198 protein-coding genes and 1 other RNA gene (1 of these 199 cut by a window edge) are annotated in these 230686 nt (G+C 51.3%); 25 read left to right on the forward strand and 174 right to left on the reverse strand.

The window, feature by feature from the left end; genetic code table 11:
* Positions 1–89 precede the first annotated feature (89 nt).
* The 26 genes from spoIIGA to CF651_RS12675 form a co-directional block, all read right to left on the reverse strand.
* A complete protein-coding gene (gene spoIIGA / locus CF651_RS12550; RefSeq protein ID WP_094015190.1) occupies positions 90–1007 on the reverse strand; it encodes a sigma-E processing peptidase SpoIIGA in 918 nt (305 codons plus the stop codon).
* Between the two features lie 219 nt (positions 1008–1226).
* Positions 1227–2357, reverse strand: a complete 1131-nt coding sequence (gene ftsZ, locus CF651_RS12555) for a cell division protein FtsZ (RefSeq protein ID WP_094015191.1) — start codon at positions 2355–2357, stop codon at positions 1227–1229.
* Positions 2358–2405: 48 nt separating this feature from the next.
* Positions 2406–3665, reverse strand: a complete 1260-nt coding sequence (gene ftsA, locus CF651_RS12560; protein ID WP_094015192.1) for a cell division protein FtsA — start codon at positions 3663–3665, stop codon at positions 2406–2408.
* Positions 3666–3858: 193 nt separating this feature from the next.
* Positions 3859–4776, reverse strand: coding sequence for a cell division protein FtsQ/DivIB (locus CF651_RS12565; RefSeq protein WP_245855850.1), 918 nt, complete (start codon positions 4774–4776; stop codon positions 3859–3861).
* A gap of 143 nt (positions 4777–4919) precedes the next feature.
* Positions 4920–6188, reverse strand: a complete 1269-nt coding sequence (gene murA, locus CF651_RS12570; protein ID WP_094015194.1) for a UDP-N-acetylglucosamine 1-carboxyvinyltransferase — start codon at positions 6186–6188, stop codon at positions 4920–4922.
* A gap of 15 nt (positions 6189–6203) precedes the next feature.
* Positions 6204–7109 carry a UDP-N-acetylmuramate dehydrogenase gene (gene murB / locus CF651_RS12575; RefSeq protein ID WP_094015195.1) on the reverse strand — a complete coding sequence of 302 codons (906 nt, stop codon included), beginning with the start codon at positions 7107–7109 and terminating at the stop codon, positions 6204–6206.
* A 325-nt stretch (positions 7110–7434) separates the two neighbouring features.
* The gene (locus CF651_RS12580) at positions 7435–8499 is read right to left on the reverse strand and encodes an undecaprenyldiphospho-muramoylpentapeptide beta-N-acetylglucosaminyltransferase (protein ID WP_094015196.1); all 1065 of its coding nucleotides are present in this window, start codon (positions 8497–8499) and stop codon (positions 7435–7437) included.
* A gap of 6 nt (positions 8500–8505) precedes the next feature.
* Positions 8506–9603, reverse strand: coding sequence for a stage V sporulation protein E (spoVE, locus tag CF651_RS12585; RefSeq protein WP_094015197.1), 1098 nt, complete (start codon positions 9601–9603; stop codon positions 8506–8508).
* Between the two features lie 53 nt (positions 9604–9656).
* Positions 9657–11075, reverse strand: coding sequence for a UDP-N-acetylmuramoyl-L-alanine--D-glutamate ligase (gene murD / locus CF651_RS12590; protein ID WP_094015198.1), 1419 nt, complete (start codon positions 11073–11075; stop codon positions 9657–9659).
* A gap of 3 nt (positions 11076–11078) precedes the next feature.
* On the reverse strand, positions 11079–12041 hold the full coding sequence (gene mraY, locus CF651_RS12595) for a phospho-N-acetylmuramoyl-pentapeptide-transferase (RefSeq protein WP_094015199.1): 963 nt from the start codon (positions 12039–12041) through the stop codon (positions 11079–11081).
* 64 nt (positions 12042–12105) lie between these two features.
* A complete protein-coding gene (locus CF651_RS12600) occupies positions 12106–13512 on the reverse strand; it encodes a UDP-N-acetylmuramoyl-tripeptide--D-alanyl-D-alanine ligase (protein WP_094015200.1) in 1407 nt (468 codons plus the stop codon).
* Positions 13505–15001 (reverse strand): UDP-N-acetylmuramoyl-L-alanyl-D-glutamate--2,6-diaminopimelate ligase, encoded by a 1497-nt coding sequence (locus CF651_RS12605; protein ID WP_094015201.1) that lies wholly within the window; start codon positions 14999–15001, stop codon positions 13505–13507. The genes CF651_RS12600 and CF651_RS12605 overlap by 8 nt, the downstream gene beginning before the upstream one ends.
* Positions 15002–15090: 89 nt before the next feature.
* Positions 15091–17031 (reverse strand): stage V sporulation protein D, encoded by a 1941-nt coding sequence (locus CF651_RS12610; protein WP_094015202.1) that lies wholly within the window; start codon positions 17029–17031, stop codon positions 15091–15093.
* An 81-nt stretch (positions 17032–17112) separates the two neighbouring features.
* The gene (locus CF651_RS12615) at positions 17113–19440 is read right to left on the reverse strand and encodes a peptidoglycan D,D-transpeptidase FtsI family protein (protein ID WP_094015203.1); all 2328 of its coding nucleotides are present in this window, start codon (positions 19438–19440) and stop codon (positions 17113–17115) included.
* Positions 19441–19467: 27 nt separating this feature from the next.
* Entirely contained in the window at positions 19468–19899 is a 432-nt protein-coding gene (ftsL, locus tag CF651_RS12620) for a cell division protein FtsL (protein WP_094015204.1), read from the reverse strand.
* A gap of 39 nt (positions 19900–19938) precedes the next feature.
* Positions 19939–20889 carry a 16S rRNA (cytosine(1402)-N(4))-methyltransferase RsmH gene (gene rsmH, locus CF651_RS12625; protein ID WP_094015205.1) on the reverse strand — a complete coding sequence of 317 codons (951 nt, stop codon included), beginning with the start codon at positions 20887–20889 and terminating at the stop codon, positions 19939–19941.
* A 35-nt stretch (positions 20890–20924) separates the two neighbouring features.
* Positions 20925–21362, reverse strand: a complete 438-nt coding sequence (mraZ, locus tag CF651_RS12630) for a division/cell wall cluster transcriptional repressor MraZ (RefSeq protein WP_094015206.1) — start codon at positions 21360–21362, stop codon at positions 20925–20927.
* Positions 21363–21473: 111 nt separating this feature from the next.
* Positions 21474–22601 carry a DUF4349 domain-containing protein gene (locus tag CF651_RS12635; RefSeq protein ID WP_094015207.1) on the reverse strand — a complete coding sequence of 376 codons (1128 nt, stop codon included), beginning with the start codon at positions 22599–22601 and terminating at the stop codon, positions 21474–21476.
* A gap of 318 nt (positions 22602–22919) precedes the next feature.
* Positions 22920–24182, reverse strand: coding sequence for an adenosylhomocysteinase (locus CF651_RS12640; protein WP_094015208.1), 1263 nt, complete (start codon positions 24180–24182; stop codon positions 22920–22922).
* 70 nt (positions 24183–24252) lie between these two features.
* Positions 24253–25902 (reverse strand): bacillithiol biosynthesis cysteine-adding enzyme BshC, encoded by a 1650-nt coding sequence (bshC, locus tag CF651_RS12645; RefSeq protein WP_094015209.1) that lies wholly within the window; start codon positions 25900–25902, stop codon positions 24253–24255.
* 262 nt (positions 25903–26164) lie between these two features.
* Positions 26165–27121 carry an ABC transporter ATP-binding protein gene (locus tag CF651_RS12650; protein WP_094015210.1) on the reverse strand — a complete coding sequence of 319 codons (957 nt, stop codon included), beginning with the start codon at positions 27119–27121 and terminating at the stop codon, positions 26165–26167.
* On the reverse strand, positions 27118–28143 hold the full coding sequence (locus CF651_RS12655) for an ABC transporter ATP-binding protein (RefSeq protein ID WP_094015211.1): 1026 nt from the start codon (positions 28141–28143) through the stop codon (positions 27118–27120). The genes CF651_RS12650 and CF651_RS12655 overlap by 4 nt, the downstream gene beginning before the upstream one ends.
* A gap of 64 nt (positions 28144–28207) precedes the next feature.
* Positions 28208–29122, reverse strand: a complete 915-nt coding sequence (locus CF651_RS12660; RefSeq protein WP_094015212.1) for an ABC transporter permease — start codon at positions 29120–29122, stop codon at positions 28208–28210.
* Entirely contained in the window at positions 29122–30057 is a 936-nt protein-coding gene (locus CF651_RS12665) for an ABC transporter permease (protein WP_094015213.1), read from the reverse strand. Before CF651_RS12665 ends, CF651_RS12660 begins: the two co-directional genes overlap by 1 nt.
* 267 nt (positions 30058–30324) lie before the next feature.
* Complete coding sequence (locus tag CF651_RS12670) at positions 30325–31980, reverse strand: peptide ABC transporter substrate-binding protein (RefSeq protein ID WP_094015214.1); 1656 nt, start codon at positions 31978–31980, stop codon at positions 30325–30327.
* 307 nt (positions 31981–32287) lie between these two features.
* A complete protein-coding gene (locus CF651_RS12675; RefSeq protein ID WP_094015215.1) occupies positions 32288–33286 on the reverse strand; it encodes an asparaginase in 999 nt (332 codons plus the stop codon).
* A gap of 175 nt (positions 33287–33461) precedes the next feature.
* Here CF651_RS12675 and CF651_RS12680 point away from each other — a divergent pair, with 175 nt between their 5' ends.
* The gene (locus tag CF651_RS12680) at positions 33462–33821 is read left to right on the forward strand and encodes a helix-turn-helix domain-containing protein (protein WP_094015216.1); all 360 of its coding nucleotides are present in this window, start codon (positions 33462–33464) and stop codon (positions 33819–33821) included.
* A 97-nt stretch (positions 33822–33918) separates the two neighbouring features.
* Here CF651_RS12680 and CF651_RS12685 read toward each other — a convergent pair whose 3' ends face one another.
* The 4 genes from CF651_RS12685 to CF651_RS12700 all read right to left on the reverse strand — a co-directional run bounded on the left by CF651_RS12685 (position 33919) and on the right by CF651_RS12700 (position 36400).
* A complete protein-coding gene (locus tag CF651_RS12685) occupies positions 33919–34215 on the reverse strand; it encodes a late competence development ComFB family protein (RefSeq protein ID WP_094015217.1) in 297 nt (98 codons plus the stop codon).
* 15 nt (positions 34216–34230) lie between these two features.
* Positions 34231–34626, reverse strand: a complete 396-nt coding sequence (locus CF651_RS12690; protein WP_094015218.1) for a DUF3397 domain-containing protein — start codon at positions 34624–34626, stop codon at positions 34231–34233.
* A gap of 15 nt (positions 34627–34641) precedes the next feature.
* The gene (locus CF651_RS12695; protein ID WP_179232787.1) at positions 34642–35634 is read right to left on the reverse strand and encodes a ketopantoate reductase family protein; all 993 of its coding nucleotides are present in this window, start codon (positions 35632–35634) and stop codon (positions 34642–34644) included.
* 115 nt (positions 35635–35749) lie between these two features.
* A complete protein-coding gene (locus tag CF651_RS12700; protein ID WP_094015220.1) occupies positions 35750–36400 on the reverse strand; it encodes an RsfA family transcriptional regulator in 651 nt (216 codons plus the stop codon).
* Positions 36401–36744: 344 nt separating this feature from the next.
* On the opposite strand from CF651_RS12700, the gene CF651_RS12705 reads away from it, so the two are divergent.
* On the forward strand, positions 36745–36975 hold the full coding sequence (locus tag CF651_RS12705; protein ID WP_094015221.1) for a DUF2626 domain-containing protein: 231 nt from the start codon (positions 36745–36747) through the stop codon (positions 36973–36975).
* Between the two features lie 51 nt (positions 36976–37026).
* Here the strand turns inward: CF651_RS12705 and CF651_RS12710 are convergent, their stop codons facing one another.
* Complete coding sequence (locus CF651_RS12710) at positions 37027–38133, reverse strand: class I SAM-dependent methyltransferase (protein WP_094015222.1); 1107 nt, start codon at positions 38131–38133, stop codon at positions 37027–37029.
* Positions 38134–38278: 145 nt separating this feature from the next.
* On the opposite strand from CF651_RS12710, the gene CF651_RS12715 reads away from it, so the two are divergent.
* The 3 genes from CF651_RS12715 (at position 38279) to CF651_RS12725 (ending at position 41128) form a co-directional block, all read left to right on the forward strand.
* Positions 38279–39259 carry a hypothetical protein gene (locus CF651_RS12715; protein ID WP_094015223.1) on the forward strand — a complete coding sequence of 327 codons (981 nt, stop codon included), beginning with the start codon at positions 38279–38281 and terminating at the stop codon, positions 39257–39259.
* A gap of 102 nt (positions 39260–39361) precedes the next feature.
* Positions 39362–40507 (forward strand): hypothetical protein, encoded by a 1146-nt coding sequence (locus CF651_RS12720; protein WP_245855852.1) that lies wholly within the window; start codon positions 39362–39364, stop codon positions 40505–40507.
* Positions 40508–40624: 117 nt separating this feature from the next.
* Positions 40625–41128, forward strand: coding sequence for a hypothetical protein (locus CF651_RS12725; RefSeq protein ID WP_094015225.1), 504 nt, complete (start codon positions 40625–40627; stop codon positions 41126–41128).
* 81 nt (positions 41129–41209) lie between these two features.
* Here CF651_RS12725 and CF651_RS12730 read toward each other — a convergent pair whose 3' ends face one another.
* Complete coding sequence (locus CF651_RS12730; protein WP_094015226.1) at positions 41210–42541, reverse strand: PhoH family protein; 1332 nt, start codon at positions 42539–42541, stop codon at positions 41210–41212.
* Positions 42542–42646: 105 nt separating this feature from the next.
* On the opposite strand from CF651_RS12730, the gene CF651_RS12735 reads away from it, so the two are divergent.
* Positions 42647–43186, forward strand: a complete 540-nt coding sequence (locus tag CF651_RS12735; protein WP_094015227.1) for a YhcN/YlaJ family sporulation lipoprotein — start codon at positions 42647–42649, stop codon at positions 43184–43186.
* Positions 43187–43247: 61 nt separating this feature from the next.
* On the opposite strand, the gene CF651_RS12740 is transcribed toward CF651_RS12735, so the two are convergent.
* The 13 genes from CF651_RS12740 to CF651_RS12800 form a co-directional block, all read right to left on the reverse strand.
* Complete coding sequence (locus CF651_RS12740) at positions 43248–43547, reverse strand: PNPOx family protein (RefSeq protein WP_094015228.1); 300 nt, start codon at positions 43545–43547, stop codon at positions 43248–43250.
* Between the two features lie 194 nt (positions 43548–43741).
* Positions 43742–44014: a hypothetical protein gene (locus CF651_RS12745; RefSeq protein WP_094015229.1), complete on the reverse strand. Its 273-nt coding sequence runs from the start codon at positions 44012–44014 to the stop codon at positions 43742–43744.
* A gap of 1 nt (position 44015) precedes the next feature.
* On the reverse strand, positions 44016–44462 hold the full coding sequence (locus tag CF651_RS12750; RefSeq protein WP_094015230.1) for a hypothetical protein: 447 nt from the start codon (positions 44460–44462) through the stop codon (positions 44016–44018).
* A gap of 29 nt (positions 44463–44491) precedes the next feature.
* Positions 44492–44761: a YlaH-like family protein gene (locus CF651_RS12755; RefSeq protein WP_094015231.1), complete on the reverse strand. Its 270-nt coding sequence runs from the start codon at positions 44759–44761 to the stop codon at positions 44492–44494.
* A gap of 87 nt (positions 44762–44848) precedes the next feature.
* Complete coding sequence (gene typA, locus CF651_RS12760) at positions 44849–46696, reverse strand: translational GTPase TypA (RefSeq protein ID WP_094015232.1); 1848 nt, start codon at positions 46694–46696, stop codon at positions 44849–44851.
* Between the two features lie 203 nt (positions 46697–46899).
* Positions 46900–47568 (reverse strand): TerC family protein, encoded by a 669-nt coding sequence (locus CF651_RS12765; protein ID WP_094015233.1) that lies wholly within the window; start codon positions 47566–47568, stop codon positions 46900–46902.
* 97 nt (positions 47569–47665) lie between these two features.
* Complete coding sequence (gene thiI / locus CF651_RS12770) at positions 47666–48877, reverse strand: tRNA uracil 4-sulfurtransferase ThiI (protein WP_094015234.1); 1212 nt, start codon at positions 48875–48877, stop codon at positions 47666–47668.
* A 3-nt stretch (positions 48878–48880) separates the two neighbouring features.
* Positions 48881–50053 carry a cysteine desulfurase family protein gene (locus CF651_RS12775; protein WP_094015235.1) on the reverse strand — a complete coding sequence of 391 codons (1173 nt, stop codon included), beginning with the start codon at positions 50051–50053 and terminating at the stop codon, positions 48881–48883.
* A 111-nt stretch (positions 50054–50164) separates the two neighbouring features.
* Entirely contained in the window at positions 50165–50851 is a 687-nt protein-coding gene (locus tag CF651_RS12780; RefSeq protein WP_094015236.1) for a lytic transglycosylase domain-containing protein, read from the reverse strand.
* A gap of 170 nt (positions 50852–51021) precedes the next feature.
* Positions 51022–51441, reverse strand: coding sequence for a hypothetical protein (locus CF651_RS12785; RefSeq protein WP_094015237.1), 420 nt, complete (start codon positions 51439–51441; stop codon positions 51022–51024).
* A gap of 64 nt (positions 51442–51505) precedes the next feature.
* Positions 51506–51718 (reverse strand): DUF1540 domain-containing protein, encoded by a 213-nt coding sequence (locus CF651_RS12790; RefSeq protein ID WP_094015238.1) that lies wholly within the window; start codon positions 51716–51718, stop codon positions 51506–51508.
* A 46-nt stretch (positions 51719–51764) separates the two neighbouring features.
* Positions 51765–52910: a glycoside hydrolase family 15 protein gene (locus CF651_RS12795; RefSeq protein ID WP_094015239.1), complete on the reverse strand. Its 1146-nt coding sequence runs from the start codon at positions 52908–52910 to the stop codon at positions 51765–51767.
* Positions 52911–53015: 105 nt separating this feature from the next.
* Entirely contained in the window at positions 53016–53516 is a 501-nt protein-coding gene (locus CF651_RS12800; protein ID WP_094015240.1) for a YpuI family protein, read from the reverse strand.
* A gap of 202 nt (positions 53517–53718) precedes the next feature.
* Here CF651_RS12800 and CF651_RS12805 point away from each other — a divergent pair, with 202 nt between their 5' ends.
* Positions 53719–55647, forward strand: coding sequence for a S8 family peptidase (locus tag CF651_RS12805; RefSeq protein WP_094015241.1), 1929 nt, complete (start codon positions 53719–53721; stop codon positions 55645–55647).
* A gap of 56 nt (positions 55648–55703) precedes the next feature.
* Here CF651_RS12805 and rnpB read toward each other — a convergent pair.
* The 24 genes from rnpB to CF651_RS12925 all read right to left on the reverse strand — a co-directional run bounded on the left by rnpB (position 55704) and on the right by CF651_RS12925 (position 76627).
* An RNA gene (gene rnpB, locus CF651_RS12810) (RNase P RNA component class A) lies at positions 55704–56112 on the reverse strand.
* A gap of 110 nt (positions 56113–56222) precedes the next feature.
* Positions 56223–57338 carry a Nif3-like dinuclear metal center hexameric protein gene (locus CF651_RS12815; protein WP_094015242.1) on the reverse strand — a complete coding sequence of 372 codons (1116 nt, stop codon included), beginning with the start codon at positions 57336–57338 and terminating at the stop codon, positions 56223–56225.
* Entirely contained in the window at positions 57305–58075 is a 771-nt protein-coding gene (locus CF651_RS12820) for a tRNA (adenine(22)-N(1))-methyltransferase (RefSeq protein ID WP_094015243.1), read from the reverse strand. The genes CF651_RS12815 and CF651_RS12820 overlap by 34 nt, the downstream gene beginning before the upstream one ends.
* Position 58076: 1 nt before the next feature.
* Positions 58077–58943: a hypothetical protein gene (locus CF651_RS12825; protein WP_094015244.1), complete on the reverse strand. Its 867-nt coding sequence runs from the start codon at positions 58941–58943 to the stop codon at positions 58077–58079.
* Between the two features lie 121 nt (positions 58944–59064).
* Positions 59065–60183, reverse strand: a complete 1119-nt coding sequence (rpoD, locus tag CF651_RS12830; RefSeq protein WP_094015245.1) for an RNA polymerase sigma factor RpoD — start codon at positions 60181–60183, stop codon at positions 59065–59067.
* A gap of 42 nt (positions 60184–60225) precedes the next feature.
* On the reverse strand, positions 60226–62058 hold the full coding sequence (gene dnaG, locus CF651_RS12835; RefSeq protein WP_094015246.1) for a DNA primase: 1833 nt from the start codon (positions 62056–62058) through the stop codon (positions 60226–60228).
* Positions 62059–62103: 45 nt separating this feature from the next.
* Positions 62104–62559 (reverse strand): YaiI/YqxD family protein, encoded by a 456-nt coding sequence (locus CF651_RS12840; protein ID WP_094015247.1) that lies wholly within the window; start codon positions 62557–62559, stop codon positions 62104–62106.
* Positions 62560–62649: 90 nt separating this feature from the next.
* Positions 62650–63462 (reverse strand): pyruvate, water dikinase regulatory protein, encoded by an 813-nt coding sequence (locus CF651_RS12845; protein WP_094015248.1) that lies wholly within the window; start codon positions 63460–63462, stop codon positions 62650–62652.
* A gap of 180 nt (positions 63463–63642) precedes the next feature.
* The gene (gene recO, locus CF651_RS12850; RefSeq protein ID WP_094015249.1) at positions 63643–64389 is read right to left on the reverse strand and encodes a DNA repair protein RecO; all 747 of its coding nucleotides are present in this window, start codon (positions 64387–64389) and stop codon (positions 63643–63645) included.
* 37 nt (positions 64390–64426) lie between these two features.
* Positions 64427–64573, reverse strand: a complete 147-nt coding sequence (locus CF651_RS12855) for a YqzL family protein (RefSeq protein WP_094015250.1) — start codon at positions 64571–64573, stop codon at positions 64427–64429.
* 132 nt (positions 64574–64705) lie between these two features.
* Positions 64706–65620: a GTPase Era gene (gene era / locus CF651_RS12860; protein ID WP_094015251.1), complete on the reverse strand. Its 915-nt coding sequence runs from the start codon at positions 65618–65620 to the stop codon at positions 64706–64708.
* Complete coding sequence (locus CF651_RS12865; protein WP_094015252.1) at positions 65617–66036, reverse strand: cytidine deaminase; 420 nt, start codon at positions 66034–66036, stop codon at positions 65617–65619. The genes era and CF651_RS12865 overlap by 4 nt, the downstream gene beginning before the upstream one ends.
* Before the next feature lie 28 nt (positions 66037–66064).
* On the reverse strand, positions 66065–66766 hold the full coding sequence (locus CF651_RS12870; RefSeq protein ID WP_094015253.1) for a diacylglycerol kinase: 702 nt from the start codon (positions 66764–66766) through the stop codon (positions 66065–66067).
* Positions 66763–67344 carry an rRNA maturation RNase YbeY gene (gene ybeY, locus CF651_RS12875; protein WP_094015254.1) on the reverse strand — a complete coding sequence of 194 codons (582 nt, stop codon included), beginning with the start codon at positions 67342–67344 and terminating at the stop codon, positions 66763–66765. Before ybeY ends, CF651_RS12870 begins: the two co-directional genes overlap by 4 nt.
* Before the next feature lie 12 nt (positions 67345–67356).
* On the reverse strand, positions 67357–69606 hold the full coding sequence (locus CF651_RS12880) for an HD family phosphohydrolase (protein WP_094015255.1): 2250 nt from the start codon (positions 69604–69606) through the stop codon (positions 67357–67359).
* A gap of 59 nt (positions 69607–69665) precedes the next feature.
* Positions 69666–70628 (reverse strand): PhoH family protein, encoded by a 963-nt coding sequence (locus CF651_RS12885; RefSeq protein ID WP_425436261.1) that lies wholly within the window; start codon positions 70626–70628, stop codon positions 69666–69668.
* Between the two features lie 32 nt (positions 70629–70660).
* Positions 70661–71842, reverse strand: a complete 1182-nt coding sequence (gene yqfD, locus CF651_RS12890; protein WP_094015257.1) for a sporulation protein YqfD — start codon at positions 71840–71842, stop codon at positions 70661–70663.
* Positions 71843–71856: 14 nt separating this feature from the next.
* Positions 71857–72135 (reverse strand): sporulation protein YqfC, encoded by a 279-nt coding sequence (gene yqfC / locus CF651_RS12895; RefSeq protein ID WP_094015258.1) that lies wholly within the window; start codon positions 72133–72135, stop codon positions 71857–71859.
* A 228-nt stretch (positions 72136–72363) separates the two neighbouring features.
* Positions 72364–72894 (reverse strand): hypothetical protein, encoded by a 531-nt coding sequence (locus CF651_RS12900; protein WP_094015259.1) that lies wholly within the window; start codon positions 72892–72894, stop codon positions 72364–72366.
* A gap of 39 nt (positions 72895–72933) precedes the next feature.
* Positions 72934–73923 carry a flotillin-like protein FloA gene (gene floA / locus CF651_RS12905; RefSeq protein ID WP_094015260.1) on the reverse strand — a complete coding sequence of 330 codons (990 nt, stop codon included), beginning with the start codon at positions 73921–73923 and terminating at the stop codon, positions 72934–72936.
* 76 nt (positions 73924–73999) lie between these two features.
* Positions 74000–75391 (reverse strand): NfeD family protein, encoded by a 1392-nt coding sequence (locus CF651_RS12910; RefSeq protein ID WP_094015261.1) that lies wholly within the window; start codon positions 75389–75391, stop codon positions 74000–74002.
* A 153-nt stretch (positions 75392–75544) separates the two neighbouring features.
* Entirely contained in the window at positions 75545–75988 is a 444-nt protein-coding gene (locus tag CF651_RS12915) for a GatB/YqeY domain-containing protein (RefSeq protein ID WP_094015262.1), read from the reverse strand.
* A gap of 12 nt (positions 75989–76000) precedes the next feature.
* Positions 76001–76174, reverse strand: a complete 174-nt coding sequence (rpsU, locus tag CF651_RS12920; protein ID WP_010491812.1) for a 30S ribosomal protein S21 — start codon at positions 76172–76174, stop codon at positions 76001–76003.
* 108 nt (positions 76175–76282) lie between these two features.
* Positions 76283–76627, reverse strand: coding sequence for a histidine triad nucleotide-binding protein (locus CF651_RS12925; RefSeq protein ID WP_094015263.1), 345 nt, complete (start codon positions 76625–76627; stop codon positions 76283–76285).
* 305 nt (positions 76628–76932) lie between these two features.
* Between CF651_RS12925 and CF651_RS12930 the strand changes: the two genes are divergently transcribed.
* The gene (locus CF651_RS12930) at positions 76933–78864 is read left to right on the forward strand and encodes an FAD-dependent oxidoreductase (RefSeq protein WP_094015264.1); all 1932 of its coding nucleotides are present in this window, start codon (positions 76933–76935) and stop codon (positions 78862–78864) included.
* 18 nt (positions 78865–78882) lie between these two features.
* Here the strand turns inward: CF651_RS12930 and CF651_RS12935 are convergent, their stop codons facing one another.
* The 3 genes from CF651_RS12935 to addB are packed head-to-tail and all read right to left on the reverse strand — an operon-like array spanning position 78883 to position 88883.
* Positions 78883–81069: a stalk domain-containing protein gene (locus CF651_RS12935; RefSeq protein ID WP_094015265.1), complete on the reverse strand. Its 2187-nt coding sequence runs from the start codon at positions 81067–81069 to the stop codon at positions 78883–78885.
* Positions 81070–81111: 42 nt separating this feature from the next.
* Positions 81112–85161, reverse strand: coding sequence for a helicase-exonuclease AddAB subunit AddA (addA, locus tag CF651_RS12940; protein ID WP_094015266.1), 4050 nt, complete (start codon positions 85159–85161; stop codon positions 81112–81114).
* On the reverse strand, positions 85158–88883 hold the full coding sequence (addB, locus tag CF651_RS12945) for a helicase-exonuclease AddAB subunit AddB (protein ID WP_094015267.1): 3726 nt from the start codon (positions 88881–88883) through the stop codon (positions 85158–85160). Before addB ends, addA begins: the two co-directional genes overlap by 4 nt.
* A gap of 195 nt (positions 88884–89078) precedes the next feature.
* On the opposite strand from addB, the gene CF651_RS12950 reads away from it, so the two are divergent.
* Complete coding sequence (locus CF651_RS12950; protein ID WP_179232788.1) at positions 89079–89945, forward strand: DNA alkylation repair protein; 867 nt, start codon at positions 89079–89081, stop codon at positions 89943–89945.
* A 103-nt stretch (positions 89946–90048) separates the two neighbouring features.
* On the opposite strand, the gene CF651_RS12955 is transcribed toward CF651_RS12950, so the two are convergent.
* The 20 genes from CF651_RS12955 to spoIIP form a co-directional block, all read right to left on the reverse strand.
* Complete coding sequence (locus CF651_RS12955) at positions 90049–90648, reverse strand: nitroreductase family protein (protein WP_245855855.1); 600 nt, start codon at positions 90646–90648, stop codon at positions 90049–90051.
* 85 nt (positions 90649–90733) lie between these two features.
* Positions 90734–92107, reverse strand: coding sequence for a class I SAM-dependent rRNA methyltransferase (locus CF651_RS12960; protein ID WP_094015269.1), 1374 nt, complete (start codon positions 92105–92107; stop codon positions 90734–90736).
* Positions 92108–92140: 33 nt separating this feature from the next.
* Positions 92141–92842, reverse strand: a complete 702-nt coding sequence (gene deoC, locus CF651_RS12965) for a deoxyribose-phosphate aldolase (protein ID WP_245855860.1) — start codon at positions 92840–92842, stop codon at positions 92141–92143.
* Between the two features lies 1 nt (position 92843).
* Positions 92844–93272: an NUDIX hydrolase gene (locus CF651_RS12970; protein ID WP_094015394.1), complete on the reverse strand. Its 429-nt coding sequence runs from the start codon at positions 93270–93272 to the stop codon at positions 92844–92846.
* A 129-nt stretch (positions 93273–93401) separates the two neighbouring features.
* The gene (gene mtaB / locus CF651_RS12975; protein WP_094015270.1) at positions 93402–94751 is read right to left on the reverse strand and encodes a tRNA (N(6)-L-threonylcarbamoyladenosine(37)-C(2))-methylthiotransferase MtaB; all 1350 of its coding nucleotides are present in this window, start codon (positions 94749–94751) and stop codon (positions 93402–93404) included.
* 5 nt (positions 94752–94756) lie between these two features.
* Positions 94757–95575: a 16S rRNA (uracil(1498)-N(3))-methyltransferase gene (locus tag CF651_RS12980; protein WP_094015271.1), complete on the reverse strand. Its 819-nt coding sequence runs from the start codon at positions 95573–95575 to the stop codon at positions 94757–94759.
* Between the two features lie 144 nt (positions 95576–95719).
* The gene (locus CF651_RS12985; protein ID WP_094015272.1) at positions 95720–96400 is read right to left on the reverse strand and encodes a site-2 protease family protein; all 681 of its coding nucleotides are present in this window, start codon (positions 96398–96400) and stop codon (positions 95720–95722) included.
* 11 nt (positions 96401–96411) lie between these two features.
* Positions 96412–97401, reverse strand: coding sequence for a 50S ribosomal protein L11 methyltransferase (gene prmA / locus CF651_RS12990; protein ID WP_094015273.1), 990 nt, complete (start codon positions 97399–97401; stop codon positions 96412–96414).
* 107 nt (positions 97402–97508) lie between these two features.
* Complete coding sequence (locus CF651_RS12995; RefSeq protein ID WP_094015274.1) at positions 97509–97883, reverse strand: hypothetical protein; 375 nt, start codon at positions 97881–97883, stop codon at positions 97509–97511.
* Positions 97884–97929: 46 nt separating this feature from the next.
* A complete protein-coding gene (locus tag CF651_RS13000) occupies positions 97930–98085 on the reverse strand; it encodes a YfhD family protein (protein WP_094015275.1) in 156 nt (51 codons plus the stop codon).
* Positions 98086–98262: 177 nt separating this feature from the next.
* The gene (gene dnaJ, locus CF651_RS13005; RefSeq protein ID WP_094015276.1) at positions 98263–99390 is read right to left on the reverse strand and encodes a molecular chaperone DnaJ; all 1128 of its coding nucleotides are present in this window, start codon (positions 99388–99390) and stop codon (positions 98263–98265) included.
* A 174-nt stretch (positions 99391–99564) separates the two neighbouring features.
* Positions 99565–101403, reverse strand: coding sequence for a molecular chaperone DnaK (dnaK, locus tag CF651_RS13010; RefSeq protein ID WP_094015277.1), 1839 nt, complete (start codon positions 101401–101403; stop codon positions 99565–99567).
* Between the two features lie 98 nt (positions 101404–101501).
* Positions 101502–102089, reverse strand: a complete 588-nt coding sequence (gene grpE, locus CF651_RS13015; protein ID WP_094015278.1) for a nucleotide exchange factor GrpE — start codon at positions 102087–102089, stop codon at positions 101502–101504.
* Between the two features lie 136 nt (positions 102090–102225).
* Entirely contained in the window at positions 102226–103767 is a 1542-nt protein-coding gene (locus CF651_RS13020) for a TCP-1/cpn60 chaperonin family protein (RefSeq protein WP_094015279.1), read from the reverse strand.
* Positions 103764–104792, reverse strand: coding sequence for a heat-inducible transcriptional repressor HrcA (hrcA, locus tag CF651_RS13025; RefSeq protein WP_094015280.1), 1029 nt, complete (start codon positions 104790–104792; stop codon positions 103764–103766). The genes CF651_RS13020 and hrcA overlap by 4 nt, the downstream gene beginning before the upstream one ends.
* 173 nt (positions 104793–104965) lie before the next feature.
* Positions 104966–105427 carry an N-acetyltransferase gene (locus CF651_RS13030; RefSeq protein ID WP_094015281.1) on the reverse strand — a complete coding sequence of 154 codons (462 nt, stop codon included), beginning with the start codon at positions 105425–105427 and terminating at the stop codon, positions 104966–104968.
* Between the two features lie 140 nt (positions 105428–105567).
* Positions 105568–106728, reverse strand: coding sequence for a radical SAM family heme chaperone HemW (gene hemW / locus CF651_RS13035; RefSeq protein WP_094015282.1), 1161 nt, complete (start codon positions 106726–106728; stop codon positions 105568–105570).
* Between the two features lie 85 nt (positions 106729–106813).
* A complete protein-coding gene (gene lepA / locus CF651_RS13040; RefSeq protein WP_094015283.1) occupies positions 106814–108625 on the reverse strand; it encodes a translation elongation factor 4 in 1812 nt (603 codons plus the stop codon).
* Positions 108626–108727: 102 nt separating this feature from the next.
* Complete coding sequence (locus CF651_RS13045) at positions 108728–109129, reverse strand: DUF3679 domain-containing protein (RefSeq protein ID WP_094015284.1); 402 nt, start codon at positions 109127–109129, stop codon at positions 108728–108730.
* A gap of 28 nt (positions 109130–109157) precedes the next feature.
* Positions 109158–110402: a stage II sporulation protein P gene (spoIIP, locus tag CF651_RS13050; RefSeq protein ID WP_094015285.1), complete on the reverse strand. Its 1245-nt coding sequence runs from the start codon at positions 110400–110402 to the stop codon at positions 109158–109160.
* Between the two features lie 176 nt (positions 110403–110578).
* On the opposite strand from spoIIP, the gene CF651_RS13055 reads away from it, so the two are divergent.
* On the forward strand, positions 110579–112288 hold the full coding sequence (locus CF651_RS13055; RefSeq protein ID WP_094015286.1) for a methyl-accepting chemotaxis protein: 1710 nt from the start codon (positions 110579–110581) through the stop codon (positions 112286–112288).
* A gap of 113 nt (positions 112289–112401) precedes the next feature.
* On the opposite strand, the gene CF651_RS32260 is transcribed toward CF651_RS13055, so the two are convergent.
* The 4 genes from CF651_RS32260 to gpr form a co-directional block, all read right to left on the reverse strand.
* The gene (locus CF651_RS32260) at positions 112402–112569 is read right to left on the reverse strand and encodes a hypothetical protein (RefSeq protein WP_179232789.1); all 168 of its coding nucleotides are present in this window, start codon (positions 112567–112569) and stop codon (positions 112402–112404) included.
* The gene (locus tag CF651_RS13060) at positions 112541–113518 is read right to left on the reverse strand and encodes a TIR domain-containing protein (protein ID WP_179232790.1); all 978 of its coding nucleotides are present in this window, start codon (positions 113516–113518) and stop codon (positions 112541–112543) included. The genes CF651_RS32260 and CF651_RS13060 overlap by 29 nt, the downstream gene beginning before the upstream one ends.
* Positions 113515–113988, reverse strand: coding sequence for a TIR domain-containing protein (locus tag CF651_RS13065; RefSeq protein WP_094015288.1), 474 nt, complete (start codon positions 113986–113988; stop codon positions 113515–113517). Before CF651_RS13065 ends, CF651_RS13060 begins: the two co-directional genes overlap by 4 nt.
* A gap of 245 nt (positions 113989–114233) precedes the next feature.
* Positions 114234–115226, reverse strand: coding sequence for a GPR endopeptidase (gene gpr / locus CF651_RS13070; protein WP_094015289.1), 993 nt, complete (start codon positions 115224–115226; stop codon positions 114234–114236).
* A 223-nt stretch (positions 115227–115449) separates the two neighbouring features.
* Here gpr and rpsT point away from each other — a divergent pair, with 223 nt between their 5' ends.
* Positions 115450–115722, forward strand: a complete 273-nt coding sequence (gene rpsT, locus CF651_RS13075; protein WP_094015290.1) for a 30S ribosomal protein S20 — start codon at positions 115450–115452, stop codon at positions 115720–115722.
* 174 nt (positions 115723–115896) lie between these two features.
* Here the strand turns inward: rpsT and CF651_RS13080 are convergent, their stop codons facing one another.
* From CF651_RS13080 to CF651_RS13095, 4 genes are all read right to left on the reverse strand, one after another.
* The gene (locus CF651_RS13080) at positions 115897–116652 is read right to left on the reverse strand and encodes an AAA family ATPase (RefSeq protein ID WP_425436262.1); all 756 of its coding nucleotides are present in this window, start codon (positions 116650–116652) and stop codon (positions 115897–115899) included.
* Positions 116653–116682: 30 nt separating this feature from the next.
* Positions 116683–117702, reverse strand: a complete 1020-nt coding sequence (gene holA / locus CF651_RS13085) for a DNA polymerase III subunit delta (protein WP_094015292.1) — start codon at positions 117700–117702, stop codon at positions 116683–116685.
* Positions 117703–117954: 252 nt separating this feature from the next.
* Positions 117955–119349, reverse strand: coding sequence for an anti-sigma factor family protein (locus tag CF651_RS13090; RefSeq protein WP_094015293.1), 1395 nt, complete (start codon positions 119347–119349; stop codon positions 117955–117957).
* Between the two features lie 90 nt (positions 119350–119439).
* Complete coding sequence (locus tag CF651_RS13095; protein ID WP_094015294.1) at positions 119440–119997, reverse strand: RNA polymerase sigma factor; 558 nt, start codon at positions 119995–119997, stop codon at positions 119440–119442.
* Between the two features lie 310 nt (positions 119998–120307).
* Here CF651_RS13095 and CF651_RS13100 point away from each other — a divergent pair, with 310 nt between their 5' ends.
* On the forward strand, positions 120308–121453 hold the full coding sequence (locus CF651_RS13100) for a DUF2264 domain-containing protein (protein WP_094015295.1): 1146 nt from the start codon (positions 120308–120310) through the stop codon (positions 121451–121453).
* An 88-nt stretch (positions 121454–121541) separates the two neighbouring features.
* On the opposite strand, the gene CF651_RS13105 is transcribed toward CF651_RS13100, so the two are convergent.
* The 11 genes from CF651_RS13105 to CF651_RS13155 all read right to left on the reverse strand — a co-directional run bounded on the left by CF651_RS13105 (position 121542) and on the right by CF651_RS13155 (position 133436).
* A complete protein-coding gene (locus tag CF651_RS13105) occupies positions 121542–122444 on the reverse strand; it encodes an EamA family transporter (protein ID WP_094015296.1) in 903 nt (300 codons plus the stop codon).
* A 150-nt stretch (positions 122445–122594) separates the two neighbouring features.
* Positions 122595–123152, reverse strand: coding sequence for a DJ-1/PfpI family protein (locus CF651_RS13110; RefSeq protein WP_094015297.1), 558 nt, complete (start codon positions 123150–123152; stop codon positions 122595–122597).
* Between the two features lie 107 nt (positions 123153–123259).
* Complete coding sequence (locus tag CF651_RS13115; RefSeq protein ID WP_094015298.1) at positions 123260–124168, reverse strand: ATP-dependent DNA ligase; 909 nt, start codon at positions 124166–124168, stop codon at positions 123260–123262.
* Positions 124169–124218: 50 nt separating this feature from the next.
* On the reverse strand, positions 124219–125067 hold the full coding sequence (locus tag CF651_RS13120) for a hypothetical protein (protein WP_179232792.1): 849 nt from the start codon (positions 125065–125067) through the stop codon (positions 124219–124221).
* Positions 125068–125136: 69 nt separating this feature from the next.
* Positions 125137–127383, reverse strand: a complete 2247-nt coding sequence (locus CF651_RS13125; protein WP_094015299.1) for a heavy metal translocating P-type ATPase — start codon at positions 127381–127383, stop codon at positions 125137–125139.
* A gap of 100 nt (positions 127384–127483) precedes the next feature.
* Positions 127484–127684, reverse strand: coding sequence for a cation transporter (locus CF651_RS13130; protein ID WP_094015300.1), 201 nt, complete (start codon positions 127682–127684; stop codon positions 127484–127486).
* Between the two features lie 20 nt (positions 127685–127704).
* Positions 127705–128034 carry a metal-sensitive transcriptional regulator gene (locus CF651_RS13135; RefSeq protein WP_094015301.1) on the reverse strand — a complete coding sequence of 110 codons (330 nt, stop codon included), beginning with the start codon at positions 128032–128034 and terminating at the stop codon, positions 127705–127707.
* Positions 128035–128201: 167 nt separating this feature from the next.
* Positions 128202–130790 (reverse strand): DNA internalization-related competence protein ComEC/Rec2, encoded by a 2589-nt coding sequence (locus CF651_RS13140; RefSeq protein ID WP_094015302.1) that lies wholly within the window; start codon positions 130788–130790, stop codon positions 128202–128204.
* A gap of 97 nt (positions 130791–130887) precedes the next feature.
* A complete protein-coding gene (locus tag CF651_RS13145) occupies positions 130888–131394 on the reverse strand; it encodes a deoxycytidylate deaminase (RefSeq protein ID WP_094015303.1) in 507 nt (168 codons plus the stop codon).
* A 39-nt stretch (positions 131395–131433) separates the two neighbouring features.
* Complete coding sequence (locus CF651_RS13150) at positions 131434–132729, reverse strand: homocysteine synthase (RefSeq protein ID WP_094015304.1); 1296 nt, start codon at positions 132727–132729, stop codon at positions 131434–131436.
* A 128-nt stretch (positions 132730–132857) separates the two neighbouring features.
* Complete coding sequence (locus CF651_RS13155) at positions 132858–133436, reverse strand: ComEA family DNA-binding protein (RefSeq protein ID WP_094015305.1); 579 nt, start codon at positions 133434–133436, stop codon at positions 132858–132860.
* A 133-nt stretch (positions 133437–133569) separates the two neighbouring features.
* On the opposite strand from CF651_RS13155, the gene comER reads away from it, so the two are divergent.
* A complete protein-coding gene (gene comER / locus CF651_RS13160; RefSeq protein ID WP_094015306.1) occupies positions 133570–134403 on the forward strand; it encodes a late competence protein ComER in 834 nt (277 codons plus the stop codon).
* 105 nt (positions 134404–134508) lie between these two features.
* Here the strand turns inward: comER and leuS are convergent, their stop codons facing one another.
* The 10 genes from leuS to CF651_RS13210 form a co-directional block, all read right to left on the reverse strand.
* Entirely contained in the window at positions 134509–136959 is a 2451-nt protein-coding gene (gene leuS, locus CF651_RS13165; protein ID WP_094015307.1) for a leucine--tRNA ligase, read from the reverse strand.
* Positions 136960–137552: 593 nt separating this feature from the next.
* Positions 137553–138362, reverse strand: coding sequence for a class I SAM-dependent DNA methyltransferase (locus CF651_RS13170; RefSeq protein ID WP_094015308.1), 810 nt, complete (start codon positions 138360–138362; stop codon positions 137553–137555).
* 130 nt (positions 138363–138492) lie between these two features.
* A complete protein-coding gene (locus tag CF651_RS13175; RefSeq protein ID WP_094015309.1) occupies positions 138493–139386 on the reverse strand; it encodes a CvfB family protein in 894 nt (297 codons plus the stop codon).
* Complete coding sequence (gene rsfS, locus CF651_RS13180; protein WP_094015310.1) at positions 139383–139730, reverse strand: ribosome silencing factor; 348 nt, start codon at positions 139728–139730, stop codon at positions 139383–139385. The genes CF651_RS13175 and rsfS overlap by 4 nt, the downstream gene beginning before the upstream one ends.
* Before the next feature lie 109 nt (positions 139731–139839).
* On the reverse strand, positions 139840–140424 hold the full coding sequence (gene yqeK, locus CF651_RS13185; RefSeq protein ID WP_094015311.1) for a bis(5'-nucleosyl)-tetraphosphatase (symmetrical) YqeK: 585 nt from the start codon (positions 140422–140424) through the stop codon (positions 139840–139842).
* The gene (locus tag CF651_RS13190) at positions 140402–141001 is read right to left on the reverse strand and encodes a nicotinate-nucleotide adenylyltransferase (RefSeq protein ID WP_094015312.1); all 600 of its coding nucleotides are present in this window, start codon (positions 140999–141001) and stop codon (positions 140402–140404) included. Before CF651_RS13190 ends, yqeK begins: the two co-directional genes overlap by 23 nt.
* Before the next feature lie 43 nt (positions 141002–141044).
* Positions 141045–141338 carry a ribosome assembly RNA-binding protein YhbY gene (gene yhbY / locus CF651_RS13195; protein ID WP_094015313.1) on the reverse strand — a complete coding sequence of 98 codons (294 nt, stop codon included), beginning with the start codon at positions 141336–141338 and terminating at the stop codon, positions 141045–141047.
* Positions 141339–141588: 250 nt separating this feature from the next.
* The gene (locus CF651_RS13200) at positions 141589–142446 is read right to left on the reverse strand and encodes a shikimate dehydrogenase (RefSeq protein WP_094015314.1); all 858 of its coding nucleotides are present in this window, start codon (positions 142444–142446) and stop codon (positions 141589–141591) included.
* Positions 142447–142471: 25 nt separating this feature from the next.
* On the reverse strand, positions 142472–143593 hold the full coding sequence (yqeH, locus tag CF651_RS13205) for a ribosome biogenesis GTPase YqeH (protein ID WP_094015315.1): 1122 nt from the start codon (positions 143591–143593) through the stop codon (positions 142472–142474).
* A 7-nt stretch (positions 143594–143600) separates the two neighbouring features.
* Positions 143601–144098, reverse strand: a complete 498-nt coding sequence (locus tag CF651_RS13210; RefSeq protein ID WP_094015396.1) for a YqeG family HAD IIIA-type phosphatase — start codon at positions 144096–144098, stop codon at positions 143601–143603.
* Between the two features lie 149 nt (positions 144099–144247).
* Between CF651_RS13210 and CF651_RS13215 the strand changes: the two genes are divergently transcribed.
* Positions 144248–145501, forward strand: coding sequence for a serpin family protein (locus CF651_RS13215; RefSeq protein WP_094015316.1), 1254 nt, complete (start codon positions 144248–144250; stop codon positions 145499–145501).
* Between the two features lie 330 nt (positions 145502–145831).
* On the opposite strand, the gene CF651_RS13220 is transcribed toward CF651_RS13215, so the two are convergent.
* The 7 genes from CF651_RS13220 to CF651_RS13250 form a co-directional block, all read right to left on the reverse strand.
* Complete coding sequence (locus CF651_RS13220) at positions 145832–148066, reverse strand: transglutaminase TgpA family protein (RefSeq protein WP_094015317.1); 2235 nt, start codon at positions 148064–148066, stop codon at positions 145832–145834.
* Positions 148063–149313 carry a DUF58 domain-containing protein gene (locus tag CF651_RS13225; RefSeq protein WP_094015318.1) on the reverse strand — a complete coding sequence of 417 codons (1251 nt, stop codon included), beginning with the start codon at positions 149311–149313 and terminating at the stop codon, positions 148063–148065. Before CF651_RS13225 ends, CF651_RS13220 begins: the two co-directional genes overlap by 4 nt.
* 2 nt (positions 149314–149315) lie before the next feature.
* Complete coding sequence (locus CF651_RS13230) at positions 149316–150275, reverse strand: AAA family ATPase (protein WP_094015319.1); 960 nt, start codon at positions 150273–150275, stop codon at positions 149316–149318.
* 226 nt (positions 150276–150501) lie between these two features.
* Positions 150502–150867 (reverse strand): stage V sporulation protein AE, encoded by a 366-nt coding sequence (gene spoVAE, locus CF651_RS13235; RefSeq protein WP_094015397.1) that lies wholly within the window; start codon positions 150865–150867, stop codon positions 150502–150504.
* Positions 150868–150885: 18 nt separating this feature from the next.
* Complete coding sequence (gene spoVAD / locus CF651_RS13240; protein ID WP_094015320.1) at positions 150886–151896, reverse strand: stage V sporulation protein AD; 1011 nt, start codon at positions 151894–151896, stop codon at positions 150886–150888.
* A 5-nt stretch (positions 151897–151901) separates the two neighbouring features.
* Positions 151902–152375, reverse strand: a complete 474-nt coding sequence (gene spoVAC / locus CF651_RS13245) for a stage V sporulation protein AC (RefSeq protein WP_094015321.1) — start codon at positions 152373–152375, stop codon at positions 151902–151904.
* A gap of 18 nt (positions 152376–152393) precedes the next feature.
* Positions 152394–153251: a DUF421 domain-containing protein gene (locus tag CF651_RS13250; protein ID WP_094015322.1), complete on the reverse strand. Its 858-nt coding sequence runs from the start codon at positions 153249–153251 to the stop codon at positions 152394–152396.
* A 185-nt stretch (positions 153252–153436) separates the two neighbouring features.
* Here CF651_RS13250 and CF651_RS13260 point away from each other — a divergent pair, with 185 nt between their 5' ends.
* Positions 153437–153643, forward strand: coding sequence for a DUF1657 domain-containing protein (locus CF651_RS13260; protein ID WP_094015324.1), 207 nt, complete (start codon positions 153437–153439; stop codon positions 153641–153643).
* 414 nt (positions 153644–154057) lie between these two features.
* Here CF651_RS13260 and CF651_RS13265 read toward each other — a convergent pair whose 3' ends face one another.
* The 4 genes from CF651_RS13265 to CF651_RS13280 form a co-directional block, all read right to left on the reverse strand.
* On the reverse strand, positions 154058–156922 hold the full coding sequence (locus CF651_RS13265; RefSeq protein ID WP_094015325.1) for an RCC1 domain-containing protein: 2865 nt from the start codon (positions 156920–156922) through the stop codon (positions 154058–154060).
* Positions 156923–156955: 33 nt separating this feature from the next.
* Positions 156956–160102, reverse strand: coding sequence for an efflux RND transporter permease subunit (locus CF651_RS13270; RefSeq protein ID WP_094015326.1), 3147 nt, complete (start codon positions 160100–160102; stop codon positions 156956–156958).
* The gene (locus CF651_RS13275) at positions 160099–162255 is read right to left on the reverse strand and encodes an efflux RND transporter periplasmic adaptor subunit (RefSeq protein ID WP_179232793.1); all 2157 of its coding nucleotides are present in this window, start codon (positions 162253–162255) and stop codon (positions 160099–160101) included. Before CF651_RS13275 ends, CF651_RS13270 begins: the two co-directional genes overlap by 4 nt.
* 456 nt (positions 162256–162711) lie before the next feature.
* On the reverse strand, positions 162712–163221 hold the full coding sequence (locus CF651_RS13280) for a L,D-transpeptidase (protein ID WP_245855862.1): 510 nt from the start codon (positions 163219–163221) through the stop codon (positions 162712–162714).
* Positions 163222–163423: 202 nt separating this feature from the next.
* On the opposite strand from CF651_RS13280, the gene CF651_RS13285 reads away from it, so the two are divergent.
* From CF651_RS13285 to CF651_RS13295, 3 genes are read left to right on the forward strand one after another with little or no spacing between them, the layout of a single operon-like run.
* Positions 163424–165658: an EAL domain-containing protein gene (locus tag CF651_RS13285; RefSeq protein ID WP_094015399.1), complete on the forward strand. Its 2235-nt coding sequence runs from the start codon at positions 163424–163426 to the stop codon at positions 165656–165658.
* Between the two features lie 22 nt (positions 165659–165680).
* Entirely contained in the window at positions 165681–167327 is a 1647-nt protein-coding gene (locus CF651_RS13290; RefSeq protein WP_094015328.1) for a thiamine pyrophosphate-binding protein, read from the forward strand.
* Between the two features lie 57 nt (positions 167328–167384).
* A complete protein-coding gene (locus tag CF651_RS13295) occupies positions 167385–167774 on the forward strand; it encodes a carboxymuconolactone decarboxylase family protein (RefSeq protein WP_245855863.1) in 390 nt (129 codons plus the stop codon).
* Positions 167775–167856: 82 nt separating this feature from the next.
* On the opposite strand, the gene CF651_RS31920 is transcribed toward CF651_RS13295, so the two are convergent.
* The 12 genes from CF651_RS31920 to CF651_RS13350 all read right to left on the reverse strand — a co-directional run bounded on the left by CF651_RS31920 (position 167857) and on the right by CF651_RS13350 (position 181851).
* Positions 167857–168021 (reverse strand): hypothetical protein, encoded by a 165-nt coding sequence (locus tag CF651_RS31920; protein ID WP_245855864.1) that lies wholly within the window; start codon positions 168019–168021, stop codon positions 167857–167859.
* Complete coding sequence (locus CF651_RS13300; RefSeq protein ID WP_094015330.1) at positions 168006–169286, reverse strand: Gfo/Idh/MocA family protein; 1281 nt, start codon at positions 169284–169286, stop codon at positions 168006–168008. The genes CF651_RS31920 and CF651_RS13300 overlap by 16 nt, the downstream gene beginning before the upstream one ends.
* Entirely contained in the window at positions 169283–170113 is an 831-nt protein-coding gene (locus CF651_RS13305; RefSeq protein ID WP_094015331.1) for an AraC family transcriptional regulator, read from the reverse strand. Before CF651_RS13305 ends, CF651_RS13300 begins: the two co-directional genes overlap by 4 nt.
* A 109-nt stretch (positions 170114–170222) precedes the next feature.
* Entirely contained in the window at positions 170223–171056 is an 834-nt protein-coding gene (locus CF651_RS13310) for a sugar phosphate isomerase/epimerase family protein (RefSeq protein ID WP_094015332.1), read from the reverse strand.
* 111 nt (positions 171057–171167) lie between these two features.
* A complete protein-coding gene (locus tag CF651_RS13315; protein WP_094015333.1) occupies positions 171168–172340 on the reverse strand; it encodes a dihydrodipicolinate synthase family protein in 1173 nt (390 codons plus the stop codon).
* 12 nt (positions 172341–172352) lie between these two features.
* Complete coding sequence (locus tag CF651_RS13320; RefSeq protein WP_094015334.1) at positions 172353–173513, reverse strand: Gfo/Idh/MocA family protein; 1161 nt, start codon at positions 173511–173513, stop codon at positions 172353–172355.
* Between the two features lie 137 nt (positions 173514–173650).
* Positions 173651–174637 carry a substrate-binding domain-containing protein gene (locus CF651_RS13325; protein WP_094015335.1) on the reverse strand — a complete coding sequence of 329 codons (987 nt, stop codon included), beginning with the start codon at positions 174635–174637 and terminating at the stop codon, positions 173651–173653.
* Entirely contained in the window at positions 174638–176428 is a 1791-nt protein-coding gene (locus CF651_RS13330) for a cache domain-containing sensor histidine kinase (protein WP_094015336.1), read from the reverse strand. It abuts the gene before it with no gap.
* Positions 176418–178046 (reverse strand): helix-turn-helix domain-containing protein, encoded by a 1629-nt coding sequence (locus CF651_RS13335; RefSeq protein ID WP_094015337.1) that lies wholly within the window; start codon positions 178044–178046, stop codon positions 176418–176420. Before CF651_RS13335 ends, CF651_RS13330 begins: the two co-directional genes overlap by 11 nt.
* A 126-nt stretch (positions 178047–178172) precedes the next feature.
* Positions 178173–179225 (reverse strand): ABC transporter substrate-binding protein, encoded by a 1053-nt coding sequence (locus CF651_RS13340; protein WP_245855865.1) that lies wholly within the window; start codon positions 179223–179225, stop codon positions 178173–178175.
* A gap of 102 nt (positions 179226–179327) precedes the next feature.
* On the reverse strand, positions 179328–180335 hold the full coding sequence (locus tag CF651_RS13345; protein ID WP_179232794.1) for an ABC transporter permease: 1008 nt from the start codon (positions 180333–180335) through the stop codon (positions 179328–179330).
* 16 nt (positions 180336–180351) lie between these two features.
* On the reverse strand, positions 180352–181851 hold the full coding sequence (locus CF651_RS13350) for a sugar ABC transporter ATP-binding protein (protein ID WP_094015338.1): 1500 nt from the start codon (positions 181849–181851) through the stop codon (positions 180352–180354).
* Between the two features lie 236 nt (positions 181852–182087).
* On the opposite strand from CF651_RS13350, the gene CF651_RS13355 reads away from it, so the two are divergent.
* Entirely contained in the window at positions 182088–182702 is a 615-nt protein-coding gene (locus CF651_RS13355; protein WP_094015339.1) for a nitroreductase family protein, read from the forward strand.
* A gap of 29 nt (positions 182703–182731) precedes the next feature.
* On the opposite strand, the gene CF651_RS13360 is transcribed toward CF651_RS13355, so the two are convergent.
* Together CF651_RS13360 and CF651_RS13365 are read right to left on the reverse strand one after the other, a co-directional pair.
* Positions 182732–183253, reverse strand: coding sequence for a DUF6886 family protein (locus CF651_RS13360; RefSeq protein ID WP_094015340.1), 522 nt, complete (start codon positions 183251–183253; stop codon positions 182732–182734).
* A gap of 16 nt (positions 183254–183269) precedes the next feature.
* Positions 183270–184181 (reverse strand): helix-turn-helix domain-containing protein, encoded by a 912-nt coding sequence (locus CF651_RS13365; protein ID WP_094015341.1) that lies wholly within the window; start codon positions 184179–184181, stop codon positions 183270–183272.
* Positions 184182–184346: 165 nt separating this feature from the next.
* Here CF651_RS13365 and CF651_RS13370 point away from each other — a divergent pair, with 165 nt between their 5' ends.
* Positions 184347–185192, forward strand: a complete 846-nt coding sequence (locus CF651_RS13370) for a phytanoyl-CoA dioxygenase family protein (RefSeq protein ID WP_094015342.1) — start codon at positions 184347–184349, stop codon at positions 185190–185192.
* Between the two features lie 25 nt (positions 185193–185217).
* On the opposite strand, the gene thrC is transcribed toward CF651_RS13370, so the two are convergent.
* From thrC to CF651_RS13395, 5 genes are all read right to left on the reverse strand, one after another.
* Positions 185218–186612 carry a threonine synthase gene (thrC, locus tag CF651_RS13375; RefSeq protein ID WP_094015343.1) on the reverse strand — a complete coding sequence of 465 codons (1395 nt, stop codon included), beginning with the start codon at positions 186610–186612 and terminating at the stop codon, positions 185218–185220.
* Between the two features lie 154 nt (positions 186613–186766).
* Positions 186767–188839, reverse strand: a complete 2073-nt coding sequence (locus CF651_RS13380; RefSeq protein ID WP_094015344.1) for a beta-galactosidase — start codon at positions 188837–188839, stop codon at positions 186767–186769.
* 130 nt (positions 188840–188969) lie between these two features.
* Positions 188970–190520: an ABC transporter substrate-binding protein gene (locus CF651_RS13385; protein ID WP_245855866.1), complete on the reverse strand. Its 1551-nt coding sequence runs from the start codon at positions 190518–190520 to the stop codon at positions 188970–188972.
* A 72-nt stretch (positions 190521–190592) separates the two neighbouring features.
* A complete protein-coding gene (locus tag CF651_RS13390) occupies positions 190593–191492 on the reverse strand; it encodes a carbohydrate ABC transporter permease (RefSeq protein ID WP_094015345.1) in 900 nt (299 codons plus the stop codon).
* A gap of 39 nt (positions 191493–191531) precedes the next feature.
* On the reverse strand, positions 191532–192449 hold the full coding sequence (locus tag CF651_RS13395) for an ABC transporter permease (RefSeq protein ID WP_094015346.1): 918 nt from the start codon (positions 192447–192449) through the stop codon (positions 191532–191534).
* Between the two features lie 209 nt (positions 192450–192658).
* Between CF651_RS13395 and CF651_RS13400 the strand changes: the two genes are divergently transcribed.
* Together CF651_RS13400 and CF651_RS13405 are read left to right on the forward strand one after the other, a co-directional pair.
* Complete coding sequence (locus tag CF651_RS13400) at positions 192659–194233, forward strand: response regulator (protein WP_094015347.1); 1575 nt, start codon at positions 192659–192661, stop codon at positions 194231–194233.
* Positions 194230–196029, forward strand: a complete 1800-nt coding sequence (locus CF651_RS13405) for a cache domain-containing sensor histidine kinase (protein WP_094015348.1) — start codon at positions 194230–194232, stop codon at positions 196027–196029. Before CF651_RS13400 ends, CF651_RS13405 begins: the two co-directional genes overlap by 4 nt.
* Positions 196030–196095: 66 nt before the next feature.
* On the opposite strand, the gene CF651_RS13410 is transcribed toward CF651_RS13405, so the two are convergent.
* From CF651_RS13410 to xylA, 4 genes are all read right to left on the reverse strand, one after another.
* A complete protein-coding gene (locus CF651_RS13410) occupies positions 196096–196410 on the reverse strand; it encodes an L-rhamnose mutarotase (RefSeq protein WP_094015349.1) in 315 nt (104 codons plus the stop codon).
* Between the two features lie 188 nt (positions 196411–196598).
* Positions 196599–196928 carry an ArsR/SmtB family transcription factor gene (locus tag CF651_RS13415; protein ID WP_094015350.1) on the reverse strand — a complete coding sequence of 110 codons (330 nt, stop codon included), beginning with the start codon at positions 196926–196928 and terminating at the stop codon, positions 196599–196601.
* Positions 196929–197196: 268 nt separating this feature from the next.
* Positions 197197–205149: an S-layer homology domain-containing protein gene (locus CF651_RS13420; protein ID WP_179232795.1), complete on the reverse strand. Its 7953-nt coding sequence runs from the start codon at positions 205147–205149 to the stop codon at positions 197197–197199.
* 473 nt (positions 205150–205622) lie between these two features.
* The gene (gene xylA, locus CF651_RS13425) at positions 205623–206939 is read right to left on the reverse strand and encodes a xylose isomerase (protein WP_094015352.1); all 1317 of its coding nucleotides are present in this window, start codon (positions 206937–206939) and stop codon (positions 205623–205625) included.
* Between the two features lie 217 nt (positions 206940–207156).
* On the opposite strand from xylA, the gene CF651_RS13430 reads away from it, so the two are divergent.
* Positions 207157–208344, forward strand: a complete 1188-nt coding sequence (locus CF651_RS13430; RefSeq protein ID WP_094015353.1) for an ROK family transcriptional regulator — start codon at positions 207157–207159, stop codon at positions 208342–208344.
* Positions 208345–208710: 366 nt separating this feature from the next.
* Complete coding sequence (locus tag CF651_RS13435; protein WP_094015354.1) at positions 208711–209919, forward strand: MFS transporter; 1209 nt, start codon at positions 208711–208713, stop codon at positions 209917–209919.
* Positions 209920–210072: 153 nt separating this feature from the next.
* Here CF651_RS13435 and CF651_RS13440 read toward each other — a convergent pair whose 3' ends face one another.
* The 3 genes from CF651_RS13440 to solA form a co-directional block, all read right to left on the reverse strand.
* Entirely contained in the window at positions 210073–210939 is an 867-nt protein-coding gene (locus tag CF651_RS13440) for an SDR family oxidoreductase (RefSeq protein WP_094015355.1), read from the reverse strand.
* A gap of 177 nt (positions 210940–211116) precedes the next feature.
* Positions 211117–211533, reverse strand: a complete 417-nt coding sequence (locus CF651_RS13445; RefSeq protein ID WP_094015356.1) for an Rrf2 family transcriptional regulator — start codon at positions 211531–211533, stop codon at positions 211117–211119.
* Positions 211534–211627: 94 nt separating this feature from the next.
* On the reverse strand, positions 211628–212761 hold the full coding sequence (gene solA, locus CF651_RS13450) for an N-methyl-L-tryptophan oxidase (RefSeq protein WP_094015357.1): 1134 nt from the start codon (positions 212759–212761) through the stop codon (positions 211628–211630).
* 107 nt (positions 212762–212868) lie between these two features.
* On the opposite strand from solA, the gene CF651_RS13455 reads away from it, so the two are divergent.
* Positions 212869–213729: an aldo/keto reductase gene (locus tag CF651_RS13455; RefSeq protein ID WP_094015358.1), complete on the forward strand. Its 861-nt coding sequence runs from the start codon at positions 212869–212871 to the stop codon at positions 213727–213729.
* 220 nt (positions 213730–213949) lie between these two features.
* On the opposite strand, the gene CF651_RS13460 is transcribed toward CF651_RS13455, so the two are convergent.
* The 16 genes from CF651_RS13460 to CF651_RS13535 form a co-directional block, all read right to left on the reverse strand.
* Positions 213950–215125, reverse strand: coding sequence for an amidohydrolase (locus CF651_RS13460; RefSeq protein WP_094015359.1), 1176 nt, complete (start codon positions 215123–215125; stop codon positions 213950–213952).
* A complete protein-coding gene (locus CF651_RS13465; RefSeq protein WP_094015360.1) occupies positions 215115–215594 on the reverse strand; it encodes a DinB family protein in 480 nt (159 codons plus the stop codon). The genes CF651_RS13460 and CF651_RS13465 overlap by 11 nt, the downstream gene beginning before the upstream one ends.
* Positions 215595–215623: 29 nt before the next feature.
* Positions 215624–216145 (reverse strand): GNAT family N-acetyltransferase, encoded by a 522-nt coding sequence (locus CF651_RS13470; protein ID WP_094015361.1) that lies wholly within the window; start codon positions 216143–216145, stop codon positions 215624–215626.
* Between the two features lie 27 nt (positions 216146–216172).
* Positions 216173–216925, reverse strand: coding sequence for an amino acid ABC transporter ATP-binding protein (locus CF651_RS13475; RefSeq protein ID WP_094015362.1), 753 nt, complete (start codon positions 216923–216925; stop codon positions 216173–216175).
* Complete coding sequence (locus CF651_RS13480) at positions 216922–217632, reverse strand: amino acid ABC transporter permease (protein ID WP_094015363.1); 711 nt, start codon at positions 217630–217632, stop codon at positions 216922–216924. The genes CF651_RS13475 and CF651_RS13480 overlap by 4 nt, the downstream gene beginning before the upstream one ends.
* Positions 217633–217736: 104 nt before the next feature.
* Entirely contained in the window at positions 217737–218438 is a 702-nt protein-coding gene (locus CF651_RS13485; RefSeq protein WP_094015364.1) for an amino acid ABC transporter permease, read from the reverse strand.
* Positions 218439–218483: 45 nt separating this feature from the next.
* Positions 218484–219335: a transporter substrate-binding domain-containing protein gene (locus CF651_RS13490; RefSeq protein ID WP_094015365.1), complete on the reverse strand. Its 852-nt coding sequence runs from the start codon at positions 219333–219335 to the stop codon at positions 218484–218486.
* A gap of 74 nt (positions 219336–219409) precedes the next feature.
* Entirely contained in the window at positions 219410–221437 is a 2028-nt protein-coding gene (locus tag CF651_RS33140; protein WP_094015366.1) for a dipeptide ABC transporter ATP-binding protein, read from the reverse strand.
* Positions 221438–221453: 16 nt separating this feature from the next.
* Complete coding sequence (locus tag CF651_RS13500) at positions 221454–222350, reverse strand: ABC transporter permease (protein WP_094015367.1); 897 nt, start codon at positions 222348–222350, stop codon at positions 221454–221456.
* 43 nt (positions 222351–222393) lie between these two features.
* The gene (locus CF651_RS13505; protein ID WP_094015368.1) at positions 222394–223332 is read right to left on the reverse strand and encodes an ABC transporter permease; all 939 of its coding nucleotides are present in this window, start codon (positions 223330–223332) and stop codon (positions 222394–222396) included.
* A gap of 21 nt (positions 223333–223353) precedes the next feature.
* The gene (locus CF651_RS13510) at positions 223354–225012 is read right to left on the reverse strand and encodes an ABC transporter substrate-binding protein (RefSeq protein WP_094015369.1); all 1659 of its coding nucleotides are present in this window, start codon (positions 225010–225012) and stop codon (positions 223354–223356) included.
* A gap of 18 nt (positions 225013–225030) precedes the next feature.
* Positions 225031–226365, reverse strand: a complete 1335-nt coding sequence (locus CF651_RS13515; RefSeq protein WP_094015370.1) for an LLM class flavin-dependent oxidoreductase — start codon at positions 226363–226365, stop codon at positions 225031–225033.
* Positions 226366–226400: 35 nt separating this feature from the next.
* Positions 226401–227735, reverse strand: coding sequence for an LLM class flavin-dependent oxidoreductase (locus CF651_RS13520; protein ID WP_094015371.1), 1335 nt, complete (start codon positions 227733–227735; stop codon positions 226401–226403).
* A 41-nt stretch (positions 227736–227776) separates the two neighbouring features.
* Complete coding sequence (locus tag CF651_RS13525) at positions 227777–228793, reverse strand: LLM class flavin-dependent oxidoreductase (protein ID WP_094015372.1); 1017 nt, start codon at positions 228791–228793, stop codon at positions 227777–227779.
* 164 nt (positions 228794–228957) lie between these two features.
* On the reverse strand, positions 228958–229863 hold the full coding sequence (locus CF651_RS13530) for a LysR family transcriptional regulator (RefSeq protein ID WP_094015373.1): 906 nt from the start codon (positions 229861–229863) through the stop codon (positions 228958–228960).
* Between the two features lie 329 nt (positions 229864–230192).
* Positions 230193–230686, reverse strand: the final stretch of a protein-coding gene (locus CF651_RS13535; protein WP_094015374.1) for an FUSC family protein. 538 nt of this gene lie beyond the right edge of the window; only the last 494 of its 1032 coding nucleotides appear in the window; its start codon lies beyond the right edge, outside the window; it ends in the stop codon at positions 230193–230195.

Raw genomic sequence — 230686 nt, forward strand, 5'->3', positions numbered from 1 at the left:
AATACAGGCTTGTTGCAAAAACGTTTAGGTGAACGCCGATGCTTCTCCAGAACGAATCAGCCCGCTCCAATAATTTATTCTATGAACCTCTAAGCTTGCATCAAATTCGGATGAATAATAGCTTGGTAAGCATTATCTGAGCTGAGCTTTCCCCCATCGAGTCCGATAAGAACCTTCAATGATTCAAATTGCTTGTCATGATAAGTAATAATGACCCGATCCGGCTTGATCGCTAGCATAAATTGTGTATTTCGATTGACCCCCCGGTAAGGAACCAACCGAAGCCGATCCTGCCATTCGAACTCTTCTGTTCCAATCGCACTGACGATTTGATCCACCTCAGACCGTTCTATGCGCTGCTTCCACGATTCGGGAATTTTCCCGCCCCATTGGCCAAGCTCCATGACCATAACCGGAGTTTTGGTCAACGGATCGTACAGCTGGTTTCCCGTATCGATCAATCCTGTACAGCTGGACGCATACTCATCGATATACACCTCCACCTTAGCAAAAAAAGAAGCCATCTCCTCCTTGCGTTTGGCCGCTTGATGGACGTGCCGGTACAGCCAAATGGCGAACATCAGTACGACGATCAAAAAAACAAGCCCGATGTGCACTTCATGGGAAGCTCCTCCCGACTGCGCAAACCAAATGCCGTTCAGTACTTCTCCCGAAGACATCCATAAATAATGTACACCCAGAATGGTACCGGCCGCCGCAAAGTTCACCACATAGAAAGCACTCACATTCCGCATAAAATGCTGAATACCTCCAAACCCAAACGCAGTAAGCAGCATCAGGAGCGATAAGGCAAACTTAATTCCGAATGTGAACAAAAATGAGACGGGAGGAAAGAACATCAGTACGACATACGCGCCACCAAGGCAAGCAGAACTGATAAGCCTCCACCAGCGGAAGGTTAACCGGCGTGATCTTGCCGTCACCCAGAGAAGAGCCCCGTCAATCAAAACATTCACCAGGAAAATGATATCGATATATACAATCATTTTCCTTACCCTCCCGGTAGCAGCCCTCATTCTTGTACGCTTGCTTCACTTTTTTGCGAATGAGACAAGTATATAGTAAGCCTATTCCAAAGTCTGTCTAAACTTGCCGATTAGCCGTAACTTTTTTTGTCATATGTTGGGGGCGGCACTTCCCGCAGCACAAAAAAACCCTTGAGCTCTACGCTCAAGGGAGATGTGTACGATTGCAATAGTTATTACTTACTTATCCAGGCTGTTTCTGCCTCTGTTGCGAAGGAATGTAGGAATATCCAGCTGATCACCGGATGTTTGACCTCCGAAAGGGCGAAGATTGCTTGCGCCACGGTTGTCGGCTACAGGCTCCTGAGGAGCAGCTGGGTTAGCATTCGGCTTACGCACCGGCTGAGCAGGTGCAGCTTTATGTTCAAAACCGGTTGCAATCACCGTAACCTTGATCTCATCCTTAAAGGATTCGTCAATCACGGCACCGAAAATCATGTTCACTTCCAAATCGGAAGCAGATGCAACGATATCCGCCGCTTCATTGACTTCATACAAGGAAAGGTTTGCCCCGCCAGTGATGTTCATAAGAACCCCGCGGGCCCCATCGATCGAAGTTTCCAGCAAAGGACTTTGGATCGCTTTTTTGGCGGCTTCCGCTGCTCTGTTCTCCCCTGTTGCTTCACCGATACCCATCAGGGCCGAACCGCGTTCTGTCATAATGGTCTTTACATCCGCAAAGTCCAGGTTGATCAGACCGGGTACAGCAATCAGATCGGAAATCCCTTGTACGCCTTGGCGTAGTACGTTATCCGCTTCGCGGAACGCTTCCAGCATCGGCGTTTTCTTATCGACAATTTCAAGCAAACGGTCATTCGGAATGACGATGAGCGTATCCACTTTCTCTTTCAACGCTGCAATCCCTTGCTCCGCCTGCATAGCACGTTTACGTCCTTCGAAAGTAAACGGCCGCGTTACGACACCAACGGTCAGCGCGCCGCATTCTTTTGCAATCTCAGCGATAACCGGAGCAGCACCTGTACCTGTTCCTCCGCCCATACCGGCGGTAACGAACACCATGTCAGCGCCTTTTAGTGTATTGAAAATCAACTCTCTCGATTCTTCAGCGGCTTTCTTCCCCACTTCAGGATTAGCGCCTGCTCCCAGACCGCGAGTCAATTTGTCTCCGATTTGCAATTTTTGCTCGGATTTGGAGTTTTGCAGGGCTTGAGCATCCGTGTTCACGGTAATGAACTCTACCCCTTTTACCCCATTCTCGATCATACGGTTTACCGCATTGCTGCCGCCGCCGCCGCAACCAATTACCTTGATCTTGGCTAACAGATCCATGTCCATGTCAAATTCAAACATAGCCTTCTATATCCTCCTCAATAAGCTTTCATAAGCCAGGCGTACCCTTTAAATGAATTCGCTCAACCAATTTTTAAAACGTTCCATAACCGAAGGCTTTGTTTCGCTGGTAACGGACGATTTTTTCGCATTCGTCGCGGTAGAAGCAATTCGCTTCGCTCCGCTCGTTTGTTTCGATGATCTCAAATATTTGTGAGCGTATTGAATAATGCCTACGCCGCTCGTATAGGATGGATCGCGAACGCCGATAAAGTCTGGAACAGCAATACGGACAGATGTTGCCAGCTCGGCCTGTGCTACAGCCAGCATTCCGGGCATCGATACCGTACCGCCCGTCAATACATAGCCGCCCGGCACTTCTGAATACCCCAAACGCTGCACTTCCAAACGGACTAAATGAAAAATTTCTTGCACACGCGGTTCGACGATATTCGCCAAATCGATTTGCGTGAACTCCTTGTCCACATTGCTGCCGATCCGATTCACCTTGAAAACCTGATCTGCGGCAGCGTGTTCAATAATGGCACAGCCAAATTTGAGCTTTATTTTGTCGGCAATATCCACCTGTGTGCGAAGACCGATGGAAATATCATTCGTGATGTATTCGCCTCCGATCGGCAATGTAGACGTTGCCACAAGATTATTTTGTTCAAAAACGGCAATCGTCGTTTGACCCGCACCGATATCGACCAAAACCGTTCCAATTGCCTTCTCATCCTTGGATAAGCTCAGATGTCCAGCCGCAAGCGACATCAGGATAAGTCCGGATACTTTCACTCCTGCTTTTTCGACAACTCTCAGCAAGTTATGTATTGCTGTTTTAGCACCTGTAATAATGGTAGCTTCCACTTCAAGACGTACACCAATCATACTTCGAGGATCATGGATTTCATCCAGTCCGTCAACCAAATACTGGTTAGGCACAACCCCAATGATTTCACGCTCGGGGGCTAATGGAATGACTTTCGCCGCCTGTATGACACGCTCGATATCTTCATCCCCGATTTCGCGATCTTCATTGGATACGGCTACTACGCCATGGCTAGATTGCAAAGCAATATGATTCCCGGAAATTCCAACGTAAACCTCTGCTATTTGAATACCGACCATACGCTCTGCGTGATCGATCGCGTTGCGAATCGATTGAACTGTCTGATCGATATCGACAATGGCTCCCTTGCGAATACCTTCCGAGTCGGCAGATCCAACCCCTATTATATTAATGGCGCCGTTAACGACTTCCCCAATAATAGCACGAACTTTGGATGTACCGATGTCCAAACTAACAATGATGTCATTGCTGCTCAACCCGTGGCACCTCCTGTGATCTGTAATTGTTATAGGCTGATTGTAAAGAAAAGCTTCTGTACATATTCAACACGCTTAGGATTTTCCCTCTTTTTTTGCAAACTTTTTTCATTTTCTTGACCAAAATGTTACCATAATGTCAATTCTATCATTATTTCTATCGGTTGAGTAGAGGATTTATATTAGAATTCCATTAGTTTCTCGTCGTTTCTTTTCCAGACGGCTTCTGCGTTTTGCCCGTATCTTTAGCTGGATCCTTCTTCGGATCCGGTGGAGGCGTCGCTGTTCCTGACGTTGTTTTCTTGTCCGTCTTGCCGTCCTTGGGAGCCGCATCCTTCGAGGATGCATTCTTCCCTGCGTCATTGTCGAACGGGGCATGAGTATCGGCTTCTAACAGCTTAAGGACACCTGTATTGATCTTGTTTTCCTTCAAATTGGCAATATACGTATCCAGGTATTTCAGCTTTTCAGGCAAATAGCCTACGGTCGTTATCACTTCGAACTGAGACCTTGTATACATCTTGATACGGTCCGGGTAAGACTCCGTCGGATCCGGTTTAATTTCGGAAATGTCCGTTAAATAAGACTCGGGTACGGAGGCCAGCGTCTGACAAAGCTTTGTTTTCATCGCTTCCGCACCGGACCAGCCGGTGAGAATCGGCTTGTCCATCACGAAATTAACCTGAGAGGACACAGGCACAATACTGCCGTCGGCTAATATCGCCTCCGGTTGATTGCCGTCTCCCAGTTGATATGCCACCTTCGGATACTCCTTGACCTCAATGTGGATCACCCCTGGGAAATGCTTGGTTACCTCTGCGGATTGGACCATTTTGAGCCCCATTACCTGCTCTTCAATCTGCTTGGAGGATACGGAGAAAAAGTGATCTCCCGGCTTCACTGCAGCGGATTGCGCTACGACCTCCGGGGTCAACAGCTCCTGGCCGTGAACCTCGACAACGGTGATTTTGCTTAATGACGATTGAAAGAACAGCACGCAAAGCAGCGTAACGAAAAAAATAAACAGAAAAGTTAACAGCTTCTTGCTGCTGCGTCCTTTGGTCTTGGTTTTGGGCTTTTGGATGACAGGCAATCTATCTTCTGGGTGCAAGGTTGTCCCTCCTAAGGGCATTTCGTAGAAATGCCTACTTCGTAACGTAAACTATGTAAACCGCCAAACATCCCGATTCTACGAAAGAAAAGGGATATTTCAGCGGCAGTGGTCATAAGAATGGGAATAAATAGATTGGATGATTATTCCGAAACAACAGGAGAGACGCGGTGAATATGAGCCCCTAAGCGGGACAGCATTTGTTCAATCCGATCATAGCCTCGATCAATATGATGAATTTGCTCGATGACAGTCGTTCCTTGCGCAGCCAAGCCTGCAATAACAAGCGCAGCGCCAGCCCGCAGGTCGGTAGCTTCTACCGTTGCGCCATATAAGCGGGGGACTCCCCGGATGAACGCAGAGTTTAAATCAACCCGGATATCCGAGCCCATACGGGACAGTTCATCCACGTGCTTGAACCTGCCCTCGAATACCGTTTCTTTCACGATGCTTAGGCCATCAGCCAATGAAAGCAAAACCATAATTTGTGACTGCAAGTCGGTTGGAAAGGACGGATGCGGTGAAGTGACGATTCGTTCAACCGCCCTGGGCCTTGTCAGGCAGCTCACATTAATTATATCACCGTTAATTGTAATTTGAACACCTGCACGCTTCAGAACGTGAATAGCGGAAGTAAGATGAGCGGCGCATACGTTTTCGAGCGTAACATTCCCCCGGGTCACCGCTGCCGCAATCATCATCGTCCCAGCTACGATACGATCTGGAATAATGCGATAAGTACATGGGGTCAATTCCGATACGCCTTCAATTGTAATAGTATCGGTTCCGGCTCCAATAATCTTGGCTCCCATTGCGTTCAGGAAATTTTGCAAGTCTTGTATTTCTGGTTCTCTGGCAGCATTGGATATCGTCGTCATGCCTTCGGCCATTGCCGCCGCCATCATAATATTTTCCGTAGCCCCCACACTAGGAAAATCAAGCACGATTTCTGCGCCTTTTAACCTGCTGGCCGTACAAACTATCGTATTGCCGGATTCCTCAATCGTCGCCCCCAATGCTGCGAGTCCGTTCAAGTGCAGATCTATTTTTCTCTCACCGATTGCACATCCGCCCGGCTGATAGACTTGCACTTTCCCGAAACGGGCCAATAACGGCCCCATCAAAAAGATAGAGGACCTCATCTGACTCATCAAGCTTTCAGGGATATGGGACGAAGTTGCCGTAGACGTATTGACGGTCACGGTATCGCCCTGATGCTCCGTACGGCATCCCAATGCGCGGAGAATCCCCGTCATGACTTGAATATCCGACAAATCAGGGACATTATGAATCGTTATGGTCCCTTCCGCCATCATCCCGGCTGCCAGTATGGGCAGAGCCGCATTTTTCGCACCATGAATTTTGATGGCTCCCGATAGAGGTCTCCCACCTTCGATAACCAACTTTTCCAAAATTCCACCTCCGATTTACCGCTCCCCCACCACCAATACCTCGGGAACAAGCGAGATGCCATATGCTTCTTTCACGGCTCGCTGCACTTGTTCAATGAGGGTGAGCACATCCTGAGCTGTCGCTTGCCCGGTGTTGACAATAAAATTGGCATGCAGCGGTGAAACCTCGGCGCCTCCGACTCGAAGTCCTTTCAGACCTGCCTCCTCGATCAGTCTAGCAGCATGATGTCCTTCGGGGTTACGGAAGACACTGCCTGCGCAGGCCAATTGAAGCGGCTGGGTACGCAATCGCCGGTCTTTATAAGCTGCCATGGCACCGGCAATTTCTTTTCTATCACCGGGCTGCAATTGGAATACGGCCTCTGTCACAATACCCGGCTGGCGTTGCAATAAAGAGTGCCGGTAGGCGTACTCGAGGTCAGCTTGCTGCATCGTTACCAATTCTCCTGTCGGGAGCAGCACTTCAGCTCGCAACAATATGCGTGATACATCCGACCCGTGAGCACCGGCGTTCATGTAGACGGCGCCTCCCACCGTTCCCGGAATACCTCCGGCGAACTCCAGTCCGGTCAATCCCTCCTTGCCGGCCATCACGGACAGCTTAATGAACGAATAAGCTCCTCCGGCATAAACCACGTCGCCTTCAAACCGAAGTGTCTCCAGCACGGGACCAAGTTTCAGGACGACCCCCCGTATTCCTTTATCGGCTACCAGCATATTGGAACCCCGGCCAAGCACAGTCCAAGGCACCTGATACCGATAGAGCAGTTGAACAGCATCAACAAGCTGTTCTTTGCTGCCGGGAATCAGAAGCACATCGGCCGGACCGCCGATTTTCCAAGTGGTATGAGGCGCAAGCGGTTCGTCTAAATACATTTCTCCAAAAGAACCGCTTTGCAATTGAGTAATGACCTGCTGCATGGGAAAACCTCCTTCACAGAACACCTAAAGCTCAAGCATTCGGCATGGCGCCGAAAACCGGGATATACAAACAGGCTGATTCGGCTTCACGTCCTTAAAGCTCTGTTTTCCTGCTTGCCGCATCCTCTCCGGGTGTCTGTCACGGTTATAGTGTAGTTTATGTTAAATCGGAAATAGTGTGACAATCGCCTAGACAGTTTCTTACGCACCGACGATAAACGGCCCCTCTGTCATCAAGGGATAGTTCAAGTTGATCAAAATATGGCAAGACCGATAGAGCCTCAAGCAATGAATGATTGGATTGACAACCTGCCGAATTGACAATCTACTTACTGTTCTCTTCAATCAGGCGAACAATCGCTGCGGTCGCATTCGTTTGTTCATTGGTACGGATGCACGCCGTCATCTTCTCCCGGTCCTCATACACATGGTTAACACTGTTCAGCAAGGTCTCTTTGGACAATTCTTCTTCAAATAACACCCTTGCATAGCCCTGCTTCTCAAAAGAAGCTGCATTCAGCAGCTGGTCTCCCCGGCTTGCCTGTCTAGTAAGCGGAATGAGCAGCATCGGCTTGCCCAGCGCCAAAAACTCAAAGATCGACGTCGCACCGGCACGGGAGATGACAAGCTCCGTCATGGCCAGCATATCGGCCAGCTCGTCATTGACGTACTCGAACTGTTTATAGCCGCGGCGCGCTTCATATGCAGCATCCTTCTGGCCTTTTCCGCATATATGTACGATCTGGTAACGTTCCAGCAGCGTATCCAGCGACTCCCGGACCGCCTGGTTAATTTTTTGCGCCCCTAGGCTGCCTCCCATAATAAGAAGAACCGGCTTTTGTTTGTGGAAATCACACAAATCATACCCACGGGCTGCATTGCCCTCCAAAATTTGGTCCCGAATCGGAAGTCCGGTACAGATGCCCTTATTCCCTTTGATATATTTCAAGGATTCCGGAAAGTTCACGCAAATTTTGCTGACAAAAGGAATCGATATTTTATTGGCCAAGCCGGGGGAAATATCCGATTCATGACTGATCACCGGAATTCGGTTCAGCCATGCGGCAACAATGACCGGAACAGAAACAAAGCCGCCTTTGGAAAACACAATGGACGGCTTAAGCTTCCGCATAAGTCTGTATGCGTCACCGACCCCTTTGATGACTTTGAAAGGGTCCTTGATGTTCTTAAGATCAAAATACCTTCTCAGCTTCCCCGATGAAATGGGATGGTATGGAATGCCTGCATGCTGAATAATCTCGCGCTCGATTCCATCCCTGGAGCCGATGTATTGGATAGTCCAGCCTTGCTTTTGGAGTTTGGAAATAATAGCGAGGTTAGGTGTAACATGACCTGCTGAACCGCCTCCTGTAAAGACGATGGTTTTCAAAAACAATCACCTCGCGTAACGGGAAATATTTAATAGAATGCCGATAGAGGTCAACATAAGGGTTAGGGAGGATCCGCCCGCACTAATTAATGGAAGCGTGATGCCGGTAACCGGGAACATGCCGATAACAACGCCGATGTTAATAATAACCTGAACGGCAATCATACCGACAATTCCGGTAGCAAGCAAGCTTCCAAATGTATCGGGAGCCGTAATTGCCGTACGCATGCCGCGCCACACGAGCAGCATAAACAAAATAAGTACGAAGGAACCTCCTATGAAGCCAAGCTCTTCAGAAATAATAGAAAAAATAAAATCGGTTTGCGGCTCGGGAAGGTAGCTGTACTTTTGCCGGCTCATCCCGAGGCCCAATCCGACAAGTCCTCCCGGTCCGATCGCATATAGCGATTGGATCGCTTGATAGCCTGCCCCAAGCGGATCCTGCCAAGGATCCAGAAACGCCGTAATCCGCTGCAAGCGATATGGTGCGGCAATAATCAGGCCGACTAAACCGGCAAGGCCGACCAGGCCAAGATAGGACAAATGCAGCATTCGGGCCCCTGCCGTATAAATAATGAGCAATGTGGCGCCTACGAGAACCGCCCCGGTCCCTAAATCCGGCTGCAGCATGATCATGCCGAAGGCGATCCCTACCAGCCCTAAAGGAGGCAGCAGCCCTTTGGTAAACAGCGTAATTTTACCCTGCTGCTCAGACAGCATCTTGGATAAAAACAGGATCATCCCGATTTTCATAAACTCGGAGGGCTGAATCCCGAACGAACCGATCCCGAGCCAGCTTCGGGCGCCTCCGCGCACTACGCCAATGCCGGGGATCAGTACGGCTACCAGCAGGACGAAACAGACGATGAGTCCGATTTTGGCATATTTTTTCCACACCCAATAATCGACGTTCATCGTAAAGAACATAGCGACAATGCCAAGTACAGCAAAAAGCAGCTGTCTTTTTAAATAGTAGTAATAATCTCCAAATTCATGAAATGCCAGCACTGCACTGGCGCTGTACACCATCACTACACCGATGGTAAGAAGCACCAAAGTACACATCAACATCGTTACATCCGGAGCAGACCGCGCTTTGACCATACGTGCCACCTCTAACCTTGAAAAATGGGAGGGGCAGCTTGTATACCCCTCTCTTACAGGTTATGCACGGACTCCTTAAACATGCTTCCCCTTTCCTCGTAGGAGGAAAACATGTCCCAGCTGGCGCATGCCGGAGATAGCAGGACAACATCCCCCGCTTCGGCCATGGCCGCCGCTTCACGCACAGCTTCCGTGACCGTATCCTGTACATTGTTAGCAGTATCGACGGTTTTCACTTGGCTCATGCCTGCCAGCCTGGCAACATGGACGATTTTTTCCTTGGTCTGACCGAGAGCTACAATGCCCTTGACGCGCTCCTTAAAGACAGGAAGCAGTTCCATATAGTCGGAACCCCGGTCCAGGCCGCCTGCAATCAGAATAACCTTGCTGTTAAGTGATTCAATTGTTTTGATGGTAGCCGTGGGATTCGTCGCTTTGGAGTTGTTATAAAACAACACGCCGTCCCGCGTAGCCACATGCTCTAAGCGATGCTCTACCCCGCGGAAATCGCGCAGCACCTCCGCAATGGTTTCCAGCGGAACGCCAGAAGTAATCGCCGCGCAGGAAGCGGCCAGCGCATTTTCCACATTAAAGCTCCCCGGAATCCCTATCTCATCCACGGCAATGATGTTATGTACGGCTCCCGATTTATCACGGTATACGACGATGCGATCTTCGACAGGGGTATTGTCAATCCAAACCGGACGAACAAATACTCCATATTCTAGCTCCTCCTTTAACGAAAACGGCAGCACCGACGCATGCACCTCAGAGGCCAGCCGGCGGCAAATCGGATCATCCCAATTCAACACGGCCGTATCCTCAGAGGTCTGGTTGGCAAACAGCTTCGCCTTCGACGCCACATAATCATCAATGGAACCATGGTAATCCAGATGCGTTTCGTACACATTCAACAAACAGGCAATGCGGGGCTGGAAATGAACGGTCCCCTTCAGCTGAAAGCTGCTCAGCTCCACGACCAGTATATTTTCGGGTGTTGCTTCTAATGCCGCTTCCGTCAAGGCTCTACCGATATTTCCCGCTACGATCGGGTTTAATCCCGCTTTATCGAGCATAAGACCGATCCAGGTGGTCGTCGTCGTTTTACCGTTCGAGCCGGTGATTCCTATCATCGGGGCTACGGTCACATACGCAGCTACTTCAACCTCGGTCACAATGTCAATTCCTAGCTGCTGGGCCTGTTGAATCGGCTCAATCGAGTAAGGAATCCCCGGATTTTTGACGACAAGACGAACCCCTTGGTGAATCAGGTCCGAGGGATGACTGCCGCAAATAACAGAAATACCCAGAGCCGTAAGTTCATCGGCCTCAGGGCATAGGGATCTTTCTTTTTTATCATTTACCGTAACGATGGCTCCCAGCTCGTGAAACAATTTGGCAACGGCAACTCCGCTGCGGGCCAGGCCCAGAATCACAATCTGCTCTCCGCGGTACTCTCTTGGATGCTTCATAAGCTACAACACCTCATTTAAAAATAGTCCGATCGCCGCCAGCACGATACCGGCAGTCCAAAACGTAATCACCACGCGCCATTCGGACCAGCCCGTCAGTTCAAAATGATGATGAATCGGGCTCATTTTAAACACCCGCTTCCCTCTTGTTTTGAAGGAGGTCACCTGAATGATAACCGAAAGCACTTCAACGACGAACACACCGCCGATCAGAATGAGCAGCACCTCGGCCTTGGTCAATATCGCAACCAGGGCTAAGCCTCCGCCGATGCCGAGGGATCCGGTATCTCCCATGAACACTTTGGCCGGATGGGCGTTGAACACTAGGAAGCCTAACACAGCACCCACCATGGCTGCGGAGAAGATGGCAACGTCGTGCTGTGAGTTGTTCAGCGCAATGATGGCATAGGCTCCGAACGCTACGGCACTTGTGCCGGCTAACAGTCCATCGAGGCCATCGGTGAAATTAACTGCGTTGGAGGTCCCCAGCATCATGACCACGACGAAGGGATAATAAAACCAACCCATCGGAATGGTGAAATCGAAATAAGGGATTTTCACATCCGTGCTGTGGCCGATTTGGGCAAGCAATACACAAACGATCACTGAGACGATCAGCTGTCCGATCAGCTTTTGCTTGGCGGTTAAGCCAAGGGACCGCTTCAAAATGATCTTGATGTAGTCATCCAAAAATCCGACCAGGCCATAGCCAAGAGCAGCGATCAGCAAAATGACCATCTCCATGCTCTTATCCGCAAAGCGCAGCACAGCCAGTGCCAATGCGAGCAAAATAATCGTGCCGCCCATGGTTGGCGTGCCTGTTTTTTTCAAATGGCTTTGCGGCCCGTCGGTGCGGACCTGCTGGCCGAATTTCAGTCTTCTCAGAAGAGGTATAAATAATGGCCCCATGATGACGGCTAATAAGAAGGCCGCCCCCAAAGTAATCATGACCACGTTAAAATCCACGGTAGTGTCCTCCTACAAACTTTCCTATGGAAAGTTACTTCGTAAGCATTGTCTGCTTTGTTTGCTACAGCTGCTGAAGCAATTGTACGACCTGCTCCAGCTTCATGCCCCGCGAGCCTTTGACAAGAACCACATCGTCTGAGGCTGCGTAAGCGGCGAGTGCCTGGGCCAGCCGGCTTTTATCGTCGAACACCAGCACACGTCCCTGCGGATAGCGGCGAGCCGCTTCGTCTGCGATGTGACGAGCCAGCTTGCCGAAGACGTACACTCGGTCAATCTGCTGCGGGTCAAGCATCGCGCCGATTTGACGATGGAACTCGGCCTCTTGATCGCCCAGCTCCAGCATATCGCCAAGCACAACGATTTTGCGTTTGTAGCCCTGGAGCTCCTTCAGCAGCTTGAGCGCTGCCTTCATGGAGGTCGGGCTGGCATTATAAGCGTCATTCAGGATCGTTAACCCCGACGGAGCCTTCATCATCTCAATGCGCATACTGGTCATTTCGAACGTCTTCAAACCTTGGGCAATCGTCGTGACGGCGATACCGAAATGAACGCCAACCGCAATGGCGGATAACGCATTTACCACGTTATGGGAACCCAGAAGAGGTATATAAAACGGTACTTCGTTAAAGCGCTGCACCTCAAAATGAGTACCTGCCGCATCCATTCTTACATGAATCGGAACCAAATCGTTATGTGATCCGGCTCCAAACTTTACACGGTGGTATCTCTTCGTTTTCATTGGCGCATCGTTCTGCTCAAGTTCTGATAGCACTTGCTCGATTAGCGGTTCATCCCCGTTATATACAAGAGTTCCGTCCTGCTGCAGCCCGGCCAAAATTTCGGTCTTGGCTCGAGCGATCTCTTCCCTCGAACCCAGCTGCAGTAAATGAGATTCTCCGATATTCGTAATCAGCGCAATTTCTGGCTCGGCCAGCTCCGATAGAAAGCGAATTTCCCCCCTGCTGCTCATCCCCATTTCCAGGATGGCAATCTGCGTATCTTCCTCCAGCTGAAGCAAGGTGAGCGGAAGTCCGATGTGATTGTTATAATTTCCCAAGGTTTTGTGCACCTTATAGGTAGTGGAAAGGACGGCAGCCGTCATATCCTTCGTCGTCGTCTTGCCATTACTTCCGGTAATGCCTACAATACGGACATCCAGCTGCTGATGGTATGATTTGGCCAGCGTCTGCAAGGCCGCTAACGTATCCTCAACGAAAATGAGCGGTACACCCGCTGGCGGCTGCTCATGATCCTTTTGCCAGAAGGAAGCCGCCGCTCCCTTGTCTATTGCATCCTGAACGAACTGGTGACCGTCGAAGGATTCCCCGATCAGAGGAATGTACAGACAGCCGGGAGGCAGTGTGCGGGTATCCTTGGACACGCCATGAATAATTAGCGAAGGATCCGTACCCGGGGCAAGCGTACCTCCTGCCATCTCCGCAATGCTCAGCACTGTTCTTTTAATCATCGAATCGACCCCTTATAGCATCTCTAGCAACCTCACGGTCATCAAAATCATGTTTGACCCCCATGATGTCCTGGTAGGTTTCATGGCCTTTGCCTGCAATGAGTACGACATCCAGCGGCCCTGCCTTAGCAATCGCGCGTCCGATCGCCACTCTGCGGTCTACAATCGCTTCAAACCGGTCAGGAGCATAGCCGGCTTCGGTTAAACCGGGCAGAATATCCTGCACAATCCGGGCGGGATCCTCTGTACGCGGGTTATCCGAGGTGACCAAAACATAGTCGCTGTAGGCCGCCGCTACTCTTCCCATCAGAGGCCGCTTCGTCCGATCCCTGTCGCCGCCGCAGCCGAACACGCAATAGATGCTCCCTTCCGCGAACTGAGCAATGGCAGCAAGTGCATTCTCGAGTCCGTCCGGCGTATGGGCATAGTCAACCAGCACAAGAAACGGCTGCCCTGCGTCGACAACCTCCATACGGCCTTCAACGGATTTGACCGACTCAAGACTCGTTTTGATCCCTTCCAATGGAAGATTTTCCAGCAGTGCCGCCGTAATAGCTGCTAAAGCATTGTACACATTAAACTTGCCTACAAGCTTCAGGTGAAAATCTAGTTCTCCCCGGAAGGTGACACAGCGGAAGCTCGTTCCTTTGGAGCTGAACCGAATGCTCTCGGCCCGGACATCCGCGTCGGCGTCAATCCCGTACGTTACAACTTGAGCAGACGTCAGCTTGGCATAATCAGCCGAAGCCGGCTCATCCGCATTCAGCACCGCGTACCGATGTTCATCCGGGTTACCCGAATAGTCATTGCCGAGCCTGGAGAAAAAGAGTCCCTTGGCCGCTTGGTAAGCCTCCATCGTCCCATGATAATCCAGATGGTCCTGCGTTAAATTCGTAAAAATTGCCGTACGGAAGCTGCAGCCCTTTACCCGGCCCAAATCCAAACCGTGGGAGGAAACTTCCATTATACAATAATCGGAGCCAATGTCACGCATCTTCGATAAGTTTTTTTGAAGCTCATGTGCGTCCTGGGTCGTTCCAATCGTTGCATACGTTTGAGAGCCTATTTTGGTATGCCCCGTACCGATCAGCCCGGTTGTGTGCCCTTGACTTGCAAAAATATGCTCGATCAGCGTCGTAGTCGTCGTTTTCCCATTCGTCCCCGTCACGCCGATCAGCTTCATGTCGCTGCTCGGATAACCGTACAAATGGCAGGACAACACGGCAAGCGCGTCCCACGTATCCTTCACAAACAGCTTGGGGGCATCCACATCCACATCATGCTCGACTACAATAGCGGAGGCGCCGTTGCTTACGGCTTGTGCAGCATACAGATGCCGGTCTGCTATCCCGGTTTTGCCGGTTACGCAAACAAACAAATCTCCTTGTTTCACCTTTCGGGAATCGATTTCGATCCCCGAAATTTCTATGCTATCATCACCCAAAATACGGCTGACCGCAAGCTGGGAAGCCAATTCTTTTAACTTCATGGGTTCCCCTCCGTTTTTTACACATGGTATCTATTATGGACAAAAAAAGCGCCGCTGAAAAGCCTATTTTTTTAAAAACGATGAAAATGTTATTTCGGCCCTTCCGGCGTCGGGTCCTTATCCGATAAATAGATCCGGATCGTCGATCCTTGCTCCACTTTAACTCCCGGTTTCGGCACTTGATTCGTTACATAAGTCCCCACTCCAGACTTGGCCAGCAGGAAATTGGAATTTAAATCCTCATATATATCCGTCACGCTCATACCAACCAGGTTAGGAACCTCCACTTGCTTCGGATCTCCGTATACATATTTGCGCTCCAGCTGATCCTTGCGAGGCGGGACGTTCATGTAGTGAAGAGCGTCTTCCATAATGCTTTTGACAAGCGGTGCCGCGATCAATCCGCCGAATTGAAGACCTTGCGGATCATCCACAGCTGCATAGACAACGACCTTCGGGTCGTCGGCTGGAGCGAAGCCAATGAAGGACACGATATGTTCATCTGCCGAGTATCGCCCGTTAATAACCTTTTGCGCCGTCCCCGTCTTACCTCCGACACGATAGCCTTCGATAAAGGCATTGCGTCCGGTGCCGTTCGCAACGACACTTTCCAGCGTTTGCCTCACCTGCTTGGACGTCTCTTCGGAAATAACCTGGCGGACCAGCTCCGGCTTGATCGCCTCCTGCAGCTGCCCCGTCTCCGGGCTGTACCATGCACGGGCCACATGCGGCTTGAACAGCTTCCCGCCGTTAATCGCTGCGGAAACCGCCGTAACCTGTTGAATCGGAGTAACGGAAACCCCTTGACCGAAGGAGGTTGTAGCCAGCTCCACCGGACCTACCCGGTTCAGCTTGAACATGATTCCATTTTCTTCGCCGCCCAAGTCTATCCCCGTCTTCTTGCCGAAGCCAAAGTTGGTGATATAATCGAACAGCTTTTCTTTGCCTAACCGCTGCCCCATTACAACAAATCCGGGGTTGCAGGAATTTTCGACCACTTGCAAAAAGGTTTCACTGCCATGCCCTCCCCGTTTCCAGCAGCGAAGTCTCGCCCCTGCTACCTCAATCGCGCCCGGGTCATGGAAGCCTTCATTTAAATTCACTTTTTTCTCTTCCAAAGCTGCTGCAAGCGTAATAATTTTGAAGGTGGACCCGGGTTCGTATGTCATCCAAATCGGTAAATTGCGATTATACGTTTCCTTCGGGAAATCACGGAAGTTCCCGGGATCGTAGCCCGGCCTCGCACCCATAGCCAATATTTCACCGTTGTTCGGATCCATCATGATCGCAATCGCATTTTTGGCCTGATACTTCACCATCGCCTGATCCAGTTCACGCTCCAGCACCGATTGCAAATGGCTGTCGATCGTCAGCTGCAGGTTCATGCCGTCATGAGGCTTTTCATACTTATCCGTGGAGTTAGGCATCGTGCCCCCGTTCGCCGCAGCCAAATATGAAATATTGCCTCCAATGCCGGTAAGCAGATTGTTGTACTTCAATTCTATGCCCGTCAAGCCTTGATTATCAATGCCGGTGAATCCAAGAATGTGGGCAGCCAGCCCTCCGAACGGATAGTATCTTTTATTGTCTTCGGCTACAAAAATTCCGGGAAGCTCGAGCGCCCGAATCTCGGCAGCCTTTTCCATCGTCATTTTACGTCCGGCGGGTTTGATATAGACACTTGATTTCCTCTGTGTAATCATTTGGAAAATAGAGTCTTCCGTCATTTGAAGTGCCGAGGCCAGCTTCGCCGCAGTTGTTCTGGCATCCTTGATTTGGGCCGGAATGGCCAGAACTGTAGGCGAGCTTATGTTATAGGCTAACTGGACGCCATTGCGGTCCCAAACCTCTCCTCTTTTTGCTGCAAAAGGAATTTCGCGCCTCCACGATTCCTCCGCCATCTGACTCAGCTCCGGCCCCTTCCATATTTGAACGTACGCGAGCCGCACGATCAATGCGAAAAACAAGACCGTTCCTATAATCAATGCCGTGAATAGTCGACGACGAACCGTTACATTCGATGCCCTCATGACCGTTCGATCCCCTCCTGAATAGTTGTCTAGATCGTTTCATATCCAGAATATTCAGGACAACCCGGGGATAGAACAAGCTTACCTTGGCGGCTGGGATGCTTTTTTCGCGTTGCTGTCCGCGTTTTTGCTCGAATCCGAGGTTTTCGCCGCATCCCCCGTTTTAGCAGAGGTCGATTTGTCGGATTTCCCTGTCGAAGCAGGGGGCGCACCAGCACTGTCTGTATCTGACTGCAGCAGTTCGTTGTAAGGCTTCAGCTGCAATGTAAGCACTCTCGATTCCCCGTCCCCGGCAAGGGACTGTGAAGCCACATAGCCTTCGCCCGCCGATTGGCATTTCACTTTGATAATCGAGCACACTTCCATCGCTTCCCTTAACGATTTGCCTGTCATATCCGGGATGGAAATGTCCCCGTTCTCCTGCATGACTACATAAATTCGTTGGGTCGTACCGATTTCAGTACCACTGGCCGGAGATTGGGAGACGATTTTCGAACCTTTGCCGACGCTCTCCACTTCCACTCCGTACTTATTCATCGTCGTTCTGGCCGTATCCAGCGTTAAGCCTGACAAATCCGGCATGATAGCTTTCGTTTCTTTCTCAGAGGACTTCATTTGCTGAGCAGATGAAGGTACACCCATGTAACGCAGCGTTTGTGACACAATTTCCTTAAAGGCCGGAGCCGCCACTTCGCCGCCTCGATGGTAGTCCCCGCCCAAATCCGGTTCGTCCGCAATGATCGTCAGCAAAATTTTCGGATCCTCTACAGGAGCATAGCCGATAAAGGAAATAACCCACTTGCCTTCCGCATAGCCTTTGCCCCCAGGCTCAACCTTGTTGGCTGTACCGGTTTTCCCTGCTACCGTATAGCCCTCGATTGCCGCGTTTTTCCCTGTACCGATCGCTTTATCGCTAACGACCTGCTCCAAATACCCGCCGACGAGCCCTGCCGTTTTCTCCGAAACGACCTGACGAACCACCTTGGGCTCGAACGATTGAATGACTTCCTTCGTCTTTGGATTGTATATTTCCCTTACAACGTGAGGCCACATCAGCTTGCCGCCGTTGGCAACCGCACCGTAAGCCGCCGTCTGTTGAATAGCCGTTGCAGTTAAGCCTTGACCGTAGGTGGCCGTTGCAAATTCTGCAGGGTAACGCATATTGATAATACCGGGCACCTCACCAGGCAGGTCAACGCCCGTTTTTGCGCCGAAGCCGAATTTTTTGATGTACTCCAATAATTTGGGCTGCCCCAGCTTCTCGTAGCCTAGCTTAACGAAAGCGACGTTACTAGATCTTTTTAAGCCTTCCAGATATGTAATTTGCCCCCAGCCGGATATATTATGGTCATGCAATGTGCGACCCGGAACCTTGATGGAACCGGATTGGTACAGCTCATTCGGATTAAAGAGATTCTCTTCTATGGTGGCAGCGAGAGTAACCAGCTTGAAGGTTGATCCCGGCTCATATTGGGAAGCAATCGTATTGTTCAGAAAATCACTCTGGTTTTGGAAGTCCCAGTACTTGTTCGGGTTAAAATTCGGATAGCTGGCCATCCCCAAAATTTCCATCGTCTTCGGATCTGCCGCAATAGCCGTCAAGCTCTTCGGATGATACTTATTAAACACCTTTTCCAAGGCGCTCTCTATATAAAATTGGATATTTTTGTCGATCGTCAATTTGACATTATTCCCGTCCACGGCAGGAACATAGCTTACTTTGGCATCAGGAAGCTCTACGCCATTGCGGTCCTTTTCATAAGTTAAGGAGCCCGGGGTTCCCTTCAGCACCTCATCAAATTTGGACTCCATCCCCAGCTTGGCCTGGCCTTCCTTATCATAGTAGCCCAGCAAGTGAGCGGCCAATTCCCCGCCTGGGTAAAAACGCTTCTGCTCCTTGAGCAAATAGATGCCGACATTGGTTTTGGTGCCCGTCTGCTTCTTCAAATCTTCCACAAGCAGACGAACTTGATCGGCCACTTCCGCGTCGATTTTCCAGCCCTCATTCCGGATTTCAACCTGCGGGTTCGGCTTGGTGTAAGTTTTGGTTAGCCTTGAGAGAATCTTTGCTTCAAGCTCCGCTATGGCAGTCGAATTATCCGAGGTTTTCAATATAGCGGCAAGGCCTTTGCTCACTGCATTTTCGAGATGATATTTCTTGATCAGGGTAGGACTCAATGCAATCGTATAAGCAGGCGCATCCTCTGCCAGCACTTTATCATTGCGGTCCACGATCGCACCCCGAACGGGCCTGAGAACCTCCTCGGCCTCCCATTTCTCCTGGGCTTTCGCTAGTAATTCCGCTCCTTGAACGACCTGGACCCAATACAATCTGCCTACCAAGGCAACAAAAAAGAGGGTGAATACCCCCCCGATTAGCAAAGATCTTAGCTTTATTTTTTTGCTCATATGGTTTTCACTCTCCCAGTCAGATCTTTACGGAGTCATTTCCGTTTTTTTCTGGTTGGCAGCCGCTACGGCCGACGAATTATCATTGCTTTTATTCGCTACCTTGCTGATTTGCTTATCATCAGATGGCCCCATCCCCATCTTTATCGCCTCTTCACGCAATCGATCCGGAGCGGAGAGGGCATCCACTTTACGCTTCAACCCGCTATTTTCAGCCTGCAGCTTTTGAATTTTGGTTTCCATATCCAATATCTTGGTGTTAATTTCATAAATTTGCGCATAGCGCCAAATAATCAAGCTCGCTACCACAACGCACACGAGTACCGTGAATAAATAGAAAAGCTTCTCTTGTACAGGGAGCGTTTTATTGCGGTAAACAACCTTCTTCGTTTCTTTCACGCTGACTTTCTGACCCGTCTTTTGTTCTACTGCTAAATTTCCGTGAATATATGCAGGCATTGATCGTTCTCCTCCTTCACCACGCGTAAATTAGACTTACTACAGCTTCTCGGCAACCCTCAGCTTGGCGGAACGCGCCCGCGGATTAGCCTCAAGCTCTTCCGGACTCGCTTCAATCGGCTTCCGATTGACCAGCTTCACGATTCCTTTCTTCCCGCACACACACATAGGAAAATCAGGCGGACACGTACATTTTTCCAAATATTTAGCAAATGTTTGTTTACAAATACGATCCTCAAGCGAATGGAAGGTGATCACCGATACTCTTCCACCCGGAGCCAGGCAGCGGATGGACTGCTCCAACGCTTCCTCAAATGCGCCTAGCTCATCATTGACCGCGATGCGCAGTGCCTGAAAGCTTCGTCGTGCCGGATGGGGTCCGCTTCGCCTCGCGGCAGCCGGAATTCCCTCTTTGATCAATTCGACCAGCTCGCCTGTCTTTTCAATCGGGCCTTTCGCCCGGGCCGCTACGATTTGAGCAGCAATGCGGCGCGAAAACTTTTCTTCCCCATACTCGAATAAAATTTTCGCAATGTCCTGTTCCGACCAATGGTTCACAATTTCCCTCGCGGTCAAATCGGCTGTCTGATCCATCCGCATATCCAATTCCGCGTCATGGTGGTAGCTGAACCCGCGTTCCGCTTCATCTAATTGCGGAGAGGACACGCCAAGATCGAACAAGATCCCATCGACCTGGACTTTACCGTCCTTTACCGCACGAGGCAGCAGCCGCAGCTGCTGTTCTATTTCGCGAAAGTTACTGCGTACCAGCTTTACTCTATCCATATAGGGCGCCAAGCGGGTTTGCGCATGATTCAATGCGATGTCATCCTGGTCAAAAGCAACGAGTAACCCTTGTTCATTCAACCGGGAAGCGATCACCGAGCTATGCCCTGCTCCCCCCAGCGTACAATCCACATACACGCCATTGGGCTTCATATTCAAGCCATCTACGGCTTCCTCTTTTAGAACGGTAATATGATGAAACATGATGCACTTCCTCCTGTGTTTGTCATGCGGCTTTTCTACAAGTCAAAGTTAAAATCCACAAGCTTCTCGGCAATCTCGTTGAACGATTCTTCCGATTGTAAGGAATAGTTTTCCCACATTTGCTTGCTCCAAATCTCAACCCGATTGGAAACCCCGATGACGACGCAGTCCTTTTCCAATTTGGCATGCTCTATAAGATTGTTAGGCAAGTTCATTCGGCCTTGCTTGTCCAACTCGCATTCCGTTGCACCGGAGAAGAAAAACCGGGTAAACGCTCGGGCATCGGATTTCATTAACGGAAGAGCCTTCAGCTTCTGCTCCAGCACGCTCCACTCTTCCTTCGGGTACACAAACAAGCATTGGTCCAAGCCGCGGGTAACGATGAAGGTCGGTCCAAGGGATTCACGAAATTTAGCCGGCACGATCATACGACCTTTATCATCGATGCTGTGCTGGTATTCTCCCATGAACATATAGACCCTCACCCCTTTCCACCACTTTACCCCACTTTCCACCACTTGTATAGGTTATATTCTCCACTTAAACAAAAAATCCTGCATCTATGCAGGATTTGATGAAAATTTTTAATTTTGTGTTTCACGAGGCCCTTCAGATTTCGACCGGTTCAGCGTTGTTTCAACATTTTCTTCAGACAATTTCCTTCGGAGTTCGAGTAATTTCTTTCTCTTGGTTCGACTGAGCAGCCATAAAGGCACCAGTATGACTGCCGCTACTATAGCAACAGGGAGTACAGCTGCCAAAACAATGACAATCCATTGAAATATCATGGTCAGCACAGCGGCGCTGCCATTTAAAGCTGAAAAAGCTCTCTGAAACAAAGGCCCGTGGTCCTGTGACTGGATAACCGCGGCAGACCCCAGCTTCTGCGTTAACCTAAGCTCGATTGTAGAGTACGCGACATTTTGCTCCAGATACCGCATCCGCCCTTTGATTCGTTCAATCTCTTCCTGGGTTTTCCCTAGCTCATTCGAGAATGCAAGCAGCTCATCTGTTTTGGAGGCCTTTTCCATAAAAGCGATCAGCCGGCTCTCCACCACTTGTTTGGCCTTCAAGCGTGCGGCCAGGTCGACGAATTCCTCGGACACATCCTGTCCCTGCATGTTTTTATGGGTAGAGGGGTGTATGCTCTCAAGCTGCCCCAACAAGGAGCTGAAGCCCGAAGCAGGCACCTTAATCACGAAATTGCCATTCTTTTCATAGGTAGTTTCGTTCTCATTGAATTGTAAAATGTAGCCTCCGGCCTGCTTCACGGCGCTTTCGATTCGTGACTGAGCCTCCGCATATTGGTCCACCTGCATCGTAAGACTCGCTTTGTAAATAATTTTGCGGTCCATGGCGCTGTAAGCATCCGGCCCCGCGGCTGAGGCACCGCCATTAAAGCTATCCGCAGGCTTGTTGGCGTCACTCTTCGCCTCCCCCGCCGCAGTTGCAGCTGCAGTCGCCAGCTGCTCTTTGGCTGCATTGGAACCCTCGGCTGCAGCCTGCGGGGCATCGGACCTGCTCTTCGAATCCGCTATTGCTTTCGCTTGGGCACCAGCCGCCTCCTTACTGCTGCTGTCCGCCGCCCCGCAGCCAGAGATGACAGCTGCGAGCAGCGCGAGCATAACCCACATGGTCAGCTTCTTCCTTCGTTTCACAGCTGCTTTGCTTGCAAGTTTGGCTCGCGAAGCAATTCTTCCTGTCTCTTGCATACAATCCCCCCTTTTTATTACCCCAGCACAGCACTCCGACTTGGAGATGCTACTTTACTAACGTGGGTAAGGATGGGATTGTTGCATGTTATTTACAAATCCCCGAAACTAAAGGGAAACCACTGAAAAACTGGCGGAGTGGGCGGAATCGTTCTGTAGAAGCGTAAGCGTTCGCCTTTGTCCCCGGATTTTGAAGAACGATCCGTCCATGCAGCCGTAACTTTTTCAGTGGCCTCGACTTTTTAAAGTACGAAAAAAAAGCCTCTCCTGCGGCCATTTAAGACCAACAGAAGAGGCTTGCTATAGACGAAGAAACGATTAATGCTCTGTCCAGCTATCCAGGTAAGACTTCTGCTCTTCGCTTAAGGTATCGATAGCGATACCCAACGATTCCAGCTTGAAGCGGGCAACCTGTTCATCCAGCTCATAAGGAACATTAACTACCTTTTTACCGATTTGCTCGTAGTTGTCATTGACATATTTCAACGACATCGCCTGCAGCGCGAAGGTCATATCCATGATTTCCGCCGGATGACCATCCCCAGCTGCCAGGTTGACCAGACGTCCTTCCGCGATCAAATAAAACTTGCGTCCGTCGTGCAGCGTGTACTCCTCAATGTTGCGGCGTACTGTACGCTTGGATACCGAAAGTGCATCCAGCTCCGGTTTGTTCACTTCCACGTCGAAGTGTCCCGCATTGGATAAAATCGCGCCGTCTTTCATCACTTTGTAATGCTCGCCGCGAATAACATCACGGTTGCCTGTTACCGTCACAAAGAAATCGCCAACTTTGGCCGCTTCGGTCATCGACATCACGGCAAAGCCGTCCATGTAAGCCTCGACCCCTTTAATTGCATCCACTTCCGCTACAACAACGTTCGCACCCAAGCCTTTAGCCCGCATGGCCACACCTTTACCGCACCAGCCATAGCCTACAACGACAACGGTTTTTCCTGCAACGACCAGATTCGTCGTACGGTTGATGCCATCCCAAACGGATTGCCCCGTACCATAACGGTTATCGAACAAGTATTTGCAGAATGCATCGTTTACCGCGACCATCGGGAATTGAAGCTGTCCTTCTTTTTCCATTGCTTTCAGGCGCAAAATACCTGTCGTCGTTTCTTCTGCTCCGCCGCGAACGTTTTTCAGCAGGTCTTTGCGCTCGGAATGCAGAATGGATACCAGATCTCCGCCGTCATCAATAATGAGGTCCGGCTCGGTTTCCAACGTTTTGATCAGCAGCTCTTTATATTCTTCCGGCTCCGGGTTGTACTTCGCAAATACGGTGATGCCATCCTCGACAAGCGCTGCACAAACATCGTCCTGTGTGGACAACGGGTTACTGCCGCAAATCGTAACCTCGGCTCCGCCAGCTTGAACGACTTTGGCCAAATAGGCTGTCTTAGCTTCCAAATGAAGAGAGATGGCAACCTTCAAGCCTTTGAATGGCTGTTCCTTCTCGAATTGTTCACGAATCCGGTTCAACACCGGCATATGGGCGTTAACCCAATCGATTTTCAAATGCCCTTCCGGTGCGAGGGATAAATCTTTAATAATACTGCGTTCTTTTGTACTCATTCTTTTTCCTCCATTATATAGGTTTGGATGGAAGCCGATTCACCGACCTCATGATTTTTTGAAGCTCAGGTTACATATATACCACTTTATGCCGTCCATCCGCTGCAAGTTCAGCGAAGTCAGCATTCAATAACTCATAGAGCCAGTCACTGCCGTATTTATTCAAATACGAAACGATATTATATACTCTTTCCTGGGGCCTGTTGCCCGGAAGAATCGATAAACCGATCCGCTGGAACTGCCTTAATGACGCGTCGAATTGGGTTTTCACGGCATCCGCCGCTTTTTGCTCCAGGAATCCGATTTGCTCCAAAATTTTGCCCATATTTGTTTCGCCCAGCTTGCCCAGACCCGGGTTCACTCCGGCAATAAGCTCAACGAGCGGTTGATAGCTTGCCTTGAATTGCGAACGTACCTGCTCAAAACGCGCATCCAGCTGAAGCGTATCCTGCTCCTTCAACCATTCCTGCTGCTTTTGCTCGAGCCTGTAGATCACATCCTCAAGCGTCAGACCGTACTTGCTCATGTTTTTCTGTACAGTCCCCTCCATGAGAGTAAGCTCCAATCGCGGAATCACGATCGGCATTCGCATACAAACCTGGTGAAATGCCGGTTTTGTAAGTCCCCAGTAAGCCACTTCTCCAGGGCCAAGCACCGTCCCTAATACAGGAAATAAAAAATCCTGCATCAACGGGCGGGTTAACACGTTATTGCTGAACCGCTCAGGTGATGTCTCCGTCCACTCCAAAAGCTGCTCCTTCGTGTACCTGCGCTCCTGTTTGCGGTCTGTAAACACATCCGCATGCTCGGAGGTATACAGCAGTACACGTTCCCCGTTCTCATCAAAAAGGAACAGGTTCGCCTGGCTTTCCTGCAGCTCAACCTGCGGTGTATATCCAAGCTCTTTGACCTGCCGTGCACCTTGATGATAAGTCTGGTTTAGTTCCGCGTTTTGAAGAATCAGCGTACGGAACATCGGAGCTTCCAAGCGCCGCAAAGCCGCATCGTCCGAATCCAGCAGCACAAGCCCCTGCGAGCCGAACAGCTTTGCGAGCATTTGTGCGAACAAATCCGTCAACGTACGGGAAGAAGAAGTCATCCCGCGAATGGCTTCCATCCAGATCGGCTTAAACTCCGTAGGGATGAGCGAAGCGTCCAGCTGCTGCAGCGCCTCTTCCCACTGCTCTTGAGAGATGGTTAACCGGCTAACGGATGTCCTGGCGCCTGTCGGATGGTCCACCTTCAGCTTGTGCAGCTGCAGATCCGAAGTCAATGTCTGAATATGATTGACTTCGTCAAAATCATGATCCTCACCCGCAATCCAGAACACCGGGATCACGGGACGCCCCAGCTTCTCCGATGCTTCCCGCGCAGATCGGATCAAGGTGATTGCCTTATAAATGACAAGCGCCTGACCTGTAAACAATCCGGCCTGCTGTCCTCCGACAATGCAAAGCGTTCGTTTGTCCTTCAGCTGCTCAACGGCCTGAATCGCCTCCGGAGCGTTATGTATGGCTTGATTATAACGAGTAAGCACTTCGGCGAGCTGAAACCTGTCGGCCGCAGCGCCACGTTCTTGATCCAGCCAATTCGCCCTCTCCTGCAAGGACATACCGTCCCATGGATTATAGTCAAACAAGGAGCTAACCTTGTCATAATTGTGGACATAATCCTCTGTCAAAGGCTGGCTTGACTTCCAATGAATCGATTCTATCCTCAACTCGGCAGCCGCCTTTCTTTACAGTAATAAGTACCCTTCTTGATTGTACACATGTTCGCCCTCGCCGTCAAAACTGTATTTTCTCTGCTTACAGAAAGGACCGGCCCATCCTTGCACAAGATACGCTCCTGTGCAAGGGAGAGCCGGTCCTTATTTAATAAGAAGAAATAGATTTTAGTAGATATGAAAGAATAAGTTTCACAACTTTCGTCCACCTTGACAAACACGTGCCATCATACAAAGCTGGCGAAGCCGTTTATCCTTAATACAAATGACACGCAGTATAGTGATTAGGCTCCACTTCTTTAAACTCCGGCATCACTTCCGCGCATACCGACATGGCGTGCGGGCAGCGTGTACGGAAAGGACAGCCGCTCGGCGGGTTCAAAGGACTTGGAATTTCGCCTTGCAAAATGATCCGCTCCCTCGTCCGTTCAATTTCCGGGTCCGGGATCGGAATTGCCGACAACAGCGATTGAGTATAAGGATGCAGCGGTTTCGCATATAGAGCCTCCGAAGTCGTCACTTCAACCAGCTTTCCTAAATACATGACGCCAATGCGGTCGGAAATATGCTTGACCATAGCCAAGTCATGCGCAATGAACAAATAGGTCAGTCCGCGTTCCTTTTGCAGCTTCTTAAACAGATTGACGACCTGTGCCTGCACAGATACGTCCAGTGCCGAAATCGGCTCGTCCGCAATGATGAATTGAGGTTCAATTGCCAGAGCTCTAGCGATCCCGATCCTCTGACGCTGTCCTCCGGAAAACTCATGCGGGAACCGGTTGGCATGCTCATCGTTCAGCCCGACTGCACGCAGCAGCTCCATTACGCGCTCCTTCCGTTTGGCTCCGGTATACATTCCATGAATATCAACACCCTCGGCAATAATATTGCCTACTGTCATCCTCGGGTTCAAAGAAGCATACGGATCCTGGAACACCATTTGCATTTGGCGGCGGAAATCATGCAGCTTTTTCCCTTTAAGCTGATGCACATTCTCCCCATTAAAAAGAACTTCGCCGGAGGTAGCTTCATATAACCGGATAATCGTTCGTCCCGCAGTCGATTTACCGCAGCCGGATTCCCCTACCAAACCGAAGGTTTCCCCCCGGCGGATAGCAAAATTCAAATCATCAACCGCCTTCAGCGTTTTGCCGCCTCCGACCTGGAAATGCTTCTTCAAATTGCGTACTTCTAAAATTGGTTGCTCACTCATTGTGCAGCCCTCCCTACTTCAACAGGTCGCTCCACGGGAGGAGCGTCCGGATGCAACAGCCAGCAAGCGGCAGCATGTGTGTCCGTCAGCGGAGTTTGATCCGGATCGACCTCAAGACAAATGCCCATCGCATAAGGACAACGCGCAGCAAAGGCACAGCCCTTTGGCGGCGCGAACAAATCGGGGGGCGTACCCGGAATCGGCACCAGTTCAGCATCTGAACGTTGATCCAGCCTTGGTACCGAGCGCAGCAATCCCCAAGTATAAGGATGCTTCGGATCGTAGAACAGCTCATCCACTGTTCCCTGCTCTACAACTTTCCCCGCGTACATAACAATGACACGCTGTGCCATTTCAGCCACAACACCGAGGTCATGGGTAATAACAATAATGGAAGCTTCCGTTTTTTCGGACAGCTCCTTCATCAGTTCAATAATTTGAGCTTGGATCGTTACATCCAACGCCGTGGTCGGCTCGTCCGCTATAAGCAGCTTCGGACTGCAGGCCAAAGCGATCGCTATCATAACACGTTGGCGCATCCCTCCGGAAAACTCATGCGGATACTGATTCACGCGACCCTCCGGGTTCGAAAGACCGACCAGTTTCAGCATCTCGACAGCCCGCTCGTTAGCGGCACTTCGGCTAAGGCCTTGATGCTTGATCAACCCTTCGGTAATTTGCTTGCCGATGGTCATCGTTGGATTCAAAGAAGTCATCGGATCCTGGAAAATCATTCCCATTTCGGAGCCGCGGATTTTCTCCATCTCTTTCTTGGAGCTTTTCGTAATCTCTACCTTGCCGTCAAACAGCACCGAACCGCCCTTAATCACACTTGGCGGTGATGGAATCAAGCGCATAATCGTTTGCGCTGTAACCGATTTACCGCAACCGGATTCACCGACGATAGCCAGCACTTCCCCTTTTTCCAGATGAAAGGAAACGCCGCGTACCGCCTGAACTTCCCCGGCATACGTATTGAATGATACCTTGAGGTCTTTGACCTCTAATATATTTTTACTCATTCGAGGTTCCCTCCTAAAAGTTTTGCCAAAGGCAAAACTGACTTCGTAAGCATAAGCTTCGCGCTTATTTGCGCATTTTCGGATCCAGCGCATCGCGCAAGCCGTCACCCAGCACGTTAAAGCTGAGCAAAATCAAACTGAAAACGGCCGTCGGGAAAATAACCCGGTGCGGATATAAACGAATTGCTGCCACACCGTCGGATAACAGGGAGCCCAGGGAAGCCAGAGGAACCCGAATGCCAAGTCCGATAAAGCTCAAGAAGGCTTCAACGAAAATAGCCGACGGTACGACGAACGTAATTTGTACAATAATGAGTCCCAAAGCATTCGGTACCAGATGCTTCAAAATAATACGGGCGGAGCCTGCACCCAGCGTACGCGCAGCGAGAACATATTCCTGTTCCTTCAAGGTGAGCATCTGCCCCCGAACCAAGCGCGCCATCGGCACCCAGCCGGTAATCGAATACGCAATAATGATTGTCCAGATTCCGGGACCGATGGTCATGATCATCAGGATGGTAATAAGCAAAAAAGGAATCGCATAAACAATTTCAATAATCCGCTGCATCACATCATCCACACGACCGCCATAATAAGCGGAAATGCCTCCGTAGAGCACCCCTACAACCAGATCGATCAATGCCGCCGTGATTCCGATAAACAACGAAATCCGCGTTCCCCACCACACCCGAACCCACAGGTCGCGTCCGAAATCATCCGTTCCGAACCAATGCTCGCCGTTCGGCTTCAGGTTCTTTATACTATAATTTTGCGTAGCATAGTCGTTCGATGAAAAAATAGGGCCAAAAACGGCAAAAATGATCAATAAGCTTAATGTAATCAGGCCGAACATGGCCAGTTTATTTTTTTTCAACCGTCTCCAAGCATCCTGCCAGTACGTTAAGGAAGGCCGAACAATGGCTTCTTTTACTGTGCCGGTTTTGTCAACGGGCTGAAACTGCTGTTTGGTGATTTCCATTACGCCTTACCTCCCTTAGCAATCCGGATGCGCGGATCGATTAAACCATAAATAATATCCGTAAAGAACAATACGACAACCAGAATAAACGAATAAAAAATCGTCAGTCCCGTAATCATTGTATAATCATTGGAATAAATGGACTGAACAAAATGCTTGCCAAGCCCTGGAACAACGAAAATTTGCTCGACAACGAGCGTCCCTGTAATCAAGTTCACAAAGGTAGGCCCAAGAATCGTGACGACTGGAAGAATCGCGTTACGGATCGTGTGTCGAACGACAATGGCACGCTCGGATAGCCCCTTGGCACGAGCTGTTTTTACATAATCCTGATTGAGCACATCCAGCATTGAGGTCCGCATCAGCCTAGCCAAGATGGCAATGGTTCCGAACGACAAGGCAATGGAAGGCAAAATTCGCGTTGACGGTCCGTTCCACATCCCCGGCGGCAGCCAGCCCAGCTTAACCCCTACATAGTAGGAGAGCAGCGGCCCCAGAACAAAGGAAGGCACGGCAATCCCAACCACGGCTGTAAACATAGCCGCTACGTCAACCCCTTTGTTATGATTCAAAGAAGCAATGATACCTAACAGCAGGCCGACAACGATGGCGATAAGCAACGCCCACAGCCCCAGCTCCAAGGAAGCGGGAAAGCTTTGTTTAATGATATCCGTCACTTTGTGCGTAGGAAATTGGTAGGATACACCCAAATCTCCATGGATGACATCGTTTAAGTATTTCAAGTATTGCTGGCCAATCGGCTTGTCCAAGCCATATTGCTGAAACAAAATTTGCTTTTGCTCCGGTGTCAGCTTGAGTGAATCTTCACCAAACGGATCGCCGGGCAAATTTTTCATAAGAACAAAAGTAAACGTGACTATGAGCCATAGTGTGATGAGCATATAAATAAGACGTCGAAGCACATAGCGCAGCATGGGGCACCTCCTGGCAATATAGAAAAATTTAATGCTATGAATCAAACCTATGAAATTGTTTGCATCATTGAAGCTGGAATAAAAGGACCGTTACTTATGAAAAGCAAAACGGTTTCGCAAGCATAGACCTCAAGTCCAACAAGACTATGTTTGCGAAGCCGTTCCGCTATAAATCCACGATAATAGAGGGATAAAAAAATTCGGAGCCGTCCAGCACGTCCCCCCGGAACGACTCCTATATCCATGAATCATTACTACCTCAAGCAGTTACTTAATGGAGGTCCATTTCAATTCCCACTCTTTAGACATCGCCGGCAAAATCAAGCCGTCTACGTTTGTTTTCTTCGCATACGGTCTCGTACGGAAATACAGCGGGCTTAACGGCGTATCCGCCATCAGAACTTTTTCCGCATCCACCAGCATTTTGGAACGCTTCGCCAGATCCGTTTCTTTATCTGCCGCTTTCACAAGATCATCGTACGCCTTGTTGGAATACTCCATATAGTTAAACGATTTGTTGTCGCTCAGCCACATATCCAGGAACGTCATCGGATCGTTATAATCCGCACCCCAAAGTGCGATCAGCGCCTGGAAGTCATTTTTTTGCATTTTTTCTACACGCAGAGCGAATGGCAAAGGCTCACCCTCAACACTCACGCCAAGGTTTTGCTTCCATTGAGCTTGGATGAACTCAATCGTTTTCTTCGAAATGTCCGTGTCATCGGAAGTCAGCTTGAACGTCGGCAAGGAGGTCATGTTCAGCTCTTTCAAGCCTTCGTCCAGCAATTGCTTCGCTTTGGCAGCATCAAATTTCGGCTGCGCATCGCCTGCAACTTTGCGGAATTCCTGTTTGTTGCCATCAGATACAGTTCCCGGAATCAAGCCTGTGGATGGAATGGAGGAACCGCCCAGCACAACCTCATTCAAAGCGGTACGGTCAATAGCCATACCTAAAGCTTGACGCACCTTCGCATTCGCGAATGCCGGGAATTTCTTTGTTTCGTACATCACATAAGAGGTTACGAACTCTTTTTTGAGCGTTAAATCAGGCTTGTCCTTGTACATCGCATACTGATCGCCCTTCAGCTCCGTCAAATCCACCTGATTCGTTTCATACATATTCAGAGACGTACTTGCTTCTTTCACGACGTTGACCGTCACTTTGTTCAGCTTTACGTTAGCCGCGTCCCAGTATTTATCATTTTTAACCATAACCAGCTGCTGCTGATGATTCCATGATTCCAGTTTAAAAGGTCCTGCACCGATGACTTTGTCTGCATCCGCACCGAATTTATCTCCTTGTGCTTTAACAAAATCAGGCTTTTGCGGGAAGAAGATCGGCATCGACAGCTGATCTGTAAAGAAAGCGATCGGACGCTCCAAGGTGATCTCCAATGTTTTGTCATCGATAGCCTTTACGCCTACAGCTGCTTTTTTCGCTTCAATTTCCTCGGGCTTCGCTGCCGTCAAAGCCGCACCACCCTTGATCCATGCAAGCATCGTTGCATATTTCGCTTTCGTGGTTGGATCCAATGTACGCTTATAAGCAAATTCAAAATCACTTGCCTTCAAAGGCGATCCGTCTGCCCAAGTCAATCCATCACGGAGAGTGATAGTATAGACAAGACCGTCAGCTGAAATTTTCGGCATATCCTTTGCAAGTGCAGGCTGAGGCTTGCCATCTTTATCCAATCGGTATAACCCTTCGTTAATCGCATTCATGATAGTGAACGCAGGGTTGGTAGTAGCAATGGAGCTATCCAATGCCGGCGGTTCAGCTGTAAGATTGATTCTTAATTCTTGTGCTGGTGCTTTATTATCCCCACCCCCGGCCTGCTGCGGATTGTTATTCGCACAGCCTGCTGCAACACCGCCAAGCATTGCCGTAACTGTGGCCAAAACGAGAAGTTTATTCAACTTCATTTCGACACCCTCCTCTGAATATTATGTAATTATATGGCAACATTACTTCATGTCATGAAACATGACGTAAATATTACACTCGTTGAATATTAAATGATTTTTCGCATTTTGTAAATAGCTTGAAAACGTTACCAAATAAAAATTATATAACCAACGGTCAATTTCATCTAGCTGTATTTTCTTCCACTCGAACACGTCAAGCAGGCATGCTGAAACCAACTGCCCCTGTGTGAGAATTAAATTTCAATTCCCAGCTTATTATTTCCTGAGCAGCCGTGATTATGCAGTATGATATAAGCGTTCGACATTACACTGTCGTGTCGTAATAGAGTGGCGTTTCCATCAACTGCTTCACCTGAGTCAAATCGACACCCTTCCCAAGTGACCACATTAATTTGGGTACGATAGCCTCCGTATTCATATCCCCGGAAAGAATGATGCGATCTTGATTCACTTTGCGTCCGACCTCATACAAATTCAAATCCTCGCCTTCCTCCAGACATTGTGTCGTTATGACGACCGCTACACCGGAAGCGACCAAATCATTAATTTTCGGCAAAAGATCCCTGCCCTGAAACGGAATGCCGCCAATACCAAAGCTTTCAATAATCACACCTTTGTACAGCAGCTTGAGATAATCGAACAGCTCCGGCTTTGTACCCGGAATCAGCTTCAAGACGAACACATCCGGAGACAAAGAAGTATCAAGCTTTATTTTCTTTTGACCCTTCGCGTGCTTTGGCACCATGGCGCTAACATATTTAACCTCGGCATCATGAATATGAGCGACATAAGGATGGTTTATGCTTTCGAAAGCGTCGTAGCTCTTCGTCCGAATTTTCACCGCTCGCGTGCCGCGAATGACTCTCCCGTCAAAAACAACATAAATGCCGCCGATCTCTTCACATGCAAACCGGATCGCATCCATTACATTTTTCTTTGCATCGGTTTTTTTGAAATTGATCGGGATCTGAGAGCCGGTTAGCACAATTGGCTTGTTTACATTTTGAAGCATATAAGACAACGCCGCAGAGGTGTATGCCATTGTATCCGTGCCATGTGTAATGACAAATCCGTCGTAATGCTCGTACTCTGCATAGATCGCTTCCGCGATTTTAATCCAGGATTCAGGCTGCATGTTCGTGCTGTCGATATTCATAAGCAGCTTGCTTTCAATCTCATAATCCGGATTGTTATCCTTCATAAAGCTTAGTAAATCATGGGCATCCATACGGGGAGACAGCCCTTCCTCGCCTTGTACTGAAGCGATAGATCCTCCCGTGGCCAATAAAAGTAACTTTTTCAACAGATGTTGCACCTCATATCCAAAAGAAAGTACGCTTATAGCGACCCTTACCTTATTATAGCGACCGAAAAAACATAAATCAAGCATAAATGACGCGTTTCGCGTACATTGCATCTTGAGAATCCGTTTACGTTTGTTATAATAGGTTTGGGAGTTAGGGGGTAACAATAGAGCTATGGTTCTAAATAGATTAACCGAATTACGAAAAAGTAAACGCTGGTCTTTGCAATACATAGCCGACCGTCTCGGGATTGCCAAGAGCACGTATGCCGGATATGAATCCGGTTACAGAGAGCCCTCCCTGGAAGCGGTCAAAATGCTTGCGGACCTGTTCGATACCTCCGTTGATTTCTTGTTGGGACGAGTAGATGCGCCGGATTTTTCGATGGAACGATGGAGTACAAGCAAGACGGAGAATGAGCTTAAGGAGCTGGATAAGATTCCGTTAGCTGTCGACGGAAAGGCATTAAGCGCACGGGAAGTCAAGCAGCTCATTGCCTTTGTCAGAGCCGTCCGGGAGATTGAGGGGCAATAAAAAAGCGAAACAGCCAGCACAATGATGCTGACTGCTTCGCCTGGCTGAATAGATCAACAAGGAAGATCTGTGTAGAAAACAAATGATGCCGCGTTATCTAGCCTTGCGCTAAATTGTCATTCAACAATACGGATCTTCTGTCCGTATTCATTACTTTTTGCACCGCATAAGCCAACTCTCTGTATACATCCGTCTCCACCTGCGCCCTTAGCTGGGTTTTGGCAAACACTTCCCCTTGCATCGTTGACACATACTTGGCAGGCAGCTGATTTAATACGATTGCCATAATGTCGCTCTCCGTTTTTTCGTCCACCCCCGCCAGCTCCGGCTGGTGCTGCATCCAATCCTTCAAACAGCTCTTGACGATATCTTCCATTAAATTATGTACACTCATGAAGACGACAACCTTTCAACTCATCATAATATATTTTCCGAAGCCAATACAGAGCAGCAATACATAGCAAGCCGACAACACAACGAATCCCAGCCTCAGCAGAGCCCTCACAATTTTAACAGGGTCCACCTTTCCCTTGACTCGATTTTGCAGGTTGCCTATAAGCCCGCCGGCAATTAAAAATAAAAGGAATACAATCCAAAAACCCATTTCACTGTCCAGCAGCCTTTTCGTCAATACAGAAACGGAACCGATCAGAAATAAAGTCGTTACACCAATCGCAACAGACGTCGCCTTCTTCTTATCTTTCGTCATCCCGTAGACGATACCCCACGCTGCAAAAAAGGACACGAACGGCACAAGCGCCAAAAAAGTATATACCGTCTGCAGCCATGTCAGCCATCCGCTCACAGCAGACCACCCGCTTTACGAATTTTGTGTTTCCCACTGCTGCTCGATCGATCGGACCAGTGCGTAAACCGCCTCATGCGTAGGCAGTTTGTACCCTGTCTCGCGTGCTTTCACAAGCAAGCCCCCGGTTATCGAATCGAGCTCCGTACGTCGTCGGGACTGAACATCCTGCAGCATGGAGGACCTATTATTGGCAGTCAGCCGGCATACCTCCAACACTTGCTCCCACAAGTCAGGTGCAATCGGGATCCCCAGCTTGTCCGCAAGACCACACGCTTCTTCATACAAGCTGCGCATAAGAGGCGAGAGGGCGGGCAGCTCTATGAGCGCACCGTTGGTCACTTGCAAAACTGCCGTCAAAGGGTTGATCACCGCATTGATCAGCAATTTGTTCCATACTTTACTAGTGATTTGGTTCGACAAAGAAACGGCAAATCCTGCATTCTGCAGCTGGCTTTGCAGTTTTTTTTGAAAAAAGTTGTCCTCTGCCGTCGGACTGTCCGGTGCCAAAGCACCAATCCAGGTCAACCCTCTGCCGGTATGCTCCACATGCCTCAAGGAATGCCGCAGCGCGCCTTCTGTCGTCACAGCAAGCAGCATGCGTGAAGCCGGGATAAAGCGGCTAAGCGCCTCCGTATGCCCGATCCCGTTCTGAAAGCAGACGAGCCTCCCATCTGCGCGGATACGGCCTCCCACAAATGCTGCGAACGCATCCGTTATTGCAGTCTGCTTAACCATAAGCAGTACGCATTCCGCGTCCGCTTCACACCCATTGTCTTGCTGCAGCTCATCATATGCATAGACAGCACTTGGGTACAGCGTTACCTGTTCCTCGTCACCCGCCACGGCGCTGCATTCCATTCCTCCAGATAGCAGCAGCCCCTTGCTGCGGATCGCATCCGCCTGCTCCAGCGTGCGAGTAACCAGCCGAACCTCATGGCCTGCTCCGGTCAATGAAGCGGCTATCATCATGCCGAGAGCTCCAGCTCCTATAATTTCTACTCTCATCCTCTTCTCTCCCCACGATCTGCCCATTCGCGTCCATTTAAGCCAAGTATCTCCATCATATCAGACACAGAAAAAAAAACAAAAGCCCTGCAAGCATTAGCCTGCAGGGCCCCTCTCAATCTATTCTTTCTAAATTCCCATTCGCATCCATCTTGAATCTCGGCTTATTCTCGTCTTCCTCTTCCACCAAAAAGGCCAGCTTTCGCGCCCGGTCCATAATTTGAATCAGCGCTTTATAATCATCATTGACAACCCTGTAATCGGTTTCCACTTCATTAACCTGTTTATTTAAAATATCATTCTCGCTGCGCAGCCGGTCCAGCTCATCCTGCTTCTCTCCGATTTCCTTCTCCAAATGCCGGATATGACGTGACATTTCCTGATAAGTCCCTTTCCACTGCCGCAGAAAACGGATGACTGCATCAATAGAGATAGACTCCTCCGCAAAAGAATCATTCGAGCGTCCCGAATCGCTGCCCGGCTCCAATACAGCCGTACTGTGAGACACAGCCGCATATGCGGAATGCTTCTTTTGCTGGTTTCTTTTTTGCCGCTGAGCCTTCGCTATTTGGATCGCCGCTTCGTATTTTTTCCTTACAAAACTATTCCAGCGAAAGCCGCAAGCAGCTGCTGTTCTACCTATTTTTTCTCCTACTTCTTCAAATGCGGATAGCTGTGTGCTTCCTTCACGAATGTGTCGCAAGGTAACCTCCGCTAAAATCAAATCGTCTTCATCGCTCCAAGCATCTTGTCTGATGGCTGTCATACAGAAGCAGTCCTCCTAACCCCTGGGTAATCAATCATCCATTCATCTATTGAAAGTAAGACATGGAATGTTGCTTTACTTCATCTCTATGCCCATAATAGAGTTCATAGAATCTTTTTCTACTATTTTGTATTGCCATTTTTTCATGGACTCATACATGTTAGGTCCGACATCGGGGAAAGCTACCCCTATCAGGGTCATAATCAAGACGGAAAAGGAAAATATTTTTCCATTCACCGCCAAATTGTTGTAATATCGTCACAAGTTTGGGCGTTTACACTTTAAGATTAGGCAGGTATAATGTTCAATAGTAAAGTACCGCTTTTTAGAAAGGGGGATGCACATTGGATCGCATGTTTCGTGTTCTTGGCTTTTGGACGCTGGTCATCGGGTTGATGGCTTTGGCCGGTGATATGATTCCGATGGCGATGCTCTTTTTCGCCCAAACGGCTATCTTCGTACTGTTAGGATATCTGAGATTATCCGAGCGTACCTACATATTGCTTTTTTGGGGGTACATGATCCTTTCGTTTACTGGCTTTACATACTGGTCTTTCTTCAAAATGTCAGTGTAACCTTTATCGAACGGGTTAACACAAAAAAGGTGAGCTGCTTTCATAAGCAGTTCACCTTTTTTCGTGGATAAGCACCTTAAACAATTCACTCATCTGATCGCTGAGAAGCAATTGACGAATCGCCCGATTCCGCTTGGCCGCGGGGCTGAACGGATCGGTACCCGTCGTATCCTGAAGCAGCTGCAGCACACCGTGATCTACAAGAAACTGCTTTTGTGTCCCGTAAAATTTGGTCTGCATCCCGGACTGTTCACCTGCCTGCATGAGTCTAGAGAAATTCACATGCGTTGTGATATCCTGGTCACCTGGGTTCACATAAGGATCATCATGCGCCGCATGCCTTGTATAGCACATCAAGGTTCCCTTCATCCGGTGAGCCGCGTACAGCTCTTCTTCCTGATCTCCATAATCAATGGTGATCACTTCCCCGCTTTGAATGGCTTTCCCGATAATATGCAGCCAATCCATCCCGCTCAGATTGACTTCAAGCTGCTGCCCTTCCTCTAATTCCTGACTTATGCCTTGAACGTAGGCTAGCACCGCCCCCTCGTCCAGCTGGACAAGCTTTTCCACAAACTCGTCCCCTGCCCCATTGATCCCAACCCTTACCTCGTGCGGTTGTCCATGATGTATTCGAACCCTATCTACCGGAAATGCATCAATCAGTTCATTGGACAAGACCCATGTTCGATTCCAGGGCCCCTTGTGCAGCCAGTCCTGCTCCGTCATCCAGCAAACAAGAGCTTCGTGTGTGTGCAGTGTCTGCTTTTGCAGCATACGGTGGGCAGGACTTTGCTCGATGCTGATGTACGACAAGCCTGCATACAATTCCGGATTCGTGCTGCGAAGCTCATCCAGGATTTGTTTGGCCAGAGCTCCTGAACCGCCCCCCCACTCGGCCAGAACGACAGGCCCCTCCCCCCATCCTCTTGCAACCTCGCTTATATACCTGGCAAGCACCATTCCCATAATGCCACCGATCGAAGCGCTTGTATAGAAATCGCCTCCTGGTCCGATTCTTTCCTTATCTTTCATATAGTAACCGTCTTCTGGATCATACAAGCACATCGCCATATAATCCCGAAACGGAATGGCATGATCTTGACTATTCCGTATAGCACGAACGATTTTGCCATGCAATGTGTTGTCCGGGACCATGAACCTCTCCCCCTGCTCTCCTTAAAATTTTATCCGAAGCGTATGAGTAGGGATTACTACAGACAAACCCGTACAATCCCGCTATAATGAAGGTTGATTCAAAAAAAGATGTCACCCGATGTAATCTTGGAAGGAGTTCTTACCTTTGTTAGCCAATTTCAAAAAAACACGCACCGGACTCATTGTCGCTACACTCTGTCTCTCTATGCTCACGGCCGGGTGCACGGACACCGCACAATTGAAGCAGGATATGCTTCAGGCTGCCGCCAAACAAGAGCAAGTCACAAGCTATCGTTTTAACGGCTCGCTTCAATTAAAAGCTGATGCCACCCTGCTCGGGCAATCCGGCCCGATGGCTCTGGCTTTATTCTCGCTGCTGAAGGATAGCAAGCTGGAATACAGCGGTCTGACCGCTATGGAGCCTTCCCGAATGGAATCCGACCTGAAAGTAACCCCGGCTGGCGGTACTGCAATCGAGATCCCCGTTCTCATTAAAGATAGCAAATTGTTTTTCCACATGCCACCATTAAATAAACCAGATGAATATATGATGCTTCCCATTGCAGCTGCCAAGTCGGCTGCTTCTGCAGGCTCAAGCCCCGCAGGTCCGGAGTCTCTTAAAAATACCGGCAGGGTCACCTCGGATCTAAGCAAAAAGCTATGGGAAGGTGTGGATCCCAAGTGGCTTACATCCCCTAAAGAGACTGTCCAGCTTTCCGATGGAAGTCCAGGCAAGAAAATTACGCTGAACGTGAATTCAAAGAACGAGAAGGCCTTCAATGATTACTGGAGCACGGCTGTGCCAGGGCTGATTGACATTTTGAAAACGAATGGATTGGCAGGCTCTGCGAACGCTGAAGCCTGGACGAACACCTTGAAGCAGATCAAGCTCAAGGCTCCTTCTGCCATAGATATCGTCATTGATAATCAAGGGTTCATTCGCGAGCAGCGATGGGATTTGACCTTTACTTCCGGAAGCAGCACCAACGAAAACAAACTTCTCTGGACTCAGTCCTTAACGGAATTGAATCAAGCCCCTTCCTTCACCAAGGAAACCCCGGCAAAGCAGAAATCGCTTGAAGAGCTGTTGAAGCTGATCAAACCCGCTGCTGCCGCACAGAAATAAGTTAGTTTCTTTTACTTCTTCCTTTGAAGAAGTATTTTTTTAACAATTTTCTCATAGAGTTGTGATAGCTTAGTTGAGTGCCAAGCAGGGGAGGGGATACGGATGAGGCTCCTTCAACAAGCCGTTATGATCTTACTTTGTCTAGTCTTGTGTCTTTCTGCCATTCCCTGCCCGCAAACGTATGCCGCGACTGCAGAGGAGCTGAAGCAGCTGCTTCAAAAAGGATTGACGGTCTACGAGGTCGATCAAGAGCTTGCCCGAATCGCACGAGAAGAGCAGGAGCTGCAGCAGCAAATCAGCAAAACAGAACAAGACATTCAAACCCAACAAGCCCTTTCTGCTGAAACAAGGCGGCATGCCGCCAAAGTACTCCGGGCCTATTATATGGGCGACAGAGACTCGTTATGGATGCTGCTGTTTACCATCCATTCCTTTCAGGATGCTCTGGTCACCTTCGATTACCTGCAAATGATCGTCCGCAACGACCACGATACGCTGCAAAAGCATCTGCGCAACCAGCAACAGCTGGAGGCGCTGCAAACGACCTTGCAGACGTCCAAAAGCAGCCTGCAGCAGGCCAAAGCGCGCTACCTTACGCAAAGAGAACAGCTGCTAACGCTGCAGCAGCAGTTGGATAACGAATTGGCCAAGCAGCCTGCTGCCGCAAGCATGGGGATCCTGCAGCAGATGACGCAGCTGACTGTCCAGTGGCAGGACAAGGGGTTACCTCTGTTCCGGACTTATTTTCAAGCCTTGGCACAGGCCATGAAGCAGCTCCCCGAAATTATCTCGGACAGTAACAGCGGCGGCAACAGTAACGGAGCCGGGAACGGAAAAGCCAATCCAAGCAATCACCTGATCATGAACGGCTTTCAATATACCTTTCAGATCACCGATGAAGAATTAAATACTTTTCTCAGAAATAAAAATAGCTTGTTCCGCAACCTGACGTTCCAATTCAAAGACGCAGCCGTCATTGCAGCAGGCAGACAAGATGATATGGAAGTTTCCATTAAAGGACACTATGAGCTGGCCACCAAAGGCGAGGAAAAGCCTAAGACCTATATCCGCTTCCGCATGGATCAGCTCCTGTTCAACGGCTTCGAGCTTCCCCGTACGACCATTGATCAAATGGAAAAGGAATTCGATCTCGGTATCTACCCGCAAATGCTGGCCTCTTTCCTGCAGGTTACCGATGTCCAGATCATAGACGGCAAGCTCAGCATCTACTTGAAGCTAGCCTTGTAGACTTGGCGTCTGCATCGGATACACTGCTTCATTGCCGGACTTTCGGAATGATAGATAAAAGCATCAATACAATACCTGAACGTGGATACACTACTGGAAGAAAGCGAGGCGCCAGCGATGGAATTACAACGAACTTATGGACTGGCTATGGAGCTGCCTGACGGAAAGCTGCCGGGATTTTATGCCCAGGTGATCAAAGCTCTTGCTGCCAAATCCCCTATATTGGACCGGGATAAGGAATTGCTTATTTTCAGCACACCCGAGGAGCGTGAGGCCTCCGTTCCGGTGATGAACCAGTACAGTATAAGCTATGACAAAGTTCAACTGCTCCTGCTTCCCGATTCAATCAAGACTCTCCCCGTATTTACCGATTACGGGTGGACGACCCGCTCCGAGCATACTTATGTGAACGCTGACGATGTTTATATTTATCAACTGGAGTCAGAGAGCCCCGAGTCGGAGCCTGAACAGGCGTTAATCCAGCTGGAGGAGCATCTATGGGCGTCCTTTCCTTTAGGAGAACCGCCGGTAGAAAGCTATCTTACGGATATACAATCGGCGGAGCTAGTCGAACGCATTGCACTGGCATATCAATGCAGGGTAAAGCCCGTGCTATTTTAAAGGATCTGTTCAAAAACAGAAAGCGCAGCAGAGGTACTGGATTTCAGTCCTCTACTGCGCTTTTTGTTTTTTCCTAATCGACTATAACAAATCAGCGGCCAACTGGGCCAGGTGCGAACGTTCTCCGCGTTCCAACGTAATATGACCGCTGATCTGCTGATCCTTGAAGCGTTCCACGACATAGGTTAAGCCGTTGCTCGAAGCGTCCAGGTAAGGGTGGTCGATTTGCTCCGGATCCCCAAGCAGTATGATCTTGCTTCCTTCTCCGACCCGTGACACAATCGTCTTGATTTCGTGTTTGGACAAGTTCTGCGCTTCATCGATAATGATGAATTGCCCGGGTATTGAGCGTCCCCGTATATACGTCAGAGCTTCCACCTGAATGCTGCCAAGACCGGCGAGCACTTTATCGATATCCCCCGGTTTCTTCGTATCGAATAAATATTCCAGGTTATCGTAGATCGGCTGCATCCATGGCCGCAGCTTTTCTTCCTTCTCCCCCGGCAGATAGCCGATATCCTTCCCCATAGGAACGACAGGACGGGCGATCAGGAGCTTTTTATACTTGCGCTCGTCCTCTACCTTCATAAGACCCGCCGCAAGCGTCAGAAGCGTTTTACCGGTTCCTGCCTTCCCTGTCAGCGTCACGATCGGAATCTCATCATTGAGCAGCAGCTCCAAGGCCATTCTTTGCTGTGCGTTGCGGGCTGCAATCCCCCAAATCGGCTCGTTACTCAAGAATAACGGCTCCAGCTTCTTCCCGTCTGCATTAACCTTCAGCAGGGCGGATTTCGAGGTTCCCATCTCATCCCTCAATATAACGAATTCGTGCGGATGCAGCGGGTAGGCCAAATTTAACGAGTTGACACTCAAATAACGATACGTATAAAACTCATCTATGACTGAAGGATGTGCCATAATCGTCAAATATCCCATGTACATATCAGGCATATTGACAACCCGGTCGGTTAAATAATCCTGCGCCGTCAAACCAAGCACATCCGCTTTAATTCGGACCAGTGTATCTTTACTGACTATAACTACAGGTCTGGGATCAGACCGCTCCTGTTCCTCCAAATGATAATTCAAGGCTACAGCCAAAATCCGGTTGTCGTTCGTCACCTCTGCGAACACTTCCTGCAGCTTGGCAAAGCTCCGATGGTTCAATTCCACCTTCAGCCTGCCCCCGCTCGGCAGCGGTATGCCTTCATGAAGCCTTCCTTGGGATCTCATGCCATCCATCATCCTGGAAATTTGCCGGGCATTTCTACCAAGCTCATCCGCATTCCTCTTCTTGGAATCAATTTCCTCCAATACGATCGCGGGAATGACCACCTCATTATCCTCAAAAGCGAAAATAGCGTTTGGATCCTGTAAGAGTACATTGGTATCCAGCACAAATACTTTTTTCATTCGAGTCCCCTCCCAGGTCTGGTGTTTGGTTTAGTTGTACATAAGAATCAACAATTCAGGACATGCTAACCAAAGCAATATAGGGATGAAAGGAACGATAAAAAGATGAAAATGATCATAAGCTGCTTGGTCTTGCTGTCCTTCTTGGCAGGATGTAACCAATCACCAAAGAATGGAGCTTCCCCCTCTCCGACAAATGAGACGAATCGACAGGTACAAGTGAAGCAAACCGCGCCCCAGAAAAAGGAAATCGTCGATTCCCGGGCCGTTTCCGAACGTTTGGAGCAAATTGCCACCAGCATCCCTCAGGTCGAAAGCGCCAATTGTGTCGTTTTCGGAAACACAGCGGTTGTCGGGATCAATTTGCCTCCGGATATGGACCGTTCCAAAGTGGGAACCATCAAGCTATCGGTTGCGGAAGCACTAAAAAAAGATCCTTACGGCGTTAATGCAATCGTTACTTCAGATATGGATTTGTCGGCCCGCCTCCGTAAAATAAGAGACAACGTGCGAAACGGAAGACCGATCAGCGGTTCTGCAGAAGAAATGGCTGAAATTATCGGTCGAATCATGCCGCAGCTGCCAAGAGATGTGCAGCCGAGCCCGCAAAGCACAGAACCGCAAATGCCCAATCAGAACATGTAACTGTCGCAACGCGGAAAAGCATATGGAGAAAAAGCCTAGAAGACCATATTCTAGGCTTTTTTCATAGCAGTAAAACTTGCGCATCCAGCTTTTCAGCGGCGCGTTTGTCATACTCATATTCAGGCGCAACGGAAATCCGAGATCCATAGAACATCGCATCCCGTACCATCGAAATTTCAATATCCATGCAAGAGAGCTTGAGAGGTGCTCCCTCCGAGGCTTCAGCCGCTAGTAGTGCACGGCCATAAATCGCATGACTCGGAGATCCGCTTTCATAATCAATCGTACTCAGAAGCACAAACTGTTCATTTGGCAAGGCTGCATACAATGGCTCCGACAATACTGTGATCGTTTCTGCCATAGTTACCCCTCCTGCGTCTATTTGTGTGTGACTAACTGGGTTGTTGACTATATTATATCACAGGCAATGCTTGGCAACCATACAGCAGTGAATTCGCGATCGTTAACAGTGCATGCCGGTATGTATTGCAAGGTCGAGGGCCACTCCTTTCAGACAGGGGATAGTTTATTTTATCGGGATTCGCTCTTTTTATGTCACTGATTGTACTTCGGATTGGAATTAATGTCCTCTAGCAACTGCTCGGCCAGCTCCTTATCAAAAAAAAGCTTCTTGGCGCTGTCATGCTGCTCATATGTAACATAGATTCTTGTCTCGTCCGACTCCGTTCGCCAATCGGTTACAGCATGATCCTCACGTAGAATCTCCTCAAAAAACGACCTTGTATCCTCTGCCGCCTGATCCCCGGGCCTTGCTTCCGAGACGATCTTCATTTGCAGCCAGTTGAAGAAGACATCTTCTAATCTCATCTTATTCATCCTCCCGCAGCAGTGTGACGCCAAAACCTTGTATATGCCAACTTTTCATTAGGCTTAACCAAACACGGTGCTGTGGATCGCCATTCGTGCCAGCAAGAAGGCTTTCGGCCGACTCAAGCCACAAGTTCATTTCCTTCTCCGAAGGCAACCGGTCCAAATAAGCCTGTGCACAATGGGACAATTCCAGAGCATCAGGTCCGAAATGAACCCTTTGCATCGAATCTATTTGAAAAGGCAGCTCATTCAACCCGCATGCAGACTCAGCGTCTTCGCTTAGAAGCAGGCCGGCTTTGAATGTGACCAGCATCCGGGGATGCACAGACCTCAGAAGCTTCAGGAAGGCACCTGCCGTGTCCTCCGGCTCCAGCAGTACTCTTTCTTCTCGAAGCGTCACCTCATCCCCAGATGCCTGCACGGGTGTTAACCAGTAACGGCTCATCTTGCCTGCCACCTCCATTTGAAGACTGCTTACTTACGATTTGCCCGGCTTGTGAAAAAATATCGGATCCGGTATAAAAACATCATAGCTACAGCTACCGTCAGACTAGCAACGATAGGAAGCGCTCCTAGTTGGAACATCAGCAGCATTAGCGCCCCAATACCAAGCACGATATAGACGATGATCTCCTTCAAAATAGGCAGCCTGCGCATTTTGAACACTTTGTTGTAGACATAGGTCATCAGCACAAAAATGATCACATAGGTGATGTAAGGGTGTTCACGAAACCATTCGGTCATAGGATACGAGTCCTCCTTTTAAGCATTTCGTTTCAAAAGCTGCAAAGAAAGCTCTGAATCATCAGAGCTTTCCCGGAGTCTTTATGATTAAGCGTTGGCTTCTGCCATTTTGCGGTGTTTCTCCGCACGTTCACGCTCGCTTTTATTCAAGATCTTCTTACGAAGACGAATCGATTTCGGAGTAATTTCACAATACTCGTCGTCGTTCAAATATTCCAATGCTTGCTCCAAAGAGTAAATACGCGGTGTTTTCATTTTGACGGTATCGTCTTTACCTGCGGAGCGAATGTTATTCAATTGCTTTTCTTTACAGATGTTTACAATGATATCTGTGTCACGAGTATGCTCGCCAACGATCATGCCCTCGTAGACTTCAGTACCCGGCTCCAGGAACAAAATTCCGCGGTCCTCAACGGACAACATACCGTAAGTCGTCGAAGTACCGGTCTCACTGGATACCAATACACCTTCATGACGTCCGCCAACACCGGCTCCATAATAAGGACCGTAGCTGTCGAATGCATGGTTCATGATGCCGTAACCGCGAGTCAATGTCAGGAAGTAGGTACGGTAACCGATCAAGCCGCGGGCAGGAATCAAAAATTCCAGACGCACGTTGCCGCTGCCGTTGTTAATCATGTTCAGCATTTCTGCTTTACGCGTTCCCAGGCTTTCCATAACCGATCCCATGCTTTCTTCCGGAATGTCAATGATCAGACGCTCCAACGGCTCCATTTTCTGACCGTCGACTTGCTTGATGATAACCTCCGGCTTGGAAACTTGAAGCTCAAAGCCTTCACGACGCATATTTTCGATCAGGATACCCAAGTGAAGCTCACCACGGCCGGAAACGATAAATGCATCCGGGCTATCGGTTTCCTCTACTCGCAAGCTCACATCGGTTTCCAGCTCTTTGAACAAACGCTCGCGAAGCTTACGGGAAGTTACCCATTTGCCTTCGCGGCCCGCAAACGGGCTGTTGTTAACGACAAACGTCATTTGCAGCGTCGGCTCGTCAATTTTCAAAACAGGCAATGCTTCCGGATTCGCCGGATCCGCAATCGTTTCACCGATATTGATATCTTTAATACCGGAAATTGCAACGATATCGCCTGCGCCTGCCTCTTCAATCTCGATGCGCTTCAATCCCTGGAACCCGAACAGCTTCTCGATCCGTGCTTGCTTGGTAACCCCTTCGCGATTAATAACCGCAATCGGTTGACCTTGCTTCACTACACCACGATTAACGCGGCCAATGGCAATACGGCCCAAGTATTCATTATAGTCCATCAATGTAACCAAAAATTGCAGCGGATCTTCCACACTCTCGGTAGGTGCCGGGATATGACTGATGACCGTTTCATAAATAGCCTGCATGTTATCGTCCTGCTTCGCAGGATCGGAATCCATACTGGACGTTCCCATCAGAGCGGAGGCATACACAACAGGGAAATCCAGTTGGTCGTCATTCGCGCCCAGTTCGATAAATAAATCCAACACTTCATCGACTACTTCTGCAGGACGAGCATTCGGACGGTCAATTTTGTTAACTACAACAATCGGTGTCAGGTTTTGCTCCAATGCTTTACGCAATACGAACTTCGTTTGAGGCATCGTACCTTCGAAGGCATCAACAACCAGCAGCACGCCGTCTACCATTTTCATAATCCGTTCTACTTCACCGCCGAAGTCGGCATGGCCCGGTGTATCTACGATGTTAATCAGAAAATCTTTATAGTTGATTGCCGTGTTTTTAGCCAAAATAGTAATACCACGTTCCCTCTCCAAGTCATTGGAGTCCATGGCCCGCTCTTGAACAGCCTCATTCTCACGGAATGTTCCGGACTGCTGAAGCAATTTGTCTACCAGTGTCGTTTTCCCGTGGTCAACGTGAGCAATAATCGCAATGTTGCGTATTTTATCTCTTAAATGCATGGTTTCCCTAACCTCTCCTTATTTTGACCCTTCCAATTCTGCCCCCTTTGAGGGAGTGAACCGGGGTCCGTTCATAAAACAAGCGTCGGACATAAGCGCCGACGCTTGACATTTACACTTATTATACGTTGAATTTGTGCAAAACGCAAGGTAAACCGACAATTTTAACGTTTCCCTTACATTTCTTTACTTAGCGTTTACATTCAGGAATGCTTTGGCTTCGGCTTCGCCGATAATTTTTTGACCAGACCCACACCAATAACTACCACCGTCGTCAGAATCGGAACGATCCAGTGCGGGAAGCCATGAAGAAGCTTGTCGGATACAATCTCGTCCTTAACGAACATTTCACCGGCTGTATATCCTAAAATTCCCGCTCCAATATAAACAAGAATAGGAAACTTGGTTAACAGGTTCATAACGAGGGTGCTGCCCCATACAATAATAGGAACACTCAGAGCAATACCCAGAATAATGACTGTCAGGTTATTATCCGCTTTGGCCGCGATGGCCAGTACATTATCCAAGCTCATCACAAAGTCAGCGACAATAATGGTCCAGATGGCTTTGCCCAAGGTAGAAGCTTCTTTCACATGTGCTTCGCCCTCATCGTCAATAAGCAGCTTGACCGCAATATAAAGCAGAAGCAAAGAGCCTGCGGCTTGAATGTAGGGGACAGTCAATATGTAAACCGCTACGACGGTTAGCACAAGGCGCAGTCCGATCGCTCCGAACGCTCCCCACCAAATAGCCTGCTTACGCTGATGCAGAGGTAAATTTTTACTCGCAAGAGCAATAACAACTGCATTATCACCGCTCAGTACGATGTTAATCAGCATAATTTGTAAAAACAGAAGAAACCATTCCAACATGAATATACCCTCCAGCATTTTGTGATCTGCAGCATCATCCTAAACTATACGAAGACAAGCGTAAACAGGTTTCATAAAAATTCTTTTAAACCACTGCTCAAAAAAAGCTTGCAAATGGACTCTCTTTATCCAGCGCTGCCGGTTGAATCCATATCGTTTCGGTTGCACGAACAGCTGCTTCCAGCTCTTCCTCCAGCCAATCCATCCGGCGTTCAATACTTTCCACCACACGCAAATTCGGATTGGTACTAGGAGTTGGAGGAAGAAATAGCGTACAGCAATCCTCATGCGGCAGTATTGAAATCTCAAAGGTGTTGATTTTCTCTGCAATCTTAATAATTTCCTTCTTCTCCATACATATCAAAGGCTGGACAATAGGAAGGCTGACGGATCTCCCGATCACATTCATGCTGCCAAGGGTCTGACTCGCCACTTGTCCTAGGCTTTCCCCTGTAATCAAAGCAGAAGCCCCATGCAAATCCGCAAGCTTTTCGGTAATTCGAAACATCGCCCGCCGTAAAATGGTAATGAGCAAATTGTCGCGGTAGGTTTCATGAATCCGGGTCTGTACATTCGTAAATGGAACCATGTGAAGCTTGATATCCCCGGCATACTCGGTTAGCTGCCTTACAAGGTCCCTGACTTTTTGTTGAGAACGTTCGCTGGTGTAGGGGAAGCTGTGAAAGTGAACCGCTTCAATCTGGAGGCCCTGTCTTAGCGCCAGGAAACCGGCTACCGGACTGTCGATGCCTCCTGAAAGCATCAGCATAGCTTTGCCATTCGTACCAAGCGGAAAGCCGCCTGCCCCTTCTACAACCTCTGAATAGATCAATGCATGCTCTTCACGAAGCTCCACTCTAAGCTCCGCATCGGGCTGTTGTACATCGACCTTTAGCCCCGGCATACCGCGTAGCACAAAACCGCCGACAAGCTTGTTCATTTGCTGTGAATCGTGTGGAAAGCTCTTATTTACTCTTCGTACAGTCACCTTAAAAGTACCGGGCGCTTCGACCAAAGCTTGCATCGCTTGCAAAGCTGTAGCTTGAATTGCCTCCAGCTCGAGCGGCGCTGTATATACTGGACTGAATGAACCGAGGCCTAATATGTTTTTCAATTTTTCGGCAATGAGCGCATAAGGCGCTCCACCCAGTACAATATACACTCTGCCGAATTCACGGTTAAACCTGACCTCTGGAAAAGGCCTCATCGCCTTTTTAATTTGCTCGAAAACCGCCTTTTCAAATCGATGACGGTTTCTTCCTTTTAACGTAAGCTCTCCATGACGGAGAACGATCCAATCCGGTTCCATTTGTTACCTCCGTCGTTGTCTTTGCTGTAATGGGATGGTCGGCTTGAGCTGTTGAACTACTTGCTTCAGAATCTCGCCAAAACGTTGAGCATCTTCTATCGATTGCTCCAGTGAATAGCTGATACGCACGCCGCTTACCGCACGGGCGTCGCTGTATCCCATCGCCTTCAAAACTCTGCTCGGCTTCTCCGCACCGGATGAACAGGCCGATCGCGCCGATACATACATATGATGCTTCTCCAAAGCATGAACCATAACCTCGGACTTCATACCAGGGTAGCTGAAATGAAGGATATAAGGAGCCATATCGGATTCCTCCGTTGACCCGCTTAGCTGCAGTTCAGGTATTTGTTCGATCAGTCGGACCCAGTATTCCCTTAATCGGGAGGTATGCTCCAGAAACAACAAGCGCTGATCGCAAGCCATACGCATAGCCTTCGCCATTCCGACGATGCCGGGTACATTTTCAGTTCCCGACCTCAAACCTCCTTCTTGTCCGCCGCCCCACACGATCGGCTGCAGCTCCAGCCCTTGACGGCAATAGAGGAAGCCAGTTCCTTTGGGACCTCGCAGCTTATGGGCCGAGCCTGAGAGCACATCGATCCCCAGCTTTTCGGGTTCAATTTCGAGCTTTCCTATAGCTTGTACCGCATCTACATGAAATATGGCCCTCGGTGCTAATGCTTTAAGCAGTCTGCTTATTTCTTGGATCGGTTGAATGCGTCCCATTTCATTGTTAACCGCCATGATGCTGACAAGAATCGTATCTTCTCTTAGAGCCTGCCTCAGATCCTCCAACCGAACCTGGCCTGTCTCATCCACAGGAAGATAGGTCACCTCAAAGCCTTGCTTCTCCAGCTGTAGGAACACATCGTACACTGAAGCATGCTCGATGATACTCGTAATCAAATGGTTCCCGCGGTATTTGTATTGAAGAACCGAGCCCTGGATTGCCATATTGTTGCTTTCGGTGCCACCGGACGTAAACACAATTTCGTCCGGCTTACATCGCAGACACTGAGCGATGACCATACGAGCTTGTGAGATGAGCCTTTCGGCATCCACTCCGGCGCGGTGAAGGGAGGATGGATTGCCGTAATAGCTCCTCATTACCTCAGCCATCGTCTCGATTACTTCTTCATATGGAGGTGTCGTTGCTGCATAATCCAAATACAAGGGTGGTACCTCCGCTCTCCAATATTGTAAGCCCTTTTAAAACGAGAAAAAATAAAGACCTCTGAAGCTCCTTATTTGCAGGCCGCTTACAGCAGGTCTTGTTTATCTTGATTATGCCTCATAATTACGCTGCAGCTTCAACACTTTATTCACATATTGCTGGGTTTCCGAAGGCAGCAAGTGCAGATTGGACATCAATTCCTGGTCGTTCGTGATGCCAAGTCGATCAATGCGTCCAGGACCGGCGTTGTACGCTGCCAGAGCGACTCCCCGGTTTCCATTGTACTTCGCAAGCAAGTTGGACAAATATCGCGTCCCGCCTTGAATGTTTTGCGACGGATCGAACGGATTGCTTACGCCTAATCCACGCCCTGTCTGATCCATCAACTGCATCAGGCCTTTGGCTCCAGCACCTGATACCGCATTCGTATTAAATGATGATTCGGCATCAATGACAGCCTTCACCAAGCTTGGGGCTACACCGTGGCGGCGGCTCGCATCTTGGATAATCGGATCGTAGGCTGAAGCATGGGCCGCTAATTCGGAAGCTCCTGCTCCTCCATCCATCATAACCATTTGCGGATAATAGGCCATAGGCTTCATTAACCCGGATTTGACCGCTTGGGAAGCGGATGATCTAGAATCAGGAGACTGCGATAAAATGTCATTTAACAATGCAGTAAAAGAACTGTTGTCTCCTTTATCGCTGGAAGAAGTATTGTCACTTGATAAAAAGCTCATTTTGTTCAACATCTGAAGTTGAAGCAATTCCTTCATCGTACTCGGATTGATATTCATCAAGTCAAGCTCCCTGTGTACAGTCTATGTATCTTCATTGTACACTGTTTTGGACTTGCCATCCAGTTTTTTTTCCTTTTTGCACCACAAAAGGTGATGCTGCTTCCATATGGCTGCTATGTATTCAAACAGCAAGCCTGCGACGGCTTGCTGTTTGCAAATGCCTTGAGCTACGAATAAAGGGGAACTAATAAAAAATAGCCTGCCAGCGAAACCAGTCCGAGAATGACCGACCATGCCCCCAAAGCCTTTTGACCTTGGGCATAAGCAATAAATCCCAGAAAGGCACCTGCTGCACCGAATAAAACAGGATAGATAAATAAGGATATAACAGAAACCAGGATAGCCGTGTAACCGACCCATCCCGTGGCTATGCCGCCGGCAGCTTGGGTATCCGCCACCGAATCCGACTTGCGTACCGGCAATGACGTCTCCACCGGAGCCTGTTTCGGCGCTGCATAAGGTACCGATACCTCAGCAGCATACTCCTCGTTCACCTCTTGGCCTGTCTCTTTGCGCAGCTGATCCATTGGATACCTCTTGGGCTCCTTTGGCTTGACTTCAGCTTCCCAGTGCTTCTGATCCTTCATCGGTTCAGCCTCCTGAGGGCTTTCTTGGAAGAAAGCCTGCATTCGTAAGCGCTGTTTCGTAGAACTACTTGCTTTTTTTCTGCTCGAACGTGTGGCAACAGGTATTGCGGATACTGGATGCCTTGTCCTTATGCCCGTTAAAATCCGCTTCCGCGAACTCCGTGCTGAAATCAGCATTGGCGTGCTGATCCACTTCGATCATAATGGACTTGGCTGCACAATTGTTGCCCTGTGCCCAATATTCACAGTTGGCAACACTGCATTTTACATCTGGCATTATCATCACCCCTTTATCAATTTGCCCTGTAAAGAGGTGTGCTATGCTATTTATGCAGCTGGCAATATAGCACAAGGTACATGGCGTGTGACCAAAGCAACGGAGTCGCGGGTGTTCCCCATCTCCCCACCCAATGATTGTATACATCCCGCTCGGCCTTTGTGTGAGGCACTTGCTCTGGAAGCCTGCCAATGGCATCGGCTTGACGTAAGATCCAATCCAAAGCGTGACGTGCTTCCGCTTGCTTCCCTCGCAGCGTATCCACCCAGCCTTGCCACGCCGTCAGCAGAATCCACTCCCCCCCGCCATAGTACTCGTCGCTGGCATATCTCCGGACGCCGCCAGTGTCTGCATGTAAGTCTTCTTGAATCTTCTCTAATGTAGCCGCCATGGCTGGGTGCTCCGAAGGAAAGACTTGAAACGGTTGGCACAGCCAGAGCAGACTGGCGTCCACGCCTTCGTACCCTATGTCGTACCGAGCCTCGTCGCTGCTTACAGGGCGTATGCTTTTGACAAAGTAGCCTCCATCAGGGTGTACCGCATGCCGAAGCAAAAACTGCTGAATTTCATCGGTTACGTTATCGAGGTACGCGTAATCCCCATAGGTGCGAATCGCCTTTAACCCGCCATAAATGCAGGCAAGCGTGGAAGGATGCACCTGATCATTCCGCTCCTCCCAGCAATCGAAGTTCGGTAGCTTCCAGAATGCGGCCAAATAACGAACCGTTAGCTCAACACTGGTCCGGTAAGACTCCGGCATAGCCTTTTTTCCTTGCGCTCTCCAATGCTCGGTCAGCCCCCACAGCCAGGCTCCGTAACCGTCGAGTTGAAAATGCCCCCACTCCGAGTGGTCATCATCCCGCCCGTCCAGATGATAGCGTGTATGTAAAAATTCATTCTCGGCGATCCATTCGCCCCGCTCTTTTTTGCCTAATAAATGATTTACGTGATCCTGCTGTCGCTCCAACACATGCCGAACCCATTGATGAAACAATTCAGAGCTCTCCGTCTCCCCGCTCCTATCCATCGCATAAGCAATAAAGCTTCCATCGCGAAGCCAGCTAAAGGCATAATTAGAAAAAAGCGGACAAGCGACATAGCCTCCGCTAGGATGTTGATTTAAAGCTATGATCTGCTTGCTGATCTCGAATAAATCCGTATAAGACAGCTCCGGTCCGGTTGATGTATTCATGCAGGATAATCCCCCTTTTATGGTCCTGATTCATGATTCAAGCAGTTAAACAAAAAGAGATGCTTGGCAGCACCCCTTTTGTCATTATTTCCCTGATGATTCTATTTAAACCCGTTCGCCTTGCATCCGCTTCTGCGTGATGTAATCCGTTTCGTAGTAAGACAGCTCTTCGCGCAGCGACTCAAAAATTTTGGACAGCTCAATCGTCAGGTCACGGACGTCACGAGCCGGCTTTTTGCGGAATCGAATAGCGTCCTGGCCTGTGTAGGCATAGCGCCCGTCTTCAGAGTAGCACTCATTCTTCGGATAGAAGAAATTGTTAATGCAGGAGTGGTACACCTCATATAATACTTTCTCCGCATACTCCACATTGAAGCTCGGACGGCGTAAGCTTACGCCCAGCTTCTCATACGCCACTTCACAAAAAACAAGCAAATGTCTCGTATCGGACAAATATCCTTTGTAAAACTCCTCCATGGAAGCATCCACTTCTGTATTCAATTGCTGGAGAGAATGCTCGTTCAAAAATTTCTCCATCTTCGCGATCGCTTCGCTTAGTTTGCTTTTCGTTGTTTCGCATACATTTTTGACGTTAAACATCGCCATATCGCAAGACCTCCTCTGATCAACACAACACATTTATTATATAATGAATGACTTCTAAATTCATCCTACCACAAATCCATGGCAAAAGTAATACGAAAAATGTCCACCGTCTTCTTCTTAAGGAGATGATTTCCGGTAGTAATAAAAACTTCTGGCGGGGACCCTAAAGGTATATTCCAACTAAAGTAAAGGAGCTAGTCCTATGTGGAAATATGCCTTGTCCCTTATAGCCGTCTTCGCCCTCGGCGTGCTTCTGTTCCCGAGAAATGAAGCGGAGCCCCGCATCGAAAGCCTGTCTCCTGCCGCCGAGTTGCAAATGAAGCGGACTACGATGGCCCAGGATATATCTCTGACAAATGATCTGTGCCGGACTCAATGCAGCCTGGAGCTCCATAGAGTGCTTCAGCAAACAGACCCGCTCCCTCAGGAAAGCAAGCTGAAGGGCTTACGCAAGCTGCAGGAAGAGCATCCTCATATGGAGCAGCTGATTTGGGCGGCGCGCGGTCAAAGCATACAAGACGGCCTTACCGTAGGCAGCTTGAACGAATCGACCTTGTCCTTGGCCAAGCCGGAATTGCAAAAAGCAAAGGATAAAACGGACAAAGGGGAAAGCTACCAATCCGAGCCTTTCCAAAGCAACGGCTCCACTTATTTCGTTCTTGGTGTCCCCTCCACTTCAGGGAAGGCTTCTTTATTGGGCGTGGTCAAACAAGAAATATTGAAGCAGGTAGAAGACCATCAGCTTAAAAATCTCAGGATTGTAACCTATCCCAGCGACAATCGCTACAAAATCGAATCCGTTGACTCCAATACCCTTCAGGATGTGAAAGTGGATCATCCCGAACAAAATGAGGGAACGAGCCACTATCATGTGGACCAAGTTGTTGTCCGCTTCAAGACCGAGCCAACGAAAGCGGATTTGGCAAAAATTCAAGCCGACATCGGGGCAACCGGATACCGGAAAGTAGGCTATACCTATGTTTTTGAATCAAAGAAAATGGAAGCCAAGCAGCTGATGAACTATTTCAAAAGCTGGAATGTTGAATATGCGGAGCCACATTTTCTGTACATGACCAATACAGCTTACAATCAAGATACTGGAGCTGCAGCAAAGCAAGCTTCCGACTCTCAAGCAACGATTACACCGAATGATTCTCTATATCAACGGTATCAATGGAATCTCCCGATCATTGATACGGAGCAAGGCTGGACCATTAATAAAGGCTCCGATCAAATTACGGTTGGTATCGTGGATACCGGTGTAGATCTTAATCATCCTGATTTAAAGGATCAATTGGTCAGTGGCTATAACGTAGTCAACGAAAACGCCCAGCCGTTAGACGATGTCGGACACGGGACCCACGTAGCAGGAGTTGTCGGTGCACTCGTCAACAATAATCTTGGCGTTGCCGGCATGAGCTGGTACAACCGGATCATGCCCGTGAAAGTACTGGATGAAACCGGCGCAGGCAGCACGTATTCCGTAGCGCAAGGTATTATTTGGGCAACGGACAACGGTGCCAAGGTTATTAACTTGAGCCTCGGCAACTATGCTGAGGCCAACTTCCTGCACGACGCGATTAAATACGCCTATGATCACGACGTCGTAATCATAGCCGCCAGCGGCAATGATAACACGGAGCAGCCGGGCTACCCAGCGGCTTATCCGGAGGTGTTCGCGGTAGCGGCTACCGATGCGAATAAAAGTAAAGCTTCCTTCTCCAACTACGGCGATTATATCGATGCTGCGGCGCCAGGGGTTAATATTGCAAGCACCTATCCGCATAACCAATATGCAGCTTTGTCAGGTACATCGATGGCTAGCCCCCATGTTACTGCTCTGGCCGCATTAATTCGCTCCGTCAATCCTCAGCTGAAAAATACCGAGGTGATGGACATTATGCGCAATACTGCGCAAGACATCGGGCCCAAAGGTAAAGATAAATATTTCGGTTACGGATTGATCGATGTCGTAGCTGCCTTGAAGAGCGCAGAAGCTTCCAAAAACGGAAGCAACGCCGCAGCCACAGAAAAAAACACCGGAAGCTCTGCTCAAACCGTCCCGAACACCAATTCCTACTTTCAAAGACTTTTGGATCGGCTGCAAGGACTACACAGCAAATGGTTCTAGCACATGTATATATTTACACACAAAAACCGCCGTTTCAGGCGGTTTTGTCATGGTTACAGGAAAGCGTGCCGTAAGCCGGGTTCTGTACTTCCAGTGGTCATATCGGGTACCACCCTCCCACCGTTGAAGCGACAATCATCTATCTAGGCCAAACATTGCTGCTTGGCTCAAGCGACCAACCCGAACGCGTCCCGGGCAGGGACTGTCTCTCAAGAAGACTTGCGTTCCACTAGGTCTTGCTCCAGATGGGGTTTACCAGGACATATGTCACCATATCTCCTCGTGGTCTCTTACACCACGGTTCCACCCTTACCTGTGCGCAGGACGAATCCTGCGCCATCGGCGGTCCATTTCTGTGGCACTAGCCTTCAGCTCGCGCTGACTGGACGTTATCCAGCATCATTGCCCTATGGAGCCCGGACTTTCCTCTCGTGATTTCTCACCAGCGATTGTCTGTCAAGCTTTCCTGATGTGCATTTGCTAGTATACAGCGAATCCAACTAAAATTCAACCGTCACCTTATTTGCAATTCAGGTCTTTATTTACAGCTCTTACAGTTAAGCGCAGCATGCGGCCTACACAAACTGAAATGGTTCGGTGTTTAGCCGGGAAGCGATGACCTGTGTACTGCTCTTTTTTTCTTGAAGTCTCCGCTGCAAATAGTCCGCAACGGCTTGCTTCATAATTTTTTCCACATTATGCCCGGGATCGATCAGTGCTATGCCTGCCGCTAGTGCGTCTTGTGCCGTATGATAATCGATATCCCCGGTAATCAGCACATCCGCTCCCGCAAATTGCGCATGTCTCACATAGCGGCTGCCCGAGCCGCCAAGCACCGCAACCTTTTGTACAGTGCGATCTGGACTGCCCACAAGTCGGACCGTAGGCACGTCATAAGCCTGCTTGACCTGCTCGCACAGCTCCAATAGTGTCACGGACGCCCCCAGCTTGCCGACACGCCCCAGACCGAAGGAGCGGCCTTTTAAATCAAGCTGATACAAGTCGTAAGCCACCTCCTCGTAAGGATGCGCCTTCAGCATGGCTTGTACTACGCGGCGTTCAGCGCTTTGCGGAACAATGGTTTCAAGCCGTACCTCGTTAGCTTGCTCCAGCTTTCCTTGTTGTCCTATAAACGGATCGCTGCCCGCCTCAGGAATGAACGTCCCCGTTCCTTCAATATTAAAGCTGCAGTGCGAATATTTCCCGATCCACCCCGCTCCTGCACGAAACACCGCTTCACGCACCTTCTCCAGGTGATCTGCAGGCACGAAAACAACGAGCTTTTTCAGCTTTTCAGTATGCACATCCTCCAAGGGGGACAAGCCTGTCAGTCCAAGCGCATCCGCCATCAAATCGTTCACGCCACCCTCCGCCACATCCAAATTCGTATGGGCAATGTAGACCGCGATGTCGTTCTTGATAAGCTTTTCGTACAAGCTTCCTGCAGGTGAATCCGTTTGTAGGTGGGCGAGCGGCCGAAAAATAATAGCATGATGTGCAATAATCAAATTCGCTCCCGCTTGAATCGCTTCCTCTACAACCTCATCCGTTACATCCAGAGCAACCAGTACTTTCGTAATTTCTTTATTCAGCGTTCCAAGCTGAAGCCCGATTTTATCGTTTTCCACCGCGTAATGCTTGGGCGCAAGTTCCTCCATTAATTGAATGACGCTTTGTCCTTTGGCAAACAAGCTAACACCTCCCGGATTTGCTTCATTTCCCGCTCCACATCCTGCTGCTTGCGTTTGGATTCCTCCAAGGCCGATAACGACAATTGATGGCGAATCATATCCAACTTATTCAGCTCCAGCTGCCATTTCCGATGCCATACCTCCGTTGGACGATCCAGCAAATAAGGCCCGAGCTTTAACAACAGCTCTCGATCCGCATGATGCCCCTGCTCCAGCTCTCTTGTCCGGTAAACGAACGAGTCCGTTAATTCGGTTTGATCTGCGGGTACCGCCGTCAAAATTTCGTATATTTTATGATCCTCCTCGAGAATCTGTTCGTTCGTTAATACCCAGCCGTTTGCAATCAGCCAGCTTCTCACATTTGACTCGCCGACATTAGGCTGTAAAATAAGCCGCTTTACACCAGGCAGCTTCGCTTTTCCAGCTTCCAGTATCGACGCAATCAGCGCACCGCCCATGCCCGCAATCGTTATCACATCAACTTCATTCGGTGAGATCACCTCGAGTCCGTCCCCGAGACGCACCTCAATCTTATAATTAAGCTCTGCTTCCTTCACTTGCTTCGCAGCCGCTTGAAAAGGCCCCGGATTCACTTCCCCGGCGATCGCTCTCGTAATCCGGTCTTGCTGAACCAAATACGCAGGTAAAAGCGCATGATCCGATCCGATATCCGCAAGGGTACTTCCAACAGGCACCTGATTTGCTATTTGTTCCAATCGTTTTGATATTTTCAACATATTAAGCAACCCACTCTGTCCATATTTTTCGAGATGTGAACAATATGCTTGCTTCCGTCACCATCTTGCCTATAAGTGCCAGCTGTACGGTTTGCTCGCCATACTGCTCCGCATAAAGCATAGCATATAACTCCGGCATAAACCAAACGATGCACCCTAGAATAAGGAATACCGTACCCATTTGCTTGCTTTTGCCGAGAATCATCCAACCAAGCCATACAAAGGCGATGCTGAGCGGAACCCAGCTAAGCTCCAAGGTGAGCCAGTTGATGGAGTCCAGCTGATAATGCAGCAGCCATCCATAGCAGAACACCAGAACGACCCATCCGCACAGCTGAAACAGCATCCGACCTGCCAATAGGCCGGTGAGAATCCATATTAAGCTGCACAGCACAACATAACCGACAACGAGCACCGGCTTGTCATGGATGCCATGCAAGCGAAACAAATAAACGCCTATAAATAAAAGGAACAGGGACGCGACGCCGAACAACACTTGTGCCCTTACCGGTTCCTTCGTATTTTGCACGGTACCAGTCGTATAACAAAGAAATAAAAACAGAACCGAAACCCCAATTTGCATTGGTAATTCAAAAGCGTTAAAATTAAGAGCAGTTAAGGCGAAGGCAGCTACCAGCCCAATGATAAGCAACCATATTTTCCAATTACTGTTTCTGATTGCTGTAGCCGACGCTTTCATAAAAGCTGAGCTTTGATTGCCTTTTTTAGCACTCCCTGCCGATTTGGCAGCTCCCTGCTCGACATAAAGATTCAATAAAAAATCGCAATAATGTTCCGGCAGCAGTCTGCTTTTTCGCCATTGCTCGATTTCTTTAATAAGTATCGCACGTTTATTCTTATCATCCATCTTTTCGGTTTCACCTCATCAACCTTATGGTTACTTCTTACAGCTCTTGTCCTTTTATCGGTTGGGGTGGAACAAAAAATTAGACCTAACTGCAGATGCAGATAGGTCAAGAGTACACCATTTATTCAAGAAAATCTTTCAGACGCTTGCTTCGGCTCGGATGTCTCAGCTTGCGAAGCGCTTTGGCTTCAATCTGACGAATCCGCTCGCGTGTAACACCGAATACCTTGCCTACTTCCTCGAGAGTCCGCGTGCGTCCATCGTCCAGACCGAAACGAAGGCGCAGCACATTTTCTTCCCGCTCCGTCAATGTATCCAGTACGTCCTCCAGCTGTTCCTTCAGCAGCTCATAAGCAGCCGCATCCGCAGGAGCAAGTGCTTCCTGATCCTCGATAAAATCACCCAAGTGCGAATCGTCTTCTTCCCCGATAGGTGTTTCCAGGGATACAGGTTCCTGGGCAATTTTCATAATCTCCCGCACTTTGTCGGTGCTCAGATCCATTTCCTTCGCGATTTCTTCCGGTGTAGGTTCGCGCCCGAGCTCTTGAAGCAGCTGCCGGGAGACACGAATCAGTTTATTTATTGTTTCCACCATATGTACCGGGATACGGATCGTTCTTGCTTGGTCGGCAATCGCGCGGGTAATCGCTTGACGAATCCACCAGGTTGCATAGGTACTGAATTTGAAGCCTTTATCGTAATCGAATTTCTCAACAGCCTTAATTAAGCCCATATTGCCTTCCTGAATTAAGTCAAGGAACAGCATGCCGCGTCCTACATAACGCTTCGCGATGCTGACAACGAGACGTAAATTTGCTTCAGCCAGACGGCGCTTGGCTTCCTCGTCTCCAAGCTCAATCCGTTTAGCCAGTTGGATTTCATCCTCTGCGGAGAGCAGTGGAACTCTGCCGATTTCTTTTAAATACATACGTACCGGATCATTAATCTTAATCCCCGGCGGCAGAGACAAATCATCGTCAAAATGAAAATCGTCCTGCTCCTGGTCGCTTGGACTTAATTCGTTATCGTCGTCTGATTCATTGCCTACATCGATTCCCATCTCCGAAAGCTGCTCGAAAAATTCATCGATTTGATCGGGATCCTGATCGAAGGGAGCCAGTTTCTCCATGATATCTTTGTAGGTTAATGAGGAACGTTTTTTACCCTGCTCAATCAGTTGTTCCTTTACTTGATCCAACGACAACTCGGTCTCTATCTCCGTGCGTTGATCGTTCGCCATAATCCAACTCCCTCCTCCCTAGAGCTTCTTTAGCCGGACAGACTAAGAAGATTTTAACTGCTTTTCTAGGGAAATAATCTCAATACCTATCTGTGCCGCACGTTTGATATCCCCTGAACGTTCTGCACGAATCATTTCTTCTCTTTTTCGTTCAATTTGCTGCTGCTGTGGATATTTTTTTATTTCTCGGATGTAATCGTCGATGACTTGATCGTTGACCCCATGAGAATTGCCCATCATCGCTAGTGAGCTCGCCAATCCTTCCAGATCGGCTTCCTGCAGCATAGCAATAAAACTACTGGCATTCGGCTCATAGCCCTGCGCGTAATATGCGTACAAATAAGCAGCAAGCGCCGCGTGAGCATCCACATTAAATTGATCGCCTAATTTGCTTTCCACGTAATGCGTGACTTCCCGGTCATACATCATGATTGCCAAAAGCTGTCGCTCCGCATTATGATAAGCTGGAAATAAAGAAGGCGTACGTTCTCGAGGTCTTGCGTCATTCATAACATTATTCCACGGTTTATCGTTATTATCCCCAAACTTGTTGTTTTTTTCGGATTGGAGTCTGATTTCATTCAGGTTTTGTAACGCCGCTTCAAAAGAATAATGAAATTCGGTCGACAGTTCCCTTACATAGTGCTCCCGCTCAATTGGGGACGCAATGTCCGCAATGATTTTGAGAGCCTGCTGAATGTAACGAAGCTTATCCCCATCCTCCTGCAGTTTGAAATTTTTACGAAAATAAAGAAGTTTATATTTGATCGATGGTACGGCAGCTTCAATCACTTCCCGTACGAATCGTTCAGAACCTTGAGTGGAAATGTAGTCGTCCGGATCCTGGTTGTTCGGTATCATCGCTATTTTGACAAGACAGCCGGCCTTCTCCAGAATAGGAATGCTCTTGTATGCTGCAGCCTGCCCTGCGCCATCGCCGTCATATGCGACAATGACTTGATCCGCTTGTTTACGTATCACTTCAGCGTGTTCTTCCGTTAATGCGGTGCCCATTGTAGCTACACCGTTCGTTATGCCTGCTTCCCACGCTTTGATTACATCGACATACCCTTCAAACAATACAAGCTGCTGCAGCTTGCGAATTTGCGGCCGAGCCCTGTGCATATTGTACAAGCTTCGGCTTTTATAAAACAGCATCGATTCCGGACTGTTCAAATATTTAGGCTGAACATCTCCCATCGCCCTGCCGCCGAAAGCAATCAATTGCCCTTTCCAATCATGAATTGGAAACAAGATACGGTCTCGAAATTTGTCAAAGTAGCCTGAACCGTCCTGACGTGCCGACAACAGGCCGCCCTTTTCCATCAAAGGAAGGGAAAATTCCCGTCGTTCCAGCAGCTGGGCGAGTGTATCCCACTGGGAAGGCGCATAACCAATGCCAAAGGCATCGATCACCTTATCATGCAGCCCTCGGGAACGTAAATACTGTAAAGCCTGCTTCCCTTGCTCGGTGTTCTTCAGAATATACTGGTATAGCTTTCCGGCAAGCTCGTAGGCCTCTAACAGCTTCGTTTTCTCAGGATTTTGCTGCGATCTGCCTCCTGCCAGCGAGTCAAGACCGATGTCTAGATTGGCCTCCTTGGCCATTTGGCTTATCGCTTCCGCAAACGAATACCCTTCCATCGCCATCAAAAACTGAATGGCTCCGCCTCCGGCGCCGCAGCCAAAGCAATGGTAAATTTGCTTTTCCGGTGTGACGGTAAAGGATGGCGTTTTCTCCGAATGAAACGGACATAGCCCTTTCATGTAGTGCCCTTGCTTGCTTAAATGCACGTAACGACCGACCACATCGACGATATCATGGTGCTTGAGAACCGATTCGATGATTTCTTCCGGAATGCGTCCGTTACTCATCCTATCCACCTTCAATCAAATTAACACGTAATATATTCGCTACAGTTATGAAATCTCCTGCAAACGCCGTAAAACTTTTGTCAAAGATTGTAGAAAAAATTGTCGATCCTCGTCAGTAAACGGTTTAGGCCCTTTGGAATGCTTGCCGCCGCGCCTTTGCTTCGCTTGTTCATGCCGCCGGTCAAGCAGAAAGTCAATCGTCCTGTTCGTGTACTCCTGACCTCGGTTAGACAAGGCAATCGCCTTTTTCCCTAATGCCAGAGCGGCCAAGCCAAAGTCCTGTGTAATTAATACGTCTCCTGGTGCAATACGGTTCACTATATATAAGTCTACCGATTGATCGGAGCGGTCTACCTGTACTGTTTGAACCCCTTCCATAGGCTGCAAACGATGATCAAACGAAGCAACCATGAGGACTTCAGCCTGGAACGAAGCAGCGACGGTTACAATTTCCGATTTTACCGGACAAGCATCTGCATCAACGATGATTTTAAGCTGCATGATTCGACCCACCGAATTTCTACGGAATTGTACCGTACTATTATATACGATGAAGAAATAAAAAATCCTGCCGGGTTTCAGGAAAAAGGTTTATCTTCCGTGAAACCAGTCGATTATTGTACTTGCCGTCTCTTCTACCGCTTTGTTGGACACATCAATGATTCGGCACCCGAGCCTATTCATAATTCCGTCGGCGTAGGCCAGCTCCTTATTGATGCGCTCTACATTTGCATAAGTTGCATTCTGCGGAAGCCCCAGTGTTTTCAAGCGCTCGGAGCGTATGACATTCAGCTTCTCGGGAGTAATGCGGAGGCCGACGATCTTTTTGTTAGAAACGGTAAATAACTGCTCTGGCGGCTGTATTTCCGGTACCAAAGGAACGTTAGCCACTTTAAATTTTTTATGGGCTAAATACATGGATAAGGGCGTTTTGGAGGTGCGTGATACGCCGACTAGAACGATATCTGCTTGAAGAACACCGGTAAAATCTCTTCCGTCATCGTATTTAACGGCGAATTCGACCGCTTCGACCTTCTTGAAATAATCTTCGTCCAGCGGATGAATCATGCCTGGCTGATGACGCGATTCCTGGTTCAGTTTTTTCTCCAAGGAGCCGATGATCGGACCCAACAAATCGATGTAAAGCAATTGATAGCGAATCGCTTGTTCAATTAAGTAATCGCGAAGCTCCGGGATAACAAGAGTAAAAACAATAATACCGTCGCGTTCTCTAGCGGTTTGAATCAGTTTATCGATTCCAGAACGATCCTCCAAGAAAGGTACGATCCGAACGTCAACCTGCTGCGGATAAAATTGCACGGAGGCGGCTCTTACAACGGCTTCTCCGGTTTCCCCTGCGGAGTCGGAAGCTATGTAAATGATGGGGTTCGTTCGTTTATTCAAGACCACACCCTCTTTCTACCTTCTCTGCTATTCTACCTGTTCGCCTATTACTTACCCATATCATGAGACGTCATCCAAAAAAAATTCCCGCCGCCAAGCCTAACGAGACTAAGTCGGACGAGAAGTCGTCTTTAACGTTAATATAATATATTATCAAAGCCAAATAAAAATGTCAAAGCATTACACGCCGTATTTCTCCATTTGCTCCAGGAAGTGCCGGGACTTTAATTGTACTCCGATATGCGTATCATAATAAGAGCGAATCAGCTGCTTCAAACTTTCCTTTGTCGCCGGCTTCACATCGATTTGTCCAAGTCGCCTGATGTCCATTTTGGCCAATATTCGAAGCAGCTTCAACGTCCCGGGGGCTAAAGGTACCGCCTGCGGATCCCGGGGGCGGCAATTCTCACATAACAATCCGCCAACCAAGGCGCTGAAATACATATCCGCTTGATCTCTGGAACAGGAGACGCAAGCATCTAGCTCCGGCTGATAACCGGCCTGCATCCAAATCTTCATTTCATAGATGAATGTAACGATATGCATGTCTTTATCCTCGTCCAAAGCCGTTAAAGCCGCTTTCAGCTGCTCAAACAAAAAAGCGTTCGCCTCCTGATCGCCAAGGACACGATCGGTCAGCTCCGCCATATAAGATGCGTAGGCCGCTTTATGCAAATCTCCCCGTATGATATGGTGCGATTCCACGATCTCCGCATGATTCAAGGTACCCAGCTGACCTGATTTGAAAAACAGGTAATCTCCGCAAGTGAACAGCTGAGCGACCGAAGCATACCGGCTTTTCACTTTTTTGGCGCCACGGACAATGACCGCTACTTTCCCCAATTCGCGGGAGAACAAAGTAATGATCTTGTTGCCCTCTCCATAATCCATACTTCGTATAACGATCCCCTGAACTCTGTACTGCATCGTCCGTTCTTCCCCCAAGCCATCAACTCACAGGCTCTTATTGTCCCTCTTCGCCGCCATTCGATTCAGGGTCGTCCTCTGATTCCATCGGAACCGCACTGGAATCCTCCGAAACTTGCTTGTAAAGCAGGTAAGCATCCACATCTCCGGTCATTGAAAAATACTTCCACGAAAAATCTCTCATGTGTATCAATCTCCTCTCCTGTAAGACGGATGAACGGTACCTGTCAACAGAATTAGGATGATACCAAACCGGTTAAAGTATGCGATGCAATTACTGCCATGCTTGCTTTATCGAAGCCTCAGCGGCAAATGGTTATTCGTTGCGGAAACCGAGGTCGCGTAATACACGCTCTTGGTTTCTCCAGTCCTTTTTCACTTTTACCCACAGCTCAAGGAACGTTTTGGAGCCAAGCAGCGCTTCAATATCACGTCTGGCCTGCTGCCCGACTTCTTTAAGCAGAGCTCCCTTTTTGCCGATAATAATCCCTTTTTGCGAGTCGCGTTCAACATAAATCACTGCGGATATATGTACAACACCGTTTGCTTCCACTTTCATATCTTCAATAGATACCGCAATGGAGTGAGGAATTTCTTCCCGGGTCATGTGCAAAATTTTCTCGCGAATCAATTCCGCACATACGAACTGCTCCGGATGGTCGGTCACTTGATCTGCAGGGTAATATTGCGGTCCTTCCGGCAAATATTTCGTCACCTGCTCCAGCAAGGTGTTCACATTATTACCCTGCTTTGCAGAAATTGGAACAATCTCAGCAAAATCATATAAATCCTTATAGGCTACAATCACAGGAAGCAGTTCTTCCGGTTGCACCTGATCAATCTTATTCAACACCAAAATTACCGGTGTCTTTACTTTTTTCAAATTCTCGATAATAAAGCGGTCGCCCCCGCCTAACCCTTCGACAACGTCAATTAAAAATAAAATGGCGTCTACTTCGCTTAAGGAGCCCTCCGCCACTTTCATCATATGCTCACCGAGCTTGGATTGCGGTTTATGAATCCCCGGCGTATCAAGGAATACGATTTGCGAATCATTCGTCGTATAAACTCCGTGAATTTTGTTGCGCGTCGTTTGCGGCTTGTCCGACATGATCGCTATTTTTTGACCGATGACTTGATTCATCAATGTCGATTTCCCTACATTTGGCCGGCCGATAATGGCTACAAAGCCGGATTTGAACGTTTTTTTGCTTGCATTTGCTGCTGTCATTTTAAATCGTTGCCTCCAGTAAGATCCTTCATAGTAAAAGCGCCCGGGAGCAGCTCGGCCACCGTGGTTTCCACAACCTCGCCTTGCAGGTTCGCAAGGTAAACCGGCATTTCCGGCGCACATAGTTCAATTAACACTTGTCGGCATACGCCGCAAGGAGTGATCGGCTGGGCCGTGTCACCGATGACAGCCATGGCCTGAAAGGAACGGGCAGGCTCCCCGTCCGCAATGGCACGGAATAACGCGGTACGCTCTGCACAATTGGTAGGACCGTATGCAGCATTCTCTACATTACATCCGTAATGTACTTTTCCATGACGGTCGAGTAAGGCGCTCCCGACTTTGAACCGGGAATACGGCACATAGGCACGTTCTCTAGCTTCCATCGCTAGAGCTACTAACTGCTGGCGATCCATTCGAACCCGCTCCTTTTATTGTACACGATTAGAGTTGAAATAAATAATAAGCCAATACGGCGATGAAAGCGCCAATGAATGCACCTAGAACAAGAGAAGCCCAGCTCCGACCGCTTTTGTCATATAACAGGAATGCCACCAAGCAGGCCAGTAAATAACTGAGCAGACCGATAAACGTAACGGCTACATAGCAAGTAATCAAGGTAGAAATGGCAAAAGCGACAGCCACCAGCAAGCTGGGCTTCATGCGCCTATCCTTCCTGGAGAAGCGAGTTTGTATGACAATGACCGTCAATATAACCAGGCTAAGCAAAATCCAGACCATGGCTGCCGAAAAGCTGTGTCCCTCGCTGGCCCTTGCTTCACGAAACAGCCGATCCACCGGATCGTAGAACACGATCATCCCTACCATTGCGGCAAAAGCCGCAGACACCAGTACGGAGGCTGCGGCCACATCCTTGGCTATCTTGGCAAGCGGATGGCGGTCCGGCATGGCAAGATCTACGGCTTTTTCAATCGCCGTGTTAATTAACTCGGTCACGATCATCATCGTAACGGCGAGTAAAATAAACAATATTTCAAGCTTGGGCAGACCGAAAAACAAAGCAAGCGACAGTGCGGCAAACGCAGCAAAAAAATGAAATTTCATATTCCTCTGCGTAGATAAAGCGTACTTGACTCCCTCATATGCAAAGCGGAAGCTCCGGTGCCACTTCACCTTGGGTCTCATCTGACAAGCCCTGCCTCTTGTAAAATCGCTTCCTGCTTCGCGAACATGATCTTCTCTTCTTCCTCGGTTTGGTGATCATAGCCGATCAAATGAAGAAAACCGTGCACGAACAAAAATCCAAGCTCACGCTCAACCGAATGGCCGTAATCCTCGCTTTGGGCAATCGCCCGCGGCACGGAAATGATGATATCCCCCAGCGGTTCCTCGAACATTTCGTCAGATTCAAAAGCTTCTTCGTCCTCGTCCGCCCGGGCGTCTTCTTCCTGCTGATCCAGCAGCTCGCCGCTGCGAAGGTCTTCCTCTTGTATAAAATCATCTTCATCAAAGATGATCTCTATCTCATCCTCGCCCATTTCCTGCATCGCGAAGGACAAAACATCCGTCGGCTTATCGAGTCCGCGGTATTCTTTATTCAAACGCTGTATTTCCGCATCATCCACAAAGGTGAGTGCTACCTCTCCTTCCGACACATGCTCGGCGCGTCCGGCTAGCTCCAGCAGCTGCTCCAGCTTGTTCACCAGCTCCTCAGAGATAGCAAATGCATTTTGCTCGTTGTTCCATTCCAAACGTAAGCTCATAGGTTAACTCCTTTATTCCCGTTTCATTCCGGATGTCTGACTGTGGGCTTGTGCCTGAAGATCGCTCGGATATTCTATTCTTGAATGAAAAATGCCGTGTAATGTTTCATTCAATGTTTTGGCAACTTGATCCAGTTCCTTAATGGTCAAATCACATTCGTTAAACTGACCGTCATCCAACCGGTTCTTAATAATTTTGCGAACCATCGTATCAATCTGCTCCAGGGTAGGATTTCTCAGCGAGCGCACCGCTGCTTCTACGCAATCCGCTATGCCGACAATCGCCGCTTCCTTGGACTGGGCTTTCGGCCCCGGATAACGGTAGTCGCTTTCTTCAATCGGCTTGTCATCGCCTTCCGCTTCAGACAGCTTCTTCGCCTTGTGGTAAAAAAACTGCAGCAATGTCGTCCCGTGATGCTGCTCCGCGATATCCCGTATCGGCTTGGGAAGATGATATTCCTTCAGCATCTCCACCCCGTCTCTGGCGTGGGCTACAATAATAGACTTGCTGAGCGCCGGGTCCATTTTATCATGCGGATTTTCCATATTGGTCTGGTTCTCAATAAAATAAATCGGCCGCTTCGTTTTCCCGATATCGTGATAGTACGCGCCTACGCGGCACAAAAGCCCATCGGCCCCAATCGATTCGGCCGCGGCTTCCGCCAGGTTCCCGACCATCACGCTGTGATGATAAGTTCCCGGTGTCTCCGTCAGCAGCTTGCGCAGCAAAGGATGGTTCGGATTTGACAGCTCTACGAGCTTCAACGGCGATAAAATGCCGAAAGCGACTTCAAAGAAAGGCAGCAGACCGATAACGAACACTGCGGTAAGCAGACCGCCGCCAACCGTAAACGAAAGCGCGAACAGCATTTCCTTCTTGGAGCTGTGATCCTCAATCAACAGCAGTGAAGCGACCAGTGCCATGCCGAACAAAGCTACAATCATCCCCGCCTTCAAGATAGAGGATCGTTGACTGGCCCGCTGTATGGAGAAAATAGCTGCGAAGGAAGCGGCTAACGTAAACAAGCCGTACCGGAAATCAAAAGGCTGCAGGTGATCCGTGTTGAATATAATGCTAGCCAGCACGCTGAACAAAACAGCGGCAATAAAAGCGAGGTTCATATCCAGCAATATGGTGATCAGCATCGCCCCCAAAGCGGTAGGGGCCAAAAAACCGATATACGGATAATCTAAATTTTGCACTAAAGAAAACAGCTTCATACCAAATATATTAATGAGTACAATAAGCACCAGCATAAGCAGCTGAGCGTTGTTATGACTGACGGAAAGCCTACTCTGCTTTACAAAAATAAAGATGACGAGGCTTAACATCACGACAATGAGCAGAAGCCCGATTTTGGGCCAGTTGCTCGATTGGTCCTTCAGCAGCTCCAGACCGCTCAAGCGTTGGTACATTTCATCCGTGATGGTATCGCCCTTTTTTACAAGAATTTCATTTTTATTAATAAACACCGGCTTTACATTGTCCCGTGCATGGCCTTTGGCTTCCTCAGTTCCTTTTTGATCAAAAAACTTGTTCGGCGTAATCGCTGCCCTTACAAGCTCCTGTACGATTTCCCTCGTTGTACTCTTGGTCAAGGTCGAAGCATTGACGAGCTCCGGCACCTTCGCCCGGACAGTCTGGGCATCCAGGATTTGATCGTTCATCAAACGGGTCACAATCTCTTTGGCCACCGGCTCCATCGCCGTCAAATCTTCCTTGGATAGACGGGGCATTTTATAATACGTTTCTTCCGGAATGCGATACTGCTGCTCCCGAATTTTTTTACCCATTTCCTGGAGCAGAGGCTCGTTGTACTGTCCGCTGTCGGAAAAGCCTTTAATCTGTTTGTCCGCGTGATCCAGTACCAGATTCGGAAGCACGGTTTTGAAAATGTTCACTTTATCCCCCAAGGTCACTTCGGAATCCGCATTGATCTGAAGCAGCTTCTCAAACATGGACTCCATCAGCACTTCATTCTTGAGAGAAGTGATCTTATATACCAGCTGGACGTGCTGTGCAGCTTCCTCCTTCGCCTGCTCCGTTGCCACCGCATTCTCAATTGCTCTCGGCGCCAATATATCCTTCTCCGCTACCGCACCAAGCTGAATGTCATAGGTCGGAGGTATGATTTTACTCATAAGAGAAACATAAAAAAGGATGCTAAGCACTAAAAACAGAAGAAAGCGCACCATGGCGCTATATTTCCATCCGGAAAGCCTGTATTGAAATTTGCCTTGAATCGAAACCTGGTTTTTCATTTCGAAAGGTCATCCCTTTCATACGGCTCTATCGGCTAACTGTATCTGAAAGAACCGGTCTATTTTTCTTGGTCCGCATGGTAAGCCACAATAATCTTTTGTACCAAGGAGTGTCTGACAACGTCGGATTCAGAAAATTGGATAAATCCGATTTCCTCAATTTGTTTCAATATGCGCTGGGCTTCCACTAAACCCGAAGACTTCCCGCGCGGCAAATCAATCTGCGTCACGTCACCGGTAATGACCATCTTCGAGCCAAAGCCCAGACGGGTCAAAAACATCTTCATCTGCTCGGGGGTCGTATTCTGCGCTTCATCCAAAATAATAAAGGAATCATCCAGCGTCCGGCCGCGCATATAAGCGAGCGGAGCGATTTCAATCAGGCCCCTTTCAAGCGATTTGAGCACTTGCTCCGGGCCCAGAACGTCATTAAGAGCATCATACAATGGACGTAAATAAGGGTCAACCTTTTCCTGTAAATCACCGGGCAAAAAGCCCAAGCTCTCCCCCGCTTCAACCGCAGGACGCGTTAGCACAATTCTCTTGACCTTGCCTTCTTTAAGAGCGGTGACAGCAAGCACGACGGCAATATACGTTTTCCCCGTACCTGCAGGTCCTATGCCGAACACAATATCTTTGTGCTTGATGGTCGATACGTATTGCTTTTGACCGATCGTTTTAACCCGGATAGGCTTGCCCTTATGCGTGGTGGCAATGTCCCCTTTGAATAAATCCAACAGCTGGTCCGCCTTCATTTGCTTGGCCAACTCCAGCGCATACAGCACATCACGTTCATTCAAAATATAGTTGTTGCGCACCAGCTCCAACAGTACCTGGAACAGCTGCTCCAAGGATTCGGTGTCGGCTGCATTGCCTTGAATGACGATCTCTTCTTCACGGGATTGGATCCTGGCATCGGTATGCTGCTCAATCAAGTGCAGAAACTTGTCCTGCGGTCCGAAGAGAGCTAAACCTTCCGCCGTATTTTTCAATGCCACTTTCACGATGCGTGCGTTGTCAATCAACAGGCCTCTTCTCCTTCAAGCGAATGCGATTATGGTACGATGGGTTGCTCTAGCGTGATGGATTCTTCCACCTCTAAATGTACTTCCATATAAACTTTACCATTCTCCGTCTTTTCATGCAAAATTTTTTCGCTCACAATCTTCGAATCCTTGCCGGCTAATGACAAAATTTCTGCCTTGGCCTGCTCGATTCCCAGCGATTTGGCTTCCTGCGGATCAATGGGTTGTTCCACCAGACTTGTTGCCATCAGCTTCTCGTTCAACCATCCTATCGGCAAGCTCCAGTTGCGCCACTGAAGCGTTTTGCGTTCGGGCAGCGTTTCATACTGTTCAAAAGGCAGCTTACCATAGCCGGTCAATTGTAAGCCCCGGTTTCCCATTACGAGGTAGAACCGTTTCCTGGTTTCGCCCGTGTATACTTTGTAATACTGGACCAGCGGCACCTCAACCGTCGGAGTGTACCATACCAAGCCCTTCACTTGACCTGAAGCAATTACGGTTTGCTGATGCGTCTCGTCTCCAATAATCCCTGATATGAGGATATCCCCTTTACGGACGTACGTATTGGCCTTGACCATCGGACGCCCTTTCTCCGCAAAAATTGACGTTATCATCGCATTCTTGGACGCTACCAAATGTCTTGGACTCATCAGAGGCGGTTTCTGGGGGATGGTCGCCTCCACAACCTTGATGATGATATGTGTTCCGTGAACTTCCACACCTACCCATGACGCCCCGGGTAAATCGTTTTGCAAGCTTTTGGACAACGCATCCGTGTCTTTCAGCCGGTGTTTCCACTGCAATTTATATAAGCCTTCCTTCTTCGCAGCCTCCAATATTTGATTCGTACTGATAAGCTCGTTGCCTTCCACCCTAACCTGCCATACGACGGAAGACAGCAAATACAGACCGATAAAAAAACAAACCAGACCGATCGCGAAAAACTTTCGTTTCTCCAGTTTGTCCAGCATAAAAGGAAGACCGAACCGCTTCAGAACATGGACCCGACAGCCTGTCTCTTTGAGGAGCGGGCGAAGCCGAAAAAAATCTTTTATAAGTATATAAAGCTCAGCACGCGACTCCCCTAACAGACGGATATCCCAAATGGACATCCCGTTCTCTATCATACGATTTATCATGACTTCCAAGCGCGGGCCCCTCATTTGTACCAAGACATAACCGCGCAGCGATAAAAGAATCGATGATTTCAATTGCCTGCACCTCTTCACGGAATAAATTTGATTTCGTCTATAACCCCTTCAATAAATACTTCCTCGGTTAAAATAGCCCTAATGACCAACTGTTTACCATGCACTTCCAGCTTCCCTTTGGAGAGAGCCAGCTTTAAAAGTTCACTCGAAAAATGCAGCACTCCACGGTGATTCTCTATATACAGCTGCATATTGCCGATAAGGGTCATACGAGGCAGATCCAACACGACATCTTGAGGCACATCCAGGAGCTTCGCGGTAAATTGATTCCATTTTCGAGTGAGACGGCGCATAGTTACCCTCCTGAGAACTTTCCGTAGGAAAGTTTACTTCGAAAGCATAAGCTTCGTTATGCGGTACCATAAAACACGCAGCATAGGCTATTTACACCATATGCCGGAAACCCTTAAATTATGAAAGCAGATCAACAGTTGCACTTAAGCAACTTTGCTTAACAAAAAAAAGCACGGACCCTCAAATCTAAGGGATCCGTGCTGTGTAAAATATTTTATTTTTTACGATTATTTACGAAAAGGCTTCTTCGACCTGGGAGGACCCAATATTTCCGCCCACAAAATCCCTTGGGCTAATTTATCGGCAGAAATGGCATCGTCAGCGCCGAAACTGTTAGATGATCCGTCATGTCGGGCGCTAGAGCTCTCCCTGGAGGCCTGCACTTTTCCGCTTAATGGAGAAGTATCCCAGAAATCCTCTTGAGGCTCCTGGCCATAATTATCAGCGGCTAGCACAGCTTTTCTCTCTTCCCCGACACGTGTCGAAGAAGATTCAGGCGCTTTTTTCGTACTCGATGGCGCTTCGCCCCCTGTTGAAGCTGCTGCGGGCGCAGACTTTCCCTTATTCATTTCCAAGGACTTCTTTCCCCAACCGGGACCCACCGTTCCGCCTCCGCCAAATGGCGGCATGCTGGGGCCTGTAGACTTACGCGACTGTTGGGACCCACTCGGAGTTCTCCGCTTAAACAACCCGCTGAGAATAAAAAATAATACAACGACAATGAACCAGTTGTTCAAAATAAGCTGGATCCATTTCACGCCAACACGCTCCTTCCCTGGTTGATGATGCCGGGCGTGTTATTTTTGATCGTCATTTTTACCGGTATCATTCATTTTACCGAGCGTCGAGCGCATTTGAGTATCGGCATCGATATTTTTCAAATTCATATAGTCCATAACACCAAGCTTGCCCCCGCGCAACGCTTCGGCCATAGCTAAAGGAACCTGGGATTCGGATTCAACAACCTTCGCTTTCATCTCGACAACACGCGCCTTCATCTCCTGCTCCTGGGCCACAGCCATTGCACGACGCTCCTCCGCCTTTGCTTGGGCAATACGTTTGTCCGCCTCCGCTTGTTCGGTTTGCAGGTGTGCGCCAATATTTTTACCGACATCTACATCGGCGATATCAATAGACAAAATTTCGAAAGCCGTACCCGCATCCAGTCCTTTGCCTAGAACCGTACGGGAAATTAAATCCGGATTCTCCAATACGTCTTTATGGGATCCTGAGGAGCCTACCGTTGTAACAATCCCCTCGCCAACACGGGCAATAATCGTCTCTTCCCCTGCTCCCCCTACCAAGCGCTCGATATTGGCACGAACAGTGACACGGGCAATTACTTTTACCTCGATGCCGTCTTTGGCAACAGCAGATACGGTTGGAGTTTCGATAACTCTCGGGTTAACGCTCATTTGGACGGCTTGCAGCACGTCACGACCGGCCAAATCGATGGCAGCCGCACGTTCGAACTCCAAATGGATATTTGCACGGTGTGCAGCAATTAGTGCGTTGACCACACGATCTACATTACCGCCAGCCAGGAAATGACTTTCCAGCTGGTTTATTGTAATATCAATCCCCGCTTTGGTTGCCTTAATCATAGGGTTTACGATCCGACTTGGGATTACCCGGCGCAGACGCATCGCGACAAGCGTGATAATCCCGATACGCACTCCTGAGGCAAGTGCCGAGATCCAGAGCATAACGGGCACAAAGCTAAGAAATACCGAAAGGGCAATAATAATTATGACGGCAAGCAATAAAACGTAAACGATCGAATCCATTGTTATACCTCCTACATCTATTTTGACAGTATGACCTGCCGGATGACTTTTGCTTAACGAAGTTAACATTTACAGGCTAATGAAGGACACCGTGCGCTTCTCTGACGATAACGCGTGAGCCCTCCACATGGACGACGACAACCTGACTGTTGACAGCTATAAACTCCCCGGAAGTCACCACATCTACCCGTTCGTCACCGATTTGAATTGTCCCTGCCGGACGCAAAGGCGTTATAGCGGTTCCCGATTTGCCCAGCAGATCGGATCTGGATTCCGCGGAGGTGTACCCCTTATCCGTTGTCAGCTTATCACGCAAAATGAATCGGTTCCATACGCCGCGGTGCTTGAAAATTTTAATAAAAATAGCCAGAACAACAATCGAAAGCACAAAGGCTATGGACAGATTCAATGCAGCCTGCTTTGTATTATAAGCCGCCATTACCACACTGCTGAACAAACAGGCGATACCGAGTATCCCTAGAATACCGAAGCTCGAAACAAAAATCTCAATGATCAGCAGGACGACGCCAATGATAAATAGCGCTATATCCTCCACCCCCGCAAAGCCCACTATGTAGTGGCCGAAAAAATAAAGCCCGAAGCCAAGCAAGCCTACGATACCCGGAACACCAAAGCCTGGAACAAACAACTCAATGGCGATCCCGGCAATGCCGATGAATAAAAGCAGCGTAGCAATAAGCGGTTGGGTCAGCCATCGGGAGAATGCTTCCGCAGGGGTTGGTTTCAAATGAATTACAGGATGCTCTGTTCCTACGAGATAACGAATGACTTCATTCAAATCTTTAGCAGTCGTTTCGGCATAGCCCACCTTCACCGCTTCCTCCGCAGTCAAGGAGACGAGCTGCCCCTTCGGCACGGTACGCCCGATGGGCTTCATGGTAACGCCAACATTTTTGTCTACCATGGCCTCGGCAATTTGCGGGTCACGCCCCCTGAGTTCTGCTGCTGCACGCATCTCACTGGCCCAATGAGCGATAACTTTCACATTCTCAATTTCATTACCAGAGCCATCCACTACGGCAGCAGCCCCAATAGAGCTGCCTGGCTCCATAGCAATTTTCGTTGCATTCAAAGCGATGTAGCTTCCAGCAGATACCGCCTTGCCGTGAACAAAGCCAAGGGTCGGCACAGGACTGCTGCGGATCATTTCTCCAATTTCCTCCGCTGCATCTACCCGCCCACCGAAGGTGTCGATATCCAAGATGACATACATCGCCCTGGCATCAGCCGCTTCTTTCAGGGCGCGGTCCAGAAACTTTTGCAATCCAGTTTCTACCGTCTGATGCACCGGAATAACAACGATCGGCGCCGATAAAGGCACGGACGCTGGAGACGGAGCGGGAGTAGTAGGATCTTGGGCATATGCAGGGATCCCTGACAGCAGCAGTACAGTCAAGAATAACAGCAGGAGTATCCTGGTCTGCAGTGCCTGCTTTACTTTCCACATCAGCTATAACCTCCTTCTTCCTTAGTCAAGCCAATCCTTATTCAGGTCTATTCCATACTTACGTAAAGGATAGCCGATTCGATTCAAACTTGCAAAAAATAACCAGAAAACGAAAAAAACACCCCCGTTACCAGGGGTGCTTTCTTGTAGGTACTATGATAATAGTTGTTGAACGGCTTGATTGACAATTTTGCCATCAGCCCGTCCCTTCACCTTCGGCATCAATGCACTCATGACTTTTCCCATATCCGCTTTAGAAGAAGCTCCCACTTCTTGGATGGTCTGCGATACAATGGCTTTTACTTCTTCTTCAGAAAGCTGCTGCGGCAAGTACTCCATCAGAATCACAATTTCTGCCTTTACGGTTTCGGCTAAGTCGTCACGACCTGCCTTTTCAAATTCTTGGAGGGAATCTTTCCGCTGTTTTACTTCACGATTCAGAACATCAAGTACTTCTTGGTCATCTAAGGTTTTGCGCTGATCTATCTCAATATTCTTGATAGCTGCTCGAACCATACGGATTACGGAGAGTTTAAACTTGTCTTGACTCTTCATCGCTAGCTTCATATCTTCGTTTAATCTCTCGCTTAAGCTCATCGATTAAGCCCCCTAGAACTTTCTCTTACGAGCAGCCTCTGATTTCTTCTTACGCTTTACGCTTGGCTTCTCATAATGCTTGCGTTTTTTAACCTCCGCTAATACGCCATCTTTTGCGATGGAGCGCTTAAAGCGGCGAAGTGCAGCATCTATAGTTTCATTTTTGCGAACTCGAGTTTCTGACACCAGTTTTCCCTCCCTCCGAACAGACCGTCCAAGACGAAAAAAAGCAATTCATCAAATTTCATTATATGGCATACCCAAACTGGGTGTCAACCTAAGGTGAAAGATTCTTTACCTAGCATTGAGCGGGCCCAACTTCTCCCCTGCCAACAGGTGATAATGAATATGAAAAACGACTTGTCCTCCGTCTTTACCGCAGTTATTAATCAGTCGATAACCGCTTTCCGCCACACCTACTTGTCTGGCAATTTCTTGCGCGGCTTGATGAACCTCACCGAGCAAACCCCAGTCGCCTGGTTCAACATCGTTCATGGTTGCGATATGCTTTTTGGGGATAATCAAAATATGTACCGGAGCCGCTGGCTGAATATCATGAAAAGCCACTACATGCTCATTCTCGTACACCTTTTTGGAAGGGATGCTCCCCTCGACAATTTTACAAAAAATACAATCCATGACGGGTTGTCCTCCTGCTACTCAAGACTTGACGGCAAATTGTATATCGTTATTACTATACCGAATTTTAAGAAAAAAAGAAACTCCGAATCAAGAAAAATTAAGGATAATATTCAAAAGCTAGAAACAGCCGCATGTTTCCCCCTTTGAAAGCGGTGTATACACATCCTAAACCTTCCGGATACTTAAGATCAGGATGACTTGCCGAATTTCTTGATGGCTCAAAAAGTAGGCGTTTCACTTCTAGACTGAGAGTCTAATATTATGTATAATGGACCCGAAGAACGACGATGGGGTGGTTCGGCATGGTTCGGTTTATGCGTGCTGCAACAAGGAAGAAACGGGATTATATGATAGAGGTTGCCCTAAGGCTGTTCATGGAACGCGGATACGAACAAGTGTCTGTGGACGATATTATTACTGCAACCAACACGTCAAAAGGGACTTTTTATCATTATTTTCAAGGTAAGGACGAAATATTAAGAGATATTCCCCGTAAGCAGATGAGCATCATCAATGAGTGGGCCGAAACGACCCCTTCACAAGTACAATCCTTGGAAAGTCACATTCACCGGCTATTTTTAGACTTGGCGTCCAATATTCAAGCTTATCCAAGGCTGATCCGCAGTCTGCTTTCTCTTACTCTTCAGAATGAGGCGCTGAAAAGCATTGATGAGGAGCAGTACCAGTTGTTGTCCAATCGTTTGCTGCGTTGGCTGCCTGAGCGCGATAAAGTAAATTTGCTGATTGCAGCCTATCGCGGAACCCTGTGGATGTGGTGCTCTCAGGAGGATACAGATTTACTCACCATGATACGCAACCATCTTACCTGGGTTTGGTCCGGGCTGCGCTCAGAGCAAGGTACCCCTTCCATTCCCATAGACACTAGGCTCGTACAGAACGTTAAGGAGGCAAACAGGATGAATATCGCAATTATAGGTGGAGGCTTGGCCGGTTTGACCGCGGCCGCTTATTTATCGGAGCACGAAGGTGTCCGCGGCGTATTGTTCGAACGAAGTCCACAATGGGGCGGCCGAGCTTTTACATATGAGAAGTCCGGCTTCACCCTAAACTACGGCGCCCATGCCGTTTATGGAATCGACCGTCACGAGCTCACTTCCATGGAACGCGAGCTTGGGTTGTCCTTCAGCTCCAAGCAGGTCGATAAACGCAAAGTGATGTATTGCAAAAATGATCAATTAACACCGGCTCCGCTAGATTTTGTCAATTTGATGAGGACTGAGATATTGAATCCGATACAAAAGGTCCGCTTTGTCGGCGAAATCTCCGCGATTATCGCCCATATTCATAAGGTGAAAAATTATGAGACGCTCGGCGATTATTTAGCCCAATCCGATGCGGATGAAGACGTCAAAGAGCTTTGGGAGCACCTGGTATGCTCCAATTTCTTCATCACACCTGAGGAAGCACGCAAAGTCCCAGGCGAGGTTATCAGTGAGTACTACTATAACCTGTTCCTTTCGTCCCGTCCGGTCAACTACGTCCTTGGAAGCTGGGCAGTGATTACAAATCAGCTTCGCCAAAAAATCGAATTGCCGGGCACTTGGGAAATGGCACTGCAGGAAGGCGTAGAATCGATCCGCTACGAGGATAAAAAATACGTATTAAAAACCAAAAACCGAGAGCAGGCTTTTGACAAAGTGATCTTTGCCATGCCGGTCCAGCAAATATGCAAGCTGATGAAGGGTACGCCTTGGGAGCCGTTCCTTGCTCCTTTCGAGGGAAATACGGCTACGGAAGTCATGGTCTACGATATCGGCCTTAATAAAGTAGTCGCACGGCCCTTCTCCTATATTAGCGATATGGACAATAAGCTGTTCATCAGCGACGTCTCCGCGACGGACCACACATTGGTACCTGACGGCGGGCAGCTGCTGCAAGGGATCGCCTATTTAAGTGACAATTTCTCGAATGAGGAAGAAAGAAAAGCGTATCTCGACAATAAAACGAAACAGATGGAAAACTTATTCGACCATTATTATCCAGGCTGGCGGGACGTAACAGCAGTCAAGCGGGTATCGAAAAAAGCAATGGTATCCAGTGTGAAAAACATTGTTACGAACCAGCTGCTGCCGGTCCGACTGGAGAATGTTCCATTTTATTTCTGCGGGGATGGCTGTGAAGGAAAAGGCGAGTTGGCAGAGCGTTCTTTCTCAAGTGCGCGTGCAGTCGCTAAAGCTATACTTGAAAACATCAAAACTCCAGTTCGCGTGTAAGTGGATGGCTGTGCGGGCTTAAGCAAACACAAATTGAGTCAGCCAGGCTGCCACGGCTTGAATGGTCCCACGAAAACGATGCATCAGACGATGAAGCCAACCCGATTCCTGAGAATCGGGTTTTTGCTCATCCTGCCGCGGGGAAATTGCCCTTTCCTGTATCTGACGGTCTGATGGCTGGGGAGCTGCTGTCAGTTCTTTGACGGTTTCGGCTGCCGTTGTGTTCAGGCTCTTGTCAGCGGCGGATACGCCTTTCCCCGTCGTAATGTTAACAGTGCGGAGCTTGCCGTCCCACTGAACATCGCCTCCAAACGCTTCTCCGACAAAACGGGCGGGAGCTACCGTGAATCCGTTTACCAATTGAGCAGGAACCTCTAGCTCGACCGGTTTACCATTTTTGAACGCTTGGCGGTCGCCTATTTTCAGCGTGATCGTTGTATCTCCCTTGCGCCCTGTAGCAGTTTGAGCCGCGGCATCCCAAGTAACGGTAGCGCCCATCGCTTCAAAGATTGCCCTGAGCGGAGCTAATGTGCTACCTTGCCGGATTACCGGGGGCTGCTCATAGGCTTGAAGCTTTCCGTCCATGCGCACGGATACCTCGGATGAGAGTGGTGCAGAGCGTGTCGCTACCTTTTGACCGGAACGATTGTATACTTCCAGCTGCAGAGATGAGCCCTCGGGAACGCTGCCCGCTTCCAGCTCAATCCCGAAGGGAGGCTCGGTTTGGGTAGCAATCAGGCTGCCGTTGATCGAATAATCCAGCTTACCGATGTAAATATCGGGTATTTTCACCCAAGGCGTGATCTTCGTACGCTCCGAGAAGGTGTTTCCTTCCGGAAGCATCCTGATATGCCCTGTATTGTCCGCCGGTTTGGTTCCCTGCTCCACCTTCGTTAAGTAAAACGGTGAGGCAATCATCCGGCTGTACAGCTTCTTCATCGCATCGTTGGCGCCTAGCAAATAGTTGTTGCGGGACTCACGATCCTTGAGATCCACATTGAAGTACGTGATGGATTTCAGACGCGGATATTTGAGCGGCATAACCTCGTACAATCGGTGCAAATTCAGCAACCCATACTCCGTAAACGATTCCTGCGGAATATGCGCATAATGGGAAACGGCCGTCTCACTGATCATGAGTGGCTTCCTGTCCGAGTACGTCTTGTACAAATAATCGAGCCTTTCAATCGGCGTCGTAGCCTGCATATTGGCCTGCGCAGGATCACCGTTCTCATAAGGCTCCGTATACAAGCTGACACCGACCCAATCGACATAGTCGTCCCCAGGGTAATAGACATCCATCGAATAGGCCGGAACGTCCCCCGGGCTCCACACCATAGCTACATTCGGCGCCTCCTCGGCCATGACATCATGTACAAGCCGGAATTTTTCTATATATTTCTGCGGATCCCCATGCCACACAACCCAGTTTCCATTCATTTCACTGGCATAACGAAGGAAGATCGGAATGCCGGAAGCTTTGGCGGCGCGTGCCCATTCGCGAAGATAGGCATCATCCTGAACGGAATCCAAGCCGTTTCTCGGTTCCCAGGCAATCTGCAGCGCAGCGCCCGCTTCCTTGGCCCTCACGGCATATTGTTTAGGAAATGCGCCTCCAACCTGCGAATAAGCAAGGTAGAGCGCATGTTTTTTGCCGTACAACGACTCCGAGCGTGTAAAGTTATTTTGCATCGCAGGATCCTGCTCTGAGTACATGCCGATGTACATCCCGTACTCCGGCTCAAATTTGGCCAGTTTGCCGCTGGAGGGCAGCGCCTGCTTTTTCAGCTCGTCTACGTTGGACGTGGACATATAGAGCTCAGCAACAGTTCTTATTTGCTCCGCACGCTGCAGGTCGACGGCTCCCCAGTCTTTTCCAAACTTTAGCCAATACTCGTTCTCGAGCTCGTAATATACAATCGCATTCTCGTAATCATGAACACCGTCGTAATACTCGTCCAGTTTGCCGCTGAACAAAGCGGCACTCTGCCAATCGCTAATCGATGCGTAGTAGTCCACCAGGTACTTCCAGTGAGGAACTGCTTCCTCCGGATTCCCCCGTTCCACGGCAGCCTCCGCTGCCTTCCAGCGGTCCCAAATCGGGTCTGCCGATGCAGGAGAACCGCTTGCCAGCAAGCCTGCGGCAACAGCGACAACGAATACCATCCGGCTACAACGGCTGATGGTCTTGCGGATTCGTGACATGCAGCTAACCCCCTCCTCTTGCACAATTGATGATGCGCGGCCTTATAATTCCATGATATGTGCACCGTCGAACAAGAATATAAACTTGCCCGTCACCGGCCTGCGCCATATTTTCTCCACGGCCCTGGCGTATAAATCGAGCTGAAGCTGATACCTGTCACGGATAGCCTGGAGAGCAGCCGGTGTACTGCTTTTGACATGATCTGTTTTGTAATCCAGCAGTACAAGCCCCTGCCCCTCTTCAAATAAGCAGTCGATAACCCCTTGAAGTAAAATCGTTTCCTCGGAAGTCGCCTCATCCGTTCCTGCGTACACCTCCCGAGCGGGAAGACCATAGCTGAACGGAACCTCCCTATGGATTCTGGAAGCTTGAAGCAGTCTGCGGCCCAGCTCACTGTGGAAAAAGGTAACAATCACGTCAGCATCCACAACCTCGCTCTGCGCCTGCGTCAATAACTCTTTACGCACCATACGGGCTAGCGTTTCATGAACCTCTGCAAGGGTTGGTGCCTTGTCCATCGCTATATGCTGCATCACCGCATGAAACACGGTTCCGCGCTCGGCAGCATTCAGCTTGGTCTGCTCTAAAAATCTGGGACGGCGAACAATCGCCGGACGATAGGATGATGCCCCCTGGCCATAGCCAGTACTGAGCATGACTGCCTCCGGCTCATCGGATACCAGGTCCATCAGCCTGTGATGCTCTGATAATCGTTTCAGCTCCGTGACAGAAGTTTTGGATAGCAGAGTAGAAGCGGTTCCGTATCCATACTGCCACGCCAATCGGCTCCATACCTGGGAATCGAGCAAGTCTCCCCTATCCTCAACAGGCTCCAATCGAAGAACCGACTGCTTGCGTTCCCCACTCACTTCCGATGTGCCTGCCGCTTCCGCCCATCCGGCGAAACGTTCTTGTCGCAGCAGATGTATCTGCCATCGAGAGGGATCGTCTGACCAAACGGCAGGAATCCGGTTCGGCACTCCTGCATATTCGCGCAGTGCTGCTCCATCCGGATGACGCATTAATGCAGGGCCGATCCAATCCAAATAAGAACGAGCTTGCGCCACTGCGTCGTCAGGCAGCAGCTCCTCATTATGCTCCAAATAGCGCGACCACTTGCGCAGCAGCTTGTCCGTTCCCTTCACCGTTGCCAGAAGGTACAGCTTTTCTCTTGCCCGTGTCAGCGCAACATAAAGCACCCGCATTTCCTCTGCAAGCATCTCCATCCGCATTTTGCGTCGAATGGCCAGCCACGGCAAGGTTGGGTAGCTGATACGCGCCTGCGTGTCCATATACTTGGGTCCGAAACCAAGATCCTTGTGGACCATGAACGCATCCGTTAAATCCCTCTGGTTAAATTTTTTCGCCATGCCGGCAACAAATACAACGGGGAATTCAAGACCTTTACTTTTGTGAATCGACATGATGCGGACAACATCCTCCTGCTCACCAAGCGCACGCGCGGTCCCCAGGTCCCCTCCGCCGTCCTTCATCCGCTCGACAAAACGCAAAAACCGGAACAGCCCCCGGAACGATGTCGCTTCGTACTGCTTCGCCCTATCGTACAAAGCCCGAAGGTTGGCCTGCCGCTGCTGTCCTCCGGGCAGACCTCCTACGAAATCATAATATCCCGTTTCCCGATAAATCGCCCAAATTAGATCCGATAGTGACCCCTGCCGAGCTTCTTCTCTCCAAGCCTGAAGCTTTCTTAGAAACCTGCTCAGCTTCGCATAGGCGTCCTGAATCAGGCTCCCGGTGTCAGCCCCATCCATATCATGGTTCACTGACGAGCCTTGTACAGACGAGGTAAAGTCGTTCTGTAATAGCGCATCCCCCGCCGCTGCTTCTTTCCACCCTGCGTCCACGACTGAAAGGGCGGCATTCATACTTTCCATCCCATCCGAATTATCGCTTTCCATTCCCTTTCCATAGAATCGGACCGCATCATAGAACGCCCTGTGCTTGCCCGCAATACGAATTTGAGCCAACTGCTCCTCGCTCAGCTGTACAATCGGGGAACGAAGCACAGCAGCAAGTGGTATATCCTGATAAGGGTTATCAATGATTTGGAGAAGGGATAGCAGCACCTCTACCTCTGTAGCCGAAAAATAACCGCTATTCAGCTCTGCATACGCAGGAATTCCCTGCTGCTTGAGCTCTTCAATGATTACGGGAGACCATTGCTGGGTGGCTCTTAGCAAAATCACCACATCCCGGAACGTAATACTCCTCAGACCGCCTGAAGACTTATCCAATACTTGAAATGCCGGCTTCCCTCCGTCGCCCAGCAGTTCCCGAATTTGTTGAGCGATCATCCGAGCTTCCAGTTGCGCCGTCTCAAGCTCCTTCGCTTCATTCACCGAATCGGCATCCGTACCTTGGACGGCAGCATCATCTGCTCCGGACGCTTCCGCAGCCTCTACGCTTTCCTCATCTCCTTGCTCCACGTCAGAACGATCTACCAGCAGCAGCTCCGCCGCCGGAGAGCCGTTCGTCATCTCCTGCCAATCCGGATAATAGACTGCACCATAGACCAGCTCAGCCCTTGCATCATAAGCAATCTCGCCTACCGTTTCGCCCATGATCTGCTTGAATATAAAATTAACCCCATCTACCACCGAGCGGCGGCTGCGGAAATTTTTGGCCAAATCAATTTTTTGCCCCGGAACGGTTCCGTCGTTCGAATAGCTCTTGTATTTCTCCAGAAAAAGTCCCGGCTCCGCCAAACGGAAACGGTATATACTCTGTTTGACATCCCCTACCATAAACCGGTTTCCCGGCGCTTCCCGGGAAATCAGGGCAACGATTGCCTCCTGAACACGGTTCGTGTCCTGGTATTCGTCCAGCAGCACCTCAACGAAACGATCTCGATACTGCAATGCGGCAGTGGACGGCTGCAGTTCTTCTGAATCGTCCGCCGTACCCTCAGACAATATGCGTAAACAAAAATGCTCCAAATCACCGAAATCAACTAATCCCTTCGATTGTTTACCTTCCTGATAGCGACGGCCGAATTCTATGACCAGTTCCACCAGGGCCGACATCAGAGGGGCAAGCACGCTTAATTCTTCAGCATATTGCTCGGTCGTCCGTTCAAACAGCTCCTCCTTGAGACCGAAAAGCTGCTCCTTCGCTTTATTCCTAAGCTCCTTCACTTGCTCCTGAAGCTCTTTATCATATTGGTCTCCCTTACACGGCTTCAGCTTGCCGAATCCCGCCCCTTGAAAAGAATCGTAAAGATGGGTCCATGAATAGCCGGCCACCTGCTGAAGATAGGCGACGGTATCCAAATCCTCTCGCAGATTATGCAAATAAGGAGCAGGCCCGCCGGGTGATTCGGCAAGCTGCACCGCTTCTTTTAATGTCGTAGCGATCCCTTCCAGCTCCAGCTGAACAGACATGAGCAGACTAGGAATCCAAGGATTATCAGATTCGGAAGCACCATCACCGGTCATTCCCCGGTTGAACATAGCAGCCATTTCCCTCAACCAGCGGGCCGGGTCGGGATGACTCCGCGACTCATCGTAAAGGCGCTGAACGAGGCGGTAAAGGGCATCGTCGCTCTTTTCCCCGCCAAACCATTCGACCAAATGCCAAAAGTCGCTTTGTTCCGTCGCAGCCCCATACTGCTCCTCAAATAGCTCTTCGATCAAATCTTGACGCATCAGCTCGCTTTCCGTTTCATTCGCGATTCGGAAGCAGGGGTCCAAGCCTATTCGTTGGTAATGCGTTTGGATAACCTCGAGGCAAAAGGAGTGCAGTGTTGTAATCGAAGCTCTGGCTATAAGAGCCAGCTGCCTTCGAATATGATCCGAGGCCGGATTGCGCTCCAGAGCCTTTTCCAGAGCCTCACTGATCCTGTGACGCATTTCTGCGGCTGCCGCCTTCGTAAAGGTCGCAACTAAGAGGCGGTCCACATCCACCGGAGACTGCTCATCGGATATTTTACGTATAATGCGTTCAACGAGCACTGCCGTTTTACCGGAGCCCGCTGCCGCAGCAACCAGCATATCATGGCCATGAATCGCTATGGCGTCCCATTGATCATCCGTCCAGGTGCTTCCCTCCGGCTTTTGGATTTTGTCGATCATTCCTGTGTCCCCCCGTCTCTACCATCCACTCTGCTCTGCTGCTGTACTTCCTCCCCTGATTCCTCTTCCCCCATGTCAACAAATGATTGAACAGGGTCCAGTGCCGCCTTCACCGATCTGGCAGGACGGAAAGGAACCAGCTTCGGCTTCTCCGCATGGGAGCCATTCAGCTTAAGCTGCTCGCTCATCAATTCGAGCGCCCGCTCCTTTCCGATAGGTTTCAATACGTTCGGACGGTTGGCCTCGAATTGATTGTCGAACTGGCAGACAGGCTTAAAGGAACAAAACGTACACGGCATCTCCTGTCCCATGCGATAAGGCTCAATGCTGATTTCACCGCCGGTCATCGATTCCCCGATGCCTTTAATCGTTCCCCGTACATAATCGCGAAGCACATTCCACTGCGTATCATCGGCTACGGAGGAAGATTTATAAAAGCTGCCGTCATTTTTCAATGCTACGGGGATCAGTTGCGAGTGACCGCTGGAACCGACGAGCGCAGCGTCCATCAACTGCGCCGTTTCGGCGTCCGCACGAACCAGGCCTCTCATTTTAAACCGCTTGCGCAGCTCCTCGTCCGCTTTTTCCGGTGAAATCCGGTTTTTCATCTGCAGCAGAGGATTATGTACATGGAAATACAAAACGCCTGCTGGCTTCGCCCCTGTACCCAGCCATGTCTCGGAATGCGTCAATATGACATCCAAGTAGGTCAGCATTTGCAGGGAAAGACCGTAATACACTTCGGATAAGAGCAGTGCAGTCGGACTTGATTTGTAATCGATCACTCGAAGAAGCGTCCCCTGCTCGGTACTCGCCCGGTCTACCCGGTCAATTCGCCCCCGAACGTCCATCCGAATGCCATTATCCAATACATAGCTTAACGGCGGAATCGTTTGCCCCGCACCGAACCCGATTTCCAAACCAACAGGAACGAATTGTCCTCTGCGGGCATGTTCTCCCAGCATCATCGCCGCACGGCCTACTACCTGCTTCAGCTTGCGCGCAATGTAATGGTGACGCTTGGAGCTGAACAAAATTTCGCTTTGCAGCCTTGGCGCCAGTAAATCGACTACATTTTCCGCTTTCCTGAAGCAATCCTCCGCCGTAAGGCCCCCCCAATCCGTTCCTTCCTTCACAATCTGCTCGGCGAACAAGCTTAATGCCGCGTGAAACAGTTGACCGATATCCGGCGCTTCCAGCCGGTAAATCCGCCTCTCCTGAAGCTTAAGGCCGTGGGAAGCAAATTGAGAAAAAGGACAGGCCACGAACCGTTCCATACGCGATACGCTGGTCAGCACATGCTCTCCGTACAAAAGCCTGCTCGTGACAGGACTTAACGGCTTCGCTTCGTTGGTGAAGAGCAGTGCCTGAAGCATCGAGCGAAGTCTCGCTCCCCAGCCCGGCTGAGCTACAAGCCAGTTGTAGACCGACCACCAGACTCCCGACATCGGCTCGCCCTTCATCCACTGCTTCAGCTGGACGATTAAGTAGGACATCGTCTTTCCCGGGTGGGCAACATAGCTGAGCTGGTCCGTCAAGCTCATCGTCCCTGCGGGCTCGCTCATCAGCAGCCGTTCCTTCACAAAAGGAAACATCCGCTTCATTTGCCGAATCATGTCCGACGGCAGCAGTGACTTCCCCTCCTCATCCGCCAACGGATAGCTTAGCCACAGGCATTCGGAAGGTGTGCAGAACGCACAGTAGATCAGGAACTGCTCGTCCAGCAGCTTTCTTCGGGCACCTTCTGCCATCGGAAGCCCGGCATCGGTCAAAGCCTCCCTCTCCTGCTCCGAGATAACGCTGTCTTCGTTGATTTTGGACGGGATAACCCCCTCGTTTACACCAAGGACAAATACATGCTTCACATGGCCGGTGCGGGTCCGATCCATGCTGCCGACCAGTACCTGATCCAGCGATGGAGGCACCAGACCAAGCCGTATACTCTCCATCCCCGTTTCCAGCAGCTGTGCAAAAGTATCCGTGGATACCTCCTCGCCACCCATCAGTTCGACCAATTGGTCGAACATATCGATGATCCGGTCCCATACCTGGGAGTGCTCCCTGGCTTTCTCTGGCTGTCCTGCATGAATTGAAGCTTGGCTCCAGCTTTCCAGCCGGTCCGGCACCTTCACTTCTATAAGCAGCCCGTAGAGCGATTCTACCTTGTCTTGAACGGTCTTGGAGCGTCTCATACGCTCCTGGAATGCAAACAGCGGCTCGGCAATACTTTGCCGGCTGCGATGGATGAACCGCAGCTGAGCGGCCTCCGATTCGCTGGCAGACGCTTCCGGCTGCTCCAAACTGGTGCGCAGCGAATAGGTCCATGGCTTGCCGTCGTACCAACGGGAGCCTTGAATCCCGAAAGCCAGCACGTAATTTTCCAGCTGATCCATGGCATGGCGATCCAGCACCGGTTCATCCGGCTCCTGCAAAATCTTCTGTCCGGTTTCGTGATGAGGCAGAGGCAGGAAAAAGTCGGTTTTCACACAGCGGAATACGGCATCATACTTCCAATAATGCAAGATCACCTCCAAGGATGAGCGGATCAGCTCAACCAGCGGATGATGCATCACTGTTCTTTTTTGATCGAAAAAGTGGGGAATGTTCAAATCCGTAAATGTACCGGCCAGCAGGTCTCCATAAGCCTCGACATTTCTAACCGTTACCGCAATATCCCGATATCGAATCTGACGATCGCGTACCAGCTGCAAAATATCGCGGGCAACCCCCTCGACCTCTGCTCTTCGGTTTACAGATGCCGAAAGGCGGACGCCCGTTTCTTCCGCAGCAGCACCCGCGGCCGGCTGATAAGGCTTCTTGAGCCGCTGCTCCATGGCGTTCTCCATGTAGACGAGCATCGGGCTTTCCCGGAAGCGGACAGGCGGCTGTGACGGAAGCATGATCGATTCATGAGCTGCAATATCCAGCCGATCCAGCCTTTCACGAAGCTGCAGCAAAGTGCGGGCCGTCGGGTGAAACAGTTCAAGCTCGTGGAGCCTGTCTCCCAGCTGATAGTCCCGATCAAGGCATAAAGTCATCGTAACGTCCGTACAGGCAGCAGCGAGTCGTTCAACGACCGCCATCTCTTGAGGGGTAAATCCGTGAAAACCGTCAATCCAGCATTCAGCTTCCCGGACATAATCCGACTCGGGAAGCTGAGAGGCGAGCAGTGTCAGGAAGTCCTCTCCATCCAAATAAGCTTGAGAAAGCTCCGTCTCGAATTCCCTGTATATCAAATTCAAATCATGAAGCTTGTCCTCCAGCATGATGGAATGCATGGAGGATTGATTCAGGAATGAAGAAAATCCGTCGGCCGTTATGCAGTATCTTTTGAACTCTTTAAACAAGTCACTGATCTTCTCTATAAAACCCATCTGATCGACTGAATTGGAGAACAGCTTCAGATGCTGGCGGTGCTTATGTAAAATTTTGTGCAAAAGCAGCTTTTTCCCGGTATCGTCGATCGGCAAACGGGCAGTGCCCCCAACCTCCTGCATCACGCGCCAGGCAAGCCGTCGGAAGCTGAGCACCTGAGCACGCAGAGTCCCGCCCAGCTCGGGCGTTGAAGCAAGCGCATACTCGGCTTGGAAGGTAGCCTGTTCGGGCACCAACAGGATCAACGGGCGCCCATTCGGCGATTCCACCAGCGTTTCTTTCAACTTGCGCAAGCAGTACTCGCTCTTTCCGCTTCCCGCTCTTCCCAAGACAAAACGTACAGCCATAGTTGATTCCTCCTGCCTTATTGCACCTGTATACGATTTCCCTTAACTCTATTATTCTACCAAAAATTCCGATTCATAGGGTAAGGGATGTTTTGGATTCAATTATATCACAAAACAATAGAACAAGAACACTTGTTCTATTCTCTCTTTTATTATAAAATAATACCCATCCATTCACCGCAGGAGGCTGGGACCATGAAGCAAGATACTCATTGGGAAGACGAATTTAGGGCGGCTGTCCGACAATCCTCCGTTCAAGGAATAACTGAGATACTGCGCAACGCTATGAAGGCCGCAGTCCTTGCAGGAAAACGGGAGCAGACAGTCAAACATCGGGCACTGCTGCTGATCGAAGATGAGTGCAGCGGAAATCCCCAGCTGCTCCATCCATTGACCGATGTATTGGCTAACTTGCAGCAAGAAACGGCGCAAGAGCTTGCCGTATTTCTCCTGGTCAGCCTGTATCCGCATTCTCCCGCCTCAGCCATTGCCAGATTGAAGCAATTGGCCAATAGCGCTTTCAAAAGTGTCCGCGAATGGACCGCACACGCTTGCGGCACATTACTCAGCAGGCATTTCGATTCCTTCTATCCGGAATTAACTCAATGGATTACGGATCCCTCACCCTTCATACGTCGTACGGCTCTTATTTCGGCCAAGCTTGCCGCAAAGCCAGGAAACCCCGCCCTGGCGGAGCAGCTGCTGGATCTAATCGAGCCGCTGCTTTACGATAAGCATTCAGAAATAAGAAAACAGCTCGGAGCAGCTGTCATCGGGGACGGATTCCTTCGAGTTTACCCTGAACAGACAAAACGTCGTTTAGAGCATTGGATTCTCCTGGATTCACCTGTTGTCCGCTTGCATATCGCCAAGCTTTTCTCTTCAGCCGAGGCCGTTACGCAATGGGAACGCATTCGCCCGTTGTTCGAGCAGCTTAGGTCAGACCAGAATGCGGCCGTGCAAAAAGCCGTACAGAGCGCCGTCCACCATTTGGCCAAGCGCTTACCTTCAGAGCCTCTGCTTCACATCACTGAACCCGTCCAGGGCTCTCGAATCAGTTAATTCCTATGGCTGCGCTGTTTTCACGAGGCTTATCTGGTCAATCTGCACAAAAAAAGGCGAGCACCCACGACTAAAGGTGCACGCCCGCCAATATATTGTCGAATTAACCTTGCAGCCAAACCGTTTTGGCCGCCACCGGTTCGCGCTTCCCATGCGGCTGCTGGATATCAGGATAGCCTAAATAAATAAGGCCGACCACTTCCTCCGCATCGGCAAGACCGAAAGCTTGCTTCATTCGAGGATGATACATAGGCTCGCCTGAGCGCCATATCGCGCCCAGCCCCATCGCATGGGCCGCAAGCAGCATATTTTGTACCGCCGAATGGACAGCGGCGAACTCTTCCATCCGGTTTACCCCGGGTGCATTCGATGGTGAAACTGCAGCCGCAATCACAACAGGCGCACGAAACGCCTTGCTTCCGTGCTTCGCACGGAGAGCTGCTTCCTCGTCTTCAGCAACGACGCCTCGACTATGTTCAACGGCTATATCTGCATAAGCTTCCGCCAGAATCCGTCTTCCCTCTCCGACCATCACATAGAATCGCCATGGCTCCGTTGCATGATGACTGGGTGCCCAAGCAGCCGCTTCGAGCAGCGTCTCAATGATCTCCTTGGCAATAGGCTCCTGCTTGACCCGCCCGATACTGCGGCGTCCCCGAATCGCCTCTCCCAGACCCATGGATAAAGATATAGGTTGGTTCATGGTATCCCCCTCTCCATCGAGAACAATTATCAATAACATTATAAAACCGCCCTCTCTGTAAGTAAGAAAGACGGTTTATATAAGTCTATTTACTGCGCACCTCAAATATGGCAAATTTCAGATAATGACCTTCATCCACCCCAAGAATGCGCGGATGATCTTTCCCGGCACCCCTGAATTCAATCAAACGAAGCGTCTTCTTCGCATCGATGGCCGCCGCATGAATCGTCTCAAGAAAGAGATCCGGCTTCATATGGTAAGAGCAGCTCGCCGTTACCAAATAGCCGCCTTCATTGACCAGTTTCATCCCGTGAAGGTTAATATCCTTATAGCCGCGGCAAGCCCCTTCCACTGCGCTGCGTGTTTTGGCAAAGGCAGGCGGGTCCAATATGACAACATCCCACGTTCGGCTTTTACTCTGGAGCGGCTGGGAGGTGTCCACTTTCTTCTTATCTGCTTGACCGCGCTCCAGGCGGAGCTCCAACCCTTTCACCTGCTCGCGCAAGTATTCGAAGGCATCCGCCACAACGAATTCTACCCGATCCTCAAAACCGTTCAGCTTTACGTTCGTTCTCGCGCTTTCGATCGCATGCTCCGAAATATCCAGGCATGTCACTTTTTTAGCGCCGTATTTGCAGGCGTTTAAAGTGAAGCTTCCTGTATGGGAGAAGCATTCCAGCACCGTCGCGCCATCCCAGTAGGGGAAAGTCACTACCTTGCCGTTGGCGTTGACAGGGGCCTGAATCATTTGTTCCGAGCCATCGTCCGCAGGCATCTCTTTGAGCTCAATCCCGCCCCGCTTCCCCCAGCCCGTCATTAAGGGAGCAATAGCCGCGCGATTTTCACGCTGATCGAAGAAATAGCCCGTTTTCTGACCTTCCTTGATGTCAATTTCCAGCTTCAAGCCGTTCTCCGTTATGAGTACGTGCTGAGGACATTCCCCATACAGCAGTCCCGTTGTCTGCTCCAGTCCCTCCAGCTCCCGTACCGATACATCGCTCCGTTCATAGATTCCTGCCGGCTTTACAACCTCCGCCAATGCAGAGACAATCTGATCCCGAACACGGTCCATGCCAAGCGTGAGCAGCTGCACAACCAATATATTTTCAAACCGGTCAACAATCAAGCCAGGCAAAAAGTCCGCTTCTCCATAGACGAAACGATACGATAAGGCACCCGGTAAAAACCGCTCTCTCTGCTCCAGGCAGCGCCGGAACCGCTCGACAAAAAATTCATGGGTCATTTCCGTTACCGGCTCGTAAGCAACAACTCGAACGGTGATTTGCGATTTCGGATTCCAGTACCCCGTTGCAAGAAATTGTCCCAAATGGTTATGAACCCCGACGAGCTGCCCTGGAGCAGGCGTCCCCTCGATCCGCTCCACTTCGGATTGGTATACCCAAGGATGGCCCGCTTCCAGCCGTTTCTTTCTTTTCTTATCCAAAAATACTGCTGCCACTTCGGTTCCTCCTGAACTGTAACTGCTTCTTATCTAATAGGACGCATGATCCGAGACGCCTTTCATAATAGCCACACCGGAGCTCGTCCCGAGTCTCGTCGCCCCTGCTTCAATCATTTGTAAAGCCGTAGCCAGGTCGCGTACGCCGCCTGACGCTTTAACTCCGGTTTGTGCCGATACATTCGCACGCATCAACCGAATATCATCAACCGTTGCGCCTCCGGGACCAAAGCCTGTTGAAGTTTTCACATAATGAGCGCCCGCTTCCTCCGAAAGACGGCAAGCAGCCTTTTTCTGCTCCTCGTTCAGAAAACCCGTTTCAAAAATCACTTTCACGATGGCCTGTCCCTCTACCGCTTTCACTACAGCCCGAATGTCCTCTCGCACGGCATCATAGCTGCCTTCCAGCAGCTGGCCGATCTGCAGAACCATATCAATCTCGTTTGCGCCGGCCTCAGCCGCTCTAGCGGCCTCGTAAGCTTTTACAGCACTAGCGTTGGCTCCCAAAGGAAAGCCGCACACAACACTGATCTTCACACCGCTGCCCTCTAGCAGCTGCTTACACGTTGGCACCCATACACCGTTGACACATACGCTGTAAAATTGGTATTCCTTTGCTTCTTCACACAGCTTGGAAATGGCTTGCGCATTGGCATCCGCCTTCAACAGCGTATGATCTATGTAGGAAGGGATACGCTTTACATCCATTGCTGCGTTGTTGCCTGCTTCACTCATTTCAATTCACCTCATAACCTAAGGATTGGAGTGCTTTTTTCAATACGGAATCGTTGTTGCCGTAACCGGCATGCTTCTGCTGATGCCAGGCCTCCAGCGGTTCGAGCCATTCCACGCCGCGTATTTCCTCTACCTGCGCATGTAGGTCTCCGCCCGTCGCCTCGACCAAATAATAATGAACCTCTTTATCGACCAACCCGATGCCTGACATGGTGAACTGATACTTAATGGTTTCCAAAGGCTTCACAATCGCTCCGACAATGCCCGTTTCCTCCAAAATCTCCCGTAAGGCCGTCTGTTCAACGGTTTCACCGGGCTCCATTTTCCCTTTGGGAAGCGTGATTTTGCCGTAACGATCCTGAATCATTTGCACCTGCGTCTCCTGATTATGCTTACGAAAGACAACACCGCCAGCGGAGATTTCTTTCATACCTTCAACCATCCTTTCCATGTCCGAGCCATGATGCATGTACAATACAACCATACCCGTCCTATCCACCGAGAAAGAAGAAGGATTTCATCCTTAAACCTAGAATGAAATCCCCAATTCTCAGACTTGCTACACGATTAATGCTTTGGAAGCTGCAAAAGGCTGCACAACGCGAACCAATTGGCCTCTGGACTCATTAACCCCGGCTTGATTCACCTTCACCTGAACGACGCTTCCGATCAAATCCTCGCTGCCCTCAAACACCAGCTGCAAGTAGTTGTCCGAGTACCCCATAATGAGACCTTTACCCGGTTCACCCTTATGAGCCCGTTCAGGAATAACCTCCAGCACCTGGCCTTCGAACTGCTTGGCATAGCTCAATTGCATACGCTCGGACAGATCGATCAGCTCGTGTACACGGCTATTTTTCAGTTCTTCATCAATTTGGTCTTCCATGCGGGCCGCAGGCGTGCCCGTACGCTTGGAATAAGGGAATACGTGCATTTCAGAGAACTGCATTTGCTCCATAAAGCGGTATCCAGCACGGAACATCTCTTCGGTTTCCCCCGGGAAACCAACGATGACATCGGTAGTAATCGCTACGCCCGGCATAATTTTGTGAATCCGTTCGATTTTGCCGCCGAATTCAGCTGTGGTGTACTTACGGCGCATTCGGGCTAACACGCTGTCATCCCCCGCTTGCAGCGGAATATGCAAATGACGGCACATTTTATCCGAACCGTTCAGTACGTCCAGCACCTCGTCCGTAATTTGGCTCGCTTCGATCGAACTGATACGAATACGCTTCAGCCCGTCCACTTTATCCAGATCCCAGAGCAGCTTTGCCAAGCTGTAGTTCTCCATATCTTCCCCGTAGCCGCCGGTATGAATACCTGTCAGCACAATTTCCTGATATCCTGCGTCAACCAGCATATGTGCTTGCTTGATGACACTTTCCGGTTCCCGGCTGCGCATCAAGCCGCGGGACCACGGAATGATACAGAAGGTGCAAAAATTGTTGCAGCCCTCTTGAATTTTCAGAAATGCGCGCGTCCGATCGGCAAAATCCGGCACGTCCAGCTCCTCGAACTGCCGTGTCTTCATAATATTGCGCACCGCATTGATCGGCTGGCGCTCCTGCTGGAGCTGCTGTACGTAAGGCATGATTTTATCACGGTCCTGCGTACCGATAACCAGATCCACACCCGGAATGGCCATAATTTCGGCCGGGGACGTCTGCGCATAGCAACCGGTAACGGCTACAATAGCCTCCGGATTACGGCGAATGGCGCGACGAATCATCTGCCTGCTCTTCTTATCGCCCGTGTTCGTAACGGTACAAGTGTTAATAACATATACGTCCGCTGTCGATTCAAAATCCACCTGCTCATAGCCATCCTGCTTGAACAGCTGCCAAATCGCTTCCGTATCGTAAAAGTTGACTTTACAGCCCAGCGTATGAAACGCAACTGTAGGCATCTTCGTTATCCTCCCATCTCTCCGGATTCGTACAAAATGCACGTGAGACCCACCATAGCGGCCGTCTCCGTTCGTAATATGCGGCGTCCCAAGCTGACGGACCGGCACCCTGCCGCTTCTGCGGCGGCGATCTCCTGCTCACTGAAGCCCCCTTCGGGCCCAATGATGAGCAGCAGCTTTATGCGGTCGTTCACGCCATTGGTTTGAAGCTTTGCAGGGGTGCCCTGCTCCGCCGTATCTATACGAATCGCTTTTCCTTTGGACAAAGCTTCTTGAATCTGGTGCTTTAACTGTAAGCCGTTTTCCTTCTCGTAGCAAATCCATGCGGCATCCGCCTGTCCGGCAAGCTGCAGCAGCTGCTTCCATGAAAGAGGTGCTTCTACGGTAGGCACCCGGTTGCGATGCGCCTGCTCCGCCGCTTCCTTGGCAATTTTTTGCCAGCGTTCGATACGCTTGCTTTCTTTTTTCGCATCCAACTGGACAACGGTCCGCTCCGATACAAAAGGAATGAATCGATCGGCTCCGATTTCGGTTCCTTTTTGAATAACCAGCTCCATCTTGTCGCCTTTGGGCAAGCTCTGGGCAATCCACACCTCAACAGCCGGCTCACGGTCCATAGGCAGACTCTCGACAATATCCGCTACGACCCGGTCTTTCTCCGGCTCCCGGATACGAACCAGAGCCTCCCGGTTGACACCGTCACTCACGATCACCTGATCACCGGCCTTAGCCCGCATGACACGTATCAAATGATGGGCGTCATCCCCTGCAATCGTAACCGAGTCTTCATGAAACCATTCAGGGCTTATAAAATAACGCTGCATGTTCTTCTCTACTTTCGTGATGATCTACAGGTTGAAGCATGAAAATATCAAATTTCATCATACAACTTTTCGAATGAAAAAGCCACCGTTAACAATAATCTCCAATCGTTCAAAGAACGCTTCAAGAAGGTGGCCAATCAGCCGCTACCCCCTGCCGAACAGAAGGGATACAATATAGTTAAACGCGTTCAAAATATCCCACTGCCATGCAAAAATCGGGCCGAGCGTCACGTTGCGGATCGGCTGAATAAAGAACATTAGCAAAATAATATAAAACAGCCATTGCTCATGCTCCTTGACCTTGGCCATCCAAGCGCGGGGCAGCAAATCCTCCACAATCCGGTACCCGTCAAGAGGAGGCAGCGGGATCAGGTTTAAGATGAACAAGAAAATATTTTGCATAATCATATAAGTCAAAAATAATTGAATCGCCATCTGCACGCCCGTAGACATCGTTTCGAGCAGATGATTTTTTTGCAGCAAATATAAAACGATGATGCTTATAAAGCCAAGGACCAGATTGCTGACCGGGCCGGCCAAAGAAACGATAATGCCCATCAATCGGGGGTTCTTAAAACGCGAACGGTTCACCAGAACCGGCCTTGCCCATCCGATGCCTATGATAAGAAAAAAGATCATGCCGAGCCAATCCACATGGGCTCTCGGGTTCAAGGTCAATCTGCCCATGGATCGGGGCGTAGGATCCCCGAACCGGTCCGCAAAAAAAGCATGGGCAAACTCATGGACTGCAAACCCAATGAGAAGAACGACAAACACAAAAGGCATGTGACTGACCGGGTAAGGTAAGAAGGAGCTCCAATCCATGAATGAACCACCTACGGCTTTCTAGCAATAATGACGACCCAATCCTGGTCTTCGTGGCGGTCGGTCACAGTAAATCCAACCTCTGTCAGCCCTTTTTCCACATCGTCCTGCTTGCTCTTAATCACTCCCGAAACGACATATGTGCCGCCCGATGCCAATACGTCATATACATCCTTGACGAACAGCAATATAATTTCGGCCAAAATGTTCGCTACGACGACCTGTACCGGAAGCTTAACACCTAAAGCGGCTGCCGCAGACGGGTTGGATTCAGCAGAAGCACCCTCGCGGAGCACGCCGAGCAGATCACTCAATTTTATCGTGATATCGTTGTCCAGTCCGTTCAGACGGGTGTTCTCCGTTGCACTGGACACCGCTACCGGGTCCAGGTCAAGCGCTAATACATGCTTCGCCCCAAGCTTCGCAGCAGCTATTGCCAGAACGCCGGAGCCGGTTCCTACATCAATGACATCATCGCCTTGTCGGATGACCTTCTCTAATGTTTTCAGACACAATGAGGTGGTGGCATGCGTACCTGTGCCGAACGCCATTCCAGGGTCCAGCTCGATGATCAGCTCGTCCGGTTCTGGAGTATATTCCTCCCACGTCGGTTTGATCGTCATCCGATCCGTGATACGAAGCGGCTTGAAATATTGCTTCCAGTTGTTCGCCCAATCCTCATCGTCAACCTCCTTCAGCTCAAAGGTTGGATTGCCCGTATCAATATCGAATTCGGTTAACTGAGCTACCGAAGCCTGTAACTGCTCCATGACGGATTCCATATCTGTTCCTTCCGAGAAATAACCTTTAATCTCGGCGCGTCCTTCAGGAATATCGTTAAGCGGCTTTTCATACCATTGTCCAAGGGACGTATCTCTTTCTTTGTTCAGCGTGCCCGATTCTTCAATCGCAACGCCGCCGGCTCCGAGCTCATGTATAAAGTTCGAAATCATCTCAATCGCTTCTTCTGTCGTATGTACCGTTACTTCATGCCAACGCATGTTCAAATCCTCCCTAAACTTTCATCTCTTCAAAAGCACATGATTACCAGTATACAATAAATTGGCAAAACAAAAAAGCTTCCATCCAAAGGAAGCTTTAAGGTAGCTTATATTTTCCCGCCGGCCTCACGTATGACACGGAGCGCCTGTTCCTCATAATGCTCGTCGACAATAACCGTCATGATCGTGTCGAGCCGGTTCTCTTCATCATATTCTCCGCCATTCGACAATCCGCTTGCGTCCACGCTGGCGGCAGCCATCACGCCACCGATTGGAGCTGGATTGTCCGAGCCCAACGTCAAATAAGCAAGCCCCGGAAAGCTTCCGGTCACCGGGTTCACACTTTGCCCCACCTCTGCACCATGCAGCTCTCCGATGCGATCTACGCTCACTTCGGCAACGCGTAGCGCTCGTAGCTTCGGAACAATACTTTCCGCTTCAGCGGGGGAATGAAAATAGGCTAAAATATTTTTCTCACCCATTTGATCTCACCTCCGTTCCATCATCCAAAAGAAGAGTTGCTTTTGCTTAAGATTGCTGTCTGGCGTCCGCTTCTTTGGAACGCTCCAATGCTTCCAGATCCTCGTTGTCCGCGGCCTCCGAGCTGAATTCTACATCTTCATTTTTCGCTATAGGCAATTGACGGTGGTTTTGTTGAAATTGTTCTTTGGATTGTTTGACCATTTTATTTCCTCCCGCATGTTCGTTTGAATAGGACAAATGACAAAATGAGCCTCATTACAGCCTTTGGTTATTGTCTTCACTTTCCTTAAGTCCTATACAATGCAGGATATATAAAAAAAACACACCCACGGGGCAGTTCGCTCCCTGGATGTGCATCTCTTAAGATAAGGAAAATGATTAATCGCCCAGAATGGCTTTTTTCATACGTTCAAAGATGGATTGGTGCTGCTCATGCGTATGTTCGCCGCTCTGGCGGGCAAATTCACGCAGATGCTCCCTCTGCTCCTCACTTAGGTTGGTTGGAGTCACCACAACCACCTTCACGTGCTGATCTCCTTGACCGTAGCCTCTTAACCGGGGAACGCCTTTTCCTTTCAAGCGGAAGTACGTATCGGTTTGGGTGCCTGCCGGAATTTTCAGCTTTACTTTCTCCGTCAGCGTAGGAATCTCAATCTCGTCTCCAAGCGCAGCTTGGGCGAAGGTTAAAGGAATTTCACAATAAATATCATCATTCTCGCGCTCGAAGAAATCATGCGGTTTCACCCGGATGACTACGAACAAATCGCCTGAAGGACCGCCGCGGCTTCCTGCTTCCCCTTCTCCGGAAACACGAAGCTGAGCTCCTTCGTCCACACCCGCAGGGATGTTCAAATGGATTGTACGCTGCTTCTTCACTTTGCCCGAGCCGTGGCAAGTGCCGCATTTGTCCTTGATCGTTACGCCTTGCCCGTTGCAGGCCGAACACACTCTCCGGTTAACAATGCGTCCGAATGCGGTATTTTGTACAACCTCCTGTTGGCCGCTGCCATGGCATACGGTACACGTTTCCGGTTTTGTGCCGGGCTTGGCGCCGTTTCCGTGACACGTTTCGCACGTTTCCGTTCTTGGAATTTGAATATCCAGCTCTTTCCCGAACACGGCTTCCTTGAATTCAATGGTAAGCGTGTATTGGAGATCATTCCCCCGCTGAGGCGCATTCGGGTTCCGACGCTGCCCTCCGCCGCCGCCAAAGAACATATCAAATAAATCGCCAAAGCCGCCGAAATCCGCATTGCCGCCGTTAAAGCCGCCGCCCATCCCCTGATTCGGGTCCACATGACCAAAACGGTCATACTGCGCTTTCTTCTGGTCGTCACTTAATACATCGTAAGCTTCTTTGGCTTCCTTAAATTTCTGTTCCGCATCCGCTGCTTTATTTACATCCGGATGGAACTTGCGAGCCATTTGCCGATAAGCTTTCTTGATATCGTCTTGCGAAGCATCCTTGCCTAGACCAAGTACCTCGTAATAATCGCGTTTACTCATCGTTCCACTCCCATCTTTCAAACCACACCAACCATCAAAAACCAATTATACTTTTTATTCCGAAGATATGCCACCTGGAAAGATGGCAAAATCGTATCCTAGAGCAAAGGGAAAGTCAAAGCCAATAAATGGCTTTGACTCTTGTTCAAGCTATGTCATGCTGCTTAGTAAAAATTAGTTTTGCTTCTTATCGTCTACAACTTCGTAATCTGCGTCAACGACGTTGTCTTTTTTCGCGCTGCCTTCAGCTGCTCCAGCTTCCCCGGCTTGCTGTTGTTGAGCGGCTTGCTCATACAGCTTAACGGACAATTGCTGAACCACTTCCGTCAACTCGTCGGTAGCTGCTTTAATTTCATCCAAGTTGTCGCCTTGAAGCGCCTTTTGGACTTTTTCTTTCGCTGCATTCGCTTTGTCGATTTCAGCTTGGTCCACTTTATCTCCAAGATCTTTAATCGTTTTATCAACCGAATAAACCAATTGGTCGGCATTGTTACGTGCTTCAACCAATTCTTTACGTTTGCGGTCTTCCTCAGCGTGAGCCTCGGCATCCTTCATCATGCGCTCCACTTCTTCATCGGACAAGCCGCTGGAGGACGTGATCGTAATTTTTTGGCTTTTGCCCGTACCTTTATCCAATGCATTTACATTAACGATCCCGTTGGCATCGATGTCGAAAGTAACTTCGATTTGTGGTACGCCGCGTGGTGCCGGAGGAATATCTCCCAGGATAAAGCGTCCCAGTGTTTTATTATCGTTAGCCATCGAGCGTTCGCCTTGCAGAACGTGAATTTCTACGCTAGGCTGGCTGTCGGCATACGTTGTGAATACTTGGGATTTGGTTGTAGGAATCGTTGTATTGCGGTCGATCATTTTGGTGAACACGCCGCCCGCAGTTTCGATACCCAAGGACAATGGAGTGACGTCCAGCAAGACAACATCCTTTACATCGCCAGTCAGTACGCCCGCTTGAACCGCAGCACCCAAGGCTACAACCTCATCCGGGTTTACGCCTTTGTGAGGCTCTTTGCCAATCAAACGTTTTACCGCTTCTTGAACTGCAGGAATACGAGTCGAACCCCCGACAAGAACAACCTTATCGATTTGGTTCGCAGACAAGCCTGCATCGCTCAATGCTTGGCGAGTCGGGCCCATAGTTCTTTCTACCAATGCCGCGGAAATCTCTTCAAATTTCGCACGAGTCAGGTTGATCTCCAAGTGCTGAGGCACTCCGTCTACAACCGTAATAAACGGAAGGGAAATCGTCGTTGTCAATACGCCGGAAAGCTCTTTCTTCGCTTTTTCCGCAGCGTCCTTCAAACGTTGAACAGCAGCTTTGTCCTTGCTCAGGTCAATGCCTTGCTCTTTTTTGAATTCGGATACCAGATAGTCGATAATCACTTGGTCGAAGTCGTCACCGCCCAAATGGTTGTCCCCGCTAGTAGCCTTAACTTCGAAGAAGCCATCGCCCAGCTCGAGCACGGAAACGTCGAACGTACCGCCGCCCAAGTCGTAAACCAGGATCGTTTGGTCTTCGGATTTCTCCATACCGTAAGCCAATGCTGCTGCTGTCGGCTCATTGACAATACGCAGTACTTCCAGACCGGCAATTTTACCAGCGTCCTTGGTAGCTTGACGTTGGCTGTCGTTAAAGTAAGCAGGAACGGTAATAACCGCTTGCGTTACTGTAGATCCAAGGTAAGCTTCAGCGTCCGCTTTCAGCTTTTGAAGGATGATGGCGGAAATTTCTTGAGGTGTGTAGTCTGTTCCGTCAATGCTTTCTTTGTGGTTCGTTCCCATATGACGCTTGATGGAAATAACCGTACGATCCGGATTCGTGATCGCTTGGCGTTTGGCTGTCTCACCGACTACACGCTCGCCGTCTTTCTTGAAGCCTACGACCGATGGCGTCGTCCGGTTGCCTTCGGCGTTAGGAATAACGACCGCTTCGCCGCCTTCCATTACAGCCACACAAGAGTTCGTTGTACCTAAGTCAATACCGATTACTTTACTCATGCTTGTTTGAACCTCCTTCGATTATGAAAAGCCTATTTGCTTAGTTTATGTCATGGAGAATGATCATGATTATTGAAAATGGCTGAAGGCCACGCGCCTTAAGAGCTTACTTTCACCATTGCAGGGCGCAGCACCTTGTCTTTGAGCAGGTAGCCTTTTTGCAGCTCTTCCACTACAATGCCTTCCTCATGCTCATCAGATTCCACCTGCATGATCGCTTGATGATATTCCGGATTGAACGGTTGGCCTACGGCTTCCATCGGCTTTAAGCCTTCGGCCGCCAGCACTTGATCCAATTGACGGAAGATCATATCGACACCTTTCAGCAGGGCATCGTAATCATTGCTATCTTTGCCTGCGGCCAAAGCGCGCTCGAAGTTATCCACAACGGGCAATAGCTGCTCCACCACTTTTAAGGATGCATATTTAGCGAACTCTTCCTTTTCCTGACGCGTGCGTCTTCTGAAGTTGTCAAAATCCGCCTGCGCGCGAAGCAAACGCTGGTAATGCTCATCCGCTTGCTGCTTCAGCTGCTCAATCTCCTGCTGTTCTGGAGAAAGCGATGCCTGCTCTTGGGATGACTCCTGTGCTGCATCTGTAGTTTCTGCCTCAGCTTGCGCATTTTCATTGTATGTAGCGTCCACTTCTTGTTCCGTGTTCGCCTGATGATTTTGTTCAGTACTCAATGTCTGTCACCTCCTTGATCCGAATCCGAACCTTTGTATACTTTGTCTATTGTAACCAGCCTGCACAGGTTGTAAGCAGGCGTACGTGGATTCACGAAGTCATTTGCTCCCGAGCGTTCTCGGTTAGCCGAATTCGTTATTCCTCGAGCCGGGCTTGCTTCATCTTGATGACCGTATGGATCCGCAGCACAGCAGCCGCGACTTCACCTGCGGCTTGAAGGGCATGCAGCTTCACCGGCGCGGGATCCACCACCCCATGCTCCAGCATGTCCGTGACCGTTCCCGTGTCGCAATCGATCCCGAGCGTATCCGAGCCCGCATTAACCTGCGCTGCCTTCACTTCCTCGACCTTCTCCAGCGGGTTGTAACCCGCATTGACCACGATCTGCGCCAGCGGCTTGCGCAGCGCCTGGGCGACGGCGGCAATGCCAAAGCCCTCCATCCCCTGGATCGTCTCGCGCAGACGATCCAGGTCGTAGGCGGCGGCCATTTCCGCAGCGCCGCCGCCGGGCAGGCACCCGCCGCGCAGCGCCGCCTGCACGGCGGAAGCCGCGTCGCGCGCGATGCGCAGCCGCTCGCCGACCACCTCGCTCGTGCTGGCGCCGACGACGATCGTCACCTGCGTCCGGCCTTTGCCTTCGGCCATCCGGACGCATTCGAGACGCTCGTCGTACGACACGCGCCCGGCGAAGCCGAGATAGCCTGCCAGCTCCGAGGCAGGCTTACGAAGCCCGCTGCGGCGGATCGGCCGCGCGCCCGTGTAGTCGCACACGAGCCGGAGGTCGTGGCGCGGCACCCGCTGGACGACCATGATGCCATGGTCGGTACAAAACTGCTCCGCCTCCGCGTTCACCCCGCGGTCGGCGATGACAAGCCCGACCCGCAGCTCGATCAGCTTATCGAGCGATTTGCGGAACTGCTCCTTCAGCTGCATCTGCTTCTGGAAGCCGGCCTCGGTCATCAGCGCTTCCTCGTCGACGGATTCCGGCTCGAAAGCGTCCTGAAATACCAGAACGGAAGCGGAATCCGGCGGAAAATCCAGCTGGGAATTGACCGGCTTTTTCTGAATCAACAAACCCGGCCATACTTCACTGACCGCCCGGCTGTGAGAAATGACGGTATCCGCGAAGCGAAAGCTTTCCTCCTGCAGCTTATGAATCCCGAGGCGTCTGGCGCCTTCGAGGATAAGCTCGGCCAAATCTCCATGCTCACGCCCGGCGATATAGCCGATCCGGTACAGCAGCGGATCCTTGAGACCTTCGACGCGGCGGCTTCGCTTGGCAAGTGAGGCTAAAGCAGCCGTTACCCCTTCCTGAATCCCCTTGACGACCTTGGCTACCGGAACCCCGCGGGTGACCTGAGCCACGCCCTCGGCAACAAGCGCTCCGGCAAGGACGGTGGCGGTTGTCGTCCCGTCTCCGACCTGCTGCTGCTGGGATCGGGCAACCTGGATCAGCAATCTTGCGGCCGGATGCGTCACATCCATCTTTTCGAGGATCGTCACCCCGTCATTCGTAATGATGACTTCACCCTGACCGCCGACCAGCATGGTATCAAGCCCCTTGGGTCCCAGCGTGCCTTCAACAGCGGAGCATATGGCGCGAATAGCCCCTGCATTGTTAAGCAATGTCGCGTATGTGTCGTCTCCCTCATGGGAGACGGGTTTCATCTGGTTCATTTATACCATCGCTCCAGCACCAGCGTCATATCCTTGGATAAATGATCGAGCAGATTAATCACCTTCGCATAATCCATTCGTGTCGGACCGAGTATTCCGATCGTACCGACATGCTTGCCCTCCAAGGTGTAGGAAGCGGTAATCAAGCTGCAATCATTGATCGCTGCTACGGAGTTCTCACTGCCTATGCGCACTTGAATTCCCGTGGAGGCTCCGGTAAACAGCTTCGCGAGCGTCGGCGTCTCCGCCAGCAAATCGAGAATGTTTTTCACCTTTTCCATGTCCTGGAACTCGGGCTGCGTGAGCATATTCGTCGTGCCGCCCAGGAAAATCCGATGATCCTCTTCCCCTTGGTCGACGACGCCATTGAGCATCGTCAGCAGCTCCTCATACCCGCTGACATAGCTTTGCATTTCTTCACCAATCTCGGTGAACAGCTTGGATTTAAAGTGGTGCAAAGGCACGTTCTTCAGCCTTGCATTCAAAATATTAACAACCTTCTCAATCTCGCTCATCGGGATGCCTTCCGGCAGCGTAACGGTCTTGTTCTCCACCTGACCGGTATTTGTCACAATGATCGCAACCGCCGTCCGTTCGTTCAATGGAACGATTTGCATGTGGCGCAGCGTTGTGTTGAACATTTCCGGCCCCATCACAATGGAGGTATAATTCGTAAGGTTGGATAAAATCATCGCCACCTGCTGAATAACCTGCTCCATCTCCTGCATCTTTTCGGCGAAAAACATCTTCATCACATCAATTTCGTGCTGCCCCAGACTGCCGAGATTGACCAGATGGTCTACATAGTAACGATAACCTTTATGAGACGGAATCCGCCCGGCAGAGGTGTGCGGCTGTTCGAGAAAGCCCATTTCCTCCAAGTCGGACATCTCATTGCGAATCGTCGCAGGGCTGAATCCGACGTTGCCGCGCTTGGAAATGCTGCGGGAGCCGACCGGCTCGGCTGAACGTATATAATCATCTACGATAGCACTTAAAATTTGTCTTTGGCGTTCAGTCAACATAAGATAACCCCCTGTTTAAAATGATGCGCAATAGATTAGAACCAAGCTTGGGCGGGATTGGTTTATAAGTTAAACATGCGGATGCGTTCTTTATCCGGCCTATCGTTAGCACTCCTTTGGGTTGAGTGCTAATTCATAATACAAAAATAACAGACCCGAAGGTCTGTGTCAAGTCAATCCAAGCGCTTCAAAACTGCGATTTCATCACAGCAGTGCTGCTTTTTACAGTGTATGCAATCCCGCCAAACTTTTTCAGGAAAGATCTCTTTAGGCACTACGGTAAAGCCGTTACGTTCAAAGAAATTTACAGCATACGTCAAAGCCATCACTTTCGGAATCTCCTGTCTTTTCGCTTCTTCCACCAGGAAATCTACGAGCGCATTGCCGATGCCTTGTCCCTTATGCCCGTTCGTAACACCGAGTGACCGTATTTCGACCAGGTCTTTCCCGAGGCGGGTCAACGAGCCGCAGCCAACCAATTCTTCATCTATAAGTGCGACAACAAAGGTGTCAATTTGCTGCGCCAACGTTTCCTTGGAGCGCGGCAGCATGATCCCTTGCTCTGCATATCCCTGAATAATGTCATGTAATGTGTCAATGTCCTGATCTGTTGCTTTTCTGCATGTGACTGCCATACCAAACCCACCAATCCGCGTTAAAAATTCGATATGAATAAATATACAACAAAACGTATAAATAATTCAATAAGAAATTCGGCTAACGAGATCTTTCAATAGGAAAGAGAACGGCTCTTTCTTGTTCTGCGACATCTGAATCAGACTCCGCCGGTTAAAAATTGCCCGAATACTTCATTGCCCAGAAGCACGCCCTGCTCCGAAAGACGATATCCTTCCGCCGTAGGGTCCAGCAGCTTTTGACCGACCAGCTTGTTCAGTACACCTCCGAACACGTCTTCAAGCTCCCGGCCGAACTGGCGATGGAAGTCCGAACGCTTAACGCCGCGCAGCAGTCTTAAGCCGACCATCATAAAATCCTCCATCGCTTCCTGCTCGCTGATTTCAAAATGCTCCAGCAGCGGACGGCGCGTCAGGGTTGCATCGATGTAGGGCTGTATGCCCTTTATATTCACATGCCTCTTCCCGTGTGTGTAGCCATGGGCCCCGGCACCCAAACCATAATAGCTCCGGTTCAGCCAATACATGCTGTTATGGCGGCTCTCGTATCCCGGTTTGGCAAAGTTGCTGATTTCATACTGCGCGTAGCCTGCTTTCTTTAGCCGATCCATAATAAGCAGGAACATGTCCAGCTCCACATCCTCATCAGGCAGCGGCAGCTGATTTTTTTGAAACAAGGTGTGAAACAATGTATTCTCTTCTACCTTCAAGCTGTAGATCGAGTAATGCGTTAACCCCAGCTCCAGCGCTTTATCGATCGAGTCATTCATCGTGTCCAGCGTTTGATTGGGCAGTCCGAACATGAGGTCGATCGACAGATTGCCAAAGCCGACGGCACGTGCATTTTCCAGGCTCCGGTATACATCATCCGTATTGTGAATCCGGCCGATCCCTTCCAGCAGCTTATTGTCGAAGGACTGCACGCCGAAGCTGATCCGGTTTACACCGCCTTCTTTCATCGCCTGCAGCTTTTCCTTGTCCGTCGTTCCCGGGTTGGCCTCCATCGTAAACTCCAGGTTGGCGGCCGTTTGCGGAAAGTACGTGCGGACCCGCTTCAAAAAGCTCTCCATCTGATCAGGTAAAAGCACGGTAGGCGTACCGCCTCCCACGAATATCGTTTCGATTTCGCCCGGCGGAAGCTCCAGCACCGTCCGTTCCATTTCCCTCTCCAGCGCGTCCAAATAATCCATGACCGGCTGGCCTTTCAATACATACGAATTAAAATCGCAGTAATGACATTTGTTCGTACAAAATGGAATATGGATGTAGACCGCTTCCGGTGTTTCTTGACGTTGAATCATCCTTATCCCTCCTTCCTTATGAACGGAAAAGCAGATGCGCTAATTCGGGCGCACCTGCCTGATTGTTTTCTTGCTATGCTAAAAGCTACTCGTCGATTTTCAAAATCGCCATAAACGCTTCCTGCGGCACCTCGACGCTGCCGACCTGCTTCATGCGCTTTTTCCCTTCTTTTTGCTTCTCAAGAAGCTTCCGTTTCCGGGAAATGTCACCGCCGTAACATTTGGCCAATACGTTCTTGCGCATCGCCTTGACCGTCTCACGGGAAATGATTTTTTGTCCGATAGCCGCTTGAATTGGGACTTCGAACATTTGACGAGGAATAAGATCCTTCAGTTTTTCACAAATAATGCGTCCGCGGTTGTAGGCACGGTCGCGGTGAACGATGAAGGACAGCGCATCAACCTGCTCGCCGTTCAGCATGATGTCCATTTTGACCAGATTGGACTGGCGGTAGCCGGACAGCTCGTAGTCGAACGAGGCGTAGCCTTTCGTGCTGGACTTCAATTGATCGAAGAAATCGTAGACAATCTCGGACAACGGAATTTGGTACGTTAGCGTCACCCGGGTCGTGTCCAAATATTCCATATTAATGAATTCGCCGCGCTTGCCTTGGCAAAGCTCCATGATGGCGCCGACATAATCGTTCGGTACAATAATCGCAGCCTTTACGTAAGGCTCCTCAACGTAGTCGATTTTACCGGTTTCCGGGAACAAGGACGGATTCTCGATTTGCAGGACTTCGCCGCTTGTCAACGTTACCTTGAACACAACGCTCGGTGCTGTTGTAATCAATGGAATGTTGAACTCGCGCTCGATCCGTTCCTGGATAACATCCATATGCAGCAAGCCGAGGAAGCCGCAGCGGAAGCCAAAGCCAAGCGCTGTCGACGTTTCAGGCTCGAAGCTAAGGGAGGCATCGTTCAGCTGAAGCTTCTCCAGCGCTTCACGCAAATCGTTGTAGTCGCTCGTTTCGATCGGATACAAGCCGCAGAATACCATCGGGTTGATTTTACGGTAGCCCGGCAGCGGCTCGAGAGCCGGATTTTTCGCATCAGTGACCGTATCCCCGACACGAGTGTCGCCGACATTTTTAATCCCGGCAACGATGAAGCCGACATCGCCGATATCCAGCGAATCTACGATGGTCATGCGCGGCTTGAACGCACCGACTTCAATGACCTCGAATACTTTCTCTGTGGCCATGAACTTGATTTTGGAGCCGGAGCGGATCGAACCGTCCAGAACCCGCACATACACGATAACCCCTTTGTACGGATCGTAATGGGAATCGAAAATCAAGGCTTTCAGCGGGTTGTCAGGACTGCCCGTAGGAGCCGGAACCTGCTTCACGACCTGCTCCAATATTTCCTTGATCCCGATACCTGCTTTTGCGGAAGCCAGCACGGCCTCGCTCGTATCAAGTCCGATCACATCCTCGATTTCCTGCTTCACCCGCTCGGGGTCCGCACTTGGCAAATCAATTTTGTTAATGACCGGGATGATTTCCAGATTGTTGTCGAGTGCAAGATACACGTTCGCCAACGTCTGCGCTTCAATCCCTTGCGCCGCGTCAACAACGAGCAAGGCGCCTTCACAGGCCGCCAAGCTGCGGGAAACCTCATACGTAAAATCGACGTGTCCTGGTGTATCAATTAAATTCAAAATATATTCTTCGCCGTCATCGGCCTTGTAGTTCAATCTAACGGCCTGCAGCTTAATGGTGATACCCCGTTCCCGCTCCAGATCCATTTGGTCGAGCACCTGCTCCTGCATCTCACGCGAGGAGAGCGCTCCGGTGTATTCAAGTATGCGGTCCGCCAGCGTTGATTTACCGTGGTCGATGTGAGCAATAATTGAAAAGTTTCTAATCTTCTTCTGTCTGGCTTCAATATCCATGTACGCTGACCCTCACTAACCTACAAATTTACAATACCTCTAATTATAGCAGTTGTGAGGTTGCGCTTCAATGAGCAAACGTGGATCGTCATTTTGCCTTGATTAACCGGTGATGGCCTGAAACAGGCTAACAAACCACCGGATCCCGTGATGGGCTATAATTTGCAGCAGTTCACCAACTTTATTGCCGATTAAATTCATGCCCGACGCTTCGGAAATGTCGGCTTTCGGTTCGATTTCCTCCGGCTTTGCTTTGGCCTTCGGTTCATTCTTCGTCTGCGTTTTACCGGCTTCCGTCCGAGCGTCGCCCCCTTTTCCTTCCTGCGCTTTGGTTGACTGCTGGGAGCTTTTTGCAGTTATTGTTCCCGAAGGGGCGGATACAGCTGTCTTGTCTATGGGTCCTTGAATCCGCTCCACCCCGCGGGTCGCCAGATCGACACCAAAAAAGATGCAAAAACCTATGCCAAGCAGCACCAGCAGCAGTCTGATATAAAACTTCCCCATATCTTAAACCTCCGTCATCCAGCCCGGCCTAGCTCGGCTTTTTCTCATCCTTGGACTCGGCAGGGGCACTGCCGTCCACCTTCTGCACGTTAAGCACAACCTCCGAAATCGCTTCGGCGAGCAAATCTACCGTCCGGTAGCATTCCTCCAAGGAGTTGTCCACCCCGCCAACCTCAATCAGGACGCTGTCCGGAGAAAAATTTTGATTGTAGACTCCGTTGCCTTCCGCCGCTTTGGCGAACATGCCTTTGGAGATGCCCGGGTACTTGGCGTCCAGCGCTTGATGGATTTGCGAAGCAAACTGTTCATTTTCTTTCCAGTTCGGGTTTTTGCCGCCTACGATAAAATAAACCTGCGCATAATCCTTGCCGTTCAAGTGCATCGTCGTTTTCTCCCGACGCTGGGAATCCCTGTGAATGTCGAAGTAAAATTTCAGGTCCGGGTGAGCGGCCGTTGCTTCCTGCAGCGTTTTCAAAGAATATTTGTAGGAATAGTAGTAGTTGAAGTTTTTCTCAATCGCAGGATAGTTCTTATCCGAATGAACGGCACCGATCCCCTCTTCCTCCAGCTTTTGTGCCAGACGAAGACCGACCAGCGTCACGTTTTTCTTAGGGTCATAGGCTTTATCCGGATCGCTGACTCCAGGCAAGTCCGGTAAATACGACTCCTGATTGTGAGATTGATAGATGAAAGCCACGTTCTTCCCTGCAGTCCGGGGTGGCTTGGCTGCCGGAGCTTGTCCCGTCGTCTCCGGGGATTTGGGTGCAGACGGATTAGCGGTAATGGAGCCTTCGCCGCCTTCCCCGTTTTTGGCTATCGCATCCGCTCTAGGACCATAATCCTCCGGCCCGTCATCCCTCGTTGCAGCTACCTTGCGCAGCACAACCGAGCGATCCTCCATCATGCCCGGCATTTCCCTGGCTATGAAGGTTTTGGGATCATTCCATTTCAAATCCGTCACCAAGGAAAAGAGAAAGCCCGACACATTCGCCTGAGAGAAGGTGAACGCCTGCCTGTCGGTTTGCATATGAGCGACCTCCATCCCCAGCATGTCCATAAAAAATTGGCTCGATACGGAAGCCGCCAATCCCTTCATTGAGGAGCTTGGCTCCGTATTGCCCCATTTCGACTGCACATATCCTAGCAATCCCAGAGCTACAAAAAATAAAATGCAGCCGGAGATAAGAACTGAAAAAATCCGAACGTACACGCCAAGCTCTTGTCCCATTCTGCGGTACTTGCCTACATTTAACGTCACAGCCGTCCACTTCATACCGTTGTCCTCCTTCGGTCTCAAACTCTATCAGCCTCAATCCATAACCTTTACCGATCTACTACCAAATCTATGAACGTCTGCTAGAAGATAGTACTAAAACTTTACTAGCGGGATGTCGATATTTGTTACAAAGGCTTGATGACTATATGTTCTTCACCAGAGGGAGTGCTTAGATGTTTAAAAATATTTCTTTGCAATGGAAGCTGCTGTTCGCTTTTGGGGTGCTTATCCTGCTATTGGGAGGAAGCATCGGAGGGAATTATTACGGCTTCAAACAAATCGTGGCGTTCAATCAAGAAGTCCTTGCCACGGCGGACGACCAGAAAGTCGCTATGCAGTTCACCAATACCGTCGCTCTGTTATACAGCGATCAAGCCGATCTGATCATTAATGAAAATGCGGAAGCGATTCAGGCCTACGGCAAAAAAGCTGAAACTTTGAAAGCACAGCTTGCCAAGCTCGTAGAAAGCGCGGATTCCGACGAGGAAAAGCAATGGGCCGAACAAATCAAAATATCTACCGAAAGCTACCTGGCTACGTTCGATAAAATTCAAGCGGTATATAATCAGCGCAAAGGGATGTCCACGGATGCTTTAAAAAATGCCTATAAGCAGCTTGACGACGAGACAGACCAGCATAAGCAAAAGCTGATTGCCACGACGGCGGCTTTCCTGCAATTCAATGACAAGCAGCTTCAGGAGGCCAATCAAAAGCAGTCCTCCCTGATTGAGAAGAATATGAGCCTGTCTTTGTTGATCCTGCCGATCGCCATCGCCTTCGGATTAGCGTTCGCCATCCTCCTTACCCGATTGATTACTAAGCCAATATCCAGGCTGCTTGAAGCGACGGAACGGGTTGCCAAAGGGGATCTTACCCTAACGTTAGCTTCTACCTCGAAGGATGAAATCGGAAGATTGACTGCCGGCTTCAGTGTCATGATCGCCAATCTGCAGCATATTATCCGGGAGGTTGGGGACCACGCTATCCAGGTATCCGCATCAACTGAGCAATTAACAGCCAGCGCAGAGCAAACGAGCCGGGCTACGGAGCACATCGCCGAAACCATTCAACAGGTCGCCGTTGAGAGCGATCACCAGGTCCAGCTCGTGCAGGAAACGTCTGACGCCGTTAATCGGATGAGTGAGAGTGTGAATGAAATTACGGTACACACCGATCATGTTGTGTCTTCATCCGCCGTGGCTTCACAAACTGCGGAATCCGGTACCGTCCTCATTCGATCCGCTGTGGAGCAAATGCAAGCCGTTCATGAGACGATCCATCAAATGAGCGAGGTCATTCACCGGCTCGCACAGCGTTCGGCTGAGATTGGGGACATGAACAAGATCATTACGGCCATTGCCGTGCAAACAAATCTGCTGGCACTCAATGCGGGTATAGAAGCGGCTAGAGCGGGCGAGCAGGGACGGGGCTTCGCAGTGGTCGCTGCGGAGGTGCGGAAGCTTGCTGAGCAAAGCTCCCATTCCTCACAGCAGGTAGAGGAAATCATTGCAATGGTGCAGGAAGAAACGGCTGAGGCCGTAAGCAGCATGAGCAAGGTGGCTTCGGGAATGAATGACGGATTGGGCGCGATCCAAACCGCCGGTCATTCTTTTGAAGAGATCCATCATGCCGTTAGCGATGTGAATACGCATATTCAGAACGCCTATGAATCGCTGCAAGGCATCTCCCAGCATACCGGGCACATGGTGGCAGCCATCGATTCGATTGTCGGCATCACCCAAACCACTTCCGCCGGAGCGCAAAATGTTTCTGCCGCTACGCAAGAGCAGCTTGCCTCGATGGAAGAAGTCGCTTCTTCTTCCTCTCATCTTGCCCGTATGGCAGAAGATTTGAGCCAGCTGATCAAACGGTTTAAGCTTTAAAATTTGGGGAAGGGACGCTTTACAAATTAAGCTGCTATAATCAAAAAAAGAGGGCGCTAAGCCGGCTATGGATGCCGGGCTTAGCGCCCTCTTTCATATTTTATAGGAACGGGTCAGACTACAGATTCAAAATCAAAGGAGCCTTTGGCCACGATCGTGACCCCGCCTGTCTGTGCCAACACGGTTGGCCCGCTATATATTTTCATCATCGAAGCATCAATCTGCTCCTTATTCTTCTTGTCTAGTTTGGTCTTACGAGCTCGCTTCACGGGCTTCAGCATGTTTCATCCTTCCTTTCACAATGGATTTCAGTGAAGACACCAGCTTTGCGTTCTTCTGCGAAAGCTCTATCATAATACTATGATGATGCTGGGGCGGAATATGGATATCTGTCGTAAAATGCAGGGAAGAAATAATTGTCGGGTGCAGCTTCACACAGTAAATATATTCGAACACTCCGTCTTCTTTATCCTTCGCACGTCCAAGGTGCACATTTACATCCTTGGCTCTGCAGCACTCAGCAAGATAACTATTCGGATCTGTCAGCTGAATCATATGATTGCTGCCCACTTGACCGGCACGTGCAAACTGCTTCAGCGTGACTCCGTCTTCCAATAGCTCAAACAGCGTGGCAGCTGTCACTTCCTGGAATTCGATTATACCACAGGCAGGATCAAAAGTCTTATGGAATTTGTCTAGTACCCTATCATAATCTACGTCGTGCGAAATATTGAGTGCATCCAAGGCTGAAAACAAAAATTGCCGGTCCGCCTCCGATTTACGAAAGTCCGAACGTTTAAATCTTGTTTTCTGGGCACCGATAGACTGCTTTATAGGATACAAGTGTACGCCTGCCGATTCCACAGACCATTCCCCTTCCCTCTCTTCGAGCGTCAAAGGATTGAACCCCTCCAAATAATCGGGCAGCGTCCGGCCCTTGGGTAATACAATAATCGTTCTTTTATACCCTAGCTCGCCGATAAACATGCCCGCCAAAAAAATCAAGTTCGCATACGCGGCCGGATTGGCATAATCCGTTCCGGTTAAAATAATCATGCCAAAATCGGAGTCGCCGATTTGTCTTTCCAGCCTTTTCAGAATCGGATTGGATGTCGCCAAAATTCCTTGATTCACTACGGTGACTTCCGCAATGGAAGCCAACTGGGCTTGATAAAATTCAGCCAATAACGAGCCGTCAGGGGAGCAGCCGATAAACACTTTTGGCTTCATTTCGAGCGGATGCCCCATTCCTTCAGCATCTGCTTCATAGTATATGTTGCCGGTCCCAAGGCTGCCAATAACCCATCGCTGTGGTATGGATTGTATTTGAGAGGCGTCAGCCCGATCAGATCGGTCGCCAGATGGAACTGCTCCCCCTCCGGAATGATGAAATAAGTCCGTTCCAGGCCGATTTGTCCGATGAACAGACCCAGCTCCAGAATGACGTTATCCCGAACAGTACTTACCACCTGGTCCCTAAGCAGCGTCAGATCATTGGGCTGAAAAACAAACAGGGCAAAATCGGAATTTTGCGCTTTCTTTATAAGAGGAGCCAGCGTTGTTTGTGAAGGCGGAAATAACATTTGGCTCCAGACCGTTACCTCAAAGCTGAAGTGAAGACTTGTTTGCAGCGCTTCGGCAATTTCCACACTCTCTGCGGAAGAACCGATAAACAGCTTGGCTTTGTTCGTCATCGTCATAGAAATCACATCCTATAAAAAGAAATCGTTATATGGATGCTTCTACACCGGTGCGGCAATACCCTTTATTTCCCAACAAAAAAAGCCGCCCCAAGGAACGAGGCCGCTGAAAAAGCTACGGCTGCATGTGGCATGGACGGATCTTTGTTCCAATCGCTCCCTTCTACAGAATGATTCCGTACACTCCGCCACAGTTTTCAGTGGCCTCCAACTCCAAGGCACAGGACAGCTCTTCTCTGCGACGCTTAGTGGGTATAAGCCGATACATTACCCGCATCTACCGCCTCATGGAGCGCTGCATTCAAGCCGCTCGCGATAATATTGGCGATATCTTCGATAAACTGATCGATTTCTTTGGGGGTCACCAGCAGATCATGCCCAAGCGGGTTCAGAACTTCTCTGACCAGTTCCAATCTTTCCTGCTCCTGCATATTGTCAAGCAGTCCCAAAATTTCTCCCGTATTCGTCGTCTGCTGCCGGAAATGGTGATGCATCATATCAAATGCGTTGTTAACAATTGTAGATGCATAGACTACCGTTGGCACGCCGATGGCAATGACCGGCACCCCTAACGATTCAAGCGTGAGTCCTTTGCGCTTGTTGCCTATGCCTGATCCCGGATGAATCCCCGAATCCGCTACTTGAATGGTCGTGTTGACCCGTTCCAATGACCTGGAGGCCAGCGCATCGATGGCAATGACCAAATCAGGGCTGGATTTCTCAACAATCCCTTGAACGATTTCACTCGTTTCGATTCCTGTGATACCAAGAACCCCCGGAGCTACTGCACTGACAGGCCGATAGCCCGGGCTTACCTGACCCGGCATCAGCTCGAAGTAGTGCCGCGTGACCATGATATTCTCCACTACAATCGGACCTAGCGCGTCCGGCGTCACATTCCAGTTCCCCAAGCCGATGATGAGCACCTTGGCATCAGGACGAATATTCAACTTTTGCAGGAAAGCCTCAAATTCCTTGGCAAAAACGGTAGCGACCCTATCCTGCAGGGCGCTGTCCTTTTTACGGAGCTCAGGCACCTCTAGCGTGATATAATGGCCGGGAAGCTTGCCAATGGCGCGAGAGCCTTCTTCCGAAGTAATATCTACGGTGCTAATCCGAATTCCATCCAGTTCCTGTGCCGACGTATGTACACCCGGTATCGTTTGACCCGCAGGGGCAGCCAAATCGTGTGCCTCCAGCGCCAAGTCTGTGCGAACGGAATATGCGCTTAAATCCATCTGAGGTTGTCTCCCTTCTGCATGTGCATCCTTGTCTATTGTGTGAAAAATTGCAAGGCCTTATGCAGCAAGAGCTGTCATTCCGATGCTTTAGGCAGAAAGAATTCCCCAACCTGTCCGCAACTCTATTGCAATTTAATATGGGGCATGTTAGAATATCAAGAGTTGTCAACAAACATGAAAATGTGCGTTTTATGTAAGTTGTAGTAGGAGGTGAACGTCAATGCCGAACATTAAATCCGCAATCAAAAGAGTAAAAGTAAGTGAAAAGCGTCGTTTGAACAATGCATCTCACAAATCCGCTCTTCGCACTGCAGTAAAAAGCTTCGAAACTGCTGCTGCAAGCAACAATGTGGAAACTGCACAAGCAGCCTTGGTTACTGCCAGCAAAAAGCTGGATAAAGCAGCGACCAAAGGTTTAATCCATAAAAATGCCGCTGCTCGCAAAAAATCCCGTCTTGCTAAAAAGCTGAACGCGATTTCTGCACAAGCGTAAGATCGAAAAAACGACCTTCCTTCGGGAACGGTCGTTTTTTTTACCACATAACAATTTATAACTTTCCGACGAATCGGAAAGCAAAATGCTTATTGGCGGTAAAACCTGCTGCTTAACGCGGTGGCTCATCTTTGCAATAGAGGCTTTCTCATTGCCATATAACGGGCTCTCCCCTCAAGCATCCTCGAACAATTCACGAACCATCTTCTCCTTTTGATTCAGAAATTGCTTCATGATAATATAATGATCGGTTTCTTCCAATGACCTTTTTTCAATGCCATCCGAGGTTAAATAATAAAGAAACGAATCCGGATAAGCCATCAGAATCGGAGAATGCGTCGAGATGATGAATTGCGAATTCTGCTTCACCAGCTCATGGATCCGCGACAGCATCGCCATCTGTCGGAATGGGGATAATGCCGCCTCCGGCTCATCCAGAATGTACAAGCCCCGGCCTCCGAAGCGGTGAAGAAATGCAGCGAAAAAGGATTCGCCATGAGATTGCTCGTGCAGCGATTTCCCGCCGTAATACGATTTAATGGATGGCCCGGCAGACGGCTCGTTATCCATATCATCGATATTGCTCGCTAGGTTGTAATAGCTCTCGGCGCGAAAGAAAAAACCGTCATCCGGCTTGTGCACTCCGCGGACCAACCGAATGTATTCATACAGGTTGGAGTGGGTGGAACGGGTCGAAAACGTAAAATTCCGCGTACCGCCTTCCGGATTGAACCCCCAAGCAACCGCTATCGATTCCATTAACGTAGATTTCCCCACCCCGTTCTCACCGACAATGTAAGTGACCTTCGGATGAAGCTTCAGCTGCTTTAAATCCCGGATTGCGCCGAGATGGAACGGATACTGCCGGTAAGAGGAAATACGCTCCCTTTCCAATTCGATGCTCCGCAAAAAAGGCCCCGTCGATCTCAAGATCACAGCTCATCAACTCCAGATTTTGAATTAGGCCGCCAATCGAAGCAGAAACATTTCGAGTCCGAGTACTTTATCGATCTTGCCGCTTTTCATCTGATAATCCAAATCCGAGAGCTGGCTCATGATGTCGGCTAACCGCTTCTGCTCGAACCTTGCGCACTGTCCCGCAGCCACTTTCACTGCATAAGGATGAAGCCCCAGCTGAGAAGCCATTTGCTGCTGGGAATAGCCTTGCTGCTGCAAATCTTTGACCTGAAGCATAATCCGGAATTGTCTGGCAATCAAGGCCATGATCTTGATCGGCTCCTCTTTTCTTCTTAAGAGCTCGGAAAGCATCGTGAATGCCTTATCCAACTGAAGCTGAACAATATGCTCAATCAGAATGAATATGTTTTGCTCTATACTGCGCGTCACCAGCTGTTCCAATGCATCGGATGTCAAGGTACCCCCTCGGCCGACGAATAATGCGCACTTCTCCAGCTCGCTCGATAAAGCTTGCAGGCTTGTCCCCGTATACATAATGAATTGTTCAATCACGCCGGGCGCAAATTGAATATCGGCCTTGTCCGCCTCCTGCTTGACCCAGTGGGTTAAATCATCTGCGGAAAGGGAGGTGCAAGCGACCAGCGTATCCGCTTCCTTCAAGGATTTGACGAGCTTTTTACGTTCGTCCAGCTTGTCCGCATCTACCGTGAATACCATAACTGTAAAATCGGCAGGTGCTTTCATATATTCAAGCAGCCGCTCAGGCTTGTGCTCTACCTTCGTGCTTTCCTTTGCCCCCGTCAGAAACCATGCATTCGAGGCAATCACCAGCTTCCGCGGAACCATAAACGGAAGCGTCTCCGCTTCTTCAATTACCACATCCAATGGCGTCTCCGACAAATCATATTTGGACACGGCAAATTCACGATGCTCCGGTTCAATCAACCGTGCGGCCAATTTATCGATGAAAGCATGCACCAAGTAAGTTTCAGCCCCGAAGCATACGTATATAGGGGCAGGATGCCCCTTCTGAATTTGCTTCATCGCCTGTTTGTAGTCCATCTATTCGCCCACCTCTTTCTATACCAAGCATTGTAAAACAACAAAGGGATTACGTCAAAACCTGCCGGTTTCCGACTTAATCCCTTTGCACGAAACCCCATCTATATAAACACTTGGAGGAAAGCTCTAGAAACCTTCCTCTTGGTGGTCATACGATCGCGTTATCGTAAGCTTTATTTACCATATCCTATGCATCGGGGCAGGCACATGTGAATAGGTTTGCGGCCCTGCCCTGTTTTTTTCTTTGCTGTGCTATCCCTGCTTCGCGTCCGTTTGCTTCACCGGGTCCAGCACGTAAGTAACCTTTTGTTGGTTCTCCGTGATCTGGTAGGTGAGCTTGTTGTCCGCGCTCCATTCCCCCAGTGTCACTTGAGCGGAAGCCGACCATTGATGGGAAGTGTATATCTTCTTGCCCTGCTTGTCGGTAATGACCACATAGCGATCCTCGCTCAAAGCTGCGGTGAAGGCTCCATCCAACGAAGTTTTGGTCTTGGACGCATCCGTGCTCTCCGAAACTTTAGCCTTATTCAGGCTATAAAGCCCCGCAGCTTCTTCCGGCTTCTTCGCGGCCGCATCCGCCCCGCTATCGGTTGAAGCGGCAAAGCCCTGTGTCGGGGCTGTGATTTGCATCTTGGGCTGCTGCTGACTCGGTACGGCTTCTGCCGGAGGCGCCGTTTGCGCTTCACTGCCGGCTGGAGCCTTTCTCAAGGAGGCGGCATCGCTTGCAGCTGCATTCAACGGAGGCTGGTCCAATAAAGAGCGCTGCTGCTCATTCAGCACCGGCCCCTCTACGGAGGACGGCTGCGACGAATCGGGAGCCGGTGCCTGCGCAGCATTCGTTTCTGCCGGCTTGGCATCCGATACGGACGCCGCCGCTCCGTTGGCCGGAGCCGTTATTTTCGCAGCCGGACTTTGTGAGGCCGGGGCCTTCGGCTCCGATGTCTTCGGCTCCGTCGATTGCTTCAGCGCCGCCCCTCCGCCTGACATGGCAGACGTCTGAGGCGTATCCGCGCCCGCCGCATTCGCTGAGTCCATCGAAGCGGCCCCCGTCCCGTCAGAGGCTTTGGACTCCGCCTGGTTCCGCTCCGCAGCATCCTTATACTCCATAGCCCCGGCGCTTGTGGAGGCTGCCGCATCGCTGCGGGTGCTTTTCTGACTTGCGCTTCCACTTGGCAGCAGTATTGCATCCGCGTTGGTCATATCGTGCTGCTTCTGCTGCTGCTCGAAAATGAAAAACCCGAGAACAAGTCCTGCTGCAACAACGCCGCCGATCATGCGTACCGATACCAGACCGCGCAGCCGACTGCGCCAGCCCGTCTCTTGTTGTACGGGTGCCTTATACGAACTGCGTTCGGAAGCGGCGGCGAGATCGGACGGCTGCGCGCTGTCAATAGCAGCAGGCAATTCCACAGACGGGACACCTGCATCGATACGATCCAGCCTCGGCATAATAGCATCGACCAGGCTGTAGGAAGGCGTCACCTTGGGCAGCTGCTCCAGCTCATGAGACAACGAAACGAGGCGCTGGAACAGCTCCGCGCAATCGTCGCATTGCTGTATATGGCGGAGCATAGCATTATATTCTGTTTCATCGAGATCCTGATCGAGGTATCTCTGCATCAGTTCGATCACCTCTTGACAAATCATCCCGCACACTACCTTTCTTCTCGATTCACAAGGGATATCTTACAACAACGAAGTAGAAATCCAAGATCTACTCACGTCAACCGCAAGCGGTCAGCCATGCATGGCATCGCTTCGGGGCTTTTTATAATCTTTCAGTAAGGTCTGCAGCTGTGCCCTTGCCCTAAATAAATAGGATTTCACGGTATTAATGGGCAAATCTAATGATTCCGCAATCTCATTGTAGGAAAAATCCTGTAAATACCGCAGCACAACCACGGAACGGTGATGCTCCGGAAGCTTGTCAATCGCTTCCCTTATGTCCTGGGCAACGTACCCGCTCATCACCTCGTCTTCTACCGTAAGGCTCGCAGTAAAGTTCATGTCGTGCTGCTCAATCGAAACCGTAGGCTTGGACCGGCGAAATTTATCGATGCACAAATTGGTTACAATCCGCTGCACCCACGTCTTAAACTGCGCCTTCTCCTCATATGAGTTGATTTTCGTATAAATTCGTATTAACGCTTCCTGTGCGGCATCCATGGCGTCCTGCTCATTGCCCAGAATGTAATAAGCAGTTCGATACACATGGTTTTCTATTTCACGCAGTAGGGTAATTAGAGCGTCGCGATCGCCCGATTGGGCAGCCTTTATCAGTTCTGGCGCTACCACTGGGATCCCCCTCTCTTGCAACCATATAAACGTTGTAGGATTTAAAAATGTTGCATTAAAATATGAAACATCCCTGAAAACAGACTCTATTCAAGGATATCAAATTTTCAGCTTCAGGTATACCTGCTTCCTTCTGCCATCAGCCAGCCGTCAGGGCACTCTCATTTCTAACGAAATCTCCCTTTCCATAAAAACGAAGGAGAAATCCACAAATATAATTGTCAGGTTCACCAATGACCCTTGTCTTTTTTTGTTATAAAATGACCGTATTGGAACCTATTTGCCGAAGTCAACCGGGAGGAATAAACAGATGCCGTATGTACATGAAGACCGTAATTATTGGATCGATACGCTGAGCCGAATAGCCCAGCCGGTTTTATTTCAACTCACGAACCGCAAACTAAAAGCTACGATGCCAATCGAACGCAAGGTGGAGGACCGCCATCTCTATACACATTTGGAGGCATTGGGGCGGTTGTTAACCGGTATGGCTCCTTGGCTTGAATCCGGCGGCACTGACGGTGAAGAGGGCCGTTTGCGCGAGCATTACGCGGCATGGGCTCGGGAAGCGATGGATGCGGCAACCGATCCGGCGTCCCCGGACTTCATGAATTTCTCGGAAGGCTACCAGCCCATCGTGGATGCGGCCTTTTTATCCCACGCCATCGTACGCGCACCTGGAGAGCTGTGGCATAAGCTTGAGCCGCGGGTGCAGCAAAATGTCGTTGCGGCATTGAAAGCAACACGCACGCGCAAGCCCGGCTATAACAACTGGCTGCTGTTCGCGGCTATGATCGAAACCGCGCTCTACATCGCAGGTGCCGGAGACTGGGACCGGATGCGGATCGATTACGCCTTGAGGCAGCACGAGACCTGGTATAAAGGCGATGGCACTTACGGGGACGGACCGGATTTCCATGCAGATTATTACAACAGCTTCGTCATTCAGCCGATGCTAGTCGATATTATCGAAAAAGTAGGCCACGAGGAAGAAGCGTGGGCCGCGATGCAGGAACAAGTCGTGCTTCGCGCGAAGCGCTACGCGGTTCAGCAGGAACGGCTTATTTCACCGGAGGGTACGTTCCCTGCTGTAGGGCGTTCGCTCGCGTATCGTTTCGGCGCCTTCCAGCTGCTTAGTCAGATGGCGCTCCAGCAGCGGCTTGATGCGAGCCTGAAGCCTGCGCAGGTACGCTGCGCTTTGACCGCAGTGATTCGCCGAATGATTGAAGCGCCTGGTACGTTTGACGAAAACGGCTGGCTGACCATCGGCTTCTGCGGCCATCAACCGGAGGTTGGAGAGCCTTACATTTCCACAGGCAGCTTGTATTTGTGCGCGGCCGTCTTCCTTCCGCTTGGCTTGCCGGCAAGCGATCCCTTCTGGCAGGGCGAAGCGGACTGGACCGCGAAGAAAGCCTGGAGCGGACAAAGCCTTCCTATCGATAAAGCTTTATATTAATGCAAAAAGCACGGATAGCCTGCTGCGGGCCGATCCGTGCTTTTCTTTTTTTCGTATACGTGACTCGTCGGGCATCCCAGCCCTGCAGCTAGCTTGTGGAAGCCGTTCGGACTCTTACTTTACGTTCCGATACTGCGATACCCAGCAGGATAACCATAATGCCGATCCACTGCATCGGAGTAGTCGTTTCCTTAAGCAGCACAGCCGAGCAAACAATGACGACCGGCAGCTCAACGGAGCCGAGTACGGCTGCCAAACCCGTAGCCATATGCGGCGCGCCCTTGGCAAATAAATAGGAAGGGACGATCATACCGAGCACGCTGAGTAAAATCCCCCACAGCCAAAGTCCTTCCCCCAATGCCCCATTCCATAAAAACCGGGGAGGCATGAGCGTCAATACGATCAGCGCTGCGCCGGTGATCATCCAGGTCGTGCGGATTAACGCAGGCAAATGTGTGGCTACCCGTCCGCTAAAGTAAATAAACAGCGTATAGCAGCACGCCGCCAATAACCCGAGACCGATCCCGCTTGCGTTGATACGCGTTAGCGAGCCGGACAGAATGCCGGAGGAAAGAACGGTCCCTGCCAATATCATGACGACTGCAATCCACTGATACCGGTTAGGCACTCGGCGCTCCAGAACCCAATCCAGCAGCAAGCCCATCCAAGTGAATTGAAATAATAACAGAACGGCAAAAGACGCATCCAGGCTTTGAAGCGAGTGATAATAAAAATAGCCGGTCAACCCGGTAAATGTTCCGCTTAACACCAGCTTCACGATAACCGGGCGGGTCACGCTCTTCATCTTCCGAAGCTGAAACAAACTGAGGAGCCACAGCCCGATAAAACCGAAAAACACCTGGCTTCCGGTCACTTCTTCGGCGGTAAACCCCTGTTGGTACCCAAGCTTTACAAACGACGATAATAAGCCGTATGAAGCGGCACCCGTTAATACAAGCCCGATCGCTTTCCAACGATTCATTGCTTTCATGCGCTTCCTTCTTCTTTGTTATCCCTCACCCACCCGCGAGAACCACCCAACGGGCGCCTCACAAACAATTAATATAACAGAAGCAGTACCCGGATTCAAGAGAAGAAAGCAGTCTTCCCTGACGGGAAACGCTGCTTTCGCTAGTGTCTATTATTTCAACAGTCTTAGAAACTCTCTCATAAAGCCAGGCAAATCGGGCCATGCGTGGCCTGACACCAGATTGCCGTCCACATGCAGCGTCTCGCTGCCATAGGTCGCGCCGAGCTGCTCCACATCGAAGCGGCAAGCCGTATAGGCGGTCATTGTTCTTCCCTCAAAATAGGCTGTGTTCTTCAGCGCCGAGAAGACTTGAGCCGCATGACAAATGGCGCCGACCGGTTTGTTGCTCTCCAAGAAGTGGCTCAGGATCGCCGGTAAATGCTTGTCCGATCGAATATATTCAGGCGCTCTGCCACCGGGAATAATCAATCCGTCATAATCCGCCGGTTGGACATCGGCGAATCCGATATGCGCCGGGAGCAAGTGTGCCGGCTTCTCTGTGTACGTATCCCATCCTTCAATGAAATCATGCACAACCGTGTGCAGCACTTTTTTGACCGGTGCGGCAATGACGGCTTGATACCCTTCCTCCAATACACGGTAATACGGATAATACACCTCCAGCACCTCTGCTGCGTCACCTGTCACGATCAAAATGGATTTGGACATTACAACCACTCCTTGGACATATTTGGACGAACCGTCCTTCCATTATGTCCTGAATGCGTTTTCCTGTAAATGGGTGTAAAATGACGAATCCTGTTGAACCTTGTGAATTATTCGTAAGGCCAAACGCATTCCTCGGGCTTTTTTTCCGGAAGAAAGCCTCGGAATATCGAGGTGCGGAGCTGATGCATATCAGTTCTCTCCAAATAATCGATCCGGCAGCAAAGCTTCGGCTCTACCCATTGCACAGCTCCAGCTTTCCCCTGATGCAGAACCGGAGCCACTTCTAAAAACCATTCCTTGTCTTGGGGTTTAAACCCGAGCTCTACTGTCGAAACCTTTTTGTTGCGGATGGTTCGGAATTGAAGTCCGACGATAAGTGCAAAGCGGGGATGCGTCCGATAGCCTAAAATGACCGTGTCGATGGTATTCCAGTGCTTGATCTTCAGCCAATCGGTCGATACTTTGCCCGGCGTATACATGCCGGTTTTCCGCTTTGCTACAATGCCCTCCATCTTTTGCTGTTTCATTAATCGGAACAACGACGTCCCCTCCCCCTCTACGAACAGGGTTGGAGTGATGACGGGAGTGGGACGGAGGATGTCTTCGAGATGCTTTTTACGGCTCATCAGAGGCTCGTCGTACAGAAAACCTCCCGCGTACAGCACATCAAATACGACAAAGGTCGCCGGGTGCGTCCACCGCGCTTGTTCAATGCGGTTCTGCTTGCTCAAGCGCCCCCGAAAGGCAAAATCGTCAAACACCGGTCTGCCGTTCCTTATGCAAATCCCTTCCGCATCCAGAATAGCCTCATTCGCCTCAATGGCCCCCAAAGCCTCCTGAAGCTCAGGAAACTGATGCGTTACGAGCCGTCCGTTTCGGGTATAGGCTTCAATTTTGTTCCGGCTTTTATAAATCAGCAGCCGCCACCCATCCCATTTGGGTTCAAAAATGTACCGGTCGTCATCGAACGCCTCTTTCCCCATTCGGACGATCATCGGGGGAATAAATGGCAGCATCCCGAACACTCCTTTTATCGTATAAGCAGCTGCAAGCTTGCTTCATTTCATCAGGAAACCTGGATTACATAAGAGACGATAAAGACTTTGCCGTTTTGCTGAAATTGCCCCCACACTTTGTAAATACCTGCTTTGGGGAACGTCGTCATGAACAGGGCATCGGGTCCCGTTGATTTCTCATCCATCGGATGAACGTGCAGGTATTGCTCGGCATCCGCACTCATAATGACTACATGTCCCACCGCCCCGAGGTATGGCTGCAGATTCGTGACCGGCTGGTTCGTAGCGGCATCTTCCATATGGAATTTCAGCGTCAGTTCCTTGCCTGCCGCCAACTGTCCGTCTGTGGTCAAGGTGATGTTTTTTCCGTCCGCCGTTTTGGCCAAATGCGCCTCCGGTTGTACCTGCACCTGCGGTGCCTTTTCACCTTCGACCTGAATCCAATGGGTTTGTGTAGTGGCCGTCATCCCTGCAGGAATGAAGTCGGCAACCAGCTTATACTCTCCGCCGGCCGGAAAGGCCGTGGACACTTCAAAGACGCCTTTCCCCTTATATTCAGGGTGAATATGGTCGAAATAAGATAAATCCTTGCTGACAACAATCAGGTGCATTTGCTTCTCATGATTGATATCAAACTTTTCTATCGGCTTGCCTTGACCGTCTTGAATTTGCAAGGTGAGCGTGGTGTTCTGCTTGGCCATCGGCTTCGCCGAAGAAAGCTTCCACAGAGCTTGAACGGATGCACCGGCTCCCGCTTTGGCCTCTTCGCCGTGATTCCCCCCATGTCCGCCATGGTCTGCCGACCCGGCGCCTCCTTGCTTCATCTGCTCCGAAGTTGTCTTGCTGCATGCTGTCAGAGCTATCATAATCGCGATAAGTATAACTAATCGTTTTTTCAAAACCAATTCCCTCCATCATTCATAAATTGGATTACTGTCAGAATCGCCATTTTTCATTGCGGCTAAACCTTACCGGTCATGAAGCTTTACTTTTTGCAATCGAAGTGCATTCAGGACGACGGATACGGAGCTTAGTGCCATTGCTGCGCCCGCTAACCACGGAGCAAGAAATCCGAGGGCGGCAATCGGAATGCCGATGACATTATAGGCAAGCGCCCAAAACAAGTTTTGCTTGATGTTGACCATCGTTTTCTTACTCATAGCTATCGCATCCGGAATACTATTGAGATCTCCGCGCATCAGCGTCACATCGGCAGCTTCCATCGCCACGTCTGTTCCGGTTCCAATAGCCATACCGATATCTGCGGATGCCAATGCAGGCGCATCATTGATGCCGTCGCCGACCATGGCGGTTTTCTTGCCTTGCTGCTGCAATTTTTTAACTTCAGCGGCTTTCCCGTCCGGCAGTACCTCGGCCAGCACCCGATCGATTCCGACTTGAGCAGCAATAGCTTTGGCTGTTCGCTCGTTATCTCCCGTAATCATTAACACTTCAATGCCTTGGGACTGCAAGCGGGCAACCGCCTCTTTGGACGTTTCTTTTATCGTATCCGCCACGGCAATGATCCCTGCAAAACGACCGTCTACGGCAATCAGCATCGCTGTTTTTCCTTCCGATTCCAGTTGTTCCATCCGGCGTTCCCCTTCTGAAGCCATGCTGACATTATTTTGGGTCATGAGCTTCCGGGTGCCGACCAGAATCGTTCTCTGATCAACAACAGCACGTATTCCGTACCCGGGAATCGCTTCAAATGCTTCCGCATTAGGCAGCTCAATGCCTTTGTGACGGATCCCCTCCACCATCGCCTCTGCAAGCGGGTGCTCCGATAGCTTCTCTGCCGCCCCGACGAGACGGAGCAGGAACGGTTCCTCAAACCCTTGTTCCACCAGGACATCCGTTAATTCGGGCTTTCCTTTAGTAATCGTTCCGGTTTTATCGAGGATCATCGCTTGAATCCGGTGTGTAGCCTCCAGATGCTCCCCGCCTTTGAACAAAATGCCCAGCTCTGCGGCACGGCCGGAGCCCGCCATAATTGATGTAGGAGTAGCCAGACCAAGGGCACAGGGGCAAGCAATAACGAGAACGGCTATCGCTTTCTCCAATGCTTCGGCAAAATCGCCGGGCTGGATTGCGAAATACCAGATCAGAAACGTCAATAACGCAATTCCGACAACAATCGGTACGAAAATACCGGAGATCACGTCGGCCACCCGCTGAATCGGCGCTTTAGAGCCCTGCGCTTCCTCAACGACTTTAATAATTTGCGCAAGCACAGTCTCCTTGCCGACCTTCTGCGCTTTGACTTTCAGCACCCCGTTCTTATTGAGCGTCGAACCGATAACCTGGTCTCCGGCCCTTTTTTCCACAGGAATACTTTCTCCGGTAAGCATGGATTCGTCGACAGAGGACACCCCCTCCAGCACTTCGCCGTCCACAGGAATTTTATCTCCCGGCTTTACCAGCACGATATCTCCTAAAATCACCTTGTCCAGAGGCAGCTGCAGCTCCTCCCCGTCACGGAGAACATAAGCTGTCTTCGCCTGCAGGCCCATGAGAGACTTGATGGCTTCCGAAGACCGGCCTTTGGCCATAGCCTCGAACAGCTTACCAAGCAGAATCAATGTGATTAACAAGCTGCTGGTCTCATAATAGAGCTCCACCTGACCATGACCGTGTCCGGTATTGGCGAGTGATTGAAATGTTAAATATAAGCTGTAAAAATAAGCCGCTGACGTTCCCAGTGCAACTAGCACATCCATGTTGGCACTTCCGCCGCGCAATGCTTTAAATGCACCTACATAAAACTGCCATCCTATGACAAACTGCACGGGTGTAGCAAGTGCCAGCTGAAACCATGGATTCATAAATAAATCCGGGAGCCAGATAAACGAAGTGAATGAAAAATGACCGACCATCGCCCATAAGAGAGGAATGGATAATACCGCGGAGGTGATCAGCTTTACCTTTTGCTTTTGCAAGTGAGCCTTGCGCCCAGCTCCTGTCTCATTCGCGGATTGCTGAAGCTGGGCTTTGTATCCCAGCTGCTCTACCTTTTTAACCATATCGTCAATCGTCACAGCGGAGGATTCGAATTCCACATGCGCAGTCTCAATAGCAAAATTCACTGTGGCATGCTTAACACCATCCAATCGGTTAAGTCCCTTTTCAATTCGATTCGCACATGCGGCACAGGTCATGCCGGATATTTCCAAAGTAGCTTGCTGGTTGGATTCGGATGCTGCAGCGTTGCTCATACTCTTCACCTGCTTCTTATAATTTACTTCTCAAAATACCCTGCGGGGGTATATTTTAGAGCGAATAAGGGAGCCATCTCCCGATGGCTCCATAACCGCATTACACGATATCGTAGCCTTGTTCCTCTATCGCCTCTTTGATCGCTGCTAATGTGATGCTGGATTCGTCATAATCTACAGATACGGATTTGGCGCCGAGATCCACTTTAGCGGATGCTCCAAGCTGCTTCAACGCTCCTTCAATAGAATTGACGCAATGTCCGCAAGACATACCTTCCACTTTTAATTTTACGTTTGTCATATCGATACCCTCCAATTGGTTTATTTCATTAATTTATTCACTGTAACAAGAAGCTCCTCGATGACCTCCTGGTCGCCTGCCTGAATTCTTTCAATGACACAGCTTTTCATGTGACCTTCCAGCAGAAGCTTGCCTACACTATTCAAAGCAGATTGGATGGCGGCTATCTGATTCAGTACGTCATCGCAATAAGTATCCTTCTCGATTAATCCTTTAACACCTCGGATTTGACCTTCGATGCGATTCAGCCGGGAAATAAGATTCGACTTCATTTTATCTGAGTGATGACTTTTCCTCTCACCCTCATTCGTACAGCAATCCTGGTGTGCACCCGCTACGAATTCATCCATTATGCTCTCACCTCTTGAAACTAATATACTATACCCTCATAGGGTATGTCAACGGGTAAATATCTATTTTTTTCTTCACGCGAAAGCCTGCCAACCGTAACTCTATTCTAGATTGTTCCGTATCCCCGGTCTTATACATCATTCAACTTCTTTATGCGGCTATCCATCTATGGAATCAGCTTGGTCCTTACCCGTATCTCCCCGTCAGAATTCACACGCATTTGAATCTCGCCCTGCCGGTCGGTTCGAAAAACGCCTATTCTCCGCTCATGCAATCGATCCGTCACCTGAGCATTCGGGTGCCCGTATATATTATGAGCCCCTGCTGAAATGACTGCAAGCTTTGGCTTCCACGCGTCTAACCACGCCGGGCTTGAAGAGGTCTTACTTCCGTGATGAGCAATTTTTAACACATCGACGGGTAAGATTGCCGCCTCCTCCGGGGTATTGGAAAGGGCTGCACCGAAAGCAGGGTCAATTACTCTATCTCCTGCTGCGGATTGCTGCTTCAGCCTGCGAAGCACAGCTTCTTCCCCCGCCTGATCCACATCCCCCGTAAACAACCACCTTGTCTGCTGCATCTTCATCACAAACACAATAGATTGTCCATTTTGCTCCTTCTCCAATCGAATCGGCGCTTCTCTTTCCTCCTGAAAAGGAAACAGCATATGCAGCGCGGTCACTTCATCTACCTCCAAGATATCGCCGGAATAGGCTTTAACCAGCTGAGTCCCTTTATCTAACGCCGTTTCAAACAGCTTCTCCACCGCTGGGCCTGGCTTGAAGGTTCCGTTAAATACGAGCTGTTTTACCGGAATTTGCTCCAGCACTGCCTGCAGCCCCCCGATATGATCGGCATCCTGATGGGAGATGAACAAGTAATCAATCTGCTGTATCCCTCTTTTCTTGAGCAGAGGAACTAGCAGCTTCCGCCCTACTTCATAAGGATCCTTCCGTTCCTTCCACTCCTCCCCGGGCTTACGGAAAGACACCGTTCCCCCTCCATCAATCAGTAGGATGCTGCGGCTCACCGGAGAACGAACCAGGATGCTGTCCCCTTGCCCTACGTCAATGAAATCCACCTCCCCATCCTTGCTCCAACGCTCGGCATAGTAGCCCCAGAACAAAAGCAGCATCATCCAAAGCGTCCCGAAGGCAAGCAGCAAAGGGATGGCGGAAGCCTTCAAGCCCTCGGACAGCGGCGACCTCATCGTATGCGATCCAAGCATAGGTCTTTGTTCTGCTGGCCGCAGCCCTTCCTTGTAAAGGTACACCCCATATAACAAAAGAACACCACCGCCATAATAACAAGCAATCCAGGCGAAGCCAGGCGTACCCCAAATCGTTTGAAAGGCATCCCAGCCGCTGGCCAGATCTACCAGCCAGAATATCCAGCCGTTTAGCTTCGCAACAGCCCAGGCAATTGCCTTCCCCGCAGGCAAATAAGCTAACCCCAGCAGCATAGCCGCCGTTCCGGCAGGCATCACAGCCATGCTGAATAAAGGAACAAGACAAAGATTCGCGGCTAAAGAAAGCAGCGAGAATTGATTGAAATAATAAATGGAAACGGGAAACGAAACCGCTTGAGCGACGATAGCAATCGATAGCGCGTCTCTCCAGGAACGGGATCGGATGGGCAGCAGCCGGTTTACCGCAGGAACGCCGAGAATGAGGCCGATAGTTACCAGAAAAGACAGCTGAAAGCTGACATCGAGCAAATAGTACGGCTCCCAGACCAGCATCCCGAGCCCAACCAAAAGGACGACATGCAGCCCATCCTTCAAAGCATGGCGGTAGGCGGCATACAAAGCGATCAAGGCCATCAGACCTGCCCGGACAATGGATGGGGAAGCTCCTGTAACCGCTATATATAAGGGCATCATGATCATCGCTGTAATTAAATACGTTTCCCTCGTAAAGCCCAGCTTCCGCATGAGCCAAACCAGGCAACCCAAAAAAATTGTCACATTCAAGCCCGAAATCGCGATGATGTGAGTCAGACCCAGCTGAGAAAACTGCTGAAACTGCTGAGGGTCCAAATCATCCGTCAGCCCGATCAGCATTCCTTTCATAAAGCCGGCTTGCTCCTCAGGAAACAATTGTTCCACGCCGCTGCCCAGCCGATCCCGCAGCTGGTCGTTCCAACGCAGAAGCATCCGCCAATTCCAGGAAGAGGGCGGATGCACCTCCAGCTGCTCAGCTCCCTTCACGGCGACCTGCCAATGAATATGCTGCAGCCGCAAGTAACGCCGGTAATCGAAGCCGCCAAAGTTGCGCGCTTCCTCGGGCAGCTTGGCTGTGCCCAGCAATGACACCTTATCCGCTCGGCTCCACTGCAAGGCCGATTCCTGTTCCCGCTTCGTCAACAACTTGACGTTCACAAGAAACCGTTCCGAACCCTTCCCATCCGACTCCAAAATAAAAGTGGCCTTATCCCCATCCACCTCCACCGGGGTAGCAATCGTTCCTTGCAAAGAAACCGATGTCCCCGTCACGAACGTATCCGATGAAACGAAACTGTCGGATAAAGAAGAATGGTTGACCCGATCATAACCCCCATAATATCCCGCGGCAATTCCTATGAACAGCAAACCGCAAACGATTTTATGCCCGGGAAAAGGCACCAGCCAGAGCAGAACGGATACAATACCCAGTATAAGACTGGTAGTAAAAGAGAGCTTGGATAGCGGAGCAATGATCGCTAATGCGTAACCAGCAGTCCACAGCAGCGTTACGGCAACGATAGGCCTTTGGATGGCTTTCGCCTCCTTCTAATAATATATCGACAAAAAAAGAACCTCCCCGCTGCTGCAAGCAGTGAAAGAGGTTCTTCCTCAGGCAAAGCTATTCAAATTAATGCTGGACTTCGGCCATCGTCCCCTGCGGAGGCTCATACGCTTCCAGGCAGCGGAAGGTAATTCCTTTTTGCTGCATCAGCGACTTGACCTTGTCACTATCCTTGGGATACGGCCGGTGATACACGATTTCACTGATTCCGCTGTTCGCCAGCATATTGGCGCAGGTCCAGCACGGCTGATCCGTGACATAAACGACGGAGCCCTCCCGATCCTTCGGATCCGTGAAAAGCAGCAGATTTTGCTCGGCGTGAATCGTCCGGATGCAGCGCTGTTTTTTGACTACCTGCTCGTCACCTCCCTGATTGAGAAGCTCGAACTCCTCTACCAGCATGCAGCCTGCCTCCGAGCAGTCAGGTACGCCCATGGGAGCGCCGTTATACGCTGCGCCCAGCAGCTTTTTACCCTGAACCAGCACCGCCCCTACATGCCTGCGGCTGCATTGGGATCGCGTCGAAGCCATATAAGCCATATCCAAGAAGTAGGTATCCCAATCTTTACGCATGTATGATCTCTCCCAATCCTATCTCATCTTTATCTAATCTTACGCCTTCTGACTGGCAGCAATCGCTTGATCCAAATCATATAAAATATCATCAATGGATTCTGTACCGATGGATAGACGGATCATGCCCGGGCTTACCCCTGCAGCTTCCTGCTCCTGCTCGGACAATTGCTGATGCGTCGTACTCGCCGGATGAATGATTAGAGACTTGGAATCCCCGACGTTGGCCAAATGCGAGAACAGCTGCACATGATTGATCACTTTGCGGCCTGCTTCAACTCCGCCTTTAATGCCGAACGTCATAATCGCCCCCTGACCTTTAGGCAGATAGGTTTGAGCCAAATCATAAGAAGGATGGCTCGGCAGCCCAGCATAGCTTACCCAATCCACCGCCTCGTGTGCTTCAAGAAACTGTGCTACCTTCAGTGCGTTGGAGCTGTGACGTTCCATACGAAGATGGAGCGTTTCCAAGCCTTGCAGCAGCTGGAACGAATTGAACGGGGAAATGGCAGCCCCCATATCGCGCAGCAGCTGTACTCTGGCTTTAATAATGTAAGCGATAGGACCTACGGCATCCGTATACACGACGCCATGATAGCTTGGATCCGGCTCGGTCAGACCCGGAAATTTGCCGCTTGCCTTCCAATCGAAACGTCCGCCGTCTACGATGACACCGCCGATGGAAGTACCGTGTCCACCGATAAATTTGGTAGCCGAATGAACGACGATATCTGCCCCATGCTCGACAGGACGGCACAAATACGGGCTTGGGAACGTATTGTCGATAATGAGTGGAATGCCATTCTCATGAGCGATAGCGGCAACCGCTGCAATATCCAGCACGTTGCCCTTCGGATTTCCAATCGATTCGGCAAAAATCGCTTTTGTTTTCTCGTTAATCGCGCTGCGGAAATTTTCCGGATCGGTCGGATCTACAAAATTCACATGAATGCCCAGCTTCGGCAATGTCGTAGAAAATAAATTGTATGTACCGCCATACAGACTTGCCGCGGAAACAATCTCATCGCCGGCGCCTGCAATGTTAAGAATCGAATAAGTAATGGCTGCTTGTCCCGACGCGGTAGCCAAAGCCGCAGGCGCCCCTTCCAATGCCGCAACCCGCTTCTCGAACACATCGGTCGTCGGATTCATCAAACGCGTATAAATATTGCCGAACTCCTTCAACGCAAACAGGTTTGCCGCATGATCCGTATCGCGGAAGCCGTAAGATGTCGTTTGGTAAAGCGGCACAGCGCGGGACATTGTCGTTGGATCAATCTCTTGTCCTGCGTGAACTGCGAGTGTTTCAAGGCCTAGCTTACGTTCTTCTGACATGGTGGTTCCTCCTTTAAAATAGGCAAATGGGATGAATGCTGCTAGTATCCATACTTGAATACTGCGAGTATCCATACTATTTTCTCATATTTGGTAAAAAAACGGAAGCGCTGTTATGCTTTATCGGATTAAGGCTCCAAAGTAAGATAAGGCCTCATTTTTTCAAGCAGCTTCTCCCCTATGCCCTTCACGTTCAGAAGCTGCTCTACATGCTGAAACCGTCCCCCCATTTGATCCCGGTAGGCAACGATCGCCTTCGCCTTACTCTCCCCGATCCCCGGAATCGCCGTCAGCTGCTGGACATTAGCTGTGTTCAATGGAATTTTGGCAGCGGCTTTCCCCTCTGTCAACGGCTCCGGCTGCGCTGGCGGCTGGACCTGTGGTGATGATTTCCCCTCACTCGCATTCGTGGTTGAACTAGCCGTCTTGGCTTGTTCCGAGGAACCCGAGGAGCTATCCGCCTCCTTCGCTCCCTTGCTCTTCCCTGAGCCGGCTGCAGCTGCAGGTTGTTCCTTCCCTGCCCTGTCGCTATCCGACTGCTCCGACAGCAATTCACGCATTTCCTCATCTGCGGTACGCCAGCCCGATTGTGCATGAGAGGCTTCAATCCACAACGAATATCCGAACCAGCCACACACGCCTAAGATCATGCAGCATATAACCAAAACAAGCGGAAGCGTCTTTTTATTCCAGGTCCATCCCGACATGAATCATCCATTCCCTCCATTCTTATTTATCCGTAAGTGTCAAGAAGACATCCTTGCTGCAAAGAAATTAACATATTCACCACCTTTAGCTCATATGGATTAAGAAGGCTGCAGTTATTCAGGGGGGATGGTCATGAGAGTAGGATTCATAGGCACAGGCAGCATGGGCAGTATACTCATCGAAGCATTCATTCAATCGGGAGCTTTGAACCCGGATCAAATTGTGGCAACAAACCGTACGATCGATAAAGTGGAGCGATTGGCAGCATCTTACCCCGGCTTGCGGATCGCTGTGTCCAATATAGACGTTGTGAGCAACAGCGATATGTTCTTCATCTGTGTGAGACCTGGCGACTATAAAGCCGTTCTCGCTGAAATCGGGGAAACCGTCCATCCTTCACAAATACTGATTTCGATCACCAGTCCAGTGCTAATCCGGCACCTTGAGGAGCAAGCCCGATGCAAAATCGCCAAAATCATTCCGAGCATCACCAACTATGCGTTAAGCGGAGCGACACTCTGTATTTACAGTGACCGCATGACCGTTGAAGACGAAGAGGTTCTGGAAAACTTGCTTTCCCATATTAGCGCTCCTATTCGCGTATCCGAGAAATACACAAGAGTATCGTCCGATCTTACCAGCTGCGGCCCCGCCTTCCTCTCCTATTTCATTCAAAAATTTGTCGATGCCGCCGTTCAGGAAACCGGTATATCGGAGCAAGAGGCCACCCAACTAGCCAGTGAAATGACATTGGGCACCGGCAAGCTCCTGACCACAGGCGGGTTTACGCCGGAGGCTATTCAAAAACGCGTATCCGTTCCGGGAGGGATTACTGCCGAAGGACTCCGCATAATGGAAAAAGAGCTGCGCGGAATGTTCAACCATGTGATCCGCACAACTCATGCTAAATACGAAGAGGATTTGGAAAAGCTGGAAGCACAGTTTTTGAACACCAAGGTGGACTAAAGCGATGCTTTCGCTATTCCGGTATGAACCGCCCTGCGTATGGCTTGTCGCCTGCTGCAGAGCGGTTATTTGTTTGGTTCATGCTGATGAACAGCTTCGGACCGATTAGCCTACTACGATGTTGACCAGCTTGCCTTTAACCGCGATCACCTTGCGCACAGCTTTGCCTGCCATCGCTTCCTGGACTTTGGACAGTCCCATAGCAAGCTCCTGCAGTGCCGCTTCATCGGCGTCCTTGGAGACGCTCTGGCGCTCGACGATTTTACCGTTCACCTGAATGACGATTTCGACTTCGTTATCTACAGTCCAAGCTTCATCGTAGGTCGGCCAAGCTGCATAGGTGATGGATTCGGTATGACCCAGCTTCTCCCAGAGCTCTTCAGCCAAATGAGGTGCGATCGGCGACAGCAATTGTACGAAATGCTCCATGGCTTGCTTCGGCAAAACGTCGGTTTTATACGCTTCATTGATGAAAATCATCAATTGGCTGATCGCAGTGTTGAACCGCAGCGCCTCCATGTCCTCCGTAATCTTCTTGATCGTACGATGCCATACGCGTTTGAAAGCATCGCTGCCTTGCGAAGCATCCGCAGTCACTTTATTGTTCAGCTGACCTTCTTCATTAACGAACAAACGCCAAATACGTCCCAAGAACCGGTAAGAGCCTTCCACCCCGTTCACATTCCACGGCTTAGTAGCCTCAAGCGGGCCCATAAACATTTCATACAAGCGCAGCGTATCCGCACCGAATTCATTCACGATTTCATCCGGATTGATGACATTGCCGCGGGATTTACTCATTTTCTCATTATTTTCACCCAAGATCATGCCTTGGTTGACCAGCTTGTAGAACGGTTCTTTCGTTTCGACGACACCCAAGTCATACAGCACTTTATGCCAGAAACGGGCATACAGCAAGTGCAGTACGGCATGCTCGGCACCGCCGATATACAGATCAACCGGAAGCCATTTGCGCTGAAGCTCCGGCGAGCACAGCTCCTTATCGTTCTTCGGATCGATAAAGCGCAGGTAGTACCAGCAGCTTCCCGCCCATTGCGGCATCGTATTCGTCTCGCGGCGAGCCTTCATGCCGGTTTCCGGGTCTACCGTTTCGACCCACTCCGTCACGTTGGCCAGAGGGGATTCCCCTGTGCCTGAAGGTGCGATGTGATCCACATCCGGCAGCAGCAGCGGCAATTGGTCCACAGGGACCGTCTTCATCGTGCCGTCCTCCAAATGCAAAATTGGAATCGGCTCTCCCCAGTAGCGCTGGCGGCTGAACAGCCAGTCGCGCAGACGATACGTAACTTTGCCATGGCCTTTTCCGTTCGATTCCAGCCATTCAATCATCTTTGCAATCGCCTGTTCATTGTTCAGACCGTTCAACAGCTCCGAATTCACATGCGCGCCGTCGCCTGCGTAAGCTTCCTTCGTTACATCCCCGCCTTGAACGACTTCCACGATAGCCAGATCAAATTGCTTCGCAAACTCCCAGTCACGCTGGTCGTGTCCAGGTACAGCCATAATGGCTCCGGTACCATAACCGCCCAGTACGTAATCCGCAATCCAGATCGGCACTTTGCTGCCGTTCACCGGGTTGATAGCATATGCCCCTGTGAACACACCTGTTTTGTCCTTTGCCAAATCCGTACGTTCCAGGTCGCTTTTGCGGGACGCCTTCTCCTGATATGTTTTAACCGCCGCTTCCTGTTCAGCAGTCGTAATACGGGATACCAGCTCATGCTCCGGCGCCATAACGCAATAGGTCGCTCCGAACAGCGTATCCGGGCGTGTGGTGAATACCTTCAACCCTTCACCCGCGTGACCGTCAATCACGAACTCTACCTCAGCGCCCGTGGATTTGCCGATCCAGTTGCGCTGCATGTCTTTAATGGATTCGGACCAATCCAGCTCTTCCAGATCCTCAAGCAGACGCTCCGCATATTCGGTTATTTTCAGTACCCATTGACGCATCGGTTTGCGGATGACCGGGTGGTTGCCGCGCTCACTCAAGCCGTCGATGACTTCCTCGTTGGACAGTACGGTTCCAAGCGCAGGACACCAGTTTACCGGTACCTCGTCTACGTAAGCCAAGCCTTTATTGTAGAGCTGGATAAAAATCCACTGTGTCCATTTATAATACTCCGGATCCGTTGTGCTGATCTCACGGTCCCAATCATAGGAAAAGCCTAGCGATTTGATTTGACGGCGGAAATTATCGATATTCTTGAACGTAATGTCCCGCGGATGCTTGCCTGTGTCCAAAGCATGCTGCTCAGCCGGCAAACCGAATGCGTCCCATCCCATCGGGTGAAGTACGTTATAGCCTTGCATCCGCTTATAGCGGGATACGATATCCGTTGCAGTATAGCCTTCCGGGTGACCTACGTGCAGCCCTGCACCGGATGGATAAGGAAACATATCCAGCGCATAAAACTTAGGCTTGCTGTCATCCTCCAGCACTTTGAATGTCTTATTTTGTTCCCAATACGCCTGCCATTTCGGCTCCACGACCAAAGGGTTGTAGCCTTGCTGTTCTTTCACTTCCTGCGTCATTTCCTTGCTCCTCCTTCAACATTTAACGGAAAACGTTCGTGCTTTCTATGCTACCAAAAAAGCCCCTCATCGCTAGCGCAACGCTAGGGACGAGAGGCATGCTTCCCGTGGTACCACCCTAGTTAACAGCGGGCATGCTTTGCCCGTGCTCACTCTTCCCCTTAACGCGGGGGCAACGACGAGGGTTAGGGCCGGCTGCAAGTCACGGTGACTAACCGCGGCTTCGATTCCAGCTTTTCTCCTCTGGCTCCAAGACGAGTTCACTCTTGATCATTACCGGCTTGCACCCTTCCGCCGGCTCTCTGCCAAATGACGCCAAGTTACTACTTCTTATCACAGCTATGTGGATATAAAGCGATTATATGTAAAAATCGCCAAACATGTCAAGTGTGCACGGCCTGCTCCCGGATTAGATTCCGCATAAACTGGGAAAACTAGGGACAAATTCATCGAATACACTATTTTTCACGAGAGGTGACAACTATGTCAGGGCTTTGGAACGGAATTGTATTATCCTTGCCGCTGTGGGGGATGATCCTTTGCATTGTGCGGCTCATTCTGTCCCTTTAACAAAACAAGCCATCCAGAACATGCTATTTATGTGCCACAAAAAATGCTCTCTGTGTCGTATCCGTCACCGGCTTCCATGCAAAATCCCCATATGTCTCAATGTCCCGAAAGCCTGCGGCCTGCAGCTGCTGCTTCATCCATGCCAAATCATAAGCCCTTTGCACATGCAATTCATCTATACGACGAAATCGTTCCTGCCCCTCCGCCGGTTGGGATGACAAGGGGTTTCCGTTACCATGGTAAGGCTCCTCCTTGACAAAAATCGTCAAAGCATGCTCAATCTCACAGCGTTCCTCATCCAGCTCACTAGTCCAAATATAGGCAATGTCATCCTCATTCAAAAAAAACGGCTGCTCCTCAGCATAAGCTTGCAGCTGATAAGGAGTATGAACATCAAACACGAACGTCCCGCCCGGATTCAGCCCTTCAAAAACTTGAACGAAGGTTTGGGCAACCTCTTCTTCCTCGAGCAAATAATTTATGCAATCGCACATGGAGATGACCGCATCCACCGGCCGATGCAGCTCCCACTCCCGCATATCCTGCTGAAGCCAAGCAATAGAGCCTCCCGCAGGAAATATCTGCGCACGCTCGCTCTCCTGCATTTTTTGCTGAGCGACCGCCAGCATATCCTCCGACAAATCGATGCCGTACACTTCATATCCTTGTTTGGCCAATGGTATAGACAAAGCTCCCGTTCCACAGCCCAAATCTACAATCGACCTGGGTTGTCCGTTCTTTATCCAGCATTGTTTGAGAAAATCAAGCCATGCCGGATAAGGCATTTCTTCCATAAGCCGATCATAATGGTATGCGAACCGATCATAAGCCATTCCATTCATCCCCTTCCTTATCTACGCACAAAAAAAACCGTCTCTGCTGCGAGGCTGGTTGTCCGCTAGCGACATTACATCGCTCTAGCAGAGCCCCTCGGCAAACCAGAGCCGGTAGGTAAAGCTCATATTATTGCTCTTGCTGCGCTTCCTGCTTCAAATGAGTCCAGCTGCCTTGCTGGTATACCAAACCTTCACGCATCAGCTTTCCGATAGCCCGTTTGAAAGCCGACTTGCTAATCTGGAACCGCTGCATGATCACATCAGCCGGCGTCTCGTCCGAATAAGGCATAGCCCCATTAGGCCGTTCCCGCAGCACAGCCAGAATCCGCTCGGCGTCTTCATCACGTCCTGCTTCCTTCGGTGCTCTCATCGTGCAGTTGACGTTGCCGTCTTCACGCACATACCCTACGCGCACCTCAACCTCTTCGCCCAGACGCAGAAGACGCGTCCGTTCGGAGGAATGAATCATCCCGATCACGCCGAAGCCAATCACGCCTCCGTCGAGTACGAGGAAGGTGCCCATTTGCAGCGGCTTGTACACCCGGCCTTTGACCGTAGTGTTCTTCCAGCTGGCTGGTGCATCGAAGCACAATGGCTTCAAATCATGCTCACTCGCCGTCTTCGCGATCAATCTTCCCTGACGGTCATGGGCGAGGATAACGAATACCTTATCCCCAACTTGGGGACGGAGCTCTGGCAGCTCCGGCTGCTCTCTGAACGGCAGCAGCAAATGACGGCCCAAGCCCATTTCAAGAAAACAGCCGAACCGGCGGTGAATATCGACAACCTCCAGCAGAGCCACTTGACCCAGCTGAATTAGCGGTTCGCGCATCGTTGCCGCCAGACGGTCCTCCGAATCATAGAACAGAAACACTTCGACTTCCTCGCCGACAGGAACATCGCCTACAGCTTCACTGTAATGCAGGAGTACATCCTGCACACCATCCGTCAAGAAATATCCGTGAGGCGATACTTCTCTCGCTACCTCCAGATCATACCACTTACCCGCTTCCAGACTCATACTCTCTCTACCACTTTCGCATCCGACCAAAGCCGTTCAATATTGTAATATTCACGATCATCGCGGTGGAACACGTGGACCACTACATCGCCCAAATCGACCAGCACCCAGCGCGCCGTATCCATACCTTCCATCCCGCGTACCTGTGCACCATGCTCTTCCGCTCTTTTCCGAACCTCCGTTGCAATAGCCTGTACTTGTGTTTCGGAATTCCCGTGACAAATCACAAAATAATCTGCAATCATCGAAATGCCCTGCAGATTCAATGTGATCAAATTCATCGCTTTTTTATCGTCAGCCGCGTCAACGACTAAACTCATCAATTGATCTGGATTTACACTCATTCCATGTCCTCCTAGACGTTTTCTTTTGCCATTATTGTATCTATCCAAGGTTTTGCTAAGGCCCGGGAAAATCTATGCCCGCCGCTGCGCTATCCTTAATCACGAATAGCTAAGACTCCGGCAGCTCCGACTGTTTGATTTCATCAATCAGGCCGTTTCGCGCGTAAAGCGTTTGCGGATACACCTTTTTCCCATGTTCCAGCAAAAACCGTATCGTTCCATCGAACGCGGTAAGCAATGCCTTCTCTACACTATGTTCGGCGATTTCACGAATATTATGCACTCCAGGGAAATCCCGCCCGGGCTCCATATAATCCGCCAAGCAAACCACCTTCTCCAGCAGCGTCATATGCTCCCTGCCTGAAGTATGATAACGGATGGCGTCCAATATAGCCTCATCGTCAATCCCGTAATCGCGTTTCGCAATATAAGCACCGGCATGCGCATGCCATAGCTCCTTGTCATAATCCAGCAGGTCCTGAGGCAGACCCTGCTCCCGGATCACTTTGGCCTGCTCCTGAACAGGCCAATACTTGCATACATCGTGCAATATCGAGGCGATATAAGCTTTATCCGCATCGCAGCCGTATTTACGCGCAAGCCATACCGAGGTTTCCATCACGCCCAATGTATGCTCCCACCGCTTGGCGGGCATCTGGGCTTTCACTCCTTCAATCAACTGCTTGCGTTCCATAGATACCGTTCTCCTCTATATATTCGTATACGCGGTCGGGTACCATATAGCGGACGGATTGCCCGTTGGCTATGCGGTTGCGGATTCTCGTCGAGGATAGCTCCATCAACGGCATTTCCGCCAAGGTGACGGCTGCCTGTACTTGTTCAGGCAAATCCTCAAGGTCCAAAATATAGCCTGGCCGCTTGAGCCCGATAAACGAAATCAAGTGGACCAGCTCCCCGATTTGATACCACTTCGGCAAAAATTGCACCATATCCGCTCCAATAATATAAGAAAAATGAATGCCGGGATGCTCCTGAAGGAGCAGCTTCACGGTATCGATACTATAGGATATGCCGCCTTTGCGAAGTTCGATATCGAGCGGACGAAAATACGGATGCGATTCCACAGCAAGCTTTACCATATGCAAACGCTGCTCCGCAGAAGCTTTCGGCGCGTGTTCCTTATGCGGAGGCACGTTCGTCGGCATGAACCACACCTCGTCAAGCCCCGCTTGCTCATAAGCGTGCTGTGCCGCAATCAGGTGACCGATATGAATAGGATCAAAGGTCCCTCCCATGATGCCAACCTTCATCCTTACACCTCTTTTTCAACAGAGATTAGGTTCTTTGTGCTTGTTAGACCGGAAGCTCTATCGTTTTGTGATCCTTGGATTCCTTATACAATACGATGATCTTGCCGATCACCTGTACCAGCTCCGCGCCTGCACCTTCAGCCAGCTGCTGCCCGATCTCGTTACGATCCTCCAGACAGTTGTTCAGCACCGTGATTTTGATCAGCTCGCGCACTTCAATCGCTTCTTCAATATGACGGATCAGGTGATCGTTTACTCCGCCTTTTCCTACTTGAAAAATAGGGTTCAAATGATGCGCCAAAGAGCGCAAATGTCTTTTTTGTTTACCTGTTAGCATGATGGTGATTCCTCTATTCTGATGTGATAGGCGTGCAATTGGGCTGCTGCGTAGTCCTCTACAAATTCGGTGAATGCGGCACACTTCTCATGCGGATCGTTCTTCCGAGAATTTCACAGCTTAGCGCTAAAAATCCGAGGACAAAGGCGAACGCTGACGTTTCTACAAAACGATTCCGCCTGCTCCATTACCTGATTCACGTTTAAAGGACAACACTACTTACAAGGCCCTCTCTACCTCTACACGCGAGTTATGAATTAAACGATTGCAGCACCGCTTCTCGCATAGCTGCCGTAGGAGCCGGAACCCCGGTCCAATATTCAAAAGCATAAGCTCCCTGGTAAATAAACATCCCCAGACCGCTATGGATCGTCGCGCCGCGCGCTTCGGATTCACGAAGGAACTTCGTAATCATCGGGTTATAAACCAAATCGCTGACAACCATATGCTCACGCACGAGGGTGGTGTCCATCGGGACGGAATCAACATTCGGATGCATACCGAGTGAAGTATTGTTCACGATCAGCGCTACGTCTCCTGCAACATCCGCAATCTCGTCGAGACCCATGCCTGTGACCCCGGTGAACCCGGACATCGATTGAGCCAATTCCTCAGCCTTCTCCCGGGTCCGGTTCGCAATATAAATATGAGCTGCGCCCTCTTTGGCCAAAGCATAGCCAACGCCGCGGGCGGCACCTCCGGCACCAAGCATCAGCACCTTTTTACCGTGCAATTCGATACCGGTCTCTTCCTTCAAGGAGCGGACATAGCCGATACCGTCCGTATTGTAGCCGATCAATCGGCCGTTATCGTTCACGATCGTATTGACAGCTCCGATAATACGCGCGCCTTCGTCGATCTCGTCCAAATATTCCATGACCTCCAGCTTGTGCGGAATCGTTACATTCACCCCGCGAAACTGAAGCGCCCGGATCCCTTTAATCGCATCCTTCAGCTGTCCCGGCAAAATATGAAAAGCCGCATAAGCGGCATTCAACCCCGTTTCTTCAAAAGCCCGATTCAGCATCACCGGCGATTTGGAGTGACGGATCGGATCCCCGAACACTCCGTATAAAATCGTATGGCTGTCCAACTGCTGCTTCCCCATGACTCATGTTCCTCCCTGTTCCCTCTTAAATCATCGATTCCCTGACGGCTACCTTGATGCCCTTGGGGACATGAATCATCAAATCCGCTCCGACATCGCTATTCACCTTGACCCAGCCCAGACCGGAGATGGAAACGTCGTAAATTTTCCCCTTCGGAATCCGAACCGGGTGCTTGGCAAGCTTCGGCAGCTGCTCTAACGCCTCCAAGGTCGGCGGTGCAAGCATTACCCCTTTATGCTCCGCGTACAGCTCATCGGCCCGTTCAAGCTTCGTCCGGTGGGCAGGTATGGCATTAGACACATAGAAGGTAAACGACTGCCGTTCCCCCTGTACAAAATCGAAACGGACATAGCTGCCGAAAAAGATGGTTTGATGCTCATTCAGTTGGAACACTAACGGCTTAAGCGGTCGATCCGGCATCAGCTTGCCCAAATCCTGCTTGCTCACCAACTCGGTCAGACGATGAGGATAGACAATACCCGGCGTATCAATAATAAAGGTTCCGTCGTCCATCGGAATCTTTACAAGATCCAAGGTTGTGCCCGGATAATGGGAAGTCGTGAGCTCCGCATCCAAGTCGCTGTAATCCCGGATCAGCCTGTTAATTAGAGTGGACTTTCCGACATTCGTCGCGCCCACGACATAAATATCGCGACCGTCCCGGTACTCGTCCAGCGCTTGAATGACACGATCAAACCCCATGTTCTGCTTAGCCGAGCAGAGCACGACCTCAACGACCTTCAAACCGAATTCTTTCGCCTGCTTGCGTACCCAATTCACAATTTTATTGAAATTGGTCACTTTGGGCAGCAAATCGATCTTGTTCACGGCAAGCACAACCGGATTATCTCCGACGAATCGGGACAGCCCGCTGATCAAGCTCCCTTCAAAGTCAAATATATCGACGATATTGACGACGAGCGACTTGGTGCTTCCCACATGGCTCAGCAGCTTTAGAAAGTCGTCCTGATTCAACGTTGTGCCGGACACTTCATTATAATTTTTAATACGGAAGCAGCGCTGGCAAATGACCGGCGTCCGGTTCAATGCCTGCTCGGGCACATAACCCAGCTTGTCCTGCTGCTCCGTTTGCAGCTTGACTCCACAGCCTGCACAGGCTTCGGTGTCTTTGGTTAGTTCTGTCATGACGTACCTACCTTTTCATCCAAGTTAGAGCTACTTTTTCCAGCGTCCGATTCACCATCTTCGTAAAAATACCCTCATCTGCCCGAGCGATCGGAAGCACCAGCACAGTATACAAGCCCATCCGGTTGCCCCCCAGCACATCGGTCATCATTTGGTCGCCAATGACAATGATTTCTTCCGCCGGCAGCTTCATCAGCCGCATAGCTTTATGAAATGCCGCACTGGTCGGTTTTTTGGCCCGATAAATAAAAGGAAGCGATAAAGGCTCGGCAAATTGAGCAACCCGCACTTTATTATTATTTGACACAATGACAACCTGAAAACCGATCTGTGCCACGACCTTCAGCCAGTCGATCAGCTCCGGTGTAGCAAGAGGCGCTTTGGCCCCAACTAAAGTGTTATCCAGGTCGGTTATAATGCCCCTTTTGCCTTGCTTCCACAGTTCATTTAAGTCAATATCGTAAATCGTGTTCACCTGTAAGCGTGGAACCAGATTATTCAGCAACAAATTCACCCCAGAACGTGCATATATACGCAAACTATACCATATATGTCCTTTTTGTTGCAAAAAGGATTGTTGCTGCGGAAGCGGCGGCAACTTATTTTACCTCATCTGCGTCTGTTTAACTAAAATACCAAGGGGGGTCACTCTAAATGATGCGAAGGGCTATGAAAAAGAAAACAAAGGCTGCGGCATGCCTGGCCGCTCTTGTCCTGCTCATGGGCTGCACGTTCCCGGGAATGTCCGCTACAACAAAAACATCCGTTTATAAGGTGGAGCAGCTGGACCCGCGGATCATCGAGGCGCAACAGCAGTTCAGCTTCGCATTGTACCGGCAAATCTTGAAACAGAAGCAAGGAAGCAACGTCTTCATCTCTCCGTTGAGCATCGCAATCGCTTTAACGATGGCCTACAACGGCGCGGGCGGTTCTACGAGGGATGCCATGGGCAAAGCGCTGCAGCTGACCGTTCTCAAGTCGGAAGAGGTGAGCCTGGGCAATGAAATCCTGCTTGATTTGTTGACACATAGCAGCGGAGGCTCCCAGCTGTCCATCGCTAACTCCATATGGGTCCAAGAGGGAGCGAAAATCAACAAAGCCTTTATTCAGCAAGCCGGCAAGCATTACGGCTCTGAGATACATACCTTGAACTTTGCTGATGCCAAATCAGCGGCAACTATAAACAAATGGGTTCAAAAGCATACCGGAGGCAAAATACCTGCCATGGTAGAGCCGCCCCTTCCTCCTCAGTCGATGCTCCTGCTTATGAATGCCGTTTATTTTAAAGGCAATTGGAACCATCCGTTCGAGCCGTCCGCCACGAGAAACGGGGATTTTCATCTCACAGACGGAAATCTGAGAACCGTGCCCATGATGCATCAATCGGGGTCGTACGAGTATATGCAGACGGAGCAGTATCAGGCGCTTCGGCTGCCTTATGCCGATAACCGGCAGGGGATGCTGCTTGTTCTGCCTGGTGAGGGCATAGCTCTGGACACGGTGGAGGACAGCATCCTATCCCGGCCGGATGGCTTGACGAAGCCATTTCCGGTTAAGTCAGGCACAATCCAGCTGCCCCGGTTTACAATGAAGGAGCAGCTGAAATTAAACGAGGTATTGAAAGCGTTGGGCATGTCGGAAGCCTTCGATCCAAGTCAAGCGGACTTTAGCGGCATTGCCGAAAATCGAGACCACCTAGCCATTGAAGGGGTCCTGCACAAAGCCTATGTCGATGTGAACGAAAAAGGAACGGAGGCCGCCGCTGCCACCTCCATGCAGATGGCAGGCTCCGCAGCGCCGGTCTCTCCGTTTCAAATGCAAATCGACCGCCCTTTTCTCTTCGTGATTGAAGACAGGGCAACCGGAGCCTTATTGTTTATGGGCTCAGTCTATGATCCGACCTTATAATACTTCTTCGCTTCGTGATCGTATCAAATCCAAATTGGATGGGATGACTGGCGCCGAATTGGGGGGTTACAGACTTTGTCTCTCAAGATAAAGTAATAACAAGCCACAGAATCATTTTAGGAAAAGACAGGTGAGAATGATGGGAACCCCCCTCGGCATATGGACCATGCTCATAGGTGTTCATTTATTGATGGTAGCCATGTTTGTTTCGATATGGATATTTGTGAAAAAGAACAAGGATTTATTTTAGAGCCCAGCAAAACAAACGACGAAAACCGTCTGGAAACCCAGACGGTTTTTCGTATTGTGCTTAAGGATGTAGGCACGGGATCAAAATTGAGAGCGGAGCTTCTCGACGATCTGTGCGGCCTGCTGCCAATCTTGCTCCGTGATGTCCGCTTTGCTGTACTTCGCCTTCTCGAAGATGGACAAGATCTGTTCCAAATCCGCCTTCATCCATTTGCTCTGCTGCGTCCAGCGGCGAACCGCTTCCCGAAGCGTTTCATGTTCTTGCCTTACATATCCGTTGCGTCGGCATATTCTCAACAGTCTCTCGCACTCTACGATGACCTTCTGTTTCAAAAGAGAAGCGCGGCGCCGTTCCAGCCGCTCACGAATGACTTCCAGGATCTGAAACTTCCAGCCCAGAAACGCAACGATTGCTGCCGCCAGTAATCCCAGACCGGTCATGCTCATCCACTGGACATGGCGGGACATATCTGCAGGCTCCTCTGGCTCCACCGGCGCTGCGGTCTGAGTGGACGTCTCGGCAGGCAGCTCCTCCTGGATTGTAGCACGAGGCAGCGCGAAGCCTGCCGTCGGCTCGAATGGTACCCAGCCGTACCCGCTGAAGTACACCTCTACCCATGAATGGGCGTCCGCATTACGAACCGTGTACACCCCCGCGGCATCAGGGTCCACGAGTCCTCCCTGATCCCCCAGGAAACCGAGCGCTTCTTCCTGCGACATCGCGCTAAGCCCGGAAGCGTAGCCTTTCACCCAACGGGTAGGCAAGCCTACCGATCGGGACATCACCGCCATCGCCGAGGAATAGTAGTCGCAATAACCTTCTTTAATTTCAAATAAAAACCGATCGACAAAGTCTCTGCTGCGTCCCTTCGTTAAATCCGGTTTATTGGAATAAGGAAATGTAATGCGCAAATAATCTTCGATTTTTTTGGCCTTGTCATACGGATTGGTCGCGTCTTTAGTAAGTTCCGCGGCCAACTGACGAACCCTAGCCGGTACATTATCCGGCAGCTGCAAATATTCGGCGAGCTCGGCCCGGTTTGCCGGCTCCGACGTTTTGCGAAGCACGTCCTCATCAATAACCGGCATTTGGGAAATGACAATATACGTCTTAGGGTATGCCTGACGCTGCTCATTGTACCGAAGCTCCGATTGCATAGGCACCCACTGCAAGCCCTCGAAGCCGGTCTTGATGCCATTCAGATCAACGACCTTCTGAACGTTGAGGGCTCCGAACAATACAGGATACGGCTCTTCGTTAAGCATCGTAACCGTCTGCTTCACCTCGACCGTCCTCATCTTGCTGCCGGCGGAACGCGGGTCTGTCGTCAGCACGGTATCCGCGCGAACAGCTGAAGCACCTGCACGCTTATCACTCTCGCCCAAATCCCAGCCTTTGCCGTTATATAAGGAACGTGTTTCTCCTCGCCAGTAGCTGCGGTGCGTCGTATCCACAGTCATCACCGGTGTGTAATCGAATTGGAAGCCGCTGCCCAAGGCTGTGTCGTTGCGGCTGTAGCCGGAGGACGTGTCTGCGCTGGACACCGCGGGCGCCACTTCAATGCCCTTACCTGTCGTGAAGTTGACCGGTTCCCCCCTGTATGCCCGCCACGCGGTATACGGATCAGTCAGGAGCGGACCGACCTCAGGCATGATCGTGCCGATCATAACCGTTAAGGAGATCAATGCGATCACCGGAACCGCTATCGAGGTCGGATAATCCGCCAAATAGCTCCACGTATCCGGATCTTTTTTCCGCAGCCGTTGGAGATGGCATAAAATGAGGAGAAACAGTCCGCAGCCTACCGTCATCGCCACCTGTGGCCACAGATAGATGCTGGAGAAGGAATCACGGATGCACATGGCGAGCACGCTGACAATCATCAAAGCATATACGCGCCACTTTACCTCTACCCACCAAAGGAGCGTCAAATAAAGTACCCAAGCCCCCAGGCCAAACCATAAGTAGGGGGTCAGCTCATACAGGTTGAGAAACAGGCGGGAAGAGAAAAAGCTGCTCAGCTGCATCGGTCCTCTTACATGGAATTGCTCAAGAACCATAGCATTAATGACTACGATAAGAACAACCTGCAAAGCCCCCCTGAGCAGCCAATGCAGCCGGGGGATATGCTCCAGCAGGAAAGTAACAAGCAGCGTCAACTCAACGATGACAACCGTCTCAGGCAGCCAGACTCCGTCTTCCTTTGCAATCCAGTATACGAATTGAAGCAGCAGCACGCCGACAAGAAGAACGGTCAGCCGGTGCGTCCAGTTGAGCAGAAACAAACGCCGCCACCAGGAAATGGATTCGTTCATCCGCTTCTCCCTCCTAACACAACTGGCAGCTCCTGCAGCGATTGAACGGCGTAGCCTGTCACACCGAGAGATTGCAGCTGCTTCAGCCACCTATCCTTGCCTTCGGTATCGCCGCACAGCCACATATGGCAAGGATTCAATTGCAGCTGCTTCAGCCAGCCGAAAATCTGCACCATCGGTTCACCATATAGCGGTGTAACAATAGCGACAAAGCTGCCGGGCACAAAGTTTTGCACCTTTTCCCTCAGCACCTGCTTCAGCGAATAGCTGCCGTCCGCCTCCACATGGATAAAATGCTGCTGAACGGCTTTATGCTGATTCTGTCCTGGTCGCGGCTCGTAATAAACATCATCCGATCCGGTAGACACCAAGCCCAACGCCAGGCTGCGGCTCGCACCGTATTGAAACAGCGAGGCAGCGACGGATACGGCCAGCTCAAACTGATCCAGATCGGCTTCGTAGCCTTTAAGCTGACGATCCAAAACAAGATAGGTTTTGGGCAAGGATTCACGTTCGAACTCCTTGGATTTCCATGTTCCCGTTCTCGCCGTAGCGTTCCAGTGAATCCGGGATAAACGGTCCCCGTAAATATACTCCCTGACTCCGTTGATCTGGGTCGTTTCCCTAACGGCACGGGTTGTTGTGGAATGGTGGTTGGTCCCTTTCATCATCTGATGAAATTGCAGCCATTCCCGAATCGCAATCGTTTGCGGCAGCACGACAATGCTGTGCGGCAGCTTCAATGATCCGCTGTGCTCGAACAAGCCGAAGATGTCTTCGGTCACACACTCGGTGCTGCCGAACGAATAAAAGCCCCGCCGCAGGGCAGGCGTCTTATACTCCCATTGTCCGCGGCGGCGCCAGTCCGGAACAATCGTCGTTTCAAACTCCAGCTCGCTGCCGTTTTTGTGATACAACCGATCCTTCACGAAAATATAAGGCATGGGCCAAAAGCCGGGGATTTGCAGCTGGATGCTTACGCCCAGCGAGCTTCCGGCTTCGAGCATTCCGCCGTGATCGACCTGGGTCAAGGTGCGGGTGCCCTGTGTCCGTTTGATGCCGCTCCATTGCCCCAGCAGCAAATAAATACTTAATAAAAGCATAATGACAAAAAGCATGAGCGCAAGCTTGCCGCCTTGGAACAGCAGAAATCCCAAACTGCCGAGAAAGCTGATCAATACCGCCCAAAATGGCCGGCTCATGCGGGGACGTTCAACAAGTTTCTGAATGAACGGTTCCCTCATCATGCTCATTTCTCCAATCGAACCGGAACCCTCACCTGCTGAAACACAGATTGAAGGATGGATTGTACCGTCGCTCCGTCCATTCGTGCCTCCGCATGAAGCAGGATACGGTGCCCCAGGACATAAGGAGCCAAAAATTTAATGTCGTCGGGTATGACATAGTCTCTCTCCTGCAGCATCGCATAAGCCTTGGACGCCTGGACCAGGGATATCGTTGCACGAGGGCTCGCTCCCAGGAAAATAGCCGGATGCTCCCGCGTCTGCCTCGTTACGGCGACTAAATAGGCGGCAACGGCATCATCCAGATGCACCTGCTTCACCCGCTGCTGAATACCGCGGATTTGGCCGACATCGGCAACCGGCTGGATTTGATCAAGCGGGTGGATGACGCTTTGGGATAAGATCATTTTCATTTCCGTAGCCTCATCCGGATAGCCTAAACTGAACTTCATCATGAACCGGTCGAGCTGAGCTTCGGGGAGCATATACGTTCCCTCGAAATCGATCGGATTCTGGGTAGCCAGCAGTAAGAAAGGCTCCGGGAGCGCATGCGTTTCCCCGTCCACGGTAATATGGCGCTCTTCCATCGCTTCAAGCAGCGCAGACTGGGTCTTCGTCGTCGCCCGGTTGATTTCGTCCGCCAATAAAATATTCGTCATGATAGGCCCCGCACGAAAAATAAATACCTCATCCTTCGGATGATATATGGAAACCCCGGTAATATCAGTAGGAAGCAGATCAGGATTACATTGAATGCGACGAAATTGCCCTTCAATGGAACGGGCCAACGATTTGATCAGCACGGTTTTTCCGGTTCCCGGAACATCCTCAAGCAGAACATGCCCGCCCGCAAGCATCGCTGTTAAGAGAAGCTTGATTTCATCCATTTTACCGAGGATGCAAGATTCCAAATTTGCCTGAATACGCTTAAGTATTTGAATATCTTCGTTTAAGATAGCTTCCATGTTCCTGATCCTCCTTGGGTTAATAGATGCCTTATTCTATTTTACAAGATTCAAAAAACGGCGTATACGTGCAATAATGCTGAATTTGTTTGTAAATTTACACATTTTAGTCGATTTTTCCTTGCTTTTCACATGAAAATGCCAAGAAGCTCCAAGGGATGGTCCCCTGGAGCTTCTGCTTACTTCCGATTGAAAATATGCCTGCCTTTGGATTGTCCTTGCAAAGTTACCCTCTGGGCCTGGCCACCAGCGCGGCGAGAAAGGAAAAAATCACAGCCGCGGATACGCCCGCGCTCGTAATTTTGAAGATCCCCGTCAAAATGCCGACAGGCCCGTCTTTATGAAGCTCGTCCAATGCTCCGTGCACAAGCGAATTGCCGAAGCTCGTAATCGGGACCGTCGCCCCTGCGCCGGCAAATTCGACAAACCGGTCGTACAAGCTCTTGTCTCCGATAAAAATGCCCCCGAACAGGGCTCCTAACACAACCAAGGTGCTCATGGTATGCGCCGGAGTCAGCTTCATGACATCCATCATCAGCTGCCCGATGACGCAAATGGCGCCTCCGATAATAAATGACCAAACAAAATGCATCCAGTTGTCCATCGTCTATCATCCTCTGCTTTCTATGGCTACGGCGTGGGCGATACATGGAATGCTTTCCCCCTGCTGGAAGGACAGAGGCGAGAGCAGGGCCCCGGTAGCTACAACCAGCACCCGTTTCAGATCCCCTTTGCGCAGCTTTTTCATAATGTGTCCATACGTAACAGCCGCCGAGCAGCCGCAGCCGCTTCCTCCTGCCATGACAGGCTGGTTCTCCAGGTCATAAATCATCAGCCCGCAATCATAATAGTTCGTCTGGTGCATGGGAACCTGGTGCTTCTCAAGCATTTCACAGGCAATATCGTAGCCTACCCTGGCTAAGTCGCCGGTAACGATAAGATCGTAATATCCGGGCTCGCGGTGAAAGTCGCGGAAATGCGCCTGAATCGTATCTACGGCGGCCGGAGCCATCGCCGCTCCCATATTAAACGGATCTTTAATTCCCATATCGACAACCCTGCCGATCGTAGCTCCGGTAACGACTGGTCCGTCCCCTGATGCGCTAAGGACGGCGGCACCAGCCCCGGTTACGGTGTACTGAGCCGTAGGAGGCTTCTGCGAGCCGTATTCCGTCGGGTAACGGAATTGTTTTTCCGTCGTGCAGTTGTGGCTGCACGTCCCTACAAGCACATGCTTGGCTGACCCGGTGCTCATAATTAGCGAGCCTATCGCCAAGCCTTCCATGGAGGTGGAGCATGCGCCGAAAATGCCGAGATACGGTATCGTTAAGGTACGGGCCGCGAAGGTGTTGCTGATAATCTGATTCATCAAGTCCCCGCCGACATAAAATTGAATCTGCTCCTTCGTTAAACCCGCTTTGTCCATGGCCAGCTGGGCGGCTTCTTCCATCAGCTTGCGCTCCGCCTTTTCCCAGCTGTCCTGTTCCAGAAGCATGTCGCCGTGAACCAGATCAAAATCATGCACAAGCGGTCCTTTGGCTTCATCCGGCCCTACCACCGTGGCCGACGACTGGATGACCGGCCGTTTCGAGAATGCCCAGCTTTGGTGCCCCTGAAGCATGCGAATTACCTCCCCAATCCAAAAAGTAAATGGACCACCCCGACAAAAAAAGCCGCTACGGTACCGAAAACAATGACAGCCCCCGCCAGCTTGAACATGTTGCCGCCGACACCAAGCACGAAGCCTTCACTTTTATGCTCCAACGCCGCCGAGCACACGGAATTGGCAAAGCCTGTTACAGGGACGCCCGTGCCGGCGCCGGCCCATTGCGCGATTTTATCGTATACTCCAAAGCTTGTAAGAATACAAGAAAGCAAAATAAGAATCGCAACCGTTGGATTCCCGGCCGTCTTGTTCGTAAATCCGAAAACATGAATAAACAGCTCCATGAGCCCTTGCCCGATGACACAAATGATGCCTCCGGCTATGAAGGCTCTCAAGCAGTTTTTGGCAACCGGCCGGGCCGGCTCCTTTTTTTTCGCAAGCGTATGATATTCCTGCTGGGTCCATGTCATCTTTTGCTTCGCCTTGGTGGCCATGAGCATCCTCCCTTTCGCTTATCTTTTCAGCAAAGGCATAACCTGCTTCAATACTTCCTGCATTTGTTCCGCACCGTGCCGGTACATCGCCTGGGCGGCTTCGTTTTGTGTGGCGAGTCCGTAGAGCGTCAAGTCAGCCTCGCATTTTTTGAGCGTCGCATATAACAACGGCTTCTGGGTATTTTCCGGCAGCTGCAGCACATCGTCATACAAATCCACATAGAGCTGCCCGTACGAATCCACTTGTCCGATAAAAACATTGTCCTTGATGACGCCTATTTTCTCCAACTCAGTATCCAGCCATTCACGGCTAAAGCCCGCGGTGGATAACGGCTCGTCCATATAATTCCCATCGATAATGACCGCCTGCGTCTCCCTTTCAGGAGCTACCTTAATGCCCAAGTGCTTGGGGGTCAAAGGCTGATTCTCCTTCTTGAGCAGTACGCTCAGCTCCCCGCTCGCCTCCAGTACGGCAAACTCGACGTCGGCCATATTGAATACACTTTTGGCCCGCAGCTGCTCCAGCAGCTCGTCTGCGGTATATCTTTCTCTTTTCAAGTTTTTTTCCAATACCTTTCCTTTTTCGATCAAAATCGTCCCCTTGCCTTCAAACCATTGGCGCAGCGTTTTGCTTTTGAGCGTCGCCAGCTCCACCAGAAGGGGAACCATGACCCAGACGACCAGTGCGATAACGCCATGCATGTAATTGTTTTCGATATCCGTTGAAATAAAACCGGCCAATTCCCCCAAGGTAATTCCCGTTATATATTCAAAAAAGGTCAGCTGGGAAATTTGTTTTTTACCGAGAATTCTTGTCAATATGAACAGCATGGTTATTGCGCCAAGCGACCTTAGGACAATATGAAGCCACTCCATCTCACATCCCCTTTCTGTTGTTCAGCATCATGCTTGCGATTAAATTATTTGCCAAAAAACGCAGGCTTATCAAGGATTGGACAATCAAAGTTTTTCCCAAAATTATTTCCAGCCTCTTACAGTTATGTTTCTCTCCATTGTGGTGCACATTAGTATCTGCAATACACGAAAGGGAGGTGAACACCATGACCGTAGCATCCAATGTAAAAACAACTCTGGCCTCTTTGAAAAGTGCTCAAGCCAGCCTGGAAACCTTTGCACTCAGCACGCAAAACCAGGAGGCAAAGCAATTGTTCGAGAGTGCAGCCAAGACGACGCAGCAAGTGTGCGATCAAGTAAGCAGCCGCATTCAACAGCTGGAAAACGAAGAACCGCAATATAAAGGATTTTAAGCAAAAAAAACAAAAACAGCCTCCGCAAAACCGTAATCGGCTTGCGAAGGCTGTTTTTCATGCTTGTTTCTTCGGCATCGGCTTAAGCTGGCTCCTGCCTGTCACCCAAAAAGCATCAATAGAATCATTAATAAAATAAATAGCACCAAAACCAGGAGTCCCGAATTGTCCTTCAGCATATAGGCCCGCTCCCATCCATGGGTAGTTAAGCATGCTGTAAGGTATGCCGGGCCGGGCGAATCGGCATGTGCTATGGCCTATAGTTACCCATCATTTCCGGTACATCTGCGGAAAGCTTGACCCTTTGTTCGGAAATGATGGGGCGCTTCGGCCGAAGACCAAGCCGGTTCATCATAAATGCTTCAAACCATATGTGAAGAGCTGCACGCGCCATACTGTATTGAAGCCAGCGCCTTACTCCTTGCCAGCTTGCTGCAGGGCAGCTTCATCCACAGGAAGCGCACCTCCGGCTTGAACCGTCAAAATCCGCTCCATGATCGTCACAGCCTGAGCCCGGGTCGTTGTTTCCTCCGGTCCGAGGCGGCCATGATCCAAGCCTTGGAGGATGCCTTTGCTCACGGCAGTCTGCAGAGCGAAGGCATCGCTCATAGCGGTGTTCGAAGCCCGCAGCTCGGGAGAGGTAACCTTGACCGCAATGCGCGCCAATTCTGCGCGGGTTATCGGCTCATCCCATGCGCGTCCGGTCTCCTCCGGACCGTAGTCGCCTTCCTTCGTCAGCGCTTCGACGTAAGGCTGGTACCAGGCCTGGCCATTGCCGCCCGAAGCCGCCGCACCCGGCAGCTTCAACGCCGCTGCGGCCAGCTTGGCGAATTCGGCACGGGTCAGCGTGCCGTCGGGGTGAAACGTGCCGTCCGGATACCCGTCGGCATAGCCCTTGTCTACCGCGGAGGCAATCGTCGCCTCCGCCCAATGACCGGCCGTATCGCTGAATCCGCGATCGAAGCCGGTCACGACCCCGGGCACGGTACGGTTCTTATACGTACCGTCCCCGAGCTGGCCGGACATGTTGGCGCCCCATGTCCAGACCGTCCCCTCCGCCGAAATCGCGGCGGAGTGATAGCTTCCCGCGGCAGCCTCTGTCGCGCCGCGGATGCCCTTGGCCTGAACCGGCTGCGACCGGTTCGCGGCAGAGCCGTCGCCGAGCTGGCCGAAGCTGCCGGCGCCCCAGGCCCACACCGTGCCGTCCTGCTTGACGGCTAAGGAGTGATAGCTCCCGGCGGCGATGGAGGCGACGCCGGTCAAGCCGGCGACCGGCACGGGCGCCGTACGGTTCGTCGTCGTGCCGTCGCCCAGCTGGCCGAAGCCGTTGTAGCCCCAAGCATAGACGGTTCCGTCGGCCTTAAGCGCAAGCGAATGGTTCCGGCCGGCGGCGATTGCTTTGACGTCCTTCAATCCGTCAATGGGCACGACCATTCTGCGGAGCATCGAGGACCCGTCACCGAGCTGCCCGTTGCTGTTATCCCCCCATGCCCACAAGGTTCCATCCTCGGCTAGAGCCAAGGCGTGGTTATAGCCGGCTGCAATCGCTTTGATCCGGAACAATCCGGAAATTTGCACCACATTCGCAGCGCTTTCGGTCGTATTATCCGCCATTTGACCGAACGTATTGTCTCCGATTCCCCAGACGGTACCGTCCTTCTTCAAGGCAAGCGTGAACGCGTTGCCCGCCGAAATCATACTCACATCCTTCAACAACGGAGCGGCAGCCGGTGTATTTTTGCTATCGGTCGTCTGATCGGCGAGCTGTCCGTTTACATTTTGCCCCCAGCTCCAGACCGTTCCATCCGGCTTCAGCACGAAGGCACTGTGACTCCCTGCCTCAACGGCGGTCACGGTACCTGCGTTAACAGCCTCCACAGGCACATTTTTGCCGCCGACCGTTCCGGTCCCGAGCTCCCCGAACGTGTTCTCGCCCCATGTCCAGAGCCGATTCCGCTTCCAGACGAGGTTAAAGCTGTCGCCTGCAGCCAATGCACGGGTCTGGATCTCATTCGCGAAGCTGCCTCCCTTGGGCGGCTGTACGATGAGATTGAACCGTGGTACAACGACAGGTAAAATGCGGCTCGTCGCCGTGCCGTCACCGAGCTGGCCCAGTGTGCTGTTTCCCCAGCCCCACACTGTTCCGTCGCTTTTGACCGCCATCGAATTGAAGCTGCCTGTACCGATGACGGACACATCCTTTAAGCCTTCCACAGGCACATTATGATCGCTGTCTTTATAATCGCCGGTGCCGAGCTGACCGTAATTGTTCAGCCCCCATCCGCTCACGCTGCCGTCCTTGTGCAGGACGATCATATGGGAATTGCCTGCCGCAATACTGACAACATCGTCCGCACCCACGACGTTGTTGGCGAAATTACGGTCGGTCTTGTTGCCGTTGCCGAGCTGACCGGCGATGTTGTAGCCCCAGGTCCACACTTCTCCGTCCTTTTTGAGCAGAGCCGAGAAATTCGCCCCTGCAGCCAAAGCCACCGTATCGTAAGTAAAATTCACGAGGGTCGGGCGATTGGTTTTCGTTTGCGTCTCCGCATTGCCCACTTGACCGTATGTGTTGTCGCCCCAAGCCACTACGGTATGGTTGCTCAACAGCGCCAGCATATGCATGCCGCCGGCGGCAATGCCGATGACGTTGGTCGGGTAGGACAGCTGGGAAGGCGTTAATTTGGGGTCATACGTGCTGTCCCCCAGCTGTCCCTTCGAGTTATCTCCCCAGGTGACGATCGTTCCGTCGCCCTTCAAAGCGGCGGAGTAATTATTGCCTGCCGCAATGGCGACGATATTCGTCAAGCCCTCGATCTCAAAAGGCTCCGGCCGATCCGTTAAGGTGCCATCACCCAATTGGCCATTCGTATTTTGGCCCCAAGCCCAAACCGTTCCATCCTTGCGCAAAGCAAGGGTATGATTCAGACCTGCGGCAATCGACGTAATATCGAACAACGGTTTCACCTGTGTCGGCGCGTACCGGTATACATTGGGGCCGGTACCGAGCTTCCCGTGCAGACTGTCTCCCCAGGTCCAGACAGAGCCATCGCTTTTCAATGCTACCGTATGTCCGAGACCTCCGGTAATCTGTACAATTCCCAGAGATTTCACGGAAGGTCCCGCTTCCGTACTATCCGCTGATTGTGCTGCCGGGGCCTCCTCTGCCCATACAGGCGCTGCCGTCATGGCAAGCAGCTGCACCACCAGCATCAGTCTGAATACAGGAAGCAGCCAGCGGTTACGGCCCCGTATCAGCTTTCGTTGTTGTTGAAGCATCTCTTAACCTCTCCTCCGTATAAATTTCTTGATTTAGTGGCTCGAATGATCGGCAGGCAGAGCTGGAGGAGATTGACGCTTCCACTTGCTTTTCAACACATCCATTAGACCATCCATCAGCATATACACCACAGGCACAAGCAGAAGCGTAACCATGGTCGACAGTGTCAGACCGAACGCAACGACAGTAGCCATGGAAGCCTGCGCTTCGGCGCCTTCTCCAAAGCCGATGACGAGCGGAAGCATCGCCAGTACGGTTGTCGCCGTTGTCATCAGAATCGGACGCAAACGTATTCTCCCTGCCTCCAGAAGTGCATCGTATAAGGTGTATCCCCGCTTTCTCAATTGGTTCGTGTAGTCGATGAGAACAATTGCATTATTCACCACGACCCCAACGAGCATAATCATCCCCATGACGGAGTTCATATTAATCGTACGGTGTGTAAGATATAGGCCGAGAATGGCACCGATAAACGTCGGCGGCATCGAGAACATGATGATGAACGGGCCGTATAACGATTCGAATTGGCTTGCCATAACCATGTATACCAGCACCAGAGAAAGCCCCAGCATAATATACAAGCTTTTGAAGGTGCTGTTGGAATCCGCCTGGGAGCCCAGGCTGATGGAGTAGCCGTCCGGTGCCTGGATCGTATCCAGCCTCTCTTGAACCACCTTGGATACATCCCCTACAGGAGCCCCGTTCACGAAAGCTTGAACCGTCGTCAGCCGCTGCTGATTGATGTGTCGAATCTGAGCGGGCCCGGAGCTTGGCTCCACCTTTGCGATGGCATTCAGCGGCACCTGGGCGCCTGAGCTCGTTGTCAAAATGATTTGATTCAGATTTTCCAGATTGTTGGTAAATTCGGTCGGATACTTCACCAGCACCGATATTTGCGAATCCCCTGTTTTCAAATTCGTTGCCGCAGCGCCTTGATAGGCGGTACGCAGCGATGTCATGACCTCCCTGGCGGAGATGCCGTAGTACGTCGCCGCATCCCGGTCGATGGTCATGCTATAAGAAGGAATACTGCGTTCCTGCGTATTTTGCACGTTGCGGAGCGTCGGAATGTCGCGAAGCTCTTCCGCAACCATATCACCGAGCTTGCTCAGCACGGTCTGGTCGGGACCGTTCAAATTGACTACGATGTCGGCCCCCCCGCCGCCACCGCCGCCCAACCCCGGGAGACGAACCGAGGATCGGCTGTTCACCGAAATTTGGGCTCCCGGATTGCCCTGTGTCAAATTCCGGATCTGCTCCACGACCTGCTCGGTCGTTTGTTTACGCTCTGCGAGCGGCTTAAGAGTCACCGTAATATTAGCCGAGTTCGTCGAAGCGCTCTGGAACGCACCTCCGCCGTTGCTTCCTACGTTCGTAAAAATGGTATCAATATCAGGGATATCCTTGATCAAATTTTCAACCTTGCCCGCCAAGGCATTCGTAATTTCGAATTTCGTTCCCTGCGCCAGGCTGATGTTAACGAACAGCTGCCCTTCATCCGTCTTCGGCGTGAGCTCGGTACCGACGAACTTGGCCAGGTATGCACTGCCTCCAAGCATAAGCAAGGTGATGAATACAATTGTCCACCGATGGCCAAGCGACCATTTTAGCAGGAAGGAATAGCCATTCGTAAACCGGTTCATCCCTCTGCCGAACCATACGGCCGGATTATAGGATCTTCCCTCCGGCAAGGATTCGTCATGATGCTTTTTCAATATTTTGGCCGCCAGCATCGGCACTAAAGTAATAGCCGCGAACAAGGCCGCAATGTGGGAAAAGCTGACCGTCAGCGCCATCGGCACGAAGAAGTTTTTGATCATTCCGTTAATGAACAAGGTTGGGGCAAACACGGCAATCTGCGCTAATGCCGAGGCAAGCACCGCCGTTCCGACCTCAGCCGTCCCCTGCTTGGCCGCTTCAACCGGCGATAAGCCTTCTTCCTTTTTACGGAAAATGCTTTCAAGCACCACGACCGCAAAGTCGACGAGAGAGCCCAGCCCCAAGGCCAAGCCGCCCAACGTAATCGTATTGATCGTCTGATGCGAGAAATACATCATACTGAAAGTACTGACGACGGAGATCGGGATCACAACGCCGATAATCAATGTCGCCCGAATGCTGTTTAAGAAAAGCATAAGAATGATAATAGAAAAGATGGCTCCAAGCAGCGTATGCTCAATTACGGTATTAATCGAGTTGCTAATATATTTGGAGGTATCGTTCAATACAGCCAGCTTGGCCCCTTCCGGCAGCTTCGTCTGGATATCGTCGATCGCCTTGCGGATATTGTCCGCTACAGCAACCGTATTGCCGTCCGACTGCTTCAGGACCGAGATGCCTACGCTTTGTTCTCCGTTACGGCGGGAATCAAACGTAATATCCTGGTAAGTATCAATCAGCTGGCCCAGCTCTCCAAGAGCGATAGACTGGCCTTTCCCCAAATTCACTCTTACTTTGTCGATATCCGAGACCGACTTGAACTCACCCTGAATGGTTAACGGGATCAGCTGCTCGCCTTTATACACAAGCCCTGCGTCCATGGATTGGTTATCGTTGCTGAGTGCCGATGTCACCTGGTTGAAGGTTAACCCGTACTGGGTCAGCTTATTTTGGTCAAGCAGCAATTGAATCTGTCTTACGCGTCCGCCCGAGACGCCTACGGATGCGACACCGTCCACACGCTGAACGGCGGGACTCACAATGTTATCCGCCAAATCACGGAGGGTGATCAAATCTACGCCGCTCCCGTACAAAGACAAGCTCATGATCGGCTGACTGTTCGGATCCGCCCGGGACACGACAGGCGCATCCGCATCCGTCGGCAGCTGCCTGCGGACCCGGTCCAGCTTGTCGCGCATCGTCAAGGTGGCATCATTAATGTCCGTGCCAAAGTTAAACTGAACGGTGACGATACTCGAGCCCGTTCGTGAGGTGGAGGTCACGGACTGCACATTGGCTATCGTAGCCATCGATGCCTCGACACGCTTGGTGACCTGAGCTTCAACCTGGGACGGCGACGCGCCCGACCAGTTCGTCTGAACGGTTGCGGTCGGAATCTCCATATTCGGATATAAATCCACCGGCAGCAGCGGTGCTGCGATAGACCCCAGTATCGTGAGCGCAATCATGATCATAAGGATCGTGACAGGCCGGTTTACAGAGAAATTCGCTAAATTCACTGCGTGCCACCTGCTCTCCCGGTTTGACCGGCCGTGCCGCTGCCCTCGCCTTTAGGGGCACTCTCTCCCTGAGGCTTCTCCCCCTGGGCTTTCTCGCCCTTGGGTTTGTCACCCTGAGCTTTCTCGCCTTGTGCCTTCTCGGCCTTCTGCTTCTCAGCCTGGCCTTCCGGCGACGGACTGCCCTGCTTCTGCCCGTCCTGGGTCCCCTGCTGGCTCCCCCCGCCCTGCTGCTGACGCTGAGCGCCCTGCTGACCACCTTGCTGCTGGGCTCCTCCTTGACCTTGCTGACGCTGCTGGCCTCCCTGCTGGCCGCCCCCTTGCTGCTGGCCCGGCTGAACGATTTGTACGGCAGCCTTGTCGGACAGAAGCTCCTGGCCTTTGACGACGATTTCGTCGCCCTCCTTCAGCCCGCTGACAATCTCAAACTGGGAGCTTGTCAGGGTTCCTACTTTGACCGAGACCTTCTTGGCCTTGCCCTCGGAAACAACGAAGACCGAGTTGCCGCTCGGCTGGCTCAGCACGGCATCCGCCGGTACCATGATGGCTTTGCGTCCCTCGCTCTTAAGGCTGGACGTGGCGAACATACCGGGAAGAAGCTCGCCCTTGGGATCATTGACCTTGATGTCCACACCATATGCCTTGGTGACGGAGTCCATCGTAGGCCGAATCGTATAGACGGTTCCATCGAACGTTTTATTCAGCGTCGGCACCGTAATTTTCATTTCCATGCCGACTTTGATTTTGCCGATATTGGCTTCAGAAATATTCACCGTAGCCTGCGTCGGGTTAAGCGCTGCGATAGAGACGATGTTCGCATTCGTCCCGGCATTTTGTCCGACTGGCGTATTGATTGTAGTGACGACTCCATCCACCGGCGAAATCAGCACGCCATCCTGCAGCTGCTCATTCAATAATTGCAGGTTCGTTTGAGCCTGCTGAAGCTGTGCGCTGCCCACAGTCACCGCGTCTGTAGATTTGGCGGACTGCAGCGTTTGCTCCGATTGGGCAAGCTGAGCCTTGGACACATTCAAGGCAAGCTCCTGCGTAGATTGGGCGTTCGAATAGGACAGCTGGTCCTTTTGCAGCGACTTCTCATTGGCATCTAATATAACGGCCAGAGAGTTTTGCGCATTCGCTAAAGTAATGGAATCCTTGTTTAAATTTTCCTGGGCGATTTGTACGGTTTGGGAATTTTGGGCCGTAATCAAATCGGCCTGCGCTTTGAGAAGAGCGCTGTTTGCCGTAATCAATGCATTCGGCGTCGTTTGCTGCGCCTGATCCAAATTCAACTGAGCAGTTTGGATTTTTTGCAGGGCTGCATCTATATTCGTCTTATTTTCCGTCGATGATTTCACGTTGTTATAATTAATAATCGCCTGCTGCAGGGCTAGCTGCAGAGCTTCCACCGAGTTATCCGTGTTGGCCTGCGAGGTCTGCACCGAGTCCTGCTGGGCGTTCAACGTATTTTGAGCATTGGTCAAATTCGTGTTGTAGGTGACCTGGGCATTATTCAAGTTTTGCTGCGATATCGCTACCTGCTGCTTCGCAGCGGCGATCGCGTTTTGTTGATCGTTGAGCGCCTTATTGTAATTGGCCTGTGATATCGCCACCTGCTGCTTCGCAGCGGCAACCGCATTCTGCTGATCGACAATCGCCTTTTCCAGGTTGGCCCGTTGAAGGTTAACCGCCTTCTCCGCAGTCGATACACTATTGGCCTGGTCATTCACCGTTTTTTGGAGCTGTGCGGATGAAATCGCCACCGCATTTTGAGACTGTGCGATCTGCTGCTCCAATGCGGTCGTATCCATTCGGGCAAGGGGATCGCCCACTTTGACCCGGTCTCCCGCTTTTACCATCAATTCGGTCACTCTTCCGGCTACTTTGGACGAAACGTTGGTTGTATAGACAGGCGTGATCGACCCGCTGAATACCTGGCCTCCCGTCACCTCAGCCATCTTGACCACTTGTGTTTCCACCGGGAACTGTCTTGCTGCGCCCCTCTGCCCGCCGGCGGTCTGCTGTGCGCCTTGTCCTTGTCCCTGCTTGGACCCTGCTCCGTTCCATACGGTTGCGCTGACAACAGCAATAATGGCAACAACTGCTATCGCCGCAACCACCCATTTTTTGGATACACTTTGGATCCACCTGATCATTTCATACCCCTCCACGAATTCTTGTCCGTCCCATCTGCCCGCCGCTTGAAGGCGGCTACGGATGCTTTGATAAGCGATGCTCCAGCATAACATCAACTTAGCGCACATTCATGATAAAACTGTGATTGAAATGTAAAAAAAGTGTGAAATATGGTTGTTTCCCCGCAAAGATTCGCCAAAAGAACGCACAAAAAAAAGGACCCCTTTCGGAGTCCTCTTCGCGGTGAATTGATGTTTGGTACACTTGCCTCGATCCCTTCGAAAAGCTCGGTCAAATACCTCGTCACTTCATTGCAGTACGAGTACTACACTAACGTGTCTTTGGCACATCCCTCCGCTTCTATCTGGAGTCTAACTCAATGTTCCCGGAATGCTTCGTTGAATCGTTCAACGGAACCACACCTCTCTCGTTTCACCGCTAATGATAGTATGTCCGGTACGCATGCTTTTATACATTTATTCTTTAATAATAACTTTGGTCCCAAGAGGAATGTGGCGGTACAGCCATTCGATGTCCCGGTTATGCATGCGCACACACCCGGAAGATGCGTGACTCCCGATCGAATAGGGGCGATTCGTCCCGTGAATGCCATACGTATACCCTCCCGTTCCAGGAACGCTTAAGCCAAGCCAGCGGGAACCTAGCGGATTCTTGGGAGAACCTCCGGGAATTTGCTTGCGGACATACCATGGCTTCACGATTTTCGTTACGATGTGGAATTCACCCACCGGTGTCAGCTCTTTACGTCTTCCCGTCGCTACTGGAAAACCATACATGACCCGGCCGTTTACGATCACCGTCAAGTAATTGGTCCGCTTGTTAATTTCAATATATACGCCTTCTTCCCTCAGCGCTTCCAATGGTATGGTTGAGGGTGCCGATGCCGCTTGGACAAGGCCTGTACTTATGAGGCAAAGCTGCATGATCCATAAGAAGATCAAACCTGCCTTGAGATTCCATTTCAATACAATCTCATCCTTTATCATTTATGCACGGTTATTGTTCACCACAGGTCAAATTTTATGTACCCGTGCCCCGGATGTAATGCCGCCCTAAGCAAATATTCAGGAACGATGTCGAATTTCTTTGCGCCCGAAGAAGGATTTTTTGACAATGGAAACGAATTACATATTAGATGAAGCAGGAAGAGAGGACAAGAGATCGCCCATGACGTTAACCAAACAACAATATATTATGGAATCGAAGCGAAAATCGGAAGAATATCAATTGGATCCGAATACCATTCCCGGGTTTGACGAAGTCATGTCTCCATTGGATTTAAAGCGTAAATTTTCTGAATATGAGAGCGTTCTAAGGGTCGTTCGGTTCTTCGTTAAGAAGCTGCTCGACTCGCTGAAGGGCAATCCCATTCTTATCGTCATTTCGGACGAGACCGGTGTCGTGCTGGAAATGGATGGCGATGAGACGATAAAGCAGACGATCACGCAGCTTGGCATCCGTATCGGTGTTCGCTTTACGGAGGAGTCGTGCGGAACCAACGTCATTAATCTTGCTTTGTCGGGGCGCTGCCCGGTGGAATTGATCGGCAACGACCATTATCACCACTATCTGTTCAATAGTGCATGTTACTCTGTTCCGTTCCACTATACAGACATGAACGATTTGCTGGGTACGATCTCCATCATGACCTCTATAGAACTGGCTGATCCGGCTTACTTAACGCTTTTATCCATGGCTGTCGATTCCATCGAGCGGGAACTCCTCCTAGTCAAACAAAACCAAAAGCTGAACGTCCTCAATCAAATCATGATCAACTCCACACGAAGCGGCATCATCATGACGGACAAAATCGGACATATTATCGAGTTCAACGATATTGCAGAACAGCTGACCGGGCTGAAAAAGGAGCTCGTCCGCGAGCAAGCGGTGCGCCAATTCAAGCCGATGGGACAGTACATTTGCGACGTCATTGAAAAAGGAAGCAAATATGAGAATATTCAGCTCATTTTCGAAAGGCCCAAAGCTTCCTCCAAGGTAGTCTGCTTGTTTGACGCGCTTCCCATTTACGACGAGCATTACCAGATCATCGGCGCGTTCGGCCAGTTCAGAGATGTGACTCCGTTGTACGAAGCCGAGGAAAAGTATAACCATCTCGCATACCATGATGATTTGACCGGCCTTCCCAACCGGAGGCTGTTCTACAAGCAGCTCAATGAAATGCTCGAAACGGCAAAACAGAACAATCATGCGTTTGCCATTCTTTACATAGATCTCGACCGCTTCAAAATGGTGAACGATATGCTCGGCCACCGCAATGGGGACATTTTGTTATATGAGGTGTCCAAACGGCTGAAGAGCTGCCTCAAATCCACCAGCACACTGGCCCGGATGGGCGGGGATGAATTTACGATCATCCTCCCGAATGCTCCTGAGCCGGATACCGCTGTCGCCGTTGCCGACGCCATTATACAGAAGCTGAAGCGGATATTCCGCATTCAGGGACATGATTTCCATATTTCCGCAAGTATAGGGATCTCCTTCTATCCGGAAGACGGCTTGGATGCGGAAACCCTGATGATCCATGCCGATACGGCACTCTATAAGGCCAAAGAAACGGGAAAAAATAACTACGTGCTGTACGCGCCGTCGATGAACCAATCGTCCCATGAAAAGCTGGCCTTGGAAAATTCGCTGCGCAAAGCCGTCGAACGTCAGGAATGGGTGCTTCACTACCAGCCCCAGATTGACCTGCAAACCGGACAAATCGTCGGGGTAGAAGCGCTTATCCGCTGGCAGCATCCGAAAAATCACCTGGTTTCTCCCGGGGAATTCATTCCCCTCGCCGAGGAAACCGGTCTTATCGTGCCTATAGGAGAATGGGCCTTGAAGCAAGCCTGCCTCCAAAACAAGCTGTGGCAGGATGCCGGACTCCCTAAAATTCGTGTCGCGGTTAACCTGTCAACGGCACAGTTCCTCAAGAAAAGCTTGAACCAGACGGTCGCCGACGTCCTTAAAGAAACCGGTCTTGACCCCTGCTATCTGGAGCTTGAAATCACGGAAACGATGACGATGGACGTCGAACGGGCCAGCGTGATACTGGATGAATTAAGCCGGCTGGGCGTTCAGATCAGCATCGATGATTTCGGCACAGGCTACAGCTCTCTTAATTATTTAAAAAAGTTTTCGATTCATCGGCTCAAAATCGACCGTTCTTTCGTCCGTGATATTACAAGTGACGAAAGCGACGCCCGAATTGTCGGTGTCATTATATCCATGGCGCACCACCTGGGCTTGAACGTAATTGCCGAAGGTGCAGAAACGCCAGAGCAGGTTGCCTTTTTGAAAGATCAGCATTGCGACGAAATCCAAGGCTACTATTATAGTCCGCCTCTGACGGCAGACGAGCTGGAAAAAAAATATTTAAGAAACAGCACATTATAGAAGTTGGAGATGAAGTAAAGTGATGAAAAGAGTATCGCAAGTTCTTGCCTCAAATCTAAAAAGCTGGGGCATCCAGCACGTCTTTGGCATCCCCGGCAAATCGATTTCGCCGCTCATGCTCGATCTCGACAGTGAAGGTATTGAGTTCGTTCTCACCCGTCACGAGTCAGGGGCCGGCTTCGCAGCCGGCGGCTACGCACTGGCGAACCGCACGCTTGGCGTAGCGATCGGCACGTCGGGACCAGGAGGAACGAACTTGCTCACTGCGGCAGGACAAGCAAAGGCTTATCACGTGCCGACCCTTATTATTACAGGACAGCCATCGGCAACCGATTCCGGCAAAGCGATGGGACAGGATTCCAGCCTGTTCGGCACGGATTTGGTCAAAATGTTTGAACCCGTTACGTTGTTCAGCGCCCGTGTCGACCGGGAAGACCTGCTCCCGTTATATTTGCAGCACGCTGTGGAAAAAGCGACAACAGGAATCAGGGGGCCTGTGCACCTGTGCATTCCGTTTGATATATTAACGGCTTCCATCGAGCCTTTCGAGCTAGCCCTTCCGACTCATATCCCGCAGGCCGTTTCGCCCAATGTGGCCGACGCCATCCCCTTGCTGAACGAAGCCAAGCGGCCTGTGCTCTTTCTCGGAAAAGGCGTGCTTGCCTCTCAGGCCTATGAAGAAGTACGCCTTCTGGCGGAGCACTGGAACCTGCCTGTCATAACAACACCTGGCGGTAAAGGCGCTTTCCCTACCCGTCATCCGCTCAGTTTGGGCAATTTCGGTCTTGGGGGTACCAAGCAGGCCGAAGCTTATATGAAATCGGGCGTCGATCTGATGATTGTCATAGGAAGCAAGCTTAGCGACATGACCTTATCCGGCTTTACCCCGGACATGATGCCTCGGAAGGTCATTCACTTTGATTATGAGCTTACGTTTATCGGGAAGGCGCTGCCGGTTCCGACCTGCGCCATTCTTGGGGATGCCAAAGCAAACCTGCAGCAGCTAATTAAACTGGCAGACGCGAAGGGCCAGTTGTACGAAGCTGCCGCGACCCTGGAAATAAGTGCGGAAGAAGAACAGCAAAGCACCGAAACCGCTATCCTGTCCGCGGTCGATGCGGTAAAGACGCTTCGCTCGGCACTGCCGCATGATGCCATCCTGTTTGGTGATGACGGCAGCCATACGTTCTACGCCATTCAGCATTATGATATTTATGAGCCGGGCACGTTTATTTTTGACGATGTGTTTGGAGCCATGGGTCATGCCATCGGTTATGCGATCGGTGCCCAGGCTGCTCTTCCTGACCGTAAGGTCGTTTGCTTGACCGGGGATGGCTGCGCGATGATGCATGGTACCGAAATTGCGACAGCCGTGAATCACAACATCCCTGCGTTGTTTGTTATTTTGAATAACGGACGCTTGGATATGGTTGATAAAGGCATGTCTTATAATACCGGGCGGAGTATCGGGGCCATCTATGAACAGCCATTGGATGCTACGATGTTCGCTCGCTCCATGGGAGCCGAAGGCTATTGCTGCCGAACCCAGGACGATATTCGTCAAGCGGTAACCGCCGCATTGCAGTCGGACCGTACTTCCGTAATCGAAATTATTGTGGATCCTTTGGAGATTCCGCCTATCTTGTCCAGGCTGCTGAGCTTGGAATGATACCGCAGCTTAATTAGGAAAGCTGTAAATTCATGAATAGAAAGGAAAGAACGAAGCATGTCAGAACAACGCTATCAACAAGGAATGGATGTTTTGAAAAAAATGATTGGAGGCGACGTGTTCCCTCCGCTGGAGGCGATTCGAAGCTTCTATCCCGATTTTGCCGATATGATCGTAATGAATGGATTTGCCGATGTATATTCAAGGCCGGCATTGGATCACAAACAGCGGGAGCTGATTACCCTCTCCTCTTTGATCAGTCAAGGCGCTATCGATCAAATGAATTTTCACGTGCATGCCGCTCTCAATGTCGGCGTCAAGCCGGTGGAAATTGTGGAGCTGGTGATGCACTGCTCCGCTTATGTAGGGTTTCCGAAAGCGATCAGCGCGATGGATGTCGTCATGCGGATTTTCAAAGAGAGAGAAATATCCGTTCAGCCTGAATAACCGTAAAAAAGCATGAGGTCACGGCAGAAAAGCCGACCTCATGCTTTTTTTACGGAGACGCGGGCACTGCTTAGCCCATCGATTATTTTACAGCACCGGCGGTAATACCTCCGGCAATTTGCTTTTGGAACAGCACATAGAACAGCAGGACTGGAACATCGAGATGAGCAGAGCGGCCAATAGAGGCCCCCATTCTCTCGTTAGGAAATTTCACAGCCGCCGCATCCCGCTTTAAGGCTGCAGACATCCGCCCTCAAAGCTGTCATAGGTCGCTAACTCGACCCATCTGCCGGGCACGGCCCAGTCCTTCCCTAGCTCCGACGGAAGCCTTCCTTGCTCGTAGCATTGACGCAGCGCTTCCTTCAACCCCTCAACCCAAACAACCCGCTCGGGCTCAGCCCAACGGATCAGGCTCTCCGGGAAATCGGCCACGGCCGACGATTCAAGCATCCCGTTCATGCACAGCACCTGCGGATATGCTGCTTTCAGGCCGCACAAAATCCCGGCAGATCCGGTCCGGACTGCCTGTATGCAGGTAAGCAGCTTGCTTTGCTCCTTTGGGGACTCTTCGACGGCGCTGTGCTGTTCGCCTGTACCCAAGAAATAGGCGCCGCCTGCTTTAGGGTACCTTTTTTCCGTGCCGTCCTGAAAGACCGCCTTTATCTCCTCGTTATCTTGCCCGAATGCGTAGGAGATGACGGCCCGCTCAAACTCGAACGTAAAATCAGGCCCCTCCACTCCCGTTACGGCATGGGAAGCAAGAAACAACAGCTCCACTCCGCCCTCCACCTCGGCTCGAACCGCGCATGTATCGAAATTTTCGATAGGATTGGCCCGGTACAGCTCGGCCTGCACACGGAACGGTAATGCACTTGCTTCCGTGTCGTCTCCGAGAAGATAGAACATATTGTGCAAATAATGAGAGGTGGCATTGTGGGCGACACTGTCCAATATCCAGTCTCCTTGCGGGCTTTTCACGCGCCCTTTCCAGCCCTTCTGAAAGTAGTCCTGTGTTCGGCGCCACAGCACTAACGTTCTCAGCCGCTGCGGCCGCCCGAACAGCCCGGATTGAATATCCCGCTTCAGCTGTTGAATTTGGCTGCTGAACGACCAATTGTAGCCGACCGCGACAAACGGCCCTGCGGCCTCCCGCTCCGCCTCCATCATCCGCCTTGCCTCCTGGACGGTTGCGGAGACCGGCTTCTCAACTAGTACATGGCTGCCATGCTGCAGAGCAAGGCAGGTTTGCGGACAATGGTACTGAATAGGCGTCGAAATGACCACGAGGTCCGCTCCGCCCGGCCGATTCGCGTAAAAGCTTTCCAGCGAGTCATACATTGGAATTCCCGCTGCGGCAAGCTCCCCGTAAAACCGGCTGAGCTCCGGCTTTACATCAACGACACCTGCAAGAACGGCATCCTGCTCGCGAATGTCGTGCAGCATTTCTTTGACATGCGTGGCACCGTATCCGCCGATGCCGACGATGACAACCTGAACCTGCTTGTTCCTCATCTCCCTAGCTCCTTTTCGTTTCGGCTCTGCTGCCTGAAGCGGTTCGGAGACATATTGACGATATTTTTGAAGGACCGGTAAAACGTTGGGAGCGTTTCATACCCGACCTCAAAGCATATCGAGACGATGTCCTTATCCGTTTCCTCAAGCAGCTTTTGAGCTCGCTTGATCCGGACTTCCGTCATATATTGTATCGGCGTCATCCGATATTGCTCTTTGAAAATATTGTTCACCTGACGGGACCCGACGCCAAGCCTTGCGGCCAAATCCGATGCCGTCAGCGGTTCATAATAATGCCTGTCAATATAGCTGCGGATGCGGTCCGCACGCAGGCTGTTCGAATCCGTTACAATGGAGGATTGGCTGGATCTCGCCAGCACGAGCAGCAGTTCATGCAAATAAATATGCAGCGCCCACGGCCCGAAGGCGTCCTCATGGGTCTGCTCGAACAGCATCTTGCGCAGCAGCTGTCTGACCTCGGCGGCGGCAAAGGGATTCAGCTGCAGCATCGCGGAGGCTTTGAACCAGGTATGCAGCAGATGGGTTCTGGCGAACGAATCCGTGCCGGTTTCCTCGAAGGCAAGCACGAGCAGCGTCAGCCTGGAATCCGATACGACGGCATGATTGGAATAAGGAACGATCAGCGCTGCGCAATCTTGACAGCAGTCATGCCGGGTACCGTCCAGGGTGATCGTGCCCTCCCCTTCCAGTGCAAACAAAAACTGATGGATTCCGTGATGGTGCTCGTAGACGACATCACCGTCCTGATGCTTGCTTTCATACAAATGAATGCCGCTCACAGGCAAATCAATCCTTTTCAACACCATAAGGAGGCCCCCAAAGCATTAGGAAATAATGGTTCTTTGACCATTCTACCCCTTTGGGGGCCTGCCCACAAGCTATTTCCCGCTCGTTATAAAGGAGCTATGCGCAGCATTATACGTGCTCGACATACCGCTGCTTCATCAGGGCCAATACCTCGTCGCCCGGCATATCCCAGATGGCGCGGTTGAATATTTCCACCTCAATCGGGCCCGTATACCCCGCGGCTTCTACCGCTTGGCGAATGCGCCGGAGCTCGATCACGCCATCCCCCATCATCCCCCGCCCGAGCAGCATATCCGGGGTTGGCACGATCCAGTCGGAGACGTGAAAGCCCACAATGCGCCGCTGCTCTCCGGCTCTCTCGATCTGGCTGTACAGGTCCGGATCCCACCATACATGGAACACATCCACGACAACACCTACATCGTCCGGGCTAAAAGCTGCCGCCATCGCGTTCGCCTGAGCGAGCGTCACCACGACCGAGCGCTCCGCCGCATACATCGGATGCAGCGGCTCGATCCCAAGCCGGATGCCGTGCTCGCGGGCAAAGGGCACAAGCTGCTCGATCCCCTCGGCTACCCATTGCCGCCCTTGGGCAATGTCCCGGTCCGGGGCCGGGCCGCACACCAGCACGAGCACCTCCGCGCCAAGCTCAGCCGCTTCCTCCACAGCCCGGCGGTTGTCATCCAGCCTTGCTTGCCGCTCTGCAGCGGTCGCGGCCGGGAACATGCCGCCCCGGCACAGGCTGGACACGCGCAAGCCTGCGTCGCGGATGAGCCTCCGGCTCTCGGCAAGCCCGGCCTCCGCCACCTTGTTGCGCCAAGGCGCAATCCAGGAGATGTCGGCGCGCAGGCAGCCCTCGACGGCCTCACGCAGGCTCCATCGGTCCGTCGTGATCTGATTTAGGCTGAGTCGTCCCAAATCTACCTTTTGCTCTATTGGCATAAGTCATGCTCTCCTTCTGCAATGTCGTTATTCCTTGGCTGCTGCCCGGCAGCACCTGTCCAAACATCGAAGCTGCTCGTAGCGATCATTCCGCCCTGCCCCCGGTCCCAGCTACTGTACGCCCGACAGTGCCAGCACCTGGCGCATCCGTTCTGCCGCGAGCTCCGGATCGGTGAACAGACCGGCCTGATCGGCAAGCACGAATAAATCCGACAGATGCACGATCGATCGCGCCCCTTCCGCTCCGGCAATCATCCGGAAGTGCGGCTGATGGCCGTTCAGGTAAGCCATGAACACGATACCCGTCTTGTAAGCAAAGGTAGGCCGCTGGAAAATATGTCTGGACAGAGGCAGCGTGCAGTCCAGCAGCTCATGGTATCTTGCCGCATTCCCTTCGTCGAGCGCGTGAAGCGCAGCCGCAGCCGCAGGAGCAATCGCGTCGAAGATGCCGAGCAGCGCATGGCTGTAGCCTTGCTCGTCCCCCCGGATCAGCTCTGGGTAATTGAAGTCATCCCCGGTATACATTTTCACGCCTTCCGGCAGCAAACGGCGCATCGTGATCTCCTTCTGCGCGTCCAGCAGCGATATTTTGATGCCGTCCACCTTCTCCGCATGGTTGCGGATCACGCGCAGGCACACCTGCATCGCTTCATCCAAATCAGGGCTGCCCCAGTAGCCGGCAAGCGCCGGATCGAACATATCGCCAAGCCAGTGCAAAATGACCGGCTGCGAGACTTGACTCAAAATCTTGCCGTACACCCTCTCGTAGTCCTCCGGGCCTTTGGCACAGGCGGCGAGCGCGCGGCTCGCCATCAGAATGATCCGGCCGCCTTCTCCTTCGATGAAGGCGCACTGCTCCTCGTAAGCGGCTTCCACCGCTTCGAGCGTCACTTGCGCTCCGGGCGCGAGGTGGTCCGTGCCGGCGCCCGAGGCGATCCGGCCGCCTACCGCGCGCGCCTCCGCCATCGAGTGGCGGATCAGCTCCTTTGCGGCGGCCCAGTCCAGGCCCATGCCGCGCTGGGCGGTATCCATCGCTTCGGCGACGGACAGGCCGAGCGACCATAAGTAATGGCGGTACGCCATCGTCGCCTTGAAGTCGATCCGCGACTGAGCCAGCGGATCCGTGCCTGCGAACGGATCGCAGACGACGTGAGCGGCCGAATAGGCGATCCGCTTCTGCAGGGTGCCTTGGGGCACCGCGAAGGCCGCCCCCTTGCTCAGCTCGTACGTGTACAGCTCGCCGCCCGCCCGGGGCAGCTGCAATATGGTGCTATGTGAAGCCATCCAGGTTTCCTCCTACTTCTCCAATGTCAGTTCCGGCAGGTCGATCCACCTGCGCTCTCGCCACGACTGCAAGCCCAGCTCGGCGAGCTGCGTACCTTTGGCTCCCTCCAGCAGATCCCAAGGGAACGGCGTATCCTCGGTGGCCACATGCTTCAAGAATTGCTCCCATTGGATTTTGAAGCCATTATCGAATAGCTGATTATCCGGCACGTGCTCCCACTGCTCCCGGAACCGGAACGGGTTCGGAATATCCGGGTTCCATACCGGCTTCGGCGTATTGACCCGATGCTGGGATTTGCAATCGCGCAGTCCGGCAACCGCACTGCCCTCCGTCCCATCCACCTGAATCGTCAGCAGATCGTCCCGGTCCACCCTGACGGTCCAGGATGAATTGACCTGTGCCACGATGCCGCCCTCCAGCTCGAACGTTGCATAAGCCGCATCATCGGCCGTGCAGTTGTATGGCTTGCCGTTCTCGTCAATCCGTTCCGGCACATGCGTTACTCCCAGACACGATACGGAACGTACCGGGGCGAAAATGTTATCCAGCACGTACCGCCAATGTGCGAACATATCGACGATGATGCCGCCTCCGTCCTCCTTGCGGTAGTTCCAGGAAGGACGTTGTCCCGGCTGCCAATCGCCTTCGAATACCCAATAGCCGAATTCCATCCGGATGGACAGGATACGGCCGAAGAAGCCCGAATCGACCAGCCGTTTCAATTTGATCAAGCCCGGAAGAAACAATTTATCCTGGACCACACCGTTTTTCACACCGGCCTTCTTCGCCAAATTCGCAAGCTCCAGCGCTTCCTCCATGCTTTCCGCCGTCGGCTTTTCGCAATAAATATGCTTGCCTGCGGCGATAGCTTTCCTAACCCCTTGCGCTCGCTGCACCGTCGTTTGCGAATCAAAATATATCGTGTTGTACGGATCGGCCAGACAGCCATCCAAATCCGTACTCCAGCGCTCCAGCCCGTGAGCCGCCGCCAGTGCCTTCACCTTATGCTCCTGCCGTCCGACAAGGATCGGATCGGGCATAATCACATCCCCATTCGGCAGCTTAACGCCTCCCTGCTGGCGAATCGCCAGAATCGAGCGGATCAAATGCTGGTTCGTTCCCATCCGCCCCGTAACGCCGTTCATAATAATCCCCAGTGGAATAAGTGCCATATTTGTTGGACCTCCCAAGTAAAATGAGTGTTCATGCTTCATTGCTTAGTAGTCATTGTAAGCTCTGACGTCCAACCCGTCTTATGAATATCAGAAATGGCTTCTTACATTTGGAAACGGTTACGGTTTGTCCGCTCTTATTTCTCGACGAACGGGAACAGCAGCTTTTGATTCTCATTCGTGTACATGTCCTGCTTGGTGATGACCTCCGAACCGGTATCGATCCGGCGCACCTCTTTTCCTTTACGCGTCTGTATTGCCGTTTGAACGGCCAAATACCCCATTGTAAAAGGCTTTTGCACGACCGTTGCCTGCATCGTGCCGTCCTCCAGAAAGGCAACCTCGTCCATCGAGCTGTCGAACCCGATCAGCTTAATTTGATGCGACATCCCCAAGTCTTTGATCGCTCTGCCCGCTCCGACTGCCGACGGCTCGTTCAAGCCGATAATCCCGTCCAGTCCCGGCTGCTCCTTCAGCAAGCGGATCGTCAGCTCGTAAGCCTTCTCCTCCGAAGCTCCGCTGTAAAAGGTGTCCACGACGTGCAGCATGTCCCGCCCGTTCGTCTTCAGGCTGTCGCGTACGCCCTGCTCCCGCTCCATCGCCGTGGCAGAGCCTTCAACAAAATTGATGATCGCGACGTTCCCGCCATCAGGAACCCACTTCCGCAGCGCCTGACCCGCTTTTTGGCCGGCCGTATAATTGTCGGTGGCAATGAAGCTTGCCGCAGTATCGCCGTTTAATGCCGAGTCGACCGTAATAAGCAAAATACCGGCCTGAACGGCTTTTTGCGCTGCGGGAACGAGCCGGTTGTAGTCGGTTGCCGCCAAAATGATCGCCTTCGGCTTTTGAAGGATTGCTTCTTCCAGTACCCGGATTTGACCGTCAATGTCCGATTCCTTTTCCGTACCTATGACGGTAACCTGCGCATTAAACTCTTTCGCTGCAGCCAGCACTCCCTGATTCATCACCTGCCAAAATTCGACACGCTGATCAATCGTTTTGGGAATATAGACGATCCGGTTATTGGGCGTTTCCAGCTGGCCGGACACCATACTCGGTCCGATATACAACGCATAGGACAATAGTGCTGCAAGAACAATGAAACCAGCCAATCGCTTAACCATTCATTCACCTCCAGGCGGCAGCGCCGGAATGACGAGTACTGCCGTCGTCCCTTCCTCCGGCTCGCTCTCGAACGATAAGCCGTATGCGGGACCAAAATAAAGCTGAATACGATGATTCACATTATGAAGCCCGAAGCCTTTTCCATTCTCCATCGCTCTGCCTTTCAATAACAAGGCATCTGCCTTTTCCTGCTCCATCCCGATGCCGTTGTCGATAACCCGAAGCTCAATGGTGCCGCCCTCCCGGTACGATCCGGTAATGCGGATATGGCCGGTTTCGCTGCTGTTTTTGATTCCATGGTAAATCGCATTTTCCACCAAAGGCTGCAGCACAATTTTTAAAATCTTAAAATCCTGAATCTCCGGGTCCACCTCGATGGAATAAGTAAATTTGTTACGGTAACGGATATGCTGAATGGTCAAGTAATTCCGGATATGCTCCAGCTCCACGCCGATCGGCACAAGCTCCTCCCCTTTGCTGATGCTGGCGCGAAACAGCTTGGACAAGGCCGAGGTCATCCGCACAACGTCCTCCATTTTTCCAGTTTCCGCCATCCAGATAATGGAGTCCAGCGTATTGTACAAGAAATGCGGCTGAATCTGCGCCTGAAGCGCCTTCAGCTCACTGATCCGTTTCATTTCCTGCTCTTCGACGATCTGATGCATCAATTCCTTGATTTTGCTGATCATTAGGTTGAACGTGCGGGCCAGCTTGCCCATTTCGTTCACACTCTCAATATCGACGCGAATGTCGAAATTGCCCTTTTCCACCTGCTTCATCCGGGCGTCCAGATGCTTGATCGGCTTCGTTAAGGTATAGGAAAGCATGACGGAAATGGCCAGCGCAGTAATTAAGCACAGAAAACCCCACAGCGCCGAAGAAAGCTGCATCTCTTTTTTATTCCCGACCAATTCCTCCGGGTAAATCACACCGACGGTTTTCCAGCCGTACGAGTTCGTGCGAAGGGTGTACATCTTTTCCCCGCTGCCGGAGCCTGCCGCAATGGGACCGTCCGGAGAAGCCAATAGGGTCTGAATATCCTCCGACTTTAAGCCCGTGTATACGATTTGCTGCTGCGGATGATAGATCATATCGCCGGAGGGGTCGAGAATGAACACGTAGCCTCTTTGGCCCAAATGAATTTGCCTGCACAAGTCGTTGATCAGGTTGTAGTTCAGATCGACAAGCAGCACCCCTTTTCCTTTATCGGACAAAGAATTATCGCCACCCAGCTGGCGGCTGATGGAAACTACCCACCGATACTCGTTCTGAAAAATATGCTGCACATGCGATGAAGAGATCACGACGCGCCCCTTCGCAGATACCGCTTTGGTATACCAGTCTTGATCTGCAAGCTCTTCCTGTCCCTTATAGCGGGCATAATCCCGGTCCGACACCACGGTGCCGTTCGATCCCACAAGCACGATCGAGGCGATGTCGCTGCGGGATTTCACGATGGAGCGGAAGAAAGGACTCAGCTGCTTCGCTAACGACCTCGCTTCCTCACTATCCGGATCGGGCAGCGATAAGTACCGCTCCAAATCGCCGTTGCTCATTGCGAGGGTAGAGATGCTTTCCATATTGCCGATATAGGTTTGAATGTTCGTATTCAATTGGGTAATCAGCTCGGAGGTATATACCAGCGAGTTGTCGGTCACCGCATCGGCGGACAAACGGTACGAATTGTAGCTTAGAATGGCGGTCGTACATAGAATGAGGCAGGAAAAAGCGAGCGCAATGCCCGTATGAATGCTTTTGAACCGAAGCGCAAAAGGACCTCTATGCCTCATGGCCGCCGCTTCCCTCCCTCGCTGTCATGCGGTACTCCTTCGGTGTCATCCCGGTATGCCGCTTGAAGATAATGCTGAAATATTGCGGGTCGCCGTAGCCTACTCTGGCTGCAACGTCATAGGTCTTATACTGCGTGACGGCCAGCAGCTCCTTCGCTTTGCCCATCCGGTAGCGGGTGACATACTCGATAAAGGTGACGCCCGTATGCTGCTTGAACATGGCGCTGAAATAACTGATGCTCATATAAATGTGCTGGCAAACCTGCGGGAGGGACAGCTGCTCGTCAGGGTAATTCTCATGTATAAAAGCGATCGCCTTGCGGATTTGCGACTCTGCAACGTGCTCGCGCTTCTCCGAAAACGACACGAGCATGCAGTGACAGGTCGTCTCCAGCCAGCGCTTCACTTCATCCAGCGTTTTCATGCCGGAAAGCCGGGATACCGGGTGGGGTCCCAGCAGCTCCGCGCTGTCGAAGCCCATTTCCTGCACCAGATTCCCCAGTGATACAAGCAGCCGGTGAAACCAGCCCAGACATTGCTCAACCGAACAGGAGGATCCCTTCAGCTCCTCCATCCATCCCTCCAATACGTGAGTGACCTGCCGGCTTTTACCGGACTTCACAGCGGAAAGCACCTGCTTCTCCCACTCTAAATACCCCGCGTGGTCCATCACCTTGCCGAATTCCATATCGTTGATCGAAATAATCTGATTACGTCCGAGCAGAAACCGGTAATCCAGTGCAGAAAGCGCTTTCTGAAATGAGGTTGAAATTTGCTCCAATGACGAGGTCAAGGTGCCTATGCCCAGCGTAACCGACAAATTCAAATATTTGGCTGTACTGTATTTGGCCTGCTCCGCAAGCAGCTGCGCACGGGTTTCGAGCGACTCCGGCTCTCCCGAGAACACAATTGCGAACTTATCGTCGCGGGTTCGGAACACAAGCCCTTGGTGATCCTGCTCGAAAATTTCCTGAATAATATTGAAAGCTGCAAACCGGAGCAGCTCCGCGTCCGTCCCTTCGGTCAGCTCTATGCCCTCCCGCGTAAAATCATCAACCTCAGCAACCAGAGCAAGGTAATGACTGCCTGACAGCCTCAGCTGAAAAAACTGAAACTTTCTTTCCCTTTCCTCCGGTTTCATGCTTGAGGTCACCAGCCTTTCCAGAAAACGCTCCCGCAGCAGCGGAAGGCTCTGATTCAGCTGATGCCTCAGAAGGGTCAAGTCCTCCTTTTGCCTGCGTTTCTCGTCAAGCTCCAGCTTCATTCGGTGAAGAAAGCCGTTGAACTCCTCGCTGTTGATTGGCTTCAGCAAATAATCATGCACCTTGAGTCGGATCGCTTGCTTTGCATACTCGAACTGCTCATAGCCGGTTACGATGACTACCAGCACATCCGGATAGCGCTCTGCGATATGTCCCGCCAGCTCCAACCCGTCCATAAACGGCATGCAAATATCGGTAATGACGGCATCTGGGGCCAATGTCTCCATCGCATCAAGCGCATCGCGGCCGTTATCGAAATCGCCGATCAGGTCGAAGCCGCAAGCATGCCAATCGGTCTTTCGCTTGATGCCTTCCCTTACTTCATCCTCATCGTCGATCAGTATCATTTTGTACATGGACGTTACCCCTTGAAAAATATTCGTATGAATACTGTCATTATACTGATTCTATGCAAAAAGAGCACGCAGACAAATCCGTCTGCGGCTCTTCCCGATAACTCGCTTCCCGGTACTCGTACCGAATTAATTGTAAAGCAGCGGCTTGATCTCAGCCGAGTCGATGTTCGTCTTGTCATACCAATGGAACCCGGTGTCGATGGACTTTTTCACCGTCTCCCCTTTAATAGCCTGCACCGCCGCTTTGACGGACCAGTAGCCGATCCCGATCGGATCCTGCGTAATGGCGCCTGCCATCTTGCCGCTCTTGATCGCGTCGATCTGCTGCTTCCCGGAGTCATAACCGATGACGATAATTTTACCGTCCTTCTTCATCTCGCCGACAGCATTCAGCACGCCGATCGCCGAGCCCTCATTGGCACCGAAAAAGCCCTTCACATTCGGATGCGCCTGGATGATCGCTTTAGCCAAATCGGTTGATTTCAGCTGATCCCCGCCGCCGTATTGAATATCTACGATTTTGATTTTCGGATACTTTTCCTTGATCCGGTTCACGAAGCCATCGCGCCGGTCAATCCCGGTACGGCTTGTTTGGTCATGCACGACCAGGGCAATTTCCCCTTCGCTGTTAATCAGCTCAGCCATCTTGTCTGCCGCCAGCGCTGCTGCAGCTACGTTGTCCGTGGCCGCCGTCGTAATAGGAATATCGCTGTCGACGCCAGAGTCAAAGCCGACGACAGGAATGTTGGCCGCCTTCGCCTTTTGCAGCAGCGGAATCGATGCCTTGCTGTCCAATGCGGCAAAGGCAATTGCCTTCGGATTTTTGCCGAGCGCTGCCTGCAGCATCTCGATTTGTTTATCCACCTGCGATTCCGTTTCCGGTCCTTCAAAGGTGATCTCTACCTGAAATTCCTTGGCTGCCTTTTCGGCCCCCTGCTTCACCGCCTGCCAAAATTGATGCTGGAAGCCCTTGGAAATGACGGGGATGTAAATTTTGTCCGTCTTCTTCGGGTCTGCCGCCGGTGCAGGTGCCGTGGCGGCCGGTTTATCAGCCGGGGCAGGCGTCTTGGCGGTCTGCTGCGCCGTATTGCCTCCACCGCAGGCTCCCAGTACGGTTGCCGCTAATAACATGATGGCAGGAACAGCCATCCACCTTTTTGTACCGATCCGTAAGCTCATGTCCAATCTCCCCTTCATCTTCCTGATTTGTGTTGTATGCAACTCCATATGGAGCTTATACCGGTCCTGATCCGCTTCTACTGCTGCGTCGTCGGATGCATGCTACGACTTGCGCCGGCGGCGCAAAATGTCCGTATATACGGCCAAAATGACAACCAAACCGACAATAACGGTCTGCCATTCCTGCGGTACCGAAAGAATACGGAGCCCGTTGGTCAGCACGCTCATGATCAATGCCCCGATGACAGTACCCAGAATGGAGCCCTGCCCGCCGCTTAACGAGGTGCCCCCGATAACTACGGCTGCAATCGCTTCCAATTCATAGCCTTGGCCTAGAGCCGGCTGTGCGGAATTTAAGCGCGAGGCCATCAATATGCCCGCAATCCCGCTGAAAATACCCGTTAAGGTGTAAATCGTAATTTTCCAATAGTTCACGTTAACGCCGGATAACCTCGTCGCTTCCTCGTTGCTGCCCAGCGCAAAATTGTATCTGCCGATAATCGTTTTCGATAAAATAATGCTTGCCACAATGGCCAATCCGAAGAAAATAAGGACGGCATTCGGAATTTCCAGGCCGGGAATGATAGCATTTAACACGGAGCCCATCGAAATTTGGGAAAAAACAGGCGTATCGTTAAAATAAATCGGCTTCGTTCCCGAAATAACCAGCGACAGCCCCTTCGTAATCATCATCATAGCCAGCGTTGCAATAAACGGCGGAATGTTCATTCTTGCTACCGCCAAGCCGCTGATCAGACCGCAGAGGGCACCCGTCGCAATCCCGCCTACAATCCCTAATGGCATCGGCAAATGCCAGGTCGTGATCATAACTCCCGTCATCACGGAGGCGAACGTCATAACCGTACCGACCGCCAAGTCGATACCTCCTGTGATAATGACGAATGTGGAACCGAGGGCCAGCACCCCGGTCACCGCCGTTGCCAATATGATAGCGACAATATTATCGAATTGAAAAAAATTGCTTGAAGATAGCGAGAACACAATAATCAATAAGATCAGGCTTGCAAATGCCAGCAGCTTTTGCGTTGCGCCGGATTGGTTCGCCCGGTTGGAAACAGCGGACTGCGGCTTCAATATGGTCATTTTCATCGTTATGCTCTTCCCCCTAATTACGCATAGTTGCGTACCTCATGATAGCTTCCTGTGTCGCTTCCCCCCTGCTCAGCTCACCGGTGATGCGACCCTCGCACATAACGAGAATCCGATGGCTCATCCGAATAATCTCGGGCAGCTCCGAGGAGATCATAAGGATCGACTTTCCCTGCTCCGCCAGTTCGTCCAGCAGCTTGTAAATTTCGCTCTTGGCCCCGACGTCGATCCCGCGCGTCGGCTCGTCAAAGATGAGAATGTCGCAGTCTCTCTCGAGCCATTTGCTGATTACGACCTTTTGCTGATTGCCCCCGGACAAATATTTGACCTGCTGATCGATGCTTGGCGTCTTAATTTTCATCGTATCCACATACCCTGCGGCCGCCTGAGCTATCGCTTCGTCGTGCATCCCGCCCCATGCACTTCTAAAGCGCCGGTAGGATGCAACGGCAATGTTCGTCTTCACATCCATATCGACCATCAAGCCGAACCGCTTCCGGTCCTCGGACAAATAACCGATCCCTTGGGCAACCGCATCGTGGGGCTGCTGGATGCGAACCTTGTTCCCATGAATCAGGATCTCCCCGGAATCGATCGGATCCGCACCGAAAATCGCCCGGGCCACCTCCGTTCGCCCCGCTCCCATCAACCCGGCGAAGCCCAAAATCTCGCCTTTATTCAGATGGAAGCTGATCTCCTTCAGCTCGCTGCCCCGGTTCAAATTACGAACCTCCAGCACCTTCTCGCGCTGTCCCGAGGCAACCTCGGGCTTGTTCCCCGTATACACGGGCCTGCCGACCATTTTGGCAATGATCTCCTCGATCGTTACGTTGTCCGTAGCTACCGTGTCGATGTAGCACCCGTCCCGCATGATCGTAATCCGGTCGCTGATCCGCTTCAGCTCCTCCATCCGGTGCGAGATATACACAATACCGACTCCGCTGCTCCGCAGCTGCTCGATCATCCGGAACAGATCTTCGATTTCCGAATCCGTTAAAGCCGCGGTCGGTTCATCCATAATGAGCACTTGAGCATCGAACGAGAGCGCCTTCGCAATTTCAACCATTTGCTGCTTGGCGACCGTCAGCTCCGACACCCGCGTTCCCGGATCCAGATTCAAATTCATGCGCTGAAGCAAGCGGCTGACCTTCTCGTGAAGCTCGCGATCATTTAGAAAAAGCTTAACCGCCCTCCGGGGCTCCCTTCCGATGTAGATGTTTTGGGCAACTGTCAGGTGGGGCATCAGATTCAGCTCCTGGTGGATAATGCTGATCCCCAAATCCTGAGCGGCCTTCGTATTCGGGATCGTTATTTCCTTGCCCTGGTAGACGATGTGCCCCGAATCCTTCGGATACACGCCTGTAAGCACTTTCATTAGTGTCGATTTGCCGGCGCCGTTCTCCCCGACCAGCGCATGCACCTCTCCTGCCCGCAGCTCGAATCGGCACTGCTTCAATGCCTGAACTCCCGGGAAGGCTTTATCAATGTTCTCCATCAGCACAAGTGTTTCGTTCAAAAGCGACACCCCGATTTCTTTTCATTGGTTGGAGTCATGGATCCTTTCTATGTGCTCATTGTATCCGCTGGAGCGTTCTAAACCTATGGAGAAATATCTTTAAAAAGGTTGAAAATTTTATGATGAAATCATTTCATACTTTTCCGATAAATTTTATCGAATTAATGATTGAATTCCGGCTGGGCGGATGCTATATTTAATAGTGCACTCATCTCATTGAAAGGTGGTTATATCAAATGAGCAATGCTAATACTTTCACTACGGAATTGACTCCCGAAGTCCGCGCGAACCGCAAGTCGCAATATCCGGTTTCTCCCGCTTTTCTGAACCGCTGGTCTCCGCGTGCCTTCTCTGATCGGAGCGTATCGGATCAGGATCTGAATACCATTCTCGAAGCCGCTCATTGGGCACCATCCTCCTACAACGATCAGCCATGGCGTTTCATTGTTGCCAAGACCGATGAACAACTGCAAGTGTTTCATGAAATTTTGAATGAATTCAACCGGAGCTGGGCTTCGAAAGCCTCTGTGCTTCTCGTCGTTGCTTCCGATAAACTGAGAGCTAACGGCGACCCGAACGGGGCGCATGCATTCGATGCCGGTGCTGCTTGGGGATACATAGCTTTGCAGGCGAGCCTGCTTGGAATCGCAAGCCATGCAATTGGCGGCTTCGATCGCGAGAAGGCCCGGACGCTGCTGAATGTACCGGACCAATACGAGCTTCATGCCGTTATTGCTCTGGGGTATCAAGGGGACGCTGCCCAGCTGCCTGACGGCTTGCGTGAACGGGAAGTGCCGAATACTCGCGTGGATTTGAATCAAGTGGTTTTTGAAGGAAAGGTGAAGCCTTAACGGGCTTCATCTTTTTTTATCGGGGAAAATCATAGAGGATGGCTTTGGGCATTCGCAAAGCGGTGAATGCCGAAATCTTGTACCGATGAGTTTACAAGAGCGTTTCTCAGCGGGTGGAGGCTGGGCGTAAATCTGATTTCCACATTCAGGCTGATGAGCCTGTCTAGAAGATGATCGAGCGGCTCCACGCTCAATGGTTTTACCGTCTCCGTCGATATGTAGTATCCGGCACATGCATCAAACAGCCGGAACGTATCCGCAGGAAACGTATATCTGTAAAGCGTTGTATTTTTTATTCGTTCGTACCAACCGGTCTCAACGGTTATGATCCGTTCCGAGTCGCTCAAGCCAAAAAACCTGGCGCGGTCCTCCTCATTGATTTCATCTGTTCTGGAATACACAATTCGGGGACAATCCCGGGGAAAGTAAAAAGTATATTCATGTTCTTCATCAATCGCCCAAACGACAGGCGGCATATCCGTACGATTTTCTTTTACACGGGGCACAAAAACCTCAATCGAGCTTTCCTCGCTAAAGTGGAACAGGTTCATCGAATTCCTCCATCGCTTACAGAACTTTCATCTGCCGCTTGAATTCCGTAGGTGTCAGTCCCGTAGCCTCTTTAAAATTCCGGCAAAAATAATGCACACTCGTATACCCCAGCTTATGTGCCGTTTGTTCAATCGTACTGTCTTCCAAAAGCAGCTGCTTCGCCCTTTTGATTCGCTCCAGCACAATGTAATGCTTCGGCTTCTCGCCTGTCAATTCCCGGAACAGGGCGGCAAAATAGGTCGGATGGTACCCGCACAAGGCGGCTAACCGCTCCGTAGTCCAGTAAACATCCGGCTCGGTACGCAGCGCATGCAGCGCCGGCTCTATTTTGTGCGCAAGGTGTGCCGAAGCCGCGCGGCCAGCCCGCGGGTCACGCAGCATGCGCACCAATAATTGCGTGAGCAGCGACTGCATGCTCGTCTCGTAGCCGTAGCTTTCCCCGCGGTATTCGGCGACAATACTCAAGAATAGCGGCTCCAGCTCCGGCAGCATGCAGTGATGGGGAACCATCCGCTCGTCACCGTCGCCATGCAGGACGATATACGATGCCGGCTCACGCGACAGCTCATGCTCCTGGCAATCCTGTATTTCCGGCAGCGGGATCAACGGAGTCAGCGACTCCCGTTCCCAGGAAAAATGAATACTGCTGAACGTGACAGGATCCGATGCGGAGGATCTAATCCAGTGCGGGCTGTCGGCTCCGTAAAACACGCATTCCCCCGAGCTGATCCGATACGTTTGGGGGCCGATCGTCACTTCCGCCTGACCTGAAATAACAAAGATCAGCTGGCAATCCGAAATCGTTCGGGGTCCCCAGCTTTGTCCCTGCTTGGTCTTCAACCGGTTCGCAAAATTAACGACCGGTCTCAGCCGGGAAAGCGATGTACGATAGGTCGCCCTCACAAATTTCTCCACAGACTCGTTCACACGCCCCGCCTCCTTCTCCTCTGCTTTGATAACTTGTATGCTCCAATATGTGAAAAGTGCAAAACGTTATGCGAAAGCTGTAACGACTAACCTCTCCGCCCTTTGCTATGCTTTGGTTACAAAGCATGAATGCCTGTAAACCCCAAATCGAGAGGATGCCCCCTGATGCTTACATTAGACCAATTGGAAGTGTTTGACAAGAATGGATTTATTAAAGGAGATATCGTCTTAAGCGACGAGGAGGTTGAGAAGCTGCGCGAGGAGCTCGAGCTTGTCATGAACGGCCAATCTGTCAAAAAGCCCGTATTGAACCGGAACCTGCTTGACGGCAGCTCGGAATACGGCATGTCCATCAGTAATAAAGAAACGGTCGTTCAAATCGTCAATATTTGGATGGCGAGCGACCTGTTTCTGCAGCATGCCTGCAACCAAACGTTATGCGAGGAGGTTGCCCAGCTGTGCGGTACCGACACGCTTAGAATTTGGCATGACCAAATTCAGTATAAGCCCCCGATAACCGGCGGACCCACCGCCTGGCATCAGGATCATCCGTCCTGGCCTATTATCCAGCCGGCCGACCTGGTCAGTGCCTGGGTTGCCCTGGACGACGCAACCATTGAGAATGGCTGTATGTGGATGGTGCCCGGCAGTCACAAATGGGGCAACCACCAGAAGCATTTGAAAAGCAACGCCGAGTTTATGCCGTATCATAAACACCCCGAGCTGCTGCCGGAGGGCGCTCAGATCCAGGCCGTTCCTTTCGAAATTAAAAAAGGCCAGGTCGGCTACCATCACTGCCTGACCTGGCATGGAAGTCCGTGCAACCGCTCCGAGCGCAAGCGCAGAGCGATCGCAGTGCACTATATGCCCGGGCATACCCGCTATGAGCCCACCGGCAAGCATCCGATGGAGCCGCACATCCAAGTGCAGCCCGGCGAAACCATTCAAGGGGACGGTTTCCCGCTGGTTTATCCGAAGGCTAAGAACACAAAACCAGCTGCCGCTCGTTAGAGCAGCAGCTGGTTTCTCATTGATATTACACTTTATAGAATGCTTCAAGCTGCTTGACGATCTCTTCCTTCGAATAATCCAGCACCGTTTGATACTGCGGCTGATTGAACAGCTGCTCGATTTCTTTCGGGAATTGCTGCTCAATCGGGATCAGCTCGAGCGCTTCATTGAACTTGGCCGGGTGCGCGGTAGCGAATACGACACACACCTCATTTTTATCGCTGCAGGCCTCATACGCTGCAACGCCGCAAGCGGTATGCGGATCAAGCAAATAGCCGCTCTCCTTGTTATACTTCTCAATGATTTGTAAACATTCCGCGCCTTTGACGCCGTGAGCGTCGAAGTCCGACCTTACCTGCGGCATATCCGCTTCTGCGATGACGAGCTTGCCGTTCTGTTGGAACTCGTTCATAAGCTCGGTTACTTTGCCGGCATCCTTTTGGTTCAGGTAATACAAGTACCGCTCAAAGTTGCTCGCAATCTGGATATCCATCGAAGGGCTGTACGTGCTCAGGAAATCGCCCGGCATATAGATGCCTTCTTTTACGAAGCGCTCCAAAATATTGTTCTCATTGGTAGCCAGGATCAGCTTGCCGATCGGCAGCCCCATTTGCTTAGCCAGGTAGCCGGAGAAAATATTACCGAAATTGCCAGTCGGCACGCTGAAATTGATGGCATCGATAGACTGCTTCTTCGCTACTTGGAAGTAGGCGTAGAAATAGTACACGGTTTGGGCCAAAATACGTACGAAGTTAATCGAATTGATTGCACGCAGATGGTATTTGTTCTTGAACTCAATATCGGCGAACAGCTCTTTGATAACGCGTTGACAGTCATCGAAATTCCCCTCAACCGACAAGTTCAGTACATTGTCATCATGCACCGTTGTCATTTGCAGCTCCTGCACCTTGCTTACCTTGTTGTGCGGATGCAGGATGCAGATTTGGATGCCTTCCTTGCCTCGAACCCCTTGAATTGCAGCAGCTCCGGTGTCGCCAGAGGTTGCTCCGAGAATGTTAATAATTTTGTTCTGCTTCTTGGACACGTACGAGTACAGGTTGCCGATAAACTGCAAGGCCACATCCTTGAACGCAAAGGTCGGTCCGTGGAACAGCTCCAGTACATGAAGCGATTCGTTAATGGTGTGGATCGGCGTGACATCCGGGCTCCGGAATGTCGCGTAGCTGTCGTGAATCAGTGCTTTCAAATCCTCGTCCGGAATTTCACCGTTCGTATAATAAGAAAAGATTTCAAACATCAGCTCCTGGTAGGACAGCTGCTCCCATGCTTTGAGCTGGTCTTGCGGCACAACCGGTATATGTTCAGGAATAATTAATCCACCGTCATCTGCCAATCCCATTAAGAATGCATCGATAAATCCACACTTCTGAATCTTGCCTCTAGTACTAATAAAGTCCATAGCTATCCCCTCACTGTATAATTGACCTTATTATAACAATAAATGCGAGTTAAGCAAACCCGTCCCGCCCGTTTATTAAGCCCATTCCGATTCCTCGCTGTTTTAAAAGAATAGAGCCCATCTCTCCTTCTCGGAGCAGGGCTCTTGTATCCGGCTATGACGATCTTTTCTTCTTCAATACACGCACACCGTGCAGCGGTAAAAGCACCCTCGACGATACCCGTTCACCCGACAGCATATCCTTATAATGGGAAGTGCCCAAGGAAACCTCCTGCTCCTTCCCGCTAAAATTCATCAGGAACACAAAATCCTCCTTCCCGTTCGTACGCGCTTGCGCCGTAACCCCTGCAGGTAATGAAACCTCCAACACGGGTCGGACAGCCGATTCCCGGACGATTTCACTGTAAAATTGCCCGTAAAACGATGCGTCCTCTACTCTCGCTGCGATATAATACGCTTTCCCGGCTCCCAGCCGGTTCACCGTTAATGCAGGCCGTCCGGCATAAAAATCGTCCCCGTACGTCCCGAGCACATCCGCTCCTTCCGTATGAATCAGGTCGCACAGCTCATGAATCGCATATTCCCCTGCAAGGCCAAGCGGATTCCCGTCCCGCATAACGAGACAATTCGCGTCGTGATCCTGCAGACCGTCGATCTCTTCGGACCAGATGCCGAGCGTTGTACGGAGCGGACCCGGAAATCCCCCTTGAAAGCACAAATCATGCTCGTCCACGATACCGGACCAGTAAGTGGCTACGAAGGTTCCTCCGTTTCGGACAAACTGCTCTATCCGTTCCCCTACGCCAGGACGCAAGAGATACAGCATCGGTGCCACAAGGAGCTTATATTTGGAGTAATCGCAATCCATATTGAGGACATCCATTGAAACACCCAAGTCCCACATCGCCCGATAGTGGGCAAGAATGGTCTTCTCATAGTGGACACCTTGGTTGCGGGGTCCTTGGGAATCCTTCACCGCCCAGCGGTTTTCCCAATCGAAGATAATGGCAGCTTCCGCCTGCACGCCGGTTCCCAGAAGCTCGGTCAGCTTCTCCAGGCTTTCCCCAACCTGCAGCACATCCTGAAACACGCGCGTATGCTCATGTCCAACGTGATCGATCACCGCCCCGTGAAGCTTCTCACTGGCCCCACGGCTCTTGCGCCACTGAAAATATTGCACCGAATCCGAGCCATGGGCTACGGCCTGAAGGGAGGACAGCAGATGCATGCCCGGACGCTTCAATTTGCTCACCGGTTGCCAGTTCGTCAAGCTCGGCGTGCTCTCCATCAGCAAAAACGGCTTGCCGCCTTTGATGGAACGAAACATATCGTGGTTCAAGCTGAACCAAGCCGCCAGCCCGCTATGATCTGACGCATCGTGCCAGGTCGGATAAGCGTCCCACGAGATCACATCGAGGACATCGGCAAATTTCCAATAATTCAACCCCTCATACGCATCCATCAGGTTCGTCGTTACCGGCAGGTCTGCGTTAGCCGACTTCAAAGGGGCGATTTCGTGACGGCAAAAATCGACGGTTTGGTCCGTCACGAACCGCTTCCAGTCCAAATTCATCCCGTGAACCAGGTTCTCCCCATGAGGAGCCGGCGATTCGATCTGCTCCCAGCTCGTATAGGTGTGGCTCCAGAATGCGGTCCACCATGCGTGATTGAGTGCTTTGAGCGTCCCATACTTCCGCTGAAGCCATTGCCGGAATGCCGCCTGGCAATAATCGCAATGACAATCGCCCCCATATTCATTGGAAATATGCCAGCCAATGACCGCGGGATGACTCGCATAGCGTTCAGCTAGCCTCGCGTTCATGATGGCCACCTTGTCCCGGTAAACCGGTGAACTATAGCAGTGATTGTGACGCGCACCGAACAGATTGCGGACACGATTGCTTCCGACGCGTAGCACTTCGGGATAGCGCGCAGCCATCCAAGCCGGCCTTGCGCCGCTAGGGGTTGCCAGCCAGGCATAAATCCCGTTCTCCGCAAACCGGTCCAGCACACGGTCAAGCCAATCGAATGTAAATTCCCCCTCCTCCGGCTCCAGTGCGGACCAGGCAAAAATCCCCACGGCCATGACGTTGCACTTGGCCAGCTTCATCATTCGGATATCCTCTTCCAATACTTTGGGATCGTGCTGCCATTGATCCGGGTTATAATCGGCCCCATGCATAAGGCGGGGCAGCTTGCTGCTAATCGGTGGGTACGTATAAGTCATCTGACGACTCTCCTCTCTGATAAGTCCGGTGAATCCGATTGCCGCCGGGCGGGCGGATCCTTCTTACGATTACAAAAAGCATGGAAACCGCGGTTGGCCATTTCCATGCTTCTCTGCCTGCATCTGTCTTTTACTTCGTTTTTTGAACGAGAGGCTGAGATTGCTTCTGCATCTCCGCAAGGATTTTGTCAATGCCGGCCTGCTTCAATTTTTGTTTGAACACTTCAAGGCCGTGCGAGCCATCGTTAGGATCGATTAATCCATAAAACAGCGGTTTGCCGTAGGTTTCCATAATGTTGTTGACGGCCGCCTCTTCATTCTTCACATTCGCATCGTCAAATACGAACGTCTCCAATGGATGATTCACCGTCAGTGTCGATTTCCACAGCTCCGTAAACTTTTCGATGTCGGCAGCAACCGCTACATCATTACGTTCGTGCAGGGAGTTCCAGCCCCAAGGGTCTGTTCCCGCAGGAGGGAAGTTGACGGAGCCCTTCAACGATTTGAACTGCTTGTCGCCCACCGCTTCATAATGCTTGCCTTGAATGCCGTAATTCGTCAGGTCATGAATTTGCTGGTCATAGCGAAGCAGGTCAATAGCCATCAGCGCGCGCTCCGGATTTTTCGAGGTCGCATGAACGGACATCCCGTTGTTAATGTACGGGTTCGCCAACCGTTTTTTATTCGAGGTCAGGTCATAAATCTCGATCTTCCAGTCCGGGTGCGTCGATCCGATCTCCGATTTGGCGCGGAGCAAGGTTCCCATATTCCATTCCACGGAAGCCAGCTTGCCATCCTTGAACGCCTGCATCTTATCCATCTTGCTTGTCAGCGCATCCCGGTTCCAGGCGCCCGTTTTGGCTGTTGCATACATATTTTTGACAAAATCGCTAAACTCCTGGGTTTCCGTGTAATTGATCAATTTGCCGGACGGATCCGTCACTTTGTATACAATCGGATACTGCTTAATAACGGGAGACCATTCGTTAGGCTGCAGCAGCTCGACCGAGTTGAATTCGCTGGCGCCAAGACTTGGCAGCGTCCCTTTTTCCCCATCGACGATTGCCTTCAAGTATTTCGTATAATCATCGTACGTTTTGATCTCGGGAAGGTTATACTTCTCTCTCAGATCGCCACGGACGGCAACCAAGTGGTAATCGTACTCAAAGTTATTTTGCGGCACCATAAAAATTTTGCCGTTGATCTTTGCCTGCTCCCAGGCGACTTTCGGTTCCTCCGCCCATGTTTTTGGCGCGTACTGCTTCAGCATGTCCTCCGTCAGCTCCAAAAAGCCGTTTTTCGTCGATTGCTGCGAATAAAAGGCCCAAGGTGCAGAGAAGGCCAAATCGAAATCTTCGTTCGCCGCAAAAATGAGCGGGTATTTCTGATTCACATCGCCCCAATCGATAAAGCTTACATCAAGCGTAGCGTTAATTTTATCCTTCATTATTTTGTTGACTTCCCCGTAAACCTCATCGAAATCCGCGGGCCTGGAGCCAAGCAAAATCATTTTCAGCTTCACTTCCTTGCTGGTATCCGCTCCGGCCGAAGCTCCCTTGGGGGCTTCTCCTGCCGAGCCGCTCGGACTTGCGCTAGGTGAGCATCCGCTGAGCACCGCAGTTACACACATGGACAAAATAAGACCTCTACCCCACAGCTTTGAACGCTTTGTATTCCACATGACTGCTTACTCCCCTTTTAGATGATGATATGATATATAGATACCGGACGGTAGGCCCGGAGCATCCCGAAATTAGCCCTTCACCGCACCAACGGTCAGACCTTGAACGAAGAAGCGCTGTACGAACGGGTAAAGAAATACGATAGGTCCCGTAACCAGAATCGACAAGGCCATCTTCAAGCTCTCGCCCGGAAGATCGGCTACTCTCATGCCGGAGACCTCCATAATTTTGCGGACCCCTTCCAAATTGCCAAGCATTTTATACAGCAAATATTGCAGCGTATACAGCTTATCGCTTTGTACAAAAAGAAGCGAGTTATACCAGTCATTCCAATAAATCAGCGCGGTAAACAAACCGATCGTGGCCAGCGCAGGCTTGGACAAGGGCAGGATGAGACGGACGAATATGGTAAAGTCCCCGGCCCCATCGATCTTTGCCGATTCCGTAATCGCATCGGGGATGCTTCTCAGGAAGGTTCTCATGATCAAGATATAAAATACATTCAGCATCGGAGGAAGCAGCAGTGCCCAGTACGTATCCTTCATATGCAAATAATTGACGATTAAAATATACCAGGGAACCAGACCGCCGTTAAACAGGGTCGTAAAGTAAAAATAAAACGAGAAGCCGTTACGCCATTCAAAATCCTGCCTCTGCAGCACATAGGCGGTCATGGCAGAGATGAAAAGGCCCAGCAAGGTTCCGATGACCGTCAGCGAAATGGTCAAAAGATATGAACGAATAAACTGCTGCGGATGGCTTAACGCATAGCTGTACGCACTGAACGAGAACGATTTGGGCCACAAGCTGAACCCTTCCTTCAAAATTGTCGTTTCACTGGTAAAGGATCCGCTTACTATAAGCAAAAATGGCAGCAGGCAGACGATGGCAATGAAAGATACAACGATATAACCCGCCCCATTCAACAGTATTTGATCCAGAGGCTTCTTTGTGACGCCCACCGAAGACATACTCATCATGTCACCTCAACACTTTTTTTAAATTTCTGATTAGAATAGGGCATTGTCTTTATCCGTTTTCTTCACTAAATAATTAGCGACCATGATCGTGATAAAGCACAGCACCGATTGATAGAATCCCATAGCGGCCGACATGCCGATTTCCCCATTGACCGTCAGCGAGCGGAAGACGTAAGTGTCAATGACATCCGTAGCTTGGAACAGCATGCCGTTGTTGCCCACCAGCTGATAGAACAGCCCGAAATCCCCCCTGAAAATGTTGCCTATCGCCAACAAGACGAGCACCGTTATCGTCGGCCTCAGCGATGGTACCGTAATATGCCAAATCCGTTGAAAGACATTGGCTCCATCCATATCTGCGGCCTCGTAAGTCTCTTTATCGATGCTCATAATCGCCGCCAGATAGAAGACCGCTCCATACCCTACCGATTTCCACGCAGAAAAGATGACGATAATATATTTCCAATATTCCGGCGTCGTATAAATATCGAGCACAGGCATGTTCAACGATTTGAGCAGCGTATTGATCGTTCCATGCTCATAGTTGAACAGATTGTACGCTACGGCTCCGACAACGACCCAGGACAAAAAGTACGGCAGAAACATGACCGTCTGGGCCGTTTTCCGAAATCGTTTGCTCGCAATCTCGGCAAGCAGGATCGCCACGATAATTTGAAGCCCATTATTGATGACGATAAAAAATAAATTGTACAGCATCGTATTGCGTGTCACCTTGAAGGCATCGCCGGTCATAAAAAAGAACTTGAAATTGTTCAAGCCTACCCACGGGCTGTTAAAAATACCCAGATCATAACGGAACTGCTTAAAGGCAAGCACGATCCCCGCCATCGGAATGTAGCTGAACACAAAGAAGAACAAGAATGCCGGTGCGAGCATTAAAAGCAGTGTCCTGTTAGCCCTTATTCGTTGAAACCATCTACTTTTCATGTGTGTCTCTCCTCGATCTCTGTTTGATCCTCGTTTGATGTATCCATAGATTATCAAGTATTCAAATAGAAAAGTACCTGACAAAATATCAATTGTCTGTACATTTTATGGATTCCCTCTCATCTGAATAGGCAAAGGCCGCGGGATTGCGTTATGATAGGCTCAGACATTACGGCATCGCCCGTTAGCCGGATCACTGGAGGACATGCATGAGATTACTGCTGGTTGAAGACGAGAAACTGACAAGAGAAGGCATCAAGAAATCATTCCAATGGAGCTCACTGGGGATTATGGAGGTGGAAGAAGCGTTCGACGGCATACATGCTTTGGAGACCGCGCAGCGGTTTCAGCCGGACATCGTATTGACCGATATCAAAATGCCCCGGATGAACGGCGTGGAATTCGCCTTTCAAATCCGCAGCCTGTACCCGGATTGCAAAATCATTTTTATGAGCGGCTATGCAGACAAACAATACCTTAAAGCGGCCATTTCGCTCAAAGCCATCAGCTATGTGGAGAAGCCGCTTGATATGGATGAATTGGAGGAGGCGCTGCAGGAGGCCGTTTCCATAGGTTTAAAGGAGCGGCAGCTGAGCAGCGTCTCCAGGGAGCAGCTGCATGCCAGCTCTTCTCTAATGAAACAGGAGCTGGCTCTGCAGCTGATTCGCGAGGCGTACGATGAGGAGCTGCTGCGCAAACGGCTGGATTGGGCCGGGCTGCAGCTGCCGCTTAAGAGGCCGTGTGCAACGATTATCGTCAAAATATTGCCTCCGAATCCGGAGCAGGAGGTACTGGATTCGATTGCCCTTGCAGGCTCGGAGCAGCTGCAGCGCCCTCTGCTGGCCGCTCTGAAGGATGAGCTTCACTGGATCCTTCATTTGTTTGCCGCTGATGAGAGCGGAACACTAGGCCGGAAGGATATTGGGGCCGCTGCCGACTGGTTGTCCGGGGAGTTAAAAAGACATCCGTACCAATTCGCCATAGCGGCGGGCGTCGTCGTTCAAGAGGCTTCCCTCCTAAGCCGTTCCTACACCTCCGCTGTATTTCATTTACAGGAAACGTTCTACAAAGGGCCCTATTGTACCGTCATTGCAACAGACAACGAGAGAGCGGTTACAGAGGTGGTATCGTACCAGTTCGACCATCATTTTGTGAAGGATTTCAGAGAACAGCTGGAGCGGCACGACTTCGGACAAGCGGAGCGAATGCTTCATTCCCTTCACCAGGGGATCGTCAGACTGCCGGGTACATTAGTCAACAACGTCAAGGAAATGTATTATCAAGTGCTAATGGAGCTGGATAAATTCGGTGCGGGGCTGGGCCTTTCGATTTTTGAGACGGAGGAGGAAAGCCGGTCCCTTTGGAATTTCATTCTTGGCTGTAGCTATGAGCAGGAAATTTTCCGGTATCTGCAGGCCAAGGCAGAGCAGCTGCAGCAGGCGTTGGCCGAGCGGGGCATCGGAAGCAAAGCGAGTAAAATCGTGAAATATATTCACCAGCACTACTCGAACGATGAATTATCCGTTCAGGAGATTTCCGATCATCTGCAAATGACGGCCTCCTATCTGATATCGGTTTTCAAGGAGGCTACCGGGAAAACGATCCGGCAGTACATCATGGATTACCGGATGGACAAAGCTAAGCAATTGCTGAAAAACGACCGGCTTAAAATTTCGGATATCGCTTCACAAGTAGGCTATAAAGACGGCGAATATTTCGCCAAAATATTCCGCAAAGCTACAGGCATGACACCTTCGGAGCACAGGGAGCGTTACCATTCATGATTCTTTTTCTGAGCAGCCTATACCGCAAATGGCTTTATAACATGAAGCTGCGCCATAAAATCATGCTGACCTATTTAGTGCTTATCGTGTGCCCTCTCGTCATTTTTCAACTGGCTGCTTCTGAGAAAATATCGGGAATGATGACGAGCCATATTACTTATTCCGCCGAACAGGGCTTCGACCAGACGTACTCGTTTCTCACGTACCGGTTCAAGCGGGTCGCAGATACAACAGATGTTATGGCAACAAACCCGCTAATGATGGATATATTGACCGATACGTCCAGACTGAACGACATTAGCCGTCAGTTGAAGGATTACAACGATCTTAAACAGCTGCTCAAATCGCTTCAGGACGGCGTCGATATCGCCCGCATGTTTCTGTATGTGCAGGGGGCTTATATTTTCTCCAACGAATCGGAAAATTTTTTGCCGATGGATACATCCCGTATCCCCCCCTGCTTTACCCGTCTCAAAAAGGAGGATGTGAAGTACGTATGGTGCTCCCCTGCCGAAATTGACGAAAGCAAGCAGGACCGCGGCAAATTTCTATATGTTGCCCGAAGCATCCGCAACCCGAACAACTATTTGGAAACGATCGGCCAGCTGAGGGTCAACGTCAATGCGGATACGATCCGGACCATTCTGGAAAAGGCGAACGTTGTCAAGCACAGTGTCACCTTTTTAAAAAGCCAGGATAACCAGATTATATTGTCCTCCGATCCAGGGCAGATGCCTCCGTTAGAGGTGAATTTCCCGGAGCCGTCACCCCATCAGGATTTGATCAGCTTCAAGAGCGGTGGCAGCTACTATTTGCTGCGGCCGATCCCTTCCTCCCAGTGGTCGATGGTCACCGTCATTCCGCTGGACGAGATCGTCAATCAGAGCCGCCAATTGCGTAACGAGCTGCTCTTTCTTCTGGCTATTATTGCAACAGCAGCCTACGTACTGGCTTATGTGCTGGCTTTTTCCGTAACAAGACGTATTTCCCAGCTGACCCGGCGTTTGAAGGATATACAGGATGGGAGCCTGAGTCCGTTGGCGCAAGCCCAGGGAAAGGACGAGATCGGGGAGCTGATCCGGACCTACAACTTCATGATCGAGCAAATTTCGCGCATGAACAAGGAGCAGTACAAGCTGGGACAAGAGGTCAAAAGCGCTGAGCTGAAGGCACTCCAATCGCAAATCAACCCGCATTTTTTATATAATACGCTGGATCTCATTAATTGGATGGCTGTCGAGGGAATGAACGGCGAGATTAAGAAAGTGGTCAGAGCCTTGGCCCGCTTTTACAAGGTGAGCTTGAGCAACGGGAGAGACATTATTACGATTCGCGAGGAGCTTAGCCATGCGGCTTTTTACGTGCAGATTCAAAATATCCGCTTTGAGAATAAGATCAAATACGAGGTTGAAGTGGAAGAGGAGATCATGGACTTCCTGATTCCCAAAATCACGTTCCAGCCGATTGTGGAGAATGCAATCCTTCACGGTATTCTCGGGCGTCCGGAGCGCACGGGTACGATCTCGATCTTCGGCCGAAGGACGGAAACAGGGTTGCGCTTCACGATCCAGGACGATGGCATCGGCATGACGGAGGCTCAGCTCCAGCAATTAACTCATGAGGGCGATAAGAAGCGCGGCCCCGGCAGGAACGATAGCGGCTACGGAACTATCAATGTGGCGCAGCGGCTTCACAATTATTTCGGAGACGAGTATGGACTGACATATCATAGCGCAGAGGGAGAAGGCACCACTGTAGCAATTCGGATTCCGGCCGTAGACAGGGAGGAGCCGTAGCCTTACTCCTCCCTGCCGCGCCTGCATACGTGTTGTAGGCGGGCAGTGAGGTAACGCGATCTGCAGCTACGGCTTTACAAAGCTGTACATCCCCGGTATCCGCTTCACCGTGCTCCCATTATCCCACGGCAGCAGCATGTCCTTCATATACTCCTGCCAACGAAGATTGGCCGGGTCCTGCTCCAGCTGACGCATCGCGTCATCGAAATGCTCAACGAGCATGTAAGCGAACAAGGTACCCTCGTGATAATAGATGTGATAGCTGTGGATTCCCACCTCGGCGAACTTCGCTTCCAGCTCTGGATATACACGCTCATGCCTTTCTTTATAGGCTTCGTAATCTTTCGGATCGATTTGCAAAACAAACGAAATATGCTCCATCGTACACAGCTCCTTTGAGTCCCAGAGGGAGGATATGAATGATTGGTATCCCTCATTGTACCAGCTTGCATGGACTGTTTCATCCAAGAATCGTGTGAGAAAATAACGGAATGTTGCGGGGAATTTTGGCCGCAGCCTGTAAATCGTTCGCAAGCAAACCAGCAAGCGCAGCTACTACATAGCTTGCTTCACTCCTGTTCCTCCTTAAGAAGCTGATCCAGACGAATCATATTTTGTTTCCAAAATCTCTCGTAGTACGATAACCAATCCTGAAGCTCCTTCAGCGGTTCGGGATTGAGACGGTTTCGCGTCTCACGGCCGACTTTACGCTCGCTCACGAGGCCGGCTTCCTTCAATATCGTCAAATGCTTGGAGACTGCGGTGCGGCCCATCGCAAAATGCGGAGTCAACCGATTGAGCGGCAATTCATCCGCATCTGCCAGCAGTCGAATGATTTCACGCCGGGTCGGATCGGCCACGGCATAATAGACATCCCGTGTCTGTGCAACTGCGCTCATCATCACCCACCCCCTCACATGAAATGAAATTACACCAAATGGTGCCTTTATTTTATGACGCTATATAGAGTCGCGTCAACAAGAAGCATCCACACCTTCTTTCCTAAGCTATCCTTCATCGCTGGTTTATTTTCTTTTAACACGTGCAAAGAGGACCGCCCGGCTGCAGCCGGTGGTCCTCTTTGCTTTGGTTCTGCTTATATTCCGCAGCAGCATCGTTGTGCGCTGTGATGCGTGGTTCGTGCGGTTCACCCGCCGCAGCCTCCGCCTACTCCTTCGCTAGAAGCAAGCCCCAGCGCTCCAGCAAGCGGACGAGGATGACAGCGGCTTGCGCTCGGGTAGCCGTGTCATTCGGCCGCAGCTCGCTCTCCGTGACCCCGCCTATGAGGCTCTCGGCCACCATGTGCTCCACCGCTTCCCGGCTCCAGTCCGCAAGCTGCGCCGCGTCCTTGAATGGAGCCAGGGTGCCTGCTTCCGCCATTGGCGCATGCTCGCCGAAGAGCCGATGCAGCATCACAGCCAGCTCCTGGCGCGTGACAGGAGCCTCCGGACGGAACGTATCGCCGTCGCCTTGCACCAGCCCTCGGGCCGCAGCCTCCTGGATATAAGGCGCGAACCATTGATCAGCCTGCACGTCGCGGAACGACGGCGCCTCCCCGCGCTGCTCCGGCAGCTTCCCGGCTTGGCGAAGCAGCTCCAGAAGCAGCTTCGTCATTTGCGCCCGCGTGATCGGGCTGTCCGGTGCGAAGCGCGATGCGTCCACGCCGTCCGCCAAATGGCGGCTCAGCAGCACCTCTACCTCGGAGCGGCTCCAATGGCCCGCAAGATCGTCGAACCGCGGATCATAAACGAGAACCGCATAGCTTCCCCATTGCTCCAGGGTGCCGGCGATTTCGTGTCCGGTCTGCCGAATCGTACCGCCCACATAGCGCCAGCCGGCAGGAGCGGCAGGATCCTTACGGTAGATGCCAAGCTTGCGAGGATCTGTTCCCTGCAGCTGCTCCGGCGCATAGCGCAGCGTGAGCTGCAGCGCTCCGCCCGGCTGTGAAGCCGCGCTCAGCGTCATTTCCTCAGACACCGCGCGGTAATCCTCGGGAAGACGGATCGATGCCTGCGGCAACCGGCGAATCCGGATGTCCTGACCGACCGGTACCGTCCCGTCATGGATCCCTAGCCGCAGCAGACCGTCAAACACCGAATGCTCTATCCTGCCGTCTGCTGCCTGAATAACCGCTTCGTTCGCAGGCAATTCCGGAGCGGGGGCCGGAACAGGTGCTTCGCCGGTACCGCCTCCGCTTCCCCCTCGGCTGCCTTTTCCTCCCCTGCCGGTAGCTTCCTTCACCCCTGAGACTGTGACCGGCTCCGACACGTGCCCTTTCTGATCGACAGCCTGCAGCATAACTTCATATACGCCGGGAACGGTAAGCCCTTCATAGCGATGCTGCTGTTCGCCTGCTGCCTTCTCAACAACAGCGCCGAACTCCGTTTCCCCCGGCGGTTTGAGTGACAATCGAACGCCTCGCAGGTCCGTTTCACTCGGGTCTTTCCATGTGACGATCAGGTCGGTCGCCTGAATCGTCAGTGCAGCTCCGGTTACAGGGCCCGGCGGCCGATCTTCCCCAGAAGGGTCGAACGTCGCCTTGACAATCACGGCCTCCGAGCTGCGTCCAGCCAAATCGACGGCTTCCAGCTTCACCTCATAGGTGCCGGGAAGCGTTAGGCCATCATAGCGGAAGCGCTGTTCGCCGCGGTATCGTTCCGACGCAGGCCCGAAGTCGGCCTCCTGCGGTTCTTTCAACGAAACCCGGACGCCCCGGAGATCCGGGTCGGCAGCGTCCTTCCAGGTGACGGTCAAGCCGCCAAGCTCCTGTACGACGGCAGCAGCAGTCACCGGACCCGGCGGTTCGTTGCCGGGAGGCTGGATTTCAGCAAGCGTGGCTCCGCTGACCGCAACCCCGCTTGAGGCTCTGCCGTCCAGATCGACGGTCATGAGCCGGGCGGTATACCTCGTATTCGACTTCGCACCGGATAATGTGCTAAAGCCGGTGCCTTTGACGACGTCTGCAATCGATACGACGGCCCCTGTCTCCGCCTCCTGCCACTCCACCTTCACATGATCGAAGCGCACGTCGTCTCTTTCCGTCCAATGGACGGCCAGAGCGCCTACACCTGGAATCGTGTATAGCGTATTATCGGCATACACCGCCTCCATCACCGAATCCGGCTGCTTGAAAGCGACATCGGCTGCGAAGCTCTGCTTCATCGGGATGCCCGCATAGCTCAGCACCATGGAGTCGATAGCCATACGGTAGCTCTGGCCCGGGACCCAGGACGCCTTGACCATAAACTGTTTGGCAAGCTTGACGCCGGATGGACTCATTTGTGGATCAACCGGGACGATTTCGACAGGCAGCATCTCCTCCGATTCCGGCTCGCCGCCGATCCCCGGCTTGACAACCGTAACCAGCTCTGGCAGTACCGAGTCTGCCTGCAAGTATTTATCGAACAAGACGCGCACACCCTGCTCCTTCAAATCCGGCAGCACCGCCGCTACGGTCGGCGGTTGATTGGATATCATGCCCACGTTGACATCGAAGTGTGGCGGAAGCACCTGCAGCACTTCGCTATGAGCGGGCTCATAGCCGTCTTTTTCATACCTGACCTGCCAATACCCTTCCGGCACATCCCAGCCGTACTTGCCTTCCCGGTCCGTGACCAGGGGATTGGTCTGCCCATAGGTATCAGCGTCCCAACGCTTCCACTGCCCGTCGGCAGGATCGATGGTTCCAACGGTAGCCTGCACGCCCTCCAATCGGTTCGACGCAACCGCTTCATACACATAGCCGCTTGGATCATACAGCCACTTCGGATCGACGATTTCCCGCCTTCCCGGATCATCGGGATCATTCGGATCATCCGGCGGAATCGGGCGATCCGGTTTGTCCTCGTCGTCCTTGCATTCCGGATCCGCCTGCTGGGCGGCAAACTGCGACTGGAGCGCTTCAAAATCGTCCTCCCAAGCCGAATTCAACGCATAATTGATGGCAAAGGACGAAAGCGCAACGCCGGCGCCCGCCAAAAATCCGATGCCGATCGCGACCAGATTCATTGCTGTAAGCTGCATCACATATTTCAAAAATAAGTTTGCAAACAAACGCTCATTCAATTCGCTCAGCTTGTCGTTGTAGCTGCGGATCGCATTGGCCGACATACAACCGGCACCGTCCAGCTGATCGGCAAAATCGTTCAGCCGGTTCATCTTCTGCTGGTACTCGTAGCCGGAATAAATGACTCCGGCCAGTCCCAGCTTCGACGGAGTGCCCGGCGTCTTGATCTCATATTTGATATCCGTGCCGATTTCGATAAAGAGCGACTCGGATGTCAAAGCGCCAAGCTGCGGATGGATGCCCCGAAGCAGCGACTGTGCCTGCTCGACCGGCATGACGGCGCTGACGTGCATCGTTCCCAAGGAAGGGTTCGCCTGGAACTTCACATCGTACACCTCCGGTCCGTGCGAAGGAGGCGCACCCGGCTTGTAGCCCGAAGGTACAGGGGCATAATAGTAGCGGACCTCCGCCCTTTCATCGGCGGCATCCTGACTCGTAATGACCACAGTATTGACATAAGTCCGCCCGGAGCTACCGGCGCCCCCGGCCGTTCCCGCCAGCGGCTGCTCCCCATCATCCAGCACCTCCCGGTGAAGCTGGCGAGCGAGCGGAGGCAGCTGCTGCAGCATTTCTTCTTCCGTTGCAGGAACCTGCGCATCGGTCGGAATGACCTTGTAGCTAATCGAGATCGGACCGAGATTTTTTTGATAGGTTGATTTCAGCCCTTCCCAGCGCTTGGTCATCGGATTCAGTGTCAGCGGGATTTCCTCCTCGGCCAGATGCAGCTGCACATTGTACACCTTCTCCGGAGCCTGGAATTCAACCGAAAAAGTGATTGGATCAAACGGCCTGATCGAGATCGGCTTACGGACAACCCCGTCGGTTAAATCCGCCTCCACTCGGTGCCCGCTCATGAACATTGTCAGATGGAGCGGCTGCGGTGCGGAAGAATCATACCGGACGAAGGCCTGGCTGGAGAGCCATTCATTCTGACCCTTGGCGGCACGTGCCGTGAGCGCATGAGTTGTGCCTTGCGCCTGATCGTCCGTCAGCGTGATCGTCTGACTCCAATAGCCGCCGGCCGATGCCGCCGTTTCTCCTACCGCCACCGTGCCGTCATAAACCGTCACTTGGCTGCCCGGCACCGTCCGGCCGCTGACCGTAAAGGTATTACGGGCGGTGGTTGCAGGTGCGTCCAGACTAATAAGAGTCGTTCCGATCCATGCTGCAGCTAACGGTTCCTCCACGAATTCGCCCAGTTCTTCCTTCTTGAATTTGACGGCAAAGTCCACCGGAATCGCTGCCGATTTCACTTCGTCAACCTGCAGCTGGTACTGAATCGTCCCTCCCGATTCGCCGTGTATCGCCTCATCCAGAAGCACCTCATAGCCGGAGCCGGACAGCTCCACAATTTCCTTCAGCTTCGGTCCGTTCACGATGGCAATGGAATCCTTTATTATTGAAGTTCCCGCAGGACTTCGCAGGATAAGCGATGGGGAAAAGGCTGTTCCCGTAGACAATCCGTTCATGTACGTTCCACGCATCGTGATCCGGCTTCCCTGTGCGGCAGGGCCATCGAGAGCCTCCAGGGTATTCCCGTTCAGGCCGCTGAACCAGGCATTCTCCGCAAGCTCGATTGACCCGAGCTCCGTTACTTCTCCATCAAAGACAGTGAAGCTTTTGACGGCCCGCAAGCCGCGTACCGCCCCGTTTGCACCGAATAATGCCGTATATTTCCCGCTCTCGGGAAAAGAGATCCGGAACAGGCCGGGATTCAGTACGTACGAAGCCGTTGCCTGGCCCACGGTTCCATCGGCATTCATTTTGTAAAAGACAACGTAAAACGAGTTCAGCGGAATCGCCGGATCCACCTGCAGCTTGCCGGTAACGACGGCTTTCTCCTGCAATCGCAGCTCTGCCTTGCCGTAATAAGAGTTATCGATCGTTACGCTTTGGCAGTCCGATCCCATGGATTGGTACCGGTCGCTGACGCACAGCTTGAACGTTTCCCCCTCTACGCCTGAAGTCACGAAGCCATTGCTCAAATAGGTCGCCGATGCCTCTTTACCGTCACCCTTATACAGTCTGAACGTGTATAAATTATTTAATGACGATGTCAGATCCTCTTGCTTCCAGCTCGAGCCGATCGCCCGTGTATACAGATCGACGGCCAGCGTCACCTTCGATTCCGGGTACACCCGCAGGTTCAGCTGCTGCTCGCCGGACCCCTTCACCTGAACCGCCAGCTCCTCCCGGGTACGCAGGTTCCGGCTGTCCAAAGAGTAAGACACTGCAATGGCGTCGCCCTCGGGAACCGATATCCGGTACATGCCGTGAGCGTCGGTCGTCCCTTCGGCCACATGCCCTGCCTGCCGGATGCGCACCAGCGCTTTGCTGACCGGCTGGTCTTGCGCATCCGTCACCTGTCCGGTGACGGTACCGTAATGGATAACCGCCGGCACGGTGAACGGCGTTAAAGCGCCCTCCAGCAGAACCTCTGCCGGTTCAACCGCTGCATAGGGCCGCGGAAGCTGCACCTTAACGGATGCCTTGCCTCCGATATAGCCCCCACGCAGCTTCACCTCACCCTTGACATTCGTCAAGCCCGTTGCGACGCTTTGCGGGTCTGCCGCGTCGCCAGCCGTCACAGGGATATAGGCTTTGGGACTCTGGTCCGCCTCCACAACCTTCACCAGGACATAGGCCGGGATCTGCGGCGTCATCCCTCGGGTGACCAGCTCCCCTTTGGCAGCGGATACCGACACCGTTTCCGCAAGCACCGCCCCGTCCGCAGAGAGCAAGGTCAGCCTGTAATCCGGCGCGTCAGGGAGCGCGAGCCTAAGCGGCTGCTGACCGTTGTACGCGGACTGGCCTCCCGTTTTCTTGCTTGCGCTCCACCCGACCAAACGGCTGCCGTTCAATGCGGCGCGAATTTCGGCGTTCGACAGATCGTCGATCTGGATATCGACGGCTGCCGAAACAGGCGCAGGCAAGCCTTCCGCCGGCTTCGAAACCATGGAGCCGTCCGAATCGGCTACCCGGCCGAGGAGCGACCGGATTTCCGTGATGCCGGTTGTCAGCGGAAAAACTCCCGTATACAGGCCCGGAGTCTTTTCCGTTAAGGCCACCTCGGCGATTCGTTCCTCACTGCCAACGGCATAAGTCACCACTGCCTCTGCCCTGCGTTCCTTCGCTCCGGCTACGGTTACCTCCAGCTGGCTGCCCAGCTGAATATGCTGTCGGGCAGCCATCGGAGCCTGCCAGGTAACCTTCTCAATCGGCTTGCCTGTCGGAGGTACATTGGAGCATCCGCTCGGGCAGGCTGTAAACACGCCGGACCGGAAGGTGCCCTCCTCCGTCGTTTGTGCGGTATAGACTGAAGCAAAACCGACGGTCATTCCATCCCGGCTCAAGCCCGCAGTCATCCCATCCGTTGACGGATTTGTGACAAGGACAGTAACTGCGCCTGCTGCCAGCAAATCGAGCCAGCGAACCTCGGTGAAATGCCCGCCGTACCCGGCGGCACCGGAGTCGTACGCATTGGCGATCAGCTTGCGCCCGTCGCCGCTTATGCGCGGACTGCTGTATTTCAGCGAGCCCGTGCCTTCCAGCACCCGCTTGCTCTTGCCAACTCCGGCTGCCTCGCGGTCCCACACATAAATGCTGCCGCTCAGGCCATAAGCGACATACCGTCCATCATCGCTGACGCTATGTCCCCAGGCCCCCTCCGCGATCAGCTCCGTGGCGCCGCCCGCAGCCAAATCAGCGACATACACCTTGTTATAGAGGCACCCTTCGTTGCACCCAGTGTAGAAGGCGACGTATCGGCCGCTGCCCGAAACGATCGGCTCATGCATCCCCTCCGAACGGATGTCGTCCGGTATTGCAATCCGCGAGAAGGACTTCGTGCTGCGTTGATACACGAAAAAGTCATTGCTCCCATCCTCATCACCCGGGATCAGCCGGTTCGCACTTGTTTCAAAAACGATGGTTTCCCCATCCCGGCTTACCGAAGGGCTGTGCGCATCGGCATCCAATGGGGCGATCGAATGCGCTCCCGCCCCCGGCTCCCTCACCATCACCTCGTAAGCCAGATCGGCGACATTGGCCAAGAAGACGATCACACTGCCGTCCTCGTTCAGCATCGGCTCCAGAGGACTCGATACGCCAAATGGCAGCGGCACCGACTCCATAGCACCGTCCCCAAGGCTGCGGACATACAGCGCGCCGGTATCGCTTCCCGCTCCCGGCACGAGATTCGTCGCAGCGGATACAAAGGCCGCTTTGCGCCCATCCCCGCTTAACGCCAGATCCCTCGCGTCCCCGTTTCCAGGGGTTCCCGATGTGGAGCTGTTCAAATACTGCTGGCTGGGGTGCGGCGTCCCCGCATAGAAGCCAAGGGGATACGCCGACGCGTTCCCGGCTTCGTCCAACGCGTACACCTCATACTCCAGCTTGCTTTGCGCAGGAATCCCGGTATCCGTATACCGCGTATCCACCGTTTCGGCAAGCGGTACGCCGTTGCGAAGGACACGGTATTTGACCGGGGCTCCGCCCGACACCCCCGGCTCCCAGGCCAGCACAATTTGATCCGTGCCGACCGTCGTCCAAGCACCGTTGCGCGGCGCCTCCGGCGGTGTGGTGATGAGGCGCACCTGCACGGGCTCCGATTCGGCTCCAGCGCTTCCTCCCTGCACATAGACCGCGGTGAAGCGATACACGCCGTCCCCCTTCAGCTGGGCTGTAAATTGAAACAACCCTGATGCTTCCACGGTAGACTTGCCGATGTACTCTTTCGCCGCGTCGTCCTTCACCATCCAGAACCCGACCTCGGCACCGGGCTCCGCCTTCCCCTTCAACAGCAGCGTAGGCGTATTGACCGCCTTCGGCAGTGTATCCAGGACCGGTGCATCCGCCGCTGCTCCGTAAACGCTCCGGTAAACGGATTGCGTCACTGCATCGCCTGCAGCTGTGCTGAATAGCAATGGAGCTGCCGTACGGAACGATCCATTCGCTTCCGCGTACCCCGGAAACATGGATGTGACCAGCATGGAGCAAACCAAGGCGGCGCTCAGCAAGGCTTTGCCTGAACGCTTCAGCTTACCCTTCTTCATCTTCTTACCCTCCTCCAAATGTCCAAAGCGGGACGGCCTCTCATAAAACGATACAATACGTATCATCGCAAGCGTACGCCTGCCCCAAGCCCTCCCGTTTGGCTACATTGCCCATTATAGTGCAGTCGCTGAAGGGTGTAAATTACCAACGAATCACAACTTTGATCATTTTTTCCCAAACCTGTCGGGAAGTTTTTCCCGGCTTTTTCCCGTTGCTGTCAGGATCGTACAGACAGCTCTCCGCTGGAAGTAGAGATAAACGGCTTTGCCGTTTACAGGATGGCATACCTCCGTCAAGGTAGAAATGTAGACGAAATATAAGAAGCTTATACTCTATTGAGAAAACCTCGATCGAAGCCTTGCGAAGATGCGCGACCGCGTTCTATGGTTGGTTGTGGTAAAAAAAATGGCCTGCAAGCAGCCATCATAGGTGAACCCTATCGGCTGCTGCAGACCATGCTTGAAATAAAAAATTAAACGTTGATGATGTATTGGTTCAAGATGTTTTTGATCAGCTCGGTGCGACCGGATTTGTTCACGATCGGGTTATTTTGCAGCGCATAGGCTTCCAGGCTGTGGAAGTTCGCTTTCCCTGCAACGATATCGGCACCGATGCCGGATTTGAATGAAGCGTAGCGGTCGTCGATGACATTCGTCAATACACGATCCTCCAGCAGCTTCGCAGCTACCTGCAGGCCTCTTGCAAAGGAATCCATACCCGCGATGTGCGCATATACGACATCGATCGGATCGAAGGAGGAACGGCGAACCTTCGCATCGAAATTCACGCCGCCGCGGCCGATTCCGCCTTCATTTTGCAGGATTTCATACATCGCGAGCGTCGTGGAGTACAGGTCTGTCGGGAATTCGTCCGTATCCCAGCCCAGAAGGTAATCGCCTTGGTTCGCATCGATGGAGCCGAGAGCGCCGTTAATGCGGGCCACATGCAGCTCGTGCTCGAAGGTGTGACCTGCCAGCGTCGCATGGTTCGCTTCCACGTTCATTTTGAAATGCTTCATCAAATCGTATTTTTGCAGGAACGACAAGGAAGTCGCCACATCGAAATCGTACTGGTGCTTGGAAGGCTCTTTCGGCTTTGGCTCGATCAGGAACTGTGCGTCGAAGCCGATTTCTTTGGCATAATCGACAGCCATGTGAAGGAAGCGCGCCAGGTTGTCAAGCTCAAGACCCATATCCGTATTCAGCAGTGTTTCATAGCCTTCGCGTCCGCCCCAGAACACATAGTTTTCTGCGCCGAGCTCTTTACCATGCTCCAACGCTTTCTTCACTTGTGCAGCCGCATACGCGAATACATCCGCATTGCTCGTTGTTGCCGCGCCGTGTACGAAGCGAGGGTTGGAGAACATGTTAGCCGTGTTCCACAGCAGCTTCTTGCCTGTTGCTTTCATATTATCTTTAATCAAGGAAACGATGACGTCGAGATTTTGGTTGGTTTCTTGCAGTGTGCTGCCTTCAGGAGCAATATCCCGGTCGTGGAACGCGAAGTAATCGACATCCAGAATGTTCAAAAGCTCAAAGCAAGCTTCCACACGCGCTTTGGCCAAATCCATACCGCTGTATTGATCCCAGCCGCGAATCGCCGTGCCCGCACCGAACGGATCCGTACCGTTTGCCGTGAAGGAATGCCAGTAAGCTACAGCAAAGCGCAGGTGCTCTCTCATCGTTTTGCCCAGCACGACTTGATCCGGGTTGTAAAATTTAAATGCCAACGGGTTCGTAGATTGCTTTCCTTCGAATTTCACTTTGTCCAAATTACCAAAATAACTCATCGATCGTCCCTCCGGAATGTGAATTGAAATTAGGAATACATGAATAAATGATGGCGGCATTGCGAAAAGCAAGCCGATTCAGTAACGCTTTCATCCCTATCATACCACCAGTCGCAAAGTTTGTAAATTGATTAAACAAACTTAGTTCGTGCATTCGTTTCGGGTTAATGTTAAAATCGGGCTATACCTTTTTATCGGAACCATATTGGGGGCAGCCATGAAACCTACCGGCGATTTAAGCTTAGTCAAAAAAATTAACAAATCTCTTGTGCTTGATTACATTCGAACCCAATCCCCGATCTCCAGAGCAAAAATTGCCGAAATATCGGGTCTGACGAAGGCAACGGTTTCAAGCCTTGTCAATGAATTGATTGAGAGCCATTTGACCTACGAAATCGGGGTCGGACAATCCAGCGGCGGCCGCAAGCCGATGATGCTGCTTTTTAACGGCACGGCCGGGTATGCGGTCGGTATCGACCTGGGTGTCCATTATATTTACGCTGCGTTGACGGACTTGAACGGCACGATCGTTGAGGAATACCGTATGTCGCACCGCAATGAATCCGTGGAGCAGGTTTTTGCCAAATTAATGGAATGTATCCGGGAGCTTATCTCGCGTGCACCGGAGAGCACCTATGGGATCGTCGGCATCGGCATCGGCATTCCCGGCATCAGTGATGAGCAGGGGAATGTGCTGTTCGCACCTAATCTCGGCTGGGAGCACGTGCCGCTGCAGGCTATGCTGGAGAAGGAATTCGATATTCCCGTCATCATCGATAACGAAGCTAATACCGGGGCCGTCGGAGAAAAGCAGTTCGGCGTCGGCAAGTCCGCCTCGCATCTTGTCTATATCAGTATCGGGATGGGAATCGGGACAGGCATCATCATCAATAATGAGCTGTACCGCGGGACAACCGGCTTCTCAGGCGAGCTCGGGCATATGTCCATCCAGTTCGACGGGCCGAAATGCCCTTGCGGTAACCGCGGGTGCTGGGAGCTGTATGCCTCCGAGCATGCGCTGCTCGATCGGGCGCGAACGGAGCTGGGGATTGCACAAGTCACCGTCGAGGATTTACTGAAGCTGGCGGAGGAAGGGCATCCGGCCGCTATCGGGCTGTTTGAACGGCTTGCGGACTATTTGAGCGTCGGCATCGTCAGCATCATCAACGGTCTCAACCCGGATCTTATCCTGATCGGGGGACGGCTGGCGGAGGCGCAGAAATGGCTGCGCGAGCCTATACTGAAAGCGTTGGAGCAGCGTTCGCTCCCCTACCCGAGGGAACAGCTTAACGTCCAGTTCTCGGAGCTGGGCATTCGCGCGACTGTGCTGGGAGCTTGCTCCTTTGTCATCACGAATTTCTTCGCTTCGACCAAGGTCCAATTGGATTGGAACCGGTACGTATAGCGTATCGTTGCAAAAAAAGCACGTCTGACCCTGTACCCCCAGTACGGTCGGACGTGCTTTTTTTCTCTGTGAACGGCCGCAAGTATGACGCTTGATGGCGTGTTCGGCAAAAGAACGGTCAGGGCGGGATGTCAAAAGCGCCGCCAATCCGATCAACGAAACAACCAAAGACAAGGCCGTGGCTCTGACATTGCGGCTGAGCCATACCATTCCCTTCTTAATTTCATACCGATTGGTATATTAAATTCCGGATAAAAACATCCAAATGTCAAATAAATATTGACATTAATCCTGTATCATATTAGGATTTGAGTCAAACATATTATGTACTGTTTGGTATATAACTAAAAGGAGTCTGACCAAGATATGTACGCTTCTGCACACAAGCAAGCCCAGCCCGACACGAACTCTGCTCTCCCCCGCTATTGGCCTTTTCTTTTTGCTGCCGCTAGCGGTACGGCCGTGGCCAATATTTATTATGCCCAGCCCTTACTGGATGCTATGTCCAAAGATCTGGAGATCCCTCTTGCCTCAATCGGAGGCATCATCACCGTAACCCAGCTGTTTTACGCGTTGGGGTTAGCGCTATTGGTGCCTCTCGGAGATTTGGTTAACCGGCGCAAGCTCGTCATCTCCCAAATGCTGCTGTCCGCCGCCGCGTTGGCAGCCGCAAGCGCTGCACCGGGCCGCATGATGCTGCTCGCAAGTATGGCGGCCGTGGGACTGCTTGCAGTCATCACCCAAACCTTGGTCGCCTTCGCTTCGACCTTGGCAGCACCCGGCGAAAGAGGCCGCGTCGTCGGCATGGTCACCGGGGGGATTGTGATCGGGATTCTTCTTGCAAGAACCTTTGCAGGTATGGTATCCGATTTGGGCGGCTGGCGGGCTGTCTACGGGGCCTCCGCCGGTTTAACGCTCCTCATGGCATGGCTGCTATCCCGCATACTGCCAAGCAATGACGCAGAAAGAACTTCACTATCGTACAAACAGCTGGTCCTCTCCCTGTTTCAATTGTATGCAGAGGAACGGGTGCTTCGGGTACGCGGCGTACTTGCCCTACTGATCTTCACTGCCTTCAGCACGCTGTGGACCCCGCTCGTCCTGCCGTTAAGCGGACCTGCTTATGCTCTATCCAAGACACAGATCGGGCTGTTCGGACTGTTCGGTGCTGCAGGGGCATGGGCCGCAGTCAGAGCAGGCGCTCTGGCTGACAGGGGCAAGGGCCAGCAAACCACTGGGCTTGCCTTAGCGCTGCTCACTGTTTCATGGCTGCCGATCCGTCTCATCGATCATTCCTTAGCCGCTTTGGCTATTGGCATTGTGCTGCTCGATCTTGCCGTTCAAGCCGTGCATGTAACGAACCAGAGCCTGCTCTTTGCGGTGAAGCCCGAAGCTCGCAGCCGTCTTACCGGCGGCTATATGATTTTTTATTCCATCGGCAGTGCTGCAGGCTCCCTGGCCTCCACCTTCCTGTATGCCCGCTACGGCTGGCAAGCCGTCTGCATGCTGGGCGCAGCCGTCAGCGCCTTGGCCTTCGGGTACTGGCTTGTAAACCGGCGTGTGCCTGAAGCATGAAAAAACCTTTACCGAAGCCTTGCGAAGATGAGCGACCGCGTTCAGCGGCAGGTTTTATCGCCAATAAAAATTTTGCTTTCCGCTTCATTCGGAAGCTTTAAATTCTTATGTGTAAAAAAACCGTATCCCTTGGAGGAATACGGCAAAACCAAATCAGGATTTCATCCCGTTCACAAGCTCCCGGATCACATCGCTTAACGGTGTCAACGGGCGGCCAAGCAGCTTCTGCAGGGCTCCGCTCTCGATATCCAGTGCCCCTTCTCTAATCCCGGCCTGAATCCCGGTAAGCAAAGGAATGAACGCATCCGGAACGCCTGCAGCCTGCATGATACCCGCATAAGCCGCATCATCCACCTGCTGGACCTGAACCTCGCGGTTCAATACCGTCCCGATCACCTTAGCCAGTTCCTCATGGGTGATCGGAGGACCGGAAAGCTCATAAACCGTGTTCTCATGGCAGCTGCCGGCAATTACCGCCGCAGCCGCTTGCGCATAATCCGCACGGGCGGCCCAGCCTACTTTGGCAGCACCTGCTGACGTTACCAACGGCGCTCCCGACAAAATCCCTTGGAGCAAGCCCGCTTCATTTTCCATATACCAGTTGTTGCGAAGGAAGGAATACGGAATACCTGTTTTGCGAATCGCCTCCTCGGTTGCATGGTGCACCGGAGCGAGGAGCAGCGGGGTATCCTCGGCTTTTACGACGCTAGTGTAGGCAATAAAACCCACGCCAGCCCGTTCAGCAGCGGATATGGCGTTCAAATGCTGACGAATCCGCGTATCGTTATCTCCCTGGGATGAAATGATCAGCAAGCGATCCACTCCGGCGAAAGCCGCATCGAGGGAATCGGGCCGGTCAAAATCGCCATAACGCACTTCCACCCCGCGGGAGCTCAGATGCTTCGCCTTCTCCGGCTCACGGACGCTCACCGCCAATTGATCGGCGGGTACCGCCGTCAGCAATGCGTCGACCACCTTCGCTCCAAGCTGTCCTGTTGCACCCGTCACTAAAATTTTCATAAAAGAATCCCTCCACATAAAATGATTTATAAAAAACCCGTTATAACCAATTTGGTTATAACTTAGTGAAAAAACCTCCATCGAGGCACTGTGAGGATGAGCGACCGCGTTCAGCGGCAGATTTTACAGCCATAACCAAATTTTACATCCGATGACCTCGGAAGCTCATCCACATTTTCACACGAATTTGGCAATCAGCTGCTGCAGGGTAACCTGAGCCAGTCTCTGTTCCATCGCCAATTGAGCCGCCCGCAGCTCATCGCGAAGCGCATTCTCAATATTGTTGCCTACGAGGCATGCATGGTTTGGCTCCTCATGAAAATGAAACAATTCCCCTTGATCCGCTACCTCCACCGCCCTGTATATGTCCAGCAGTGTTATTTCGCCCGTGTCTTTAAGCAGCGAAGCTCCGCCGACTCCGGGCCGAACGGCAATCAATCCTGCTTTCTTCAGCAAACGGATAATTTTCCGGATGATGACAGGGTTTGTATTGACGCTTCCTGCTATAAATTCGCCGGTGCTTTCGTTCGGAAATAAAGCAATGATTGAGAGAATATGGACGGCGACAGAAAATCTGCTGCTAATTTGCTTCATCGTTAATCACCCTCTCGTTGTAACCATATTAGTTCTAACCAAATAAAAAGTCAAGCTCGTTCATTTCAAAAAGTGAACGAGCCTGCACTCACTGTCACCTGAACCGTGAAAGGGCAAACGGCGTCACATCGAACCCCGTGCTCCCCTTCGTCACCAGATCGGATATCATTTCCCCGATGGCGCTGGCAAACTTGAAGCCGTGTCCCGAGAAGCCTCCGGCCAGCACAATCCGTTCGTTATCTGGATGACGGTCGATAATAAAATGCTCATCCGGCGTCATTTCATATTTACATACCGCTCCCCTCAACACCCGTCCCGCTGCCCGGGGCATGAACATCTCCAACGCCCGCCGCACATCCTGCTCATCCTCAGCATAGTGACCGAACGGCTCGAATGCCTCGCCCGGCAGCCATGCCTGCCCTCCGTCATGCCTGCCGATCTTCACGCCGGAGCCGCAGCTGCTTGGAAAGCCGTAGTAGCCTCCATCCCCACCGCCAATCGTAAAGCCCGGGAACCGCTCCACATCGAACATCGGTTCCTCCGCCTCGAACCAGGCAACGGCTTTGCGTACAGCGCGGATTGGCAGCCGGATCGTGTCCTGGAGCACGCCGAACCAGGCTCCCAGGCTAAGCACCACATGCTTCGCCGTATAAGTCCCCTTGTCCAACGTATGTACGGCCACTCCTTGGCTTACAGACTCCAAACGCGTGACGGGCGTGAAGGGCAGCATGTCAGCCGAATGCGCGGCAGCCTGCTGCCGGAAGGCGCGGACGCATGCTTCGCTGCGGACGTACCCGGCCTCTTTCTCATAGACCCCGATATACGAATCGGGCAGCTGCAGTCCGGGCCAGCGGCTCTCCATCGCTGCTGCATCCAATGCTTCAACGGCCAGCTTGTAATCTGCCGCTCTTTGCAGCTTGGCCTCAAGCCCCGGAGCCTTTGCCGGTCCCAGGTTCAGTACCCCGGAACGGATGACAAGCGGCTCGCCGCTGACCTGCTCCAGTTCTCTCCACAGCTGGTCCGAGCGAAGGGCCAGCTCGGTGTAGACCGGGGCTCCCGTGTAAGCATGGCGCAGCAGCCGCGTGTCCCCGTGATGGCTGCCCGACGTATGCGGCGGATCGAAAGCATCGAGGAGCAATACTTTGACTCCCTGCCTGGCCAAATAATACCCGGCACTCATCCCCATCGAGCCGGCGCCGACAATAATCACATCGTATGAAGTGCGAATATGAAGCCCTCCCTGTACGGTTCATCTATGTATAATTATGGTATACTTATTATAGAGCAATGGATTACCACCTGACCAACCCAACCTTCTTAAAGGAGTGAGCCTTGATGGAGCAAAGAGCCTACGGTACCACCGGCAAGCAGTTTCCTATTCTCAGCTTCGGCGCTCAACGTATTGTGGACGAGCATCACTGTACCGAAGAAGAAGCGATACAAATCGTTAACAGAGCCATCGATGAAGGAATTACTTACTTCGATACGGCTCCAAGCTACTCCCAGGGACAGTCGGAGGAACGGCTGGGCAAAGCTTTTCAACAACGGCGCAAGGACGTCCATCTCGTAACCAAAACGCACGACCGTACCCGGGACGGCTCATTGAGACTGTTGGAGGAAAGCCTCGGACGGCTTCAAACCGATTACATTGACGAGTGGCGGCTGCACAACATCATGACGATGGAAGAGCTCGACCGCTGCTTTGCGCCAGGCGGAGCACTGGAAGCCTTGATCGAAGCAAAGGAACAGGGGATCGTCAAGTCTCTCAGCATCAGCGGGCACACGAATCCGCACGTACAGCTCGAAGCGATCGAGCGGTTTCCTTTTGACAGCACCCTTGTCGCTTTATCCGCGGCGGATCATTTTATTTACAGCTTCGCCCACGAATTTCTGCCGAAGGCCGCAGAGAAAGGCGTTGCCGTCGTAGGCATGAAGGTATTCGCCCTCGGGAAGCTAGCGCCCTGGTATGAGAAGGCGCTGCGCTATACATTCTCTTTGCCTATATCGACGGCTATCGTCGGGATGGAGTCCATGGAGCAGCTGGAGAAAAATCTGGCTATCGCCAAAAGCTTTACACCGATGACGGAAATCGAAACCTTGGAGTTTTTCAAGGAAATCGTGCATTTGGCCAACCCTGACGTACTCCGGTGGAAAGCAAGCGAGTGGATGTCCGGCCAATGGTACGTCCGCGCCTAGAGCTTGCAGCGTCCAATTCGTGCTTGCGTCAGCGGGCTGGCAGGATAGCGCCGGCCTGCTGCGCCCGTCGCGTGTTAGCAGCTGCACGCGAAGCCCAAGCTTCGGCAAGGCACCTGTGCGTTTTGGCCAGGGATTAGCCGAGGCTGCCGGGGGCCGTGTCCTATAAGCCATGAATGAAGGAGGTTGCCTGAGCATGTCGCCAGGCAACCTCCTTTATTGACTATAATTGACCGTCTGAACCCAGCCGTTTCAACGCCTGGATCGCCGTCAACGCAAACAAGGCGGAGCTGGGAACGAGCGCATCTTCATTCAATGTAAATCGGGGATGATGCCATTCCTCCGTTCCGCTTGTTCCCATCCACAGGAAGCAGCCCGGCACCTGCTCCTGATAATGCGCGAAGTCCTCGCCTCCGCTGGAGCGCTGAGCCTCTGTCACTTGAAGGTCCAGTGCTCCGGCGGCTTCCCGGACAATGTCCACCATCGCAGGGTCATTCGTGACCGAAGGAATGCCGGCATACCAGCTCAGATCAATCTCCGCTCCGTAGCCCGACGCTATCCCGGCGGCCAACCGTTCAAGCAGCTGCGGAATGCTCCTGCGCACCTCCGGATCGAACGTTCTTACGGTTCCGTCCAGCACTGCTTGATCCGGGATCACATTCCATGTCGTTCCGGCATGAAAGCTGCAAATGCTTAAGACGGCGCTGTCAAACGGGCTCAGGCTGCGGCTGACGACAGTCTGCAGACTTCCTACGATCGCGCTTGCCGCTACAATCGGGTCAATGGCCCTGTGGGGAATGGCGGCATGGCCGCCTTTGCCGTTGACCCGAATTCTGAAGCCGTCTACGCTTGCCATCAGCGGCCCCGGCAGCAGCCCTATCGTGCCTACCGGCAGCTCCGGCTTGTTGTGCATGCCGAAGATGGCCTTCACGCCCTCAAGCGCTCCTGCGCCGATCATTGCCTTGGCGCCGGTTCCCTTCTCCTCCGCAGGCTGGAACAGGATACGGACTGTGCCCTTCATCTGCTCGGCAAACCGGTGCAGCAGCAGCGCGGCTCCGACCATCCCCGCCGTGTGAAAATCATGGCCGCAGGCATGCATCTTCCCTGCGACCGTCGATGCGAAGGGCAAGCCGGTCTCCTCCTGCACGGGCAGTGCGTCGATATCCGCCCGAAGCGCAACCGTTGGCCCGGGCACAGGGCCTGACACCTCGGCCAGCACGCCTACCGGAAGGTCCATAGGCAGCAGCTTGATGCCTTCGGCTGCCAGCAGCTCCGCAATGGTTCGCGTTGTCTCTACCTCCTGCATCGACAGCTCGGGGTAGCTGTGCAGCTTGCGGCGCAGCTCCACCAGCTTCGGCTGCAGCTCCTGCGCCGCCTGCAGCAGGACATCAGGCTTCATGGAAAGTTCCCTTGATCCGGTCAATTTGCCCCAGATGGGTCTGAACATGCTTCACAAAGCCTTGAACCGCGCTTAAGAGCGTGACGGACTCCCCTTTGAAATTAATGCCGCTTTTATTCCAATCCTCCGGGGACAGCCGTTGGAACAACAGGCTGTTATAGGTTAGCAGCGCACGAAATACGGCTAAAATGTCCTCTGCGGAGCTTTCATTCGCTTTCGATTCACTTACCCAAGGGTCCTGCTGGAAGGCCGGGAGCTCCGCGTGGGGCTCGGCAATGATTTTACGAATACGAAGCGAAACGACGATATTATGATCCGCCAAATGGGAAAGCACCTCGGTAATGCTCCACTTGTCCGGCGCCGGCTTCTGCTTCAGCTGTTCCTCGGACAGCCCGGCGATCGCTTCGCTCAGTTGATTGTAAGTACCGGTATAGGCTTGCAGGTCGATGACCGATTGAATTGAACTCATTGGAAATCCCTCCAGAAATATAGTAGGTTTTATTGGTTTTGCACAGGTATGGACACCTGCTCCGGGATGGCGTCCGGCACCAGTATTTTCGTTAAAAAAACGAGCTGATCGTCCTTGCCCAAGGCTCTCTCATAAAACGGCTTGTAGCCCTTTCTTTCATACATTGGCAGCAGCCACGGATGCTTCCTTGATGTTGCGAGCGTGACGGCAGAAGCCTGTAATGCATCCCGGAGGATCGCTTCCTCCACATACCGCAGCAGCTTTGACCCCACCCCCTTAGAACTAACAAGCGGGTCTACGGCAAACCAATACAGGAACGGATACGGCGTTACTTCCTGAAGCGGCTTGTGGGAAATCGTCGCTACAATCGCCCCGTTCTGCTCCAAAACGTAGCAGTTATTCTGAATGACATTGTTACGGATCATCTCGATATCGGCATGAACGGCATGAAACTCGATACCCAGCTCCCGGATCGATTTGTACGCTCCTAGAATGACCTTCAACACCTTCTCGCTATCCTCCGGCACAGCCCGCCGGTACACTTCGCTCATTTCCTCACCTCATTCCATAGGATTGAATTAGATTACATAGCTCCATTCCGGCGTGATCCGTTTCAGGAACTGCTTCGTTCTCTCCTCTTTCGGCTGGCTGAATATTTGCTCAGGCTTCCCTTCCTCTACGATGACCCCGCCGTCCATAAACACCACATGATTGGATACTTCACGGGCAAAGCTCATCTCGTGCGTCACGACGATCATCGTCACGCCTTCCTTGGCTATTTTACGAATCACCGACAGCACTTCGCCTACAAGCTCCGGATCAAGCGCGGAGGTAGGCTCATCGAACAGGATGACTTCCGGATTCAGCGCAAGCGCCCGGGCGATGCCGACCCTCTGCTGCTGTCCGCCGGACAGCTGGCTTGGATAGTCGTTGATTTTGCCGGACAAGCCAACCTTATCCAGCACCTCCAGGCTTCTCGCTCTGGCTTCGTCCTTTGGAACCTTCCGGGCCGTAACCAGCCCTTCCATTACGTTCTCCAGCACAGTTTTATGCTTGAACAGGTTGTAGTGCTGGAACACCATCGCCGTTTTGCGGCGCAGCTTCAATATGTCCTGCTTGCCGGGATGCTTGCAGTTGACAGTGAAATCACCGATGGTGACCTCCCCCTCTCCCGGCCGCTCCAAATAATTAATGCAGCGGAGCAGCGTCGTTTTGCCCGAGCCGCTGGGGCCGAGAATGACGACGACATCCCCTTTTTCCACCGTCAAATGTATGCCGTTCAGCACCTTCACTTTACCGAACGATTTGTGTATATTGTTGAGCCGGATCATACGACGCCACCTCTATTGTAGGATGTAACCCTTTTTTCCAAAAAAGCGGTGAGCCTCTCAGCAAGAAACGTGAGTCCCCAGTAAATAAACGCTGCAGCAATGTAAGCTTCCAAAAACTTCAGATTCACGGATGCGACGACGCTCGCTTTTCCGAGAAGCTCCATCTGGGACACGGTGAACGCCAGAGAGGAGGTGTGTAAAAAACCGATGAAAATGTTGCACAGGTTCGGAAGAATGACTCCGATGGCCTGAGGCAGCACAACCCGTACCAATGCCTGAGGCGTACTCATGCCAACGGAATAAGCCGCTTCAAGCTGGCCCCGGTCCACCGATAGAATACCCGAGCGGATAATCTCGGACATGTAGGCGCCTGCGGCCAACGAAAATCCGATAAGCACGAATAACAGAATCGGAATAGAGGCTGTCTTGATCCCCCAGCCGAACACGCTGGACAGCTTGTCAATCAGCATCGGAAGCCCGAAATAAATAACGAACACGTGTAAAATAATCGGGGTTCCCCTTAAAAAGGATACGTAGAAATCAAACAAGGGATAAATCGGCTTCACCTTGTAAATTCGGACCAGCGCGACCCCCACGCCTATAAAAAAGCCGACGATCAAGGGGACAACCGTGATAATCATCGTCAGCGGCAGCGCTTTTATAATTTCAAAAAAGGAAGTATAAATGAAAGCAACATCAATCGTCAGCGTTATCCCTCCATTCTCTTGCGGATACAGGATTCACCGAAAGCATCCCGGTCCCGGCCCCTTTTCGCAGGGAAGTGCGGCTTGTATGACCGAGTCTGCTCCCGTTAGCGCGCGGCCAGCCTGCGCTCGTGCCGCTGCAATCTTCGCTCTGAAACCGCAAACAGCTTTTCCAGCCCAATCACCGTAACGTAGTAGATAATGGATAAGGAAATATATACCTCCAGAAAATGCGCAGTCGCGCCAATAATGGCTTCGCCCCTTCCCATCATATCCATGACGCCAATGGAGAAAGCGAGCGAGGTATCCTTTAAATACCCGATAAATGTGTTCGCAAAGTTCGGAAAGGCAACCTTCAACGCCTGCGGGACGACAATTCGGAAAAACGTTTGCCCTGACGTCAAGCCTACCGAGTAGGCCGCCTCTGTCTGGCCTCGGTCGACACTGTTCACGGAAGCCCGCATATTTTCGGAGATGAACGCCCCGCTGCTGAGCGAATACGTAATAATAACGAACACGATCGGATTCACTCTCGACAGATCGATTCCTATCGGCTTCAGCAGTTCCGGCAGCCCATAGTAAACAAGAAACAGCTTGATCAGGATCGGAGTTCCTCTGACGAAGGACACATACACCGCACCGATCTGGCTCAGTACCGGTACTTTGTACAAACGGGGAACGGCAATGATCAGCCCGACCGCAATGCCGAACAAAAGCGAAGCGATGACAATAAACAATGTAATATGAAGGTAGGATAAGAGCTTGGGAAGGTTCTCCCAGATCATCGTGACATCAAAAGCTTTTCCCATTCACACCCTGCACCTTTCGGTTGAAAAATCGATCCGTTAGCTATTTTATTTCTCTACGGTATAGTCCGACCCAAGCCATTGCGTGCTCAATTTGGCCAGCGTCCCGTCGGCTTTAATCTGCTTCAACGCCTCGTCTACTTTTGTTTTCAGCTCGTTCTCATCCTTACGGAGAATGAAATATACCTTCGAATTCGACAGCGTGTCTCCTACCGTCTTCAACCGGGCATCGACCGATTTGTTCTGGTAATCCACGGAAAACTGCGTCGTAATCGTTGCATCCGCGCGGCCGGACTTAATATAATCCAGCGAGGATTCCCCTGTTCCGGTATAAATAATGTTAATCGGCTTGCCGTTGCCGTTTGCTTTGTTCCATTTATCAACCAACAGCGCCCCGTTGCTGGTAGCGCCGGTAATCAGCTTCTTCCCTCGCAGATCCTCGATCGACTTCACATCGTTGTTATCCTTGTTTACGACAATTTTCAGCGGGAAAATATTGTAGGCCTCGTCGTTGAACAAAAACTTCGCTTTCCGCTCCTCGTTCACTTCCATCTGGTGCGCCACCAGGTCCAGCTTGTTCGTTTCGAGGCTGAGCAGCAGGTTTTTGAATTCCATGGTTTTAAATTCGAATTCATAATCCGGAAGACGCTTGTCGATTTCTTTGACGAGCTCGACGTCGTATCCCGTTAAGTTGCCTTTATCATCAATGAAGCAAATATTCGGAAATTGCGTACCCGTTCCTACAATAATTTTCTTCACATTCGGTGCCGCTGCGGCCGGCTTGGCCGTAGCGGCCGTACCTGCGCCATTGCTTGCATCCTTCGTTGCAGCCGTTGTTCCGCAGCCCGCTACCAGCAAGAATGCGGCCATAACGGATGCGATAAATGGTTTCTTGTTCATGTTTGAGCTCCCCCAACGTCAACTATTTTATATACAATTATCCTCATGTAAATACTCAGAATTAATGCGCAGGTTTATGCCGGATAGTGGCATGCCACCCAATGTCCGTCGCTGATTTCGCTAAGCTCCGGCTGTATTTCCTTGCAGCGGGCTGTCGCAGCAGGGCAGCGGGTATGAAACCGGCAGCCTGCCGGCGGATTCGAGGGCGAAGGAATCTCCCCTTGAATCGAGATCAGCTCTCTTTTGCGGGAGGGGTCGGCTATAGGTACGGAAGCAAGAAGACCCTTTGTGTAATGATGCGCGGGATGCCGGAACAGCTCCTCGCTCGGAGCGATTTCGACCAGCTTGCCCAGGTACATGACGCCGATCCGGTCGGAGATGTGACGTACGATGTTCAGGCCGTGTGCGATAAACAAATACGTTAAGCCCAGCCGCTCCTGCAGGTCCTGCATCAGATTGACAATCTGCGCCTGCACCGAAACATCCAGTGCCGATACCGCTTCGTCCGCCAAAATAAATTGCGGGTTCAGCGCAATCGCTCTGGCAATGCCGATCCGCTGGCGCTGGCCCCCCGAGAATTCGTGCGGATAGCGGTCAATCCATGAAGGATTCAAACCGACAGCCCCCAACAGCTCTTCAACCCGCCTTCTCCTCTCGCCCGAGCTCAACGGCTCATGAACCCGCAGCGGTTCGCCGATAATATCGCCCACGCTCCACCGGGGATTCACCGAGCCATACGGGTCCTGAAAAATCATCTGCATATGCTTTCTGGCTTCCTGAATCCCTGCCGTTTCCAGCTTGGCCAGGTCCTGTCCCTGGAATAATACTTTGCCTGCCGTGGCCTTCTCCAGCTGAAGCAGCACCCGACCAAGCGTTGATTTCCCGCTGCCGGATTCCCCGACCAGGCCGAAGGTCTCCCCTTTGACGATAGAGAACGACACGTCGTCCACCGCACGAATGAACGAAGCGGAGCGATGGAGCAGCCCTTTTTTGACCGGATAATATTTGCTGACTCCCTCCACCTCGAACATACGTTCCTTGAGTGAAAAAGACTCTTCTTTATCCTCTTCTTGGATGAGGATTGTCTCTGCTTTGGAATCCGCCTCAGGCTGCTTCCAATCGCTTCGCTGAACCAAATCCGCCGCATACCAGCAGGCCGACTGGCGCCCGTTCACGTCAAACAAAGGCGGGCTGTCCTTGGAGCAGCGGTCCGCCGCATACGGGCATCGGGGGTGAAACCGGCACCCGGAGGGCAGCTCCGAAAGATTCGGAATCGATCCGTCGATCGAGAACAGCTTCCGGCTCCGGTCGCTGTCGAGCGTCGTAATGGACTGCAGCAGTCCCCGCGTATACGGATGATGCGGCTGCTCGAATAATTGATGTGCTGTCGCCTGCTCCACAACCTGCCCTGCATACATGACAACGATGCGATCGGCCATCTCGGCGGCAATGCCCATATCATGGGTGATCAGCAGGATCGACATGTTGAATTCGGCTTTAAGCTCCTGCAGGAGCTGCAATATTTGCGCCTGAATCGTCACATCCAGCGCCGTTGTCGGCTCATCGGCAATTAACAGCTCAGGACCGCACGACAGCGCCATAGCGATCATGGCCCGCTGCAGCATGCCGCCCGACAGCTCGTTCGGATACTGCTTCATCCTTAGCTCAGGCTCGGGAATACCGACCCTTCGCAGCAATTGCACAGCCCGAGTCCACGCTTGCTCCTTGTTCCCGAGCTTATGCTCAAGGATGCTCTCTGTGATTTGGCTCCCAATGGTAAATACCGGATCAAAGGCAGCCATCGGCTCCTGGAACACCATGGCCATTTTTTTACCCCGCAGGGCGCGCAGTTCTTTGGACGGAAGCACGGTGACATCCGTACCCCCCAGCACAATGCTGCCTTCCGCTATCTTCCCGTTCTCATCATCAATCAGCCGCATCACCGATTTGGAGGTTATCGTTTTGCCGCTGCCCGACTCTCCTACGAGGCAGACCGTTTCACCGGGCTGAATGTGCAGGGAAACATCTGTTATTGCCCTGAGCAAGCCATTCTTTGTCTTGAAATCGACGGATAGATGTTGAATCTCCAGCAGCTGCGTCATTGTTGTCCCTCCTTCACTAACCCCTGATTTTTTTGGGGTCCGTCGCATCCCTGAATTGATCGCCCAGCAGATTCACGGAGAGCACGAATAACGTAATCGCCATACCGGGAAACGTGCATATCCACCAAGCTACTGTTAAATACCCCCGGCCTTGGGACAGCAGGGTCCCCCAATCCGGAATCTCCTTGATGACCCCAAGTCCAAGGAAGCTAAGACCCGAACCGATCAGGATAGAGGAGCCCAGGCCTATCGTCGCCATGACAAGCAGCGGTGACCAGGCGTTGGGCAGAACGTGCCACCAAAACATGCGCAGCCGGCTTGTTCCGATCGAACGCGATGCCATAACGAAGGGACGGTTCTTAATGCTCATGATTTGACCCCGCATCACCCTCGCATAGCCCGGTACGGCCGAAACCGCAACGGCAAAAACAATGTTAAACAAATGGGGCCCCAATGCAGCAGCAATTGCCAATGCCAACAGGATACCCGGGATCGTCATTAATATGTCGATGAATCGCATGAGCACTGCATCCAGCCACCCTCCGACATAGCCTGACAAGGCCCCCAGCGTTCCGCCGATCAAGCCGCCCGCCAGCACCGAAGCGACACCTATAAACAGAGAGTCACGGCTTCCGTAGACAACAAGACTGAACACATCCCTGCCGAAATAATCCGTTCCCAGCCAATGACCTCCGCCGGGTGGCTGCAGGATGCGGTCCGTAAACATTTGCGTTGGTGCATAAGGTGCAATCCAGCCCGGTACGATGGCGCAAATCACAATGAACAGCACGATAAGCGCAGCTGCAATGACAAAAAGCTCGGAAACGGCAGCCTGCTTTACCGATTTCGTCAAGGAACCTCGTTCGAGCTTTCTTCCCTGCCAAACGGTTTTCACCGATATGACTTCCTTCATACCGAATTCCTCCTAATCCTAAACCTGGACAACTTTTTTACGATTATGACGGTGTGGAAGACGAGCGTCTGACCCGTGGATCGATAAATGTGTACGAAATGTCCACGAGTAAATTGACTGCCACATATACCACTGCCGAGAAAAATACGACGCCTTGCACGACCGGCAAGTCTTTGGCCATAATGGCGTCTGCAATAATTCGGCCTACGCCCTGTCTGGAAAAGACTGTTTCCACCACGACGGTTCCGGCCATCAAGTCACCGATATGAATGCCGATGATGGTAACGGCGGGAATCAGCGCATTGCGGAGCGCATGACGGTACATCACAGCTTTCTCCGACAAGCCTTTGGCGCGGAGCGTAACGATAAACGGCTCGTGGATGACCTCCAGCATGCTGTTGCGTACCATACGGACGATGAAGCCCGCTCCGACGATTCCTAAGGTGAGAGCCGGTAAAATAAGGGTGGCCACCCCCTCGGACCCCATGGCCGGAAACCAGTTCAGCTGAATCGAGAAGATAAGGATAAGCAGAATCCCGGACCAGAAGGTAGGCATCGAGATGCCGAATAACCCGACCAGTCTGGCCGCAATATCGATCCAACGGTTGCGGTGGATCGCCGACAGCACACCGAGCAGCACTCCGACGACAACGGAGATGACGGTGCTGGCCAGAGTTAAAGCAAGCGTAGCCGGAACGTGCGTCAATATTTTGGGAAGCACGGGGTCGCTGTTAATTAAGGACTTGCCGAAATCCCCCTGCAGCACTCCGGCGAAATATTTGCCGAACTGAACATAGAACGGCTGATCCAATCCCAGTTGATGCCGCAGATTCGCTATCATTTCCGGAGTCGCGGAGGCGGGGTCCAGCATAGAAAGCACCGGATCGCCGGGAAGCAGGTATATGATGCAGAACACCAGTACCAGCGACCCGACGACGACAAGCAAGGAAGCGATCAGCCGTTCGATCAACGTCTTGGCCATGTGAATCCGCTCCTTCTGCGATTATTTCTGAATGCTGACATCATTAAACAGCGGATAGCCCAGCGAATCGAATTTCAACCCTTTTACCGTGCGGGATGCCGCAACTGTGTAAGGAAATACATAAATGGGGAGAATGACGGCATTGTCGTTCAAATAACGCTGCACCTTTTTATAAATATCCTGCCGTTTGGTCACGTCCTGCTCGACCGTTCCCTGCTCCAGCAGCTTATCCAGCTCCGGATCCGCAAGCCCTGCAATCGTCAGCTTTGTTGCTTTGGGATCCTGTGTATGATAAAAATTGCGGAGCGCATCCGGATCGGAGTTCACCTGGCTGTTGCCGTACAGGTCATGGGCCCCGTTCTTATAAACGACTGTCGCGATGTCCTTCGTAATTTCCACCTCAACGGCAATGCCCACTGACTTCAGCTGCTGTTGAATAATAACCGCAATATCGTTGCGCTTCTCGCGGTTCGGCGAGCCGTCAACATAATGAAGCGTCAGCTTTTTGCCGTCCTTCTCACGGATGCCGTCGGCCCCTTTGACCCAGCCAAGCTCGTCAAGCAGCTTATTCGCTTTAGCCACATCCGGTTTAATCGTATTTTCCAGGGAAGCATCGTAACCGAATATCCCTGGCGAAAGCGCCGACCAGGCCCTCGGATAGGTGCCTAAATACAAGGTTTTCACAATCGTGTCCACATCCAGCGCCGCTTGCACCGCCTGTCTTGCCTTGACATCGTTCCATGGCGCCCGTCTAGTATTAAAAAATAACGTATACGGCAGGCCGACCGTATTGACCTGGATCAGCTGCGTCTTCGGATCGTTCTTGAGCGCCAATACATTTTGCGGGGGTACAGTCTCTACAGCGAGCACCTGTCCGCTTTGAACGCTTCCGATCCGGGTTGCTTCTTCCGGTACGATTTTGAAGGTGATTTTATCAAGATAAGCCTGCCCCTTGTTATCTACAATTTGGGGAGCCCAGTTATATTCCGGGCTTTTGGCAACCTGAATATCCGCATTCTCGTTCCACTTAACGAACGTAAACGGTCCGGTTCCTACCGGATGCCTGCCAAAATCGTCCCCGTATTGTTTCGCCGCCGTCGGCGATACGATGCCTAGAAGCGCTTGGCTTAAATTGCCCAGGAAGGCCGTTGACGGCGTCTCCAGATTTAATTTGATTGTATACTCATCAATGATCTCCGAGGAGATATAAGGCCGCAGCAGCGCGAGCGAATTGCCTGCCTTCGTTTCGGGATTGATAATGCGATCGTAATTAAATTTGACCGCTTCCGCATTAAACGGCGTGCCGTCCTGGAATTTCACATCCTTGCGCAGCTTGAACGTATACGATTTGCCGTCTGGGGATATCGTCCACTCGGTAGCCAGCCAAGGCTTGATCGTGTTGTCCGGCAGCTGCACCACCAGACTGTCGTAGATGGTTCGAATCACTCTGACGGCTACGGCCAGCCCGCTGCGGTGCGGGTCCAGCGTATCCGGGGATGTAGCCAATGCATAGCTCAGTTCTCCTCCGGGGGCAGGCTTCGCCGTCCCCGCCTCTGCCGTATTTCCGGCTGGAGCTGCTCCGCTGTTAGTGCCGACACCATTGACGCAGCCGGTCAGGAAGAAGAGCAGGATTGCCGTAAGGGCAGCGTATGTGAATCCGGTCCGGTACGTTCTTGACATGGATAAATTGACCCCTTTCTATTTATGGATAGCTTCTTGTTTCGTATACCGGTTCACCGGGTATGGCAGTCCCAGGTTTCCGCGCAGTGTCGCCGCCTCGTATTCCGTCCGAAACAGTCCGCGCTCCTGCAAAATCGGGATCACCTGATCGACAAAATCGCCCAGTGCCCCCGGATAAGCCTCTCCGAGAATAAAACCGTCAGCAGCCTCTTCTTCAAACCACTTTTGAATAAGATCCGCTACCTGTGTCGGTGTTCCGCTGAACTCTCCCTTGCGGGTCGTAACCCGAAGGGCGGTCTGGCGCAGCGTTAAATGCTGCTCCTTTGCCAATTGTTTAATACGCTCCGTCGTGCTTCTGAACTGATTTTCACCTATAGTTCCGAGATCCGGGAACGGTTCGTCCAGAGGATATTGCGAGAAATCGTGATGATCGAAGAAGCGTCCCAAAAAGTTTAGCGCGTCCTCGATCGTGACCAAATTAGCCGCCTCCAGGTACTTTCGTTCCACCTCCTCCTCCGTAGTTCCGATAATCGGGATCAAGCCCGGAAGAATGGCAATATCCCCGGGCGCTCTTCCGTTCGCTGCCGCCCTTGTCTTAACATCCTTATAGAATGCTTTGGCCTGCTCCAGTGTCTCCGGATTCGTATAGACGGCATCGGCTTCCCTGGCAGCCAGATCCTTGCCGTCATCCGACGATCCCGCTTGGAATACGACCGGACGCCCCTGCTTGGATCTCCCGATGTTCAGCGGACCCTGCACGGAGAAAAATTCCCCGTTATGGTCCAGCCTGTGCAGCTTGGTTGGATCGAAAAACTGCCCCGTTTCCTTGTTGCGAACGAAAGCATCCTCCTCCCAGGAATCCCACAGCCCCTTCGCAACCTGAAGAAACTCGGATGCGATCCGGTACCGCTTCTCATGCACCGGGTGCTCTGCTTTGCTGTAATTCGAAGCGGAGCCTTCGAGCGGGGAGGTCACAACATTCCAGCCTGCCCGGCCCCCGCTGATTTGGTCCAGAGAGGCAAACTGCCTCGCCACATTAAAGGGCTCACTGTAGGAAGTCGATACGGTAGCGACCAGGCCGATACGCGAGGTTACCGCCGCCAGCGCCGATAAAATGGTTACCGGCTCGAACCGGTTCAGGAAGAACGGGATGGATTTCTCATTTATATATAAACCGTCGGGAATGAACGCGAAATCGAATTTCCCCGACTCCGCTTTTTGAATCAGCTTCGTATAATATTCAAAATTCACGCTGGCATCCGCAAGCGCGTCAGGGTGTCTCCACCCCGCCATATTGCCGCCCGGGCCGCGAAGGCCTGCACCGAATCGAAGCTTCCTTGTATTGCTGCTCATACTCCTGCCTCCTTGTGATTCGATTCATCCAGGGACTAGTTATTTACTGGCTGCTTCACATAACGGTTAACGGGAACAGGAATGCCCAAATTGCCGCGCAGCGTATCGGCTTCATACTCGGTACGGTATATTCCACGCTCCTGCAAAATCGGCACGACATGATCCACGAAGTCGTTAAACCCGTTCGGTATGGAAGTGCCTACGATAAATCCGTCCGCCCCCCGGCCCTCGAACCACTCCTGAATCAAATCGGCGATCCGCTCCGGCGTCCCGATAAAGGACGTTTTCGGCGTTGCCTCTTTGAGCGCTATTTGGCGCAGCGTCAAGCCCTGCTCTCTCGCTTCCTTCTTAATCCGGTCCGTATGGCTGCGGAAGCTGTTCTGGCCCAGTTCTCCCAAATCCGGGAACGGTGCATCCAGATCATATTGCGAGAAGTCGTGATGCTCAAAGTAACGGCCCAGGTAGTTCAAAGCAAGCTCGATGGATACAAGATTCACAATTTCCTGGTACTTGCGCTCCGCTTCCTCCTCGGTCCGACCGATAATAGGCTGGATGCCGGGTAAAATAACGAGGTCGTCAGCTGAACGTCCATACGCGACCGCTCTGCTTTTAACATCCTGATAAAAACGCTGCGCGTCCGCAAGCGTAGGATGCCCTGTGAAAATCGCATCCGCTTCCTTCGCCGCCAAATCTTTCCCGGCTTCCGATGAGCCCGCCTGAAACACAACCGGCTGTCCCTGCCGGGAGCGTCCGATGTTTAACGGCCCCTGCACCGAGAAAAACTCACCTTTATGGTCCAGACGGTGCAGCTTGGATGGATCAAAGAAGACGCCGGATGCTTTATCGCGAACGAATGCATCATCCTCCCATGAATCCCACAGCCCGCGTGTGACCTGCAAATATTCGGCGGCGATTCGGTAGCGCTTGGCATGATCGGGATGCTCCTCGATCGTTTTACTGAAGTTGAGCGCCGAGCCCTCCAGCGGGGAAGTCACGACATTCCAGCCGGCGCGCCCATGGCTGATATGATCCAGCGAGGCAAACTGTCTTGCTACCGTAAACGGCTCACTGTAGGAAGTGGACAGCGTTCCGACCAGCCCGATGCGGGAAGTAACGGCCGCCAAGGCGGACAAAATCGTAATCGGTTCAAACCGGTTCAAGAAATGAGGCAGCGATTTCTCATTGATATAAAGTCCGTCGGCCACAAATGCCAAATCGAATTTGCCTTCCTCTGCCTTCCGTGCTTGCTGCTTATAAAAGTCAAAGTTGACACTGGCGTCGGCAACCGCATCCGGATGTCTCCATGCCGCCATATTGCCTCCGACACCGTGAAGCATTGCACCCAATTTCAGCTTTCTTGTCGTTGTCATAGAAAATACCACCTTTTCATGAGTTTAGAATGACGTTCTATTTAAACCGGCTGCTCCGAGAAAGCTTCCTTTAACAACTCGTAAGCGCGCACTCGCTTCTCAAAATTGGGGATAGCCATCACAATAATGAATTCCTCGACTCCATAGCTCTTCTGTATTTCAAGCAGCTTGCTGCGGACCGTTTCCTTGGAGCCGTGAATAATATTCGCCTGCTTTACCTCGATCGTATACTTCTCGTTCGATTGCCGGCCGAACTCCTCCGCATGCCCGATTGATTTGACAGTTAACGTCCGGCCGCTTTCCAAATGGATTTTGACATTTTTGGAATCGGCGGCCAGCTGCCGGGCTTCTTCATCCGTATCCGTCAAAATGACAGATAGAGCAACAATCGCATGCGGCTGCAGCGCCTTCCCGGTTTGAAACTGAGAACGGTAGGTGCTCAGCGAATCATAAAGCATCTGCTCCTCCCCGTTAATAAATTGGGCGAATACGTAAGGGATGCCCAGGCTCGCGGCCAGCTCGGCGCTTGAGGTGCTCGCTCCCAGCAAATACAAATCCGACGGCTTCTCCGGAACAGGAACCGCACGAATGCCGTACAACGGGTGCTCAGGCTCCAGCGTGCCGTTCAAATACCGGTCCAGCTCGACCAGCTTCTCCCCCAGCGTTCGGGTTGCTGTCCCTTCTTCATTCTGCTGCAAAGCCCGGGTCGCACGGGGAAGCCCGCCGGGCGCTCTGCCAATCCCCAGATCAACGCGTCCCGGAGCCAAGGCGGCAAGCACATTGAAATTTTCCGCCACCTTGTAGGGACTGTAATGCTGAAGCATCACGCCTCCCGAGCCTACGCGAATTCGCTTCGTATGGGCCAGCAAATAAGAGATCAGCACCTCGGGTGAGGAGCCTACGACCGCGTCCGAATCATGGTGCTCCGATACCCAGAACCGGTGATAGCCCCACGCTTCCGCCTTTTGGGCCAGCTCAATCGTATGGCGGAACGCATCGGCCGCCGTCTCATTTTCGTGAATAGGACTCTGATCCAAAATACTTAATTTTAATCCCAAAGCACGTTCCTCCTCATTCTCCCGAATAACAATAATTCCTATATGTTTTATCGGTTTTATTCGATGAAAAAATCTTAGCACGGGTGCTTCAAGAGCGTCAATCCGTTGGATAATCAAGCTTTTCTATGGTTAAATAGAACAATTCTATCCAAGCAGCCGATGGGCTATAAAGCCGCGGGTACCCGCTCTTCCTTCAATCGAACCTCCTTGCCGATTTCGTGAAACATTTTGAAAAAGGCCGAGCCTTCGCCCTTCAGCGTAATGAGATTCGTGCGAAGCGATAAGCTGGCCAGCGACGGCACCTCGACAGGAAACAGCTTTTTTTCCCTCACTTCCTGATGCACACACAGCTCCGGCAGGAAGCTGATCCCCATTCCTTTGAGTACAAGCTTCTTGGCCGACTCCAGGTTATCCATATGGAATTCGATATGCGGCGGGTGATCCAGTGTCTCGAACAGCCGGTGGATTTTCATCCAATCCAGCGATCCGCATTCGAAGAAAACAAGCGGCTGGCTCCCGACGTCTTCAATCGTCGTATCCTCCTTGCCGATAAACGGATGATCCTGATGGACAAACAAACGAATCGGGTCCTCATAAAATTTGACCGAATCGATATGCGGATGCGTGATGTAACGGACAAGCCCCAAATCAACCTCTTTATGCAGCACCTTCTCCAGGATGGCTTCCGTCGAAGCCGTAATGAGCTTGATTTTGATATCAGGATACTTTTGCTTGAAAACAGGCAATATTTCGGGAATCATATAATTGGAGACAGAAACCGTGCACCCGATGCGAAGCTCATGAAGCTGGGTGTGCATTTGCTGCAGCTGCTGCCTGCCGTTCTTATAGGACTGTAAAATTTGCTGCGCGTACGGCAGAAACTGCTTCCCTTTCTCGGTTAATGAGAAATGTCTGCCTTCCCGATCGAACAGCTTGGCGTCCAGATCCCGTTCCAGGGATTGGATTCGCGCGGATATGGATGGCTGGGACAGAAACAGCGCATCCGCCGCCTTGTTGAAGCTGCTGAAATGAATGACATAAACGAACGCTTCTATGTTATCGATATTCATTGGAATGTCACCCTCCCCTGCCAAGAATGGACGGCTTCGCCACCCTGTAAATTTGTACAAAAAAAGAGACACAGCTTTTCCCACATGCCGCAGCAGTTCAGGAAAGCGCATCTCCAGCCGTCTGGTAGATCCAGCTTTTTACAGATAATATATTATTCCGATATGTTTAGTCGTATTTTTAAGTATTATAAAGAATACCGCTCTCGCCTGTCAATAAAAATATAATCACAAAGATAATCAGCTTGACCGACTGGCCCTCCTGGTGAACTATGCAAAAAAAGAAACGGGCCCCTTCCCGCAGGATAGACCCGTTCTGCTCCACACCGGAGTTAAGCTTCCTTCTCTTCCTCGCCGCCATCCCAATGCTCAACGAGCCGGTCCAGCCTTCGGGTCTGGAAGCCGTAATCATACATCGCCGCGGCGACCACGAACAACCGGAATGCACCGTCACGCGCCTGGCTGTACGATTCGGAGGCCATCTGCATAAACCTGTCGTTCTCCTCTTCCATCGCGGCCGCCTCCGAGCTGTCCTTCTTCAGCTTATCGTCAAACTTGAGCAGTACGTGCTCGTGGTATTTGATCAGCTTCTCCAAATGGCGGTCATACGTTTCATCCGTCTCCTCGGTGCGGTCGGCCTGGAAATAATGCTCCTCCACCGTATCCAGCACCTCGTAGCCCTTTTGCAGCGCATACAGCATTTGCTTGTACACGACCACGTGCCGGGTTTTACTGAACTTGGCGCGTTTCGGATTTTTGATTTCCTCTTCCAGCAGCTTGTATTTATCCGATAAGGATCGCAGGGCATCGCTTAATTTCTGCTTCT

This window comes from Paenibacillus rigui, from assembly GCF_002234615.1.
Lineage (GTDB): Bacteria > Bacillota > Bacilli > Paenibacillales > NBRC-103111 > Paenibacillus_S > Paenibacillus_S rigui.

Bases quoted from the DNA above. Each gene is read 5' to 3' on its own strand.
- CF651_RS12605 (WP_094015201.1), bottom strand. From the start codon at position 15,001: ATGAAGTTAAAAGAATTGGCTTCCCAGCTTGCGGTCAGCCGTATTTTG.
- CF651_RS12655 (WP_094015211.1), bottom strand. From the start codon at position 28,143: ATGAGTAAAAATATATTAGAGGTCAAAGACCTCAAGGTATCATTCAAT.
- CF651_RS12740 (WP_094015228.1), bottom strand. From the start codon at position 43,547: ATGGCAGAAACGATCACAGTATTGTCGGAGCCATTGTATGCAGCCTTG.
- era (WP_094015251.1), bottom strand. From the start codon at position 65,620: ATGACAGCAGCAAATGCAAGCAAAAAAACGTTCAAATCCGGCTTTGTA.
- CF651_RS13130 (WP_094015300.1), bottom strand. From the start codon at position 127,684: ATGACAAACGTAAAATTAAAAGTGGAAGGTATGTCTTGCGGACATTGC.
- CF651_RS13300 (WP_094015330.1), bottom strand. From the start codon at position 169,286: ATGAGGAACAAGCAGGTTCAGGTTGTCATCGTCGGCATCGGCGGATAC.
- CF651_RS13305 (WP_094015331.1), bottom strand. From the start codon at position 170,113: ATGGTGTTGAAAAGGATTGATTTGCCTGTGAGCGGCATTCATTTGTAT.
- spoVAD (WP_094015320.1), bottom strand. From the start codon at position 151,896: ATGCTTCAGGGGCACCAAAGCTGGGCATTCTCGAAACGGCCGGTCATC.
- CF651_RS13150 (WP_094015304.1), bottom strand. From the start codon at position 132,729: ATGTCAGAAGAACGTAAGCTAGGCCTTGAAACACTCGCAGTTCACGCA.
- CF651_RS13175 (WP_094015309.1), bottom strand. From the start codon at position 139,386: ATGAGTCTGGAAGCGGGTAAGTGGTATGATCTGGAGGTAGCGAGAGAA.
- ftsZ (WP_094015191.1), bottom strand. From the start codon at position 2,357: ATGTTTGAATTTGACATGGACATGGATCTGTTAGCCAAGATCAAGGTA.
- CF651_RS13110 (WP_094015297.1), bottom strand. From the start codon at position 123,152: ATGTCCAAATCCATTTTGATCGTGACAGGTGACGCAGCAGAGGTGCTG.
- CF651_RS13290 (WP_094015328.1), top strand. From the start codon at position 165,681: ATGAAAAGAGTATCGCAAGTTCTTGCCTCAAATCTAAAAAGCTGGGGC.
- CF651_RS12685 (WP_094015217.1), bottom strand. From the start codon at position 34,215: ATGAGTGTACATAATTTAATGGAAGATATCGTCAAGAGCTGTTTGAAG.
- CF651_RS13055 (WP_094015286.1), top strand. From the start codon at position 110,579: ATGTTTAAAAATATTTCTTTGCAATGGAAGCTGCTGTTCGCTTTTGGG.
- CF651_RS13410 (WP_094015349.1), bottom strand. From the start codon at position 196,410: ATGGAGCATATTTCGTTTGTTTTGCAAATCGATCCGAAAGATTACGAA.
- CF651_RS12840 (WP_094015247.1), bottom strand. From the start codon at position 62,559: ATGCAGCTTAAAATCATCGTTGATGCAGATGCTTGTCCGGTAAAATCG.
- floA (WP_094015260.1), bottom strand. From the start codon at position 73,923: ATGGATTCGATCGTTTACGTTTTATTGCTTGCCGTCATAATTATTATT.
- murB (WP_094015195.1), bottom strand. From the start codon at position 7,109: ATGCAGCAGGTCATTACTCAATTGCAAAGCGGTTCTTTTGGAGAAATG.
- CF651_RS13445 (WP_094015356.1), bottom strand. From the start codon at position 211,533: ATGAAGCAAATTAGCAGCAGATTTTCTGTCGCCGTCCATATTCTCTCA.
- CF651_RS13260 (WP_094015324.1), top strand. From the start codon at position 153,437: ATGACCGTAGCATCCAATGTAAAAACAACTCTGGCCTCTTTGAAAAGT.
- CF651_RS13380 (WP_094015344.1), bottom strand. From the start codon at position 188,839: ATGACTTATACGTACCCACCGATTAGCAGCAAGCTGCCCCGCCTTATG.
- CF651_RS13500 (WP_094015367.1), bottom strand. From the start codon at position 222,350: ATGAAGGAAGTCATATCGGTGAAAACCGTTTGGCAGGGAAGAAAGCTC.
- CF651_RS12745 (WP_094015229.1), bottom strand. From the start codon at position 44,014: ATGAGATTAGAAGATGTCTTCTTCAACTGGCTGCAAATGAAGATCGTC.
- CF651_RS13415 (WP_094015350.1), bottom strand. From the start codon at position 196,928: ATGAGCGCAGTTGCACAGACACGGGATGTCTATTATGCCGTGGCCGAT.
- thrC (WP_094015343.1), bottom strand. From the start codon at position 186,612: ATGGACTTTATTAGTACTAGAGGCAAGATTCAGAAGTGTGGATTTATC.
- CF651_RS12750 (WP_094015230.1), bottom strand. From the start codon at position 44,462: ATGAGCCGTTACTGGTTAACACCCGTGCAGGCATCTGGGGATGAGGTG.
- CF651_RS13265 (WP_094015325.1), bottom strand. From the start codon at position 156,922: ATGCTTCAACAACAACGAAAGCTGATACGGGGCCGTAACCGCTGGCTG.
- yhbY (WP_094015313.1), bottom strand. From the start codon at position 141,338: ATGCTAACAGGTAAACAAAAAAGACATTTGCGCTCTTTGGCGCATCAT.
- CF651_RS12805 (WP_094015241.1), top strand. From the start codon at position 53,719: ATGTGGAAATATGCCTTGTCCCTTATAGCCGTCTTCGCCCTCGGCGTG.
- CF651_RS12910 (WP_094015261.1), bottom strand. From the start codon at position 75,391: ATGTGGAAAGTAAAGCAGGCACTGCAGACCAGGATACTCCTGCTGTTA.
- CF651_RS12635 (WP_094015207.1), bottom strand. From the start codon at position 22,601: ATGCAAGAGACAGGAAGAATTGCTTCGCGAGCCAAACTTGCAAGCAAA.
- CF651_RS13460 (WP_094015359.1), bottom strand. From the start codon at position 215,125: ATGAAGCCTGATGTCCTGCTGCAGGCGGCGCAGGAGCTGCAGCCGAAG.
- addB (WP_094015267.1), bottom strand. From the start codon at position 88,883: ATGGCTGTACGTTTTGTCTTGGGAAGAGCGGGAAGCGGAAAGAGCGAG.
- CF651_RS12795 (WP_094015239.1), bottom strand. From the start codon at position 52,910: ATGAATACATCAACCGGACCGGAGCTGTCTTATACGGATTTATTCGAG.
- comER (WP_094015306.1), top strand. From the start codon at position 133,570: ATGAGAGTAGGATTCATAGGCACAGGCAGCATGGGCAGTATACTCATC.
- CF651_RS12700 (WP_094015220.1), bottom strand. From the start codon at position 36,400: ATGACAGCCATCAGACAAGATGCTTGGAGCGATGAAGACGATTTGATT.
- CF651_RS13320 (WP_094015334.1), bottom strand. From the start codon at position 173,513: ATGGCACTTATTCCACTGGGGATTATTATGAACGGCGTTACGGGGCGG.
- CF651_RS12800 (WP_094015240.1), bottom strand. From the start codon at position 53,516: ATGGCGATGTTTAACGTCAAAAATGTATGCGAAACAACGAAAAGCAAA.
- mraZ (WP_094015206.1), bottom strand. From the start codon at position 21,362: ATGTTCATGGGAGAATACCAGCACAGCATCGATGATAAAGGTCGTATG.
- CF651_RS13000 (WP_094015275.1), bottom strand. From the start codon at position 98,085: ATGGTCAAACAATCCAAAGAACAATTTCAACAAAACCACCGTCAATTG.
- spoIIGA (WP_094015190.1), bottom strand. From the start codon at position 1,007: ATGATTGTATATATCGATATCATTTTCCTGGTGAATGTTTTGATTGAC.
- CF651_RS13345 (WP_179232794.1), bottom strand. From the start codon at position 180,335: ATGAAAATGACCATATTGAAGCCGCAGTCCGCTGTTTCCAACCGGGCG.
- CF651_RS13275 (WP_179232793.1), bottom strand. From the start codon at position 162,255: ATGATCAGGTGGATCCAAAGTGTATCCAAAAAATGGGTGGTTGCGGCG.
- holA (WP_094015292.1), bottom strand. From the start codon at position 117,702: ATGGACTACAAACAGGCGATGAAGCAAATTCAGAAGGGGCATCCTGCC.
- CF651_RS12985 (WP_094015272.1), bottom strand. From the start codon at position 96,400: ATGGATTGGAGCTCCTTCTTACCTTACCCGGTCAGTCACATGCCTTTT.
- CF651_RS13530 (WP_094015373.1), bottom strand. From the start codon at position 229,863: ATGAATATCGATAACATAGAAGCGTTCGTTTATGTCATTCATTTCAGC.
- CF651_RS13145 (WP_094015303.1), bottom strand. From the start codon at position 131,394: ATGCGTAAAGATTGGGATACCTACTTCTTGGATATGGCTTATATGGCT.
- CF651_RS13435 (WP_094015354.1), top strand. From the start codon at position 208,711: ATGTACGCTTCTGCACACAAGCAAGCCCAGCCCGACACGAACTCTGCT.
- CF651_RS13470 (WP_094015361.1), bottom strand. From the start codon at position 216,145: ATGAGCGAAGTGTACCGGCGGGCTGTGCCGGAGGATAGCGAGAAGGTG.
- CF651_RS13125 (WP_094015299.1), bottom strand. From the start codon at position 127,383: ATGAGCAACGCTGCAGCATCCGAATCCAACCAGCAAGCTACTTTGGAA.
- CF651_RS12660 (WP_094015212.1), bottom strand. From the start codon at position 29,122: ATGGAAATCACCAAACAGCAGTTTCAGCCCGTTGACAAAACCGGCACA.
- dnaK (WP_094015277.1), bottom strand. From the start codon at position 101,403: ATGAGTAAAGTAATCGGTATTGACTTAGGTACAACGAACTCTTGTGTG.
- CF651_RS13215 (WP_094015316.1), top strand. From the start codon at position 144,248: ATGATGCGAAGGGCTATGAAAAAGAAAACAAAGGCTGCGGCATGCCTG.
- CF651_RS13510 (WP_094015369.1), bottom strand. From the start codon at position 225,012: ATGTCAAGAACGTACCGGACCGGATTCACATACGCTGCCCTTACGGCA.
- CF651_RS12665 (WP_094015213.1), bottom strand. From the start codon at position 30,057: ATGCTGCGCTATGTGCTTCGACGTCTTATTTATATGCTCATCACACTA.
- CF651_RS13465 (WP_094015360.1), bottom strand. From the start codon at position 215,594: ATGAGTTCAATTCAATCGGTCATCGACCTGCAAGCCTATACCGGTACT.
- CF651_RS13100 (WP_094015295.1), top strand. From the start codon at position 120,308: ATGCCGTATGTACATGAAGACCGTAATTATTGGATCGATACGCTGAGC.
- spoVAE (WP_094015397.1), bottom strand. From the start codon at position 150,867: ATGCATTTTGTTTGGTCATTTATTATCGGAGGCGCCATTTGCGTCATC.
- CF651_RS12725 (WP_094015225.1), top strand. From the start codon at position 40,625: ATGGAATTACAACGAACTTATGGACTGGCTATGGAGCTGCCTGACGGA.
- addA (WP_094015266.1), bottom strand. From the start codon at position 85,161: ATGATCGACAAAATCCAAAAGCCGGAGGGAAGCACCTGGACGGATGAT.
- CF651_RS13250 (WP_094015322.1), bottom strand. From the start codon at position 153,251: ATGGAGTGGCTTCATATTGTCCTAAGGTCGCTTGGCGCAATAACCATG.
- CF651_RS12765 (WP_094015233.1), bottom strand. From the start codon at position 47,568: ATGTTGGAATGGTTTCTTCTGTTTTTACAAATTATGCTGATTAACATC.
- CF651_RS13155 (WP_094015305.1), bottom strand. From the start codon at position 133,436: ATGTCGGGATGGACCTGGAATAAAAAGACGCTTCCGCTTGTTTTGGTT.
- CF651_RS12735 (WP_094015227.1), top strand. From the start codon at position 42,647: ATGAAAATGATCATAAGCTGCTTGGTCTTGCTGTCCTTCTTGGCAGGA.
- CF651_RS13315 (WP_094015333.1), bottom strand. From the start codon at position 172,340: ATGGCTTCACATAGCACCATATTGCAGCTGCCCCGGGCGGGCGGCGAG.
- CF651_RS12600 (WP_094015200.1), bottom strand. From the start codon at position 13,512: ATGATTAAAAGAACAGTGCTGAGCATTGCGGAGATGGCAGGAGGTACG.
- CF651_RS12935 (WP_094015265.1), bottom strand. From the start codon at position 81,069: ATGTCACGAATCCGCAAGACCATCAGCCGTTGTAGCCGGATGGTATTC.
- CF651_RS13220 (WP_094015317.1), bottom strand. From the start codon at position 148,066: ATGAACGAATCCATTTCCTGGTGGCGGCGTTTGTTTCTGCTCAACTGG.
- CF651_RS13105 (WP_094015296.1), bottom strand. From the start codon at position 122,444: ATGAAAGCAATGAATCGTTGGAAAGCGATCGGGCTTGTATTAACGGGT.
- CF651_RS13390 (WP_094015345.1), bottom strand. From the start codon at position 191,492: ATGTCTTCGGTGGGCGTCACAAAGAAGCCTCTGGATCAAATACTGTTG.
- CF651_RS12615 (WP_094015203.1), bottom strand. From the start codon at position 19,440: ATGAGCAAAAAAATAAAGCTAAGATCTTTGCTAATCGGGGGGGTATTC.
- CF651_RS13230 (WP_094015319.1), bottom strand. From the start codon at position 150,275: ATGGAAGCTATCTTAAACGAAGATATTCAAATACTTAAGCGTATTCAG.
- hrcA (WP_094015280.1), bottom strand. From the start codon at position 104,792: ATGTTGACTGAACGCCAAAGACAAATTTTAAGTGCTATCGTAGATGAT.
- CF651_RS13170 (WP_094015308.1), bottom strand. From the start codon at position 138,362: ATGGCTTATGATCGGTTCGCATACCATTATGATCGGCTTATGGAAGAA.
- CF651_RS12680 (WP_094015216.1), top strand. From the start codon at position 33,462: ATGGTTCTAAATAGATTAACCGAATTACGAAAAAGTAAACGCTGGTCT.
- CF651_RS12825 (WP_094015244.1), bottom strand. From the start codon at position 58,943: ATGGATGATAAGAATAAACGTGCGATACTTATTAAAGAAATCGAGCAA.
- CF651_RS13370 (WP_094015342.1), top strand. From the start codon at position 184,347: ATGCTTACATTAGACCAATTGGAAGTGTTTGACAAGAATGGATTTATT.
- CF651_RS13285 (WP_094015399.1), top strand. From the start codon at position 163,424: ATGACGTTAACCAAACAACAATATATTATGGAATCGAAGCGAAAATCG.
- CF651_RS13515 (WP_094015370.1), bottom strand. From the start codon at position 226,365: ATGAGCAGCAATACAAGGAAGCTTCGATTCGGTGCAGGCCTTCGCGGC.
- CF651_RS13225 (WP_094015318.1), bottom strand. From the start codon at position 149,313: ATGATGAGGGAACCGTTCATTCAGAAACTTGTTGAACGTCCCCGCATG.
- CF651_RS13340 (WP_245855865.1), bottom strand. From the start codon at position 179,225: ATGAGCTTACGGATCGGTACAAAAAGGTGGATGGCTGTTCCTGCCATC.
- CF651_RS13490 (WP_094015365.1), bottom strand. From the start codon at position 219,335: ATGAACAAGAAACCATTTATCGCATCCGTTATGGCCGCATTCTTGCTG.
- CF651_RS32260 (WP_179232789.1), bottom strand. From the start codon at position 112,569: ATGCTGAAGCCCGTGAAGCGAGCTCGTAAGACCAAACTAGACAAGAAG.
- CF651_RS12930 (WP_094015264.1), top strand. From the start codon at position 76,933: ATGGTTCGGTTTATGCGTGCTGCAACAAGGAAGAAACGGGATTATATG.
- dnaG (WP_094015246.1), bottom strand. From the start codon at position 62,058: ATGAGTAACGGACGCATTCCGGAAGAAATCATCGAATCGGTTCTCAAG.
- CF651_RS13385 (WP_245855866.1), bottom strand. From the start codon at position 190,520: ATGTGGAATACAAAGCGTTCAAAGCTGTGGGGTAGAGGTCTTATTTTG.
- mtaB (WP_094015270.1), bottom strand. From the start codon at position 94,751: ATGCCTACAGTTGCGTTTCATACGCTGGGCTGTAAAGTCAACTTTTAC.
- CF651_RS12650 (WP_094015210.1), bottom strand. From the start codon at position 27,121: ATGAGTGAGCAACCAATTTTAGAAGTACGCAATTTGAAGAAGCATTTC.
- CF651_RS31920 (WP_245855864.1), bottom strand. From the start codon at position 168,021: ATGTCTGCAGCCTTAAAGCGGGATGCGGCGGCTGTGAAATTTCCTAAC.
- CF651_RS13330 (WP_094015336.1), bottom strand. From the start codon at position 176,428: ATGAGGCATAGAGGTCCTTTTGCGCTTCGGTTCAAAAGCATTCATACG.
- CF651_RS12855 (WP_094015250.1), bottom strand. From the start codon at position 64,573: ATGAGAGATTTTTCGTGGAAGTATTTTTCAATGACCGGAGATGTGGAT.
- CF651_RS12880 (WP_094015255.1), bottom strand. From the start codon at position 69,606: ATGAAAAACCAGGTTTCGATTCAAGGCAAATTTCAATACAGGCTTTCC.
- xylA (WP_094015352.1), bottom strand. From the start codon at position 206,939: ATGAGTTATTTTGGTAATTTGGACAAAGTGAAATTCGAAGGAAAGCAA.
- CF651_RS12790 (WP_094015238.1), bottom strand. From the start codon at position 51,718: ATGCCAGATGTAAAATGCAGTGTTGCCAACTGTGAATATTGGGCACAG.
- CF651_RS13485 (WP_094015364.1), bottom strand. From the start codon at position 218,438: ATGGGAAAAGCTTTTGATGTCACGATGATCTGGGAGAACCTTCCCAAG.
- CF651_RS13310 (WP_094015332.1), bottom strand. From the start codon at position 171,056: ATGCCAATAGAGCAAAAGGTAGATTTGGGACGACTCAGCCTAAATCAG.
- CF651_RS12710 (WP_094015222.1), bottom strand. From the start codon at position 38,133: ATGGTCCCGGACAACACATTGCATGGCAAAATCGTTCGTGCTATACGG.
- ftsL (WP_094015204.1), bottom strand. From the start codon at position 19,899: ATGCCTGCATATATTCACGGAAATTTAGCAGTAGAACAAAAGACGGGT.
- CF651_RS13420 (WP_179232795.1), bottom strand. From the start codon at position 205,149: ATGAAGAAGGGTAAGCTGAAGCGTTCAGGCAAAGCCTTGCTGAGCGCC.
- CF651_RS12925 (WP_094015263.1), bottom strand. From the start codon at position 76,627: ATGGATTGTATTTTTTGTAAAATTGTCGAGGGGAGCATCCCTTCCAAA.
- rpoD (WP_094015245.1), bottom strand. From the start codon at position 60,183: ATGGCGAACGATCAACGCACGGAGATAGAGACCGAGTTGTCGTTGGAT.
- CF651_RS13325 (WP_094015335.1), bottom strand. From the start codon at position 174,637: ATGGTTAAGCGATTGGCTGGTTTCATTGTTCTTGCAGCACTATTGTCC.
- rsfS (WP_094015310.1), bottom strand. From the start codon at position 139,730: ATGAGTGTAAATCCAGATCAATTGATGAGTTTAGTCGTTGACGCGGCT.
- CF651_RS13455 (WP_094015358.1), top strand. From the start codon at position 212,869: ATGGAGCAAAGAGCCTACGGTACCACCGGCAAGCAGTTTCCTATTCTC.
- recO (WP_094015249.1), bottom strand. From the start codon at position 64,389: ATGCAGTACAGAGTTCAGGGGATCGTTATACGAAGTATGGATTATGGA.
- CF651_RS12955 (WP_245855855.1), bottom strand. From the start codon at position 90,648: ATGAACCAACCTATATCTTTATCCATGGGTCTGGGAGAGGCGATTCGG.
- CF651_RS12785 (WP_094015237.1), bottom strand. From the start codon at position 51,441: ATGAAGGATCAGAAGCACTGGGAAGCTGAAGTCAAGCCAAAGGAGCCC.
- CF651_RS12970 (WP_094015394.1), bottom strand. From the start codon at position 93,272: ATGAAAGAAATCTCCGCTGGCGGTGTTGTCTTTCGTAAGCATAATCAG.
- spoIIP (WP_094015285.1), bottom strand. From the start codon at position 110,402: ATGAAGTGGACGGCTGTGACGTTAAATGTAGGCAAGTACCGCAGAATG.
- CF651_RS13060 (WP_179232790.1), bottom strand. From the start codon at position 113,518: ATGAAGCCAAAAGTGTTTATCGGCTGCTCCCCTGACGGCTCGTTATTG.
- CF651_RS13395 (WP_094015346.1), bottom strand. From the start codon at position 192,449: ATGAAAAGTAGATGGTTTCAACGAATAAGGGCTAACAGGACACTGCTT.
- CF651_RS12755 (WP_094015231.1), bottom strand. From the start codon at position 44,761: ATGACCGAATGGTTTCGTGAACACCCTTACATCACCTATGTGATCATT.
- deoC (WP_245855860.1), bottom strand. From the start codon at position 92,842: ATGAGTGAAGCAGGCAACAACGCAGCAATGGATGTAAAGCGTATCCCT.
- CF651_RS12780 (WP_094015236.1), bottom strand. From the start codon at position 50,851: ATGAATATCAATCCGAGTACGATGAAGGAATTGCTTCAACTTCAGATG.
- CF651_RS12950 (WP_179232788.1), top strand. From the start codon at position 89,079: ATGAAGCAAGATACTCATTGGGAAGACGAATTTAGGGCGGCTGTCCGA.
- thiI (WP_094015234.1), bottom strand. From the start codon at position 48,877: ATGGAACCGGATTGGATCGTTCTCCGTCATGGAGAGCTTACGTTAAAA.
- rpsT (WP_094015290.1), top strand. From the start codon at position 115,450: ATGCCGAACATTAAATCCGCAATCAAAAGAGTAAAAGTAAGTGAAAAG.
- lepA (WP_094015283.1), bottom strand. From the start codon at position 108,625: ATGGATATTGAAGCCAGACAGAAGAAGATTAGAAACTTTTCAATTATT.
- spoVAC (WP_094015321.1), bottom strand. From the start codon at position 152,375: ATGGCCACCAAGGCGAAGCAAAAGATGACATGGACCCAGCAGGAATAT.
- CF651_RS13405 (WP_094015348.1), top strand. From the start codon at position 194,230: ATGATTCTTTTTCTGAGCAGCCTATACCGCAAATGGCTTTATAACATG.
- CF651_RS13360 (WP_094015340.1), bottom strand. From the start codon at position 183,253: ATGAACCTGTTCCACTTTAGCGAGGAAAGCTCGATTGAGGTTTTTGTG.
- CF651_RS12610 (WP_094015202.1), bottom strand. From the start codon at position 17,031: ATGAGGGCATCGAATGTAACGGTTCGTCGTCGACTATTCACGGCATTG.
- dnaJ (WP_094015276.1), bottom strand. From the start codon at position 99,390: ATGAGTAAACGCGATTATTACGAGGTACTTGGTCTAGGCAAGGATGCT.
- CF651_RS12730 (WP_094015226.1), bottom strand. From the start codon at position 42,541: ATGAAAAAAGTATTTGTGCTGGATACCAATGTACTCTTACAGGATCCA.
- yqeK (WP_094015311.1), bottom strand. From the start codon at position 140,424: ATGGAACGCAAGCAGTTGATTGAAGGAGTGAAAGCCCAGATGCCCGCC.
- ybeY (WP_094015254.1), bottom strand. From the start codon at position 67,344: ATGAGCTTACGTTTGGAATGGAACAACGAGCAAAATGCATTTGCTATC.
- CF651_RS13295 (WP_245855863.1), top strand. From the start codon at position 167,385: ATGTCAGAACAACGCTATCAACAAGGAATGGATGTTTTGAAAAAAATG.
- CF651_RS12865 (WP_094015252.1), bottom strand. From the start codon at position 66,036: ATGGATCGCCAGCAGTTAGTAGCTCTAGCGATGGAAGCTAGAGAACGT.
- leuS (WP_094015307.1), bottom strand. From the start codon at position 136,959: ATGACGCAGGAAGTGAAAGAACAGCAAGGCTACAACCCTTTGGTCGTG.
- CF651_RS13505 (WP_094015368.1), bottom strand. From the start codon at position 223,332: ATGGCCAAGACGTTGATCGAACGGCTGATCGCTTCCTTGCTTGTCGTC.
- CF651_RS12720 (WP_245855852.1), top strand. From the start codon at position 39,362: ATGAGGCTCCTTCAACAAGCCGTTATGATCTTACTTTGTCTAGTCTTG.
- yqfC (WP_094015258.1), bottom strand. From the start codon at position 72,135: ATGCGCCGTCTCACTCGAAAATGGAATCAATTTACCGCGAAGCTCCTG.
- CF651_RS13190 (WP_094015312.1), bottom strand. From the start codon at position 141,001: ATGAAGGTTGGCATCATGGGAGGGACCTTTGATCCTATTCATATCGGT.
- CF651_RS12980 (WP_094015271.1), bottom strand. From the start codon at position 95,575: ATGCAGCGTTATTTTATAAGCCCTGAATGGTTTCATGAAGACTCGGTT.
- CF651_RS13475 (WP_094015362.1), bottom strand. From the start codon at position 216,925: ATGATCCGGCTCAACAATATACACAAATCGTTCGGTAAAGTGAAGGTG.
- hemW (WP_094015282.1), bottom strand. From the start codon at position 106,728: ATGATTCAACGTCAAGAAACACCGGAAGCGGTCTACATCCATATTCCA.
- CF651_RS13355 (WP_094015339.1), top strand. From the start codon at position 182,088: ATGAGCAATGCTAATACTTTCACTACGGAATTGACTCCCGAAGTCCGC.
- CF651_RS12670 (WP_094015214.1), bottom strand. From the start codon at position 31,980: ATGAAGTTGAATAAACTTCTCGTTTTGGCCACAGTTACGGCAATGCTT.
- CF651_RS13430 (WP_094015353.1), top strand. From the start codon at position 207,157: ATGAAACCTACCGGCGATTTAAGCTTAGTCAAAAAAATTAACAAATCT.
- CF651_RS13200 (WP_094015314.1), bottom strand. From the start codon at position 142,446: ATGGGGAAGCAGCAGTTGGACAGCCATACGATTTTATACGGAGTGTTC.
- CF651_RS12995 (WP_094015274.1), bottom strand. From the start codon at position 97,883: ATGGGTGAGAAAAATATTTTAGCCTATTTTCATTCCCCCGCTGAAGCG.
- CF651_RS33140 (WP_094015366.1), bottom strand. From the start codon at position 221,437: ATGACGCAGCTGCTGGAGATTCAACATCTATCCGTCGATTTCAAGACA.
- CF651_RS13440 (WP_094015355.1), bottom strand. From the start codon at position 210,939: ATGAAAATTTTAGTGACGGGTGCAACAGGACAGCTTGGAGCGAAGGTG.
- CF651_RS13090 (WP_094015293.1), bottom strand. From the start codon at position 119,349: ATGATTTGTCAAGAGGTGATCGAACTGATGCAGAGATACCTCGATCAG.
- CF651_RS12870 (WP_094015253.1), bottom strand. From the start codon at position 66,766: ATGAGACCCAAGGTGAAGTGGCACCGGAGCTTCCGCTTTGCATATGAG.
- CF651_RS13020 (WP_094015279.1), bottom strand. From the start codon at position 103,767: ATGAACCAGATGAAACCCGTCTCCCATGAGGGAGACGACACATACGCG.
- CF651_RS13065 (WP_094015288.1), bottom strand. From the start codon at position 113,988: ATGACGATGACGAACAAAGCCAAGCTGTTTATCGGTTCTTCCGCAGAG.
- CF651_RS13030 (WP_094015281.1), bottom strand. From the start codon at position 105,427: ATGGCAGTCACATGCAGAAAAGCAACAGATCAGGACATTGACACATTA.
- yqeH (WP_094015315.1), bottom strand. From the start codon at position 143,593: ATGACAGAACTAACCAAAGACACCGAAGCCTGTGCAGGCTGTGGAGTC.
- CF651_RS13115 (WP_094015298.1), bottom strand. From the start codon at position 124,168: ATGCTGCCATTTATTCCCCCGATGATCGTCCGAATGGGGAAAGAGGCG.
- CF651_RS13045 (WP_094015284.1), bottom strand. From the start codon at position 109,129: ATGGGGAAGTTTTATATCAGACTGCTGCTGGTGCTGCTTGGCATAGGT.
- CF651_RS13135 (WP_094015301.1), bottom strand. From the start codon at position 128,034: ATGGATGAATTCGTAGCGGGTGCACACCAGGATTGCTGTACGAATGAG.
- spoVE (WP_094015197.1), bottom strand. From the start codon at position 9,603: ATGGTCAAAGCGCGGTCTGCTCCGGATGTAACGATGTTGATGTGTACT.
- rsmH (WP_094015205.1), bottom strand. From the start codon at position 20,889: ATGTTTCATCATATTACCGTTCTAAAAGAGGAAGCCGTAGATGGCTTG.
- gpr (WP_094015289.1), bottom strand. From the start codon at position 115,226: ATGGATTTAAGCGCATATTCCGTTCGCACAGACTTGGCGCTGGAGGCA.
- CF651_RS12915 (WP_094015262.1), bottom strand. From the start codon at position 75,988: ATGAGCTTAAGCGAGAGATTAAACGAAGATATGAAGCTAGCGATGAAG.
- CF651_RS12695 (WP_179232787.1), bottom strand. From the start codon at position 35,634: ATGAGAGTAGAAATTATAGGAGCTGGAGCTCTCGGCATGATGATAGCC.
- CF651_RS12640 (WP_094015208.1), bottom strand. From the start codon at position 24,182: ATGAGTACAAAAGAACGCAGTATTATTAAAGATTTATCCCTCGCACCG.
- CF651_RS12820 (WP_094015243.1), bottom strand. From the start codon at position 58,075: ATGTTGAAAATATCAAAACGATTGGAACAAATAGCAAATCAGGTGCCT.
- prmA (WP_094015273.1), bottom strand. From the start codon at position 97,401: ATGCGTTGGCATGAAGTAACGGTACATACGACAGAAGAAGCGATTGAG.
- typA (WP_094015232.1), bottom strand. From the start codon at position 46,696: ATGCATTTAAGAGATAAAATACGCAACATTGCGATTATTGCTCACGTT.
- CF651_RS13400 (WP_094015347.1), top strand. From the start codon at position 192,659: ATGAGATTACTGCTGGTTGAAGACGAGAAACTGACAAGAGAAGGCATC.
- CF651_RS13520 (WP_094015371.1), bottom strand. From the start codon at position 227,735: ATGACAACGACAAGAAAGCTGAAATTGGGTGCAATGCTTCACGGTGTC.
- CF651_RS13335 (WP_094015337.1), bottom strand. From the start codon at position 178,046: ATGTACAAAATGATACTGATCGACGATGAGGATGAAGTAAGGGAAGGC.
- murD (WP_094015198.1), bottom strand. From the start codon at position 11,075: ATGAAGCATCCAAGAGAGTACCGCGGAGAGCAGATTGTGATTCTGGGC.